The organism is Streptomyces chartreusis, assembly GCF_008704715.1.
Classification (GTDB): domain Bacteria; phylum Actinomycetota; class Actinomycetes; order Streptomycetales; family Streptomycetaceae; genus Streptomyces; species Streptomyces chartreusis.
Genome location: NZ_CP023689.1, coordinates 5,939,417 through 6,169,040 on the forward strand (window position 1 = coordinate 5,939,417; position 229,624 = coordinate 6,169,040).

Sequence of the window (229,624 nt, forward strand, 5' to 3'; positions counted from 1 at the left end):
CAGCAACAACAGCAGCAGCACGGCAGCGAGCGTTCCGACGGGAGCCAGCAGTGAACCGCACCACCCTGTCCTTCATCGCCGGCGTCGGCGCCCTCGCCGCCGTCACCGGGTTCGCGGCGCTGACGTCACCGGACGCGTCCGGCGCGAGCCCCGCGAAGGCGGCGGCCGAGCTGCCGGTGGAGCGTACGAGTCTGGTGTGCCCGGCGCCCAGCAGTTCGGACCTCGCCGAGACGACGTACACCTCGTTCACGCCCGTCACCAAGGGAACGGCGAGCGACGGCAAGGCGGAACTGCTGGCCGCGGGCGAGGAGTCGGGAGCCGCGGCCGGCGACAAGGGCGCCAAGGACGAGAAGGCCGGCAAGGACGAGAAGGGCGGCAAGGGCGGCAGGACCGCCGCCGACAAGCCCGTCCTCACGGCCAAGGAGCCGGGGAAGCCGGTGACCGAGGACGCCTCCGGGGCCGACTCGCCGGCGCTGGTCGGGACCGCCGACGGCAAGTTCGCGCCCGGTTGGACCGTCCAGCAGACCACGCAGGTCGCGGCGGGCACGGGGCGCGGGCTCCAGGGCGTCAACTGCACCGCTCCGGACACCGAGTTCTGGTTCCCGGGCGCCAGCACGGCCCCCGACCGCACGGACTACGTGCATCTGACGAACCCCGACGACTCCGCCGCCGTCGTCGACATCGAGCTGTACGGCAAGGACGGCGCCCTGGAGACCACGGTGGGGGAGGGGATCACGGTTCAGCCGCACTCCGGCGAGCCGATACTCCTGTCCACGCTCACCAGCGAGAAGCAGGACAACGTCACCGTGCACGTGAGCGTGCGCAGCGGCCGGGTGGGCGCCTCGGTGCAGGCGCTGGACGACAAGCTCGGCGGCGACTGGCTCGCGGCGTCCGTCGATCCCACGGGGAGCCTGGTGCTGCCCGGCATCCCGAAGGACGCCACGGCCGTGCGGCTGGTCGTGTTCGCGCCGGGGGAGGCGGACGCGGACCTGAAGGTGCGGCTCGCCTCGCCGTCGGGCTCGATCACACCCGCCGGGAACGAGACGCTGCACGTCAAGGGCGGGATGACCAGCGCGGTCGACCTCGGTGACGTGATGCGGGGCGAGCCGGGGTCGCTCGTGCTGACGCCCTCGGACCACTCCGTGCCGGTGGTCGCGGCGGTTCGGGTGGTGCGCGGGAAGGGCGCCGCGCAGGAGACGGCGTTCATCCCGGCCGGCAGGGCCGTCGGCCAGCGCGCGACGGCGGTGGACAACACCGCGAAGGGCACGAGGCTCTCCGTGACGGCGCCGTCCGCCACGGCGGAGATCAAGGTCACCGCGTCCGCGGGCAGCGAGGGCGGTTCGGCGGTCTCGAAGACGTACACGGTCAAGTCCGGTACCACCCAGGAGGTGGAGGTGCCCGTCCCGAGCGGCCTCAAGGGCACCTACGCCCTCACGGTCGAGACGGTGTCGGGCGGGCCGGTGTACGCGTCCCGCACGCTGACCTCGTCGCTGGACGGCGTCTCCGCCTTCACCGTGCAGGCGCTGCCGGACGACCGGGGGATGGTGGCCGTGCCCGAGGCGGACGAGGACCTGTCGGTCCTGCAGAAGTAACGGCTCCGTCGGTGCCGCGGAAGCGCCGGCACCGGCGGCCGTCAGTCCTCGCCGTAGCGCGGATCGACCGTCTCCGGCGTGAGTCCCAGCAGCTCCGCCACCTGCTCCACGACCACCTCGTGGACCAGAGCAGCCCGCTCGTCCCGGCCCTTGGTGCGGATCTCCACCGGGCGGCGATAGATGACCACGCGCGCGGGGCGTCCCTCACGGGCGGCGATCGTGCCGCCCAGGGGGACCGCCTCGTCGTTCCAGGTCCGGCCGTCGAGGCGGGGGACCTCGAGGACGAGGAAATCGATGTCGGTCAGTTGCGGCCAGCGGCGTTCGAGGCGCTCCACGGAGTCCTGTACCAGGTCCGCGAAGACATCGGCGCGGCTGGCGGCGAGGGGGACCTGGGGTGGTGCGATCGGGCCGCGCATGCCCCGTCCGTGGCGATCACGGCGGCGGGGCCCGGGGCCTGCGGCACGGGGCGGTACGGGGGTGTCCATCACTGATGAAGGGTAGTCCTCACGGCAGGTACCTGTCCGATCGCGGCGGGGTGCGGGGGCGGCGTCCCCCTGTCCGTACGGCATGTCGGCAGATGACCATTCCAGCCAAGCTTGGGCTCGATTCGGCATCTCTCCGAGACCGTCGAAGACGAGGTAAATGTGGGTTTTGTGTTGAGTGGTGACCGGTTCTGTCGCTGCCCGGTATTCCGCAACGCGGCTTTTGGGCAGGTCAGGAGGGTGGGGCAAGAGGGGCGCGCGGAATGCCTCACAACACGACACGGTGGGGTGACCTGGGGGAGAGTCGTCGCGGCCCGCTCAAGAGTGCGGTACCGTCCAACGTCGTGAGCCCTGTACGTCGCTGTTCGCGCACCGCTTGCGGCCGTCCCGCCGTCGCGACGCTGACGTACGTCTACGCCGACTCGACCGCGGTCCTCGGCCCGCTCGCCACCTACGCCGAACCCCACTGCTACGACCTGTGCGCCGAGCACTCCGAGCGCCTCACCGCCCCTCGTGGGTGGGAGGTCGTACGGCTGCTGGACGGCTCCGCTCCGGCCCGTCCGAGCGGGGACGACCTGGAAGCGCTTGCCAACGCCGTGCGCGAGGCGGCGCGTCCGCAGGAGCGGGCGGCCGGCGCCGGCGGCGGTGGCCGTGGCGCCGACCCGATGGAGGTCGCGCGGCGAGGTCATCTCAGGGTGCTGCGCTCGCCCGACAACTGACGGTCGGTTCCCTTCGTCTGTCTTTCCTCCCCCTCTTCGCGGTGCCTTCGTTTGGTTGAGTGCTGCACAAGCATTGACGGGCTGTTGTCGCGGACACGACCATTCCGTATGCCGAAACGAGAAATCGCTTTCCGCATGACGGAATCCCGGAGGTGCCCGTGTACATCCAGGAACTGGAGCCCGTAGCAGGCTCGCTGGGGCTGTCCGCCCTCGTGGCGACCCTGCCCCTTGTGATCGTGCTCGTCCTGCTGGGCGGGGTCCGGATGAAGGCGCATCTCGCGGGGCTCACCGGGCTTCTGGCGGCCGTACTGGTCGCCTGGCTCGCGTACGGCATGCCGCTCGACCAGACGCTCTCCAGCGGCGTCCAGGGAGCCGTCTTCGGGCTCTTCCCCATCCTGTGGATCGTCGTCAACGCCCTGTGGGTGTACCGGATGACGGTCCGGACACGGCACTTCGACATCCTCCGGCGGTCGTTCGGACGGCTGTCGGACGACCCGCGCATCCAGGCGCTCGTCGTCGCCTTCTGCTTCGGCGCCCTGCTGGAGGCCCTCGCCGGGTTCGGGGCGCCTGTCGCGATCTGCTCGGTCATGCTCGTGGCGCTCGGGTTCGAGCCGGTGCGGGCGGCCGTCGTCGCCCTGGTCGCCAACACCGCCCCCGTCGCCTTCGGTGCGATGGGGACGCCCGTGGTGACGCTCGCCCAGGTCACCGGGCTGCCGCTGGACGACGTGGCCTCCGTGGTCGGCCGGCAGACACCCTTGCTGGCGCTGGTCGTGCCGCTCGTGCTGGTCGGGCTCGTGGACGGCCGGCGCGGGCTGCGGGAGACCTGGGTGCCCGCCATGGCGTGCGGAGTCGCCTTCGCCGTCGCCCAGTTCGCCGCCTCGAACTACGTCTCCGCGCAACTCGCGGACATCGGCGCCGCGTTGGCCGGCGCGGGCGCCCTGGTCGCCGTACCGCACGCGCGTGTGCCCGCCACCGAGGCCGTACGCGCTTCCGTGCTGACCGGGTCGCGCAGCGAGGAACTCGACGAGGACGACCCGCGCGGAGAGGTCGTGCGGGCGTATGCGCCGTACGCGCTGATCGTCGTGATCTTCTCCATCGCCCAGATCCCGGTCGTCAAGGACTGGCTGGCCGGAGCGACCCAGACGTACGACTGGCCCTTCCTGAACGTCGCGAACCCGGACGGCGAGGCCGTCAGCGGCAATGTCTTCAGCTGGCCGATCGTGTCCACCGGCGGCACCCTCGTGCTGATCGCCGGGCTGCTCACGGCGGTCGTTCTGGGGGTCCACGCGCGCGTGGCCGTCAAGGAGTGGGCCGCCACCGTGCACGAGCTGCGGTTCGCCATCCTGACCGTGACGTCCGTGCTCGCGCTCGCCTACGTCATGAACCTGTCCGGGCAGGCCGCCACCATCGGCCACTTCGTGGCGGCGGCCGGCGCCGGGCTCGCCTTCCTGTCGCCGGTGCTGGGCTGGTTCGGGGTGGCCGTGTCCGGGTCGGACACCTCGGCCAACGCGCTGTTCGGGGCGTTGCAGGTGACGGCCGCGCGGGAGTCCGGGCTGTCGCCGGAACTCCTGGCCGCCGCCAACAGTTCAGGAGGTGTGCTCGGCAAGATGATCTCGCCGCAGAACCTCACCATCGCGTGCGCGGCCGTGGGACTCGCGGGCAAGGAGGGCGACCTGCTGCGCCGGGTCCTGCCCTGGAGCCTGGGGCTGCTGCTGGTGATGTGCCTGATCGTGGTCGGCCAGAGCTCACCGGTACTGGGCTGGATGCTGCCCTGACCTTGAAGGTTACGGCTGGGGGTCCACTCGGCGACCGTCCGGCGCACTGTCGGTCCCGGCAGGTAGTTTGTGGTGACCGACAGGACTTTCAGGAGGGGTGTCCGTGGCTGCTGATCTGTCACAGCTGGTGAAGGCGTACGACGTGCGCGGGGTCGTACCCGATCAGTGGGACGAGTCGCTGGCCGAGCTCTTCGGCGCCGCCTTCGTCCGGGTGACGGACGCGAGCGCGATCGTCATCGGCCACGACATGCGCCCCTCCTCGCCCGGCCTGTCCCGCGCCTTCGCACGCGGTGCCGCGGCCCAGGGCGTCGACGTCACCGAGATCGGCCTGTGCTCCACGGACCAGCTCTACTACGCCTCGGGCGCGCTGAACCTGCCGGGCGCCATGTTCACGGCCTCGCACAACCCGGCCCAGTACAACGGCATCAAGATGTGCCGCGCCGGCGCCGCCCCGGTCGGCCAGGACACCGGCCTCGCCGAGATCCGCGAACTGGCCGAGAACTGGCTGGAGTCGGGCGCCCCGGCCCCGGCCGAGCGCACGGGCACGATCACGCGGCGTGACACGTTGGAGGACTACGCGGCCCACCTCCGCTCCCTCGTCGACCTGACCTTGATCCGCCCCCTGAAGGTCGTCGTCGACGCGGGCAACGGCATGGGCGGCCACACCGTGCCGACCGTCTTCGGCGGCCTCCCGCTGGACGTCGTCCCGATGTACTTCGAGCTGGACGGCACCTTCCCGAACCACGAGGCGAACCCGCTGGACCCGGCGAACATCGTCGACCTCCAGAAGCGGGTCCGCGAGGAGGGCGCCGACCTCGGCATCGCCTTCGACGGCGACGCCGACCGCTGCTTCGTCGTCGACGGGCGCGGCGAGCCCGTCTCCCCGTCCGCCATCACCGCCCTGGTGGCCTCGCGCGAGCTCGCCAAGCACGGCGGCAAGGGCACGGTCATCCACAACCTGATCACGTCCTGGTCGGTCCCGGAGGTCGTCCGGGAGAACGGCGGCACCCCGGTCCGCACCCGTGTCGGCCACTCCTTCATCAAGGCCGAGATGGCGAAGTCCGGCGCGATCTTCGGCGGCGAGCACTCCGCCCACTACTACTTCAAGGACTTCTGGAACGCCGACACCGGCATGCTGGCCGCCCTCCACGTCCTCGCCGCCCTCGGCGGCCAGGAGGGCCCCCTGTCCGGCCTGGTCGCCCAGTACGACCGCTACGCCGGCTCCGGCGAGATCAACTCCACCGTCGCCGACCAGACGGACCGCCTCGCCGCGATCAAGGCCGCGTACGAGGGCCGCGACGACATCCACCTGGACAACCTCGACGGCCTCACGGTCACCGCCCCCGACTGGTGGTTCAACGTCCGCCCGTCCAACACGGAGCCCCTGCTCCGCCTGAACGCGGAGGCCAGGGACGAGGAGACGATGAGAAAGGTACGGGACGAGGCGTTGGCGATCATCAGGGCTTGATCCCACGGTGTGCCTGGCGCCCGCCCACCTGCTGGGCTTCGCCGTTGAGGCCGGTCAGCAGCTTTTCAGCCCGTCCGGCGTTTGAGGACGAGGCCGTTCAGGCCGAAGCGGGGTCTGGGGCGGCAGCCCCAGAAGCAGTCCGGGGCCGAAGGGGCAGCGCCCCTGGAGGAAGGGACGGGCAGGGGCGGCGGGGGCGAAAACCCCAGGCCCCCGCACAACACCGCCCAACCCCGGCACCCCGCCCCCACCGGCGGTACGCTGACCAGGCACATCCGCACACCCGCACGCACCACCGACCCCCACCCCAGAAGGGACCCGCCATGCCGCTGGAAGCCGGCCTCCTGGAGATCCTCGCCTGCCCGGCCTGCCACGCCTCCCTCAAGGAGCAGGAAGCCGAGCTGATCTGCACCGGCCAGGACTGCGGCCTTGCCTACCCGGTCCGCGACGGCATCCCGGTCCTCCTGGTGGACGAGGCCCGCCGCCCCGCGTAACGACGAGGCCCGCCGCCCCGCGTAACGACGAGGCCCGCCGCCCCACGTGGTGGGGAACACGAACTCCACAGGCGCCCCGGCACGGCCCTGGTACCGAACCAGGCACGCCCCACCCGACAGACCCCAAAGAACCCCCGGCGATCGGAGGCCGTCGCCCATGCTCGACGAATCGCTGCTCGACACGCCGGAGGCACTCGCCGACGCCGACCGCCGTGCCCTGCTGCGCGGCGCGGCCGAAGCCGGCGCCCGCGTCCGCACCGCCGCCCGGTACGCCGTAGAGGCCGGCGTTCATGACCTCAAGCCGGACGGCCGCCCCCGAGCCATCCTCATCGCGGGCCCCGGCGCCGCCGCCACCTGCGTCGCCGACCTCCTCGGCACCCTCGCCGGCGCCACCAGCCCGGTCACCCGGCTGGCACCGGCCGGCGTGGCCCCCGCCGCGGGCGCCCTGCGCTGGGAGCTCCCCGGCTGGGCCGGCTCCGTCGACCTCCTGCTGATCGCCACCCCCGACGGCACCGAACCCGGCCTGTCGCTGCTCGCCGAGCAGGCCTACCGCCGCGGCTGCACGGTCGTCGCCGTGGCCCCCGCGGGCACCCCGCTCACCGAGTCGACGCAAGGCAACCACGGCCTGTTCGTGCCGATGGCGACCGCCCCGTACGAGCAGGACGAGTCCCTCGCCGCCTCCGCCCCCGGCGTCCTGTGGGCCCTGCTCACACCGCTCCTCGCGCTCCTGGACCGCACCGGTCTGCTCACCGCCCCGCCCGACGCCGTCGAGAAGGTCGCCGACCGCCTCGACCACATCGCCGAGCGCTGCGGCCCCGCCATCGCGACGTACAGCAACCCCGCCAAGACCCTCGCCGCCGAACTCGCCGACGCGCTCCCGCTGATCTGGACCGAGGGCGTCTCCGCGGGCCCGGCCGGCCGCCGTTTCGCCGCCGCGCTCGCCGAGCTCTCCGGCCACCCCGCCGTCGTCGCCGAACTGCCCGAGGCACTCGCCTCGCACAGCGCCCTGCTCGCAGGCCGGCTCGCGGCGAGCGCGGACCCCGACGACTTCTTCCGCGACCGCGTCGAGGAGACACCGGCCCTGCACGCGCGCGTGGTCCTGCTGCGCGACCGGCCGATCGGCGGCCTCACCGCAGCGCCCAGCGCCCGCGACCTCGCCCTCAGCCACGACACACCGATCAGCGAGCTGGAGCCGGAACCCGGCGGTGAGCTGGAGACCCTCGCCGAACTGATCGCCATCACGGATTTCGCCGCCGTTTACCTGGCGCTCGCCTCGGGGGCCTGATCTGTCCCTGGACGCCCCGACAGCCGTACGACGGCGCAACCGGCAGTCGTACACCAGGCGAACCGGCGTCCTCCCCGAAGAGAACCCGCCTACCCGCAGAGAGCAGGCAGACAACCGCATGGACCGCCTCGACAACACCGTCCGCCCCTACGCCTGGGGTTCCACCACCGCGATCCCGAAGCTCCTCGGCGTCGAGCCGACCGGTGAACCGCAGGCGGAGATGTGGATGGGCGCGCACCCGGGCGCACCCTCGCGCACCGGGCGGGGCACGCTCGTCGAGGTGATCGAGGCCGGCCCGGAGCGCGAGCTGGGCGCTGCGGCGGTCGCGAAGTTCGGGCCGCACCTGCCGTTCCTGCTCAAGATCCTCGCCGCCGGCGCGCCGCTCTCCCTCCAGGTGCACCCCAACCTGCAGCAGGCCAAGGAGGGTTACGCGGACGAGGAGGCCCGCGGCATCCCCGTGGACGCCGGGCACCGCAACTACAAGGACGCCAACCACAAGCCCGAACTGATCTGCGCGCTCACCGAGTTCGACGGCCTGTGCGGCTTCCGCGACCCGCTGCGCACCGCCGACCTGCTGGACGGCCTCGGCGTCAACTCCCTCAAGCCGTACGTCGACCTGCTGCACGCCCACCCCGAGGAAGCGGCCCTGCGCGAGGTGCTCACCGCGATCCTCAGCGCCGACCCGGACGAGATGGCCCACACCGTCGCCGCGGCCGCGGCCGCCTGCTCCCGCCTCGGCGGCGAGTACGCCCCGTACGCCGACATCGCCCACCACTACCCCGGCGACCCCGGCGTCATCGCGGCCATGCTGCTCAACCACGTCCGACTCCAGCCCGGCGAGGCCCTGTTCCTCGGCGCCGGCATCCCGCACGCCTACCTCGACGGCCTCGGCGTGGAGATCATGGCCAACTCCGACAACGTCCTGCGCTGCGGCCTGACCCCCAAGCACGTCGACGTCCCCGAACTCCTGCGCATCGTGCGCTTCGAGGCGGGCGACGCGGGAGTGCTGCGCCCCGAGGCCGCCCCGGACGGCGAGGAGGTCTACGAGACCCCGATCGACGAGTTCCGGCTGTCCCGGTACGTCCTCCCGGAGGGCACCACCGCCCACGACCTCACCCGCGCGACCCCGCAGATCCTGCTCTGCACGGCCGGAGCCGTCCGCGCCGGGGAGCACGAACTGACGCCGGGCCGCTCCGTTTTCGTACCGGCGGGCGAAAAGGCCGAAGTGTCCGGGGCCGGTACGGTCTTCCGGGCCACGGTCGTCGCCTGACCGAGGGCATCTCACGACCCGGCGCGCCACCGTCGGACCGGGCTGCAACAATGGCCCACCGGCAAAGGACGGGCAAAGCCGACCGGGGGCGAGGCTCCCCTCGGCGACGCCCCGGGCGGCGTACGTACGAAGCCATGCGGGCCGAGAGGCCGCGAGGGCTGCGAACGCCACGAAGGCTACGAAGGCGAAGGGACAACGCGACACATGAGCGCGTCAGGCGGAACCAGGGCGATCGTGGCGGCACTCGCCGCCAACCTCGCGATCGCGGCATCGAAGTTCGTGGCGTTCGCGTTCAGCGGGTCGTCGTCGATGCTCGCCGAGGGCGTGCACTCGCTCGCGGACTCCGGCAACCAGGCCCTGCTGCTGGTCGGCGGCAAGAAGGCGCAGCGCGAGGCGACCCCGCAGCACCCCTTCGGCTACGGCCGTGAGCGCTACATCTACGCCTTCCTCGTCTCGATCATCCTCTTCTCCGTCGGTGGCATGTTCGCCCTCTACGAGGGCTACGAGAAGATCAAGCACCCGCACGAGATCGAGCACTGGTACTGGCCGGTGGGCGTCCTCGTCTTCGCGATCATCGCCGAGTCCTTCTCCTTCCGTACGGCCATCAAGGAGTCGAACGTCCTGCGGGGCAGGAAGTCGTGGAAGGAGTTCGTCCGCCACGCCAAGGCCCCCGAGCTGCCCGTCGTGCTCCTGGAGGACCTCGGCGCGCTGGTCGGTCTGGTCCTCGCCCTGGGCGGCGTCGGCCTCGCCCTGCTCACCGGCGACGGCGTCTGGGACGGCATCGGCACCGTCTGCATCGGCATCCTGCTCGTCCTGATCGCGGTCGTCCTGGCCATCGAGACCAAGTCGCTGCTGCTCGGTGAGGCGGCGGGCGTCGAGGACGTCGAGAAGATCGAGGCCGCCGCCGTCGACGGCGAGGTCGTCACCCGCATCATCCACATGCGCACGCTCCACCTCGGCCCCGAGGAACTCCTGGTAGCCGCCAAGATCGCGGTGAAGCACGACGACACGGCCGCCGAGGTCGCCGCCGCCATCGACGCCGCCGAGGCCCGCATCCGCGAGGCCGTCCCGATCGCCCGCGTCATCTACCTGGAGCCCGACATCTACAGCGAGGCCGAGGCGGCCAAGGGCGCCGACCGCGAGGCGACGCCGGGCGGCCCGGCACAGCACGGCACCGAGCACTGACCCGTACGGTGACGGGGCCCGCCGAGTCGATCGGCGGGCCCCGTTGTCATTGCGCGGTGCCATAGGCGCGCTGCGCGGGTTCGGGCGTCAGGCAGGCAGGTGCCAGTTCGGGGCGACCGGAACCGGAGCCCGCCCGCGCCGCCGTACGACCCGGGCAGCGATCCCCAGCCCGACCGCGACCAGCACCAGCACCACCCCGAGCATGATCGCCGTACCGATGAGGGCGGGCACGGCGTAGCTGTCGCTCGCGCGCCCGCGGATCTCGGACTCGGCGAAGCTGCCGCCCCGGTCGTCGAGAAAGGCCCGCGAATCGAGGGCGTTCCCCCGGTTGTCACCCAGCAGGAACAGCCGCCCCTCGGGAACCCGGACGTCGTAGGCGGGAATCCCGGACCCGCCGCTCGCCTCCCCGCCCTTCAGATACGGCTCCTCGATCGGCTTCCCGTTCACGGTGACGCGCGCGGCCGTCCCCGTCCCGGTGCAGCAGGCCACGCGGTCGCCGCCCACTCCGATGACCCGCTTGACCACCAGCGCGTCGAAGCCGTACCGGTCCGGCGCCGAGAGCAGCACGACATCACCGCGCCGCACCTCGCTCCCGTCGGTCCGCTCGTAGAAGATCCGGTCACCCGGCTCGTACGTCGGCGTCATGCTCTCGCTCGACACCACGGCGCCACCGAGACCGACCCGCGCATACGCGAGCCCGCCCAGCCCCAACACCAGCCCCAGCAGCCCCACTACGACGGCCGCGACCCCAAGTCTTCGCCCAGCCCCGGACATTGCACCCCTCCCCATACGGCTTCTCCTCACCGGGCCCGTCCCCTTGCGACCCCTCAGCGGGCGGGAGCGTAGCTGGCCTCTGTGAACGGGCGGTGCGGGTCCGCGCCCAACCCCTGGGCGCGGACCCGCTCGACGCGGCTAACCGACCTCGCGCAGCACGCCGAGCACGGCCGACTCGTCCGGCGCCGCCAGCAGCCGCTCCCGGAACTCCGCGTTCATCAACTTCCGCGACAGCAGCGCCAGAATCCGCAGATGCTCGTCACCCGCGGCCGCCTCCGGTACGGCGATCATGAACACGAGCCTCGCCTTCGTACCGTCCGGAGAGTCCCACTCGACGCCCTCCGCGGACCGCGCGAAACCGACGACCGGCGCACTCACCGCATCCGTCTTGGCATGCGGAATCGCGATCTCCTCACCGAGCCCGGTCGTCCCCTGCGCCTCCCGCCGCAGCGCCGTCGCGACGAGCTCCTCCGGATCCACGACCTTCCCGGTCCGCCCCAGCAGCTCCGCCATCTCTCGGATCGCGGCCTCCTTGTCGGCGGCCCCGAGCCGAACCTTCACGGTCTGCTCGGTGAGATAGCCGGAGAGGACGTCGCCGGAGTCGCCGTCGCCTTCGGCCTCGTCCGCAGATTCGGCCTCCTTGGCTGTGTCAGCCCCGTCGGCACGGTCGCCCGGCACGGCGGCGCCGGCGGACTCGGCCGGGCCGGCCTGCTTCGGCACGCCCCCGACGCCGGCACTACCGCTCGCGCCCGTTCCGGCCCCGGCACCCGTCGCACCGACCCCGGCCCCCACCAGCACGGCCTCACGCGCACCCACGCCCAACGCGAGGCGCGATTCCCCACGCCGCCTGCGCTCGGCCAGGTCGACGAGGGCGACCGTGGTCAGCGCGGTGACGGCCGAACCGATCACCACCGCCACGAAGAACATCGGCACCCCGCTCACCGCACCCAGCACGGCCACGATCGGCCCGCCGTGCGGCACCGCGTCCTCGACGCCGGCGACCCCGGCGATCGCACCGGCGACCGCGCCACCCAGCATGTTGGCGGGGATGACCTGCGCGGGCCGCGCCGCCGCGAACGGGATCGCGCCCTCGGAGATGCCGAAGCAGCCCATGAACAGCGAGGCGAGCCCGGTCTCCCGCTCCTGCTCGGTGTACAGCCGCTTCCGTATCAGCGTGGCCAGGCCCTGCCCCAGCGGCATGACCGGGATCGCGGCCGCGCACATGCCCATGACCGTCTGGTTGCCGGTCGCGATGAGCCCGGCGCCGAACAGGAACGCCGTCTTGTTGACCGGCCCGCCCATGTCGAACGCGATCATGAGGCCCAGAATCGCCCCGAGCAGGATCGCGCTCGTGCCGGTCATTCCGCTGAGCCAGTCGGTCAGGTTCTCGAACACCCAGGAGATCGGCTTGCCGATGACGTAGATGAAGAACATGCCGAGCGCGGTGGTCGCCACGATCGGGATCACGATGATCGGCATGATCGGCCGCGCGAACTTCGGGACCGGGACCTTCTTGATCCACAACACCAGATACCCGGCGAGGAACCCGGTCACGATCGCACCGATGAACCCGGCGCCCGCCTTGGAGTCGTACAGCTCACCGGTGTTGGCGATCCAGCCACCGACCATGCCGGGCACGAGCGCGGGCCGGTCGCCGATGGCATACGCGATGTAACCGGACAGGATCGGCACCATCAGCGTGAAGCCGATGACGCCGATGTTGTTGATGTCCATCCAGAAGGAGTCCTTCGGGATGACCAGACCGCCCGACGGGTCCGTGTGCCCGCCGAGCGACAGCGAGATCGCGATCAGCAGTCCGCCGACCACGACGAACGGGATCATGTAACTGACCCCGTTCATCAGCGCCTTGTACCCGACGCTCCGTTCCTTGCCGCCGGACGCGGGGGCCGTGGGGGCACCCCCCGGTGTGTGCACCGGCGCCGACATCACACGCTCGATCAGCTGCTCCGGGTGACGAATGCCCTCGGCCACGCCCACGGTCAGCACCCGCTTGCCCGCGAAACGGCTCAGGTCCACGTCCTTGTCCGCGGCGACGATGACGCCGTCGGCATGTTTGACATCGTTGTCATCGAGAACGTTTTCAGCCCCGATGGATCCCTGCGTCTCCACCTTCATGTCGATGCCGCGGCTCTCGGCGGCCTGCGCGAGCTTTTCAGCCGCCATGTACGTGTGGGCGATGCCGGTCGGGCACGCGGTCACGGCGAGCAGCCTCAACCGCTGCTGCTCGCCGTCGCCGCCGCCCGTGGGGGGAGGGCCGGCCGGAATGGTCACGTCGATCTCCTAACGCCTTTGTCGTGCGGAAACGCCGTCCCAGGCGCCCGCAAGATCGATCAGATGTTCCGATCTCCAGGCATCCTGCCCCACCTCCCCGCAGGCTCATAGGGCCGGAATTCCCGGAACGTCCCGGTCTGCCGCCACCTGTGAACCGTTCGTTGGTGTCCTGTTATCGCTCCCGCACGCGACCGTCACCTGACCTGCCGCCCGCCTCCGAGCGGCCCCTCTCCTCACCCACCCTTGGACCCCTTGATGGCTCGATCTGTTCGGAGGTGGACTGGGGGCGGCCGGGCGTCCCGGTGTAGCTTGGGACAGAGCCAGACGTCGCTGCTGATGGCGGTCGGGCGGTCCCGACAAGGACCGGCCGAGGGAGAGAGGGCCTCCGACGGACTGCGCTGCGCGTACGCGGGCATGCCTGTGTCCTCTTCGGGCACCCCGGTGTCCGCCGCCGCGCAGACCAGCCGTACCCACCCTCGCCCCAACCCCGAGGAGCAGCTCGTAATGACGACTGTCGAGAACCGACAGGACTTCAAGGTCGCCGACCTCTCCCTGGCCGCGTTCGGCCGCAAGGAGATCACCCTCGCCGAGCACGAGATGCCCGGCCTGATGGCGATCCGCAAGGAGTACGCCGAGGCCCAGCCGCTCGCCGGCGCCCGCGTCACCGGCTCCCTGCACATGACGGTGCAGACCGCCGTCCTCATCGAGACCCTGGTCGCCCTCGGCGCCGAGGTCCGCTGGGCGTCCTGCAACATCTTCTCCACCCAGGACCACGCCGCCGCGGCGATCGCCGTCGGCCCGAACGGCACGCCCGAGAACCCGCAGGGCGTCCCGGTCTTCGCCTGGAAGGGCGAGACCCTGGAGGAGTACTGGTGGTGCACGGAGCAGGCCCTGACCTGGCCGAACACCCCCACCGGCGGCCCGAACATGATCCTGGACGACGGCGGTGACGCCACCCTCCTCGTCCACAAGGGCGTCGAGTACGAGAAGGACGGCAAGGTCCCGGACGTGGACACCGCCGAGTCCGACGAGCACCGCGTCATCCTCGAACTCCTGCACCGCACCATCACGGACGGCTCGCAGAAGTGGACCCAGCTGGCGTCCGAGATCCGCGGCGTCACCGAGGAGACCACGACCGGCGTCCACCGCCTGTACGAGATGCAGCGCGACGGCGACCTCCTGTTCCCGGCGATCAACGTGAACGACGCCGTCACCAAGTCGAAGTTCGACAACAAGTACGGCTGCCGCCACTCGCTCATCGACGGCATCAACCGCGCCACCGACGTCCTGATCGGCGGCAAGACCGCGGTCGTCTGCGGCTACGGCGACGTGGGCAAGGGCTGCGCGGAGTCCCTGCGCGGCCAGGGCGCCCGCGTGATCATCACCGAGATCGACCCGATCTGCGCCCTCCAGGCGGCGATGGACGGCTACCAGGTCACGACCCTCGACGAGGTCGTCGACAAGGCCGACATCTTCATCACCACCACCGGTAACAAGGACATCATCATGGCCTCGGACATGGCCAAGATGAAGCACCAGGCGATCGTCGGCAACATCGGTCACTTCGACAACGAGATCGACATGGCCGGCCTCGCCAAGTTCCCGGGCATCGTCAAGGACGAGGTCAAGCCGCAGGTCCACACCTGGACCTTCTCCGACGGCAAGGTACTCATCGTCCTGTCCGAGGGCCGCCTGCTGAACCTGGGCAACGCGACCGGTCACCCGTCCTTCGTGATGTCCAACTCCTTCGCCGACCAGACGCTGGCGCAGATCGAGCTGTTCACCAAGCCGGAGGTCTACCCGACCGGTGTGTACACGCTGCCCAAGCACCTGGACGAGAAGGTCGCCCGCCTCCACCTGGACTCGCTCGGCGTGAAGCTGACGACGCTCCGCCCGGAGCAGGCCGCCTACATCGGCGTCGAGGTCGAGGGCCCGTACAAGTCGGACCACTACCGCTACTGAGCCGAGCCGGCTCCGCGCGACCCGCGGCGCCGCCGAGCCGGACCGTCCGAGCCGGGTTGCCGTACGACGACACTCGTACGGCAACCAGCGGCGACAGCGGTCCACTGACCCGGCGCGACCCGCTTCGCAGCGGCAGTACCTCCGAGGCAGGCCCCCGCACCCCCGTGCCGGGGGCCTGCCTCTTTGGCCCGCATGGCCGGCCCACGTAGCCTCATCTGCCGAAGTGGCCGGGACCAGCCCGTCCGTCAGCCCCCAGGACCCCGATGCCCCGCGGCCGTTATTCGCTCCACGATCCGCACGATCACACCCCCCTCGCTGAAGAACACTTCCACTGCGCCCCCGGCCCTTCCGGCTGGCGCTACGTCGCCCAGCTGACCACCCCCGCGGGCGATCACAGCGGCTCCGTCGACCTCGCCCTGGACGAACTCGGCCGCCCCATCCGTCTCGAGCTCCACGCCGGCGGCTGGCAGGTACGCGGCGCCGCTCTGGACGGCGTCACCTGGGTCCGCACCGACCCCACGGGAGTCCACGCCACGGAAGGCAATGTGCGCGCCCACGCCTTCACCGGCACGTCCCCCGCGTTCCTCATCGCCACCACCCGTCTCCTCCGCCTCACCCCTTCCGGCTCGGCAACCCGTGTCCGCCTCGTGGCCTTCACGGACCCGGTCCTCGCCCCCCGTACCGTGGACCAGTCCTGGGCCTTGGTGGAAAGACAAACACACGCCACTGACAACGGCCCCCTGACCGTGGACGAATACCAGGTCACAGCCCTGGACACCGGCGAGCAGCACGCCGTGCACATCGCCGGCGACGTGGTCCTCTCGGCACCCGGCATCGAGCTGGAGGACCTGGAATCCCCACCGTCCCCGCTCGCCTGATCCGCTCAGGCGGGAGGAGCGAAGCCCGTGGCAGGCGGCTCGTCCTGCGGCACCGGAGGAGCCGGCTGCCGTACGACGTCAGGCGCGACGGGCGAATGCCCCGCACCGGCCGGCGGCACGTACGGAACCCCGGCCGGGGGCACATGCGGAACTCCGACCGGAGCAGCAACGCCTCCGCCGTACGCGGCAGGCGCCGGTGGCGGCGGCGCAGCCAAAGCCGCCCCATTACCGAAGGCGCGCCGTGCCTCCCGAGCCTGCCGCTCCTGAAGAACCGCGGCCAGATAGGCGGCCGGCGGCACGTCGTGCGGCGCCGGAGCGCCCGTGCGCCCCGCGAGGTCCGTCGCGAGCCGCTCCGCCATGCTCCAGGCAACCTGCGGATCGAGCTGCTGCATCCGCGTCAGGTACTGGCGAATGGCCAGCCACAGCCCATCGGGCACCGCCGACAGGTCGAGCCCGGCGAACCGCCCGGCCAACCACGGCGGAGGCGGCGGAACGAAGCCCGTACGCGTCACGGGGATGCGTTCCCGAACGACGAGAGTTCCGGCGAACACGTCACCGAGCCGCCGCCCGCGCGCGGACACCAGCGAAGCGATGACGGCGACAACCCCGAGCGTCATCAGAATCTCGATCACACCGATGAGACCGCGCACCAACGCATGCCGGAACCGGATCGGCCCGCCGTCGTCCCGCACCACCCGCAGCCCGCAGGCCAACTTCCCGAGTGAACGCCCATGACTGAGCGTCTCGACCGCGATCGGCCCGCCGACCAGCAGCAACACGAACATGGCGATGGACAGCGCGGTCTGCGCGGCCTCGTCCAGAGAGGCGGTGGCGATCACGACGCCCGTCGTCACGACGAGGTAGGCGATCAAGGCCACGGCCAGATCGAGCAGTACCGCCAGCGCCCTGCTGGGCAGCTTCGCAGGGCGCAACTCCAGCGCCACCGCCTCGCCCGTCACCAGCTCACTCACGCCGACCGTCCTTCCCCTGACCTGCCCTCGGAATGGCCAGTCTGCCAAGCTGAGGGCGCATCGCGCCGCAGTACGACAAGCTGACGTCCAACGACGAGTCGCCGACGAACAGCCGGGGAGCAGGAAAGCAGATGGACCTCGACGTCTTCGTCACCGCCCACCGTGCCGAGTGGGACCGCCTCGACGCCCTGCTCGGGCGCCAGCGCCGACTGACCGGCGCCGAGGCCGACGAACTCGTCGTCCTCTACCAGCGCACCGCCACCCACCTGTCCCTGATCCAGTCCAGCGCACCCGACCCCCAGCTGACGGGCCGGCTCAGCCAACTAGTGGCACGCGCGCGTAGCGCGGTCACAGGCACCCGCCGCGCCTCCTGGAGCGACGTCACCCGCTTCCTGGCCTACGGCTTCCCCGCCGCGGTCTACCGCGCGCGCCACTGGTGGGTACCTACGGCGCTCCTGTCCACCTTCGTCGCGGCCCTCCTGGGCTGGTGGATAGGCACCCACTCCGAAGTACAGGCCACCATCGCGGCCCCCAGCGAACTACGCGAGCTCACCCGCCCCGGCGGCCAGTACGAGACGTACTACTCCAGCCACCCCGCGGCCTCCTTCGCGGCCCAGGTCTGGACGAACAACGCCTGGGCAGCCGCCCTCTGCCTGATCCTCGGCGTCTTCCTGGGCCTCCCGGTCCTCTGGATCCTCTTCCAGAACATGCTGAACCTCGGTGTCGGCTTCGGCCTGATGTCCTCAGCCGGACGCCTGGACACCTTCCTCGGCCTCGTCCTCCCGCACGGCCTCCTCGAACTGACCGCGGTCTTCGTAGCCGCCGGCACTGGTCTGCGCCTCGGCTGGACCCTCATCGACCCGGGCCCCCGCACCCGACGCGCGGCCCTCGCCGAGGAAGGCCGCGCCGCGATCGGCATGGCAATTGGCCTAGCGCTCGTCCTCTTCGTCTCCGGCGCCATCGAAGGCTTCGTCACCCCGTCGGGCCTGCCCACCTGGGCACGCATCACCATCGGCGTCGTCGCTGAACTGGCCTTCCTCGCATACGTCTTTGTCCTCGGCGGCCGTGCCGCCCGCGCCGGCGACACGGGCGACCTCGATGAGGCCGAACGCAGCGCCGCCGTTCCGACGGCCGCCTGATGTGCGTGCACGCCTGCTGAGCTGCTAGTCTCCTCTTCGCCCCACAAGAGCCGTTGACACGGAGCGAGTGGGGAGGTAGATTCGAACAGTTGCCTGGAAGTGGATATAGTCCCATCGGGCAGAGTGAGTGTCTGTCTGCTTCAGTGGAACTTCGATTCCCAAGAAGCCCCCCTCCCGATGATTTCGGAAATGAACGGCCGGTCAGTCCGGCCCGAAACTTCTGATAAAGTCGGAGTCGCCGGAAAGGGAAACGCGAAAGCGGGAACCTGGAAAGCGCCGAGGAAATCGGATCGGAAAAGATCTGATAGAGTCGGAAACGCAAGACCGAAGGGAAAAGCCCGGAGGAAAGCCCGAGAGGGTGAGTACAAAGGAAGCGTCCGTTCCTTGAGAACTCAACAGCGTGCCAAAAATCAACGCCAGATATGTTGATACCCCGTCTCCAACCGTTCGGTTGGGGCGAGGTTCCTTTGAAAAAACACAGCGAGGACGCTGTGAACCGGGAGACTATTCCTCTCCTGGTTCCGCTCTCGTGTGTGTGCACCGGATGACCGGTAAACATTCACGGAGAGTTTGATCCTGGCTCAGGACGAACGCTGGCGGCGTGCTTAACACATGCAAGTCGAACGATGAACCACTTCGGTGGGGATTAGTGGCGAACGGGTGAGTAACACGTGGGCAATCTGCCCTTCACTCTGGGACAAGCCCTGGAAACGGGGTCTAATACCGGATAACACTCCTGTCCTCCTGGACGGGGGTTAAAAGCTCCGGCGGTGAAGGATGAGCCCGCGGCCTATCAGCTTGTTGGTGAGGTAATGGCTCACCAAGGCGACGACGGGTAGCCGGCCTGAGAGGGCGACCGGCCACACTGGGACTGAGACACGGCCCAGACTCCTACGGGAGGCAGCAGTGGGGAATATTGCACAATGGGCGAAAGCCTGATGCAGCGACGCCGCGTGAGGGATGACGGCCTTCGGGTTGTAAACCTCTTTCAGCAGGGAAGAAGCGAAAGTGACGGTACCTGCAGAAGAAGCGCCGGCTAACTACGTGCCAGCAGCCGCGGTAATACGTAGGGCGCAAGCGTTGTCCGGAATTATTGGGCGTAAAGAGCTCGTAGGCGGCTTGTCACGTCGGGTGTGAAAGCCCGGGGCTTAACCCCGGGTCTGCATTCGATACGGGCTAGCTAGAGTGTGGTAGGGGAGATCGGAATTCCTGGTGTAGCGGTGAAATGCGCAGATATCAGGAGGAACACCGGTGGCGAAGGCGGATCTCTGGGCCATTACTGACGCTGAGGAGCGAAAGCGTGGGGAGCGAACAGGATTAGATACCCTGGTAGTCCACGCCGTAAACGGTGGGAACTAGGTGTTGGCGACATTCCACGTCGTCGGTGCCGCAGCTAACGCATTAAGTTCCCCGCCTGGGGAGTACGGCCGCAAGGCTAAAACTCAAAGGAATTGACGGGGGCCCGCACAAGCAGCGGAGCATGTGGCTTAATTCGACGCAACGCGAAGAACCTTACCAAGGCTTGACATACACCGGAAAGCATTAGAGATAGTGCCCCCCTTGTGGTCGGTGTACAGGTGGTGCATGGCTGTCGTCAGCTCGTGTCGTGAGATGTTGGGTTAAGTCCCGCAACGAGCGCAACCCTTGTTCTGTGTTGCCAGCATGCCCTTCGGGGTGATGGGGACTCACAGGAGACCGCCGGGGTCAACTCGGAGGAAGGTGGGGACGACGTCAAGTCATCATGCCCCTTATGTCTTGGGCTGCACACGTGCTACAATGGCAGGTACAATGAGCTGCGATACCGTGAGGTGGAGCGAATCTCAAAAAGCCTGTCTCAGTTCGGATTGGGGTCTGCAACTCGACCCCATGAAGTCGGAGTTGCTAGTAATCGCAGATCAGCATTGCTGCGGTGAATACGTTCCCGGGCCTTGTACACACCGCCCGTCACGTCACGAAAGTCGGTAACACCCGAAGCCGGTGGCCCAACCCCTTGTGGGAGGGAGCTGTCGAAGGTGGGACTGGCGATTGGGACGAAGTCGTAACAAGGTAGCCGTACCGGAAGGTGCGGCTGGATCACCTCCTTTCTAAGGAGCACTTCTCACCAACTCCGGTTGGTCAGAGGCCAGTACATCGGCGAATGTCTGATGCTGGTTGCTCATGGGTGGAACGTTGATTATTCGGCCGATCTTCTGGGTCGGAGGCTTGCCAGTACTGCTCTTCGGAGCGTGGAACGCATGATCTCCGGACAGGGTCCGGCCGGGCACGCTGTTGGGTGTCTGAAGGTACGGCCGGTCAGGCTGCCTTCAGGTGCCGGCCCCAGTGAACTCGCTGATGACAGCGGGGTGATGGGTGGCTGGTCGTTGTTTGAGAACTGCACAGTGGACGCGAGCATCTGTGGCCAAGTTTTTAAGGGCGCACGGTGGATGCCTTGGCACCAGGAACCGATGAAGGACGTGGGAGGCCACGATAGTCCCCGGGGAGTCGTCAACCAGGCTTTGATCCGGGGGTTTCCGAATGGGGAAACCCGGCAGTCGTCATGGGCTGTCACCCTTGTCTGAACACATAGGGCAAGTGGAGGGAACGCGGGGAAGTGAAACATCTCAGTACCCGCAGGAAGAGAAAACAACCGTGATTCCGGGAGTAGTGGCGAGCGAAACTGGATGAGGCCAAACCGTATACGTGTGAGACCCGGCAGGGGTTGCGTATGCGGGGTTGTGGGATCTCTCTTTCACAGTCTGCCGGCTGTGAGACGAGTCAGAAACCGTTGATGTAGGCGAAGGACATGCGAAAGGTCCGGCGTAGAGGGTAAGACCCCCGTAGTCGAAACATCAGCGGCTCGTTTGAGAGACACCCAAGTAGCACGGGGCCCGAGAAATCCCGTGTGAATCTGGCGGGACCACCCGCTAAGCCTAAATATTCCCTGGTGACCGATAGCGGATAGTACCGTGAGGGAATGGTGAAAAGTACCCCGGGAGGGGAGTGAAATAGTACCTGAAACCGTGTGCCTACAAGCCGTGGGAGCGTCGGATATGTGCTTGCACATATCTCGTGACTGCGTGCCTTTTGAAGAATGAGCCTGCGAGTTTGCGGTGTGTTGCGAGGTTAACCCGTGTGGGGAAGCCGTAGCGAAAGCGAGTCCGAATAGGGCGGTATAGTAGCGCGCTCAAGACCCGAAGCGGAGTGATCTAGCCATGGGCAGGTTGAAGCGGAGGTAAGACTTCGTGGAGGACCGAACCCACCAGGGTTGAAAACCTGGGGGATGACCTGTGGTTAGGGGTGAAAGGCCAATCAAACTCCGTGATAGCTGGTTCTCCCCGAAATGCATTTAGGTGCAGCGTCGTGTGTTTCTTGCCGGAGGTAGAGCACTGGATAGGCGATGGGCCCTACCGGGTTACTGACCTTAGCCAAACTCCGAATGCCGGTAAGTGAGAGCGCGGCAGTGAGACTGTGGGGGATAAGCTCCATGGTCGAGAGGGAAACAGCCCAGAGCATCGACTAAGGCCCCTAAGCGTACGCTAAGTGGGAAAGGATGTGGAGTCGCAGAGACAACCAGGAGGTTGGCTTAGAAGCAGCCACCCTTGAAAGAGTGCGTAATAGCTCACTGGTCTAGTGATTCCGCGCCGACAATGTAGCGGGGCTCAAGCGTACCGCCGAAGTCGTGTCATTGCAGCAATACTCCCAACGGAGGCTGTGATGGGTAGGGGAGCGTCGTGTGCCGGGTGAAGCCGCGCCGGAAGGCAGTGGTGGACGGTTCACGAGTGAGAATGCAGGCATGAGTAGCGATTCACACGTGAGAAACGTGTGCGCCGATTGACTAAGGGTTCCTGGGTCAAGCTGATCTGCCCAGGGTAAGTCGGGACCTAAGGCGAGGCCGACAGGCGTAGTCGATGGATAACCGGTTGATATTCCGGTACCCGCTGTGAAGCGTCAAACATCGAACCCATTAATGCTAAGGCCGTGAAGCCGCCCTGGAGCCTTCGGGCAAAGGGGAGTGGTGGAGCCGCCGAACCAAGGTGGTAGTAGGTGAGTGATGGGGTGACGCAGGAAGGTAGTCCATCCCGGGCGGTGGTTGTCCCGGGGTAAGGGTGTAGGACGTCAGGTAGGCAAATCCGCCTGACATGTGTCTGAGACCTGATGCCGAGCCGATTGTGGTGAAGTGGATGATCCTATGCTGTCGAGAAAAGCCTCTAGCGAGTTTCATGGCGGCCCGTACCCTAAACCGACTCAGGTGGTCAGGTAGAGAATACCGAGGCGTTCGGGTAAACTATGGTTAAGGAACTCGGCAAAATGCCCCCGTAACTTCGGGAGAAGGGGGGCCACGTCCGGTGATTGGATTTACTCCATGAGCTGGGGGTGGCCGCAGAGACCAGCGAGAAGCGACTGTTTACTAAAAACACAGGTCCGTGCGAAGCCGTAAGGCGATGTATACGGACTGACGCCTGCCCGGTGCTGGAACGTTAAGGGGACCGGTTAGCTCCATTTCGGTGGGGCGAAGCTGAGAACTTAAGCGCCAGTAAACGGCGGTGGTAACTATAACCATCCTAAGGTAGCGAAATTCCTTGTCGGGTAAGTTCCGACCTGCACGAATGGCGTAACGACTTCTCGACTGTCTCAACCATAGGCCCGGTGAAATTGCACTACGAGTAAAGATGCTCGTTTCGCGCAGCAGGACGGAAAGACCCCGGGACCTTTACTACAGTTTGATATTGGTGTTCGGTTCGGCTTGTGTAGGATAGCTGGGAGACTGTGAACTCTGGACGCCAGTTCAGGGGGAGTCGTCGTTGAAATACCAGTCTGGTCGTGCTGGATGTCTAACCTGGGTCCGTGATCCGGATCAGGGACAGTGTCTGATGGGTAGTTTAACTGGGGCGGTTGCCTCCTAAAGAGTAACGGAGGCGCCCAAAGGTTCCCTCAGCCTGGTTGGCAATCAGGTGTTGAGTGTAAGTGCACAAGGGAGCTTGACTGTGAGACCGACGGGTCGAGCAGGGACGAAAGTCGGGACTAGTGATCCGGCGGTGGCTTGTGGAAGCGCCGTCGCTCAACGGATAAAAGGTACCCCGGGGATAACAGGCTGATCTTCCCCAAGAGTCCATATCGACGGGATGGTTTGGCACCTCGATGTCGGCTCGTCGCATCCTGGGGCTGGAGTCGGTCCCAAGGGTTGGGCTGTTCGCCCATTAAAGCGGTACGCGAGCTGGGTTTAGAACGTCGTGAGACAGTTCGGTCCCTATCCGCTGCGCGCGCAGGAATATTGAGAAGGGCTGTCCCTAGTACGAGAGGACCGGGACGGACGAACCTCTGGTGTGCCAGTTGTTCTGCCAAGGGCATGGCTGGTTGGCTACGTTCGGGAGGGATAACCGCTGAAAGCATCTAAGCGGGAAGCCTGCTTCGAGATGAGTATTCCCACCCACTTGATGGGGTAAGGCTCCCAGTAGACGACTGGGTTGATAGGCCGGATCTGGAAGCACGGTAACGTGTGGAGGTGACCGGTACTAATAGGCCGAGGGCTTGTCCTCAGTTGCTCGCGTCCACTGTGTTGGTTCTGAAACCACGAACAGCCCCGCATCCCGGGTTTCTGGGGTGTGGTGTGGCATGGTTCGACAGTTTCATAGTGTTTCGGTGGTTATAGCGTGAGGGAAACGCCCGGTTACATTCCGAACCCGGAAGCTAAGCCTTACAGCGCCGATGGTACTGCAGGGGGGACCCTGTGGGAGAGTAGGACGCCGCCGAACAAATTTTAGGAAAGGCCCACGCCGTATGGCGTGGGCCTTTCTGCGTTTCAGGCGCCGTGCATAAGCCCTCCTGTAGAAGGGCCTGCAATTCCTTTCAACTACAAGCGGCCTGCTGTTTTGAGGGCCAGGTATGCGTCTGCCAGAGCCGGCGCCAAGTCGTCCGGTGTTGCGTCGACGACGGTCACGCCGTGTCGGCGGAGTTGGTCTGCTGTGCGGTGGCGTTCGTTCTGGGCCTGGGCGGCGGCTGCGGCCTCGTAGACGGCGTCCGTGTTTCCGCGGGCCGTTGCCATGCGTGCGATGTGGGGGTCTGCCACTGATGCGAGCAGGACTGTGTGGCGTTGGGTGAGCTGGGAGAGGACGGGGAGCAGGCCCTCCTCGATCGGGGCTGCGTCCAGGGTCGTAAGCAGCACGATCAGGGAGTGGCGAGGGGCCGTACGGAGAGCCATGGCTGTTAGGCCTCGGGCGTCCGTTTCGATCAGTTCCGGTTCGAGTGGGGCCATCGCGTTGACCAGGGAAGGCAGGACGTCGCCGGCTGTGCGGCCCTGGACCAGGGCACGTACGCGGCGGTCGTAGGCGAGGAGGTCGACGCGGTCGCCGGCTCGGGAAGCGAGGGCGGCCAGGAGCAGAGCTGCGTCCATGGAGGCGTCGAGGCGGGGGGCGTCGCCGACTCGTCCTGCTGAGGTTCGGCCCGTGTCCAGGACGAGGAGGATGTGGCGGTCGCGCTCGGGGCGCCAGGTGCGTACCGCGACCGTGGACTGTCGGGCCGTGGCACGCCAGTCGATGGAGCGGGTGTCGTCGCCTGGGACGTACTCGCGCAGGCTGTCGAATTCCGTGCCCTCGCCTCGGGTGAGGACGCTGGTGCGGCCGTCCAGTTCGCGTAGGCGGGCCAGTTTCGAGGGCAGGTGCTTGCGGCTTGTGAACGGGGGGAGGACGCGTACCGCCCAGGGGACTTTGTGGGTGCTCTGGCGGGAGAAGAGGCCCAGGGGGCCGTAGGAGCGGATTGTCACGCGGTCGGCCTGGCGGTCGCCTCGGCGGGTGGGGCGTAGGCGTGTGGTGATGCGGCGGCGTTCGCCGGGCGGGATCGTCACGCGGTGGCGGGAGGCCGCCACTTCTGTGCCGGGCTCCCAGCTGCTGGGGGGCCAGGCGTCGCGGAGGTGGGCGCGGAGGAGGCGGCGGGACGGGTTGGTGATCGTGAGGGTCACGTCGGCCGTTTCGCCCAGGCGGGCGGAGGTGTCGCCGGAGCGGGTCAGGCGCAGTTGGCGTACCGGTGCCGCGAGTGCGAAGTCGCAGGCGCAGGCTGCCAGCAAGGGGGCGTTGACCGCGAGGATGCCTGTCCAGCTGGGATCCCAGATGCCTACGGGGAGGGAGCCCAGGGCCGCCAGGAGTGCGGCGCGTCCGGTGAGTGCCATCAGCGGGGGACGGGGACGTGGGCGAGGATCGCGTTGATCACGGAGTCTGCGGTGACGCCTTCCATCTCGGCTTCAGGGCGGAGCTGTACGCGGTGGCGGAGGGTGGGCAGGGCCAGGGCCTTCACGTCGTCGGGGATGACGTAGTCGCGGCCGGTCAGCCACGCCCAGGCGCGGGCGGTGGCGAGGAGGGCCGTGGCGCCGCGTGGGGAGACGCCCAGGGTGAGTGACGGCGACTCGCGGGTGGCTCGGCAGATGTCGACGACGTAGGCCGTGATCTCGGGGGAGATCGTCGTCTTGGCCACTGCCGCGCGGGCGGCTTCCAGGTCGGCCGGGCCCGCTACGGGGCGTACGCCGGCGGAGCGGAGGTCGCGCGGGTTGAAGCCCTCGGCGTGGCGGGTGAGGACGTCGATCTCGTCCTGGCGGGAGGGGAGCGGGATGGTGAGCTTGAGGAGGAAACGGTCCAGCTGGGCTTCGGGGAGGGGGTAGGTGCCCTCGTACTCGACCGGGTTCTGGGTCGCCGCGACCAGGAACGGGTCCGGGAGCGGGCGGGGCGTGCCGTCGACCGTGACCTGGCGTTCCTCCATGGCTTCCAGCAGGGACGACTGGGTCTTCGGCGGGGTGCGGTTGATCTCGTCCGCGAGGAGGAGGTTGGTGAAGACCGGGCCTGGCTGGAAGGAGAACTCTGCGGAGCGGGTGTCGTAGACGAGGGAGCCCGTCACGTCGCTCGGCATGAGGTCGGGGGTGAACTGGACGCGCTTGGTGTCGAGTTCGAGTGCGGATGCGAGGGCGCGGACGAGCAACGTTTTGGCGACCCCGGGGACTCCTTCTAGTAGGACGTGTCCGCGGCAGAGGAGGGCGACGACGAGGCCGGTGACGGCGGGGTCCTGGCCGACCACGGCTTTGGCGATCTCGGCGCGCAGGGCTTCCAGGGATGCTCGGGCGGTGCCCGGGTCCCCGGTGTTCCCGGCGTTGTCAGTGGTCGGGTCCATCATGGACGGCGTACCTCTCTTTCGAGGGCGTCGAGTTGGTCGGCGAGGGAGATGAGTGCCGCGTCGTCGCCGGGCGGCGGGCCGAAGAGAAGAGTCTGCAGGGCCTGTCCGTCCCCGTGGGTGTGGAGGTGGGCGGACAGGGCGGGGAGCAGGGCCTCGGGCGCGTGTGCCTGGGAGACGGGGACACCGACAAGGGGGGCGAGGCGCGTGCGGGTTGTGGAGCGAAGAGCGGCGGCCGCGCGGTCGCGGGCGTTCGCCTTGCGGTAGAGGCGGGCGCGGCCTTCGACGGTTTCGGAGGCGCGGATCGCCACGGGGAGTTTTTCGGGCACGAGGGGGCCCAGTCGGCGTGCCCGCCAGAGGGCGGTCAGGGCTGCGGCGATGAAGAGCTGGAGTGTGCCCCAGAGCCAGCCCGAGGGGAGCAGGTCGAAGAAGCTGCGTTCGTCGTCCTCGTCGGCGGCCGACGTGTCGGAGAGCGAGGGGAGGTACCAGACCAAATGGGGGCGGGAGCCGAGGAGTTGGAGGGCGAGGGAGGCGTTGCCCTGCTCGTCGAGGCGTTCGTTGTAGAGGATGTCGGGCGCGCCGAGGACGACGGTGTCGCCGTCCCCGGTGGTCTCCGGGACGCGCAGGAGGGTCGCCAGGCGCTCGCTGGGGTAGCACTCGTCCGCGTTGAGGTGGGTCGTGGTGTAGCGGACGCCGCCGAGGTCGGCGGTGCCCGCGCGCTGGGCGGCGGGCAGGGCGCAGTCGGGGGCGAGCTCCGAGTCGAGGCTGGTGGCGGGGTCCGCGGTGACCCCGGGGACGAGGCGTTCGACGGACCAGCTGCCGGGGGCGATGAGGACGGTGCGGCCGCCGGTGTCCGTGGTGGCCGAACGCAGCTCGGACTGTTGACGGTGCGTCAACAGGTCGGGGTCGGCGACCAGGAGAGTGGTGTTCGCGGCGGACGCGGCGCGTGCCTCGTCCAGGGTGGCGACGACGCGCGTGTCCACGCCTCGGTCGGCGAGGAGTTCGGCGACCGCCCGGCTGCCCTTGGGGTCGGCGGAGCGTGGGTCGAGGGCGCCGTGCCGGGCGTCGGAGCGGATCGTGGCGATCACGACGGCGGCCGTCAGCAGGAGCACGACAGCGAGGGCGACACCTCGCGCGCGGGTCCACAGCTGGCGGGCGGTGGGCGAGGCCGAGGTGGAGGGGAGCGTGGCCTCGGTGGTCATTCGGCGGCTCCCTGGCGGGCGTTGTGCGCCGTGCTGGGGGCGCTGCTCGCGAGTTGGGGCTTGGTGTTCTCCAGGTCGCGGTCGAGTTCCGCGATGCGCCGGTATGCCTGCTGGGTCGCGGTCCGGCCGCCGTATGTGACGTCGTCGAAGTCACGGGCGGCGGCGCGCAGTCGGTCGGCGTGGGCGGGCAGGGAGCGGCCTGCTTCGGCGGCGGCCTCGTCCGCGGTGCGGCCGGGGCGGACGTCGAGGAGCGCGCGTTCCTCCAGGGAGCGGACGATGGCGCGCATGCGCTCCTGGACGGCCTGGTTCCAGTGGCCCTGGGCGGCGTGTGCCTCGGCGGCGGCGCGGTGTTCGGCGGCGCTGCGGGGGCGGTCGTCGAACAGGGCGGCGGAGGAGGTGGGTTGGCGCCGTGGCGTGCCCAGGCGCCACCACAGGGCGCCGATCACCGCCACGACGACCAGGATGACGACGACCAGGCCGAGCGGTCCTCCGGGCGTCACGGTCGAGGCGCTGTTGAACAGGTCCTCGACCCAGTCCCAGAAGGAGTCCAGGGCGCGCTGGAACCAGCTGGGGTCGTTCTCGTGGTACATGCCCTTGGACAGTTCGCGCCGGGCCGCTTCCCGCGCGGGGTCGCGCGGGGTCGTCAGGGGCGGCTCGTCGTCGGAACGGGCGAGCAGCGACAGCACGGATGTGTCGGCAGAGCGCGACAGCGCCCGCACGGATGTGTCGCGGATGCTGAGCGCGGTGTGTACCGAGGCGTCGCCCGCGCCGAGGAAGGCGCGTGCGGCTGTGTCCGGCAGTGCTGACGCCGTTGTGAGAACTCCCCCCGTGAAGCCCACCCGTTCAGCTCCCCGGAGTGTTGGTGCCGTAGTCCTGGACGCCGGCCGCGCGGGCCAGTTCGAGGTCGAGGGCTTCGCGGCGGATGCGCTGGTCGATGTAGAGCAGGACGGTGACGCCGGCCGTGATCGGGAAGGTGATCATGGAGCCGATCACCGAGCCGACGCCGCTGACGATGAGGAACGTCCAGCCGAGGTCGGTGGTGCCGTCCAGGATGTTGGCGCCGGCGTCGCCGCTGAGGGCGGCGGCGAGGAAGGTGAAGGGGATGACGACGATCGCCGCGACGATGTTCGCGATGATCGTGGCCAGCAACTGGATGCCGAAGACCCGCCACCAGGAGCCGCGGACCAACTTGGCGGAACGGCTCAGGGACTTGACGATGCCCTGCTTCTCCAGCATCAGCGCGGGGGAGGCGAGGGAGAAGCGGAACCACAGCCACAGTGCGACGATGAAGCCGCCGATGATCCCGAGGATGGTGAGTGCCACGCCCGCGCCGCTGGAGCCGGCGGCGGTCACGAGGATGCCGGGCAGGGCGCCCGCGAAGACCACGCCGAAGGTCATGAGAAGCAGCAGGAAGAGCAGGCCGAAGAGGCGCGGTACCTGAGGGCGGGCGTCGCTCCAGGCCTCGCGGGTGGTCACCGACTTGCCCAGCACGGCGCGGCTGGTGACCGTCGTCAGCAGGGCCGTCGCCACGATCGCGCCGATCATCGAGATCAGGAAGATCACGCTGGAGCTGAGCATGGCGTCGCCCATTGCGCGGGTCAGCTCGTCGAGGCTGGCGCTCGGGTCGTTGAGGGCGTCGGTGCTGGTGCGGTCGTTCAGGACGAAGCCCTGAAGGAGGATGACGAGGATTTCCGTCACGATGGCGACGGTCAGGGAGATGCCGAGGACCGTGCGCCAGTAGGTGCGCATGGTGGAGACCGCGCCGTCGAGGATCTCGCCGACGCCGAGCGGGCGCAGGGGGATCACGCCGGGCTTGGCCGCGGGCGGGGGTCCGCCCCAGCCACTTCCCCAGCCGCCGTGTCCGCCGGGGCCGTAGCCCGGGTGGCCGCCGCCGTATCCGCCTGGGCCTCCGGGGCCGGCCGGTGGGGCGCCCCAGCCAGGGCCGGGCGGTGGGGGCGGTGGGGTCTGGCCGGGCGTCGGTGTGCCGGTCGGGGCGGACCACTGGCCGGGTGGCGGTTGCTCCTTGGACCACTTCGGGCCGGGGCCCTGCGGGTCCGCTCCTGGCTGCTGCGCGGGGTCGGGACGGTCTGCGGGCTCGGCAGGACCGGACGCGCCGGGTTCCTGGCCGTCGGACGGGGCGGATCCGGGCGAGGCCCAGCCCGGAGTGTCTTTCATCGTCGCTCCTTCACGGTGCCCGTCCGCGGTCGCGGCGGCAGGTTGGCAGCCATCGTGCCATGGGGTGGTCGGATGGGTACCGGCCGCGGTATGGGCTGCGCACCTTCAATTGTCCGGCGTACAAGGGGCAGACTGACCGTATGGCTGATCAGCACGCGCAATCCGGCGAGGACAGCAGGCCGATCGAGATTCCGGCGATCCGATGGGACGAACCACCAGAAGGCCCCGTACTGGTCCTTCTCGACCAGACGAGGCTGCCGGCCGAGGAGGTCGAGCTGGTCTGTACGGACGCGCCCGCGCTGGTGGAGGCGATCCGTTCGCTCGCCGTGCGCGGGGCGCCGCTGCTCGGGATCGCCGGGGCGTACGGCGTCGCGCTCGCCGCCGCGCGAGGCTTCGACGTGGACGCGGCCGCGGAGTCGCTGGCGGGTGCCCGGCCGACGGCGGTGAACCTCGCCCTCGGTGTGCGGCGGGCCCAGGACGCGTACCGGGCCGAGCTCGCCGGCAGTGGGGACGTGGAGCAGGCGGCGGGTGCGGCGCTGGGTGCGGCGCGGGCGCTGCACAAGGAGGACGCCGAGGCCAGCGCTCGGATGGCCGAGCGGGGACTGGCGCTGCTCGACGAGCTGCTGCCCGGTGGCGGGCACCGCATTCTCACGCACTGCAACACCGGAGCGCTGGTGTCGGGCGGGGAGGGCACGGCGTTTGCGGTGGCGCTCGCGGCGCAGCGGGTCGGGCGGCTCAGGCGGCTGTGGGTGGACGAGACGCGGCCGCTGCTGCAGGGGGCGCGGCTGACGGCGTACGAGGCGGCCCGCAACGGGATGGCGTACACCCTGCTCACCGACAACGCGGCGGGCTCGCTGTTCGCCGCCGGTGAGGTGGACGCGGTGCTGATCGGGGCGGACCGGATCGCGGCCGACGGGTCGGTGGCGAACAAGGTGGGGAGTTATCCGCTCGCGGTGCTCGCGCGGTATCACCATGTGCCGTTCATCGTGGTGGCTCCGCTGACGACGGTGGATGAGGGCACGTCGGACGGGGCGTCCATCGAGGTCGAGCAGCGGCCCGGGTTCGAGGTGACCGAGTTCGCCGCGCCTCAGGCGCCGGTGGCGGGCGGGGAGCCCGGAGGCGGGATTCCGGTGGCGCCGCTGGGGACGCAGGCGTACAACCCGGCGTTCGATGTGACGCCGCCGGAGCTGGTGACGGCGATCGTCACGGAGGAGGGTGTCGTGTCTCCGGTGACGGCCGAGGCGCTGGCCGAGCTGTGCGCCCGGTCGCGGCAGGTGACGCAGTCGTTGTGAGATAGCGGCTGGAACCAGTCGGGCGGGCAGAGTGGGACAGACCCTCTCAAAGGTCACGCCCTGTAGTGAAAGCCAGGGCAGACAGTGGCGACCGCCTACGACTAAGGTCACTGGCCGGTGACCTATCTCACCACTGCCTTCGCCACTGTTATGAGAATGGGATGATGTCGTTTATGAAGGGACGAGTCCTTGTCGTCGACGACGACACCGCACTGGCCGAGATGCTCGGCATCGTGCTGCGTGGTGAAGGTTTTGAGCCGTCTTTCGTAGCCGACGGCGACAAGGCGCTGGCTGCATTCCGGGAGACCAAACCTGATCTGGTGCTGCTGGACCTGATGCTGCCCGGACGGGACGGCATCGAGGTCTGCCGCCTGATCAGGGCGGAGTCCGGGGTGCCGATCGTGATGCTCACGGCGAAGAGCGACACCGTCGATGTCGTCGTGGGTCTGGAGTCCGGCGCCGACGACTACATCGTGAAGCCGTTCAAGCCGAAGGAGCTCGTGGCCCGTATCCGGGCGCGGCTCAGGAGGTCCGAGGAGCCGGCGCCGGAGCAGCTCGCCATCGGTGACCTGGTCATCGACGTGGCCGGTCACTCCGTGAAGCGGGACGGGCAGTCCATCGCGCTGACGCCGCTGGAGTTCGACCTGCTGGTCGCGCTGGCGCGCAAGCCGTGGCAGGTGTTCACGCGTGAGGTGCTCCTCGAGCAGGTGTGGGGCTACCGGCACGCTGCCGACACCCGGCTGGTCAACGTGCACGTACAGCGGCTGCGCTCCAAGGTCGAGAAGGACCCGGAGCGGCCGGAGATCGTCGTGACCGTTCGCGGTGTCGGCTACAAGGCAGGGCCGAGCTGACATGTCCCGGGACAGTGCCGCTGCGGCCCCCGGTTCGACCGGGTCCCGTCCGGAGCGGCCTGTCGGCCGGAAGTCGGCGGGCTCCCGCTGGGGACGGTTTCTCGAGGGCGGGCTGCTTCAGGGCGGAGTCCAGGGCAGCCCGGTCCTTCGGCTCGTGCTGCGCTGGATACGCCGCCCGCTGCTGCCCGTCATGCGGCTGTGGCGGCGCAACATCCAGCTCAAGGTCGTCGCCACGACGCTGCTGATGTCGCTCGGCGTCGTGCTGCTGCTGGGCTTCGTCGTCATCGGGCAGGTGCGCAACGGCCTGCTGGACGCGAAGGTGAAGGCTTCCCAGAGCCAGGCCGCGGGCGGGTTCGCGGCGGCCAAGAAGAGCTCCGACGAGGCCGCGGCCGGGACCGCCGACGACGGTCCGGCGTCGGGCGAGCGCTCCGAGCAGAACGTCATCCAGTGGATGAGCGACCTCGTCTCCTCGCTCTCCAGCGGCGGCCAGGGCGCCTTCGACGTGGTGACCCTGCCGGCCTCCGCGGGCGGCGACACCGGTGGACGCGGGCCGCGGGCCTCCGGTGACGTCAACCCGACGGGCAGCGTGCCCGAGGATCTGCGTGAGCGGATCGACAGCAGTACGGGTGCGTTCCAGAGCTACACCCGCATCAACTACAACTCCAACGCCGACAAGGAGTCCCAGCCGGCGCTGGTCATCGGCAAGCAGGTCAACGACCCCAATGGCGACCCGTACCAGCTGTACTACCTCTTCCCGCTCACGCAGGAGGAGAAGTCGCTGAGCCTGGTCAAGGGGACGCTGGCCACCGCAGGGCTCTTCGTCGTCGTACTGCTCGGGGCCATCGCCTGGCTCGTGGTGCGGCAGGTCGTCACGCCCGTGCGGATGGCGGCCGGGATCGCCGAGCGGCTGTCGGCCGGGCGGCTCCAGGAGCGGATGAAGGTCACCGGCGAGGACGACATCGCGCGACTCGGCGAGGCCTTCAACAAGATGGCGCAGAACCTCCAGCTGAAGATCCAGCAGCTGGAGGACCTGTCGCGGATGCAGCGGCGGTTCGTGTCCGACGTTTCGCACGAGTTGCGGACGCCGCTGACGACCGTGCGCATGGCCGCCGACGTCATCCACGAGGCGCGCGAGGACTTCGATCCGGTGACCGCGCGGTCGGCGGAGCTGCTGGCCGACCAGCTGGACCGGTTCGAGTCGCTGCTCGCCGATCTGCTGGAGATCAGCCGCTTCGACGCGGGCGCGGCGGCGCTGGAGGCGGAGCCGATCGACCTCAGGGAGGTCGTGCGGCGCGTCGTCAGCGGGGCCGAGCCGCTCGCCGAGCGCAAGGGCACTCACATACGCATCGTCGGTGACCAGCAGCCCATCGTCGCCGAGGCCGACGCCAGGCGCGTGGAGCGCGTGCTGCGCAACCTCGTCGTCAACGCCGTCGAGCACGGCGAGGGCAAGGACGTGGTGGTCAAGCTCGCGTCGGCGGGCGGGGCGGTCGCGGTCGCGGTGCGCGACTACGGCGTCGGGCTCAAGCCCGGCGAGGCGACGCGCGTCTTCAGCCGCTTCTGGCGGGCCGACCCGGCACGCGCGCGTACCACCGGCGGTACGGGTCTGGGGCTGTCCATCGCGCTGGAGGACGCACGGCTGCACGGCGGCTGGCTCCAGGCGTGGGGCGAGCCGGGAGGCGGTTCGCAGTTCCGGCTGACGTTGCCGCGGACCGCTGACGAGCCGCTGCGGGGCTCGCCGATACCCCTGGAGCCCAAGGACTCGCGCCGCAATCGCGGACTTAATGACGCCGGCCTGCCGCGCGGCGGCGGGGAGAAGGCCGCCACGGTGCCGGCGCAGCACAACGGCGACCAGGCGGCCGCGATGCCGTCGAGGGACCCGATCGCCCCCCGCCTGGGAGCTTCCTCGGCCCCCAAGGCCGATCCGACGGCACTGCCCGGCAACGGCGCACGCGTGGTTCCCCGGCCGGCGTCGGGCGCGCGGCGCCAGGACGACGAGCCCGAGAGGCAGGAACCCCCGAGCGACGGAGCCGGGCACACCGAGGAGTCGAGCAAGCATGGGGAGGCATCTCGTGGGCGCTGACCGCGAGGGGGGCGTCCGGCACAGGCCGGGGCGCGCGGCGGCGTACGTCGCCTGTGGCGCCGTACTGCTGGCCGGGTGCGCCTCGATGCCCGACAGCGGGGATCTGCGCGGCGTGGAGTCCACGCCGCGGCAGGAGGCGCAGGTGCGGGTCTTCGCGATGCCGCCGCACGAGGACGCCTCGTCGTCGGAGATCGTGTCGGGCTTCCTGGAGGCGCTGACCAGCGACGATCCGGACTACGAGATGGCACGCAAGTACCTGACGAAGGAGGCGTCGGACAACTGGCGGCCCCTGTTGTCCACGATGGTGCTCGCCGACGGGCCGGCCGCCGACGTGGATCGTGTGGGGGGCCGGGAGGAGACCGACAACCTCTCGTACCGGCTGACCGGCGACAAGGTCGCCACGGTCGACTCGCAGCAGTCGTACGCGCCCGCCAGCGGGGAGTACAGCCAGGCGATGCACCTCACCCGGGACAAGAAGACCAAGCAGTGGCGCATCGACGTGCCACCGCGCGGTGTCGTCATGGGCAAGTCGGACTTCCAGCGCAACTACATGTCCGTCGACAAGTACTACTTCGCCACGAACACCACGCTCGGGGCTTCCCCGCATACGGCGGCCGTCGCCGACCCGGTCTATGTGCGCCGCAACGTCGACCCCATGACGCAGACCGTGCGCTCCCTGCTGAAGGGGCCCACCAGCTGGCTCAACCCGGTGGTCAGGTCGAGCTTCCCGACCGGTACGGCGTTGAAGTCGGACGACACCACGTTGTCGACCGACGATCAGAACCGGCTGACCGTGCCGTTGAACGACAAGGCCGCGCGCGTCGGGCTGACCAAGTGCAACGAGATGGCGGCCCAGCTGCTGTTCACCCTCCAGAAACTCACGCCCACTGTGGACGAGGTCGCGCTGCGCGCGGGCGGTCGCCAGCTGTGCGTGCTGTCCGAGAACGACGCGGAGGGCGTCGCGACGCGCGGGTCGGTGGAGCGCGCCGACTATCTGTACTTCCTCGACGACAAGCACCGGCTGGTACGGCTGGACGCGGCCACCAACGACACGAAGCCGGACCTCGTGCCGGGCGCGCTGGGCGAGGGCGACGCGCAGCTGAAGTCGGTGGGGGTGTCGCGCGACGAGGACATGGCGGCCGGCGTCGGTCTCGACGGCAAGAACCTCTACGTCGGGGCACTGGTGGCGGGCGGCCCGCTCGGCGATCCCGAGCTGACCAGCGCGGGCAAGACGGCGGACGAGCGGCTCTCGGCGCCCAGCTGGGACGCCCAGGGCGATCTGTGGATCGCCGACCGCGATCCCGACAACCCCCGGCTGCTCCTGCTCAAGGAGGGCGTGGACGACCCGGTCACCGTGAACATGCCGACCGGGCTTGAGGGGCGCATCGAGTCCGTGCGGGTGGCCGCCGACGGCGTCCGGATCGCGCTCGTGGTGAAGCAGGGCGAGAAGTCGTCGCTGCTGATCGGGCGGATCGAGCGCAGTGACGCAGGCAAGGAAGGCGACCAGTCGGCCGTCTCGGTGCGCGAACTGCGTTCCGCCACGCCCGCGTTGGAGGAGGTCTCGGCCATGTCGTGGGCCGGTGACAGCCGGCTCGTCGTGGTCGGGCGGGAGAAGGGCGGCGTGCAGACCATGCGGTACGTGCAGGTCGACGGCTCCACTCCGGAAGGGCCGGCGCCCGCGGCGCTCAGCGGGGTGAAGGAGATCACCGCGTCCGAGGACGCACGGCTGCCGCTGGTCGGCTACTCGGAGGACGGGATCGTGCGGCTGCCGTCCGGGGAGCAGTGGCAGAAGGTCGTGACGGACGGGACGGCGCCGGTCTATCCGGGGTGAGGTTTCGTCCGGGGCCGGCCGCCGGGGTTTGACGGCGGTGCGTGTGCCGATGGCGTGTGCGGCGACGGCGAGTGGTCGACGGCGAGTGTGGCGGCCGCTTTCGGCCGGAGTGGGACTCCGGCCGAAAGCGGCCGTTTTACTTGTCCGGCGTATTCGGTGGCATTCGGTGCCAGCCCGCGGCATTCGGCTGTGCGGGAATCCGGCGCGGGTCCGGTGCGGGACGGAATGGGCGCCCGAGTAAGGGCCGTGGAGTTTTCCACAGGGAGTTATCCACAGGGGTGGTCGGCCGGCGCCGGCGTTGGCACAGTGGTGGGCATGCGGGGGTGGTGGCGGGACCTCACCGATCTGGTGCTGCCGGCCGAGTGCGGAGGCTGTGGGAGGCCTCGCACGGTGCTCTGCCCGGAGTGCCGTGCCGTCCTGAGCGGGACCGCACCGAGCCGGGTGCGACCGGTGCCGGAGCCGTCCGGGCTGCCGGTCGTGCACGCGGCAGCGAGGTACGAGGACGAGGCGAGGGCCGCGCTGCTGGCCCACAAGGAACGCGGCGCGCTGGCACTGGCGGCGCCGCTCGGGACGGCCCTGGCGGGGGCTGTACGGGCGGGGCTGCGGGATGCCTGTGCGGATGGCGGTGGTGTGAGCGGACGGGCTGTGCGGACGCTGGGCGGACAGGCGCGGGCCTTCGAAGCGGAGGCGGGGCGGTCGACCGGCAGTGCTGGTGCGGCGGTGCTGCTCGTGCCTGTGCCCTCGGCACGCGGTGCCGTGCGGGCGCGAGGGCATGATCCGGCGCGGCGGATCGCGCTCGCGGCGGCGAGTGAGTTGCGGCGGACCGGGACGCCGGCCCGTGTGCTCGCCGTGCTGCGGCAGGGGCGTGCGGTGGCCGACCAGTCGGGGCTCAACTCCCGGCAGCGGCTGGACAATCTCGCGGGCGCGCTGACGGTCGCTCCCGGGGGAGGCCGGCTGCTCGTGGGCGGTGGTCCGGTCGTGCTCGTCGACGACCTGATGACGACCGGTGCGTCCCTGGCGGAGGCGGCGCGGGCCTTGCGGGCGGCCACGGCCACGGGGGCTGCGGCGGCGGGCTCTCGCGCACCGGAGCGGGCGGAGACGTCCGATGGGGAGGGGGTGCAGGTCGGCGCGGAGTCGGCGGGTGTTTCCGGCCTGGAGGGACTGAGTGTGGACGGGCTGGAAGGACGGAGCGTGTACGGCGGAACGGAAGGGGAGGTGGACGCGTATAGATGGGGGACCGCGGACCCCGCGGGGTGTGGTGACGGGGCAACCCTTGTGTATCGAGCGAGAAGTCGGGAAAGCAGAGGGGAACGGAAGGCCGGACCGACGGAGGGCGCTGTGCGGCGGACGCGTGAGGTGCCGGGAATCATGGGTACCGGACGGCCTGATGACCTGATCCGTGCGGCTGTGGTAGCTGCGCCTCCGGATTCTTTCGAAATAAACCGGAACTGACTGAGAACTTGCATCGTTGCAGGTAACGAGAGGGTCAATTCACCTGAACGGAGGTACGCCGCAGTAGAGGGTGACGACATCCGTCCGGGCGAGATATGTTCGGTTGTGAGGGAAAGGCGCAGGCCATCCCTGTCATATCCGAATGCCGTGCCGCGGGTTTTGCGCAATCAGCCGCGGCCATGGGGTGGAGATCTTGCCCATGGGGGAGGAGGAGGTGGAAGTCACCGAGTCCGAGGCTTCGGGGTTCCCCGGGGCCTGGTGCAAAAGGGAGATGCTCCGCCTATGGAGCGGGGCGATCCGGGAACGGAGTTCTGCGTGGACATCGTCGTCAAAGGCCGCAAGACCGAGGTGCCCGAGCGGTTCCGCAAGCACGTGGCCGAGAAGCTGAAGCTGGAGAAGATCCAGAGGCTCGATGCCAAGGTGATCAGCCTCGACGTCGAGGTGTCCAAGGAGCCCAACCCGCGACAGGCCGACCGTAGCGATCGAGTGGAGATCACGCTCCGCTCCCGCGGTCCGGTGATCCGGGCGGAGGCAGCGGCCAGCGACCCGTACGCGGCACTCGATCTGGCTGCGGAGAAGTTGGATGCGCGGCTGCGCAAGCAGCACGACAAGCGTTTCTCGCGCCGAGGGTCACGCCGGCTCACGGCGGCGGAGGTTCCCGACCACGTTCCGGGCGCGGCGACGCTCAACGGCAACGGCCACACCTTCCAGGAAGAAGAGCCGGACGGAGTTCCCACCAAGAAGATCGGCTCGCTCGAGGTGAAGGGCGAAGGGCCCCTCGTCGTACGCGAGAAGACGCACGTCGCCTCCCCGATGACCCTCGACCAGGCTCTCTACGAGATGGAGCTGGTCGGACACGACTTCTACCTCTTCGTCGACTCCGAGACGAAGGAGCCGAGTGTCGTCTACCGGCGGCACGCCTATGACTACGGGGTCATCCACCTCAACACGGATCCGATGGTCACCCAGGCGCAATCTCCCGCGGCTGGTGGCACGCTGGGCGGCTGATCCACCCGGCTGACAGCTGAGCCGGTGCCCCTGGAGCGCGCGTGCGCCCCCAGGGGCACCGGTGTGCGACCACTTCGCGCCCCGCTTGTCACCGGAGTGTCGGTCGGGCATGAAATCATGGCCGCACCGGCCCAACCGGTGGGCCGCTGCCTTGGGTTGGCGATGGCATATGACCAGCCGCAGCCTTCAGGGGGAGGAACGATGGCGGACAGCTTCGGACCGATGCGGGACGAGGATGCCGACGGTGATGTCGTCGGCATGGGCCCTGACACGGGCTCTCCACGCAAGGAACCGATCAGAGTCCTCGTCGTGGACGACCACGCCCTGTTCCGCCGTGGACTGGAGATCGTGCTCGCGGCCGAGGAGGACATCCAGGTGGTCGGGGAGGCGGGCGACGGCGCGGAGGCCGTCGACAAGGCCGCCGACCTGCTGCCGGACATCGTCCTGATGGACGTGCGGATGCCCAAGCGGGGCGGGATCGAGGCCTGCACCTCCATCAAGGAGGTGGCCCCCAGCGCGAAGATCATCATGCTGACGATCAGCGACGAGGAGGCCGACCTCTACGACGCGATCAAGGCGGGCGCGACCGGCTATCTCCTCAAGGAGATCTCCACGGACGAGGTGGCGACGGCCATCCGCGCGGTGGCCGACGGGCAGTCGCAGATCAGCCCGTCCATGGCGTCGAAGCTGCTCACCGAGTTCAAGTCGATGATCCAGCGGACGGACGAGCGCCGGCTGGTGCCGGCGCCGCGGCTGACGGATCGCGAGCTGGAGGTCCTCAAGCTCGTCGCGACGGGGATGAACAACCGGGACATCGCCAAGGAGTTGTTCATCTCCGAGAACACCGTGAAGAACCACGTGCGCAACATCCTGGAGAAGCTCCAGCTGCACTCCAGGATGGAGGCCGTGGTCTACGCGATGCGGGAGAAGATCCTCGAGATCCGCTGAGTCCGGATCCTGAGGGTCACCCCGTCAGGCGCGCGAGTTCGCGGACGAGCGGCTCGCGCAGCTCCGGGGCGTCGACCCGTTCCACTCTTACGTCCGTGCAGTCCACCCAGCTCGCCGCCTCGACCAGTGCCTGCGCCACCGCAGGGACCGCCTTCGGGCCGTCCACAGTGGCCTGCTTGGCGACCAGGGTGCTGCCCTCGCGGGCCGGGTCCACACGGCCGACCAGCCGGCCGCCGGCCAGGACCGGCATCGCGAAGTAGCCGTAGACGCGCTTCTGCTTCGGTACGTACGCCTCCAGGCGGTGCGTGAAGCCGAAGATGCGCTCCGTGCGCGCCCGCTCCCAGATCAGGGAGTCGAACGGGGACAGCAGCGTCGTACGGTGGCGGCCGCGCGGCGGTGTCTCCAGGGCGGCCGGGTCGGCCCAGGCCGGCTTGCCCCAGCCCTCGACCGTGACCGGGACCAGACCGGAGTCGGCGATCACCGCGTCGACCTGCTCGCCCTTGAGGCGGTGGTAGTCGGCGATGTCCGCGCGCGTGCCGACACCGAGGGACTGGCCGGCCAGGCGGACCAGACGGCGCAGGCACTCGGCGTCATCCAGCTCGTCGTGCAGCAGCGCCTGTGGGACGGCGCGCTCGGCGAGGTCGTAGACACGCTTCCAGCCGCGGCGTTCGACGCAGACCACCTCGCCGTACATCAGGGCGCGCTCGACGGCGACCTTCGTGCCCGACCAGTCCCACCACTCGCTCGTGCGCTTCGCGCCGCCCAGCTCGGTCGCCGTGAGCGGGCCCTCGGTGCGGAGCTGCTTGATCACCTGGTCGTAGGTGCCGTCGGGGAGGTCGTGGTTCCAGTGCGGCCGGTTGCGGTAGGCGCGGCGGCGGAACGCGAAGTGCGGCCACTCCTCGACGGGGAGGATGCAGGCCGCGTGCGACCAGTACTCGAAGGCGTGCGTCTCGGTCCAGTACGCCTTCTCGACCGTCTTACGGCTCACCGCGCCCAGGCGGGCGTACGGAATGAGCTCGTGGGAGCGGGCCAGGACCGAGATGGTGTCGAGTTGCACCGCGCCGAGGTGACGGAGGATGCCGCGGACGCCTGACCTGCGGTCGAGAGCACCGAGGAAGCCCTGTGCGCGCAGTGCGATGCGGCGGGCCTCGTCGGCCGTGAGGTCGGTGGTGGGGCGCAGGGAGGTCATGTTCCGCACCCTAGAGCTTGGCACTGACAATGCGGCGTGAGCTGGGGATTCGCTCACCGAGGCCGCTGCGGCGGCGGACGGGGCGGCTAGGCGGGCTGCTCCCTCGGCGGCAGATACGGCGCCGTCGACGGCAGCGCCAGGTCCGACGGGAGCAGGGAACCCACCCAGCAGTCCCGGCGTACGCCCTGCTGCACGATGGCGGAGCGGAGGGTGCCCTCCAGGGTGAACCCGGCGCGTTCGGCCACCGCGCGGGAGGGCCTGTTGCCGACCTCCGCGCGCCACTCCACACGGTCGATCGACAGCTGGACGAAGGCCCAGCGGGCCGCGGCGAGGACGGCCTCGGTGACATAGCCGTTCCCGCGGTGTTCCTTCGTGCCCCAGAAGCCGACCTCGGCCTCGCTCATGGAACGCATCGTCAGACCGAGCATGCCGACCAGGTCCTCCCCTTCGGGGAGGAAGAGGCCCCAGGTGAACATCGAGCCGTTCTGCCAGCCCTCGGGGACCAGTTCCTCCGTGAAGCTGTGGGCGTGCTCGCGCAGGTACGGGGAAGGGATCGTGGTCCAGCGCTGGATATCCGGATCCTGGGCGGCCTCGTACACGGTGTCGGCGTCCTTCTGGCCTACCGTGCGCATCAGGAGTCGGTCGGTGGTGAGCGTGACGGGTTCCATCGGCCGATTCTCCTCGGGGGTTCCTCACAAGCGCCAACGTTTATGCGGTGAGTGAGCGCGCGATCGCATTTCGCACAATTCATGGGTGGAACGCGGCACCATCCGCGACCCCCGTCCGTTGTCCCCTTTGACGGAGATTTGAAGCAGCGGACGCTCGTCGCCCCCGGCAGGCTCCCGGCGCGGCAGGGTCCTCGCATACGATGGCCGTTGCTCAGCCAAGCCAAATGGAAACCGACCGTCCCAGGCCCGACCGGCAAGGAGACCAACCCCCGTGTCCGTCCTCTCGAAGATCATGCGTGCAGGCGAAGGCAAGATCCTGCGCAAGCTGCACCGCATCGCGGACCAGGTCAACTCCATCGAAGAGGACTTCGTCGACCTCTCCGACGCCGAGCTGCGGGCCCTCACCGATGAGTACAAGCAGCGCTACGCCGACGGTGAGAGCCTGGACGACCTGCTTCCCGAGGCCTTCGCCACCGTTCGCGAGGCCGCGAAGCGGGTCCTCGGCCAGCGGCACTACGACGTCCAGATCATGGGCGGCGCGGCCCTGCACCTCGGCTACGTGGCCGAGATGAAGACCGGTGAGGGCAAGACGCTCGTCGGCACGCTCCCCGCTTACCTGAACGCGCTGTCCGGCGAGGGCGTCCACCTGATCACGGTGAACGACTACCTGGCCGAGCGTGACTCCGAGATGATGGGCCGCGTCCACAAGTTCCTCGGCCTGGACGTCGGCTGCATCCTCGCGAACATGACGCCGGCCCAGCGCCGCGAGCAGTACGCGTGCGACATCACGTACGGCACGAACAACGAGTTCGGCTTCGACTACCTGCGCGACAACATGGCGTGGTCCCAGGACGAACTCGTCCAGCGCGGCCACAACTTCGCCATCGTCGACGAGGTCGACTCCATCCTCGTCGACGAGGCCCGTACGCCGCTGATCATCTCCGGCCCCGCCGACCAGGCCACCAAGTGGTACGGCGACTTCGCCAAGCTGGTCACGCGCCTGAAGAAGGGCGAGGCGGGCAACCCGCTCAAGGGCCTTGAGGAGACCGGCGACTACGACGTCGACGAGAAGAAGCGCACCGTCGCCATCCACGAGGCCGGTGTCTCCAAGGTCGAGGACTGGCTCGGCATCGACAACCTCTACGAGTCGGTGAACACGCCTCTGGTGGGCTACCTGAACAACGCCATCAAGGCGAAGGAGCTCTTCAAGAACGACAAGGACTACGTCGTCATCGACGGCGAGGTCATGATCGTCGACGAGCACACCGGCCGTATCCTCGCCGGCCGCCGCTACAACGAGGGCATGCACCAGGCGATCGAGGCGAAGGAAGGGGTGGACATCAAGGACGAGAACCAGACCCTCGCCACGATCACCCTCCAGAACTTCTTCCGCCTCTACAAGCGCCACGACCACAACGAGAAGGAACAGCCCGGTCTGTGCGGCATGACCGGTACGGCGATGACCGAGGCCGCCGAGTTCCACCAGATCTACAAGCTCGGCGTCGTCCCGATCCCGACGAACAAGCCGATGATCCGCAAGGACCAGTCGGACCTGATCTACCGCACCGAGGTCGCGAAGTTCGAGGCGGTCGTCGACGACATCGTCGAGAAGCACGAGAAGGGCCAGCCGATCCTCGTCGGTACGACGTCGGTCGAGAAGTCCGAGTACCTCTCGCAGCAGCTGTCCAAGCGCGGTGTCCAGCACGAGGTGCTGAACGCCAAGCAGCACGACCGTGAGGCGATCATCGTCGCCCAGGCCGGCCGCAAGGGCGCCGTCACCGTGGCCACCAACATGGCCGGCCGTGGTACCGACATCAAGCTCGGCGGCAACCCCGAGGACCTCGCCGAGGCCGAGCTGCGCCAGCAGGGCCTCGACCCCGAGGAGCACATCGAGGAGTGGGCCCAGTACCTGCCCGCCGCCCTGGAGCGGGCCGCTCAGGCGGTCAAGGCGGAGTTCGAGGAGGTCAAGGACCTCGGCGGCCTCTACGTCCTCGGCACCGAGCGGCACGAGTCGCGCCGTATCGACAACCAGCTGCGCGGTCGTTCCGGCCGTCAGGGTGACCCGGGCGAGTCCCGCTTCTACCTCTCCCTCGGTGACGACCTGATGCGGCTGTTCAAGGCCCAGATGGTCGAGCGCGTGATGTCGATGGCGAACGTCCCGGACGACGTGCCGATCGAGAACAAGATGGTCACGCGCGCGATCGCGTCCGCCCAGTCGCAGGTCGAGCAGCAGAACTTCGAGACGCGTAAGAACGTCCTGAAGTACGACGAGGTCCTCAACCGTCAGCGCGAGGTCATCTACGGCGAGCGGCGCCGCGTCCTGGAGGGCGAGGACCTGCACGAGCAGGTGCAGCACTTCATGAACGATACGATCGACGCGTACATCGGCGCGGAGACCGCCGAGGGCTTCGCCGAGGAGTGGGACCTGGACCGGCTGTGGGGCGCCTTCAAGCAGCTCTACCCGGTGAAGGTCACCATCGAGGAGCTGGAGGAGGCCGCGGGCGACCGGGCCGGACTCACCGCCGAGTTCATCGGGGAGTCCATCAAGGACGACGTCTACGAGCAGTACCAGGGGCGGGAGACGCAGCTCGGCTCCGAGATCATGCGTGAGCTGGAGCGCCGGGTCGTGCTGTCGGTCCTGGACCGCAAGTGGCGTGAGCACCTCTACGAGATGGACTACCTCCAGGAGGGCATCGGCCTGCGCGCGATGGCGCAGAAGGACCCGCTGGTCGAGTACCAGCGCGAGGGCTTCGACATGTTCACCGCCATGATGGAGGGCATCAAGGAGGAGTCCGTCGGCTACCTGTTCAACCTGGAGGTCCAGGTCGAGCAGCAGGTCGAGGAGGTCCCTGTCGAGGACACCAAGCCGGTGGCCGACCTGGAGAAGAAGGACGCGGTGCCGGCGCAGGCGGGCGCGCGTCCCGAGATCCGGGCCAAGGGGCTGGAGGCTCCGCGCCGTCCGGACCGGCTGCACTACACCGCGCCCAAGGTCGACGGCGAGGGTGACATCGTCGAGGGCGACTTCACCAACGACGACGAGCCGGTGCGCTCCGAGGCCGACGGCCTCACGCGCGCGGAGCGCCGCAAGCAGGCGCGTGGCGGTCGTCGCCGTAAGAAGTGACGCGGGGCGCCGCCGTTGAGACGACGGTGACGGTGCTTGCGCGTCGGTACAGCGGCTGAAAGGGCCGGGTCTCCTTCGGGGGCCCGGCCCTTCGCTTCGCTCTGGGGGGCGGCTTGGGGCGGCTGGATGTCGCGTTGCTGCGTGCCGCCGTCGCTCCTGCCGGTCGGGGCACGTGGGGTGGCCTGTGGGGCGTTCCAGTGCGTTCCGCACGTATAGAGCACGCAGACTGTCCTGCGTGTCGCCTGCGGCGGCCGTGGGCCACCTGTAAGGGCGTCCTGCCAGCCAGCCCGGCCGTGCCTGCCGGTGTCAGTCGTCGTTGGCCCGGGGCCTGCGTGGGCCGCCCAGTTCCACCGCTGTGCAGCGCCAGCGGAGGTCTCCGCCCTGTTCCAGGCGGAACGCCATGGCGCGCAGCTGGTCGCCGGCGGCGATGCGGGCGAAGGCCTCGATGGCGCCCGCGCGGGGCTCGAAGTAGCCGATGTCGCGGACGACGGGGCGGGCGCCGCGGGTGCGCAGGGGGCCGCGTTCCGCCAGCCAGGCGAGTTCGTCGTAGGCGCGGCCCGCGGTGTGGCGCAGCATCGAGTGGACGGGGCGCTGGCCGCTCAGGACCAGGAGCAGGCGGTCGGCGAAGACGTCGGTGGGGCGGGGCTGGGGGACGGCGGGCCTCGGCGGGGAGGTGTCGGCGGCTGGGAGACCTTCGGTTGTCGGGAGGCCGCGGGTTGCGCGGAGGCCGCGGGCCGGGAGGCCGTCGGTTGTCGGGAGCCTGGCGGCGGGTGGCGTCGGGACGTGTGAAGCGGGTGGGGTCGGGACGCGGGTGGCGGGGCGGGCCGGGAGCCCGGGTGCGCGCGGTGCCGGGACGCGGGGAGCGGAGGCCGGGGCGGTCTGGGGGCGGGTGTCCGTGGGGCCGGTTCGGGTGCGGGAGCCCCGTGTGCCGGGGGAGCCGGGTGGGCGGTCTCCGGGGGACGTCGTGCGGGGTGTGCCGCCGCTCGGCGTGCGGGGCGGGGAGTCGGCCGGGCGGCGGGTGTCGCGGCGGGTCGGTGGGCGGGTGCCGGGGCGTTGCTGCGTCCTGGTCATGACCTTGTGCATGGGGTCCCCGTTCGGCGGGCCCGGAAGATACCGGGCAGTAACTTCGTGGATGGTGATCTTGTACGGGGCCGTGGGGGTCGGCGGCAAGGAAGCGAGAGCCCGCTCGGGGCGGCCGGAATCTTCACTTATCCGGGTGATCGGGCGGCCCGGAAGGCCGTGGCCGCAAGGGGGCTCAGGGTGAGTTCGCGGACCGGAGTGGACGCCTCGGAGGGTGGTGGTGGGGACTCGAAAGGGGACACCCGCACGTATCCTGAAGGCCCTCCGGGAGGTGCGGGACAGCCCTCTGGGTACTCCCGAAGCCCCACGAACACGAAAGCGGTCAGCCATGCGCGTCTACGTCCCTCTGACCCTCCCCGGCCTCGCCGAGGCGTACAAGACGGGAGAGCTGGGGGCCGGACCGCTCGCCGCGTACGCCGTCACGCCCGCGTTGCGCGAGTGGTATCTCTCCGACGACATCGAGGAGTTGGAGTACGCGGCGCTGAACCGGGCCGCCCTCGCCTCGCTGCGCCTGCTCGCGGCGGACGCGGAGGCCGCGCGGCGCCGGGTCGTGGTCGCCGTCGACGTGGCCGACGGTGCGGCCGTCGCCGACCCCGACCGGGGGCTGGACCCCTCGGCGCTGGGCGAGGTGCGGATCGCCCGGGGTGTGGCGCTGGCCAGGGCGGCCGCCGTGCATGTCGACGCGGACGACGCCGAGACGGACGTGGCGGCTGCCGCGGGGGCGCTGGAGGCGGCGGACGGCGGGGACGACGACGCGCAGTTCGTCGTGGACGGGGCCGAGGACCACGAGCTGCTGTGGTTCGCGACGCAGGAGATCCCGAACCTGGTGGGGCCGGGGGACTGAGCCTGTCGCGCCCCTGACCTGGCGCTGCCCCGTTGACCTGCTGTTCTCATGATTGTCAGTGAGGGCGGGTACGGTTTTCGGCATGGGGATGCAAGTAGGGGCGCACATCGTCTGGGACTGGAACGGGACGCTGTTCCACGACAATGACGCGATCATCGGGGCGACGAACGCGGCGTTCGGGGAGCTCGGGCTCCAGCCGATCACGATGGAGCAGTACCGGACGCTGTACTGCGTGCCGGTGCCGAAGTTCTACGAGCGGTTGCTCGGGCGGCTGCCGACCGACGCCGAGTGGGAGGTCATGGACGAGACCTTCCACCGGTACTACACCGAGCACCGGGTCAGGTGCGGGCTCACCGAGGGCGTGGGGGACCTGCTGACGCGGTGGCGGTCCGCCGGGCGCAGCCAGTCGATCCTCAGCATGTACGGGCACGAGGACCTCGTCCCGCTGGTGCGCGGGTTCGGGATCGAGGAGCACTTCATACGGGTCGACGGGCGTACGGGGCCGTCCGGGGGCAGCAAGGCCGAGCACATGGTGCGGCACCTCAAGGCGCTCGCGAGCGTGGACCCCGCTCGCACGGTGGTGATCGGGGACGCCGCCGACGACGGGGTGGCGGCGCTGCACGTCGGGGCGCGGGCCGTGCTCTACACCGGCGGATCGCACAGCCGGGCCAGCCTGGAGAAGGTCGGCGTGCCGGTGGTGGACACGCTGGGGGAGGCCGTCGCGGAGGCGGAGCGGCTGGCTGCGTGAGCGCGAACCCGTAGACACGAACCCGGCCGGGTGGGCAGCGGACGGGAGCGGCGCCCCAGCTGACACGGGGGCTAGGTGCGCCCCACCCGCCCCAACCCAACCCGCCCCCACCGTCCACCCCGTCAGGTAACCGGCGCCTTGGCCCGCAACACCGTAAGGAACTCCCGCATCCAGCCCGAGTGGTCCGGCCAGGCGCGGGACGACACCAGGGTGCCGTCGACGACCGCCTCGGCGTCCTGGAAGGTGGCGCCGGCGGCCTGCATGTCCAGTTCCAGGGCCGGGTACGCCGTGACGCGGCGGCCGCGGAGGCTGTCGATCGCCGCGGTGAGCAGCGGCCCGTGGCAGATCTGGGCGACCGGCTTGTCGGAGTCGAAGAAGGACTTGAGGATCTTGCGGAGCTCGGGGTCGTTGCGCAGGTACTCGGGGGCCCGGCCGCCGGGGATGACGACGGCCACGTAATCGCCGGGGTCCACCTCCGAGAAGGCCAGGTCGGCCGGCCAGGTGTAGCCGGGTTTCTCGGTGTAGGTGTCGAAGCCCGGCTCGAAGTCGTGGACCACGAACTGGAGCTTCTTGCGGGTGGGGGCCGCGATATGGACGTCGTAGCCCTCCTCGCGGAGGCGCTGGTAGGGGTACAGGACCTCCAGGGACTCCGCGGCGTCGCCGGTGACGATGAGGATCTTCGCTGTCATGTCGGATGCGCTCCTCTGCTCGGCCGTCCTGCTGCAACGTGCCTCGGGTTCGGGGGCTTGCCAAGGGTTCGCGCGGCGCCCGTGGCCGACTCGCCCTGCCCGTCTCCCCACCGTCTCCGGGTGACGTCTGTTTTCAGACACGGCTTCAGCCCGGATGGCGTGATTCCGGCCCGGTTCCGGGCTGCGGTCGTCGTCCCGGCCCTACATCTCAGCCTCCCCTCTGCTGTCCGACCCCGCCAGTTACGCCCACCCCGCACCGTTTGCCCCTGTGCAGAACGTCAAAGTTCTCCCCCTGGTTTTGTACACATACGGCTCATGACGGAGGCCCTGTAAGGAGCGATAGCCTTAGTGGCGTGATCAGCGCGATAGCTCGCGGGGGCACCGTTGCCCCTGCCCTGCGCCCGGTGAACACGGACGACATCCGTGACCGGGCGGCAGTCGCTGGTCCTCGCGGGCGGGAGGGAGCCGACAGGGCTCCCGGCAAGCCATGTGCACCCCGGGTCAGGACGTCGCGGAGAGCAGCGTCACACCCCGGGGGCAGCTCAAGATTGGCTCATATACCCCCGCTCATCTCACCTCGCGGCATAGCGTCGAAGCAGACCGGACACCCCGCGTCGCGGCGTTACACCGGAGGGGAAGAGACCGTACTTCCTTCAACGTCACGCAACGGCGCGCGACAGGAGCCAGAGGACAATGCAGACCAAGCTGGACGAAGCCAAGGCCGAGCTGCTCGAGAGGGCCGCCCGGGTAGCTGAGAACAGCCCGGTCGGGGGGTACCTACCGACTGGGACCACGGACGAGAGCAGCCCCGGCACCCCGGACCACGACACCGTGCTCTCGTTCCTCCAGCGCTACTACCTGCACACCGCCCCCGAGGACCTCGGCGACCGCGACCCGGTCGACGTCTTCGGAGCCGCCTTCTCGCACTACCGGCTGGCCGAGAACCGCCCCCAGGGCACGGCCAACGTGCGGGTGCACACGCCCACCGTCGAAGAGAACGGCTGGATGTGCAGCCATTCCGTCGTCGAGGTCGTCACCGACGACATGCCCTTCCTCGTCGACTCCGTCACCAACGAGCTGACGCGGCAGGGACGGGGGATCCATGTGGTCATCCACCCCCAGGTCTTCGTCCGCCGCGACGTCACGGGCAAGCTCATCGAGGTGCTCCCCACGCCGCCCACCGGCGAGCTGCCGCACGACACCCACACCGAGTCCTGGATCCACGTAGAGATCGACCGCGAGACCGACCGCGGCGACCTGAAGCAGATCACCTCGGACCTGCTGCGCGTCCTGTCCGACGTCCGTGAGGCCGTCGAGGACTGGAGCAAGATGCGGGACCTGGCCATGCGAATGGCCGACGAGCTGCCGCGGGAGCCCCACTCCGACCTCCGTGAGCAGGAGTTCGAGGAGGCCCGCGAGCTGCTGCGCTGGCTGGCCGACGACCACTTCACCTTCCTCGGCTTCCGCGAGTACGAGCTGCGCGAGGACGACTCGCTGGCCGCCGTGCCGGGCACCGGCCTCGGCATCCTGCGCTCCGACCCGCACCACTCCGAGACCGACAGCCACCCGGTCAGCCCGTCCTTCGAGCGGCTGCCCGCCGACGCCCGCGCCAAGGCCCGCGAGCACAAGCTCCTCATCCTCACCAAGGCCAACAGCCGGGCGACCGTGCACCGGCCGTCGTACCTCGACTACGTCGGGGTGAAGAAGTTCAACGAGAACGGCGAGGTCGTCGGCGAGCGCCGCTTCCTGGGCCTGTTCTCCTCGGCCGCCTACACCGAGTCCGTCCGCCGCGTCCCCGTGATCCGGCGCAAGGTGGACGAGGTGCTCCAGGTCGCCGGCTTCTCGCCCAACAGCCACGACGGCCGCGACCTGCTCCAGATCCTGGAGACGTACCCGCGCGACGAGCTCTTCCAGACCCCCGTCGCCGAGCTCCAGCAGATCGCGACCTCCGTCCTCTACCTCCAGGAGCGCCGCCGGCTGCGGCTGTACCTGCGCCAGGACGAGTACGGCCGCTACTACTCGGCCCTCGTCTACCTGCCCCGTGACCGCTACACCACCGGCGTGCGCCTGCGGATCATCGACATCCTGAAGGAGGAGCTCGACGGCACCAGCGTCGACTTCACCGCCTGGAACACCGAGTCGATCCTCTCCCGGCTGCACTTCGTCGTCCGCGTTCCGCAGGGCACCGAACTGCCGCAGCTGTCCGACGCCGACAAGGAGCGCATCGAGGCCCGCCTGGTCGAGGCCGCGCGGTCCTGGGCCGACGGCTTCGCCGACGCGCTGAACGCCGAACTCGGCGAGGAGCGCGCCGCCGAGTTGCTGCGCCGCTACTCCAACGCCTTCCCCGAGGGCTACAAGGCCGATCACTCCCCGCGCGCGGCGGTCTCCGACCTCGTCCACATCGAGCAGCTCACCGAGGAGAACAACTTCTCGCTGAGCCTGTACGAGCCGGTCGGCGCCGCCCCCGAGGAGCGCCGCTTCAAGATCTACCGCAAGGGCGCGGCCGTCTCCCTGTCCGCCGTCCTGCCCGTCCTCACCCGCCTCGGCGTCGAGGTCGTCGACGAGCGGCCCTACGAGCTGCGCTGCTCCGACCGCAGCGTCGCCTGGATCTACGACTTCGGGCTGCGGATGGCCCCGCAGGCCGGCGGCGAGTACCTGGGCGACGACGCCCGCGAGCGGTTCTCGGAGGCGTTCGCCGCCACCTGGACCGGCAAGGCGGAGAACGATGGCTTCAACGCCCTCGTGCTGGGCGCCGGGCTCACCTGGCGGCAGGCGATGGTGCTGCGGGCGTACGCGAAGTACCTGCGCCAGGCCGGCTCCACCTTCAGCCAGGACTACATGGAGGACACCCTCCGAAACAACGTCCACACCACCCGGCTGCTCGTCTCCCTGTTCGAGGCGCGGATGTCGCCGGACCGCCAGCGCGCGGGCCACGAGATCGTCGACGCGCTGCTCGAAGAGGTCGACGCGGCACTCGACCAGGTGGCGAGCCTCGACGAGGACCGGATCCTGCGGTCCTTCCTCACCGTGATCAAGGCGACGCTGCGGACGAACTTCTTCCAGGAGGCCGCGGGCGGTCACCCGCACGACTACGTCTCCATGAAGTTCGACCCGCAGGCCATCCCCGACCTGCCCGCGCCGCGCCCGGCGTTCGAGATCTGGGTCTACTCGCCGCGCGTCGAGGGCGTGCACCTGCGCTTCGGCAAGGTCGCGCGCGGCGGTCTGCGCTGGTCCGACCGGCGTGAGGACTTCCGTACCGAGATCCTCGGCCTGGTCAAGGCGCAGATGGTGAAGAACACCGTCATCGTGCCGGTCGGCGCCAAGGGCGGCTTCGTCGCCAAGCAGCTCCCGGACCCGAGCGTGGACCGGGACGCGTGGCTCGCGGAGGGGGTGGCGTCGTACAAGACGTTCATCTCGGCGCTGCTCGACATCACCGACAACATGGTGGCCGGCGACGTCGTGCCGCCCGCCGACGTCGTACGGCACGACGAGGACGACACCTACCTCGTCGTCGCCGCCGACAAGGGCACCGCGACCTTCTCCGACATCGCCAACGGGGTCGCCGAGCAGTACAACTTCTGGCTCGGTGACGCCTTCGCCTCCGGCGGCTCGGCCGGCTACGACCACAAGGGCATGGGCATCACCGCCCGCGGCGCCTGGGAGTCCGTCAAGCGGCACTTCCGTGAGCTCGGCGTGGACACGCAGACCGAGGACTTCACGGTCGTCGGCATCGGCGACATGTCCGGTGACGTGTTCGGCAACGGCATGCTGCTCAGCGAGCACATCCGCCTGGTCGCCGCCTTCGACCACCGGCACATCTTCATCGACCCGAACCCGGACGCGGCCACCTCCTACGCCGAGCGCCGCCGCGTCTTCGAACTGCCCCGCTCCAGCTGGGAGGACTACGACACCGAGCTGATCTCGGCCGGTGGCGGTGTCTTCCCGCGCAGCGCCAAGGCCATCCCGGTCAACGCGCACATCCGCGAGGCGCTGGGCATCGAGGGCAAGGTCGCCAAGATGACCCCGGCCGACCTGATGAAGGCCATCCTCCAGTCGCCGGTGGACCTGCTGTGGAACGGCGGCATCGGTACGTACGTCAAGGCGAGCACCGAGACGCACGCCGACGTCGGCGACAAGGCCAACGACGCCATCCGCGTCGACGGCGCCGACCTCAGGGTCAAGGTCGTCGGCGAGGGCGGCAACCTCGGTCTGACCCAGCTGGGCCGGATCGAGTTCGCGCGGCACGGCGGCAAGATCAACACCGATGCCATCGACAACAGCGCGGGCGTGGACACCTCCGACCACGAGGTGAACATCAAGATCCTGCTCAACGGCCTGGTCAACGAGGGCGACATGACCGTCAAGCAGCGCAACAAGCTGCTCGCCGGGATGACCGACGAGGTCGGCCGCCTCGTCCTGCGCAACAACTACGCGCAGAACACGGCGATCGCCAACGCCCTCGCCCAGTCCGGCGCCATGCTCCACGCCCAGCAGCGCTTCATGAAGCACCTGGTCAGGGAAGGCCATCTGGACCGGGCGCTGGAGTTCCTGCCCACCGACCGCCAGATCCGCGAACGCCTGAACGCCGACCACGGCCTGACCGGCCCGGAGACGGCCGTCCTGATGGCGTACACGAAGATCACGGTCGCCGAGGAGCTGCTGCACACCTCGCTGCCGGACGACCCGTACCTGAGCACCCTGCTGCACGCGTACTTCCCGACCGAGCTGCGCGAGCAGTTCCCGGAGCACCTCGTCAGCCACCCGCTGCGCCGTGAGATCACCACGACCGTGCTGGTCAACGACACGGTCAACACGGGCGGTACGACGTATCTGCACCGGCTGCGCGAGGAGACGGGTGCCTCGCTGGAGGAGATCGTCCGGGCGCAGACCGTGGCCCGCGCGATCTTCCGCTCGGCGGAGGTGTGGGACGCGGTCGAGGCGCTCGACAACAAGGTCGAGGCCGCCGTCCAGACCCGGATCCGGCTGCACTCGCGCCGGCTCGTCGAGCGCGGTACGCGCTGGCTGCTCAACAACCGGCCGCAGCCGCTCCAGCTCGCCGACACGATCGACTTCTTCGGCGAGCGTGTGGAGCAGGTGTGGTCGCAGCTGCCGAAGCTGTTGCGCGGCGAGGACCTCGAGTGGTACCAGCGGATCCACGACGAGCTGACCGAGGTCGGAGTCCCCGTCGAACTCGCCACGCGGGTCGCCGGGTTCTCCTCCGCCTTCCCGACGCTCGACATCGTCTCGGTGGCCGACCGCATGGGCAAGGACCCGATGGACGTCGCCGAGGTCTACTACGACCTCGCCGACCGGCTGAACATCACGCAGCTCATGGACCGCATCATCGAGCTGCCGCGTGCGGACCGCTGGCAGTCCATGGCCCGCGCCTCCATCCGCGAGGACCTCTACGCCGCCCACGCGGCGCTGACCTCGGACGTCCTGGCCGCCGGCAACGGCACCGCGACGCCGGAGCAGCGCTTCACCTCGTGGGAGAAGAAGAACGGCGCGATCCTCGGCCGGGCCCGCACGACCCTGGAGGAGATCCGCGGGTCGGACGAGTTCGACCTCGCCAACCTGTCGGTCGCGATGCGCACGATGAGGACGCTGCTGCGGACGCACACGTGAGCCGTATGCGTGTGTGAGGCGTGAACACGTCGGAGCGCCCCGGGCTGTCACAGCCCGGGGCGCTCCTCACTTCACCGAAAGTCTCACCGCACCGAAAGTCTCACTTCACCGGCGCCGGCTTCGGCTTGGCCGCCTTGTCGCCCGTGAACGCCTCGTACTCCTTCAGCACCTCGTCCGTCGGCCCGTCCATGCGCAGTTCACCGCGCTCCAGCCACAGGACGCGGTCGCAGGTGTCGCGGATCGACTTGTTGTTGTGGCTGACCAGGAACACCGTGCCCGCGTGCTTGCGCAGCTCGCGGATCCGGGCCTCGGAGCGCTTCTGGAAGGAACGGTCGCCCGTCGCCAGCGCCTCGTCGATCAGCAGGACGTCGTGGTCCTTGGCGGCGGCGATGGAGAAGCGCAGCCGGGCCGCCATGCCGGAGGAGTACGTCCGCATGGGCAGGGTGATGAAGTCGCCCTTCTCGTTGATGCCGGAGAAGTCGACGATCTCCTCGTAGCGCTCCTTGACCTGCTCGCGGGACATGCCCATCGCGAGGCCGCCGAGGTGGACGTTGCGCTCGCCGGTGAGGTCGTTCATCAGGGCCGCGTTCACGCCGAGCAGGGAGGGCTGGCCGTCGGTGTAGATCTGGCCGTTCTCCACCGGGAGCAGACCCGCGACGGCCTTGAGCAGCGTCGACTTGCCGGAGCCGTTGGTGCCGATGAGGCCGATGGCCTCGCCCCGGTACGCCACGAAGGAGACCTTCTTGACCGCGTGCACCTTGCGTACGCCCGCCGCCTTCTCGGCCTGTCCCCGGCGCAGGATGCGGTTGAGGGCGGCGGTGGCCGAGCCGTGGCCGGCGCCCGTGCCGTTGACGCGGTAGACGATGTCGACGCCGTCGGCGATGACGGTGGGGATGTTGTCGTTCGGGTTCTCAGCCACGGCCGTACGTCTCCTCAGCCTTCCAGAAGTAGATGAAGCCGCCGACGCCGGCCAGCAGGGCCCAGCCCGTCGCGATGGCCCACACGTGCGGCGGGAGCTGGCTCGCGTGGAAGCTGTCGATGAGCGCGAAGCGCATCAGGTCGATGTAGACGGCGGCCGGGTTGGCCTGGAGGAGCTCGGGCACCCACGACGGCAGGCCCTTGTGGCTGCCCGTGACGTGGCTGATGCTGAACATCACGCCGGACGCGTACATCCAGGTGCGCAGCACGAACGGCATCAGCTGCGCGATGTCCGGGGTCTTGGCGCCCATGCGTGCCATGACCATCGCGACGCCCGCGTTGAAGGTGAACTGGAGGAACAGCGCCGGGAGCACCAGCAGCCAGGACGCGGCGACCGGAATGCCGAAGCAGAGCAGGATGACGAACAGGGCGGCCATCGAGAACAGCAGTTGCTGGAGCTGCTGCAGGGCGAAGGAGATCGGCAGCGCGGCCCGCGGGAAGTGCAGGGCGCGGACCAGGCCCAGGTTCCCCGAGATCGCTCGGGTGCCCGCCATGATCGAGCTCTGTGTGAACGTCCAGACGAACACGCCGGTCACCAGGAACGGGATGTAGTCCTGCACGCCGTGGCTGGTGCCCAGGAGCATGCCGAAGATGAAGTAGTACACCGCCGCGTTCAGCAACGGCGTCATCACCTGCCAGACCTGGCCGAGCTTCGCCTGGCTGTACTGGGCGGTGAGCTTGGCGGTGGCGAAGGCGCCGATGAAGTGGCGGCGCGCCCACAGCTGCCGGACGTACTGGGGCAGGGAAGGGCGGGCACCGCTGACCGCGAGACCGTGCCGGGCGGCGAGCGCCGAGAGGTCGGGCGGGGCCGGGGCGGGTGTCGTCGGGGGCGGCGTGTCGAGGACCTGGCTCACATCCGCTGCTTTCGCTCGTGGGGAGGGGTGCGGTGACGCTTTCTTACGTGACTCTTCACGTCTTCTTACGTCGGGACGGGACCGTATCGTCGCAACGCGAGCGTAGGGCGAGTGGGCGTCGGAACGCAACCGTTTCGTCGTGGCGTGAGCGAGGTTACGGCAACGTGGGGACGGGACCGTATCGTCGTAACGCCCTATGCTGTCCGCATGACGACCAACGCCGACCAGCCCAAGACGCCTGCGCGCCGCCGGGCCCCCGCCGGGGCGGCCGTCCTCAGGGAGGACGTGACCGAGGCCATCCGCGCGGCGGTCTTCGAGGAACTGGCGGCCGTCGGCTACGCGCGCATGTCCATCGAGGGCATCGCGCGCCGGGCGGGCGTCGGCAAGACCGCGGTGTACCGGCGCTGGCGTTCCAAGCTGCACCTGGTCCTCGACGTGGTGTCCGCGGTGGCCGTGATGGGGCTGCCCGTCCCGGACACCGGCTCGCTTCAGGGCGATCTGCGGCTGCTGTACGAGGTGACCGCGCGCGCCCTGCGGCACCCCCTCGCCTCCCAGATCCTCCCGGACCTCCAGGCCGAGGCGGCCCGCAGCCCCGAGATCGCGGAAGCCGTGCAGAAGGCGCTGCGGGACGGGCAGGCGAGCGTGGCCAGCGGCATCGTGATGGCCGCGGAGAAGCGCGGCGAGGTGCGCCCGGGCATCGACGAGGAACTGGCCCTGGATCTGATCTCCGGCCCGCTGTACTGGCGTTCCGTCGTGATCCGCAGCCCCAAGGTGCCCAAGGGCTATCTGGACGCCCTGTCCCGCGCCACCGCGCACGCCCTCAAGGCCCTGTGAGCAGGCGGAACCGCCGTGAGAGTCGTGATCGCCGAGGACAACGCCCTGCTGCGTGAGGGCCTCGTCCTGCTCCTGACGTCCGCCGGGCACGAGGTCGTGGCCGTCGCCGGCACCGGCCCCGAGATCCTGCCCGCCCTGCTGGAGCACCGCCCCGACGCGGCCGTCGTCGACGTGCGGATGCCGCCGGACTTCCGCGACGAGGGGCTGCGCGCCGCACTCGCCGCGCGCAAGGAGCTGCCCGGGCTGCCGGTCCTGGTGCTCTCCCAGTACGTCGAGGAGTCGTACGCCGCGGAACTCCTCGCCGGAGGTGCGAGCGGCCTCGGCTATCTGCTCAAGGACCGGGTCGGCCGGGTGGACGAGTTCCTCGACGCCCTGGAGCGGGTCGCGGCCGGCGGCACCGCCCTGGACCCCGAGGTCGTCACCGAACTCCTGACCCGCCGCCCCGACTCACCCCTGGACTCCCTCACTCCGCGCGAACGCGAGGTGCTGGCCCTCATGGCCGAGGGGCACGACAACGCGACCATCGCCCGGACCCTCGTCGTCACCGAACGCGCCGTCCACAAGCACATCGGCAACGTCTTCCTCAAGCTCGGCCTGCCGCAGAGTGACAGCGGGCATCGCCGGGTGCTTGCGGTGCTGACGTATCTGAACAACTCGTAGGCGGGCGGCGGGGCGCCGTGGGGCGTGGCCGGCGTGGCGGGGCGGCCCGCGCTTCGGCGGGGTCGTGTCAGTCGCGGGCCGCGTCCGGGTGCTGTCGTACCCAGCCCGCCCATGCCGACGCGATCATGTCCTGGACGTCGTGCTTGGCCTTCCAGTCCAGTTCGGTGGCGATGCGGTCGGCGGAGGCGACGACGCGGGCCGGGTCGCCGGGGCGGCGCGGGGTGACGGTCGGGGGGCGGTCGTAGCCGGTGACGGCGTTGATGCGGTCGATCATCTCGCGCACCGAAACGCCCTCGCCGCGGCCGATGTTGAGGGTGAGGTCGTGGCCCGGCGAGTCCTGGAGGGCACGGGCGGCGGCGACATGGGCCTCCGCCAGGTCGACCACGTGGATGTAGTCGCGGATGCAGGTGCCGTCGGGGGTCGGGTAGTCGTCGCCGAAGATGCGCGGGGGCGCGTTCTCCGTCAGCTTCTCGAAGACCATCGGGACGAGGTTGAAGACGCCGGTGTCGGCGAGCCCGGGGGTGGCCGCGCCGGCCACGTTGAAGTAGCGGAGCGACGCCGTGGCCAGGCCCGTCGCCTTGCCGGTCGCTCGTACCAGCCACTCGCCCGCCAGCTTGGTCTCGCCGTACGGCGACATCGGCGCGCACGGCGTCTCCTCCGTCACCAGGTCGACGTCCGGCATGCCGTACACCGCCGCCGAGGAGGAGAAGACGAAGGACCGCACGTCGGCCGCCGTCACGGCCTCCAGGAGGACTCGCAGGCCCTCGACGTTCTCCCGGTAGTAGAGCAGCGGCAGATCGACCGACTCGCCGACCTGCTTCTTCGCCGCGAGATGGACGACACCGGTGATGCGGTGGGCCGCGATGGCGCGGGCGACACGCTCACGGTCCAGGGTCGAACCGACGACCAGCGGGACGCTGTCGGGCACACGGTCGGCGATGCCGGTGGACAGGTCGTCGTAGACCACGGCGCGCTCGCCCGCCTCGGTCATCGCCCGTACGACGTGCGCTCCGATGTAACCGGCGCCGCCGGTGATCAGCCAGGACATGTGCGGCCGTCCCCTCGTCAGTGGGCCTGTGGTCGTGAGTGACAGTGAAGCAGGCGGCGGAGTCCGTCATGGACAACCGACATGACTCCCCGTGAAGCGGGGGCCACGCGTAGTGCGAGCGCCCCGGAGTGTGTGCTGTACGGCTCCATGAGTACGACGGAGTGCCGGGCGCCCACCACGGCGCACCGGCGCGGCAGTTCGGCGCCCGCGCGCGCCTGCGCCGTGACCTCCCGGTACGCGCCGCCCCGGAAGCGCACCCGCAGCCGCAGATCCCATACGCGCGCCCCGCCGGCGGGCATCCGGCCGAACGCGAACGCGGCCCACCGGAGTGTCACCTCCGCCGACCAGAAGACACCCGCGCCCCCCACGGCCGGCGCGGCGAGCCCCACCGTCGTCCGCGGCCCCACCGCCCGCCCCGTCGCCCGGCACCGCCACTCCACCTCCAGAGCCTCCGGGCCCGCCTGTGCCATCCGGCCGTACAGCTCGTGCAGGCGCAGCCGCAGGAGGGCGGTACGCGCGCGTGGCCGCAGTTCGGCGTCGACGGTGAGCGGGAGGAAGCGGACGGGGCGGGTCAGCAGGGGTTCGAGGGTGATCCCGGGGAGGCCGGCCGACCAGGCGGGGGTGCCGTCGGGGGTGTGCGCGTAGGGCGGGAGCAGCCGGGCCGGGCGGGCGGCCAGGGCCCGGATGTGGGGCAGGTCACGGGGCTCGGGGGAGGCCAGGACGACCCGGCCGACGAGGCAGCCGGGGGCGGTGGGGCGGTGCTCCCAGTCGGACGCGTCGTACTCCGCCAGATACGCCCGCGTGAGCGTCCACCATGCGCGCCGGTGGTGCACGTCGTGCGACTCCAGCTCGCACGCGTACATCCGCAGCTCGTGGTCGAGGAACTTCGCCCGCGCCTCCCGCGCGAGCTCCTTGCGCCCGGCGGCCAGCAGGATCTCGTACGCCGCGCGGTTCGCCTCCGTGCGCGCCCGCCAGTCGGCGATGCCGGCCCGGCCCGGGGAACTCGGGAGCCGGTCGGCGCAGCCGCGCACGTGCCGGACGTAGACCCGGTTCGGGACGAGGGCGATGCGCGGACCGGCGGCCAGTACGCGCGCGCTGAAGACGAGGTCCCCGTGGCGGAAGCGGCCCTCGGGGAAGCGGATGCCGTGGTCGCGCAGGAAGTCGGTGCGGTAGAGCTTGTTGACGCAGAGCGTGTCGTGGACGAGACGCGGGCGCTGCGCCGGGCTCTCGTACACCGCGCGCGCGGCATGGAGACCGGCCTCCCAGGGCACCTCGCGCCCCTTCTCCGGTGCCTCGCGCCCCGCGGGTGCGCGTCTCTGCTCCGGCACCTCCCGCCGCACACACAACCCACCCGCCACGTCCGCCCCCGCGTCCGTCGCCGCCCTGAGCAGCGCGTCGGCCGCGCCCGGCGGCAGCAGGTCGCCGCTGTCCAGGAACATCACATACGGCGAGGTCACCCGGTCCAGGCCGGTGTTGCGCGGGCTGCCGCAGCCGCCGCTGTCGACCCGGCGCCGGACCACCCGCACCCGCGGTTCGCCCGCGGCGAGGCGCGTGAGCAGTTCCACGCTGTCGTCCGTCGAGCAGTCGTCGACGGCGACGATCTCACCGACGACGGGCCCCTGGGCCAGCGCCGAGCGCACGGCGGCCGTCACGTGCGCGGCGTCGTCGTGGCCGATGACCACGACGCCGACCCGCGGTACGGGCGCGGTGTGCGGGGCGTGAGGGTCCATGGGGCCACGTTCCGGAGTCGTAGGAGTGGTGGGTTGCCGCGCCCCCCGGCAGGGGCGTGTGGCCCGAGCCGGAAGACGGCGGCATCCGGACTCCGGTTCACTCGCGGGCGTCGGCAGTTCGGGGCGGAAGGAACACGTCACCGGGATCGTAGGCCGGGCGAAGGCCATATCCATGGCGATACGCCGTCAAAAGCCAATAATCGTCAGCTAATAGCACAACACCGGAACCGTGATGAGCGCGGAACGGGTCACGGCTCGGCGGATCACGGCCCGGCGGACCGCGCCCACCCGCCCGAGCGGCACCGTCCCCTCACGCCTCCAGCCCGCGCGCCTCCTCCAGTGCCGCCGCGTCCAGTGCCTCGGTGAGCTGGTCCAGCCGCTCCCGCAGCTCGCCGATCGCGTCCTTGTCGAAGCCCGTGGCCGCGACGATCCGGCGCGGCACCTGCAGCGCCCGCTCGCGCAGCGCGACGCCCTCGTCGGTGAGCCGCACCTCCACCGAGCGCTCGTCGCGGGCGCTGCGCTCCCGGCGCACCAGGCCGGCCGTCTCCAGCCGCTTGAGCAGCGGCGAGAGCGTGCCGGAGTCCAGGCGCAGATGCTCGCCGAGCTTCTTCACGGGCAGGTCGCCGTGCTCCCACAGCACCAGCATCACCAGGTACTGCGGATACGTGAGCCCCAGCTCCTTCAGGACCACGCGGTAGACGCCGCCGAAGGCGCGCGAGGCGGCGTTCAGGGAGAAGCAGATCTGCTGGTCGAGGCGGAGCCAGTCGGCCGTGGGCGTGGTCGTCATGCCTCCAGGGTAGCCCCTGTCCGTCATTTAGTTGTGTGCAATTGAATTGTGTGCTCTACTTGTGGTCGTCCGGCGGCCGCCAACAGAGCCGCCGGAACGTGACTTGAGAGGGATGGTTCCCATGGACGCGCTCTACACCGCTGTCGCCACCGCCACCCACGGCCGTGACGGTCGCGCCGTCTCCAACGACGGCAGGATCGACCTCAAGCTGGCCCCGCCGGTGGAGCTGGGCGGCAACGGGGAGGGCACCAACCCGGAGCAGCTGTTCGCCGCCGGCTACGCCGCCTGCTTCGGCAGCGCGCTCGGCCTCGTCGGCCGCCAGGCCAAGGTCGACGTCACCGACGCCGCCGTCACCGCCGAGGTCGGCATAGGCAAGCAGGGCGAGGGCTTCGGCCTGAAGGTGACGCTGCGCGTGGAGCTTCCCGACACCCTGGACGAGGAGACCGGCCGCAAGCTCGTCGAGCAGGCCCACCAGGTCTGCCCCTACTCCAACGCCACCCGCGGCAACATCGAGGTCGACCTCGTCATCGAGTAGCACCCCCGGCGCCCGTCAGCCGATCCGCGCCAGCACCTCTCCCGTCTCCCGGCTCCACGCCACCACCACCGCCTCCTCCGGCACCCGCTTCCACCGCGTCAGCAGCAGCCAGCGCGCGCGGTAGCGCCGGGCGACGGTCGTGCGCTCGGTGCGGGTCGACGTGGGGGAGAGGTAGGCGCGGACATCGGCGAGCCGGCGCTCCCGGTCCCGCTCGTCCAGGGCGGGATCGGGCCAGATCGGCGCCGCGAGGTCCGGCCCGAACCCGGGGATTGAACGCGGCGCGTAGTGCCCGTCGGAGATCACCACCTCGCCCTTGCCGACATGCCGCGCCACCCAGGCGTACGACGGCCAGCGCGAGGGCTGTTCCAGCCCCACCGGGTCCAGCGCCCTCGGCACCACCGCCCCGCCCTGCACGGTCAGGAACCCGACGCAGGCCCCGGCCGCCGCCGCCCCGCCCAGCACCCGGCGCGCCCTGCTCCAGGGCCGGGGCGCCGCCAGCTCCACCGCGAGGGCGAACTGGAGCGGCACCAGCGTGAGCCCGAGGATCCTGCCGTACGTGTAGTGGCCGCTGATCCAGCCGTACGCCACGAGCAGGCAGTCCAGCGCGAACAGCAGCACCAGCGGATCGCGCCGGGACGCACGCCCGCGCAGGCACAGCGCCGGCAGCCCGAGCAGCGCCAGCCAGAACTGACCGGGCAGCCCCTCGTACAGCCGCCGGTGCGTCCCGTCCACGCTGTGGTTTCCCGCCAGCGCGAACACGTCGAAGTACGGCCAGGACCAGCCGAGAAGCACCGCCACGCCCGCCGTCACCGCCCACCGCACCAGCACGGCGGGCCCCCACCCCCGCTGCCACCCCGCGACGAACGCCACCGCGCCCAGCACCGCCGCCGCCGCGGTGATCGGATGGACCAGCAGGATCAGCCCGTACAGCACGCCGAGCCCGGCGTACCCGGCGAACCCCGGCAGCCCGCTCGGCCCGACGTAGCGCACCGGCCACTGCCCACGGGCCCGCGCCCCCGTCCACGCCCAGGCCCAGAAGGTGAGCCCGATGGCGAACGCCGACGGGTAGCCGAGGTTGCCGGTCATCGACATCAGGCCGAGGTACCCGCTCCACCAGGCCCGCTCGGTCCCCCACAGCAGCGTCATCGCGCCCAGCGCGAGCACCGGCGCCCACGGCCGCGGCGTCAGCACCCGCACGAGTCGGCCGAGGCCCGTCAGCAGCACCGCCAGGTTCAGCACCCCGGCCAGCCGCACCACCTCCCAGCCGCCCAGCCCGGTCAGCCGGGCGAAGGCACCCTGCGCGAGGGCGTACGGCGAGTAGTACGGGCTGCCCGCGCCCGGCAGGTCCGCCATCGGATGCCGCGGACGCAGCAGATCCGCCTTCAGGCGCTCCACGACCGCCGCGTGCTGGCCCGCGTCGCAGCACAGCGGCACGGCCCAGTACGCCAGCAGCATCACCAGGAAGAACAGGAAGCCGAAGACCTGGTACTGCGTCGGACGCGGGCCGCGGCCGCCGCGCAGCGCGGTGGCACCGCGCACCGTGCTCCGGACGAGAGTGCCGACGGCCGCCTTTCCGACGTGGGAGGTCGTATCGGTTCGGGGCATTTGCCGTATGTTCCCGGTGGGGTCAACGGCTTTGCCTCACTTCACCTCATCGGGTGACCGTCAGTGGGCGTCGAGGAGTGACCGCGCGCTCGCCGGACCGGGGACCCGGCCCGCCGCCGGCCCCTCCATCCCCTCGCCCAGCATCAGCGTGCGGACGACCCGCTCGGCGGCCAGCCCGTCGTCGAACTCGCAGAACCGCTCCCGGAATCCCCGCCTGAAGCGCGCCGACTCCGCGTCCTGCCAGGTCCCGGAGGCGAACAGCCACGCCAACTCCCGGTAGGAGCGCGACACATGACCCGGCGCGTCGGCCGTGATGTCGAAGTAGGTGCCCCGGCTCGCCGTGTACGCGCCCCAGTCGTCGGCGTGGACCACGATCGGCCGGTCCAGGTTGGCGTAGTCGAACATCAGGGCGGAGTAGTCGGTGACCAGCACATCGGCCGCGAGCATCACGTCCTCGACGTGCGGCTCGTCCGTCGCGTCGATCAGCACGCCCCGCCGGTGCAGATCGGCCAGGCCCATCCCGCGCGCGATGCCCTTCGCCAGCGCCGGGTGCAGCCGTACGACGAGCGTGTGGCCGGTGCCGAGGTCCCGGGCGAACCGGGCCAGGTCGATCCGGTCGACATGGCCGCCGCGGCGGTAGTCGCGGCGGGTCGGCGCGTACAGCACGACGGTGTGCCCGGCCGGGACGCCGAGCCGGGCGCGGGCCGCCTCGGTGGCCTCGGCGTTCGCGTTCACCAGCACGTCGTTGCGCGGACTGCCCGTCCGCGCCGACGCGAAATGACACGGGTAGGCCCGCTCCCACACCAGCTCCGAGTGCCGGTTGGCCACCAGGCTGTGGTCCCAGCGGTCGGCCCGCCACAGCATCTTCGGCACGTCGAAGCCGTGCCGGGCACCGGGCTTGGCCAGCAGGTCGGCAGCCATGTGCTTCAGCGGGGTGCCCTGATGGGTGTGGATGTGGACGCTGCCGGGCCGCTTGCCCAGGGTGCCGGGCCAGTTGACGTTGTTCACCCAGTACGTCGCCCGCGCCATGACCTCGTGATAGCGCCGCGAGCCCGGCGTCACGAAGTCGATGCCGGGCGCCATCGTGTCCGCCGCGTCCTCCCGCACCACCCACACGCCCCTCAGGTGCGGGGCGATCTCGCCGGCCTTCGCGTGGATGGCCGCCGGATCGCCCAGCACGCCCCGGTGCGAGAACGCCGAGTACACGGCGAGGTGCGGATCCAGGGGCCGCCTCGACCGGGCCGCGTACAGCATCCGCCCGGCCCGCTGCCCGGCCACCCGCGTCACCCGCCGCCTGCCGCTCGCGACGACCCCGCGCAGCTCGCGCAGCGCACGGGCCGCGGCGAACGACTCGTACGACGCCGTGGCCAGCAGCCGCATCTCCTGGCCGCGCGTGCCGCCGGGCGGGACGAAGCCCTCGGGGACGTGCCGGGCGTAGAACGAGCGGATCGCCCGGTAGAAGTCCGGCCGGTGCCCGAGCCGCACCCGGTCCTCGCGGGCCAGCACGAACAGCATGTGGTCCAGGGCCCGTTCGAACAGCGGCGGGCACGCCCACGCCAGGTCCGGGCGCTGCCGCAGGAACGCGAACAGGGACTCGTACTGCGGGAAGATGTCGAAGTGCCGCCGCCCCGGCGTCCTGGTGATCGCGCCCTGCCGGCGCTGCCGGTACTCGACTCCGATCCGCTCCAGACAGGCGACCCGGTCGGCCAGCACCATCGAGCGGTAGGTGACGGGCGCGTCCTCGTACAGGCCCGGGGCGTACGCCAGGTCGTGCCCGAGGAAGAAGTCGCGCCGGTACGCCTTGTTCCACGCGACCAGGAACAGATGCAGGTACTCCTGGTTCTCCCGCACGCTGACCGTGCCGGTGCCGGCCGCCGCCAGCAGGTCCGCCGACGTGCTGCGGCCACCGCGCCCCCACCAGTGCGTGCGCACATGGTCGAAGACCAGGATGTCCGGGTCGCCGGTCGTCTCCAGCCGCGCGGCGACCGCCTCCAGCAGGCCCGGCGTGTAGTGGTCGTCGCTGTCCAGGAACAGGACGTAGTCGCCGCTCGCCTGCGCCAGCCCGGCGTTGCGGGCCCGGCCGAGACCGACGTTCTCCGCGAGGTGCAGCACACGCACGCGTGCGTCGCGCTCGGCGTAGCCGTCCAGGATGGCCGGGCAGCCGTCGGGTGAGCGGTCGTCGACCGCGATCACCTCGAAGTCGGTGTACGACTGCCCGAGCACCGAGTCCAGGCACTCCCGCAGGAAGCCCTGCACCTTGAAGACGGGCACGATGATGCTGAAGCGGGGCACGTCAGCTCCTCACAAGGGTCGTCGCGGCGGGGGCGGGGATGCGCTCGGCGAGCGGGACCACCGGCGGCAGCGCCTCGGGCGGCTCCCCGAGCAGCACCCGGCGTACGACACGCTCGGCGGCGTGCCCGTCGTCGAACTGGCAGAAGCGCTCCCGGAACGCGGCACGCAGGGTGCCCGCCTCCTCGTCCGCGTAAGAGCCGTCCCGCAGTACCGCCGCGAGCTCGCCCAGCGTCCGCGCCATCCGGCCCGGCGGCGCCTCCATCAGGTCGAAGTAGACGCCCCGCAGCTCCCGGTAGACGTCCCAGTCGTCGGCGTACACGACGATCGGCCGGTCCAGGTTGGCGTAGTCGAACATGATCGACGAGTAGTCGGTGATCAGCGCGTCGGCGGCCAGGCACACGTCCTCGGCGGAGCCGTGCCCGGTGACGTCGATGACCCGGCCGGTGCCGCGCGCGGCACCCCGGTCGTAGAAGTAGTGGGCGCGCAGCAGCACCACGTACTCGTCACCGATCTCCTCGCACAGCGCCTCAAGATCCAGGCCCGTCTCGAAGCCGGTGGCGTGGTCGCGGTGCGTGGGCGCGAAGAGCAGTGCCTTCTTGTCCTCGGGGACGCCCAGTTCGCGGCGCACCCGCGCCACGTCGTCGGCGGTCGCCGTGCAGTAGACGTCGTTGCGCGGATAGCCGTACTCCAGGGTCTCGTGGGCCGAGGGGAAGGCCCGCTCCCACACTTCCGTGGAGTGGCGGTTGGAGCTCAGGTTGAAGTCCCAGCGGTCCACGCGGGCCAGCAGCCTGGAGAAGCTGCCGGTCGCCGCGGCCACCACCGGGTAGGTCGCCTGGTCGGCGCCCATCTTCTTCAGCGGGGTGCCGTGCTGGGTCGACAGATGGACACTGCCCTTGCGCTTGACCACGGCGTCCGCGAAGTTGGCATTGTTGATCAGGTACTTGGCGCGGGCCAGCGCGTCCCAGTACTCACGGCTGCCGATCACCGCGTACTCCACGCCCTCGGGCACGGTGTGCGCCCGGTCCGCCTCGACCAGGAACACCGAGCGGATGTGGGGGGCGAGTTCGCGTGCCTTGGCGTGGATCGCCGCCGGGTTGCAGACATAGCCGCGGCCCCAGTACGCGCAGTACACCGCGAGATTCGCGTCCAGCCGGGTCCGCAGCCGGTGCCGGTACCGCAGCCGGGTGCGCAGCCCGCGCGGCCGCGGCACAGCCGAAACCGCCCTCGCCAACGACCGGTTCGCGCCGCGCAGCGCCCGGAACGCCAGGTACGCCCCGCTCGCCAGCAGCCGGTGCTGCACCCCCAGACTGCCGCCCGGCGTCCGGTACCCGGCGGGCCGGTAGCGCCGGTACAGCCCGCTCGCCCGCTGGAAGAACGCCCGGCGCCGGCGCGGCAGCCTGCGCGGATGAGCGGCCGTCTTCAGCACGGCCGCGAAGAGCTGCTCGAACAGCGGCCCGAACCGCTCCGCGGGCAGCTGAAGTTCGGCGGCCCGAGCGAGCACCAGCTCGGCCTGCGCGAGCAGCTCGAAGTGATGCCCGCCCGGCAGGCCGAGCCGGTTGCCCTGCCGGCGCAGCAGATGCCGTACGACGACCTGCCGCAGCACCGCCACGCGCTCGGCGCTCAGCGCGACCAGGCCGCCGAAGCCGATGTCGGTGAAGCGGCCCTCGGGGAAGGTGAGCTGCCGTTCGGTGAGGAAGGCACGCCGGTAGGCCGCGCTCCACGCCGGCAGCTCCACGCCGGTGAGGTGCGGGGCCCGCTCGGGCGGGAAGGCACCGTCCGGCGTGCGGGCCAGCACCGGCGCGGCCGGGTTGGTCGGCTCGCCCGCCCACCACGGGGTGCGTTCGTGCTCGAAGTACAGGACGTCCACGTCACCGGTCTCGCCCAGCCGGGCGTCCAGCGCAGCCAGCGCGCCCGGCAGCAGCGTGTCGTCGCCGTCCAGGAACAGCAGCCAGTCACCGGTCGCGGCCCGCAGCCCGGCGTCGCGCGCCCCGGCCAGCCCGGCCGCGGGCGGCGAGTGCACGGGCGCCACCCGGCAGTCCCGCTCGGCGTACCCGGCGGCGACGCCCTGCGCCGGGGCGTCGGGGCCGTCCGTGACCGGGATCAGCTCGAAGTCGCCGAAGGACTGGCCCAGGACCGAGTCCAGCGCCTGGGGCAGCCGGCCCGCGACCCCGTGGGACGGAACGATGATGCTGAAGCGGGGCATACTGCTCTTCCTGTCGGTGTGCGATGTGCCGGCGGCCTGGTGCGCGAGAAGGCCGGGGGCCGGCCTCAGCCGGCGCCGAGTCGGCCGGGCCGCCCTGCGGGACGGCAGGTGGGCGGCCTGCTCGGGGTGGGCCGTGACGGGCTGGAGGGCATGCGAACTCCTCTTCTGTGAGAACGCCGTTCAGCGGCTCTCGGTGACGGTCACGGGTCTCGCGGGTCGCGGCACGGTCGCCTGCGGGGTGTGCGGGAGCGACGCGGCGGGCGACGGCACGGGGTGGCGCCTGCCGAGCGGTACGACCGGCGGCCCGGCCGGTTCGCCCAGCAGCACATGGCGGACGATCCGCTCGGCGGCCCGTCCGTCGTCGTGGGGGCAGAAGCGCTCGCGGAACGCCGCCCTCAGCTGGGCGGAGCGCGAGCCGCGCCAGTGGCCGGTGGCGAAGATGTCGATCAGCTCGTCCTCGCCGCGGGAGACCGCGCCCGGCGGGAAGGACCGCAGGTCGAAGTAGGTGCCGCGGGCCGCCTCGTACGCCTCCCGGTCGTCGGCGTGGATCACGATCGGCCGGTCCAGTCCTGCGTAGTCGAACATGATCGACGAGTAGTCCGTGACCAGCGCGTCCGAGGCCAGGCACAGCGACTCGACGCTCGCGTGGCCGGTGACGTCGATGACCCGGCCGGACGGGTTCTCGACGAGCGGGCCGCCGTGGCGGTGGTGGGCGCGGGCCAGGACGACGTAGCGCGGGCCGAGGCGGCGCGCGACGCTGTGCAGGTCGAGGGCGGCCCTCTGGGTGCGGCGGTAGTCGCGGTGGGTGGGGGCGTACAGGATCGCCACCGCGCCCTCGGGGATGCCGAGCTGCTCGCGGATGCGGGTCACGTCCGCCGAAGTGGCCTGCTGGAAGACGTCGTTGCGCGGGCCGCCGTATTCGAGGGTGGTGTACGTGCCCGGGTGGACCCGCTCCCAGACCAGGGTGGAGTGGCGGTTGCCCGAGAGGACGTAGTCCCACCTGTCGACGTCGTCGAGGAACTCGTCGAGGTTCGTCCCCTCGGCCGCCGCGGGGCGTTCGCGCAGGTCCAGGCCCATGTGCTTGAGCGGGGTGCCGCGCTGGGTCTGCACCAGGACCTGGCCGCGGCGCTTGACCAGGCCGCGGTCGAAGCCGGCGTTGTGCACGAGGTACTTGGAGCGGGCGAGCGCCGTCCAGTAGGCCGCCGTGCCGGGGCGGACGTGGCGGGTGCCGGACGGGATCGGGCCCCGCTGTCCGGCGTCGGCGACCCAGGCCGTGCGGATGTGCGGGGCGTGGGTGCGGAACGCCTGCTCCAGGGCGCCCGGGTGGCAGCCGTGCCCCTGGACGCCGTGCGCGGCGAAGACGGCACGGTCGGCGCGCACCGGCAGCAGGCGCTGGACGCGGTAGTGCAGACGCAGGGCGCCGGTGCGCAGGCGCCTGCGCAGCCGGCCGGTGAGCTTGGCGGTACGGCGCACGAGGGCCGCCGACAGCTGCAGGGCGTGATAGGTGCGGTGCAGTCCCAGGCGGACGAGTGTGTAGTGGACGCGGGTGCGTGCCGGGAGGGGGACGCCGGGGGCGTGGTAGCGCTGGTAGTAGGTGCGGGCCCGGCGCAGGAACGCGGCCCGGCTGCGGCGCGGCAGGCGGTCGCGGCGGGCGAACACCACGACCAGGTGGTCCACCATCCGCCGGAACAACAGGGGCCGCCAGCGGGCGAGTTCGGGCCGGCGGGCCACGTACGCGAAGACCCGGTCGTACTGCTCGAAGATGTCGAAGTGGCGGACGCTGACCGTGCCGAGGATGCCGCCCTGGCGGCGCTGCCGGTAGTGCACGCACACCCGGTCCAGGGTCGCGATCGACTCCGCGGTCATCATGACCGGGTACGTCCAGGGCGTGTCCTCGTAGTAGCCGGACGGGAAGGCGAAGCCCTCCGCCTCGACGAACTCCCGCCGGTACGCCTTGTTCCAGGCGACCATCAGCAGCCGCAGCAGGCCCGGGCGGTCCGCCAGCCGGAAGGGGGCCGGGCCCTCCTCGGAGAGCTGCCCGGCGGCCTGGTTGCGGACCGTCTCGCCGGTCCAGTAGGTGCGCGCGTAGTCGTAGACCAGGACGTCCGGCTCGCCCGTCTCCTTCAGCCGGTCGGCGATGGCGTGCAGGCTGTCGGGGGTGAGGCTGTCGTCGCTGTCCAGGAAGATCAGGTAGTCGCCGGTCGCCTCGGCCGTACCTGCGTTGCGGGCGGCCCCGAGCCCCCGGTTCCGGTCCAGATGCACCGGGCGCACGCGCGGGTCGCGGGCCGCGAACTCGTCGATGATCGCGCCACAGGCGTCCGGTGAGCAGTCGTCCACGGCGATCAGTTCGAGATCGGGGTACGACTGTGTGAGCACCGATTCCAGGCACTCGTGCAGGTACGCCTGCACCTTGTACACGGGGACAATGACACTGAACCTGGGCAAGGGACATCCATCGATCGGTGCGGGCGTTCGGCCCGGGAACGGCCAATGGAGTGACTTGGTTACGGGTCCTACGGCATACGGGGGACCGCGAGTGAACGACAGGGGGCGGGCCCTTTCGGGCCCGCCCCTTCACGCCTGCCGCCGCGCAAGCGTCCTGCCTCTGCCGCTACTTGACCGCGCCCGCCATCACGCCGGACACGAACTGCCGCTGGAACGCGAAGAACACGACCAGCGGGATCACCATGGAGATGAACGCGCCGGGTGCCAGCACGTCGACGTTGCTGCCGAACTGGCGGACCTGGGTCTGCAACGCGACCGTGATCGGCTGGCTGTCGGCGTCCGTGAAGATCAGCGCCACCAGCATGTCGTTCCACACCCACAGGAACTGGAAGATGCCGAGCGCAGCGATCGCCGGACCGCCCAGCGGCATCACGACACGGAAGAACAGGCGCAGTTCGCTGGCGCCGTCGAGGCGCGCCGCCTCCAGTAGCTCCCGTGGGATCTCGGCGAAGAAGTTCCGCAGCAGGAACACCGCGAACGGCAGCCCGAAGCCGACGTGGAAGAGGACCACGCCGATCAGGGAGCCGAAGATGCCGATGTTGCCGAAGAGTTCGGCGATCGGGATCAGCGCCACCTGCACCGGCACCACCAACAGGCCGACCACGCCGAGGAACCACCAGTCGCGGCCCGGGAACTCCATCCATGCGAACGCGTATCCCGCGAGCGCGCCGATCATGACGACGAGGACCGTCGCCGGGACCGTGATCAGCACGGTGTTGAGGATCGAGTCGGTGATGTCGCTGTTGCCCAGCAGTTTGTCGTAGCTCTCGAAGGTGAGTTGGGAGGGCTTGCTGAGGACCTCCCACCAGCCGCTCGCGTTCATCTCCTCCGGCGGCCGCAGCGACGACAGCAGCAGCCCGAGCGTCGGGACCAGCCAGAACAGGCCCACGACGATCAGGAACACCCGCACCAGCCCGCCGCTGACGAATGAGGCCAGCCGGGAGCCGAGGGACTCCTTGGTCATCGCCGCACCTCCCGTCGCAGCCTACGGATGTTGAACCACATCACCGGGATCACGAGCAGCAGCAGGAACACCGAGATCGCGCTCGCGATGCCCGGCTGGTCCTCGGAGAAGCCCTTGCGGTACAGCTCCAGCGCCAGGACGTTCGCGTCGTCCTGGGAGGAGCCCGGGGCGATGATGAAGACCAGGTCGAAGATCTTCAGGACGTTGATCATCAGGGTGACGGTGACGACCGCGAGGACGGGCGCCAGCAGCGGCACCGTGATCTTGCGGAACACCTGCCACTCGTTGGCGCCGTCGACCCGGGCCGCCTCCAGCAGATCGCGCGGGATGCCCGCGAGCCCGGCCGCGATCAGCACCATCGCGAAACCGGCCCACATCCAGATGTACGACCCGATGATGGACGGTGTGACGAGCGACGGGCCGAGCCAGTCCAGTCCGTTGTACGGCTCCTTGAAGTTGTCCGCCGGGAGCTTCAGCTGCGCCCCGTCGGCCGCGGCCGGCAGCGTGAACGTGCCGTCGTCGGCGGCCTTCGTGGAGGCCACGACCTTGCCGTCCTTGACGGCCTCGATCCTCATCCCGGCATAGCCCAGCTCGGCCGCGTCGACCCCGCCGAGCGTGCCGACGCCCTTGCCGCGGGTGAAGTCCTGCCAGGTGGTGCCGGTGACCTTCCCCGGCTCGGCCTTCGCCGCCACGGCCTTGCCCGCGTCGTCCGGCATCACGTCGGGGGCGACGCCGACCAGGGGCAGGGTGACCGGCGTGCCCGCGCTGACCGTTGCCTTGGTGATGAAACCGCCGCCCGGCGCCGCTTCGAGGGGCGACTCACGGCCCGGGTGGGCCTTCGGGAACGCCGACGACTGCGCGAAGGTGTCGTGGACGCCCACCCACACCGCGTTCGCGACGCCCTTGTCCGGGTCCTGGTCGTAGACCAGCCGGAAGATGATGCCGGCGGCCAGCATCGAGATCGCCATCGGCATGAAGACGACCAGCTTGAACGCCGTGCCCCAGCGCACCCGTTCGGTCAGCACCGCGAATATCAGACCGAGCGCGGTGGCGACGGTCGGGGCGAACACCACCCAGACGATGTTGTTCTTCAGGGCGGTGCGGATGCCGTCGTCCGTGAACAGGGCCTGGTAGTTGTCGAATCCGGCGAAGCCGTCGCCGGACTGGTCGTAGAAGCTGCGGATCACCGAGTACCCGATCGGGTACACCACGAGCGCGCCGAGCAGCACCAGGGCGGGCAGCAGGAAGAGCGCCGCCACGGTCCTGCGGGTACCGGTCACGCTCTTGCGTGACTTGGGTGCGGCAGGGGGCGTGGTGCCCCCCGCCGCTTCCGCGGAGGCCATGACGTCAGTTTCCGTACGCCGCGGCCGCGTCGGCCTCCAGCTTCTGCTGGGTGCCCGCGACGTCCGACGGGTTCTTCAGGAAGTCCTGGAGGGCCTTCCACTCGCCCTTGCCGGGCGTGCCGCCGAAGGCCTGCGGGGCCTGGTCGGACATGTCGAAGCGGAAGTCGTCGCCCGAATCGATCAGGGCCTTGGCGATCTTCCGCTGCACCTCGTTCGGGTACGCGGAGTTCTCCACGTTCTTGTTCGGCGAGAGGTAGCCGCCGAGCTTCGCCTGGATCGTCGCCGCGTCCGGGGAGGCCAGCCAGGTCGCCAGGGCCTGCGCGGCCTCGGAGTCCTGGAGGATGACGGCCGCGTCGCCGCCGGAGACGACGGGCGCGGTGTCACCGACGGTCGGGAACGGGAACACCTTCGCGTCCGTGCCCACCCCGGCCTTGGCCTGGACGATGTTGACCTGCGCGAAGTCGCCCTCGTAGACCATGGCGGCCTTCGGCTGGTCGCCACCGGTGAAGACCTGGGTGACGGAGGCCGGGAAGTCCGTCTGGAGCGCGCCGTCGGCGCCGCCCGCCACGTAGTCCTTCTTGCCCCACACCTGGGCGAGCGTGGTGAGCGCGTCCTTCACGGACGCGTCGGTCCACTTGATCTCGTGCTTCGCCAGCTGGTCGTACTTCTCGGGACCGGCCTGGGAGAGATAGACGTTCTCGAACCAGTCGGTGAGGGTCCAGCCGTCCGCGCCGCCCACCGAGAACGGCGTGACACCGGAGTCGTAGACGGTCTGCGCGGTGGTGAGCAGCTCGTCCCACGTCTTGGGATCGGCAGCCCCCGCGTTCTCGAAGACCTTGGCGTTGTACCAGATCAGGGACTTGTTGGCGGCCTTGTAGTAGACGCCGTACTGCTTGTTGTCGACCTTGCCGATCTCCTGCCAGCCCGGTGAGTAGTTCTGCTGCAGCTCCTTCACCGCGTCGGCGCCCAGCGGCTTGGCCCACTTCTTCTCGACGGCCTGCTTTATGGCGCCGGGCTGCGGAAGCATCGCGACGTCCGGCGGCTGGCCGCCCGCGACCTTCGAACCGAGGAAGTTGATGATCGGGTCCTGCGCGGGCACGAAGGTGACCTTGGCGCCGGTGCGCTTCTCGAACTCCGCGAGGACCTTCTTGAAGTTCGCCTGCTCGGCACCGGTCCACACGGCGGCGACCTCGAGGGACTCGCCGTCCAGCTTGGGAAGGGTGACGGTGCTCGCGGACTCCTCGCCGGAGCCGCCCTGTTCGTTGCCGTTGTCCTTGTCGTCCCCACCGCAGGCGGTGAGGGAGAGTGCGAGGGCGCCCGCGAAGACGGCTGCCGCGGTCCTGGCGGCCCTGTGTGTCCGGTTCTTGCTGCTCGTGCTGCGCATCACTGCCCCGTTCTTCGTGCCTCGTCGAACGTTCGAGCGCTGTCCCGTGCGATCTGGTCTACGCCCTGCCATGGGGGTCGGCAAGACCACGTCCGCTGTCAAGTGGGCGATCGTGACCGCCTCGTGACCAGGCACCCTTGTACCCCGCTCCGGGACGTGGAACGGGCCGGAACACGCCGGGCCGCGTCACAGAAGTGACGGCACCTCGGTCGCCGAGACCTCCCGCGCCGCCCGCTCCACCGCACTGGCCAGCAACGCCAGATCCGTAGGGCCGTTCCCCAGCTCCCGCACCTGACGCCGGGCCGGCGGATCACCCATCCGGTGCCACTCCAGCGGCACGACCGTCGGCCGCAGCGTCGCCGTGCGCGGAATGCGTCCGGTGACCCGGCCGCCCTGGAACGGCAGCACCCGTCCGTCCGCCCACGCCAACCGGCCGCGCCCCGGAGCCGGTTCGTCCGGCCCCGCGGCCACCGCGTCCAGCGTCACCCTCAGTGTCGCCCGACGGGCCGTCTCCGACTCCGCCGTACGGCCTCCGGCCGCCGTCGCCGCCACCAGGTGCACCCCGAGCCGCTCGCCCTCGCGGGCCACGGCCTCCAGCGCGCGTATCACCGAGCCGGCGGCCGGCCTGCCCGGTGAGCCCAACGCGGGTGAGACCAGTGCGTCCAGGTCGTCCACGACCACCACGAGCCGGGGCAGCGGCGGCACCGCCTCTGCCTGCCGGCGCCCCGCTCCGGGCCGCAGCCGCATCGTGGAGCTGGGCGGGCTGTCCAGGTCCCCGGTGTGGTCACCGCTGCCGGATACGGCACCGGCCGCCGCCGCGCGCTGCGTGACCATACGGCCCGACAGGGCTCGCCCCGTGTGCCACTCGGCGAAGTCGGACCGCCCGAGCAGCTCGGCCCGCCGCTTCAGCTCGGCGCTCAGCGACTGCGCGAACTCCCGCATCCGGACCGGGTCGTTGGCGGTCAGATGGGTGGTGACATGCGGTATGTCGGTGCACGCCAGCAGCCCGTCGCCGTGACTGCCGCCCGAGCCGACGCTGTCCCGGCCGTCGATCAGGACGACGCCCAGCCGGTCCGGGCGCTCGGCCGCCGCGAGCGACGCGACAACGGCCCGCAGCAGTTCCGTACGCCCGCTGCCGGGCGGGCCCTCGATCAGCAGATGCGGCCCGTCCGCACCGAGGTCCGCGCCGACCGGGCCGCGCGGTCCCGCCCCGAGCACGGCGCACGCGCGCCCGCCGAGGGCCTGGGGGTCGTCGGCCGCGTCGGCCCACCGCGCCATCAGTGACGCGGGCGTGGCCCGCGCCAGCCCCAACTCGTCGAGCAGCCGTGCCGCCTGGGGCAACGGCACGGACACGCGCGCGTGCCGCTCCCCGAAGCCGCCCTCCGTGCGCAACGGCGCCAGCGCCCGCGCGAACCGCTCGGCCCAGGCGAGCGAGACGGCGTCCACCGCGGCTACGGTGCCGTGCCCGACCGGCCCGCGGGCGGCACCGGAGGAGGCGTGCTGCTGGGCGGCACCGGCTCCGGAAGCGGCGTGCTGGGCCCCTGCGGAAGGGGTGCGCTGCTGGGCGTTACCTGTAGGGGCCTGCCGCTGGGCGGTGCCGGATGGGTCCTGCCGTTGGGCGGTGTCGTCCCATGCCCCGCCGTCCTCCACGTGGTCGCGGCCCGCGGCGCCCTGCTCGCCGGTCCCGCCGTGAGCCACGCGCATCAGCCGCAGAGCCGTCGCCACGTCACCGCTGAGCAGCGCGACCGCGCCGCACTCCCGGAACGTCGGCGACACGGTGCACGCCGCCTCGTAGGTCTCCGTCACCGGCGACGCGGGCGACGCCGAGGCCGTCTCCGCGAGGCACACGACGTGTATTCCGGCGCGCGGCCCCTCGTGCGCCAGCCGCGCCACCGCCTCGCGCACGTCGGAGCCCCCGGGATCGCCGTCCACCACGACCACGGTGTACGGCCCCGCGAACCCGCCCGTCACGTCGGCCGCGTCGTCGTCCCGCGCCCACGAGGGCCGCCGGTCCCCGCGCTGACCGGGGATCCGGCCGTCCGGCACGACCGCCGCCACGGCGCCCCCGCCCCGCGTCGCCGGCTCCGCCGTCATGTCCTCCAGCCGCCGCAGCAGCTCCTCCGTACGGGCCGTCGCCTGTTCGCGGTCGTAGGCCAGCAGCAGGCGGCAGTCCTGGCCGTGCCCGGGGCGGACGTGCGGGAGCCAGCCCAGCCACGCCCACTCGGCGGTGCGCTCCTCCAGGGGGCGGGCCCGGTCCACGCTGAGCAGGACGACTTCCAGGGCATCGGGGGAGTGCAGTGCGGCGAGCTGGGCGAGCACCGCGCGGGCCAGCCCGGCGAGCCGCTCGCGCGGACCTGCCAGGCCCAGCGCCCCGACCTCCCGCAGATCGGCGGTCACCGGCACGGCCGGCAGCAGCCCCGAGCCGTCGGGTGCCGTCCGGTCGGCCGTGCCGAGCCGCACCGTGAGCGCCTCCGCGTGACCCGGCGAGCGCTCCCACAGCCGGGGGCCCGGGCCCAGGGCCGTCAGCAGCAGCGACGCCGGGTCCGGCCAGGTCTCCGGCTGCCGGGGACCGTCGGCCGCCGCGGGCCGCCCGGACTCCGCCACCGGTTCGTCGTCGTACGTCCCGTCCGGCTCCGCCCCCTGCTCGGGGCGGCCGCCGGCCAGCCGGCGCGCCCACGCCGAGAGGCCGCCCCGCCTGCGCACGCCCGGCGGCACGTCGGTGCCGCGCAGCGGGGTGCCCTTACGGGTGCCGCCCGCCGTGTTCTCGGGGAGCACCGCCCCGGCGGTCGTGGGAGCCGTGTGGGAGGAAGGGCCGCTGTCGTCGCCGAACGCGCCCGGACCGAAGCCCGCGCCGTGGGTGTCGCCGCCGCGCGGTCCGGGGAGCGTCCTGCCGGCTCCGCCGTGCCGTTCGATCCGCGGGGCGCCGCCCTGGAGCGGGACGATCGGCGGCTCGACGGGATCGTGCTCCTGAGCGGCCGACCGGTCGGCCGAGTGCGCGGCCGGGTCGCCGCCGTCCGCCACGCGTGTGTGGCGCACCGCCGGGTCCGCGGGCACCGGCGGGCGGGCGCCGGAATCGCCGTCGCCGCCAGGGACGCGCACGTGCCCCTCGCCGTCCGGTTCCGTCCGCACCCGCGCGCCAGGACCGCCGGCCGGGGTCAGCCGCAGGGCCGACTCGCCGATCCGCAGCAGGGCACCCGGCGCGAACCGCACCTGGCGGGTGGTCAGCCGGGCGCCGTCCAGCGTGGTGCCGTTCGTCGAGCCGAGGTCGGCGACCGAGACCCGGCCGTCGGTGGCGACCGTGACCGCGCAGTGCAGACGGGAGACGTCCGGGTCGTCCAGCGGGACGTCGGCGTCGGCGGAGCGGCCGATGCGGATCTCGCCGCCGTGCAGCAGATGGACACCGCCCGCGTCCGGGCCCGCCACCACATGGAGCTGGGTCGGGGCGTCGTCGAGCTCGGGGTGGGGTTCGGGGGCCGCCGGGGCGCCCAGGGACAGCACCGCGCCGTCGGTCAGCGGGGGCTCGCCGAGGGTGCTGCGCCGGTCGTCGAGCCGCTCCGCGCCCGCGTACAGCACGACCGGGCCGCCGCCGCGCTCGGTCTCCTTCGCGCCCTCGAACCCGCTCGGCCGGGAGGTGCCCGCACCGCGGGAGGTGCCCGCGTCGCCGGCCACCGACGAGGCGAGCGCCGACGCCACCGCGGCCAGGGCCGTGCCGGCCGGTGCCGTGACCAGTACGTCGCAGCTCGCGGCGCGACCACGCGCCGGAGAAGGCGGTGCCAGTGGGTCTACGACGGTCAGCCGGATCTGCATCGGCGTCAGCGGTCCCTTCTGCGCGGGCGCGGACCAGGGCCCGTCCGATGGATCTCCCCACCCCACACGAGCACTTCGGCCAGTACTCCACGCATCCTCGCACCTGCCACTGACAACGCGCCCCCCGACCGAAGGCAAGTGATCTTGATTGGTCGGCTCTGCCCGTAAAAGTGCCTGACAGTTGACCTGCGGGCGATCGCTTGAGATCGGTCACGTCCGCTTGCGGCAACCACGAGACAGAGCCGAGCGTCTTTCCTTCGAACATGTACGGGAAGTCGTACGTAAGACGCACAGAAAGAGGACAGGCCGGTGCCCCCGGGTACGGCACTACAGTGGGTCGGAACGTAGACAAGCAGCAGGGAGCGCGACGTGCGGCCGGTAGGCAGCAAGTACTTCCTCGAGGAGCCGCTCGGTCGTGGCGCCACGGGGACCGTCTGGCGAGCCCGCCAGCGGGAGACCGCGGGTGCCGAGGCGGCCGTGCCGGGGCAGCCCGGCGAGACGGTCGCGATCAAGGTGCTCAAGGAAGAGCTCGCCAGTGACGCGGACATCGTCATGCGGTTCCTGCGCGAGCGGTCCGTCCTGCTCAGGCTGACCCACCCCAACATCGTCCGGGTCCGCGACCTGGTCGTCGAGGGCGAGCTGCTGGCCCTGGTCATGGACCTCGTCGAGGGCCCCGACCTGCACCGCTACCTGCGCGAGAACGGCCCCTTCACCCCAGTCGCCGCGTCCCTGCTCACGGCCCAGATCGCCGACGCGCTGGCCGCGAGCCACGCCGACGGCGTCGTCCACCGGGACCTGAAGCCCGCCAACGTCCTGCTCCGGCAGGACGGCGGCCAGATGCACCCGCTGCTGACCGACTTCGGCATCGCGCGCCTCGCCGACTCCCCGGGCCTGACCCGCACGCACGAGTTCGTCGGCACGCCCGCGTACGTCGCGCCCGAGTCCGCCGAGGGCCGCCCGCAGACCTCCGCCGTCGACATCTACGGCGCCGGCATCCTCATGTACGAGCTGGTCACCGGACGTCCGCCGTTCGGCGGCGGCTCCGCCCTGGAGGTGCTGCACCAGCACCTGAGCGCCGAGCCGCGCCGCCCCTCCACGGTCCCCGACCCGCTGTGGACCGTCATAGAACGCTGCCTGCGCAAGAACCCCGACGAACGGCCCAGCGCCGAGAACCTCGCCCGCGGCCTGCGCGTCGTCGCCGAGGGCATCGGCGTGCACGCGAACTCCGCGCAGATCGCCGCCGCCGAGGGCGTCGCCGCACTGCTCGCCCCGGACCCGGCGCCTGCCACCGTGCCCGGCTCGGCCGACCCCACGCAGGTGATGCAGCACGGCGCCGGCTCGTTCGACCCGAACGCCGCGACCAACGTCATGCCGCACACCGGCGCCCCCGGCCCGGCGGGCGCCGCCGACCCCACCGCGGTGCTGCCGCACACCGGCGGCCCCGGCGCCGCGGACCCGACGGCCGTCATGCCGCCGATGCCGCAGGGGCAGCCCGGCGGCCCCGGCCCCGAGGACCCGCACCCCTGGCAGAACCAGCTGCGCGCCGCCCGGGACCGCAACGAACAGACGCAGGTCCAGTACCTCGACCCCAACCAGGACCCGCTGCGCCGCCGCCCGCAGCGCCAGGTGGCCCGCCCGCAGCAGCCGCAGCAGCGCCCGCCGCAGCGCGGCCAGCAGGGCGGTTACGGCCACCCGCAGCAGCACCAGCCGCAGCAGTACGCCCCGCAGCGTCAGCCGCAGCAGCAGCCCCAGCGGTACGCGCCGCCGCCCACGCCGGAGCCGCAGCGTCCGCAGCGCGAGCCGCGTCAGCCGCGCCAGCGCGGCGCCAACCCGATGCGGATCCCCGGCCTCGGCTGCCTCAAGGGCTGTCTGTTCACGATCGTCATCCTGTTCGTCGCGGGCTGGCTGATCTGGGAGCTGAGCCCGCTGCAGGAGTGGATCGGCACCGGCAAGAGCTACTGGGACCAGCTCTCCGACTGGTTCAGCACCGTGACCGGCTGGATCGGCGACCTCGGCAGCAGCAGCGGCGGAGGCTCGGGAACCAACTGACCGGCCTCGGCCAGGTTGGCTATTTGTCGACATCTGGCGGGTGATTTCCGCCTCGGCGGTGAAGGTTGGTCTGTCGTCGGCGTAGTTTTGTCGACCGGGGTTCCCGGGAGATTGTCGGCTGGGGGTCCGGGGGTCGTCCCCCGGAATGACGCAGCAGCGACAACACGCGTCGGTAGGAGCAGTCTTGGCACGGAAGATCGGCAGCCGGTACACCGCCAACCAGATCCTGGGGCGGGGCAGCGCCGGCACGGTGTGGCTGGGCGAGGGGCCCGAGGGGCCCGTCGCCATCAAGCTGCTGCGCGAGGATCTCGCGTCCGACCAGGAACTCGTCGGACGCTTCGTCCAGGAGCGCACGGCACTGCTCGGCCTCGAGCACCCGAACGTGGTCTCCGTGCGCGACCTGGTCGTCGACGGCAACGACCTCGCGCTCGTCATGGACCTGGTCCGCGGCACCGACCTGCGCACCCGGCTCGACCGGGACCGCCGGCTCGCGCCGGAGGCCGCGGTGGCGATCGTCGCGGACATCGCGGACGGGCTGGCCGCAGCGCACGCGGCCGGGGTCGTCCACCGCGACGTCAAGCCCGAGAACGTCCTGCTCGACATGCAGGGCCCGCTCGGCCCCGGCGGCTCCCACCCGGCGCTGCTGACCGACTTCGGTGTGGCGAAACTCATCGACTCGCCCCGCCGCACCCGCGCGACGAAGATCATCGGCACCCCGGACTACCTGGCGCCGGAGATCGTCGAGGGCCTGCCGCCCCGCGCCGCCGTCGACATCTACGCCCTCGCCACCGTCCTGTACGAGCTGCTGGCGGGCTTCACGCCGTTCGGCGGCGGTCACCCCGGCGCGGTGCTGCGCCGCCATGTCACGGAGACGGTGGCGCCGCTCCCCGGCATCCCCGACGAGCTGTGGCAGCTGCTCGTGCAGTGCCTGGCGAAGGCCCCCGCATCCCGCCTGCGGGCCTCGGAGCTCGGCACCCGGCTGCGGGAGCTGCTGCCGCTGGTCACCGGGATGCCGCCGCTGGACGTGGACGAGCCCGACGCGGAACCTGCCGAGGACGAGGCTCCGGCCGCCGAGGAGGCCGCCCCGCAGGGCGAGCGGGTCCGGCGGCGGGGCGCGGTACCGCTCGTACCGGGCGCGAAGCCCGCCGACTCCAACCGGGACACGCACACGTCGATGAGGGTCCCGGCACCCGACGAGCTGGCCGGCGGCGCGCGCGGCACGGCCCGGGTGCCCAGGCCCGCGGGCGCCCCGCGTCCGGGCTCGGCCCGCCACCGGGCGGTGGCCCGGCGACGCCGCGTGGCCCTGGGGGCGGCCGCTGTGGTGCTGGCGGCCGCCGCGGGCGTGGGGGCGTGGCTGGCGACGTCGGAGGACGACGCGGGAGCGACCCCCCAGGACACGAACAACACGGCCCCGGCGACGCCATAGCCTCGGGAGGCCGGACGCGATTCAGCCCGTCCGGCGATTGAGGACAAGGCCCCTTCAGGGCCGGTGGGGGTCCAGGGGGCGGAGCCCCCTGGTACGTGTGCCAGGACACCGGTGACCCCGTGCCGACAGCACCCGGACCTCGCCGCTTGGCGGAGCCGTTACGCTGGAGGCGTGGCAGTCGTCGATGTATCCGAAGAGCTCAAGTCCCTCTCCTCGACCATGGAGTCGATCGAGGCCGTTCTGGACCTCGACAAGCTGAGGGCAGACATCGCCGTGCTCGAGGAGCAGGCGGCCGCGCCGTCCCTGTGGGACAACCCGGACGAGGCGCAGAAGATCACCAGCAAGCTGAGCCACCTCCAGGCCGAGGTCAGGAAGGCCGAGGCGCTGCGGGGGCGGATCGACGATCTCGCCGTGCTCTTCGAGATGGCCGAGGAGGAGGACGACCCGGACACCCGTGCCGAGGCCGAGTCCGAGCTCACGGCCGTCCGCAAGGCACTGGACGAGATGGAGGTCCGCACGCTGCTCAGCGGTGAGTACGACGCCCGTGAGGCGCTCGTCAACATCCGCGCCGAGGCGGGCGGCGTCGACGCCGCCGACTTCGCCGAGAAGCTGCAGCGGATGTACCTGCGCTGGGCTGAGCAGAAGGGCTACAAGACCGAGGTCTACGAGACGTCGTACGCGGAAGAGGCCGGCATCAAGTCGACCACCTTCGCCGTGCAGGTGCCGTACGCCTACGGCACCCTCTCGGTCGAGCAGGGCACCCACCGCCTCGTGCGCATCTCGCCCTTCGACAACCAGGGGCGTCGCCAGACCTCCTTCGCGGGCGTCGAGATCCTCCCCGTGGTCGAGCAGACCGACCACATCGAGATCGACGAGTCCGAGCTGCGCGTGGACGTGTACCGGTCCTCCGGTCCCGGCGGTCAGGGCGTCAACACCACCGACTCCGCGGTCCGGTTGACCCACCTCCCCACCGGCATCGTCGTCTCCTGCCAGAACGAGCGGTCGCAGATCCAGAACAAGGCGACCGCCATGAACGTCCTCCAGGCGAAGCTGCTGGAGCGGCAGCGCCAGGAGGAGCGGGCCAAGATGGACGCCCTCAAGGACGGCGGCAGCTCCTGGGGCAACCAGATGCGTTCGTACGTCCTGCACCCGTACCAGATGGTCAAGGACCTGCGCACGGAGTTCGAAGTCGGTAACCCCGAGGCCGTTTTCAACGGTGAGATCGACGGTTTCCTCGAAGCCGGAATTCGCTGGCGCAAGCAGCAGGAGAAGTAAGTTTGTCGACAAGGCAACTGCCGCCGTCACGGCGGTAGTTGCCTTTTCTGTGCCTGCATGTCTGGGTTTTACATCACACTCACAGGTTCCAACCCCTGGCAAAGAGCCCGTAGTTGGACATCGCGCGCGCAACGGCCTTGACGAAGACTTGAAAAATGGGAAGGGTAAAGCGTGGCATGCGTATCTCTGGGGCGCATGTGAACCGGGGGGCTCTTGTTCCGCTACCTCCGTCGATCACGGCCTGCCCCTGAGCGCTGTCTCACTGACGATTCGGCTACTGGGGGTAGCAACCACATGACCAAGAAGACGCGGATCCGTATCGCGCGCCTCGCGGCCGGCGCCGTCATCGCGGCCGGTGCCTCGTTGACCGCTGCGGGTGCCGCTTCTGCCGCGGAGGCGGAGGACTGCCTCCTCGGCATCTGCATCGGCGACGACGAGCCGACCGACCCGCCCACCGAGGAGCCGACGGACATCCCGACGGACATTCCTACGGACATCCCGACCGAGGAGCCCACGGACCCGACGGAGCCCACCGAGGAGCCGACGGAGCCGCAGGAGCCCACCGAGGAGCCGACCACCGAGCCGACCGACCCGGGTAACGGCAACGGTGGCGGGAACGGCAACGGCAACGGGAACGGCAACAACGGCGGGGGCAACAACACCGACCCCGACGGTGGCGCCTCCGCCCAGGAGGAGGGTTCCTCCTCCCTGACCGAGACCGGCACCGACAGCACCGGCGCCAGCACCTCCGCCCAGGGCGGCGGCGACGAGCTCGCCGAGACCGGTGCCGCGCAGACCACGTTCCTGCTGGTCGGCGCCGCCACCATGATCGCCGGTGGCATCGGCTTCCGTGTGCTGCCGCGCCTCGCCGGCGGCCGCGGCGGTGCGGCTGCCTGACGGTAGCCGATCGTCCACGCCGTGTGACTGACGTCGTACGGCCGAGGGGCCCGGAGCGTGCTTCGCTCCGGGCCCCTCGTCATGTCCGCGTTAGGTGTGTGCGGTGCCCTAGGCGGTCTGGTGCGCCAGCAGGGCCACCGCCGCGATCAGTATCGCCAGCAGGGCGATCAGCGTCATCGGGTTCAGGCCCGCCAACGGGTTCTCCTGCTGGAGCCGCTCGCGATTCGCCCGGCAGACGGGGCACCGGCCCTCACTCACGGGCGCGGCACAGTTCGCGCACACCAGCCGGTCGTACGTCATGCGCCACCCTCCTTGCGAGTCCCTCCGGGGGGTTCAACGGGTTCAGCCCCGAGAACGTTCCCCCTTCCACAATGCCAGGTTCCCCTGCAAAGGGCGCGGGCGCCCTCGGAAGGGTGGTTGTCATTGTCTCGCGGCCACGGGCGCCATGTGGCTGGTCGCGCAGTTCCCCGCGCCCCTTTCAGGGCGTCACCTGATCCGGCATAAATAGGCACAACCCTTACGCAACCCCTTCCGGCGACTGCGCCCCCGCCTCCGACTCGCGTATGGTCACGCTCATCTACCCCCGGCGACCCGTGGTGCATCCGTGATCCGATTCGACAACGTCTCCAAGGTCTACCCCAAGCAGACCCGCCCCGCACTCAGGGATGTGTCCCTGGAAGTGGAGAAGGGCGAGTTCGTGTTCCTCGTGGGGTCCTCCGGCTCCGGAAAGTCCACCTTCCTGCGGCTGATCCTCCGCGAGGAGCGGGCCAGCCACGGACAGGTGCACATCCTGGGCAAGGACCTCGCACGCCTCTCCAACTGGAAGGTGCCGCAGATGCGCCGCCAGCTGGGGACGGTGTTCCAGGACTTCCGCCTCCTTCCGAACAAGACGGTCGGCGAGAACGTCGCCTTCGCCCAGGAGGTCATCGGCAAGTCGCGCGGCGAGATCCGCAAGTCCGTGCCGCAGGTGCTCGACCTCGTCGGGCTCGGCGGCAAGGAGGACCGGATGCCCGGTGAGCTGTCGGGTGGTGAGCAGCAGCGGGTGGCCATCGCCCGCGCCTTCGTGAACCGGCCCAAGCTGCTCATCTGCGACGAGCCCACCGGCAACCTCGACCCGCAGACCTCCGTCGGCATCATGAAGCTGCTCGACCGGATCAACCGGACGGGTACGACGGTCGTGATGGCCACGCACGATCAGAACATCGTGGACCAGATGCGCAAGCGCGTCATCGAGCTGGAGAAGGGCCGCCTCGTCCGCGACCAGGCACGCGGCGTCTACGGCTACCAGCACTGACCCGACCCGTCCACGGAAAGGCCTGAAAGAGACGCCATGCGCGCCCAGTTCGTACTGTCCGAGATCGGTGTCGGTCTCCGCCGCAATCTGACGATGACCTTCGCCGTCATCGTCTCCGTCGCCCTGTCGCTCGCCCTGTTCGGCGGGTCGCTCCTGATGAGCGACCAGGTCAACACGATGAAGGGCTACTGGTACGACAAGGTCAACGTCTCGGTCTTCCTCTGCAACAAGAGCGACGCCGAGTCCGACCCCAACTGCGCCAAGGGCGCGGTCACCGAGGACCAGAAGAAGGAGATCCTCGCCGACCTGGGCAAGATGACGGTCGTCCAGAAGGTGACGTACGAGTCCCAGGACCAGGCGTACAAGCACTACAAGGAGCAGTTCGGCGACTCGCCGCTGGCCGCCTCGCTGACGCCGGACCAGATGCAGGAGTCGTACCGGATCAAGCTGCAGGACCCCGAGAAGTACCAGGTCATCGCCACCGCCTTCGACGGGCGCGACGGCGTGCAGTCGGTGCAGGACCAGAAGGGCATCCTGGACAACCTCTTCGGGCTGCTGAACGGCATGAACTGGGCCGCGCGGGCGGTGATGGCGCTGATGCTCGTCGTCGCGCTGATGCTCATCGTCAACACCGTGCGCGTCTCGGCCTTCAGCCGGCGGCGGGAGACCGGCATCATGCGGCTGGTCGGCGCCTCGGGCTTCTACATCCAGGCCCCGTTCATCATGGAGGCCGCGGTCGCCGGGCTCATCGGAGGCACGGTCGCCTGTGGCTTCCTGGTGGTCGCCCGGTACTTCATCATCGACCACGGCCTGGCCCTGTCGGAGAAGCTGAATCTGATCAACTTCATCGGCTGGGACGCGGTATTGACGAAGCTGCCGCTCATCCTCGCGACAAGCCTGCTGATGCCGGCGCTTGCGGCGTTCTTCGCGCTGCGCAAGTACCTGAAGGTGTGACCAACGCCAATGGGGCCGTACGGGCAAGGCGCCGTACGGCCCCATTGCGTTGTCCTAGACTCACCGGCATGTCAGGTCGTGACCTGTTCTGTCAGCCCCGCCGCTTCGGCCGCGGGGCCGCCCTGACATTGGTGTTCGCGAGCGTGCTCGTCGCCGGTGCCGCGACCGGCTCGCTGCCCGGCCCTGACCGGAAATCCCCGGAGGGCGCGTCCCGTTCGGCCGCCTCCGCGGGCCGGCACGAGGAGGTCGCCGAGGCCGCCGCCAAGGCCATGGCCGACGGCAAGTCCCCCATGGAGGCCGCCGAACGCGCGGTCAGCCGCAGCGGGGACCGCTGGGGTGCCGTCTACTCCCAGGGGGAGTACGAGGAGTTCGAGGAGGCCCTCGACGGCGCCTACACCGGCGTCGGGCTGTGGGCCCGCCGCGAGCGCGACGGCCGTATCGAGGTGTCGAAGGTGCGGGCCGGGTCGCCCGCCGCCACCGCCGGGATCCGCACGGGCGACCGGCTGCGCAGCGTCGACGGGGAGAAGGTCGACGGGCGTCCGGTCACCGAGGTCGTCGCCTTACTGAGGGGTGACGCCAGGGACGAGCCCGCCGGCACGCCGGTGAAGGTGGGCATGGAACGCGGCACGCACGCGTGGGACCTCACACTGCGACGCGCCCGGCTGTCCATCGACTCGGTGACCGCCCGGGAAATCGCCGGCGGCATCACCGTCATCCGCATCGCGTCCTTCACCAAGGGCGCCGGCGCCGCGGTCCAGGAGGCCGTGCGACGGGTCCCGGCCGGCTCCGGCATCATCCTCGACCTGCGGGGCAACTCCGGGGGCCTGGTCACCGAGGCCGTCACCGCCGCCTCCGCCTTCCTCGACGGCGGCCTCGTCGCCACCTACGACGTAGACGGCGACCAGCGCGCCCTGCACGCCGAACCCGGCGGCGACACCGGCAGGCCCCTGGTGGCGCTCGTCGACGGCGGCACCATGAGCGCCGCCGAACTGCTCACCGGAGCCCTCCAGGACCGCGGCCGCGCGGTCGTCGTGGGCACCCGCACCTTCGGCAAGGGCTCGGTGCAGATGCCGAGCCGGCTGCCCGACGGCTCCGTGGCCGAGCTGACCGTGGGCCACTACCGCACTCCCTCGGGCCGGACCGTCGACGGGCAGGGCATCACCCCCGACCTGGAGGCCGACCGCGGCGTCCTGGGACGGGCCGAGACGGTCCTCAGCGGGCTCGGAGAGTCGTAAATCGGCTTTCCGCGCACCCCCTCCGTAGTGCGAAAATGGACGGCACTATGAGCAAGGGAATGTACGTACCCAAGGAGTCCCAGCCCAAGCAGGGCGGCGCTGCCGCGAAGGGCAGGGACGGCGAGAAGGGCGGCAAGCGCAAGATCGTCGCCCAGAACAAGAAGGCCCGGCACGACTACGCGATCATCGACACGTACGAGGCGGGCCTGGTGCTGATGGGCACCGAGGTCAAGTCGCTGCGCGAGGGTCGCACGTCGCTGACCGACGGCTTCGTCCAGATCGACGGGGGCGAGGCGTGGCTGCACAACGCCCACATCCCGGAGTACCACCAGGGCAGCTGGACCAACCACTCCGCGCGCCGCAAGCGCAAGCTCCTGCTGCACCGCGAGGAGATCGACAAGCTGGAGGCGAAGTCGCAGGAGACGGGTCACACGATCGTGCCCCTCGCCCTGTACTTCAAGGACGGCCGGGCCAAGGCCGAGATCGCTCTCGCGCGAGGCAAGAAGGAGTGGGACAAGCGCCAGACCCTGCGTGAGAAGCAGGACCGGCGGGAGTCGGACCGTGCCATCGCGGCGGCGAAGCGCAAGCAGCGGGGCCAGTAGGCGGCAGCGGGCGGTCGCCGGGAATACGCTGGCATCGTCGTGCGCTGGTCACGTACGATGGCACTGCACCTCACAGAGGGTGCGCGCCCCTCCGGGTGTCCGGAGGATTGAAAAAACAACATGGGGATGATCGGTTTCGACAGCGGCTGTTGAAGCAGGGGAAGCGTGTCGAGGAAGCGGCAATGATCTCGTAAACCATATGTCGCAAAAAATAATCGCCAACACCAAGCGCGATTCCTTCGCCCTCGCTGCCTAAGTAGCGACTTGCGAAGTGTCAGCCCGGGGCTGTTCCCGACCCGGATCCTGGCATCAGCTAGGGAACTAAACCTTGATCCCGGTCACGGGGTGAAGAGGGAAACCAAACAGTGACTGGGCCCGTCGGCGACTTGTTCGCGTGATCGCCGGGGCCGAGAAAATCACAGCGAACTGCACACGGAGAAGCCCTGATTTTGCACCGTTGGACGCGGGTTCGATTCCCGCCATCTCCACGATCGGGAGGTTTCCGAACCTCCCTAACCCATGTGGGCAAAGGCCCCGCCGCCTCCGGGCAGCGGGGCCTTCGTCATGCCGAGAACGCGCGGGACGGGGGACGATGACGCAGCCGGACGAGCCGTACTACGTCATGTACGACGAGGATTTCGGGCTCAGCGGCCTCGCCGGGAGGTCGGCGGGCGAACGACCGCCGGTGCCGCAGGGCGATGCCGCGGGGGACGAGCAGGTCGGGGTCGACGCCCGGAGCCTGCTGGCGTCCGGGCTGCCGGACGAGACGATTCGGACGCTGTGGCTGGCCGCCGACCGGGGCCGGTTCGATCCGGCCGGCGCGGGCATGACCGTGCGGTCCTGGCTGACCGCGTGGTCGGAGGCGTTTCCGCCGCCACCGCCGAAGCGCCCACGGCACAGGAAGTACATCAGCGCGATCACCCCGGACTTCTTCGCCCGCCCCGTGCTGGTGGAGACGGAGATGCGCGACGCCGTGCTCGCCGAGGTCGGTGCGGTCGAGGCGGACCTGGCGCGAGCGGCGCCGGGTGTGGTCGAGGCGCTCAGGTCGGCCGTCTCCGGGGCCGGTGCGGATCTCGGCTTCCGGTTGCTGCTGCGGACCCTGAAGGCGGGTTCCGTACGGGTCGGCAAGGCGCGCCACGACCGGTATGTCGAGCTGAGCGACTCCTTCGAGTACTGCTACGCGGTCATCGACGACGGCCTGGAGGTCGACTGGCCGCCCATCGACACCGATCGGCGCGACGGCACCTGGAACTTCGGCCTCTCCGAGCTGGCCTCGCGGTTCGCCGGGGAGTGGCACGACCGCACCCGGCTCGAAGTCGTCCGCGGCACGGCCGGGAGCGACGACGTCGGGCAGACACCGGGCACAGCCGCCGCCCTGCTGCTGGAGGACGTGACCCGGCTGCACGCCTCGCCGCTGTCCGACGACACCCTCACCACGCTGTGGCTGGCCGCCTCGGACTGCGGCTTGCGGCCCGACCGCTTCGGGGGCGACGTACGGCAGTGGCTGGAGCGGATCGCCGAGGTCTGCCGGGAGCGGCTGCGGGAGGTCGCGCCGGACCACGACCCCGGACCGGCGCCGGCGCGGACGGCCGGGGCGGACGAGGTGCTCGGTGAACTGCGGGACCTCGCGCCCGAGTTGGCGTCGAGGACCGTACAGCCGCACTGGCAGGGTGTGCCGGGTGCCGACGCGGCGCGGGCGCTGGAGCAGGTCGTCACGCGGGTCGATCCCGATCTCGGCTTCCGGCTGTTCCTGCGGGTTCTGATCGCGCTGTGGATGCCTCTCACCGCGGAGCGGTACGCCCGCTTCGAGGCCCTCGGGGAGCGGTTCGGCCACGGCAAGTACCTCGTCTCCGAGATCGATCAGTTCATCCGGAGTGATCTGTGACACTGCTGTGACCGGAGGTGTGGGTTCCGCCACAGCCCGTGGGAGCGGTCCCTTGGTGAGGTGGGCGGATGCCGAGAGCCTCCCGTACCGCCCCCGTCGTAGTCGGTCTTCTGCTGCTTTCCGCCTGCGGTACACAGAGCGCGTCCCAGGACGACGCCGCGGCAGGTGACGACGGGCGGGTCAGGGCCGAGGCGCTGTGCCCCTCGCTGTACACGCAGTACGGCGGCGGCCCGACCGCCGAGCCGTCCGTCGGCCCTTCCGGCACCCCGACGCCGCTGCCCCTGCCGTCCACGGACGGTTCGGCCGACGGCGGTGTCCGGGTCACCGCCCTGTACGGCTGGGGGAAGGAGAGCGGCTGCACGGGAGTCGACTACAGCGCGGAGTTCGAGGTCCCCAACCGAGGGACGGAGGCGCTCACCTACACGGTGACCGTCGGGTTCCTCTCGGCGGCGGGCGGCGCCGTCGACAACGTCGAACGGATCGTCGAGGCGGTCGGGCCGGGGCGGACCGTCAAGGGGACCGTCGCCATGGCGGACACGACCGGGCACGCACCCGAGGTGACGGGCGCGAAGGTGATCGAGGTCCGCGGCGTTCCCGTCGCCGAGGCGTCGTCCGCCTCGGGACCCTGCCCCGCCTCCGGGGTGCGCCTGTACGCCGACCAGGGGGACGCGGCCATGGGGCTGCGGGTCGTCGGACTGCACCTCGTCAACTGCGGCACCCGGCCCTACCGGGTCGACGGCCACCCGGAACTGGAACTCCTCGATGAGGACCGCGACACCGTCGACGGCGTACGGATCCTCGACGGCACCGACGAGATCAGCACCGGCCTGGGCGGCGACGGAGGCCCGCAACCCGTCGTCCTGCGTCCGGGCGAGGCGGCCGCGGCCACGCTGGCTTGGCGCAACACCACCCAGGCCGGCGACCCGGTGAACGCGCCGTACGCCCGGGTGTGGGCGAAGCCCGGCGCGGACCCGGTGACGGTCGTCCCGGAATTCGACCTCGGGACGACGGGCAAGCTCGGCGTCGGACCCTGGGAGCGCGACGAGACCTACCGGGACCCCGCCGCCGGCACCCCGCGCCCGTGACCGGGTTCCTCGTCCTCCTCGGGTTCTCGGCCTTGCTGTATCTGCTCGCCCTGCCGCGTGTTCCGCCCGGCATCAAGGTGGTCGTCCTGACCGCGCCCCCGGTGGTGGCGCTGATGTGGCTCGTGAACGCGGTGTTCGACCGGCGGGCCGTCGCGGCCGGAATCGGCGCGGTGTACCTGGTCGTCCTCGTCGCGCTGAACGGACTCGTCGGCCACCCCCGCCTGCCGGCCTGGACGAAGCTGACCGTCTTCGCCACGGTCCCCGTGACGGCGCTGGCGTGGCTGCTGGTCGTCACCGCGGACGACACCCTCAAGGACCCCGGCGAGGACCCGTGCACCATGCGCTACGGCGGGGTCGGAGTGTCGGAGGTGTTCCCTCCCCGGGCGTACTGCCGCTACGAGGGCGGCGGCACCCATGACCTCGCGACGGGCGCCCAGTTCGTGTTCTGGGTCTGCTTCGTCGTCAGTCTGGTGCTGCTCACCGCGGGACTGTGGCAGGTCGCGCGGGATCCGAAGACGCTCCTGCGGCAGTTCCGCAGACCGAGCACCGGCTGAACACCCATGCCGGGCGCGCCCGTTGTGGTGCCCCACTCCATATCGGCGGGTGGTTCACGCTTCTACCGTCCCTCGGCATGACACCGACCAGAGCCGCAAGCCGTCATGTCACTGTCCTGGCGACCCTGCTCGTCGCCCTGATCGCCGCCTTCCTCACCCCGGGCCGCGCCTCGGCCGCATCCCTCCAGGAGGTGACCGGGTTCGGGACCAACCCCGGTGCCCTGCGCATGTTCCGGTACGTCCCCGACGGGCTGCCCGCCGGCCGGCCCGTGGTCGTCGCGCTGCACGGCTGCACGCAGAACGCCTCCGGCTACGGCACCGGCAGCGGATGGCTCCAGCTCGCCGACCGCTGGGGCTTCTCCGTCGTCCTGCCGCAGCAGCAGACCGCCAACAACGCCTCGTCCTGCTTCAACTGGTTCCAGACCGGCGACATCGCGCGCGGCCAGGGCGAGGCCGCGTCCGTCGCCCAGATGGTCGACCGGCAGCTCGCCGACACCTCCGGCGACGCCTCCCGCGTGTATGTCACCGGGCTGTCCGCCGGGGGCGCGATGACCTCCGTGATGATGGCGGCGTACCCGGAGAAGTTCGCCTCCGGCGGGATCGCGGCCGGGCTGCCGTACGGGTGCGCGCAGGCCGCCGGGTCGCCGTACGTGTGCATGTACGTCGGCGCGACGCAGACCGCGAAGCAGTGGGGCGACCGGGTGCGTGCCGCCCGGCCCGGCTTCGGCGGTCCCTGGCCCACGCTGGTCGCCTTCCAGGGCACGGCCGACTACACCGTGAAGCCCGTCAACATGACCGACCTGATGCGGCAGTGGACCGATGTGCACGGTGCCGACCAGAGCGCCGACGTCAGCGACACGGTCGCCGGGTATCCGCACCAGGTCTTCCGGGACGCGGCCGGGCGGGCGGTCGTGGAGACGTACAGCATCACCGGGATGGGGCACGGCCAGCCCGTCGATCCGGGCAGCGGGAGCGAGCAGTGCGGAACCGCCGGGGCGTACGTCCTCGACGTGAATCTGTGCGGCGCGTACCGGATGGGGCGGGCCTGGGGGCTGGGCTGAGCCGAGGTGCTCTGTCGCCGCGGGCGGTTCTCCGGGATGCTGCTGAGGCATGAGCAGACCCGTGAGCGATTCCGGGAGCCGCCCGAACTCCCGTAGCAGACTGTGGACCTGGCCTCTCGCCGTGGCGCTGGCCGCCGCCGTGCTGGGGCCCGGCGCGCAGGCCGGTGCGGACTCCGACCGGACCGGCCTGCCCGAGGCCGTCGAGAAGATCCTCGGTGATCCGCGGATGGAGGGCGGCGTGGCGGGTGTCGTGATCGCCGACGCCGCGAGCGGTGAACTCCTCTACCAGCACCTGCCCGCCACCCGGCTGATGCCCGCCTCCAACACCAAGCTCGCCACGTCGGCCGCCGCGATGGAGATCCTCGGGCCCGGCCACCGGTTCGGCACGGACGTCCTGGCCACCGGGCGGCAGTCCGGCTCCCGGCTCAAGGGCGATCTGTATCTGCGAGGCACCGGGGACCCCACCCTGCTCGCCGGTGACTACGACGCGCTCGCCGAGCGGATCGCGGCGGCCGGGATCACCCGCGTCGACGGCCGCCTCGTCGCCGACGACACCCGGTTCGACGACCGCCGGCTGGGCCGTTCCTGGGCCGCCGACGACGAGTCGTCCTACTACTCCGCCCAGATCAGCGCCCTGGGCGTGGCGCCGGACACCGACTACGACACCGGCACCGTGATCGTGACGGTCCGGCCGGGTGCGGCTGCCGGGGACGAACCCGTCGTCACCGTCACCCCCGACACCGACTACGTCGACATCGAGGTGGACGCCGACACCGTCGCCGCCGGCGGCGCGAACGACCTCACCGTCGAACGGGAGCACGGCACGAACACCGTCGTCGTCAGCGGTACGACGCCCGTCGGCGGCGCGGGCGCCAAGGAGTGGGTGACCGTGTGGGAGCCCACCGGATACGCCGCCGCCGTCTTCCGGGACGCGCTCGCGAAGCACGGCGTCAAGGTCGCCGGACCCACCCGGACCGGGCTCGTGACCCCCGTGACCGCACGGCGGCTGGCGTCCCACGACTCCATGCCGCTGAAGGACCTGCTCGTCCCGTTCATGAAGCTCTCCAACAACATGCACGCCGAGATCCTCACCAAGGCCATGGGCCACAAGGTCTCGGGGGAGGGGAGCTGGGACGCCGGGCTCGCGGCGATCGGCGGCTACCTCAAGGGCGTCGGCCTCGACACCGGCAAGCTGCGGCAGGTCGACGGCTCCGGGCTCTCACGGATGGACAACTTCACGGCCGGACAGCTCGTCCAGCTCCTCCTCGCCGTGCGCTCCGAGCCCTGGTACGCCGACTGGCACCGCTCCCTGCCCGTCGCCTGTGCCCCCGACCGCTTCGTCGGAGGCACCCTGCGCTCGCGGATGTGCGGCACCCCCGCCGCCCTCAACGCCCGCGCGAAGACGGGGTCGTTGACAGGTGCCTCGGCCCTGTCCGGCTACGTCACGGACGCCGGCGGACGCGAACTCGTCTACGGCATCGTCCTCAACAACTACCTGGCCTCGTCCGTGAAACCCCTGGAGGACGCGATCGTGGTGACACTGGCCAGGTCGACGGCGGAGACGGCCGGTCCGGCGGCGGTGCGCGGGAGCGGGACGGACACCGGCATCGAGTGCAGCTGGCGCAAGCCGGCCCTCTGCTGATCACCCGCCATGCGAAGGTATGTGCGACCCAAGGGCGAGTCGACGGGACCGCCCGGGAATGGGGGAACCATGACGATGACGACGACGGTTGCCCAGGCGCCGATCGTGGCGGGGAGTCCCTTGCTGGGGTCGATGGGCGATCTGCTCAACGACCCGCTCAACGCCTACCTTCGGGCCCGCCGCGACCACGGTGACGTGGTGCGGTTCCGGGCCGGGCCGCCGGGGCTGCGCGCCGATCTCTACGCGGTCTTCTCGCCCGAGGGTGCCCAGCAGGTGCTGGCGACCCAGGCGGCCAACTTCCGCAAGGACAACGTCTTCTACGAGGAACTGCGCCGCTCGGTCGGCAACGGCCTGCTCACCAGCCAGGACGACGTCTACCTCCGTCAACGGCGGCTGGTGCAGCCGCTGTTCACCCGGCGCCGGGTGAGCGGCTACGGGCAGCAGGTCGCCGAGGAGGCCGCCGCGCTGGCCGACGTCTGGCGCGCGGCACCCGGCGGGAACGTCGAACTGGTCGGCGAGATGCACCGCTTCGCGCTCCACGTCGTGGGCCGGATCCTGTTCGGCACGGATGTGAAGCAGGCCTTCGAGACCATCGAGCGCACCCTGCCGCAGCTCCAGGAGTACTCGCTGAAGCGCGGCTTCTCCCCGTTCAAGGCGCCCCGCAGCTGGCCCACCCCCGCCAACCGCCGTGCCGTACGCCTCCAGTCGGAGCTGTTCGGGCTGTGCGACGGGATCATCGCCAGCCGCCGGGACCGCGAGGACGGGGACGACCTGGTCACGCTCCTCGTGCACGCCGAGAACGCCGAGGACGGCAGCCTCGACGCCGACGAACTGCGCGAACAGGTGCTGATCTTCCTCCTCGCCGGCCACGAGACCACCGCCACCGCACTCGCCTTCGCCCTGCACCTCCTCGCCCGGCACCCGGAGGAACAGGGGCGGGTGCGCGAGGAGGTGGACCGGGTGCTCGGCGGCCCCGGCGGACGGCCGCCCACGGCCGCGGACATGGAGGAGCTGCCGTATCTGACCATGGTGCTGAAGGAGGCCATGCGGCTGTATCCGTCGGCGCCCGTGGTCGGCCGCCGCTCGGTCGCCGACGCGGAGATCGACGGCGTACGGATACCCGCCGGTGCCGACATCCTGGTCAGCCCCTGGGTCACCCACCGCCACCCCGACCACTGGCCGGACCCCGAGCGCTTCGACCCGGCCCGCTTCACACCCGAGGCCGAGGCGGGGCGCCCGCGCTATGCCTGGTTCCCCTTCGGCGGCGGCCCGCGAGCCTGCATCGGTCAGCACCTGTCGATGCTGGAGTCGGTGCTGGGACTGGCGGTGCTGCTGCGGGAGTTCGAGCTCACGGACGCGCAGGAGGGCGAGGTGCCGCTGGGAGCCGGGATCACGCTGATGGCCAAGGGCCCGGCACGGGTGCGGGTCAGGGCGCGGTCCTGACGCCGGGCCCCGCCAGGGTCACGAGCAGCGCGACCGCCGCCGCCGTGACCGGTACGCCGTAGCCGGCCGTCGGTGTGAGGTGCTCCACCACCCATCCGCCGGCCGCGCTGCCGCAGGCGATGCCGCCGAGCAGGGCGGTCACCGCGAGGGTCATGCCCTCGTTGAGACGGCCGTCCGGGGTGCGGCGCTGCACCAGGGTCATGTTGGTGATCATGGTCGGCGCCGTGGCCATCCCGGCGATCAGCAGCGCGGCGGACAGCAGGAGCAGCGAGCCGGTGAGGGACGCGGCGAGCAGCGGGAGGATCAGCAGCGCGGTCATCGCGGCCACGCACCACGGGTAACGGTCCTCGGCGGGACCGGCGAACCGGACCCTGCCGTACAGCAGACCCGCCGCGCAGGACCCGCCCGCCTGGAGCGCGAGCACGACACCTGCCGCCGTGCGGTGACCCTGCGCCTCCGCGAAGGCGATCGTGACGACCTCCATCGACCCGAACACCGCGCCCAGGGCGAGACAGACGGCGAGGAGCGGGGGCATGCCGGGGGAGCGCAGGGGCGACGGTGACGGCGCGGGTGCCCCGGCTGCCGTACGGCCCGACGGCGGTGGCTCGGTCGAGCGCTGGGCCGCGAAGGCCAGGACGCCCGTCACCAGGAGCACCACCCCGACCAGCGTCCCCGCCTCCGGGAAGAACGCCCCGCACAGGAAGGCGGCGAGCACCGGGCCCAGCATGAAGCACAGCTCGTCGGCGGACTGCTCGAAGGAGTTCGCGGTGTGCAGGGCGTCGGGGTCGCCGTCCAGGAGGTGGGCCCAGCGGGCCCGGGACATGCCGCCGGTGTTGGGGGTGGTCGCGGTGGCGGCGTACGCGGCGAAGAGGGTCCAGGCCGGAGCGCCGTAGCGTACGCACAGCAGGAGCGCGAGGCTCCCCAGCGCCGCGACGAGCGTGGCGGGGACGGCCACCCGGGCCTGGCCGTACCGGTCGACGAGCCGCGCGGTCCAGGGCGCGACCAGCGCGGTCGCCGCGAGCCCGGTCGCGGTCACGGCACCGGCGAGGGCGTACGACCCCCTCGTCCCGGCGATCATCACGACCGCGCTCACGCTGAACATGCCCATGGGGAGCCGGGCGAGAAGGTTGGCGAGGGTGAAGGCGCGGGTGCCGGGCCGGGCGAAGAGACGGCCGTACGGCCCGGGCGGGCGGCCCTTCGTGCGGGGACCGAAGTCGACGGCGACGAGGGTGTCGGCGGTGACGGTGAACAGGCGGGTTCCTCTGGCGGGCTGTTGCGGCATGGCTCCACCGTCGCCGGAAGCCGATCAAGGGGTCCAACACCTGTTCGATGCGGATTCACGCACCTGCGTTGTAGGTTCGGCGCATGCCCGCTCCCGCCCACCTCGACCCGCGCCTGCTGCGCGCCTTCCTCGCCGTGGCGGAGGAGCTGCACTTCACCCGCGCCGCGGCACGGCTGTACGTCGCCCAGCAGGCGCTCAGCCGGGACGTACGGCGGCTGGAGCGGGAGTTGGGCGCCGAGCTGTTCGTGCGCACGACCCGGCAGGTCACCCTGACCGGCGACGGCGAGCGGCTGGTGCCGTACGCGCGCCGCGCCCTCCAGGCGCAGGACGACCTGCTCGCCGCCTTCGGGCAGGCCCGCCCCCTGCTGGTGGACCTGAACTCGCCGGGCCTGGTCACCGGCCGCAGGGTGCTGCACCGGGCCCGCGCGCTCGCCCCCGAACTGGAGCTCATGGCCCGCTACGAGAGCGGTCTGACGGGCGCCGCCGCCGAGATGGTGGCGGGCCGGCTGGACTGCTCCTTCGGACGGTTCGCCGGACTGGACCCGGCGCTGCGGGCCGGCCTGGACCACCAACCCGTACGTTTCGAGCCGATGGCGATCCTGCTGCCCGAGGACCACCCGCTGGCCGAAAAGTCGCTGGTGCCGCTGTCCGCGCTGGCCGGCGAGACCGTATACGCGGGCGCCGGGAACCCCCGTACGCCGGAGTGGACCGACCTCGCGCGCCGGCTGTTCGAGGAGCGGGGCATCGAGCTGGCCGCGCCCGCGCCGCTCGCGATCGGTGACGAGGAGTTCCAGAGGATCATGGCCAAGACGCGGAACCCGATCCTCGCCGTGGTGGACTTTCCGGCCATGCCGAGAACGGTGCTGCGTCCGCTCGTGGATCCCGTGCCGCTCTCTCCCGTGTCCCTGGTGTGGCGGAAGGGGCTGGTGCACCCCGCCTTCGACGCTCTTCGACGGGCGGCGGCCGAGGTCTCGGCGGAGGAAAGATGGCTCCGCAGACCCGCCGATGGATGGATTCCGGCCATGGATTCGGCCAGTATGAGAGTGCACAATTGACACGCTGGAACCACAAAACCTCCGCGTGCGCTACATTCGTGGCCTGAGCACGTTGTGGTAAAGGGGGGCGCTCGGCCGGGTGGGGGCTCGGTACGGCGGCGTGTGCTCAGTGTCGTACGCGCGCCCAGAACGGTCCCGTGGGGGGATGTGCGTGCGCGTGAAGAAGTGGCGAGAAGACGCCCAACCGGAGTGGCCCGATGTCGCATCGGCGCCGGGTTCCGGCGGGGGTTCTTCCGTGGGGGCTTCGAGGGGTGACACCCAGGCCTTTCCGGCTACCGGCGAGACAGCCGTGGCCGGTGTGCCTGGTCCCAGCCATCGCTCCCGATCCGAAGCAAGGGAGACGGAGATACTCCACGGTGGCGGGCGTGCCTACTCGGACGCCGATGAGACACAGGTCCTGCGAGGCGCCCCCGGGGCGTCCGCGGCCGATGCCGACCGGACCGCGGTACTGCCGTCGGTCGGGTCGGCCGACACACGCATACCCGGCGACGGGTCGGACGCACGCCGGCCCGACTCCGCCCGGGCGGACGGCTGGTCGGCCTTCGACCGCCCCTCGGCACGCCGAACCGACGCCTACCCGGCGGCCGGTGAGACGCGTCCCGCGCCTGCCGGTGAGACGCGTCCCGCGCCCGCCGTACGCGACCCGTGGGCCGACCAGCCGGGGGAGTCCGAGCGGCCGACGCGGTCCGCGCGGTCCGACGGACCCGGCGCGACCCACGACCCGCACGAGGTCACCGTCCAGCTCGACGGCGTCGGCCTCCACCTCGACAACATGCTGCGCGCGGCCAAGGACGCCCCGCGCAGCAGCGAGAACTCCGACGGACCGGTGTTCGTCGACGAGTCGGGCCGCCGCAGCCGCCGCTTCCGCCGGATAGGCATGGCGGTCGGCCTGGCCTGCGCGGTCTACGCCGTGGTCATCGTCGCCACGCTGCTCTCCGGCAACTCCGACGCGCCCTGGCTGCCCGTCGAGAACCCCAAGGAGAAGCCGGCCGGCCAGGTCGACACCCCGCCGCTGCCCGCGGAGTCGGCACCGCAGCCGTCCGCCACCGGCAGCGTCTCGCCCGGCACTTCGCCGACGGCGAGCACGGACGCCACCGCGTCCCCGGGTGCCGACGCGAGTGCGTCCGGCGCCTCGGCCACCGCCGAGAACCCCGGCACCTCGGCCGACCCGAAGCCGACGGCCACGAAGAGCATCACCAAGCCGGGCACCGGTTCCACCCCGGACCCGGATCCGCCCACCCAGCCCACCACCAGCGACCCCGACCCGAGCCCGACGGACGGCGGCGGCCCCACCGAGGAGCCGACCGATCCCGTGACGACCGACGAGCCCGCATCCGGGACGGTCGCGAACGGCCCGAGCGATCCCTCTCCTCTAGCGGAGGAGCCCGGCACCAACACCTCCGCGCTCGCCGCCCCGTCCCCGGAGTACACCTTCTGATGGCCTCCCGCACCCGCCGTCACGGGCCCGCGACCGGAGCCCCCGACGGCTCCCGGCGCCGACGCGTGCCCATGCGCCTGCTGCTGCCCTCGCTCGTCCTCGTCGCGCTGATGGCGATGTTGATGCTGCGGGGGTATGTGCACAGCGAGATCCTGGCCGACCACCGCGTCCGTCCGCCCGCCTCCTCCGACCAGGTGCCTGAGAAGATCCTGGAGGGCGGCCCGGTCATCGACACCCGCAGCGGCCGCACCGAGAGCCTCAGCCTCCCGGACCACCGGCTCGTCCTCACCTTCGACGACGGCCCCGACCCGACCTGGACGCCCAGGGTGCTGGACGTGCTCAAGGAGCACGACGCGCACGCGGTCTTCTTCGTCACCGGGACCATGGCCTCCCGCTACCCGGACCTGGTCCGGCGGATGGTCGAAGAGGGCCACGAGATCGGCCTGCACACCTTCAACCACCCCGACCTGTCCTTCCAGTCGAAGAAGCGCATCGACTGGGAGCTGTCCCAGAACCAGCTGGCGATCAGCGGCGCGGCCGGCATCCGCACCTCCCTGTTCCGCCCGCCGTACTCCTCCTTCGCCGACGCCATGGACAACAAGTCCTGGCCGGTCACCGAGTACATCGGCAAGCGCGGCTACATCACGGTCGTCAACAACACCGACAGTGAGGACTGGCGCAAGCCCGGCGTCGACGAGATCATCCGCCGGGCCACGCCCAAGGGCGGCAAGGGCGCGATCGTCCTGATGCACGACTCCGGCGGCGACCGGCACCAGACCGTCCAGGCGCTGGACACGTTCCTGCCGGAGATGAAGGCCGACGGGTACGAGTTCGACAACCTCACCGAGGCCCTCGGCGCCCCCAGCGCGCACACCGAGGTCACCGGCCTCGACCGCTGGAAGGGCAAGGCCTGGATCTTCCTCGTCCAGGCGTCGGACAACATCACGGGCGTGCTGGTCGTCGGCCTGTCGGTGATCGGCTTCCTGGTCATCAGCCGGTTCCTGCTGATGCTGCTGCTGTCGGGCGTCCACGCACGCCGGGTGCGCCGCAAGGGCTTCCGCTGGGGCCCGCAGGTCACCGAACCGGTGTCGGTGCTGGTCCCCGCGTACAACGAGGCCAAGTGCATCGAGAACACCGTCCGGTCGCTGATGGCGAGCGAGCACCCGATCGAGGTGATCGTCATCGACGACGGGTCGAGCGACGGCACGGCCCGGATCGTCGAGGCGATGGGCCTGCCGAACGTCCGCGTCGTGCGGCAGATGAACGCCGGCAAGCCGGCCGCCCTCAACCGCGGTCTGGCCAACGCCCGCTACGACATCATCGTGATGATGGACGGCGACACCGTCTTCGAACCGGCGACGGTGCGGGAACTGGTGCAGCCCTTCGGCGACCGGCGCGTGGGCGCCGTCGCCGGCAACGCGAAGGTCGGCAACCGCGACTCGCTGATCGGCGCCTGGCAGCACATCGAGTACGTGATGGGCTTCAACCTCGACCGCCGGATGTACGACATGCTGCGCTGCATGCCGACCATCCCGGGCGCGGTCGGCGCGTTCCGCCGCACGGCCCTGGAGCGGGTCGGCGGCATGAGCGACGACACGCTCGCCGAGGACACCGACATCACCATGGCGATGCACCGCGACGGCTGGCGCGTCGTCTACGCCGAGAACGCGCGCGCCTGGACCGAGGCCCCGGAGTCGGTCCAGCAGCTGTGGTCGCAGCGCTACCGGTGGTCGTACGGCACCATGCAGGCGATCTGGAAGCACCGCAAGGCACTGGTGGAGAAGGGCCCCTCGGGCCGCTTCGGCAGGGTCGGACTGCCCCTGGTCTCCCTCTTCATGGTCCTCGCCCCGCTGCTGGCCCCGCTGATCGACGTCTTCCTCCTCTACGGCCTGATCTTCGGTCCGACGGAGAAGACCATCGGCGCCTGGCTCGGCGTCCTGGCCATCCAGGTGGTCTGCGCCGCGTACGCCTTCCGCCTGGACAAGGAACGCATGACCCACCTCATCTCCCTGCCGCTCCAGCAGATCCTCTATCGCCAGCTCATGTACGTCGTCCTGCTCCAGTCCTGGATCACGGCGCTCACCGGCGGCCGCCTGCGCTGGCAGAAGCTGCGCCGCACCGGTGTGGTCGAGGCGCCCGGCGGCCCCGTGCCGCGGCAGCGCTCGGCGGGCACGCGCGACGGTGATCGGAGGCCGGTCGGATGACGCACGGATACCAGCCGACGGACACCGGCGCGCACGCCGGACCGTCGGATCCCGCCTGGCCGACGGCGCCGTACGGTGTGCCGCAGCAGCGCGTAACGGAGCCGGAGCCCGAGCCGGCCGCCGCCGAACCGCCTGCGCCCGCGTCCGCGCCCAAGAAGCCGGGCCGGGACCGCTACCTGGACCTGCTCCGCTCCATCGCCCTGGTCCGCGTCGTGGTCTACCACCTCTTCGGCTGGGCCTGGCTGACGGTGCTGTTCCCGTCCATGGGCGTGATGTTCGCGCTGGCCGGCTCGCTGATGGCGCGTTCCCTGAAGCGTCCGGCATGGGGTGTGATCAGGGGCCGTGTCCGGCGTCTGCTCCCGCCCCTGTGGGTGTTCAGCGCGGTGGCGCTGGCGATGATGTTCGCGGGTGGCTGGAACCCGGTGAAGGACCCCGACCACGGGGGCACCTGGGGCCTGGTCGACCTGATCAACTACATCGTTCCCATCGGCGCTCCGCCGTTCCCCTGGCACATCGGCTCCAAGTCGGGCCTGCTGGAGGACACGTGGGCGGTGCAGGCCGCAGGTGTGCTCTGGTATCTGCGCGCCTATCTGTGGTTCGTCGTGGCGTCGCCGCTGCTGCTGTGGGCGTTCCGCCGGGCGCCGTGGCCGACGCTGCTCGCCCCGCTCGGTCTGACGGCCGTCGTGGGCACGGGCATCGTCACGATCCCCGGTGAGACGGGCAACGCGGTCACCGACTTCGCGGTCTACGGCAGCTGCTGGGTCCTGGGCATGGCCCACCACGACGGGTTCCTCGCGAAGATCCCGCGCTACGTGGCGGTCTCCTGCGCGGCCCTCGTGATGGCCTTCGGCCTGTGGTGGGCCTCGGGCCACCTGGGCCCGGACGGCTGGGACCTCAACGACATCCCGCTGGCCCAGGCCACCTGGTCCTTCGGCTTCGTGGTGATCCTCCTCCAGTACTCCCCGTCCTGGCAGGAACTCCCGGGCAGACTCGCCAAGTGGGACAAGCTGGTGACCCTCTCCAACAACCGAGCGGTCACCATCTACCTCTGGCACAACCTCCTGATCATGGCCACGGTCCCGATCCTCGACCGCCTCTACGAACTCCCCTTCATGCAGGACGAACGAGCCACAGCGGCCCTCGACTCGACCTACATGATCTGGATGTTCTTCCTCGTCTGGCCCCTCATCGGCCTGGCCATCCTGGCGGTGGGCTGGGTGGAGGACATCGCAGCAAAACGAAGCCCGAGGCTGTGGCCGAACGGCACCAAGAAAACGAAGCCCCGCCGAAGGAACACCTCCCGAGCGGGCCACCGCGCGAAATAGAGGCGCACCGGGTCGGCCTGGTTCTGCTGATCACGGAACCGGGCCGACCGCCGTACTCGCTGTCGGAACCCCGTGGAAGACTGGCCGGGTTGCGGACGTGAACGGGGTGGCCCGAGGGGTTTGGGGCCGGGGGGAGCTGTGCTGATGAGTAAGCGGCAGGTGCAGAAGATGCTGCGGTTGATCGCGACCGGGGAGCCCGTCGAGCTCACCAGTCCGATGGCCTCCGTGAAGAAGCTCGCCAAGCTCGCCTTCATCGCCCAGCAGTTCGGCTACGAGTACATGGACGTACGGCAGAGCGGCGGGCGCAACAACGCGCTCGTGATGCTGATCGTGCCCGACCCGAGCCCGCAGGCCCGTGCCCGTGCCGCGCAGAACTGGGCGCAGTATCCGAACGCCGGTGACGGGGTCTCCGTGCCGCCCCTCGTGCCCGACGCGCACGAACTCCTCAAGGCCCGCATCAATTTCGACCTCACCGGCAAACACGCCGAGAAGAAGATGTACTGGGCGGCCGGCGGCATCACCCTCGGGTTCGTGCTCGCCGTCGCGAAGGCCGGCGGGGACGGCGATGCCATCCTCTTCGCCGGACTCGGGTGGGTCGGGCTCATGGCCCTGCTCGGGGTCGGGCTCGTCGTGACGCGGAAGCGCAACGCCAAGTTCGCCGCCCGGCTCCAGGCCGCCGGCTTCATGCCGGTGACCGATGAGAGCGGGCGCGTGCGGTATCTGCCGCCGGGCGGGCAGCTGCCGGGGCACGGGAATCCGTTCGGCGGCGTCGCCAACGGTCCCTACGGCAACCAGCAGCCCGCCCCGGGGCCGTACGGGCCGTACGGCCATCAGCCGGCTCCGGGTGCCTATGGTCATCAGCCCGCCCCGGCCGCCCCTTACGGCACTCAGCCCCCGGCCGCCCCCTACGGCAACCAGCAGCCCGCCGCCCCCGGCCACTACCCGCCGCCCCAGCAGCAGCCGTACGGCTACCCCCAGCAGGGCGCCCCGCAGCCGCCGTACCCCCAGCAGAACCCCCACTGGCAGCCGCCCCAGCAGCACTGAGGTCTCCGTATCAGGGGGCCTTACGGAGGGGCGCGGTCAGGGAACCTCTCATCCCACCTCCCCACCCGGTGAGAGCAAAGTTCCTTTCCGGTCACTCGGTGCCACAGGCAGGAAACGCGCTCTCCCTACCTTCGGGATCAGCCACTCATAGGCGTGGTGCGATCGAGTCCGAAGACCGTGGAGGCGACATGACATCCCCTAGCCCAGCCCCCGTCGCGAGCAGGGGAGGCCACTGGATCGAGCACTGGGACCCCGAGGACGAGGCCTTCTGGAACGAGACCGGGGAGAAGATCGCCCGGCGGAACCTCTTCTTCTCCGTGCTCTCCGAGCACATCGGGTTCTCGATCTGGACCCTGTGGTCCGTGATGGTGCTGTTCATGGGGCCGGAGTACGGACTGACCCCCGCCGACAAGTTCACCATCGTCTCGATGGCCACGCTGGTCGGCGCCATCGTCCGCGTGCCCTACACCTTCGCCGTCGCCGTCTTCGGTGGCCGGAACTGGACGGTCATCTCGGCCAGCCTGCTGCTCGTGCCGACGGTCGCCGCGTTCACGGTCATGGAGCCGGGGACGTCGTTCGGCACCTTCCTGGTGTGCGCGATGCTGGCCGGCGTCGGCGGCGGCAACTTCGCCTCCAGCATGACCAACATCAACGCCTTCTTCCCGCTCCGCAAGAAGGGCTGGGCCCTCGGACTCAACGCCGGCGGCGGCAACATCGGCGTCCCGGTCGTACAGCTCGTCGGTCTCGCCGTCATCGGCGCCAGCGGCGGCCCGCGCCTGCTGCTCGGGATCTACATCCCGTTCATCGTGATCGCCGCGACCCTCGCCTGGCTGAAGATGGACAGCATCTCGTCCGTCAGGAACGACACCGGCGCCGCCAAGGACGCGGCCAGGGACCCCCACACCTGGATCATGTCCTTCCTCTACATCGGCACCTTCGGTTCCTTCATCGGGTACTCCTTCGCCTTCGGGCTGGTCCTCCAGACCCAGTTCGGCCGTACGCCCCTCCAGGCCGCCTACGTCACCTTCATCGGCCCGCTGCTCGGCTCCCTGATCCGCCCCGTCGGCGGCGCGCTCGCGGACCGGTTCGGCGGCGCGAAGATCACGCTGTGGAACTACGTCGCCATGGCCGCCGCGACCGCCGTGATCGTCGTGGCCTCGATGCAGAAGTCCCTGCCGCTGTTCACCACCGCGTTCATCGCCCTGTTCGTGCTCAGCGGGCTCGGCAACGGCTCGACGTTCAAGATGATCCCCGGCATCTTCCACGCCAAGGCCCTCGCCAAGGGACTGGACGGCGAGGAGGCCGCCGCTCACGGCCGCCGGCTCTCCGGCGCCTCCATGGGGCTCATCGGCGCGGTGGGCGCGCTCGGCGGACTCGGCATCAACCTCGCCTTCCGCCAGTCCTTCCTCACCGTGGGCTCCGGCACCGGTGCCTTCGTCGCCTTCCTCGCCTTCTACGGCCTCTGCTTCGTGGTCACCTGGGCCGTATACCTTCGCCGCCCGGCTGTCACCGAGACCGACGCCACACCGGCCACGGAGGCAAAGCCGCAGCTCAGCTACGCCGAGGTGTGACGTAACACCGCCGACATACGGCCGAACCGAGCCTGTCACGCACCGTTGACAGGCTCGATCGGCATGCAGATGGGACCACCACGGGTGCGTTCAGGAACACCCGATGGTGTGCTCACCTGAGGCAGGCAACACGACTCGAGTGCGGGACGAGAGTTTATGTACGACGAACAGCAGCAACCCGAACACGGGCCCCTCGCGGGGTTCACCGTGGGCGTGACCGCCGCGCGCCGCGCCGACGAGCTCGGAGCGCTGCTCCAGCGGCGCGGTGCCGTCGTCCTGCACGCCCCCGCCCTGCGGATCGTGCCGCTCGCCGACGACAGCGAGCTGCTCGCGGCCACCAAGGAGATCATCCAGCGGACGCCGGACGTCGTGGTCGCCACGACCGCGATCGGGTTCCGGGGGTGGATCGAGGCCGCCGACGGGTGGGGGCTCGGTGAGGATCTGCTGGAGCGGTTGCGGGGGGTCGAGCTGCTCGCTCGCGGGCCCAAGGTCAAGGGCGCGGTGCGGGCCGCCGGGCTGACCGAGGAGTGGTCCCCGTCCAGCGAGTCCATGGCCGAGGTGCTGGACCGGCTGCTGGAGGAGGGCGTCGAGGGGCGCCGTATCGCCATACAGCTGCACGGGGAGCCGCTGCCCGGGTTCGTGGAGTCGCTGCGGGCCGGGGGAGCGGAGGTGCTCGGGGTGCCGGTGTACCGGTGGCTGCCGCCGGAGGACATCGGGCCGGTGGACCGGCTGCTGGACGCCGCGGTCTCCCGTGGCCTCGACGCCGTCACCTTCACCAGCGCGCCCGCCGCGGCGTCGCTGCTGTCGCGGGCGGAGGAGCGGGGGCTGCTGCCCGAACTGCTCGCCGCCCTCGCCCATGACGTGGTTCCTGCCTGTGTCGGGCCGGTCACCGCCCTGCCGCTCCAGGCCCTCGGCGTCGACACCGTCCAGCCCGAACGCTTCCGGCTCGGGCCGCTCGTGCAGTTGCTCTGCCAGGAACTTCCCGGGCGGGCCCGGTCGTTGCCGATCGCCGGTCACCGGGTGGAGATCCGGGGGCACGCGGTCCTGGTGGACGGCGCGCTGCGGCCGGTGCCGCCTGCGGGGATGTCGTTGCTGCGGGCGTTGTCGCGGCGGCCCGGGTGGGTGGTCGCGCGTGCGGAGCTGTTGCGGGCGTTGCCGGGGGCCGGGCGGGACGAGCATGCGGTGGAGACGGCGATGGCTCGGTTGCGGGCGGCCCTCGGGGCGCCGAAGTTGATCCAGACGGTGGTGAAGCGGGGGTATCGGCTGGCGTTGGATCCGGCGGCGGACGCGAAGTACGCGGACGCGTGAGGTTCTTTTCGCCCCCGCCGCCCCTACCCGTCCCGTCCCCGGGGGCTGCCGCCCCCGGACCCCCGCATCGGCCCTGAACGGGCCTCGTCCTCAAACGCCGGACGGGCTCAAAGGGGGGGGCGGACCGGCCCGCTGTCACACGCCGGACGGGCTGGTGGGCGCCGACCGGCGCTGAGCCCGGCCGTATCCCACCAACGCCCGCCCCAGACACCCCACCGCCACCGTCGACAGCACCGCCCGCACCACATTCCAAGCCACCCACGGATCCTCGAACTCCTCCCGCAGCGCGCTCGGCGACCCCGCCTCCGTGAGGCCGTTGTTCAGTGGGATGTTGAAGGCGACCGTCACCAGGAACGCCAGCCCGTAGGCCATCAGCGCTCCCCACACCCACCACCGGTAGGGCCGGGCGCGCAGTTGCCACGCCGACACCCCCGTCAGCACCAGCGCCCCGAGGAAGCCGAGCAGGAACACCGGGTTCTGGATCACGTCGTTGATGTCGCGCATGACGTCGACGAACACCCGGTCGTCGCTGCGTGCCAGCGCCGGCATCACGGCGCAGGCGAAGATGTAGAAGGCCCCGGCGATCAGGGCGGTCGCGACCGTGGCCGCGCCCAGTACCGTTCCGGCGATCGTGTCGTTTCGTGTCATGCCCCCCAGTCAACGGCCGCGCGGGCGCCCCGAACATGGCCGTCACGCGCAGCCGCATACGCGGTCGTCCAGCGCCAACCGCCGGTACGAGGGGTTCCGGCCCCGCCGCGGGGCAGGCACTGTAAGGGGGAACGGTTCCCCCAGATCTCCCCCCAGCTCTCCTCACGGCATCTCACCGACCCCTCCTGACCGGGTTGACCCCTAGGCGGTGACAGGCACATGGCACTGGGTACGGCCACGGACCCGTACGAACTGCGCTTCGACGCCGGGCGGATCTCTCTGGATCTCCTCGCGACCACACACCCGGAGGAACGGTTCGACTCCGTCGAGGTGCTGTGTGCCTGGATAGTCGGCGCCGGTCTCGTCCCGCCCGGCACCCCGCTGGCCCACGCCGGCCCGCCCTGGCTGGTGGACTTCCGTGAACTACGCGGACGAATAGGACAGTTGGTGCGCGGCTCGCTCGCCCCCGAGCCCTGGCCGTCGTACGACATCGCGCTCGCCCGGGTTAACGACGTCGCCCTCGCCGCGCCCCCGGCCCCGCGTGCCGTACGCGGGGAGGACGGCACGCTGGTGCGGGAGTTGGATCATCCGCCGGAGTGCGCCGCGCTCCTCGGGGCCGTCGCCCGGGACGCGCTGGAGCTGCTCACGGACCCCGTCGCGCGGGCCGCGCTCAGAGAGTGCGAAGGGGACAACTGCCCCATCGTCTACCTCGACACCTCACGGGGGCGCAGGAGGCGTTGGTGCTCCAGTGAGGTCTGCGGGAACCGCGAAAGGGTGGCCCGGCATCGTCGCCGAACGGCACTCACCCGAGCCTGACAGTCCGTTATGCGGCTTCTGTGAAACGGTCGTCGAAGTGATTTCGATTACATGCCGTTTACCTACGCCACCGTAGGGAAGCGTGGAGATGATCTTGCCGATGTGACGGAAATGTAAAGATCGCGCGGTGGGAATGTGCTGCCATGTCCAGCTCGTCACGTCACTCGGAAGAAAACTGTCGCCTCACTTTGAACACCCAACGCGCCCCTTCCGTACGGGTAGTCGAGCGACCGACTGGGGGAACCCCCGGACATCGGAGGTGGGCGTGCGCAAGGATTCCGTCGTGGCCAATGAACGTGGATCGAGGGCCCGACATCGCATGTCCCAGCCCTCGGAACCTGATGAGGAGCTGATGCGTGCGCTGTACAGAGAGCACGCCGGACCCCTCCTTGCGTATGTCCTTCGACTGGTCGCCGGTGACCGGCAACGAGCAGAGGACGTTGTGCAGGAGACGCTCATCCGTGCCTGGAAGAACGCCGGACAGCTCAATCGAGCGACCGGATCGGTACGCCCCTGGCTGGTGACGGTCGCCCGGCGCATCGTCATCGACGGCCACCGCAGCCGGCAGGCCCGGCCGCAGGAGGTCGATCCGTCGCCGCTGGAGGTCATCCCCGCGGAGGACGAGATCGACAAGGCGCTGTGGCTGATGACGCTGTCGGACGCACTCGACGACCTGACCCCCGCCCACCGGGAGGTTCTGGTCGAGACGTACTTCAAGGGGCGTACGGTCAATGAGGCGGCCGAGACGCTGGGCATACCCAGTGGCACCGTTCGCTCAAGGGTTTTCTATGCCCTGCGGTCGATGAAGCTGGCTCTGGAGGAGCGGGGGGTGACGGCGTGATGAGTGTTTACGGGGGAAACCAGGGATTCGGGATGGGCGGTTCGGGTATGTCTGGGTCCATGAGCCCCATGCAGGGACGACCGGGCCCGAGCGAGCACGAAACCGTCGGCGCCTACGCCCTCGGGATTCTCGACGACGCCGAGGCAACCGCTTTCGAGGCTCATCTCGCGACCTGCGAATGGTGCGCCCAGCAACTGGACGAACTCGCCGGAATGGAACCGATGCTGGCCGCGCTCGCGGACCTGCCCGGATCCGGTTCACCCGCGATCGGTGAGTCCCTGTCGGCGAAGCCCAGCCCGCGCATCGTGCACAACCTCGTGGACGAGGTCGCCGAGCACCGCGCCCAGAAGCGCCGGCGCAGTTTCTACATGGTGGCCGCGGCCGCCGCGCTGATCGTCGCCGGCCCGTTCGCCGCGATGGCGGCCAGTGGCGGCAGCGACAGCGGTGGTGACGACGGCAACCGGGTCGTGGCCGCGGCGAACCCGGCCAAGGACCTGTTCACCGGCATCGAGAACAAGGTCTCGGGTTCCGACGCGAAGACCGGGGTCACCGCGACCGTCGGCCTGGACGGGAAGCCCTGGGGCACCCAGACGGGTCTTGAGCTCAAGGGCGTCAAGGGCCCGCTCAAATGTTCCCTGATCTTCGTCGGCAAGGACGGCCAGCGCGAGACGGCGGCCTCCTGGTCCGTCCCCAAGTGGGGCTACGGCATCCCGGACGCCAAGACCGAGCAGGCCAGGAACCCGCTCTACGTCAGCGGCGGCGTGTCCATGGCACCCGACGAGGTCGATCATGTCGAGGTCATGGACTTCGACGGAAACAAGCTCGTCGAGGTCGACGTGTAGTCGACGTAGCTTTTCCGGGTCCCCTTCGCGTACGGTTGACGGCTGCCCAGCACGTCAGAAGGGGGCCCGGTGGCCGCTCAGGCTCCACAGGAAACCGCGCTCGACTCCCTGCGAGACCGAGAGATCGGCGTCGAACAGGAACACCTCGACCGGGTGTACCGACGCCTCGAGGAGAAGATCCACGAGGCGGAGTTCCTGATGAACGACGCGGCCAAGCGCGGCCAGGTCGGCACACCCGGCGCGCTCGCCGAGCGCGACGCGCAGGTCTTCCGTGCCGGCGTGCACCTCAACAGGCTCAACAACGAGTTCGAGGACTTCCTCTTCGGACGCATCGACCTGCTGCTCGGCAAGGACGGCAAGAAGGGCCCGGACGGCGCCTACACCGCCGTCGAGCCCGCCGAGGGCGCGGTGCGCGAGGACAGCACCGCCGACATCGCCGAGACCCTGCACATCGGCCGTATCGGAGTGCTCGACTCCGACTACGCCCCGCTGGTCATCGACTGGCGGGCCCCGGCCGCGGCGCCCTTCTACCGCTCGACCCCGGTCGACCCCGGGCGGGTCGTACGGCGCCGGGTCATCCGCTCCAAGGGCCGCAGGGTCCTCGGCGTCGAGGACGACCTGATGCGCCCCGAGCTCAAGGCGTTCCTCGACGGCCGTGAGCTGCCCGTGATCGGCGACGGCGCCCTGATGGCGGCCCTCGGGCAGGCCCGTGGCCACACCATGCGGGACATCGTGGCGTCCATCCAGGCCGAGCAGGACCTGGTCATCCGCGCCCCCGCCGCCTCGGTGACGTACGTCGAGGGCGGTCCTGGCACCGGCAAGACCGCCGTCGCCCTGCACCGCGCCGCCTACCTGCTCTACCAGGACCGGCGCCGGTACGCGGGCGGCATCCTGATCGTCTCGCCGACCCCGCTGCTGGTCGCGTACACCGAGGGCGTGCTGCCGTCGCTCGGCGAGGAGGGCCAGGTCGCCATCCGCGCGATCGGCTCCCTGGTCGACGGCACCGAGGCCACGCTGTACGACTCCCCGGCCACGGCCCGCGCCAAGGGCTCGTACCGCATGCTCAAGGTGCTGCGGAAGGCGGCGCGGGGTGCGCTGGAGCTGGGACCGGGCGGCACGGCCGTCGCCGCCGGGAACGGCGCGGACCGCGGTGGGCAGCTCGCCTTCGGCGACGACGACACTCCCGTGCCGGCCCCCGCCGGACCGCCGACCCTCCTGCGTGTCGTCGCCTTCGGGCGCCGGCTGGAGCTGGAGGCCGACGCGCTGGAACGCGTCCGCCGCACCGCCCTCGGCGGCACGGCACCGGTGAACCTGCTGCGCCCACGCGCCCGCAAGCTGCTGCTGGACGCCCTGTGGGCGCAGTCGGGCGGCGCCACCCGGCACACCGACCCGGAGCTCGCCGCCGAACTGCGCTCCTCCTTCGACGAGGACGTGGCCACGGAGGACAGCTTCATCGCCTTCCTCGACGCCTGGTGGCCGGAGCTCACCCCGAAGGCGGTCCTCACGGCGATGGCCGACGAGCGCCGCCTCGGCCGCTGGGCACGCCGGATCCTCAATCCCGGCGAGGTCCGCAAGGTGGCCCGCTCGCTCAAGCGCGACGGCCTCACCGTGCACGACATCGCCATGCTCGACGAGCTCCAGGCGATCCTCGGCACCCCGGCCCGCCCGCGCAGGAAGCGCGACCTGGACCCGCTCGACCAGCTCACCGGCCTGGAGGAGCTGATGCCGGTGCGCGAGGAGTCGCAGCGCGAGCGCGCCGAGCGGCTGGCGGCCGAGCGCACCGAGTACGCCCACGTCATCGTCGACGAGGCCCAGGACCTCACGCCGATGCAGTGGCGCATGGTCGGCCGCCGCGGCCGGCACGCCACCTGGACGGTCGTCGGCGACCCGGCCCAGTCGTCGTGGTCCGACGTGGACGAGGCGGCCGAGGCACGCGACGAGGCACTCGGCACCCGCCCGCGCCGCCGCTTCCAGCTCACCGTGAACTACCGCAACCCGGCCGAGATCGCCGAGCTCGCCGCCAAGGTGCTGGCCCTGGCCATGCCCGGCTCGACGTCCCCGTCGGCGGTGCGCTCCACCGGCGTACGGCCGCGTTTCGTGACTACGAACAAAGGACACAGCACGGTTGTCCGTGACACGCTCGCGCAGACCGTTCGCGAGGAGGCGGCCCGGCTGCTCGACCAGGTCGACGGGACGATCGGCGTCGTGGTCGCCATGCGGCGGCGCGAGGAGGCGGCCAAGTGGCTCACCGGGCTCGGCGACCGCGTCGTGGCGCTCGGCAGCCTGGAGGCGAAGGGCCTGGAGTACGACGCCACGGTCGTCGTCTCCCCGGCGGAGATCGCGGACGAGTCCCCGGCCGGCCTGCGTGTGCTGTACGTCGCGCTGACCCGGGCCACCCAGCAGCTGACGGTGGTCTCGGGGGACCGGGACGAGCCGGACGCGTCCGGTGTGCCGGATCTGCTGCGGGACTGAGCGGGACTGAGCGGGGCCGAACGGGGGCTTTGCCGGCGGCGGGGAAATGAACTCGCGGTACGGGAATGGCCTTGAGAGATCTGTTTGTTAGCCTGGGTGTGACACCGGCTCGATCCAAGCCCCCGGGCCCAACCTTCGTCGCTACGAGCGACCACTTGCCGCGAGGCGAGCATGGCGGGTCGGTGTCATGAACGTAGGAGAGGCCCACGTCACCGTGTGACGTGGGCCTCTTTTCTTGCGAAGACGTGGCGAACAATACGTTCGCAATCCACGCCCGGCTAACTCCTACTCAGCGGTAGGTGCGACGATCGGACGGCATACCAGCCACACGGTGAAAGCAGAGGAAGTCGGCCATGGCAACGGCGCCCAGCGTCTCCTACTCGATGACGGTCCGGCTGGAGGTGCCCGCGAGCGGAACCGCGGTCTCCCAGCTCACCGGAGCCGTCGAGTCCCACGGAGGCTCGGTGACCGGCCTCGACGTGACCGCGTCCGGCCACGAGAAGCTCCGCATCGACGTCACCATCGCCGCGACCTCCACCGCGCACGCCGACGAGATCGTGGAGCAGCTGCGCACCATCGAGGGCGTCACGCTGGGCAAGGTCTCCGACCGTACGTTCCTGATGCACCTCGGCGGCAAGATCGAGATGGCGTCGAAGCACCCCATCCGCAACCGCGACGACCTCTCGATGATCTACACCCCGGGTGTGGCCCGGGTCTGCATGGCGATCGCCGAGAACCCTGAGGACGCCCGCCGCCTCACCATCAAGCGCAACTCCGTTGCGGTCGTGACGGACGGCTCGGCCGTGCTGGGCCTGGGCAACATCGGCCCGAAGGCCGCGCTGCCCGTGATGGAGGGCAAGGCCGCCCTGTTCAAGCGGTTCGCCGGCATCGACGCCTGGCCGATCTGCCTGGACACCCAGGACACCGACGCGATCGTCGAGATCGTCAAGGCGATCGCCCCCGGGTTCGCCGGCATCAACCTCGAGGACATCTCCGCCCCGCGCTGCTTCGAGATCGAGGCCCGCCTGCGCGAGGCCCTCGACATCCCCGTCTTCCACGACGACCAGCACGGCACCGCGATCGTCGTCCTCGCCGCCCTGACGAACGCACTGCGCTGCACCGGCAAGGCCATCGAGAACATTCGCGTCGTCATGTCCGGTGCCGGCGCCGCCGGTACGGCCATCCTCAAGCTGCTGCTCGCCGCCGGTGTGAAGAACGCCGTCGTGGCCGACATCCACGGCGTGGTGCACGCCGGCCGCGAGGACCTGGTGGACGCCGCGGCCGACTCGCCGCTGCGCTGGATCGCCGACAACACCAACCCCGAGGGCCTGACCGGCACGCTGAAGGAGGCCGTGCGCGGCGCGGACGTCTTCATCGGCGTCTCCGCCCCGAACGTCCTCGACGGCGCCGACGTGGCCGCCATGGCCGAGAACGCGATCGTGTTCGCGCTCGCGAACCCGGACCCCGAGGTCGACCCCGCAATCGCCCGTCAGACGGCCGCAGTTGTGGCCACGGGCCGCTCCGACTTCCCGAACCAGATCAACAACGTGCTGGTCTTCCCGGGCGTCTTCCGCGGTCTGCTGGACGCTCAGTCCCGCACCGTCAACACGGACATGATGCTCGCGGCTGCGAAGGCGCTGGCGGACGTGGTGACCGAGGACGAGCTGAACCCGAACTACATCATCCCGAGCGTGTTCAACGACAAGGTCGCGGGCGCGGTCGCCGGCGCGGTGCGGGAGGCCGCGAAGGCGGTGTCCGCAGTGACGTCGGGCGAGTAATCGCACGGGTTCGGCGCCTCACAGCCCTGAAAAGTGTGCATGGGCTGTGAGGATCGCCACGGCAAGCCCTTGTAACGGCGCGTCGTGGAACCTGGGGCCTTGGGACGCCGTTTATCGTGACGGCCAAGCTCAGGCTCTCTCTTCGTGTGACACCCACGGGTGTTCTCACGACTCCTCCGGGCGCCGGATTGGCTTTCCCGCCGCAGGTAGGGGCAGGATGCGTCTCTGGGCGCGAGGGTCTGACGACGGACCCGGGTCCCGGGTCGCACCGAGGACCCTGGCAGCATCGACATCGCTGTGCCCGACATGCGGCTCCGCCGCGTGGCACGCCTCAAGGCAAATGAACACGGGAGTAACAACATGAACCGCAGTGAGCTGGTGGCCGCGCTGGCCGACCGCGCCGAGGTGACCCGCAAGGACGCCGACGCCGTGCTGGCCGCGTTCGCCGAGACCGTCGGCGAGATCGTCGCCAAGGGCGACGAGAAGGTCACGATCCCCGGCTTCCTGACCTTCGAGCGCACCCACCGTGCCGCTCGCACCGCCCGCAACCCGCAGACCGGCGACCCGATCCAGATCCCCGCCGGCTACAGCGTGAAGGTCTCCGCGGGCAGCAAGCTCAAGGAAGCCGCCAAGGGTAAGTAAGGGTCCGCCCGAGCGCCGTTGTGGTGTGGCGCCGTGGGCGACTGCGGGCCCGCCCTGGCTGGTCGCGCAGTTCCCCGCGCCCCCTTTCAGGGCGCTGCAGTAACGCCGATGGGGCGGCCACCCGAAACCGGGTGGCCGCCCCATCGGCGTACGGGTACGGGTGTGTCAGCCGAGTGCCTTGCCCGGCAGTTCGACCTTCGCGCCGAGCTCCACGAGCTTCTCCATGAAGTTCTCGTAGCCGCGGTTGATGAGGTCGATGCCGTGGACACGGGACGTGCCCTGGGCCGCGAGGGCCGCGATGAGGTACGAGAAGCCGCCGCGCAGGTCGGGGATGACCAGGTCGGCGCCCTGGAGCTTCGTCGGTCCCGAGACCACCGCGGAGTGCAGGAAGTTGCGCTGGCCGAAGCGGCAGTCGGAACCGCCGAGGCACTCGCGGTAGAGCTGGATGTGGGCGCCCATCTGGTTCAGCGCGGACGTGAAGCCGAGGCGGGACTCGTAGACCGTCTCGTGGATGATGGACAGGCCCGTGGCCTGCGTCAGGGCCACGACCAGCGGCTGCTGCCAGTCGGTCTGGAAGCCCGGGTGCACGTCCGTTTCGAGGGCGATGGACTTCAACTGGCCACCGGGGTGCCAGAAACGGATGCCCTCGTCGTCGATCTCGAAGGCACCGCCCACCTTCCGGTAGGTGTTGAGGAACGTCATCATCGAGCGCTGCTGCGCGCCGCGGACGTAGATGTTGCCCTCGGTCGCCAGCGCGGCGGACGCCCAGGAGGCGGCCTCCAGACGGTCCGGCAGCGCGCGGTGGTTGTAGCCGCCGAGCCGGTCCACACCGGTGACGCGGATGGTGCGGTCGGTGTCCATCGCGATGATGGCGCCCATCTTCTGCAGGACGCAGATGAGGTCCTCGATCTCCGGCTCCACGGCCGCGTTCGAGAGCTCGGTGACGCCTTCCGCGAGGACGGCCGTCAGCAGCACCTGCTCGGTGGCGCCGACGGACGGGTACGGCAGCCGGATCTTCGTGCCGCGCAGCCGCTGCGGGGCCTCCAGGTACTGGCCGTCGGCGCGCTTCTCGATCGTCGCGCCGAACTGCCGCAGCACCTCGAAGTGGAAGTCGATGGGCCGGCCGCCGATGTCGCAGCCGCCGAGGCCGGGAATGAAGGCGTGCCCGAGGCGGTGCAGCAGCGGACCGCACAGGAGGATCGGGATCCGGCTGGAACCCGCGTGGGCATCGATGTCAGCGACGTTCGCGCTCTCCACGTGCGAGGGGTCCATCACCAACTCGCCCGGTTCCTCACCCGGACGGACCGTCACACCGTGCAGTTGCAGCAGGCCGCGTACGACACGCACGTCACGGATGTCCGGTACGTTGCGCAGTCGACTCGGCTCACTGCCCAGCAGGGCGGCGACCATTGCCTTCGGTACGAGGTTCTTCGCACCGCGGACACGGATCTCGCCCTCCAGCGGGGTTCCGCCGTGGACAAGCAGGACATCGTCGTTGACGGTCATGTATCTCGCGTTCCGATGAGTTGGGCAGGGGCCAGGAGGGAAAGGGTAATCGCCGTCGACCCCCCTTCAGTAAGCCCAAGTACGGCTCAGGAACGTCATAGCTCTGTCACAACACGAACGGTTCACCGCCGGGCACGAGCGGTCACCGTCGCGGCCGTGCGCCGGGCGGCGCTTCTGTCCGCCCTGAGCTGCATTCCCTCCCGAACCGGCATTGCCTCCCCACACGAAGGGAAGATGCGGGATCATGTCTGGCATGACCGAGGTGTCCTCGCTCACAGGGCGGTTGCTCGTGGCAACGCCCGCCCTGGCGGACCCGAACTTCGACCGCGCGGTGGTGCTCCTTCTCGACCACGACGAGGAGGGCTCCCTCGGCGTCGTCCTCAACCGTCCGACCCCCGTCGACGTGGGCGACATCCTGGAGGGCTGGGCCGACCTCGCCGGCGAGCCCGGTGTCGTCTTCCAGGGCGGCCCGGTGTCCCTGGACTCGGCGCTCGGCGTGGCCGTCATCCCCGGTGACGCGAACGGCGAGAGCGCCCCGCTGGGCTGGCGCCGCGTGCACGGCGCGATCGGGCTTGTGGACCTTGAGGCACCGCCGGAGCTGCTCGCCTCGGCCGTCGGCTCCCTGAGAATCTTCGCCGGGTACGCCGGCTGGGGCCCCGGCCAGCTGGAGGACGAGCTGGTGGAGGGCGCCTGGTACGTGGTGGAGTCCGAGCCGGGTGACGTGTCCTCGCCGTCCCCGGAGGGACTGTGGCGCTCGGTGCTGCGCCGCCAGCGCAACGAGCTCGCGATGGTGGCCACGTACCCGGACGACCCGTCGCTCAACTGATGCATGTGAGCTTCAGTACTCTTGGCGGTATGAGCACTCTCGAGCCCGAGCGCGGGACTGGTACGGGGACCCTCGTCGAGCCCACGCCGCAGACTTCCCACGGCGACGGCGACCACGAGCGCTTCGCCCACTACGTCCAGAAGGACAAGATCATGGCGAGCGCCCTCGACGGGACCCCCGTCGTGGCGCTGTGCGGCAAGGTCTGGGTGCCCGGCCGCGACCCGAAGAAGTACCCCGTGTGCCCCATGTGCAAGGAGATCTACGAGTCCATGGGCGCTGGCGGTGGCGACGACAAGGGCAAGGGCGGCGACAAGAAGTAGCCCTCCCTCCCGCCTGAGGTCCACGAAGGCCCCCGGGGCGCGTTTCGGCGCGCCCCGGGGGCCTTCGCGTGTCACGAAGTGGTTGAGACCTCTTGTGGACATGTTCACGCAGTCCCTAGGCTCCGTTGCGTTGTGCAGAGCGAAACCGTCATTGCATATGTTGCAACGCACGCCCGGAGGACCGCTCCATGAAGCTCGCCCCCAGACTCGCCGTACTGCTCACCGCCCTGGCCGTCACGGCCTGCGCCCCCCAGACCTCCGACAACTCCTCCTCCGACAAGGACGAGAAGACCGGCACCCTGCGGGTCTGGCTGTTCCAGGAGGTCGGCAACAAGCCGAAGGAGAAGGTCGTCGACGCCGTCGTCGCCGACTTCGAGAAGGAGCACGAGGGCGCGAAGGTCGACGTCGAGTACATCCCGGTCGAGACCCGCGCCCAGCGCGTGAAGGCCGCCTTCAACGACCCGAAGTCCGCTCCCGACGTCATCGAGTACGGCAACACCGACACCGCCGGCTATGTGAAGGACGGCGGACTCCTCGACGTCACGAAGGAGTTCGGCGACTGGAGCGAGGCGAAGGACACCGACCCCACGGCCGAGCAGTCCGTCACCGTGGACGGCAAGATCTACGGCGCCCCCTTCTACGTCGGGGTGCGCGCCCTGTACTACCGCACCGACATCTTCGAGGAACTCGGCCTCGAAGTGCCGAAGACGATGGCCGAGTTGGCGACGACGGCCCGCAGGATCCGCGCCGCCGAGCCCGAGCTGTACGGGCTCGTGGTGGGCGGGGCGTACACCTACGGCGCGATGCCGTTCGTGTGGGCCAACGGCGGTGAGCTCGCCACCGGCAAGGGCGGCTCGTACGCCTCGGCCATCGACAGCGAGGCCGCGCAGAAGGGGATCAAGGAGTACACGTCCCTCTTCTCCGACGACAACTGTCCCGCCGCCAAGTGCGCGGGCATGGGCGGCAACGACACGGTCACCGCGTTCGCGGCCGGCAAGGCGGGCATGGCGATCGGCGGCGACTTCAGCCACGCGGCCGTGGAGGCCGGGAAGGTCAAGGGCAAGTACGCGGTCGTGCCGCTGCCGGGAGTGAAGGCCGGGTCCGTCGCGCCGGCGTTCGCCGGGGGCAACAACATCGGCGTCCTGAAGAGCACCTCGCACCGGACGCTGGCGGTTCGGCTGATGGAGCAGCTGGCCTCGAAGGAGACACAGGCGTCGATGTTCGACGCGATGGGGTTCCTGCCGACGTTCGGGGACGTGCGGGAGAAGGCCGCGGCGGAGAAGCCGTACGTGAAGCCCTTCGTGCAGACGCTGTCCTCGGGGACGAAGTTCGTGCCCGCGTCGCCCGCGTGGTCGGGGATCGACTCCTCGCTCGTCCTGCCGACGATGTTCCAGGAGGTCATCAGCGGTAAGAAGGATGTCGCCGGGGCTGCTGGGGATGCGGCGAGGAAGATGGACGAGGCGTTCGGCTCCGCCGGATGACGCCGGTTACGCCTAATAGCTCGGGGGTGCTGGAGCGTCGGCGGGTGCGGGTGGATCGTGGTTTCTCGCGCAGTTCCCCGCGCCCCCAAGGGCGTTCCCGTCGCCGGAATCAGAAGACTCCCTGGCTCTATCTCGCCCCCGCCCTCGTCGTGCTCGGCGGGCTGCTCGTCTATCCCGTCTATCAGCTCGGGCTGATCTCGTTCTTCGAGTACACGCAGGCCCAGGTCAGCGGCGGGGAGCCGACCACCTTCCAGGGGTTCGGGAACTACTCGGAGCTGTTCTCGGACCCGCAGTTCTGGCAGGTGCTGCTCGCCACCGTCGTCTTCGCGGCGGCCTGTGTCGTCTCGACGCTCGCCGTCGGCTGTGCGCTCGCCGTGCTGCTCACGCGGGTGCGTGCCGTGCCGCGGCTGGCGCTGATGCTGGCCGCGCTCGGGGCGTGGGCGACGCCGGCCATCACCGGGTCGACGGTGTGGCTGTTCCTCTTCGACCCGGACTTCGGGCCGGTGAACCGGCTGCTGGGGCTCGGTGACCACTCCTGGACGTACGGGCGCTTCAGCGCCTTCTTCCTGGTGCTGCTCGAAGTGGTGTGGTGCTCCTTCCCGTTCGTGATGGTCACGGTGTACGCGGGTATCCGCTCCGTCCCGGCCGAGGTGCTGGAGGCCGCCGCGCTGGACGGCGCCTCGCAGTGGCGGATCTGGCGGTCGGTGCTGGCGCCGATGCTGCGGCCGATCCTGGTGGTCGTCACCATCCAGTCGGTCATCTGGGACTTCAAGGTCTTCACCCAGATCTATGTGATGACCAACGGAGGCGGCATCGCGGGCCAGAACCTGGTCCTGAACGTGTACGCCTACCAGAAGGCGTTCGCGTCCTCGCAGTACAGCCTGGGCTCGGCGATCGGCGTGGTGATGCTGCTGATCCTGCTGGCGGTGACGCTCGTGTATCTGCGGCTGCTGCGCAGACAGGGGGAGGAGCTGTGAGTTCCATGAATCCGGCACGTCTCGTACGGCGGCCCTGGCGGCTGCTCGCGGAGGCGTCCGCGCTGCTGATCGCCGTGGTGGTGGCGTTCCCGCTGTACTGGATGGTGCTCGGCGCCTTCAAACCGGCCGGGGAGATCGAGTCGAGCGAGCCGCGGCCGTGGACGCTGGACCCTTCCCTGGATTCCTTCCGGCGGGTCTTCGAGCAGAACGAATTCGGCCGTTACTTCGTCAACAGCCTTGTCGTCGCATGCACCGTCGTGATCGCCTCGGCGCTCATCGCGTTTCTCGCGGCGACCGCGGTGACACGATTCCGGTTCCGCTTCCGGACCACCTTGCTGATCATGTTTCTGGTGGCCCAGATGGTGCCGGTGGAGGCCCTGACGATCCCCCTGTTCTTCCTCATGCGGGACTTCGGCCAACTGAACACCCTGGGGTCGCTGATCCTGCCGCACATCGCGTTCTCGCTGCCCTTCGCGATCTGGATGCTGCGGGGGTTTGTGAAGGCCGTTCCGGAGGCCATCGAGGAGGCCGCCTACATCGACGGGGCGAGCCGCTCGCGATTCCTGTGGCAGATCCTTTTCCCGCTGGTCTTCCCGGGGTTGGTGGCCACAAGCGTTTTCTCGTTCATCTCCGCCTGGAACGACTTCCTGTTCGCCAAGTCCTTCATCATCAGCGACACCTCGCAGTCGACCCTGCCGATGGCCCTGCTCGTCTTCTACAAGCCGGACGAGCCGGACTGGGGCGGCGTGATGGCGGCCTCCACGGTGATGACGATTCCGGTACTGATCTTCTTCGTGCTCGTGCAGCGACGACTGGTGTCGGGGCTGGGCGGAGCGGTCAAGGACTGAAAGGCCTGATCATTCATGGATCTCATTCCGCTGCCTCACCGGACGGAACGGGCCGAGGGCTTCCTCGAACTCGGCGACGGCTTCGGTATCGAGGCCGGGCCCGGCACCGAGGGCACCGCGCGATGGCTGCGCACGACGCTCGGCGCGGCGACCGGGTTCGCGCTGCCGCCCAAGAAGGGGGACGAGTACGACGTCCTCCATCTGTCCGTCCGGCCCGGCCTCGACACCGAGGAATACCGCCTGGTCGTCGCCCCCCACGGCGTCCATGTCCAGGGCGGCTCGCCCGCCGGTGTCTTCTGGGGCGCCCAGACGATGCTGCAGCTTCTCGGCCCCGACGCCTTCAGGCGCGCACCCCTTCCCGGCCGTACCTGGCGGCTGCCCCTGACGGAGATCCGGGACGCCCCCCGGTTCCGCTGGCGCGGCGTCATGCTCGACGTGGCCCGGCACTTCATGCCCAAGGACGGCGTGCTGCGCCACCTGGACCTGCTGGCCGCGCACAAACTGAACGTCTTCCACTTCCATCTGACGGACGACCAGGGCTGGCGCGTCGAGATCAGGAAGTACCCCCGGCTCACCGAGGTCGGCTCCTGGCGGGCCCGCACGAAATTCGGCCATCGGGCATCCCCGCTGTGGGAGGAGAAGCCGCACGGTGGCTACTACACCCGGGACGACATCCGCGAGATCGTCGCGTACGCCGCCGAGCGGCATATCACCGTCGTCCCGGAAATCGACGTACCGGGACACTCGCAGGCCGCCATCGCCGCGTACCCGGAACTCGGCAACACCGACGTCGTCGACACCACCGCCCTCTCCGTCTGGGACACCTGGGGGATCAATCCGAACGTACTCGCCCCCACCGACAACACCCTGCGCTTCTACGAGGGGGTGTTCGAGGAAGTCCTGGAGCTGTTCCCCTCGGAGTTCATTCATGTCGGCGGAGACGAATGCCCCAAGGACCAGTGGCGGCAGTCGCCGACCGCGCAGGAGCGCATCAGGGAACTCGGGCTGAAGGACGAGGACGAGCTCCAGGCGTGGTTCATCGGCCACTTCGACAGCTGGCTCACCGCGCGCGGACGCCGGCTCATCGGATGGGACGAGATTCTGGAGGGCGGGCTCGCGAAAGGCGCGGCCGTGTCGTCCTGGCGCGGATATGCGGGCGGGGTCGCGGCGGCCCGCGCGGGTCACGACGTCGTCATGTGCCCCGAGCAGCAGGTGTATCTGGACCACCGTCAGGACGCGGGCGCCGACGAGCCCGTACCGATCGGCTTCGTGCGCACCCTGGAGGACGTCTATCGGTTCGAGCCCGTTCCCGCGGAGTTGACGCCCGACGAGGCCCGGCACGTGCTCGGCACCCAGGCCAACCTGTGGACCGAGGTGATGGAGGACCGGGCGCGCGTCGACTACCAGGCGTTTCCGCGCCTCGCCGCTTTCGCCGAGGTGGCCTGGAGCGGCCTGCCCGCCCCGGCGGAACGGGACTTCGCGGACTTCGAGCGCCGACTGGCCGCCCACTACGGCCGACTTGACGCCCTGGGGGTCGCGTACCGGCCACCCACGGGGCCGCGGCCCTGGCAGCGGAGGCCCGGAGTGCCGGGCCGGCCGATCGACGGGCCGCCCCCGAACAGATAATGGAAAAAACCGGCAAGGGGTCACCGAAGAGTGTCAATCGGTACGCACTGGTGATGCCGGGCGATGCCGTGCGAAAACGGACCATCTCCCTGATCAGGTGGGCGAATGCCTCCTAGCGGACCCCTGTCTTCGTGCCCTGCGAAGATGTGCCAGAGTTGCCACGTCCGCCCTGTCAGCACGTACCGTACGGCAACACAGGTGGGACCAGGTGGGGCAGCGGGAAGGGGCAGCCGGTTTGACCACGCACGCACCGCAGGCGGCGCAGGCCGTCACGCTGCCCACGACGCTGGACGAAGCCGTGGCGGCACTCGCCGCCATGCCCGCCGCCGTGCCCGTGGCGGGCGGCACCGATCTCATGGCCGCCGTCAACTCCGGGCAGCTCAGGCCCGCCGCGCTGGTCGGCCTCGGCCGGATCAGCGAGATCCGCGGCTGGCAGTACCAGGACGGCCACGCGCTGCTCGGCGCGGGCCTCACGCACGCGCGCATGGGCCGCCCCGACTTCGCGGCGCTCATCCCGGCGCTCGCCGCCGCCGCGCGCGCCGCGGGCCCGCCGCAGATCCGCAACGCCGGCACCCTCGGCGGCAACATCGCCTCGGCGTCCCCGACCGGTGACGCGCTGCCGGTGCTCGCCGCCCTCGAAGCGACCCTGATCGTCGCGGGCCCGGGCGGAGCCCGCCGGGAGATCCCGGTGTCGCACCTGCTGGCGGGCATGGAGATGCTGCGCGCCGGCGAACTCATCGGCTACGTGCGCGTGCCGCTGCTGCACGCCCCGCAGGTCTTCCTCAAGGCCACCGGCCGCACCGGCCCGGGGCGCGCCATGGCGTCCGTCGCGGTCGTGCTCGACCCCGCCCGGCGCGGAGTCAGGTGCGCCGTCGGCGCCATAGCGCCGATGCCGCTGCGGCCCCTGGAGGCCGAACAGTGGGTCGCCCAGCTGATCGACTGGGACAACAGCCGCGCGATCGTCCCCGAAGCGCTCAACGCCTTCGGCGAGTACGTCGCCGCGGCCTGCATCCCCGACCCGGCCCCGGCCGAGGACGGCTCCATGGCCCAGCATCCGCCCGCCGTACTGCACCTGCGGCGCACCGTCGCCGCGCTGGCCCGACGAGCACTGGGGAGGGCGCTGTCGTGACCGACGACCGGCACGGAGAGGGCACGCCCCAGGGCGCGGGCCGCTGGGACCCGCTGCCCCAGGGCGAGTACGACGACGGCGCCACCGCCTTCGTCAAGCTCCCCGAAGGGGGCATCGAAGCCCTCCTGGCCAACCCCGACAGCCCGCTCGCCGCGCCCGGCCACGGGTACGTCCCGCCGCAGATAACGGTCGCGCCGGGCACCGGCGCGGGCACCGACCCCGCGGCCACCGGCGGCTGGCCCACCGCGGGCACCCCCGCCGAGGGCGACCGCTGGCCCGACCCGAACGCCCCGCAGGAGCAGGGCGGCGACCGATTCACGTACAACCCCGGCGCCACCCAGCAGTGGAACTTCTCCGAGACCGCGGCGGGCCAGGACACCGGCGCGCCCGGTCAGGACGTCACCGGTCAGTGGTCGATCCCCGTCGCCGGAGGCGACCTTCCGGACGAATCCGGCGAGTTCACCACGTCCTCGCTCGTCGAGCAGTGGGGCGGCGGCACCCCGCCGGCCACGCTGCCGGGCGGCGCGGCCGCACCCTGGGCGACGCAGGCGCCGGGGCGGCCGTGGGGACAGCAGGCGGAAGCGCCCGCCGAGGCGCTGGGAACCGCGCCCGCGCGCCCCACCGACGCCGAGCACGCTCCCGGCCGGCCGGGACCGCACGCCGGTGACCCGCATGCCGCGCCGGCCGGCGGGCACCCCGTCCGGCGGCCCGTCGGAACCGGCCCCGCGTCCGCCGCGTTCGACCGGGACGGCGACCCGTCCGCGACGCCCGGCGCGGAGCCCCACGCGCGTGTGGAGCCCGGCGCGTTCGCTCCGAGCCGCTCCGAGCGGCCCGCCGACGACTCCGCCGAGAGCGCTTCAGAGCCCTCACAGGCCACCCCGGGGGCCGGTGAGCCCGACTCCGACGACACGGACGCCCGAGGCGCCACAGAGGCACCCCAGGGCCCCGCAGGGCCCTCCGCCGACGACGAGTCGAGCACGGAGGCCGCCGAGGACTCGGAGCAGGCCGACGACGCGCCGCCGCTGCCCGGCGAGGAACACCCCCTGGCCTCCTACGTCCTGCGCGTCAACGGCGCCGACCGGCCCGTCTCGGACGCCTGGATCGGTGAGTCGCTGCTCTACGTGCTGCGCGAACGGCTCGGCCTCGCGGGCGCCAAGGACGGCTGCTCGCAGGGCGAGTGCGGCGCCTGCAACGTGCAGGTCGACGGACGGCTCGTCGCGTCCTGCCTGGTGCCCGCCGTCACCGCCGCGGGCAGCGAGGTCCGCACCGTCGAGGGCCTGGCCGTCGACGGACAGCCCTCGGACGTGCAGCGGGCACTCGCGCGCTGCGGCGCCGTGCAGTGCGGCTTCTGCGTGCCGGGCATGGCGATGACCGTGCACGACCTGCTGGAGGGCAACCCGGCGCCGACCGAGCTGGAGACCCGCCAGGCACTGTGCGGCAACCTGTGCCGCTGCTCCGGTTACCGGGGCGTGGTGGACGCCGTCAAGGAAGTCGTCGCCGAGCGCGAGGCGCACACCGGGGCCGGCGACGGCGAACAGGACGGGGACGAGCCGCGTATCCCTCACCAGGCGGGCCCGGGGGCCGGCGGGGTGCACCCGTCGGCGTTCGAGCCGCGCGGCGGCCGAGGATCGCATGACCAGGCGTACGGCCAGGACGGAGGCCAGGCGTGAGCAACGAAGCCGCCACCGCGACCACAGCCGCGGAGGCAGCACCCGCCCCCGAGCCGATCCCGCACGGCCTCGGCGCCTCACTGCAGCCCGCCGACGCCCGCGCCAAGACCGAGGGCACGTTCCCGTACGCGGCCGACCTGTGGGCCGAGGGCCTGCTGTGGGCGGCCGTACTGCGCTCGCCGCACCCGCACGCGCGCATCAAGTCCATCGACACCGCCCACGCGCGGGAGATGCCCGGCGTACGGGCCGTCGTCACCCACGAGGACGTGCCGGGCAGCCCGCTGCTCGGACGCGGCAAGGCCGACCGTCCGGTCTTCGCCTCCGAGGTCGTGCGCCACCACGGCGAGCCCATCGCCGCCGTCGCCGCCGACCACCCCGACACCGCGCGGCTTGCCGCCGCGGCCGTCATCGTCGAGTACGAGGTGCTCGACCCGGTCACCGACCCCGAGCAGGCCTTCGAGGCCGAGCCGCTGCACCCCGACGGCAACCTGATCCGGCACATCCCGCTGCGCCACGGCGACCCGGACGCGGCCGGCGACATCGTCGTCGAGGGCCTGTACCGCATCGGCCGCCAGGACCCGGCCCCGATCGGCGCCGAGGCAGGGCTCGCCGTGCCGCGGCCCGACGGCGGCGTGGAGCTCTACCTCGCCTCCACCGACCCGCACACCGACCGCGACCGGGCCGCCGCCTGCTACGGCCTCGAGCCCGAGCGCGTCAAGGTCGTCGTCACCGGCGTGCCCGGCGCCACCGCCGACCGCGAGGACCAGGGCTTCCAACTCCCGCTCGGACTACTGGCGCTGAAGACCGGCTGCCCGGTGAAACTGACGGCCACGCGCGAGGAGTCCTTCCTCGGCCACACCCACCGGCACCCGACCCTCCTGAGGTACCGCCATCACGCGGACGCCGAGGGCAGGCTGGTCAAGGTCGAGGCGCAGATCCTGCTGGACGCGGGCGCCTACGCCGACACCTCCGCCGAGGCCCTGGCCGCCGCCGTCGGCTTCGCCTGCGGCCCGTACGTCGTCCCGAACGCCTTCATCGAGGGCTGGGCCGTACGCACCAACAACCCGCCCTCCGGCCATGTGCGCGGCGAGGGCGCCATGCAGGTCTGTGCCGCCTACGAGGCGCAGATGGACAAGCTCGCCAAGAAGCTCGGCGTCGACCCGGCGGAGCTGCGCCTGCGCAACGCGCTGGCCACCGGCGACGTCCTGCCGACGGGCCAGACGGTGACCTGCCCGGCCCCCGTGGCGGAGCTCTTGCAGGCCGTACGGGACTACCCGCTGCCGGCCCTGCCCAAGGACACCCCCGAGGACGAGTGGCTGCTGCCCGGCGGCCCCGAGGGCGCGGGCGAACCGGGTGCCGTGCGCCGGGGCGTCGGCTACGGCCTGGGCATGGTGCACATGCTCGGCGCCGAGGGCGCTGACGAGGTCTCCACGGCGACCGTGAAGGTCCACGACGGCGTGGCGACGGTGCTCTGCGCGGCCGTCGAGACCGGCCAGGGCTTCACGACGCTGGCCCGGCAGATCGTCCAGGACACGCTGGGCATCGACGAGGTGCACGTGGCACCCGTGGACACCGACCAGCCCCCGGCGGGCGCCGGTTGCCGCGGCCGGCACACCTGGGTGTCGGGCGGCGCGGTGGAGCGCGCGGCCAAGATGGTCCGTACACAGCTGCTCCAGCCTCTGGCGCACAAGTTCGGCATGTCCACCGAGCTGCTCCAGATCACCGACGGCAAGATCACGTCGTACGACGGCGTCCTGTCGACCACCGTCACCGAGGCGATGGACGGCAAGGAGCTGTGGGCGACGGCCCAGTGCCGGCCGCACCCGACCGAACCGCTGAACGACGCCGGCCAGGGCGACGCCTTCGTGGGCATGTCCTTCTGCGCGATCCGCGCGGTGGTCGACGTCGACATCGAGCTGGGCTCGGTGCGCGTGGTCGAGCTGGCGCTCGCCCAGGACGTCGGACGGGTGCTGAACCCGGCGCAGCTGGAGGCGCGCATCGAGGCGGGCGTGACGCAGGGCGTGGGCATAGCGCTCACGGAGAACCTGCGCTCGGCTCGCGGCCTGATCCGGCACCCGGATCTGACGGGCTACTCCCTGCCGACGGCACTGGACGCCCCCGACATCCGGATCGTGAAGCTGGTCGAGGAGCGGGACGTGGTCGCGCCCTTCGGCGCGAAGGCGGTCAGCGCGGTGCCGGTGGTGACGTCGCCGGCGGCCATCGCGTCGGCGGTGCGCGCGGCGACGGGCCGTCCCGTGAACCGGCTGCCGATCCGGCCGCAGGCCGCGGTGGTCAACGCGCAGTGAGCCGGCCGGTCGGCCGACCCGTCCGACCGGAAGGGCCGCCGGACGTTCCCGATGTGCCGGATTCCCGGTTTGTCCCGCTCGTGGGCCGAGCTCGTGGGAGCGATTCCAGCGAAGAGGGAACGTTCCGGGGTGCGTCTGGCGTCTACTGATGTGAAGCGCTGTCAGTGGGTGTGCTGATCCCGAGGCGTTGTCAGTGGTGGCGCGTAGTGTTCTGGGCAGTGGGGACGGCGGCCGGGTCCGACGGGCCGGTCGGCAGGCCGTGTCGTGCCCGGGGTGGCGAGAAAGCGCATGCGGGGGAGCCATGAGCACGACGACCACGACTCACGTCGCCGACACGGCGATCGTCCTGACCGAGGCCGAGCTGGATCCGTACGTCACGCACGCGTCGACGCGACGCTGGCTGACCGGGCCCGGACTGCCCGGCGACAGCGGTGTGCTGACCTTCGTCGAGCTCGGCCGTGACGGTCTGCGGACGGTCGCGGACTCGACGGGCGACCCCGAGGACCGGCTGGCGGCCGGGCTCAGGGACCAGCTGGTGATAGGAGGGCTGCTCGGCCCCGGCGGCCTGGAGACGGAGTCCGTCCTGCTGGACGGCATCACGGGGGAGATCTCGACGACGCACTTCCTGCACGACCGCCCGGACCTGATGGACCGTCGCCCCCTGGCGCCGTCCCTGCGGACCCTGGTGCGCTTCGCGGAGGCCACGGACGAACTGGCGGGCCTGCGCGGCCAGTTCGCCTCCTACGTCGGCCGGTACGGCCCCAAGGCGGTGACGGAGGCCTCCCGGCATCTGCTGGCGGTGTTCGAGGAGGGCACGGGCGGCGAACCCGCGCCGTTCTGGAGGATGGCCGCGCTGATCCGGCCGTTGGCGCTCGTCGCCGGCCGGGCCGGGGTGTCGGGGCTCGCCCTGGACCTGCCGGCGCGGCTGCTGGACGAGGAGTTCGGCCGGCGCCAGGTGGTGCGCTTCGAGGACGTCGACTTCCCCGGCACGCTCACCCACGAGCCGACGCGCCGCTTCCTGCGCGAAGTGGGCCTGCCCGAGGACGCCTTCCTGTTCTCCCTCGACCCGGACGTCTCCCTGCCGACGCTGGCCGAGTACTACGCCGACGTGGACCCCGAGGCCGAACTCCCGGCCCGCGCCGATCACTTGATCCGCCTCGGCCATCTCGTGGACGACAACAGCCTGGTCGTCGACGGCGAGTCGGGTGCGGTGCTGAACTGGAGCGAGTCCGAGGCGAGACTGTTCCCGCTGAACACGGACGTCTCGACGCTCGCCTTCACCCTCTGGCTGCTGCACCGCGAGCAGGCGATGGACGCGGAGTCCGGACACGCGCTCACCAGCGACGCCTACGACCAGCTGGCCATGACCATGCTCCAGGTCCTCTCGACGGTCGACCCGACCGGCACCAGGGCGGGCAGGGACGGCCGGCACTACTGGACCGAGGTGTTCCAGGACGAGGCGAGCGGGGTGCTCGAATCGGTCGGCGGGCCGCGCCAGCCGGCACGGACGGCGTGACCGCGAACGCCTGACGCCGACATCCGGCCGGGAGCTGCCCGGCCCGATGTCGGCGTCAGGGAAGAGATCCTCAGACCGCCCCGGCGGTCAGGAGGACTTGGCGGCGCTCGCGCGGCGCCGGCGCACGGCCAGGATCAGGCCGCCGCCGAGGGCCGCCGCGGCGGCCGCGGTGCCGGCGATCAGCGGGGTGCCGTCGGAGCCGGTGCTCGCCAGGTTGCCGTCGACGGAGCCGGTGGAGGAGCCGCCCGTGGAGGTGCCGGCCGACGTGGAGCCGGTGGAACCCGTACCGCCGGTGGACTGGCCCTCGGGGTCGTTGCCGTCGCCGCCCGTGGTGGCGCCGCCGTCCGTGGAGCCGCCGTCGGAGGAACCGCCCGAGGTGGCGGGGCCGGGCTCGTAGTCGGTGGGTATGGCGACCCGGATCGGGGCCTTGTCGTTGGCGGGGTTCTTGTCGAACTCCGGGTGGATGTCGTAGACGGAGGTCGCCTTCACCTCGCCGGTGGTGGTCTTCGCGTCCTTGTCGATGTCCAGCATGAAGGTGAAGGACACGGCCTCGCCGACATCGATGGTGTGGTCGTCGGGCCAGCAGACGTACGTGGACTTGCCCGGCGTGCCACCCGGAGCGGACGGACCGTCGATGCCGAACGGCGCGCATTCCTTGGGCACTTCACTGGCGACGGTGTCCTTCGGGATCTTCACCATGAGGGCCGGCTGGTCGTCGCTCTCCTGGTTCTGGATCCAGCCCGGGCCGTCGTTGCGGAGCTGCACCGTGATCGACTGCTGGCCGCCCGCGAGGGCCTCGGTGTCCTCGCCGACGGCGACCAGGTCGGCCGAGCTGTCGGCGGTCAGGGTCATCCGGCGGTAGCTGTCGTCGTAGCCCTCGCCCGGGGTCTCGCCGGTGGCCGAGGTGCCGTACTCGACGGCCTCCATCAGTGCGCTGTCCAGTGCCTTGAACCGCACGGGCGTCTCGACGGAGGCGCCGGGTTCGACGGTGAGGTCGAGCTCGCAGACGGCCTGGCGGACCTGGTCCTGGACGGTCGAGTAGGAGCAGCCCTTCGCCTCCTCGGTGAAGTCGAGGCCGCGGGTGAGCCGGACCCGGAAGGTGACGCCGTCCGCGGCCGCGGTGCCGTTGTTGGTGATGACGACGTTCTCGTCGTACACGTCGCCCGGCTTGGGAGACGTGCTCGGCAGGTTCGAGATCACCAGGGCGGGCGCGGCCTCCTCGGCGTACGCCGAGGGAGCGGCGACCGCGGGAACGGCCGCGGCGATCGCGGCGGCGGCCACGAAGGCCGCCGACGTGCGGAGGTGCGAGGGGCGGATGCGCTGGCGCACGGATGGGTCTCCTCGTCGGAACAGGAAGCACGGCGACCGGAGCTTTGCCGTCCAGTCATGTCCTGGACACCCGGAGGGGGCGGAGGGTTGTGCTCCCGTTTGAGGAGATGAAGAGAAGAGAGTGCGACCGGAGGGAAGAGAAGGAGGCCGTGGCGGGGGAGGGCTGGAGGCCGTGGCGGGAATCGAACCCGCGTAATTCCCCGCGAGCGGAGCTCGCTGATGGATGCAGTGCAGGCGAATCCCTGAACCGCTCGGGCACGCGGCCGTGGCGGGGGAGGGCTGGAGGCCGTGGCGGGAATCGAACCCGCGTAATTCGCTTTGCAGGCGAATCCCTGAACCACTCGGGCACACGGCCGTGTCGGGAGAAGCGGTGCTCCGTCCGAACTCGGTGAATCGACCGTACGGCCCGCCTCGCAACCGCCTCAAGAGAACCGGGCCCGCTGCAACGCGACTGCCACACCGCGTTCACGAACCCCATGGTCGTAAGACCAAGGTCTCATTGTCGGGCCGTCTCTCGACAGGGGCCAAAGTGGGTTGTGGACCTTACGCTGGCGACCATGACTGCCCTCGAGCCGCGTGACGCCGATCTTGCGAAGACATCCGATGTGCCCTCGGTCCCCGAGTCCGAGGAGAGTGTGCTGGGCAGGCCCTACCGGGCGCTCAGTATCGGGATCGTCTCCGTCGTGCTGCTCATCGCCTTCGAGGCCACCGCCGTCGGGACGGCGATGCCGGTCGCGGCGCGGGAGCTGGACGGGGTGTCGCTGTACGCGTTCGCGTTCTCGGGGTACTTCACCACCAGCCTGTTCGGCATGGTCCTCGCAGGCCAGTGGTCGGACCGGCGTGGCCCGCTCGGCGCGCTCACGGCCGGCATCGCCTCCTTCGGGGCCGGGCTGCTGCTCGCCGGGACCGCCGGCGTGATGTGGCTGTTCATCCTCGGACGGGCCGTGCAGGGCCTCGGCGGCGGACTGGTCATCGTCGCGCTGTACGTCGTCGTCGGCCGGGCCTACCCCGAGCGGCTGCGACCGGCGATCATGGCGGCGTTCGCCGCGAGCTGGGTCGTGCCGTCGATCGTGGGGCCGCTGGCCTCCGGCGCGGTGACCGAGCATCTGGGCTGGCGCTGGGTGTTCGTCGGCATCCCGGTGCTGGTCGTCTTCCCGCTCGCGCTCGCGCTGCCGCAGATACGTCGCCTGGCGGGCGGCCCCGTCGACGGCTCCGGCCGCCCCGCCTCCTTCGACCGCCGCCGCATCCGGCTCGCCCTCGGCATCTCCGTGGGCGCGGGTCTGCTCCAGTACGCCGCCCAGGACCTGCGCTGGCTCTCCCTCGTCCCCGGCGTCGCCGGCGCCGCACTCCTCGTGCCGGCCGTCCTCGGACTGCTCCCGCGCGGCACGTACCGGGCGGCGCGCGGGCTGCCGTCCGTGGTGCTGCTGCGCGGAGTGGCCGCGGGGTCGTTCATCGCCGCCGAGTCGTTCGTGCCGCTGATGCTGGTCACCCAGCGGGGGCTGTCACCGACGCTCGCCGGGTTCTCCCTCGCGGCGGGCGGCGGGACCTGGGCGCTGGGCTCCTGGTTGCAGTCCCGGCCGCGGATGGAGCCGTACCGGGAACGGCTGATGACGCTGGGGATGGTGCTGGTGGCGGCGACCATCGCGGCCGCGCCGAGCGTGCTCATCGACTCCGTGCCGGCCTGGACGCTCGCCGTGGTGTGGGCGTTCGGCTGCTTCGGGATGGGTCTGGTGATCTCCTCCACCAGCGTGCTCCTCCTCCACCTCTCCGCCCCCGAGGAGGCCGGCACCAACTCCGCCGCCCTCCAGATCTCCGACGGCCTCTCCAACGTGATCCTGCTCGCCCTGGGCGGCGCCGCCTTCGCCGCCCTCGGCGGAGGCTCCGTGACCCACACGGCGATGGACGCCTCCGCCACCACCTCCCACCCGGCCGCGTTCGCCGCGGTGTTCCTGCCGATGGCGGGGGTGGCGCTGGTGGGCGCGTGGGTGACGACGCGGCTGCGGGAGCGCTGAGCAGCACGAGGACGGGTGAGGATCGGTGCGTGGGGGAGCGGGCCGTGCCGGGGCCGTCGTAAATCGGTCGTGGGCGGTTGAGTGCGCGGCCTAACCTCCCGCCATGAACGAGCTCGTGCTCCATCTCGACCCCGCCGCCCGCCGGGAGCTCGACGACCTCGCGGACGCCACCGGCCGGCTCCCGGAGGACATCGCCCTGGACGCCGTACTGGATCGGCTGGCGCGTGAGTCGTCGGCGGTGCGGGGCACCGCGCAGTCGCTCGCCGGTGCTCACGCCGATCTGCTGCGGAGGCTCGGCGAATGACCAGGCACCTCACGGTCGCGGAGGTCACGACGATCGCCCGGATCGCCTTCGGCGGCCGCCCCCCGGAAGTCCGCGAGAGCGGTCTGTTCGCGTCCGCCGTGCACCGGCCCCGCGCCCGCATGTTCGGCACGGCGGCCTACGAGGACCTCCACGAGCAGGCGGCCGCGCTGCTGCACGCCATCGCGACGAACCACCCTCTCGTCGACGGGAACAAGCGCACGGCCTGGCTGGCCGCAGCGACCTTCCTCGGCGTCAACGGCGTCGGCCTGGAGGGCTGCGACCAGGACACCGCGTACGACCTCGTCATCGATGTCGCCTCCGGTGCGGAGAGCGACATCGCGGTGATCGCGGGGCGGCTGCGGCGGTTGTGACGTCGGTCCCACCCGGGCGTGACGCGGCCTCGTCCGCGGCTGGGCACCGTCGGGGCGCCGGTAGGGTGGCCCGGTTGTCATACGTAGCCGAGCCGCCCAACCCCTTTACGGAGACCGTGACTACCACCGCCGCCTCCTCCTCGCACCATCTGTCCCCCGCCTTCCCCGGCCGCGCCCCCTGGGGCACCGCCAGCAAGCTGCGTGCCTGGCAGCAGGGCGCGATGGAGAAGTACATCCAGGAGCAGCCGCGTGACTTCCTCGCGGTCGCCACGCCGGGCGCCGGCAAGACGACCTTCGCCCTCACCCTGGCCTCCTGGCTGCTGCACCACCATGTCGTGCAGCAGGTCACCGTGGTCGCGCCGACCGAGCACCTGAAGAAGCAGTGGGCGGAGGCGGCGGCGCGCATAGGCATCAAGCTCGACCCGGAGTACAGCGCGGGCCCGCTCGGCAAGGACTACCACGGCGTCGCCGTGACCTACGCCGGTGTCGGCGTACGGCCCATGCTGCACCGCAACCGCGTCGAGCAGCGCAAGACCCTCGTCATCCTCGACGAGATCCACCACGCCGGTGACTCCAAGTCGTGGGGCGAGGCCTGCCTCGAGGCGTTCGAACCCGCCACGCGGCGACTCGCCCTCACCGGTACGCCCTTCCGGTCCGACACCAACCCCATCCCCTTCGTCACGTACGAGGAGGGGAACGACGGGATCCGGCGGTCCGCCGCCGACTACACGTACGGATACGGCAACGCGCTCGCCGACCACGTAGTCCGCCCGGTCATCTTCCTGAGCTACAGCGGCAACATGCGCTGGCGCACCAAGGCCGGTGACGAGATCGCCGCGCGGCTCGGTGAGCCCATGACCAAGGACGCCGTCTCCCAGGCCTGGCGCACCGCCCTCGACCCGCGCGGCGAGTGGATGCCGAGTGTGCTGCGCGCCGCCGACCAGCGGCTGACCGAGGTCAGGAAGGGCATCCCGGACGCCGGCGCCCTCGTCATTGCCTCCGACCAGGACTCCGCGCGCGCCTACGCCAAGCTCATCCGCGAGATCACCGGCAGCAAGGCGACCCTGGTGCTCTCCGACGACGCCGGGGCGTCCAAGCGGATCGACGACTTCAGCGGCAGCAACGACCGCTGGATGGTCGCCGTCCGCATGGTGTCCGAGGGCGTCGACGTGCCCCGGCTGGCGGTGGGGGTGTACGCCACCACCATCTCCACGCCCCTCTTCTTCGCCCAGGCCGTCGGCCGTTTCGTACGGTCCCGGCGGCGCGGCGAGACCGCGTCCGTGTTCCTGCCCACCGTCCCCGACCTGCTCACCTTCGCCAACGAGATGGAGGTGGAACGGGACCACGCCCTCGACAAGCCGAAGAAGGAGGGCGAGGAGGACCCGTACGCCGAGTCCGAGAAGGAGATGGAGGAGGCGAACAAGGAGCAGGACGAGGACACCGGCGAGCAGGAGCAGTTCTCCTTCGAGGCGCTGGAGTCCGAGGCCGTCTTCGACCGGGTCCTCTACGACGGTGCCGAGTTCGGCATGCAGGCCCACCCCGGCAGCGAGGAGGAGCAGGACTACCTCGGGATCCCGGGGCTGCTGGAGCCCGACCAGGTGCAGATGCTGCTCCAGAAGCGGCAGGCGCGGCAGATCGCGCACAGCCGCAAGAAGCCGGACTCCGAGGCGGATCTGCTGGAGCTGCCCGCCGAGCGGCGGCCCGTCGTCTCGCACAAGGAGATGATGGAGCTGCGCAAGCAGCTCAACACGATGGTCAGTGCGTATGTGCATCAGAGCGGGAAGCCGCACGGGGTGATCCATACCGAGCTGCGACGGGTGTGCGGGGGGCCGCCGAGTGCGGAGGCCACTGCCGGGCAGTTGCGGCAGCGGATCGCCAAGGTCCAGGAGTGGGCCACGCGGATGAAGTAAGCGGTTCAGAGCGCTGTGCGTGCCGTATATATCAGGACGAACGGGCGTGGTCCGTACCGGCCAATGCCCGGATTCTGGACGGAGCCTTCCGCTCAGCGAACCGGCTTCGCTAATGTCCGCCTACGCACACGCCCCGTGGCAGCGCCGCCGCGGAGCGCAGCCGTGAAGCGACGCGGTCCGGAATGCCGGACCGCAGGCCGATCGGCGGCCTCTGAAGCGCGTCACTGACGGGACTCGGTGACGCATCCGTCGCGAGGGGGCTGCCGACCTCACCACTAAGGAGTGGGCGTCGTGACCGCGGAGACCTCTCAGACGCTCGACCGGGGACTGCGCGTCCTCAAACTGCTGGCCGATACGGACCACGGGCTGACCGTCACCGAGCTTTCCAACAAACTGGGCGTGAACCGGACCGTTGTGTACCGGCTCCTCGCCACGCTGGAACAACACGCCCTCGTACGCCGCGACCTGGGCGGCCGCGCCCGGGTCGGACTCGGGGTGCTGCGACTGGGCCGACAGGTGCACCCTCTGGTGCGCGAGGCCGCGCTGCCGGCGCTGCGCTCGCTCGCCGAGGACATCGGGGCGACGGCCCATCTGACACTGGTGGACGGCACGGAGGCGCTCGCCGTCGCCGTGGTCGAGCCGACCTGGACCGACTACCACGTGGCCTACCGGGCCGGCTTCCGGCACCCGCTGGACCGCGGTGCCGCCGGCCGGGCCATACTCTCCGCCCGGCAGCAGCCGACGGACGAGCCCGGTTACACGCTCACCCACGGTGAGCTGGAGGCAGGAGCGAGCGGGGCCGCCGCGCCGCTGCTCGGGGTGACCGGGGTCGAGGGCAGCGTGGGCGTGGTGATGCTGGCCGACTCGGTGCCGGAGCGGGTGGGACCGCGCGTCGTGGACGCCGCCAAGGAGGTGGCCGAGGCGCTGCGCTGACGGCAGGGGTCCGTGATGGATGGTGGCAGAACCGGCTGCTGACGTCGGGGCCGTGACGGGTGGTGGTCGGGCTGTGCGCACGGTGGTGCGTATGCGCTCTAGGCAGGGCTCGTGCCACCTCCGACACTCGACCCATGACCTCACTCAGCATCCGCACGGTTCACGACGTCGCCGGGTTCGCCGCGGTCGCCGACTACTTCAGCGACGTATGGCAGACGCCCCGTACCGCACCGCCCTTACTGCCCGAGACGCTGCACAGCATCGCCCACGCGGGCGGGGCCGTGCACGCCGCGTTCGAGGGTGAGCGGCTCACCGGTGCCTGTGTGGCCGTGTTCGGGCCGCCGCTGACGAGAGAGGTGTACTCCGTGCTGGCCGCCGCTGAGCGGGGGCTCGGGGTGCCGCTCAAGGAGGCGCAGCGGGCGTGGGCGGTGGAGCTGGGGGCACGCACCATGCGCTGGACCTTCGATCCGCTGGTCGGGCGCAACGCGCGCTTCAACTTCGTCAAGCTGGGCGCCGAGGGCACCGAGTACCTCGTCGACTTCTACGGCCCCATGGCGGACGGCGTGAACGACGGCGACGAGACCGACCGGCTGGCGGTGACCTGGGACCTGATCGAGCCGGGCCGGCACGAAGGCGTCGCGGGCCCCGCCGAGCGCGAGGTCGCGCCCACCACCCACGCGGCCCCCGACGGCGGCCCGCTCGCCCGCCGCGACCTCTCCGACCGGCACGTCTGGTGCCGGGTGCCGGACGACGTCGTGGCGCTGCGGGCCACCGATCCCCAGCTGGCGCTGCGCTGGCGGCGGGCCGTACGGGACGTCTTCACGAAGGCTTTCGCGGACGGATTCCTCGCAACGGGTATGTCTCGGGACGGCTGGTACACGCTCACCCGCCGGGAGGCCGCTTCGTGAAGCTCGAACGCGTCGAGATCGTCCATGTGGCGATTCCGCTGGTCAGCCCCTTCCGTACGTCCTTCGGCACGATGACGACGAAGGACACCTTCCTGCTGCACGTCGTCACCGACACCGCCGAGGGCTGGTCGGAGTTCGCGGCCGACCCCGAGCCGGGGTACTGCTCGGAGTTCGTGGCCGGCGCGGAGATCGTGCTGCGGGACTTCCTGCTGCCGCGCGTCGCCGCACTCCCCGTGGTCGCCGCGGCCCACCTCGGGCCCGCGACGGACGGCGTCAAGGGGCACGAGCTGGCGAAGGCGGCACTGGAGACGGCGGTGCTGGACGCGGAGCTGCGGTCGTACGGGATGTCGCTGGCCACGTACCTCGGGGCGGTGCGGGAGCGGGTGCCGGCCGGGGTGTCGGTCGGGATCCAGCAGACGATCGCCGAGCTGCTGGACGCCGTGGAGGGCTATCTCGCCGAGGGATATGTGCGGATCAAGCTGAAGATCGAGCCGGGGTGGGACCTCGAACCCGTACGGGCGGTGCGGGACCGCTTCGGGTGGGACCTGCCGCTCCAGGTCGACGCCAACACGGCGTACACGCTCGCGGACGCCGAGCACCTGCGACGGCTGGACGACTTCGGGCTGCTGCTGATCGAGGAGCCGCTGGACGAGAACAACCTGTACGCCCATGCCCGCCTCCAGCAGCGCATCACGACGCCCGTCTGTCTGGACGAGTCCCTGCACAACGCCCGCGACACCGCCTCCGCCATCGCGATGGACGCCTGCCGGGTGGTCAACGTCAAGCCCGCGCGGGTCGGGGGATACCTGGAGGCGCGGCGGGTGCACGACGTGGCGCACGCGCACGGGGTGCCGGTGTGGTGCGGCGGCATGCTGGAGACGGGGATCGGCCGCGCGCCGAACCTGGCGCTGGCCGCCCTGCCCGGCTTCACGCTGCCCGGGGACACCTCCGCGTCCAGCCGCTACTTCGCCGAGGACATCACCGAGCCGTTCGTACTGGTGGACGGGCATCTGCCGGTGCCGCGGACGCCGGGCATCGGGGTGCGGCCGCTGCCGGAGGCCCTGCGGCGCTTCACCCGGGAGCGGCGAGACCTGTACGTGACCTGACCAGCCCTGGCCCGTGACCTCGGTGGGGCAGCCTGGGCAGCTCCGACCTGCGCCTGGCCGGAAGCCGCCGTCACGTTAGATTGATCCCGTGTTCTCTCGTCTCACGCGCCCCCGGGCCGTCGCCCTCTGCGCTCTCCCGGTCGTCGCCCTGCTCGCCACGGCGGCCTTCGCGCCACTGCCGTTCTCGCTGACGCAGCCCGGCCTGACGGCGGACGTGCTGGGCGAGAACAGGGGCGAGCAGGTGATCACGATCTCCGGTGCGCCGACCCGGGACACCACCGGCGAGCTGCGCATGACGACGATCGAGGCGACCTCGCCCGACACGGACGTCTCGCTCGGCGACGTGGTCGACGCGTGGTTCAGCACGGACAAGGCGGTCATGCCGCGTGACTCGGTCTATCCGAGCGGGCGCAGCACGCGTGAGATCGAGCAGTTCAACACCGAGCAGATGCGGGAGTCGCAGGGCGACGCGACCGAGGCCGCGCTGAACTACCTCGACCTGAACGACAAGGACGTCAAGGTCACCCTGAAGCTCGCGGACGTGGGCGGCCCCAGCGCCGGTCTCCTCTTCTCCCTCGGCATCATCGACAAGCTCGACGGCGACGGCACGGGCGGCGACCTCACCGGCGGCCGCACCATCGCCGGCACCGGCACGATCGACCCCGCGGGCAAGGTCGGCGCGGTGGGCGGCGTCTCCCTGAAGACCCAGGCCGCCAGCCGCGACGGCGCCACGGTCTTCCTGGTCCCCAAGGCCGAATGCGGCGACGCGAAGGCCGAACTCCCCAAGGGCCTGCGCCTGGTACCGGTCACCACCCTGAAGGGCGCGGTGAACGCCCTGACGGCCCTGCAATCGGGGAAGGGCTCCGTGCCGAGCTGCTAGTGCGCGAGCGCTGTCGTTCGGGGAGTGGCCAGCCGCAGACCCACCTCTACGAGGGTCCAGCCGAGGCGGCTGCGGATGTCATGGGGCTGTCTGATCCGGGCCGCCAGACGGTGGGCCTCGGCCTGGGCGTGGAGGTCGGCGGCGCGGGCGTGGTGCAGGGCGAGGCGGGTCTCGGGGTGCTGCATCGGGCTTCGGCCTCTCAGTCCGTGCTGATGGGGAAGGTTCGGGTCTGCACGCGGATGGTGCTCGCGTCGAGGGCGTCCGCGACATCGGGCCGGTCGCGGTAGCTGTCGATCAAGTCGTGCAGCCTGCCCGCGAGTTCCTCCGCCAGCTCCGGGGTCAGCCGGAGCGTCATGCTGCTCATGTCCGCGCTGCGGTTCCACGCCTCGGACCACTCCCCGCGCGTACCGAGCCACGTCGACAGCTCGCGCGTCTGTGTGGTCGCGACCTCGTGCAGGTAGAGGTCGGCGGCGCCGCGCACATCCGGGTTGGGGTCGCGCAGGAGGGCGTCGTCGAAGCGCAGCCCCTGCACCGCCGCCTTCCACCACCGCTCCCGGCCCTTGCCCCGCTCGGGGTCGTCCTCCACGAAGCCGTGGGCCGCGAGCTGGCGCAGGTGATAGCTGGTGGCCCCGCTGGACTCGCCCAGTTTCTCGGCGAGCTGGGAGGCGGTGGCCGGTCCGCCGAAGCGCAGGGCGTCGAGCATCTGCATGCGCAGGGGATGGGCGAGTCCGCGCAGGGAGCGGGCGTCGAGGTCGTGAACCTTGGGCGGGTGGGACTCCGTCATGCATGCAAAGGTAGCGTTGCAAAGAATCCTTTGCAACGGGTTCTTTGGAACTGTCCGGCCCTCAACCCGACCCCCAACTCCCCACCCCCCTACTTCACGAACCCCTCCTGCTTCATCCAGTCCAGGGCCACCTGGTGCGGGTCCTCGCCGTCGACGTCCACCTTCGCGTTCAGGTCCTGGGCGACGGAGTTGTTCAATTTCTTGGTGATCGGGTCGAGGACGCCCGTGATGGCCGGCCACTTCTTCAGGGTCTTGGTGTTGATCACCGGGGCCGCGTTGTAGTTGGGGAAGAAGTGCTTGTCGTCGTCCATGACCACGAGGTTCATGGACTTGATGCGGCCGTCCGTCGTGAACACCTCGCCGTAGGTGCACGTCCCCTTGGCGACCTGGGTGTAGATGATGCCGGTGTCCATCTGGGTGATGTTCCCCGTCGGGATGCTCATGCCGTACGCCTTCTGCATCCCCGGCAGCCCGTCCGCCCGGTTGGCGAACTCGACCTCCACGCACAGCGTCACCGCCGAGGGGTCGGACTTCGACAGCGCGGCGACCTCCGAGAGGTCGTTCGTGCCGTACTTCTTGTGGTTGTCCTGGTTCATCGCCAGCGCGTAGGTGTTGTCCAGCGCGGAAGGCGGAAGCCAGGTCAGCCCGTTCTTCGCGTCCTCCTTGCGCACCGCCTCCCACTGCGCCTGCGGGTCGGTGATGGGATCGCTGTGCCCCAGATACGTGATCCAGGCCGTGCCCGTGTACTCGTACCCGGCGTCCGCGTCGCCCTTGCGGACCGCCTCCCGGCTGCCGATGGACCCCTGGATGCCGGTCCGGTCGAGCACGTCCGCGCCGGCCGCCTCGAACGCGATGCCCATGATCGCGCCGAGGATGAGCTGCTCGGTGAACGACTTCGACGTCACCGTCAGCTCGGCGCCCTTCAGCGGCTCACCCCGGCCGATCGTCCCGGGCCGTACGTCGTCGACCATGGGGGAGCCGCTGGTCAGACCGCATCCGGCGGCCGCCACCAGCAGCCCGGCCGTCCACAGGACCGTCGGCCGCCTCACAGGTCCAGCCCCCGCGGCCGCAGCAGCACTTCCGCCAGCGCCGCCAGCCAGTCCACCAGCAGGGCGAGGCTGACCGTGAGGATCGAGCCGAGGACCAGCACCGGCATGCGCTGGTTGGTGATGCCGGCCGTGATCAGCACGCCCAGACCGCCGCCCCCGCCGAACACCGCCAGGGTCGCCGTACCCACGTTGAGGACCAGGGCCGTGCGGACGCCCGCCAGGATCAGCGGGACCGCCAGGGGGAGTTCCACCCGGGACAGGACCCCGAGAGGGGACATGCCGATGCCGCGCGCCGCCTCCAGCATGGTCGGGTCGTTCGCCTGGAGACCGGCCATCGTGTTGGACAGCACGGGCAGCACGGCGTACGCGATCATGCCGATCAGGGCGGCCCGGCGGCCGATGCCCAGCCAGATCACCAGCAGCGCGAGCAGCCCGATCGCCGGGGTCGCCTGGCCCATGTTGGCGAACGCCACCGCCACCGGGGTCGCCTTGCGGAACGCCCGCCGGGTGAGCAGGATCCCCAGCGGGATCGCGATGATCAGCACGAAGAAGGTGGAGATCGCCGTGAGTTCGATGTGCTCCCACAGGGCCTGGGAGACCTGACCGTTCGACAGCGCGTTCTCGGAGACCGCGTCGAGGTCGGCCTGCTGGAACCACAGCCAGGTCGCGAGCAGGATCACCACCAGCATCGCGGGCACGATCGTCAGCTGCTGCCAGCTCAGCTTCCGGAACGGGCGCCGCACGTGCGAGGAGTAGGTGGCCCCACCGGCCCCACCGGCCCCGCCGGACCCCGAGGCCCCACCGGGCCCTGTGGCCTCGCCGGCCCTCGCGCCTCCGCCGGCCCCCGCGCCTCCGCCGCCCCCCGGGTCTGCGTCCGTCCCGGGAACATCGGGTTCCGAGGACGTCTCCCGCTCCCGGGACGTCCTGGGGCCCTCGGGAGTGCTCACGCCTTCATCCCCCCTCCCTCGCCCTCCTGCTCGGCGTGCGTGCGCTCCGCCCGCGCCCCCTCCAGCTCGTGCTGGGCCTCCAGCGCCTCCAGCCGGTCGGCGTCCAGCAGCTCGTGCACCGAGTTCATCAGCGTCTCCATGTCGACGACGCCCGTGTACTCACCGCGCCGCCCGGTCACCACGACCCGCCCCGCGTTGTCGGTGAGCACTGCCTCCAGGGCGTCCCGCAGCGTGGCGTCCCGCGTCACCGTGTCGCTCACCAGCGTCCCGGCCCGGGCCAGCGAACCCCGGGCCCGCATCAGGTCGCCGCGCCGGAGCCACTTGTAGGGCCGGCCCCGCTTGTCGAGCAGCAGGATCTCGTTGGTGCCGCTGGAGCGGAGCCGGTTGAAGATCTCCTGGAGCGGGTCGTCGACGGTGACCGTCGGATAGTCGGTGATCTCCACGTCCCGTACCCGGGACAGGTTCAGCCGTTTCAGCGCCGCCCCGGCGCCGACGAAACCGGAGACGAAGTCGTCCGCCGGGTTGGTGAGGATCGCCTCGGGGGTGTCGAACTGGGCGATGTGCGACTGCTCGCGCAGCACGGCGATACGGTCACCGAGCTTGATCGCCTCGTCGAAGTCGTGCGTGACGAAGACGATCGTCTTGTGCAGCTCGTGCTGGAGCCTGATCAGCTCGTCCTGGAGGTGATCACGGGTGATCGGGTCGACCGCGCCGAACGGTTCGTCCATCAGCAGCACCGGCGGATCCGCCGCCAACGCCCGTGCCACGCCCACGCGTTGCTGCTGACCGCCGGACAGTTGCCGCGGATACCGGCCGCGGAACTCCCCGGCGTCCAGCCCGACGAGGTCGAGCAGCTCCTCGACCCGTGAGGCGATCCGCGTCTTCGACCAGCCGATCATCTTCGGGACGAGCGCGATGTTCTGCGCGACCGTCATGTGCGGGAACAGCCCCGCGGACTGGATCGCGTAGCCGACCTTGCGGCGCAGCTTCACCGGGTCGATGTCGGTGACGTCCTCGCCGCCGATGCGGATCCGGCCGCCGGTCGGCTCGATCAGCCGGTTGATCATCTTCAGGGTCGTCGACTTCCCGCACCCGGAGGGGCCGACGAGGATGACGACCTCGCCCGCCTTGATCTCCATGTTCACGTTGTCGACGGCCGGCGTCGGATTGCCCGGATACTCCTTCGACAGGCTCTCCAGCTCGATCGAGGCCCCGTGGTGGCCGTTGTGGCCGCTGTCCTCAGGCACGGATCCCCCTGGAGATGGTCAGCCGCCCGATCAGGACGTACGCGGCGTCGAACAGCAGCGCCAGGATGATGATCCCGACCGTGCCCGCGAGCACCTGGTTCAGCGCGTTCGCGCTGCCCAGCGAGGCGAGACCGCGGAAGATGACATTGCCGAGGCCGGGGCCGGAGGCGTACGCCGCGATCGCCGCGATGCCCATCAGCATCTGCGTGGCGACCCGGATCCCGGTCAGGATCGGCGGCCAGGCCAGCGGCAGCTCCACCTTCAGCAGCCGGGTGAGCCGGGACATCCCGATGCCCTTGGCCGCGTCCACCAGGGACGGGTCGACCCCGCGCAGCCCGACGATGGAGTTGCGCACGATCGGCAGCAGCCCGTACAGCGTCAGCGCGATCACCGTGGGCGCCACGCCGAGACCCACGATCGGGATGAGCAGACCGATCATGGCCAGCGACGGAATGGTGAGGATGCCCGAGGTCGTCAGCGTGGCGAAGTTGCCGGCCCACTCGCTGCGATAGGTGACGACCCCGATCAGCACCCCGATCACGGTCGCCACCACCATGCACTGCAGGACGGCGCTGGCGTGCTGGAGGGCGTCGGCGAACAGCTGCTGGTGGCGGTTGCCCAGGTACTCCCAGAAGCTCACACGCACTCACCCCACCGGGTCGCGGGCTAGTTGTCGGCCGTGTCCTGTGCCGCCTGCTCCACCAACGGGATGATCCGCAGCGGAACAGGGTTCTCCATCACGATCGCGGTGGAGGCCCGGACGATCCCATCGAAGCCGACAACCCGGTCGATCACACGCTGGAGATCGGCGTTGGAGCGCGCCACCAGCCGGCACATCATGTCCCCGGTCCCGGTGGTGGTGTGCAGCTCCAGCACCTCCGGCACGGTCGCCAAGTGCGCCCGTACGTCCGGCCCTTGCCCCTGGCGGATCTGCAGCGTGGCGAACGCGGTGACCGGGTAGCCGAGCGCGGCCGGCTCCACCTGGGGACCGAATCCGCGGATGACTCCGTTCGACTGAAGCCGGTCCAGCCGCGCCTGCACGGTCCCGCGGGCCACTCCCAGCCGCCGGGACATCTCCAGCACCCCGATCCGCGGCTCGCGCGCCAGCAGCACGATGATCCGCCCGTCCAGATGATCGATCGCCACAGCAGCCTCCCTGGTGGGGTGGTCATCCTGTACAGACAGCCCGCAGAAACGGACCCTGCACTGAACATATTGTCCAGTGAAAAACCAAACTATTGCGCACCTTGCCGTATCGGAGTGAGGCTGCGCCTATGACGCAGACCACACACCACACTCCCGACACCGCCCGGCAGGCCGACCCCTTCCCGGTCAAGGGAATGGACGCGGTCGTCTTCGCCGTGGGCAACGCCAAGCAGGCGGCGCACTACTACTCGACCGCTTTCGGCATGCGTCTCGTGGCCTACTCCGGACCGGAGAACGGCAGCCGCGAGACCGCGAGCTATGTGCTGGAGAACGGCTCCGCCCGGTTCGTCCTCACCTCCGTCATCAAGCCCGCCACCGCCTGGGGCCACTTCCTCGCCCAGCACGTGGCCGAGCACGGCGACGGTGTCGTCGACCTCGCGATCGAGGTCCCGGACGCCCGGGCCGCGTACGCCTACGCGCTGGAACACGGCGCCCGCTCGGTGGCCGAGCCGTACGAGGTGAAGGACGAGCACGGCACCGTCGTGCTGGCCGCCATCGCGACGTACGGCGAGACCCGCCACACCCTGGTCGAGCGCGGCGGCTACGACGGCCCGTACCTGCCCGGCTTCGTGGCGGCCAAGCCGATGGTCGAGCCGCCCGCCCACCGCACGTTCCAGGCGATCGACCACTGCGTCGGCAACGTCGAGCTCGGCCGGATGAACGAGTGGGTCGGCTTCTACAACAAGGTCATGGGCTTCACGAACATGAAGGAGTTCGTGGGCGACGACATCGCGACCGAGTACAGCGCGCTGATGTCGAAGGTCGTGGCCGACGGCACGCTCAAGGTCAAGTTCCCGATCAACGAGCCCGCCATCGCCAAGAAGAAGTCCCAGATCGACGAGTACCTGGAGTTCTACGGCGGCGCCGGCGTCCAGCACATCGCGCTGAACACCAACGACATCGTCGCCACGGTCCGCACCATGCGCGCGGCCGGCGTCCAGTTCCTCGACACCCCGGACTCCTACTACGACACCCTCGGCGAGTGGGTCGGCGACACCCGGGTCCCCGTCGACACCCTGCGCGAGCTGAAGATCCTCGCCGACCGTGACGAGGACGGCTACCTGCTGCAGATCTTCACCAAGCCGGTCCAGGACCGTCCGACCGTCTTCTTCGAGATCATCGAGCGGCACGGTTCGATGGGCTTCGGAAAGGGCAACTTCAAGGCCCTGTTCGAGGCGATCGAGCGGGAGCAGGCCAAGCGCGGAAACCTGTGACGGCCCTCTGAGCTTCTCCAGTCGTGCGGGTGTCACGGGGGGCATCCGCACGACCGGAGGGAGACATCGGTGGGGGACACGGTGGACCGCTTCGACCTGTCCGTGGCGTCCGAGCGCTGGCTGTGGAAGAAGGACACGCTCAAGGAGCCGACCGTCCTTCAGTCGTTCGCCCTCGACGAGGTGCACAAGCACCTGTACGTCCTGCAGATCGTGTGGGGCGGCTCCGAGGCCGGCGACCTGTGCCTGAACCGCCTCGACCTTCAGGGCAAGCGCCTCGGCCACATGTACCTGCGCGGCTTCGGACACGGCGTGGGCATCGGCGTGCAGCACGCGCCCGACGGCACCGTCTGGATCTGGACCGAGTGCGCCGCGAGCGAGGGCGGCTACGGCCGCGGCGTCACCCGTTTCCGCTTCTTCCCCGGTGCCACCCGCGAGGTCGCCGACGTCAACGTCCGCTTCCCGATACGGGGTTCCACCGGCAACCAGCCGTCGATCTGCCAGGCCACGGGCCGTATCGCAGTGCGCCACCGGGTCGACGACGTGCCGCGCTACCGGATCTACGACCTCGCCGCGTTCGTCGCCGGTGACTACACCACCCACCTCGCCGACTTCCCGCAGACCGGCACGCACCCCGACCCGACGGTCCCGTTCCAGGGGTTCGCCCTGCACGGCGACCACCTCTACCAACTGGCCGGCACGCCCTACGACCCGCAGCGCAACCCGCCCGCCGGCCGCGGCGACACCCATGTGTCCTGCCTGCACATCCGCACCGGCGAACCGGTCCAGCGCGAGCGCACCGAGGCCGGTCACTCGCTCTCCTTCCGCGAGCCGGAGGGCCTCGCGGTGCGGCGTACACCGAAGCCGTGGCTGTGCATGGGCTTCGCGTCCGGAGCGGTGGGCGCCCGCGAGTTCTCGGTCTACTACAAGCCGCACCGCCCCTGAAAGCCGGCGCTCACTCCTCCTCGGACTTCTCCTCGGGCTCGGCGTCCATGTCCGGCACGTCCTCCACCGACGGCTCGCCCAGTTCCCGCAGCGCCTGCTCCGCCAGCGGCACCCGGGTCGGCGAGAAGCGGGGGCTGATCCGCAGCGCCTCCTGGAGATGCCGCCGCGCGGCCCCCGGCATCTCCAGCTCCCGTTCGATCATCCCCAGGTGGTACACGTACAGCGCGCTGCGTACCCCGCCCCCGCGGTGCCGGTCGGTCGCCACCCGCGCGAACTTCAGCGCCTCCTCGTCCTCGCCGGCCCGGTGCAGCGCCCAGCCCAGCGCGTCGGCCACCGCGATCCCCGGCTGCCGGCGCCACTCGTCCCGCAGCCGCCGCACCGCCGCCTCGGGGTCGCCGTGGTCGGCCTCGAAACGGCCCAGCACCAGCTCGTCGTCCACCCCGCCCTCCGCGCTCCGCGCCACCCGCTCCCGCAGCGAGTCGTACTGCACCCGCGCCGCCTGCTCCAGCCCCAGCGACTCGTACAGCTCGCCCAGTTCAAGGGCGTACTCCGGATCCGGCCGCTTGGCGAAGGCGGCCCGGTAGGCGTTCAGCGCCTCCGTCGTCCGGCCCAGCGCCGCCAGCGTCCGCCCCTGCCCCGCGAGCGCGGCCCGCTGGTCGGGGTCGAGCCGCACCGCCTCCCTGAAGTACCGCAGGGCCTCGTCAAGGTCACCGCGTTCGAAGGCGAGCTGCCCGCCCCGCTCCAGATACGCCGCCCGCTCGGCCGGGGTCTCCGCGCCCGCCGCCGCGTCGGACAGGGCGGCCGCCGCGTCCTCCCGCCGGCCCCGGTCCCGGTACACGCCGGCCGCCCACGCCAGCACCTCCGGCCCCTTGCGCAGCTCCACCAGCCGGTCCAGCGCCTTGTCGGCCGCCTTGTAGTCACCGAGCCCGGTCTGCGCGTCGATCAGCTGCGGATACGCCGACCACAGCCTCCGGTCCGCCTTCAGCGCCGCCTCGCTCCAGTTGCGCGCGGCCCGGAAGTCCCGCCGCGCGTTCGCCAGCGCCGCCATGCCGTCCAGCGCCCCGGCATTTTGCTCGCGCGCCTTCAGGGACCTGCGCAACGCCTCTTCCGCCTTCGGGTAGTTCGCCGGGTCCGAGGTCCGGCGGCCCTGCTCCACATACGCCGCGCCCAGCACCGCCCACGACTCGGCGTCCCCCGGGTAGGCCCGCAAGTGCCGCTCCCGCCCGTCGATCAGCACCGCGAGATCGGGCAGCGCGACGGCCACGCCCGTGGTGACCGCGGCCAGCGCCCGCGCCCCCGGCGCCGGCGGGGGAGTCCCGGCCCCGCCCGACCCCCACGGCAGCAGCGTCAGCAGCCCGCCGAGCACGGCACACCCCGCCACCGAGGCGAGCAGCACCCGCCGCCGGACCCGCGGGAACCCCGGCCGCGTGCCCTGTCCGTTCTCCACGGCGTCGTTCTCCATGGCGCTCACTGTGCGTGAATACGGTGCGTCGACACGACGACCACACCCGCCTTACGTCGGCTGCCGTACGCGGGGTTCACACCGATGGCCCCGGGTGTCACGCTGTGATCATGAGCCGTACCGAAGCCGCACCCGACCGCGCCCGGGGTGACCTCACCGAGCGGCTGCTCGCGGGCCTGCCGCCCGAGGCCGTCCTCACCGACCCCGACATCACGGCCTCCTACGCCAACGACATGGCCAGCTTCTGCCCGGCCGGCGCCCCCGCCGTGGTGGTGCTGCCGCGCACCGTCGAAGAGGTCCAGCACGTCATGCGCACCGCCACCGAGCTGCGCGTCCCGGTCGTCCCGCAGGGCGCCCGCACGGGCCTGTCGGGCGGGGCCAACGCCTCCGACGGCTGCATCGTGCTGTCCCTGACCAAGATGGACCGGATCCTGGAGATCAACCCCGTCGACCGCATCGCCGTCGTCGAGCCCGGCGTCATCAACGCCGCCCTCTCCCGCGCGGTGGGCGAACACGGCCTGTACTACCCGCCGGACCCCTCCAGCTGGGAGATGTGCACGATCGGCGGCAACATCGGCACCGCCTCCGGGGGCCTGTGCTGTGTGAAGTACGGGGTGACGGCGGAGTACGTCCTCGGCCTCGACGTCGTCCTGGCCGACGGCCGCCTGATGACCACGGGCCGCCGTACGGCGAAGGGGGTCGCGGGGTACGACATGACGCGCCTGTTCGTCGGCTCCGAGGGCTCGCTCGGCATCGTCGTACGGGCCGTCCTGGCGCTGCGGCCGCAGCCGCCGCAGCAGCTGGTGCTGGCCGCCGAGTTCGCGTCCGCGGCCGCCGCCTGCGACGCGGTGTGCAAGATCATGGCCGGCGGGCATGTGCCGTCACTGCTGGAGATCATGGACCGGACGACGGTCAAGGCCGTCAACGACCTGGCGCACATGGGGCTGCCGGACACCACGGAGGCGCTGCTGCTGGCCGCCTTCGACACTCCGGACCCGGGGCCGGACCTGGCTGCCGTGGGCGCGCTGTGCGAGGCGGCCGGGGCCACGCAGGTGGTGCCGGCGGACGACGTGGCCGAGTCCGAACTGCTCCTCCAGGCGCGGCGGTTGTCCCTGACCGCGCTGGAGGCGGTGCGGGGCGTGACGATGATCGACGACGTGTGCGTGCCGCGCTCGCGGCTCGGCGATCTCATCGAGGGCGTCGAGCGGATCGCGGAGAAGCACAAGCTCACCATCGGGGTCGTCGCGCACGCGGGCGACGGCAACACGCATCCGACGGTGTGCTTCGACGCGGGCGACGTCGACGAGTCCCGGCGCGCCCGTGAGTCGTTCGACGAGATCATGGCCCTCGGGCTGGAACTCGGCGGCACGATCACGGGCGAGCACGGCGTGGGTGTGCTGAAGAAGGAGTGGCTGGCGCGGGAGATCGGCCCGGTGGGCATCGAGATGCAGCGGGGCATCAAGCAGGTCTTCGACCCCCTGGACATCCTGAACCCGGGCAAACTCTTCTGACGTACCGCGCCTCACCGGGCGAGCAGCTGGTCGAGCGCGTCGTCGATCCCCAGTTGCTCGCCCTCGGTCCCCGGGGGCACCGCCCGCAACGTCCGCTCGAGCCAGGCCGACACCTGCGCCGCGGGTGCCTCCAGCAGGGCGTCCCCGTCCGGTGAACTGAGGGCCATCAGCACCACAGTGCGGCCCTCGGACTTCGTCGGCCACACCCGCACGTCCCCGTGCCCGCACGGCCGGAACACCCCCTCGACGAGCAGATCGCGGGAGAAGGTCCAGTGCACGGGCTGCTCGGAGTTGATGTGGAAGGTGACGTGCACGGCGTACGGATCGTCGCTGTGATAGCTCAGCCGCGCCGGCACCGGCACACTGCGCTCCGGCGACAGGATGAGCCGCAACTCCAGTTCGCGCTCCACGACGGTGTGATGCATGGCGTTCGTTTCCTCTCTCGCGACGCGTGCGAGCCGTGTGGACGGGCCCGTACGAGTGGAGAGGGAGCAGGGGCGCGGATCATTACGCGACTTCCCCCAACTTTTTCCCGGCCCGATCCCGCACCGGACTTCCGCTCGTGTGAAGTACGTGCACGAGGTTGCCCGACTGTGCTTTCCCGGGGGACGACCCCCGGACCCCCAGCCGAAAGAGCGGGATCGCCGTTACCCCGACAGCCGCCGCGGGACAGCGCTCCCGGGTTCGTGCCGTCGGCGTACCGCACCGGACTTCCGCTCGTGTGAAGTACGTGTACGAGGTTGCCCGGAAAGGGGCGGGTCCGGCGGGACCGGGGGTGCTTGTTGCGCCGGTCTGATAGATGTGGAGGCCCCCATTTGACCCACGAGCAGATACCGGACGACGGACATGAGCGCCCCAACCCCGGCCCCCGGTGACGACCGGCCCCGCGATGGGTATTACCCGGACCCGTCCATTCCTGGATATGTCCGGTACTGGAACGGCGCCTCCTGGGTGCCGGGCACCAGCCGTCCGGCGCCCACGGACGGCGAGACGCTCGCCCCGCCGCCGGGTGCGCAGCCGGTCCAGCCGCCCTCGGTGGAGGAGACCGGCCCGCACTTCTTCGACGAGGAGCCCGCGCCCGGCGGTGCCCACCACGGCAGCCGTCCCGAGCCGGCGTCCGCCTGGGGCGCCGACTCCGCCCACCAGTCCGGCTTCGGCGGCGAGCAGGACCGCCGGGTCTCCTGGGGCCGGCCCGAGCCCGATCCGCGGGACCCGCGCACGGCGGCCCCCGCGGACGGCTCGGCGACTTCGCCCGCCGAGCCGGACGCGGACTCCGGCGGCGTCGCCTCCGGGGACACGTTCATGATCCGCAGGCCCGTCGCGGGTACTTCGGGGCAGGCCGCTTCCGGCATCCCCGGCCCCGGTGGCCCCGCCCCCGCCGACGGCACCATGGCAATCCGCGCGGTGACCCCGCGCACGGGGCAGCAGGGCGGGGCGGCCGGGGCGCAGGGCGGAGGCACGGGCGCGTCCGCCGTCCCGGGCGCCGCTCGTGCGGACGCAGAGCGCCCCGGCGCGGCCGGTGCCCCGCAGGGCCCCGGCTTCGGCGCCGGGAAGGCCGCCGCGGACCGCGCCTCGGTGGCCCAGTCGCAGCCTCAGGGGGCCGCTGGAGCCGGGTCCGCGGCCCAGGCGCCCGCCGGTGCCCCCGCGGGCCTCTCCGGCCCGCAGCAGGCCGCTCCGGGCGTCCCCCGTCAGTCCGTTGCCCCGCAGCAGCAGGGCGCCGGCCCCGGCACGCCGCAGCAGCAGGCCGCCGAGCCCGGCACGCCGATGGCCGCGGGCGCTGGCGGCGGTCAGTCCTCCTGGGCGCAGCAGGTCCACCGGCTCGCCGGCCCCACCGACGAGGACCAGCCCGTCGCCCCCTGGAAGCCCCCGACCCTGGACCCCTTCCAGGCCGCCGCCCTGCGCCAGTCCGCCGCCCGCCCCGCGAACCTCGGCAAGCGGCTCGCCGCCCGGCTGATCGACACCGTCGTGCTGGCCGCCGTCACCGCGGTGGCCGCCGTGCCGCTCGGCACCAAGGCCCTCGACCACGTCAACGACAAGATCGACGCCGCCAAGCTCTCCGGCGAGACGGTCACCGTCTGGCTGCTGGACGGCACCACGTCCGTGTACCTGGGCATCATCCTCGCCGTGCTGCTCCTGTTCGGCGTGGTCTACGAGGCGCTGCCCACCGCCAAGTGGGGCCGCACGCTGGGCAAGAAGGCGCTCGGCCTCGACGTGCGGGACATCGAGGGCCACGAGCCCCCGCAGTTCGGCGTCGCCCTGCGCCGCTGGTTCGTCCTCAGCGTCCCCGGCCTGCTCGTCATCGGCGTCGTAGGTGTCCTGTGGTGCGTGTTCGACCGGCCGTGGCACCAGTGCTGGCACGACAAGGCGGCACATACGTTCGTCGCGGGCTGACCCGTACGGCGTACGCCCCAGGGGATTTACGTACTCCGGACGGCCCCGCGCCGGATGCGGAACCCACGTGTTCGCGGTCGACTCGGGGCCATGAGCAGCGAACCGCCTCCCGGCTCCGGGCAGCAGCCCCCGGAGGACGACAGGTTCAGGAAGCAGCCCCCGCCGGCCGGGGGCTCGGGTTCGCCGTACGGTGATCAGCCTCCGTACGGCGGCGGCCAGCCCCCGCCCCCGCCGGGCGGCGGTGGCCCCTACGGCGGCGGCGGGCCCTACGGCGGTGATCCGTACGGCGGCGGCGGTTACCCCAGCGACCCCCTCGCCGGGATGCCCCCGCTGGCCGACAGCGGCAAGCGCACGATCGCCCGCATCCTCGACATGATCCTGGTCGGCGTCTTCGTCTGGTTGCTCACGTGGGGCTTCGGCGTCACCGAACTCGACGTGGACACCGACAAGGTGGAGTACGGCAAGTCCCTCGGGCAGTCCGCGATCGCCGCCGTGCTCTACATCGCCTACGACACCGTCATGACCGTCAGGGACGGGCAGACCCTCGGCAAGCGGCTGTTCAAGATGCGGGTCGCCAACCTCGACAACGGCGCCACGCCGTCCGTGCAGAGCTCGCTGATCCGCGCGGCGGTCCTGTGGATCCCGTTCGCGTTCTGCTGCGCCTGCATCTGGACGGCGATCTGCGGCGGTTGGAGCTATTTCGACAGGCCCTACAAGCAGGGCCTGCACGACAAGGCGGCGAAGACGGTGGTGGTCAGCACCGGCAGCTGACGAACGTCAGGACTGCGAGAGCGCGGGCTCCTCCGCCTTCTCCTGTTCCGCGCCGGCGGGCTTGCGCACCGCCACCACGCGGGCCCTCTTCGGGATCGGCACCGTCATGGCGACCAGGAGGCCGAGCATGAGCGCCGCTACGGCGATGACCGCGATCCCCACACCTGAACTGGTCTGTGACAGCAGCAGCATGGCGAGCGTGGAGAAGATCACGGTGCACGAGCCGTAGGAGAGCTGTGCGGCAGTCGGACGAGGCATGATCATCGTGTCCTCGGAATCAGGGGTGCACGGGGGTCTCGGCCTGGCTTTCCGCCGACGTCCGGGCGTTCCGCCATCCGACTCTAACCGCGTGCATGCCCGAGAGGAACAAACCGTAAGCGTGACCTAACCAACAGTGCCGGTGCACAGGGGGCGCACGGAGTCATGGCGTCCAGCAAGTGGACGGAAGCGCGCGCCCGTTAGTAAAAGATCGTTGTTCGCTAAACGAACAGCGGCTCCGCATAATGCAATTGACCTGTTCAAGTCAAGGTCTGTTTTTTCTGCTTAACCTCTAGTCAAATGTCGTCACTTGACTACACGCGTTGATCACGTGCGCGGATCCTCCATGACCAGGACCCTCCTTCCGCGCGCCCGGCGCGGGGGAGGATCTCAAGTGACCAGTAGACCCTGGACGTTCAGAACGGCGGCGACCGCCGTCGCGCTCGCGACGGCAGCGGCGACCTTCTCCACCTACGCGGTGGCCCAGGCCGACGAAGGCGCCCCGGCTTCCGTCGAGCGGCACGATCCGGCGGACAACACCCACGCCGAGCACAACCTCGACGGCCCGATGAGCAAGACTCAGGAGGCCCAGCGCGAGGAAGCCCTGAAGCAGGTCATATCCGGCGACGCCAAGGTGACCAAGCGCGGGGGCTCGCAGGTCGTCCAGCTGAAGAGCAAGAAGGGCGACAGCAAGTACGTCGAGCTCGGCCGCGAGAAGACCGACAAGATCTTCACGATCCTGGTCGAGTTCGGCGACAAGATCAGCGAGTTCGGCGGCACCGCGGGCCCGGCCCACAATCAGATAGCCGAGCCCGACCGCGCCAAGGACAACTCCACGGCGTGGAAGAAGGACTACAACCAGAAGCACTACCAGGACCTCTACTTCGGCACCGGCAAGAAGACCGAGTCGGTCAAGAAGTACTACGAGAAGCAGTCCTCCGGCCGCTACTCGGTCGAGGGCGAGGTCGCCGACTGGGTCAAGGTCCCGTACAACGAGGCCCGCTACGGCAACAACGCCTGCGGACAGACCAACTGCTCCAGCGTCTGGAACGTCGTCAGCGACGGTCTGAACGCGTGGGTCGCCCAGCAGAAGGCAGCCGGCAAGACCGACGCCGAGATCAAGGCGGACGTCGCGAAGTTCGACCAGTGGGACCGCTACGACTTCGACGGCGACGGCAACTTCAACGAGGCCGACGGCTACATCGACCACTTCCAGGTCGTGCACGCAGGTGAGGACGAGTCCGCGGGCGGCGGCGCGCAGGGCACCGACGCCATCTGGGCCCACCGCTGGTACGCGTTCGGCACCGACGCGGGTGCCACCGGCCCCGCGGGCAACAAGCTGGGCGGCGCGAAGATCGGCGACACCGGCATCTGGGTCGGCGACTACACCGTGCAGCCCGAGAACGGCGGCCTGGGCGTCTACGCCCACGAGTACGGCCACGACCTCGGTCTGCCGGACCACTACGACACCACCGGCAACGGCGACAACTCCACCGGCTTCTGGACCCTGATGTCCTCCGGTTCCTGGCTCGGCACCGGCAAGAAGGAGATCGGTGACCTGCCGGGCGACATGACCGCCTGGGACAAGCTCCAGCTGGGCTGGCTCAAGTACGACACGGCCAAGGCCGGTACGAGCTCCTGGCACAAGCTCGGTGTCGCCGAGTACAACACCAAGCACAAGCAGGGTCTTGTGGTGGAGCTGCCCAAGAAGAAGGTCACCACGGAGATCGTGGCCCCGGCGCAGGGCGCGAACCAGTGGTGGAGCGGCAGCGGCGACAACCTCGCCAACACCCTGACCCGTTCCGTGGACCTCACGGGCAAGACCTCCGCCTCGCTGACGCTGGACGGCTGGTACGACATCGAGGCCGAGTACGACTACCTCTACACCGAGGTCTCCACCGACGGCGGCGCCAACTGGACGGCCGTCGACGGCACGGTCGACGGTGCGGCCATCCCGAAGGACGCCAGCGGCAAGCCGGCGCTCACCGGCACGGTCGACGCGTACAAGAAGCTGGTCTTCCCGCTGAACGCCTACGCCGGCAAGAAGATCGACCTGCGGTTCCGCTACCAGACCGACGGCGGCGTGGCCCAGAGGGGCTTCGCGGCCGACGAGATCACCGTGACGGCCGACGGCGCGGCGGTGTTCTCCGACAACGCCGAGGCCGCGGACGCCGCTTGGAAGACCAAGGGCTTCTCCCGCATCGGTGCGTCCATCACGGACGACTACGCGCAGTACTACATCGCCGAGAACCGTCAGTACGTGTCGTACGACAAGACCCTGAAGACCGGCCCGTACAACTTCGGCTTCGCGGGGGTCCGTCCGGACTGGGTGGAGCACTACCCGTACCAGAACGGCCTGTTGATCTGGAAGTGGGACACCTCCCAGAAGGACAACAACACCAGCGTGCACCCCGGTGTCGGCCTGGTCCTGCCGATCGACTCGCACCCGGCGGCCATGAAGTGGGCCGACGGCACGGTGATGCGCAACCGCATCCAGTCCTACGACTCGCCCTTCAGCAAGTTCCGTACGGACGGCATCAACCTGCACAACGCCGACGTCCTGACCAAGATCCCGTCGAGCGCGGGGGTGTCGGTCTTCAACGACCGGACCAACACGTACTACGACGCGCAGACCCCGACCGCCGGTGTCAAGATCACTGACACCAACACCAAGATCAAGATCACCAAGGAGGCCAAGAACGGCTCCACGATCGAGCTCGAGGTCGGTCCTGCGGTGAAGTAATCACCATCTTCGCAGGTCAGAGCATGATCGGCGGCGACCCCTTGGCGGGTTGCCGCCGATCGTGTTTAGGTGCACCCTGTGCTTGCCTTATTGACACCGACTCGCACGGGGGTGTGACCGCATGGCCGCAGGAGGTTTCTGCAAGCTGCCGACCGGCAGCGTGGTGGTGGCTCTGAACCTGCCCAGACCCGCCGCCGACGGCACGGGCTGCGTCCGTGTCCTCGTGCACGCCCAGAACCGCGCCCGAGCCCTGACCAGGCTCCGCAATCTGGGCATGCGCGCCGTCTACCTGCGCGGCAACGCCGCGCCGCCGACGCCGGACGAGATCACGGCCGTCCTGCACCACCCCGACGGCCTGATATGGCGAACGGCACCTGACAACGGTGTCGCGACGGCCCCGGAACTGATGCAGGAGCTCTGGCACCCGATCAGGGCACTGCTGAGACGCCCCGCCGCAACGCCGTAACGGGTCGAGAGCGGGGGGACCGCAGCACCCCAAGGGGCGCGGGGAACTGCGCGACCAGCCACGACGGACCCGCAGTCTCCCGACCACCGATCGTGGCACCCCGACCGAGCGGCTAGGCCACCACCGGCTTCCCGGACAGCTCGACCCCGGCCTCGCGCAGCTCCTCCAGCGCCCGCTCCGTGGTCTCCTGGGCCACTCCGGCGGTGAGGTCCAGCAGGACGTGCGTACGGAACCCCTCGTTCGCGGCATCCAAAGCGGTAGCGCGAACGCAGTGGTCCGTGGCGATGCCCACCACGTCCACCTCCGAGACCTCCCGGGCCCGCAGCCAGTCGGCCAGCTTCACACCGTTCTCGTCGGCCCCCTCGAACCCGCTGTACGCAGCCGCGTACGCCCCCTTGTCGAAGACCGCGTCGATCGCGCCCGAGGCCACCGCGGGGGCGAAGTTCGGGTGGAACCCGACCCCCTCTGTGCCCGCGACGCAGTGCGCCGGCCAGGAGTGCCGGAAGTCGGGGTGGGCGGAGAAGTGACCGCCGGGCGCGATGTGGTGATCGCGGGTGGCCACGACGTGCTGGTAGCCGGACCCCGCCGCCTGCCCGATCAGCTCGGTGACGGCGGCGGCCACGTCGGCACCGCCGGCCACGGCGAGGCTGCCCCCCTCGCAGAAGTCGTTCTGCACGTCTACGACGATCAAGGCGCGGCGCATGGTCGGTGTCCTTCGGTTATGGACCCTTGGTGCGGGCCGCTGAAATCGGTGCCGGCCCGGCCGGTGAACTTCCGAGCCTAGAGACTTCGGGTGCGGTGCGGGAGGGGGCATGGGGTGAGCACGCCGAGCGCGCTCGCTTCACGCCCCCGCCGAGCTCCCCGAGCGCCCGTTGACGTACTCCGTCGGAATGACAGGTTCCCCGCGCGAGAGCTGTGTGGCGGACAGCGGCAGGTTGGCCCGCGCGGCCCCATGCCGGTCCCGTACGGCGTCCAGCGGCTCCCGCGCCACCACGGTCCCGCCCTTGACCAGCTCGACAAGCAGCTGCCGGTCGGTCAGCTCGGCAGGCACCGCCTCCGTGCCGATGACCTCGGCCTCCGCGACCCCGTACTCGTCCAGGCGCCGCGCGGCCCACTTGCGGCCGCCGATGGAGGTCTTGCCGCCGGTCGACCTCTTCGCGACCGGCACCAGCGGCGCCCCGGCCTCGGTGGACTCGGCGCGGGCGACCAGCTTGTAGACCATCGAGCAGGTCGGATGCCCGGAGCCGGTCACCAGCTGGGTGCCGACGCCGTACGCGTCCACCGGCGCCGCGGCCAGCGAGGCGATGGCGTACTCGTCCAGGTCCGAGGTCACGATGATCCGGGTGCCGGTCGCGCCCAGCTCGTCCAGCTGCTGGCGGACCCGGTGCGCGACCAGCAGCAGATCGCCCGAGTCGATACGGACGGCGCCCAGCTCGGGCCCGGCGACCTCCACGGCCGTACGGACCGCCTCGGCGACGTCGTAGGTGTCCACGAGCAACGTGGTGCCGCGTCCCATGGAGTTCACCTGGGCCTGGAAGGCGTCCCGCTCGCGGTCGTGCAGCAGGGTGAAGGCGTGTGCGCTGGTGCCGACCGTGGGGATGCCGTAGCGGAAGCCGGCGGCCAGGTCGGAGGTGGAGGCGAAGCCGCCGATGTAAGCGGCGCGGGAGGCGGCCACGGCGGCCAGCTCGTGGGTGCGCCGGGCGCCCATCTCGACGAGCGGGCGCGTCCCGGCCGCCGACGACATGCGGGAGGCGGCCGCGGCGATCGCGGAGTCGTGGTTGAGGATGGAGAGGATCACCGTCTCCAGCAGCACGCACTCGGCGAAGGTGCCCTCCACCCGCATGATCGGCGAGCCGGGGAAGTAGACCTCGCCCTCCGGGTAGCCCCAGACGTCACCGGAGAACCGGTAGTCCGCGAGCCAGGCGAGGGTCTGCTCGTCGACGATCTTCCGCTCGCGCAGGAAGCCGATGACGTCCGCGTCGAAGCGGAAGTTCTCCACGGCGTCCAGGACACGTCCGGTGCCGGCCACGACGCCGTAGCGCCGTCCGTCGGGCAGCCGCCGCGTGAAGACCTCGAACACACTCCGCCGCTCGGCGGTGCCCGCCTTGAGCGCCGCCTGAAGCATCGTGAGCTCGTACTGGTCCGTGAAGAGCGCCGTCGAGGGAACCTCCACCGGCAGCCCAAGGTCCGCTGTGTTCATGGCAACCGATGGTACCCCCATTTCGTCAGTCTGACGATTTGGTACCGGGCGTTCGCCGGGGATTTGTGCGACCACCCCCCTCCGGTGGCAGCATGGGCACTGTGACGTCACCCGCTCCCGTAGAGATCGAACGTACCGAAGCGGCGGAGGAGACCTTCGCCGTCCCCGAGCCCGACGTCCCCTGGGTCACGATCGTGCACAACGACCCGGTCAACCTCATGAGCTATGTGACGTACGTCTTCCAGTCGTACTTCGGCTATCCCAAGGACAAGGCCACCAAGCTCATGCTCGACGTCCACCACAAGGGCCGGGCGGTCGTCTCCAGCGGTACCCGCGAGGAGATGGAACGCGATGTGCAGGCCATGCACGGCTACGGCCTGTGGGCCACCCTTCAGCACGACCGCAAATGACCGCACGCCCGCAGGACCGGAAGTAGCGAATCGTCTCCATGCCAGGAACCTTCGAACCGCTCCCCGGCGGCGGCGCGGCCGTCGCCCTCGACGACGTCGAGATCTCCATCATCCGCTCGCTGGCCGTGCAGCTCCTGGAGCTCATCGGCCCCGGCCCCGCCGAGGACACCCCGGACGACCCGCTCGCCGAGCTGTTCGCCGAGGGCCCGAGCGAACCGCCGGCCGACCCGGTCCTGAGACGTCTGTTCCCGGACGCCTACAGCGACCCCGAGGGCACCCCGCAGGCCAAGGAGGCCGAGGAGCAGCGGGCGTACTCCGCCGAGTTCCGCCGCTACACCGAGAACGACCTGCGGTCCGGCAAGCGGGACAACGCCCTCGCGGTGGTCCGCTCCCTGGACTCGCTGAGCACCGACTCCGCCGGTGAGGGAGGCGCGGTGCTCAAGCTCTCCGTGCCGGAGTCCCAGCAGTGGCTCGGCGCGCTGAACGACCTGCGGCTGGCCATCGGCTCCCGGCTGGAGATCGCCGACGAGGACGACACCGATCTGCTCTACCGGCTCCCGGACGAGGATCCGCGCAAGCCGATGGTGATGGCATACCTGTGGCTCGGAGGGCTCCAGGAGACGCTGGTCGCCACGCTCATGCCGTAGAACGCGACCTTCTTGCACTGAAGTGTGACGATTTTGTGTTCGCTCAGCGGACGCTCAAATCCGGATAACGATCGAGTCACTGCCGCCACCCGCTATGGGGGGCGGCAGTCTCGTTTGTCCGCTTCTTCCTGTGTGATGCGCCACATGAACCGCCCCCGATCACGGTTAAGCCCGTGATAAATCTTCACGACGCCCGGCGAACACCACCCGAATGTTCGGCCGGGTGCGCCACATGGCCGGCGGATCGTCGGCCAGGCACAGCTCCAGCAATCCGGGGGGATCGAGACCCGATCCGGGGCCGACGAAGGTCCGGGTCGGCATGGAGAAAGGCGCACCACACATGACCTCTGCGAAGGTCACTGACGAGAAGGCCACGGGTACCCCGGAAGAGGGGTACGAGCGGGGTCTCGGCAGCCGTCAGGTCCAGATGATCGCGATCGGCGGCGCCATCGGCGTCGGCCTCTTCATGGGCGCCGGGGCGAACATCGCCAAGGCCGGCCCCAGCATCATCCTCATGTACGCCCTCGCGGGCGTCGTCATCTTCTTCATCATGCGGGCCCTGGGCGAGCTGCTCCTCTACCGCCCCGTCTCCGGCTCGTTCGCCGAGTACGCCCGCGAATTCCTCGGCCCCTTCTTCGGCTTCGTCACGGGCTGGACGTACTGGCTCATGTGGGTGGTCACCGGCATGGCCGAGCTCACGGCCGCCGCGATCTACATCCACTTCTGGTTCCCCGAGATCCCGCAGTGGGTCAGCGCCCTGGTGTTCCTGGTGGTGCTCTTCGGTGTGAACCTGATCTCCGTCAAGATCTTCGGCGAGGTCGAGTTCTGGTTCTCGATGATCAAGGTCACGGCCATCATCGGCATGATCGTCATCGGCCTCGGCGTGCTCACCCTCGGTTTCTCCGACGCCGGTGACACCGCCACCGTCTCCAACCTCTGGTCGCACGACGGCTTCTTCCCGAACGGCATCGGCTCCAGCCTGATGACGCTCCAGGGCGTCATGTTCGCCTACCTCGCCGTAGAGCTCGTCGGCGTGACCGCGGGCGAGTCCGAGAACCCCGAGAAGACCCTGCCCAAGGCCATCAACACGCTGCCCTGGCGCATCATCGTCTTCTACGTCGGCGCGCTGCTGGTGATCCTCTCCGTCGTGAAGTGGACCGAGTTCTCCGCCGGCGAGAGCCCGTTCGTGCACGCCTTCGGCAAGATCGGCATCCCGCTCGCCGCGGGCATCGTCAACTTCGTGGTGCTCACCGCGGCCCTTTCCTCCTGCAACTCGGGCATGTACTCGACCGGCCGCATGCTGCGCGACCTGGCCGCCAACAGCGAGGCCCCGCAGGCGTTCGGCAAGCTCAACTCCCGCAAGACGCCCGCCATCGGCATCACGGTCTCCGTGGCGCTCATGGGCATCGGCGTCGTCCTGAACTACGTCGTCCCGGAGAAGGCGTTCCTCTACGTCACCTCCGTCGCCACCGCGGCCGGCATCTGGACCTGGATGATGATCCTCGTCAGCCACATCCGCTACCGCGCGGCGGTCGACGCGGGCCGGCTGCGGGCCTCGTCCTTCCCGGCTCCCGGCGGTGCGCTCTTCAGCTGGGTCGCGCTCCTCTTCCTCATCGGCGTGACCTTCATGATCGCGTACGACAAGGACGCGCGGGTCTGCCTGTACGTGGCGGCCGGCTGGGCCGTCGCCCTGGGCGTCGGCTGGGCGGTCCTCAAGCGCCGCAACCCGCAGCTCGGCGACCGCGGCGGCGAGCCGGAGCTCGAAAAGGTCGGCTAGGCGCTTCGCTGATAGGGCCGCGTCAGGGGCCGTCGGGCGGCTGCGGGTCCGTCGTGGCTGGTCGCGCAGTTCCCCGCGCCCCTTCGGGGGCGCCGGCGCGCCGCCCTGCCAGGACGTCCCGCCGCCTGGGGCACTCGTGGCGCCCCGGACGGTTGCCGCTCAGGACGTCCGCTATATGGGCCGCCCCGTACCACTCTTCGGTACGGGGCGGCCCTCTGTCTATCCTGACGAACATGCTGACCATCACGCAGGCCCTCGTCGACCAGATCGTCGCCCACGCCCGCAAGGACCACCCCGACGAGGCGTGCGGTGTCGTCGCGGGACCGGCCGGCTCGGACCGGCCCGAGCGCTTCATCCCGATGCTGAACGCGGCCATGTCGCCCACGTTCTACGAGTTCGACTCCGGCGACCTGCTCAAGCTCTACCGCGAGATGGACGACCGCGACGAGGAACCGGTGGTCATCTACCACTCCCACACCGCCACCGAGGCATACCCCTCGCGCACCGACATCTCCTACGCCAACGAGCCCGGCGCGCACTACGTCCTGGTCTCCACCGCCGACACCGACGGCCTCGGCGACTTCCAGTTCCGCTCCTTCCGCATCGTCGAAGGCGAGGTGACGGAGGAGGAGGTCAAGGTCGTCGAGGCGTACTGAGAAGGCGTACCGGGAAGGTCTGAACAGCGCGGTCTCATTCCCCGGCCCGAAAGCGTCCGCGATGTGGGATCACATTCCAGGACCCGGACCGGGAATCGATACGATGACCCCATGGTTCTCCACGACGTGAGCGAGAAGACGCCGGGCATGCTGCTCGTGGCGCGGCTGCACGTCGACCTGTGCAGGCTCGCCAGCGCCATCTGTTGACGCGACACCTGCCGCCGTACGGCCATGAGCCGCGGCGCCGCACACCCGCACCACCCTGCCGCAACTGCGCTGCCGCGCGCCCCCGACCGACTACTCCCGACAGGAGCCCTGAGCCATGGCCATCGAGGTCCGCATCCCCACCATCCTCCGCACCTACACCGACGGTCAGAAGGCTGTGGAGGGCACCGGGGACACCCTCGCCGAGCTCTTCACCGACCTCGAGACCCGGCACACGGGCATCCACGCCCGCATCGTGGACAACGGCGAGCTGCGCCGCTTCGTCAACGTCTACCTGAACGACGAGGACGTCCGCTTCCTCGAGGGCATCAACACCAAGGTCGCCGACGGCGACAACGTGACGATCCTGCCGGCCGTGGCCGGCGGCATGGCCTGATCCGAATGCGCTACGACTCCCCGCTCGCCGCGGTGGGCAACACCCCTCTGGTGTGCCTGCCGCGGTTGTCGCCGTCCGAGGACGTCCGCATCTGGGCCAAGCTGGAGGACCGCAACCCCACCGGCTCGGTCAAGGACCGCCCCGCCCTGCACATGATCGAGCAGGCGGAGAAGGACGGCCGCCTCACCCCGGGCTGCACGATCCTGGAGCCGACCAGCGGCAACACCGGCATCTCGCTCGCGATGGCGGCGAAGCTCAAGGGCTACCGCATGGTCTGCGTGATGCCCGAGAACACCTCGCAGGAGCGCCGGGACCTGCTCGGCATGTGGGGCGCGGAGATCATCTCGTCCCCGGCCGCGGGCGGCTCCAACACCGCCGTACGGGTCGCGAAGGAACTGTCGGCCGAGCACCCCGACTGGGTGATGCTCTACCAGTACGGCAACCCCGACAACGCCGGCGCCCACTACGCCACGACCGGCCCGGAGATCCTCGCCGACCTCCCCTCCATCACCCACTTCGTCGCCGGCCTCGGCACCACCGGCACCCTGATGGGCGTCGGCCGCTACCTGCGCGAGCAGAAGCCCGACGTGAAGATCGTCGCCGCCGAACCGCGCTACGACGACCTGGTCTACGGCCTGCGCAACCTCGACGAGGGCTTCGTCCCCGAGCTGTACGACGCCTCCGTCCTGACCACCCGCTTCTCGGTCGGCTCGGCCGACGCGGTCACCCGCACCCGTGAACTCCTCCAGCAGGAGGGCATCTTCGCGGGCGTCTCCACCGGCGCCGCCCTGCACGCGGCGATCGGCGTCGGCAACAAGGCGCTGAAGGCGGGGGAGAGCGCCGACATCGCGTTCGTCGTCGCCGACGGCGGCTGGAAGTACCTCTCGACGGGCGTCTACACCGCGGCCACGACCGAGGAAGCGATCCAGACCCTCCAGGGCCAGCTCTGGGCCTGAGCGGCACCCGGCGACGCCGGGACGATCCGCCGGACAGGACTCAAGTGGCGAGGTGACGGACCTGGTCCCACACGACCGGGTCCATCACCCCCACCCGCCGCCGGAACTCCCACACCGGTACGTGCCGCAGCTCGCCGGTCTCCAGGAAGCTCGCCCTGCCACGGGTGTCGCCGACCGCTCCCGGCGGCAGCGGGATCACTCCGTACCGCTCGTCGCGGTACTTGCTGGTGATCTTCGCGACCGTCACCTGCTGCCCGCGCACCGCCAGCACCAGACACGGCCGGTCCTTGGCTCCCGGCCCGTCCTCGAAGGGCACCCTCGCCCACCAGATCTCGGCGGGCGCCGGACGCGCCGACTTCCGTCCCGCGGGCCGCCCGGGCGGCCGCGTCCTGCTGCTCCGGGGCCTGCTGCCGCGCCCCCATCCGTCCACCAGCGTGGCGACCAGGGCGAGCAGTACCACCGCCGCGAGCGCGAGCCACCAGGACGTGTCCATGAGGAGAAGGTACCGGCGCGCACCCACCCGCGCGCGCCTTCTTCCGGGCCTTCTTTGCTCTTCGCCACGACAGTGTGCGAGTGCTTCGCACGCACCTGCCGTTACTCGCGTCCCATATCCAGCCGAACGCGTGACACCACAGGTGAGTTCGCCCACAACAGACCTTTGCGGAGGAGCGACCGGAGGTTTTGCGCCTTACGCTCGACAAACCGCACGACCCCCGACGCCCCAATTCCCGATCTTCTGGATTTCCCGCCAGCGGAGGTTTCTGTTTCATGAAGCTCACCGTCGTCGGCTGCTCGGGGTCGTTCCCGTCCGCGGAATCGGCCTGCTCGAGCTACCTCGTCGAGGCCGACGGCTTCCGGCTGCTTCTCGACATGGGCAACGGTGCCCTTGGTGAGCTGCAGCGCCACTGCGGTCTCTACGACCTCGACGCGATCTTCCTCAGTCATCTGCACGCCGACCACTGCATCGACATGTGCGCGTACTTCGTCGCGCGCTACTACCGGCACGACGGCGGCCGCTGCGACCCGATCCCGGTCTACGGACCCGAGGGCACCGAGCAGCGCCTGACCACCGCCTACGCCGACACCCCCACCGCCTCCTCCATGAGCGAGGTCTTCGACTTCCACACGGTCAAGCCGTCCACCTTCGAGATCGGCCCCTTCACGGTGCACACCGAACGCGTGGCCCATCCCGTGGAGGCTTACGGCATCCGCATCGAGCACGGTGGAAAGACGCTGACCTACTCGGGTGACACGGGCATCAGCACCGCCCTGGACGAACTCGCCCGCGACGCGGATCTGTTCCTGTGCGAGGCCGCCTTCACGCACGGCAAGGAGAACATCCCCGACCTGCACCTCAACGGCCGTGAGGCAGGTCAGTCGGCCGCCCGCGCGGGCGCCCGCCGTCTGGTCCTCACCCACATCCCGCCGTGGACCGACCCCCAGGTCAACCTGGCCGACGCGCGCGAGGTCTACGACGGTCCGGTGGAACTCGCGGCGCCGAGGCGGACGTACGAGATCTAGTCCTCCCAGCACGGCCCGTACGGGGTTCAGGCCCGTATGCGCGACGAAGGCCCCGGAACCTTCCCGGTTCCGGGGCCTTCGTCATGCCGTACGGCTCGGCCTCACGCCTTGGTGAGGTCCTCCAGCTCCTCCTCGGGCTCGCGGCCCGGGGTGGGGAGGTTCCACTTCGTGATGGCGAAGCGGAAGACGGAGTAGTAGATCGCGGCGAAGACGAGGCCGATCGGGATGATGAGCCATGGCTTCGTCGCCAGGTTCCAGTTGAGCGCGTAGTCGATGAAGCCCGCGGAGAAGGTGAAGCCCGCGTGGACGCCGAGGGCCCAGGTGATCGCCATCGACAGGGCGGTGAGGACCGCGTGGATCACGTACAGCACCGGGGCGATGAACATGAACGCGAACTCGATGGGCTCGGTGACACCGGTGACGAAGGAGGTCAGGGCGAGCGAGACCATCATGCCCATCACGGCCTTGCGGCGCTCGGGGCGGGCGCAGTGCGCGATGGCGATGGCGGCGGCCGGCAGGCCGAACATCATGATCGGGAAGAAGCCCGACATGAACTGACCGGCGGTCGGGTCACCGGCGAAGAAGCGGTTCAGGTCGCCGTGCACGATCTCACCGGCGGCGTCCTTGAAGTCGCCGAGCTGGAACCAGGAGACGGTGTTCACGAACTGGTGCATGCCGACCGGGATCAGCGCGCGGTTGATCAGACCGAACAGACCCGCGCCGACGGCGCCGAGACCGGTCATCCACTCGCCGAAGTCCGCGATGACCTCACCGATCGGCTCCCAGACCAGGCCGAAGAACACACCCATCACGGTGCCGACGAAGGCCATGATGATCGGGACGAGACGGCGGCCGTTGAAGAAGCCGAGCCAGTCGACCAGCTTGGTGCGGTGGTAGCGCTGCCACAGCACGGCGGACAGCAGACCCATGATGATGCCGCCGAGGACACCGGGGTTGTTGTAGGTCGCGGCTATGTCAGCGCCGGCCTGGACCTTCGCCTCGGTGACCGGGAACGCCTTCAGCACATTGCTGTAGACCAGGAAGCCGACGAGCGCGGCGAGGGCCGTCGAGCCGTCCGACTTCTTGGCGAAGCCGATCGCCACACCGATGCAGAACAGCATCGGCAGGTTGTCGAAGATCGCGCCACCGGCGGTGGCGAAAACGGCCGCGACCTTGTCCCAGCCGAGCCCGTCCTTGCCGAACACGTCGGGCTGGCCGAAGCGCAGCAGGAGACCTGCGGCCGGGAGCACGGCGATCGGCAGCTGAAGGCTGCGGCCGACCTTCTGAAGGCCCTGGAAAAGACCGGATCCCCACTTCTTTGTGGGGGCCGCCGTTGGCGAGGTGGCGGTGCTCATAGACTTCCTCCATCGGGTGGTGGTCTACACCACTCAGTGGTGTAGACCTGTTGTAGCACGATGAAGGTGAGATAAGGAACCCGCGATTCCCAAGGGTTTTCTGGACCGTTATCAAGCCCTTTTTCAGACCTTTGTCACGTCCTCGACCTGGTCCTCCGGCTCCCGGCCGGGCGTCTTGAGATCGAACTTCGTGATCGCGAAGCGGAAGATCGCGTAGTAGACGGCTGCGAAACACAGGCCGATCGGGATCATCGCCCACGGTTTCGTCGCCAGGTTCCAGTTGATGATGTAGTCGATCAGGCCGGCCGAGAAGCTGAAGCCGTCGTGGACGCCCAGAGCCCAGGTGACCGCCATCGACACACCCGTCAGCAGCGCGTGGACCACGTACAGCATCGGGGCGACGAACAGGAACGAGTACTCGATCGGTTCCGTGATGCCGGTGACGAAGGACGTCAGGGCCACCGACGTCATCAGCCCGCCGACCTCCTTGCGGCGGCTCGGCCGCGCGCAGTGCGTCATGGCGAGGGCGGCCGCCGGCAGCGCGAACATCATGATCGGGAAGAAGCCCGAGGTGAACTGACCGGCGTCCGGGTCGCCCGCGAGGAACATGTTGATGTCGCCGTGCACCACCGTGCCGTCCGGCTTGGTGAAGGTGCCGAACTGGAACCAGATGGGCACGTTGAGGAACTGGTGCAGCCCCACGACCAGCAACGCCCGGTTCGCGACGCCGAACACGCCTGCGCCCCAGGCGTCCAGGCCGTCCATCCAGTCGCTGAAGCTCTCCAGCGCGTCACCGATCGGCGGCCACACCCACAGGCAGAGCGCCGCGAAGGCGATCGACACGAACGCCATGATGATCGGGACCAGACGCCGGCCGTTGAAGAAGCCGAGCCAGTCCACCAGCTTCGTACGGTGATAGCGGGCCCAGAAGAACGCGGCCAGCAGACCCACCACGATGCCGCCGAACACCCCCGGGTTCTGGTACTCGAACACGGTCACCGTGCCGTCCTGCACCTGGCAGCCGACGTTCGGCACGGCCTTCGAGCCCTCGGGGCAGTCCTCCGGGAACTGGCGCAGCACGTTGTAGTAGACGAGGAACCCCACGACCGCAGCGAGCGCCGTCGAGCCGTCGGACTTCTTCGCCATGCCGATGGCCACACCCACGCAGAACAGCAGCGGCAGCCCCAGCGCACCGTCCAGCAGCGCCCCGCCCGCGCCCACCATCACCTTGGAGACATCGGTCCAGCCGAGCCCGTCGTCGCCGAACACATCAGGCTGGCCGAGGCGGTTGAGGATGCCGGCGGCGGGCAGGACGGCGATCGGGAGCTGGAGACTGCGCCCCATCTTCTGCAGTCCCTGGAACGCGGTGTTCCAACGGGCGCGCGCAGGACTGATGGCGGAGCTGTCGGCACTCATGGACGCCCCTCGGTAAGGTGGTGTAGACCAGTTGGCGACGGTTCCACTGTCGTGAACGTCATCCTTCGGCACCGACGGCATGACCGCTCGCGAAGATGGGCCAACTGTGGGTTACTGCGACAAAGCGGTTCGGATCAGGGAGAAGGAACATGGCCAGCAAGGCTGAGAAGATCGTCGCCGGGCTCGGTGGCATCGACAACATCGAGGAGATCGAGGGCTGCATCACCCGGCTGCGCACCGAGGTCAGCGACCCCTCGCTGGTCGACGATTCCGCTCTGAAGGCCGCCGGCGCCCACGGCGTCGTGAAGATGGGCACCGCCATCCAGGTCGTCATCGGCACCGACGCCGACCCGATCGCGGCGGAGATCGAAGACATGATGTGAGCCTCCGGGCTCACCGCGAGGGGCCCCGTCCCGGGCGATCACAGCCGCGGGAGGGGCCCCTTCCGTATGGGGCTAGGCTCACGCCATGGCAGCTACCTCCTCAACGACCCGCATCGACGGGCGCACCCCCGAACAGCTCCGGCCGGTCACCATCGAGCGCGCCTGGTCCAAGCACGCGGAGGGCTCCGTCCTCGTCTCCTTCGGCGACACGAAGGTCCTGTGCACCGCCTCCTTCACCGAAGGCGTCCCGCGGTGGCGCAAGGGCAGCGGTGAGGGCTGGGTCACCGCGGAGTACGCCATGCTGCCCCGCGCCACCAACACCCGGGGCGACCGCGAGTCCGTCCGCGGCAAGATCGGCGGCCGTACGCACGAGATCAGCCGCCTCATCGGACGCTCCCTGCGCGCGGTCATCGACTACAAGGCGCTCGGCGAGAACATGATCGTCCTCGACTGCGACGTCCTCCAGGCCGACGGCGGCACCCGTACCGCCGCCATCACCGGCGCCTACGTCGCCCTCGCTGACGCCATCGCCTGGGCCCAGGGCAGGAAGCTGATCAAGCCCGGCCGCAAGCCGCTCACCGGCACGGTCAGCGCCGTGTCCGTCGGCATCGTCGGCGGCGTCCCGCTCCTCGACCTGCGCTACGAGGAGGACGTGAAGGCCGACACCGACATGAACGTCGTCTGCACCGGCGACGGCCGCTTCGTCGAGGTCCAGGGCACCGCCGAGGCCGAGCCCTTCGCCCGCGAGGAGCTCAACTCCCTGCTGGACCTTGCCGTTTCCGGCTGCGGGGAGCTGGCGGAACTCCAGCGCAAGGCGCTTGATACCGTCCTCGAAAAGTAAAGGACGCCCCAAGTCGGGCCGCGTCCTCGGGCAACCGCGCGGCCCTTCCCGGCGTCACTAGGGGTACGGGCGTACGGCACACCGCTGTGCGCCCGGCCAGTGACACGGGGGCCTGCGAGGCCTGAGCAGGAGGGGAACGTCAAGCATGGCCACGAGCCGACGACGCCGGAGCCGTATCGCCATAGCCGCCGCAGCCATCGCGGCGGTCGGGCTGACGGCAGGGCTGACCACCGGCTGCGACGCCGTCAACAAGGCACTGGACTGCGTCCAGACCGCCGACGCCATCGCCGACAGCGTCACGGAACTCCAGCAGGCCGTGGAGAGCGCCGCGAACGACCCGACGCAGCTGGAGGAGTCGCTGACCTCCATAGACAAGAACCTCGACAAGATCGGCGACAAGACCGACAACACCGACGTCAACAAGGCGGTGGACGACCTCCAGCAGGCCGTCACCAACGTCCGCGACGCGGTCAAGAACGGCGACGAGACCCCTGACATCAGCCCGGTCACGGATGCGGCGGGCGAACTCACCAAGGTCTGCACGCCGTAACGCTGCGACGGCTGGGGCGGTGCGCCTCGTCTGCCGGGTTCCGCCGGTGGGCGGCCACAGGCTCGTGGTGGCTGGTCGCGCAGTTCCCCGCGCCCCTTTTCGGCCGCTCCGCGGCCGCCTTGGGGCGCCCGGGCCTGCCTGGCTACTGTGTCGCCATGACCCGCCTCATCCTCGCCACCCGTAACGCCGGAAAGATCACCGAGCTCCGGGCGATCCTCGCCGACGCAGGTCTCGATCACGAGCTCGTCGGCGCGGACGCCTACCCGGAGATCCCCGACGTCAAGGAAACTGGCGTCACCTTCGCCGAGAACGCGCTGCTGAAGGCGCATGCCCTGGCGCAGGCGACCGGACTGCCCGCCGTCGCCGACGACTCCGGGCTCTGCGTCGACGTGCTCAACGGCGCCCCCGGCATCTTCTCGGCCCGCTGGGCCGGCCGGCACGGCGACGACACGGCCAACCTGGACCTGTTGCTGGCCCAGCTCTCCGACATCGACGAGGCCCACCGCGGCGCCCACTTCGCCTGCGCCGCGGCCCTCGCCCTGCCCGACGGCACGGAGCGGGTGGTCGAGGGACAGCTCCGGGGCGTCCTGCGACATGTCCCCGCCGGCACGAACGGCTTCGGCTACGACCCGGTTCTGCAGCCGGAGGGCGAGACGCGGACCTGCGCGGAACTGACGGCGGAGGAGAAGAACGCGATCAGCCACCGCGGCAAGGCGTTCCGGGGCCTGGTGCCGGTGGTGCGGGAGCTGGTGGGCTGAGGAGCGTACGGAAACGGCCTGCGTATCGATCCTTCGATCCGCAGGCCGTTTATGTGCGGCGGAAGGGATTCGAACCCTCAAGCCCGCTAAGGGCCACAGGACCTAAACCTGCTGTGTCAACCATTGCACCACCGCCGCTAGCCGTCTGTCATCGTACCGGCACTCGTCGACGGCCCGTCGCCTCCCCTGCATCACGTACTGGTGATCGCATGGCAGTTGGGGCAGGGAGCGCAGGCCGGTGTTCGAGTGGGCCGGCCTGGCTCCTGGTGGGTGGAGCTCGGTCAGATGCCCAGGTCCTTGATGATCTTCGCCACGTGGCCGGTCGCCTTGACGTTGTACAGGGCCCGCTCGACCTTGCCGTCCTCGTCCACGACCACCGTCGAGCGGATGACGCCGACGACCGTCTTGCCGTAGAGCTTCTTCTCGCCGAAGGCGCCGTAGGACTCCAGGACCTTCTTGTCCGGGTCGCCGACCAGCGTGACCTTCAGGGACTCCTTCTCGCGGAACTTCGCGAGCTTCTCCGGCTTGTCGGGGGAGACGCCGATGACGTCGTAGCCGGCGCCGGCCAGCAGCTCCAGGTTGTCCGTGAAGTCACAGGCCTGCTTGGTGCAGCCGGGCGTCAGGGCGGCCGGGTAGAAGTAGACGATGACCTTGCGGCCCTTGTGGTCCGACAGGGACACGTCGTTGCCGTCGGCGTCGGGCAGGGTGAAGGCGGGGGCCACGTCCCCCGGCTGGAGTCGCTCGCTCATCGAACCAGCGTAACCGGGGAGCCTGACAGTGCGGTCCGGCGAGGAACTGACAGACTGTCCGGAAACAGCATCAGCTTCACTTCGGAGGCCGAACGGTGGCGGACACGTCGGACACCAGAACACCGGCGCAGATCGAGGCGGACATCAAAGCCCGCCGAGCAGCGCTGGCCGAGACGCTCGACGAGATCGGGGTGCGCGTCCACCCGAAGACGATCGTCGGCGACGCCAAGGCCAAGGTCGTCTCGAACATCGACCACACCCTGGGGCGGGCCTATGTCGAGGTCAACCGGGCCGTGAGCGGGGTGACGGCCAAGTTCACCGACGAGGCGGGCGCGCCCAGGCTGGAGCGCATCGTGCCCGTCGCGCTCGTCGCCGTCGGCCTTGTCGGGCTGCTCGCCCTGGGCACGCGGCGCCGCAAGGGCTGAGGGGCGGACCCGAGGGCGTACGCGGGCGGTAAAGGCAGGTAGGTTCAAGGCGTGAGCGCCAAAAGCAACGAGCACAGCACCCACCACGACAAGCTGCCCATCCGGATGCTGCACGACCGTGTACTCGTGCGGCAGGACACCGGCGAGGGCGAGCGGCGTTCCGGTGGCGGCATCCTGATCCCCGCCACCGCGGCCGTGGGCCGTCGGCTGGCCTGGGCCGAGGTCGTCGCGGTGGGGCAGAACGTACGCACCGTGGAGACCGGTGACCGGGTGCTGTACGACCCGGAGGACCGCGCCGAGGTCGAGGTGCGCGGGGTCGCGTACGTGCTCATGCGCGAGCGTGATCTGCATGCCGTGGCCGCCGACCGGTTCGAGGGGGCGGAGGACTCCACGGGGCTCTACCTGTAGTCCGCTCCACCTCGGGATCGACGGTTCGAAGGGGCTGGTGACCATCGTCACCGGCCCCTTCCGCTGTTTCTTTTGCTAGTTTTGAAGGAACCCGACGAGACGCGCCGTACCGGGATGTACGCAAAGACGACGCACCCCGTTTCACGTCGTACGTCTCGGAGGTGCCTGTCATGGCCTGGGTTCTGCTCGTCGTCGCCGGTCTGCTAGAGGTCGGCTGGTCGATCGGCATGAAGTACACCGACGGATTCACCCGGCTCGTCCCCAGCCTGTTCACCGGGGCCGGCATCGTCGCCAGCATGCTGCTGCTGTCCTACGCCGCGAGGTCCCTGCCCATCGGCACCGCCTACGGCGTGTGGGTGGGCATCGGTGCGGCCGGTGCCGCGGTGGTCGGCATGGTCGTGCTGGGGGAGCCGGCCACCGCCGCGCGGATCTTCTTCGTCTGTCTGCTGCTGGTCTCGGTGGTGGGGCTCAAGGCGACCAGCGGTCACTGAGCCCCGGCGGTCACGGCCGGCGGGTGGTGCTGAGCGTCCCGGCCGTGTTCCCGGATGTCCCTCCGCCGCCGGTGTCGGTCCCGCCGGTGGAGCTGTCCCCGCCGGTCGCTCCGCCGGTGTCCGTGCCGCCCGAGTCGGTGCCGCCGTCGGTGGTGCCGCCGTCCGTGGTGCCTCCGTCGGTGGTGCCGCCGGTGTCGGTGCCGCCGGTCGCGCCGCCGTCCGTGGTGCCCCCGTCGGTGGTGCCGCCGTTCGTCGTGTCACCGGTGGTGGCGCCGCCGGTGTCGCCCGGGGTCTCGCCGCCGGTCTGGCCCTCGGTGTCCTGGCCGCCGGTCGTCGTCTCCCCGGTGGTGCCGTCCTCGTCCTGGTCGCCGGAGTCCTCGTCGCCCTCGGTGGGGTCGGTCGTCGGGTACTGCGGCTCGTCGGCGCCCTCCTGGAGCTGGAGGTCGAACTCGCCGACCGGCTTGCCCTTCAGGGCCTCCTTGGTGAACTGGGCCCAGATGTCGGTGGGCGCCCCGCCGCCGTTGATGCGGTCCAGGCCCATCACGCCGTACAGCGACTTGTGCTTGGCCGTGACCGGGTCCTGGCCCATGACGGCGACGACGGTGGCCAGTTCGGGCGTGTACCCGGCGAACCAGGCGGCGGTGTCCTCCTCCGCCGTGCCGGTCTTGCCCGCGGCGGGCCGGCCGGCGGCCAGGGCCGCGGTTGCGGTGCCGTTGTCGACGACGCTCTGCAGGACGGACGTCGTGGTGTCGGCGGCCTCGCGGCTGACGACCTGGGAGGTCTTGCGCTCCGGCAGCTCGATGACGTCGGCGCCGTCCTTGGTGATCCTGTCGACCATCGTGTACGTGCCGTGCTTGCCGTGGTTGGCGAGCGTCGCGTAGGCCTCCGCCATGTCGAGGACGCTGGCGGTGGCGGTGCCGAGGGCGATCGACGGGTACGGCTGGAGGTCGGGGGTGCCGGTCGGCAGCCCGAGCTCGATCGCGGTGTCCTTCACCTTCTCGGGGCCGACGTCCACGGCCATCTGCGCGTACACCGAGTTCACGGAGGAGTCGGTGGCCTTGCGGACGGTGATGTCGCCGTAGGAGTGCTGGTCCTCGTTCTCCGGGGCGTAGGTGCCGGTCCAGCCCTGGACGGGGCGCTGGTTGGTGCCGTCGTAGATCGTGTTCGGGGTGATCTGGCGGCCGTCCTGGGTGGTGGAGCCGTTCTCCACGGCCGAGGTGAACACGAACGGCTTGAAGGTGGAGCCGACCTGGAAGTCCCTGCGGGTGGCGTTCGGGGTGTACTGCTTGACGTAGTCGATGCCGTTGTACATCGCGACGACCTTGCCGGTCTTCGGGTCGACGGAGGCGCCGCCCGCGCGGACGTACTTGTCGACCTTGTTGTTCTTCTTGTCCAGCTTGGCCATCAGCTGGTCGTTGACGGCGTCGACGAAGGCGTTCTGCTTGTCCTTCTGGAGGGTGGTGGTGATGCGGTAACCGCCGAGCTCCAGCTCCTCGGCGCTGACGATCTTGTTCTGGGTCAGGTAGTCCTTGACGATCTGGACGATGTAGCCGCGCTGACCGGAGAGGTTGGTGGAGGTCGAGGCCTCCTTCGGCGCCGGGAACTTCATGCCCGCCCGCTTCGACTCGCTGAGCCAGCCCTTGGTGACCATGCCGTCCAGGACGTAGTTCCAGCGGGCGACGGCCGCGGACTTGTTCTCCGGGTGGGCGACGACGTCGTACTCGCTGGGCGCGTTGACCAGCGCCGCCAGGTACGCGGAGCGGGCCGGGTCGAGGTCCTTGGCGTCCATGCCGTAGTAGGCCTGGGCGGCGGCCTGGATGCCGTAGGCGTTGCGGCCGAAGAAGCTGGTGTTGAGGTAGCCCTCGAGGATCTCGTCCTTGGTCTTCTCGCGATCGAGCTTGATCGCGATGATGAACTCCTTGGCCTTGCGGGTGACCGTCTGGTCCTGGCGCAGGTAGTAGTTCTTCACGTACTGCTGGGTGATCGTGGAGCCGGACTGCTTGCCCTTGCCGGTGGCCGTGTTCCAGGCGGCCCGCAGCATCGCCTTGGGGTCGATGGCCGACTCGGAGTAGAAGTCGCGGTCCTCGGCGGCCAGGATCGCGTGCTGGGCGGCCTTGGACATCTGCGCGAGGGTGACGTTCTCCCGGTTGACCTCGCCGTCGCGGGCGATCACCGAGCCGTCCGCGTACATGTAGACGTTGGCCTGCTTGGTCGCGAGCGCGTTGGCCGGCGGGATCTTGACCAGGGAGTAGGCCAGGAAGAACCCGCCGACGAGCAGCAGCGTGCCGACGACGAAGGTGGCAAGGACCATGCGCCAGGTCGGGATGATCCGCCGCCAGCCCGTCCTCTTCGGCCGCTTGGGCTTCCCGCTCTGCGGCTGTGGCTGGGCCTGCGGCTCCTGCGGCTGCGGCTCGTCACTCATCTCTGGCACGGACTCCTGTTTCGCGTCGTACGTTCCCGTACGCCCTCGTACGCCTACTGCGCCCCCATTGAAGACTCTCGCACCGGGCGTTCCGTTCCCGGAAACCGGCGCGTGTCCTGGAAAGTGAGCGAAACCTCGCGCGGGGGCGCCCGGAAAATGGCTGGCAGCCCCGTTCACGGGCGCACTAGGCTCCTGCGCTTCGGTGCCGGGCGCGGGCGAGGAGGGCTGTGGATGTGGGCTCCGGGCGGTTGTACCTGGCCGTCGCGGCGGGCGGCTTCAGAAGGTACGCGACCTATCGGGTGGCCACCGCGGCCGGCGTGTTCACCAACACCGTCTTCGGCGTGATCCTCGTCTACACCTATCTCGCGCTGTGGGACCAGAAGCCCCATCTCGGCGGGTACGACCAGGCGCAGGCCGTCACCTATGTGTGGTTGGGGCAGTGCCTGTACGCGACCCTCGCGATCCAGGGCGGCGGCGCCGAGAAGGACCTCATGGACCGGATCCGCACCGGTGAGATCGCCGTCGACCTGTACCGGCCGGCCGACCTGCAACTCTGGTGGCTGGCCGGGGACATGGGGCGGGCGCTGTTCCAGATGGTGGGGCGGGGAGTGGTCCCGTTCCTGTTCGGCGCGGTGTTCTTCCCGATGGCCTTGCCGACGGACGTCACCCCGTGGGCGGCGTTCGCGGTCACCCTGCTGCTGGCGGCGGTCGTCAGCTTCGCGATCCGCTACCTGGCGGCCCTGAGCGTGTTCTGGCTCCTGGACGGCATGGGCGTCAACCAGGCCCTGATGATCACCGGGATCTTCTTCTCGGGCATGGTGCTGCCGCTGAACGCCTTCCCGGGCGTGTTCGGCGAGGTCGTGCGGGCGCTGCCCTGGGCGGCGCAGATCCAGATGCCCGCGGACGTGCTGATGGGGGAGAGGGCGCCGCTCGGGGCGTTCGCCTTCCAGGCGGTGTGGGCGGTGGTGCTGCTGGCCGCGGGGCGGATCGTGCAGTCGGCGGCGACGCGTCGGGTGGTGGTGCAGGGTGGGTGAGCGCGGCGCCCTGCTCGAAGGGCTGCGGGCCTACCGGCTGATCGCCGCCATGTGGGTGCGGTCCAGCATGACCTACCGCACCTCCTTCGCCGTCACGGTGCTCGGCAACCTGATGGTGACCGGCCTGGACTTCGTGGCGATCCTGCTGATGTTCTCGCAGGTCGACACCCTGGGCGGCTGGTCGCTGCCGGAGATCGCCCTGCTGTACGGCCTGTCGGCGACCGCGTTCGGGATCGCCGACCTGGTGCTGGGCTCGATGGACGTGCTGGGCGGCCGGATCCGCGACGGCTCCTTCGACACGCTCCTGGTGCGGCCCGCTCCGGTGCTCGCGCAGGTCGGCGCCGATCACTTCGCGCTGCGCCGCCTCGGCCGGATCACGCAGGGCGCGCTGGTCCTGGGCTGGGCGCTGGTGTCGGCCGGCATCGAGTGGACGCCCGCGAAGGTGCTGCTGATGCCGGTGATGCTGATCAGCGGCGCGGCGATCTTCTCGGCGGTGTTCGTGGCGGGCGCGGCCTTCCAGATACTCGCGCAGGACGCCGCCGAGGTGCAGAACGCGTTCACCTACGGCGGGACCACGCTGCTTCAGTACCCGCCCACCGTGTTCGGCAAGGACCTGGTGCGCGGCGTGACCTTCATGCTGCCCCTCGCCTTCGTCAACTGGGTGCCCGCCGCCTACGTGCTGGGGCGGCCGTACCCGATCGACCTGCCCGGGTGGACGGCCTTCGCCTCGCCCCTGGTGGCGGCGGCGTGCTGTGCCCTGGCCGGTCTGGCGTGGCGGGCCGGGCTGCGGTCGTATCGGAGTACGGGGAGTTAGGGGCAGGCCATGGCGGACGGGACGTTCATCGAACTCGACGGTGTCGAGAAGGTCTTCGACGTGCGCAAGAAGACCGGTTTCCTCAAGCGGGAGCGGCGGCAGGTGCGGGCCGTCGACTCGATCTCCTTCCGGGTGGCGCGCGGGGAGATGGTGGGCTACATCGGGCCGAACGGCGCCGGCAAGTCGACGACGATCAAGATGCTGACGGGGATCCTGACGCCGAGCGGCGGCCGTCTGCGGGTGGCGGGCATCGACCCCTCCCGCGAACGCACCAGGCTCGCCCACCGCATCGGGGTGGTGTTCGGGCAGCGCACCACGCTGTGGTGGGACCTGCCGCTGATCGACTCGTACAGGCTGATGCACCGCATGTACCGCATCCCGGACGCCCGTTACCGCGAGAACCTCAACCGGCTCGTGGAACTCCTGGACCTGGCCGACCTGTTGGACGTTCCCGTACGGCAGCTTTCGCTCGGCCAGCGGATGCGTGGCGACATCGCGGCGGCGCTGCTGCACGACCCCGAGGTGCTGTACCTGGACGAGCCGACCATCGGACTCGACGTCATCTCCAAGGCCAGGGTCCGTGAGTTCCTGCGGGAGTTGAACACCGAGCGCGGCACGACGGTGCTGCTGACCACCCACGACCTCCAGGACATCGAGCAGCTGTGCTCACGGGTGATGGTCATCGACCACGGGCGGCTGATGTACGACGGCCCGCTCGCCGGGCTGCACGAGGTCGGGGAGAGCGAGCGGACGCTGGTGGTCGACCTGGAGCGCGAGCTGCCGCCGATCGAGGCGCCGCCCGCGCGCGTGGTGAAGGTGGAGGGGCCGCGGCAGTGGCTGGCGTTCCCGGCGGCCGAGTCGGCGGCGGTGCTGGTGGCGCGGATCGCGGCGGAGTATCCGCTGGTGGACCTGTCGGTGCGGGAGCCCGACATCGAGGCCGTGATCGCGAAGATGTACGCGGAGAAGCCGGGACGGACCGAGCGGGCGATCTCGTAGCCCCGGGGCGGGGTTGCTCGTAGGCTGCATTGCATGAGCGAGGAAGCCCCGGAGCTGCGTGCCTCCGACGCCGATCGTGAACAGGTCGCCGAGATCCTGCGGGACGCCCTCGCGGAGGGGCGGCTCGACATGGAGGAGTTCGAGGAACGCCTCGACGCGACGTACAAGGCCCGCACCTACGGGGATCTGGCCCCGATCACCCGGGATCTGCCGGTCGGCGCGGTGGCCGTGCCGAAGGTCGACATGGTGAAGAAGCCCGGGGCCGCCGCCGGGAGTTGGAGCGAGCGGATCGTCGGCGGCGAGGGGTCGTCGACGTGGGGTGTCGCCGTGCTGTCGGGGTTCCAGCGCAAGGGGCGCTGGACCGTGCCGAGGCGGTTCAACTGCTTCGCCTTCTGGGGCGGCGGGGAGATCGACCTGCGCGAGGCCAACTTCGCGGACGGCGCGGTCGAGATCAACTGCGTCGCGATCATGGGCGGGGTCGAGGTCGTCGTGCCGCCCGGGGTCGAGGTCGAGGTGCGCGGGATCGGGATCATGGGCGGTTTCGACCACCGCGAGGACGGGGCGCCCGGGGATCCCGGCGCTCCGCGGGTGATCGTGACCGGGTTCGCCTTCTGGGGCGGCGTCGGGGTCGAGCGGAAGCTGACCCGGACGCAGAAGCAGGAACTGCGCGAGGAGCGGCGCCGGGAGCGGCTGGAGCGGCGCGAGGAGCGGCGGGAACTGCGGTCCTCGGCACGTGACGAGAGTTACGAGGGTCATCGCAGGATGCTCGAGGAGCACCGGGACCTGTGGCGCCACGGGCACGACGAGCGCGGCGCCCGCCGGGAGAAGGCCCGGGAGCGGGACGAGGACTGACCGCGCCCGCCCCTGCCCCCGCCCGTCGAGCCGGTCGCTTTTACAGCTCGGCCGGAGCCGCGCCCTTCAGGTCCTGGAGGTCGAAGGACTCCGCCATGCGCTCGTAGCCCTTGTCGCTGGGGTGGAGGTGGTCGCCGGAGTCGTAGTCGGGGCGGAACTTGCGCGGGTTGTACGGGTCGCGCACGGCCTCGTCGAAGTCGGCGACCGCGTCGAAGACCCGGCCCGCGCGGATCTCGGCGTTGATCTGCTGACGCACGTTCTCGCGGGCGTCGCTGTAGCCCCGGTGGCCCTGGAAGGGCATCAGGGTGGCGCCGACGACCTTGAGGCCGCGGGCGTGGGCCTGGCGGACCAGGGTGCGCAGTCCCTCGAGGATGCGCTGGGGGTCGGCGAGGCCCGGGTTGCGCAGGATGTCGTTGACGCCGAGGTCGATGACGACGACCTTGACGCTCGTGCGGGACAGCGCGTCGCGGTGGAAGCGGCCGACGCCCGCCTGGTTGTCCGCGGGGCGCCCGGCGCCGCTGGCGAGGATCTGGTTGCCGCTGATGCCCTGGTTCACGACGCTGTAGCGCGGCACGTCCTGGCCGGCGGCGACGGCCGCCCGCAGCCGGCGCGAGAGGACGTCCGTCCAGCGGCGGTTGGCGTTCTGGGTGGACGAGATGCCGTCGGTGAGCGAGTCCCCGAAGACCACGACGGTGCCCTCGGAGTCGTGGCTGAGGACGTCCAGCGCGGTCACGTACCGCCAGGCGTCGACCTGGCCGGTGTACGCCGTGCCGGTCGCGTCCTCGGTGAGGTCGCCCTCGGCGACATAGCTGGTCTGGCGTGCGTGCGGGTGGTAGGTCACCGGGCCCGACGGGGTGGGGGAGTAGGTGGTCACCAGGACGTCGGCGTCCGCCGGGATCGTCATGCGCACGGCGTCGCTGAGCACCTGCTGGCCCGGCGGGATGACGACCGTGGGGCTGCCGCCGAAGGTCAGCCGGCGCATGGTGTCCGCCACCGCGGCGGCCGTCGCGGAGCCGGCCGCGAGCGCGACCGACGCGTGCGTGATCGTCAGCCGGGACTGGCCGTAGAGATTGGACAGCGTGATCCGGGCACTCGTACCGCCGACGCTGGTGTGCACGACGTTGCGCACCGAGTCGCCGGCGAGGCCCTCCAGCTCGGTGCCGGGTTCGGCGCCGACCGGGGAGGCGGACCAGGCGCCCACCCAGAGGCCGGTGGAGGCCGGGGCGACGGGGCCCCGTCCGGAGCCGGTCTTCGTGGGGGTGCTCTTGCCGGTCGCGCTGCCGTTGTCGGAGGCGGCTCCGATGTATATCGCGGCGGAAAGCGTGACGATCAGGGCGATGATCGCGCTGAGCAGGGCATAACCGTTTCGCCTGGTCATGCGGTGCGTGTCTCCTCGGGCGGATGGGAGCCCGGGGCTCCGATGTGATCACCTCATGATGCGTCATGAGGCAGAGGGGAGTTGCACAGACCCCCCATTGGGCCGCCGGAGTTCATCCGGACTTCGCCATCGACCTCCCCCCACGGGACAGACGCCGGGAACTCTTGATTCGTTCCAGGAGTAGGTCAGGAAGGGACAATATGTGCGGGGGATCCTGGACGGGTGGAGCGGAATGGAACGTACGAATCAGGATGAAACGGGAACGCCTGTCGTAGAGCAGCATGCCCGGCCGGAGGGCGCCGGTAACCGGCGCGTGCCCGCATCGGCCGTACGTGCGATGACGACGTTCACCGCCGCCGACCAGGAGAAGCAGCGCGGCGTACGGCGGATGAAGATCACCGCGACCGGGCTGCTGCTCTTCGTCGCGCTGGTGTACGTCCTCGCCAAGGTCGCCTCGAACCAGGGCGCCGGCGCCTGGGCCGACTATGTCGCCGCGGCGGCGGAGGCCGGCATGGTCGGCGCGCTCGCCGACTGGTTCGCCGTCACGGCCCTGTTCCGCCACCCCCTCGGACTGCCCATCCCGCACACCGCGATCATCCCGACCAAGAAGGACCAGCTCGGCGTCTCCCTGGGCGAGTTCGTCGGCGAGAACTTCCTCTCGCAGGACGTCGTACGGCAGCGCCTGCGCGCCGTCGGCATCGGCAGCCGCCTCGGCGCCTGGCTCGCCGAACCCGAGCACGCGGACCGGGTGACGGCGGAGCTGTCCGCGGCACTCAGGGGCGCCCTGACGGTCATGCGCGACTCGGACGTCCAGGCGGTCGTGGGCGAGGCGATCACCCGGCGTGCCGACGCCCAGGAGATCGCGCCCGGCATAGGGAAGATGCTGGAGAAGGTCGTCGCCGACGGCGGCCACAAGCGGGTCGTCGACCTCGTCGTGGCCCGCGCCCAGAACTGGCTGATACTGCACGACGACGAGATCATGGACGCCGTCCAGGGCGGCGCCCCCGGCTGGACCCCGAGATTCGTGGACCGCAGGGTCGGCGAGCGGGTCTACAAGGAGCTGCTGCGCTTCGTCACCGAGATGCGCGACATGCCCAGCCACCCCGCCCGCGGCGCCCTCGACAAGTTCCTCACCGACTTCGCCTCCGACCTCCAGTCCGACACGGAGACCCGCGCGCGGGTCGAGCGGCTCAAGGGCGAGGTGCTGGGCCGCGGCGAGGTGCAGGACCTGATCGCCTCCGCGTGGACCGCCGTACGCCGGATGATCGTCTCCGCGGCCGAGGACGAGCGCAGCGAACTGCGGCTGCGGGTGCGTGCCTCGCTGCTGTCGCTGGGTGCGCGGATGGCGGTCGAGCCGCGGCTCCAGGCCAAGGTCGACGGCTGGGTGGAGGGCGCGGCGGTGTACGTCGTCTCCACCTACCGCAAGGAGATCACCTCCCTGATCACGGACACCGTGGCGAGCTGGGACGCCGAGCACACCACCCGGAAGATCGAGGCGCACATCGGCCGCGACCTCCAGTTCATCCGGATCAACGGCACCGTGGTGGGCTCGCTCGCCGGGCTGGTGATCTACACCGTGTCGCGGGCGCTGGGAGCGTAGGGCGGGGGGCTCGGCGGGGTCGTCGGGCGTGGAGAACGGGTGCTCAGGGCGGTCGGCGGGCGTAGGGCCGGGGAGTTCGGGGCACTCGGCGGGGGTTCCGCTCGACGAGGAGGGGGCCCATGACCACCGCGCAGGCCGAGACCGGCCGTACCGTCACCACCGACATCCCCGCCCGTCTCGACCGGCTGCCCTGGTCGCGCTGGCACTGGACGATCGTGATCGGCCTCGGCACCGTGTGGATCCTCGACGGCCTGGAGGTCACGGTCGTCGGCAGCATCGCTCCCCGGCTGTCCGAGCCCGGCAGCGGTCTGCCGATCACCTCCGGCCAGGTCACCGGCCTGGCAGCCGCGCTCTACGTGGCCGGTGCCTGCCTCGGCGCGCTGTTCTGGGGCCGGCTCACCGACCGGTGGGGCCGCAAGAAGCTCTTCATGATCACGCTCGCGGTCTATCTCGCGGCGACGGCCCTCACCGCGGTCTCGTTCGACACCTGGTGGTTCTTCCTGTTCCGCTTCCTCACCGGCTTCGGCATCGGAGGCGAGTACGCGGCGATCAACTCCGCGATCGACGAGCTGATCCCGGCGCAGTACCGCGGCCGCGTCGACCTGATGATCAACGGCAGCTTCTGGCTGGGCGCGGTCGGCGGCTCGCTGCTGGCGATCGTCGCGCTGGACACGGCGATCCTGCCCGCGGACATCGGCTGGCGGCTGACGTTCGCGCTCGGTGCCGTTCTCGCGCTGGTGATCCTGCTGGTCCGGCGGCATGTCCCGGAGAGTCCGCGCTGGCTGCTGATCCACGGCCGCGACGACGAGGCGGAACGGATCGTCACGGCCATCGAGACCAAGGTCGAGGCCGAACGGGGCGAGCCCCTGCCGCGCCCCGAGGGTGAACTCACCATCCGGCAGCGCCGGAGCGTGTCCTTCCTGGAGATCGGCCGGACCGTCTTCTCGAAGTACCGCAGGCGGGCGATCCTCGGCTTCTCCCTCTTCATCGGCCAGGCGTTCCTCTACAACGCCATCACCTTCGGCTTCGGCGCGATCCTCGCCACGTTCTTCGACGTGCCGACCGGCGACACGGGCTACTACTTCGCGGTCATCGCGGTCGGCAACTTCATGGGTCCGCTGCTGCTCGGCAGGCTCTTCGACACGGTCGGCCGACGCGTCATGATCTCGTCGACGTACCTGCTCTCGGGCCTGCTGCTGTTCGGCACCGCCTGGCTGTTCGACCAGGGTGTGCTCAACGCGACCACGATGACGGCCTGTTGGTGCGCGGTCCTGTTCTTCGCCTCGGCGGGCGCTTCGAGCGCCTACCTCACGGTCTCCGAGATCTTCCCGATGGAGACCCGCGCGATGTCCATCGCCTTCTTCTACGCCCTCGGCACCGCGGCCGGCGGCATCAGCGGACCGCTGCTGTTCGCCGACCTCACCGGGACGGGCAAGGTCGGCGACACGGTCCTCGCCTTCCAGATCGGCGCGGCGCTGATGTGCCTGGCGGGCCTGGTCGCGGCCTTCTTCGCGGTCCGCGCGGAACGCCGGTCCCTGGAGGACATCGCCCGTCCGCTCACGGCGGTGACGGAGCCGTCGACTGCGGGGGTGCGGGCGGCGAAGGCCTCGGGGACGTAGCGGACCCTGGGCTGGTCATCGGGCGCGGCGGCGCAGCAGGAGGAGGCCGCCGACGAGGCCGCCGCCGGCGGAGGGCGGGGACGAGGCCGAGGGCGATGCGGTGGGCACGGTCCGGGGGCCAGACTGCGGGGGACAACGAAAACTCCGGACAACCGTTCCAGGGAGCCGCACCGATGACCGTCCGCAGGATCGTCCCCAACGTCCACGCCGGGTCCGAGGAAGCGATCGCGACGAGCCGTGACTTCTACGGCCTGCTCGGCTTCGAGGAGGTGATGGACATGGGCTGGGTGACGACCATGGCGTCCCCCGCCAACCCCACCGCCCAGATCAGCTTCTTCACCGAGGACCGCACCGGCCCCGTCGTCCCCGACCTGAGCGTGGAGGTCGAGGACGTCGACGCCGTGTACGCGCAGGTACTGGCGTCGGGCGCGGAGATCGTACGGGAACTCAAGGACGAGGAGTGGGGCGTACGCCGCTTCTTCGTACGGGACCCGGGCGGCCGCGTGGTGAATGTCCTGACCCACCGGTCGTAGGGGGACGTACGGCCGTGACGCGCGGGACCCCCACCACCTCGCGTCAGCCGCGGCGGTCCGCCACCGCCCAGGACGCCAGGGCCACCGCGCCCGCCACCCCGAACACGGCGGGCCAGGCACCGACCTTCTTGGCCAGTGGATGCGAACCGGCGAAGGCGGCGACGTAGGCGGTGCTCAGGGCGCCCGCGGCCCTGCCGCCCGCCCGCCGCCGCCACTGCTGTGCGGCGGTGGCGCCCGCCACGGCCAGTACGGCACCGCCGAGCTGCCGGTTCCCGGTCCAGCGGGCCACGCCGTACCCGCCGACGAGCCCGCCCGCCGCGACCACCGCGCTGGGAACCTTCGCCATGTTGCCTCCAACCACTGCTGCCGGGCCGGCGACCACTTCGGCCGTCCCTTCAGGACCGAGGCTAACCGGCCCGGTCCCCGCGGGACTCCGCCCGGGCCCGCAGCTCGGTCGCGTAGCCCGCGCCGATGGCGCACCCGGCGGCGGTCAGTGCGAGCACCAGCACGCCCGGGTTCACATACCCGGGCACGTCACCCGTGTCGTAACTCCCGCCGTCACTCGTCTCGCAGACGAACCCGAGCGGGATGTACGTCACTTTGTGGTCGGTGATCTCGATGCCCCGCTCGTGCCGCTCCCACCAGCCCGCCGTACGGCAGGACTGCGGCGGTGCCGAGTCGGTGCCGCCGTCCTCCGCCACCATCACCGCGCCGCACACCGCGAGCAGCCCCCACGCGTACAGGGCGAACGCCCCGGCGCCCGCGAGGGCCGCGATGCCGCGCAGCGTGCCCGGGACTCCGGTGCGACGCTCGCGCCGGTCGGCCAGGGTGCGGATGCCGTGTCCGGCCAGACCGATCGCGGTGATCACCGCGATCAGGACGAACAGCAGGATCAGCAGAAACACCTGGCCTCCAGGTCGGGAGAACGGCGGACGACTGCGGGTGCGCCGAGTCCAACAGGGCCCGGCGCACCCGGCTGTGGCGGAGCCCACAGTTCCGGCAACAGGAGCGCTACAGGATCGGGATCACGGCATCGGGGTCACGGGAGGGCCGTCACAGCACGTCGGCCAGGCGGTCCACCTGGTCCGGGTCGAGGCCGTAGCAGTAGAGCATCACCTCGTCGACGCCCAGATCGGCGTAGGCGGTGAGCGCGGCGCGGATGCCGGCCGGGGTGGTGAGCATGCCGTCGACCATGCGGTCGGGCATGCCGGTGAAGGCGTAGTAGGCGTGCATCCGGGCGCGGGCGTCGTCGATCACGTCCGGCGGGCCGAGCGCGACGTTCACCTGGGCCACGAGACGGGGCTCGCCGTCGCGGCCGTACTCCTTCCAGAAGCCGCGCACGGTGTCGAACAGGCCGCCCGCCCAGGAGGGCGCCGCGGCCGCGAGGAAGCCGTCGCCCCAGCGGGCGACGCGTTCGAGGGCGGCGGGCTTGAAGCCGCCGAAGAGCAGCTCCGGGCCGCCGAGGCGGGCGGGCACCGGGCCGATCGGGCCGACGCCGTCGCCGTAGGGCTCGCCGTGCCACAGACGGCACATCGTCTCCATCTGCCGGTCCAGGCGCCGGCCCCGGGTGCGCAGGTCGGTGCCGGTGGCGCGGTGGTCGTCCTCCCGGCCGCCGACGCCCAGGCCGAGGACGAGCCGTCCGTCGGTCATCCGGTCCAGGGTGGCGGCCTGTTTGGCCAGCAGAGCGGTGTCGCGCAGCGGGGCGAGCAGCACCTCGGTCTGGACGCGGACGCGCGTGGTGGCGCCGGCGAGGACGGCCAGCGCGACCAGCGGCTCGGGGTTGTCGTAGACGAGCCGGTCGAGCAGTCCGAGGGTGCTGAAGGGGCCGGCGTCGGCGCGGCGGGCCCAGGTGAGCAGGGCGGCCGGGTCGCCGATGGGCAGGCCGATACCGACATTCGTACCGACGTTCATGAAAGGGCCTCCGAAGTGAGGGGTCGACAAAGTCAGTTGCCGCCCCCTCCGGCACCTCAGCGAGGTGGGACGCTCCCGCTCTGCGGCGTGTTTCCGGGGAACGTCTCGTCGAAGTCGGCTCACGATAGGGCGAGCCGACTTCACGGGACAAACCATTTTGCGATCCGTGTCAGGGCCGCCGCCGCACATCGCCGTAGCCGCAGGTGCACAGGGTCACGATGCCCGTGTAGTACGAGGTCGTCCGGCCCTGCGTGACACTGTGCGTGGTCTTGCGCTCCCGGCGGTTCGGCTTGCCGCAGCGCGGGCAGGGCCCGGTGACCGGATCGCCCCAGGGCGTCGCCGGGTCGAGCCGGGTCGCGGCCGGGATCATCAGCACCGCGCAGAGCCCGGCGAGTCCGAAGCCGATCCCGCGCAGCACCGAGTCGCTCGACTCGCGGCGGTCGACCATCTCGTCGTAAGAGAAGGAGCCGCCGCCTCCTGAGCTGGAGTAGATCATGCATACGTCGCCGCGTGTCATGGTCTTGTCGTCGCAGCTCGGCGGCTCGTTCGGGTCTCCGCCGACGGTGAGGGCCAGCAGCAGCCCGATGCCGCCGAGCACCGCCAGGACGGTCAGCGCGGTGGTCCGGCTCCGTCCGCTGCGGCGCCGCTCGCGCTCGGCCCTGGCCTTGTCGATCAGTGCGTTCGTCATGCTCCCGCTCGCCCCGTTCATGTGATCCTCCGTGTCCGATTCCTCGTGGATGGCTGTGCGTTGTGTGCCGTGCGTGGTCTCAGTGGCGGGAAGCGATGATCAGGAGCAGGACCACGATCCCGAGCGCGATCAGGCAGCCCGAGCCGCAGCCGGAGGAGCCCTTGCGGAACTCGACCACTCCGCCGGGGACGATGTGCGGATGGCGGTGGGCGTAGTGGGTCTCGATCGCCTGCTCGCCCTGGGACTCGCTCCCCCAGGCGGTGCGGTGCCCGCACTCGCCGCATCGGTATCGGTAGCTGTCGGCCATGCCGGAATCTCCTTCTGTGCAGGGTGTGTTGGGCGGGGCGCGGGGACGTGGCGTACGTCAGTCCTCGTCGCGCTCGGCCGCGGTGAGGTACTCGGCGAGGGCGCGCAGGACGCAGAGGTTGGGGATCCCGGACGTGACCGACCCCCACACCTGCCACCGGCCGGCGGTGCGTACGGCGACGGAGCCCTTGAGGATCTCGATCCGCTGGACCTGCGCCCAGCGCAGCGTCGTGCCGCGGGAGCCGAGTTCGGCCCTGGTGAGCCACACCGGACCGAAGTCGAGTCGCTCGCCCCGGGTCAGCGCGGCGAGGGCCCTCGGTACCTGGGCGTCGGCGACCGAGCGGTGGATCTCCGGTCCCCACACCTCCGGCTCGCCGAAGTCGCCGCAGCGCAGCGCGATCCGCTCACCGTCGAGGTCGACGAGGACGTGGGCGCGGGTGAGGCCCTGCGGGGACAGGGCCCGGCGCCGGCGCACCAGCGTGGTGTCGTACCGGACGACATGGATCCGCCCGTCGACGGCCACCGTCAGGCCGCGCTCGTACAGGTCCAGCCGGTCGATCGGGCCGGTGCCGGCCCTTTCGCGGTCGCCCCGCAGCAGCCGACGCGCACCGGCGAGACCGGCCCACCGGCGGCCCGGCTCGGCGAGCGGCGGCCGGTAGGTGGCCTGCCGCCGACCCAGACGTGCTCGGCCCGCGGCCTCGGAGACGCGGGCCAGAAGCAGGGCGTCGGCGCGGTTGTGGGCGGGATCCCAAGGAGGCGCGTCGGGCCGGGGCGCGTAACGAGCCGCGTCGGCCACTCGATCCCGGTCCCTGCCCGGCCCCGGGGCCGTCCCGCCGGCATCCAGGTCCCGATCTCGGCCCCGCTCCAGGTGCCGCTCCGGCTCCCGCCCCCGGTCCGTCCCGTCGCTCACGCCGCACCGACCCGCCCACGACCCGCCTCGTCCCCGCGCAGGATCGACCACCGTGCCCGGCGCAGCGGTTCGCCCGGCGCCACGCCCAGGTCGTCGGCGAGCCGGCGGGCCGTACGGTCGAACACGGCCAGTGCCTCGGCCCGCCGCCCCGCGTGGTGCAGCGCGCGCATCAGCAGCGCGGCGACCGGCTCGTTCAGCGGCTGTTCCAGCGCCAGCGCGGACAGGCCGGCGAGCGCGTCGGCGACCCTGCCCAGCCGCAGCTGCCAGTGGGCCTTCCGGTACGCGAGGGCGACCCGGCGTTCGATGAGCCGCAGCCGCTCCAACTCGGCCAACGGCCCCGGCAGTCCCGCCAGCGGCTCGCCCCGGAACAGCTCCAGCGCACGGCCGTACAGCCGTACCGCCTCGGCCCCGTCCCCGGCCCGCTCGGCGGCCTCGGCCGCCCCGACCAGGTCCTCCATGCAGGTCACGTCCACCTCGACCGCGTCCCGCACCAGCCGATAGCCGTACCGGTCGCGCCCGATCACCGAGTCCGGGCACTCCCCGAGCCGCAGGCCCTTGCGCAGCCGGTACACATAGACCGGTACGACGTTCGCGCCGGGCGACTCCATGCCCCAGACGCCGTCCAGCAGTGCCTGCCTGCTGACCGACCGGCCGGGGCTCAGCGCCAGCGCGGCGAGCACGGCCTGCTGCCGGACCGGGCCGACGTCCACGGACCGCCCGCCGAGCCGGGCGCGCAACGGGCCGAGCACACAGACCCGCAACCGCGCGTCGGCCGGGGCACCGCTTCCGCCCCCGCCGCCGGGGCCGGTCCGGCCGTGTCCGGTGACCGCCGGCGCCGACCGCCTCCGCGGCCCCTGCCCCGGTACGACCAGACCGCAGTCGAAGGCGTGCACGACGGCGGCCGTCCGGTCCGGCAGCCCCAACTTCACCAGTACGCGTCCCAGTTGTCCGGCCACCGCACGCTCCGGCAGCGACAGCGCGTCCGCGATCTCGGCGTCGGGCAGGCCGCAGCCGAGGGCGTACAGCACGTCGCGTTCCTGGGCCGTGAGACCGGCGAGACCCGGGCCGGACGGCTGGGGCTCGCGCACCGGCTGATGGGCGCCCGTGCGTGCCTGGGACACGGCGCCCGGGCATCCCTGGCGAGCGCTCGGGTGTCCCTGGCGTGCGGTCGTCGTAGGCATGGCGGTTCCCCGTTCTCCGGACCGGGCGAGGCGTTCGCTCCGGTCGATCCCGTCGATGCCATCGAAGGTGGCCCTGGTGTAGGAAACGTGGACAGGCCATTGAGGCGGTCATATGTGGCCGGTGACCGCGCTAGAGTCCCTCACCTGCGGAAAGTCGACATCTCTGGGGGAAGGGCTGTGACTTGTGGCCGGTGAGTTCGGCGAGGTGCTGCGACGGCTGCGGACGGCGGCGGGGCTGACCCAGGAGGAACTGGCGGAGCGTTCCGAGGTCAGTGTGCGCACGATCCGCGGCCTGGAGACCGGCAAGCGAACCAACCCACGCATGACCACGGTGCAGCGACTGGCCGAGGAACTCGCGCTACGACCGCGGGAGCGCGAGGAGTTACTCCGCGCCGCCGTCCGCCGGGACCAGGACGGCGAGCAACCGGCCGAACCCTCGACGGAGGCCGGGGCCGGGGTTGAGGCCGGGGCCAGGGCCGGGGTTGGGGCCGGGCCCGGCACCGAGGCCGACGCGGATCCCACTCGCTCCCCGACGGACGACGGGCCCGGCGATCCACCCGCCCCGCCCCCGCCGTCGACCGCCCTCCACCCCGCGACCGAGCCCCACCCCCCGTCCGACCCCGCGGAACAGCTCGCCGCCCTGGTGACCGCCCGCTGGCAGCGCGAGGAAGAGCAGCGTCAGGTCCAGGACCCCTTCCCCCTCCCCGTCCGCTGGGAGACCGCCCCCGAGGCACTGACCGACCACTGGGCCAACATCCTCCGGCTCCCCGCGCAGGCCACGGCCCACCCCCTCGACCTGGACGGCGAGCTCGGCGAGATCGCCGCCGCCTACCGGCGCATCCCCTCCCGGCGACTGGTCGTCCTCGGCCGGTCCGGCTCGGGCAAGACGATCCTGGCCCTGCGTTTCGTCCTCGACCACCTCAGGACGCGCGGCACCTCCGAACCCGTCCCGGTGATCTTCAGCATCGGCGCCTGGAACCCGACCACCATCACCCTGCGGGACTGGCTCGCCGCACAGCTGACCCGGGATCACCCCGGCTACGCCGCCCGGGGCCGCGGCCGGGAGAGCCTGGCCGCCGAGCTGGTCGAGTCCGGCCGTATCCTCCCCGTCCTGGACGGCTTCGACGAGATCGCCGACGGCCTGCGCCGCCCCGCGCTGGAAGCGCTCAACGCCACCACCCTCCCCCTGGTCCTCACCAGCCGCCCCGCCGAGTACGCCGCCGCGGTCGCCGAGACCGACGTGCTGACCGCGGCCGCCGCGATCCGGCTCACCGACCTCACCCTCGACGACCTCGCCGCCTATCTGCCCCGCACCACCCGCAAACCCGGCCGCGAGGACCCCGACGCCAACGCCTGGGACCCGGTGCTGACCGCGCTGCGCGAGCAGCCCCGCGACCGGCCCGACTCCCCGCTCGCCACGGTCCTGAAGACCCCGCTGATGGTCGCGCTCGCCCGCACCATCTACAGCGACACCCCCGACCACGACCCGGCCTGTCTCCTGGACACCGAGCGGTTCGGCAGCCCGGAGAAGCTGGAGGACCATCTGCTGGACAACTTCATCCCGACCGTCTACCGCCACCGGCTGCACGGCAGTTCGTCCGGTGGCTCGCACCCGGGCTTCGACGCGGACCGCGCCCGGCACTGGCTCGGCTACCTCGCCCACCATCTGACCGGGCTCAAGACCCCCGACCTCGCCTGGTGGCGGCTCGGCAACGGACTGCGCCGCTCCACCCGCACCCTCGTCACCGCCGTCCTGCTCGCACTGGCCATCGGCCTGGTCGACGGCGCCATCAGTTTCGGCGTCAACGGCAGGGTCACCGGCGCCCTCCTGGACGCGTCGGTCGTCGGGCTCCTCGCCGGCCTGATGTTCGGGTTCGTGCACTGGCTGACGTACACGGCGAAGGGCAAACAGGCCGCACCCTCCGCCGTACGCCTGCAGTTGCGCCGCAGGCCCGGTGCCACCGTGTGGACGGCCGGGCCCCGACTGGTGATCGGCACGCTCGGCGGAGCGGTCTTCGGCTCCGCGTACGGATTCGTGGTCGGCATGGTGATCACGTACGCCGTCACGTCCGACCTCTCGATCATCGTGCACGTCGGACTGGTCGACGGCCTCGTCTACGGCTCGGTCTTCGGCGTCGCCACCGGACTGACCTTCTGTCTCCTCGGGCTCCTCGAAACGCCCCTCGACATCGACTCGGCCGTCAACCCGCGCAGCCTCCTGACCACCAACCGCGGCACCGTGACCACCCAACTGCTGGTCTGGGCACCCACGTTCGGAGCGGTGGTCGGCTTCGGCAGCGGCGTCGCCGTCGACGTCTTCCAGGGCTCGGTCGGCCCCCTCGTCTGGACCTCCGAGGCCGCCGCCCTGCTCGGCGTCATCAGCGGCCTGGGCGGCGCCATCGGCTACGCCCTCACCCTGACCGCGTGGGGCCAGTGGCTCGTCCTGACCCGGATCTGGCTGCCGCTGACCGGACGCCTGCCCTGGGCCGTGGTCACGTTCCTGGAGGACGCCTACCAGCGCGGGGTACTGCGGCAGGCCGGCGCGGTCTACCAGTTCCGCCACGCCCGACTGCAACAGCACCTCGCGCGCCACCACCGCCGCGCCGCCCTTCACGACGATTTCATCGCGCCTCTCTAGCGTCTGGCGCCACAGCAACAGGCGAGAAACACCACCACGACCATGGGGGACACCATGCCGAGCACCCACCGACTCACGCGCCGCGCCAAAGCCGCCGCGATCACGGCGGCGATGACGGCCGCCGCCGCCCTCACACCCGCCGTCGCGCAGGCCGAGGAGGCTCCCGGCCACTACTACATCCAGATCGGCGGCACCGGCACCGTGCAGCCCGCGCCCCAGTGCACCGGGACGTTCTACTACGCCAACCAGCACCTGGAGGAAGGCGCGAAGGTCGTCCCCGTCTGCTACCCCTCCAGCGCCGGCCCGTGGCTCAACGGCAAGAACCAGCCGGACCTCACCGCGCCGAGCTACGACAGCAGCGTGGCCCAGGGCTACGTCAACCTCCTGGCCGCCGTGGAGAAGACCCACCGCGACGACCCGACCGCACGACTGACCATCGTCGGCTACTCCCAGGGCGCCCAGGCCGCCGACGCGGTCCTTCAGACCATCGCGAACGGCGGCACCGACGTCCCGCGCGAACTGGTCGACGGCAAGCTGTACGCCGACCCGAAGCAGCCCGACACCGGCATGTGGGCCAAGGTCCCCAAGGGCCTGGGCGCCTTCGGCTTCACCTCCACCGGCCCCGGCCCCCGGGAGTTCCCGGGCGTCCCGGTCGCCCGCTTCTGCATCCGCGGCGACCTGGCCTGCGACGCCACGACGCCGGTCAACGCGCTCGACTTCTTCCTCACCGACAAGCACGCGCGCTACGTCCTGGAGGGCAACGTCCTGTCCAGGACCATCGCCCAGGACGGCCTGAACGGGGTCTACTGGTCCGACAACTGACTCCGGGTTGCCCGGTTACGCGTACGTCCGTGAGCGGGTGGCACGCTCCAGGACGACCGTACGCAGGCCGCCCGCCCCGCTCTCCTCGTGCCGCACCCGCAGCCCGGCCGTGCGCAGTTGCTCCAGCACCCAGGCGTGGGAGAGCCGAAGCTTGCGGTAGCTGCGGGCGGTGAGCGTCCAGTCGGCGTCGGAGTCGGCGCGGGTGTGGATCAGATCGTGCACGACGACCGTGTAGTCGTTGTAGTCGTCCGGGTACTCCAGGAAGCACGTCATGATCCGGTCCTCGGTGGCCCGCACCGGCAGGAAGCGGTCGGTGCCGGTGAGCGGGACCGTCAGGTCGCGGTAGGAGAACACGGCCGTCCCCTCGGGCGCGAGGGCCGCGGCGACGTCGGCGAAGAGAGCGGCCACGTCCCCGCGGGTCGGCAGATGCGTCAGCGTGTCGCCCAGACAGACGACGGCCCCCGCCGACCCCGGCCGCACCAGCTCCCGCAGGGCGCCGCGTACATCGGCCCGCACTGCCCGGACCGCGGGCAACCGGGCGGCGTGCGCGGCGAGTTCGCCCAGCAGCGGCCGGCTCAGATCGACCGCGAGGACGGAGTCGAAGCCCAGCGCGGCCAGCGCGAGACTGGCGTGCCCCGGACCGCACCCCAGGTCCACGGCCAGCGACCCGGCCGCCGTACCGATCGCCGACCCGGGCGTCACGCCCCACTCCGCGAGCGCGGCACGCTGCCCCGCCGCGAGGGCGTCGAGATCACCGCCGAGCATCCAGGTGTAGTGCTCGGCGAGGAAGCGGTCGTAGTGGTCGACGGCCTGGTCGGCCATGAGATCGGCGGCGGTCGTCATGGACGAGGGCTCCCTTCGGTCCGGCGGCGGCGAGGGAAATGTAGGACAGGACACGGGAGTTGGGCGGCTCGGCCGAACCAAATTCGGTGACGCGGGAAGAATCACGGCCATGGACGACACTGATTCGGCGATCCTCACCCATCTCCAGCGCGATGCACGGCTGACCAACCGCGAACTCGCCCGCAGGGTCGGCATAGCGCCCTCCACCTGCCTGGAACGGGTCCGCGCCCTGCGCGCCCGCGGAGTGATCACCGGCTACCACGCGGCCGTGCAGCCACGTCTGCTGGGCCGCTCGCTCCAGGCCCTGGTCTTCGTCAAGCTGCGCCCCCTGAGCCGGGAGGTGATCTACGACTTCGAGAGCTATCTGACCCAACTCCCCGAGGTCGTCTCGGTGTTCGTGGTCTCTGGCGATGACGACTTCCTCGTCCATGTGGCCGTCCCCGACATCGAGCACCTGCACGCCTTCCTCATGGACCGCTTCAGCGCCCGCCGCGAGGTCGTGACGTTCCGCAGCTCGGTGATCTACCGGCAGACGGGCACCCGCGTCCTGACACCGATGGACGGCGCGGGGCACGAGGAAGAGCTCTGAGGTATGACTCACGTCACCGCTCTCCCGCCCATAGAAAGCGGATGCGGCCCCCTGCCGTACTGGCATGCTCATGAACGACTACTGGGGGGTAACCACGCCACGGTCCGCGCGACCCGCGCCGGACCGGCCACACCGGCATGCCCGTCTCGACGACCGGCGTGCCGCCCCCTCAGCGTCACCTCCTGCAGCGCACCCCCATACACCGCTCCCGAGGAACACGCGTGCACAGACCCAAGGTCAAGAGCCACGCCGTACTGTCGGCGATCGCTCTCGCGGCCGTACTGACCACCGGCTGCTCCACCGACACCCCGGCCACCACGGACGCGGCGGCCTCCACGGCTTCGGAGAGCCCCGGACCCGCGGCCGCCCAGGAACAACTCGCCGTCGTATCGGCCCCGTCCGGTGCGGCCACCCCCACCGCCGTGGCCGACGGCGACGGCGGAGGCGGGGCGAAGAAGTCCTCCCTCAAGGTCGCCTCGTACGACAGGAAGACCGGCCGGGCCGTCATCACGTCGCGGACGCCCACGAAGCCGACGGCGAGGCCTTCGACACCTCCGCCGAGCACCGCCCCGGCGGACCCGTCCGCCGGAGCATCGGGGTCGTCCTCGGCCGGTGCATCGTCGTCGGCCGGTGCTTCGGCGGGGCCGTCGGCCCAACCCTCGGTGGCCGTCGGCGACATCATCGCCAGCGCTCCCGCCCCCGGCGCCCCCGACGGCGTACTCGCGAAGGTCACGGACGTCGTGGGCGCCGCGGGGAACGGCGGTACCGCCGTCGAGACGGAACCGGCGAAGCTCAACTCCGTGCTGGGCGCGAGCAAGGCCGAGGGCGAGGTCCCGGTCGACCCGTCGTCCGTCGACGTCAAGCCGCTCGTGAACGGCGTGAAGGTCTCCTGGGCGAAGACCGGCGACCTCCACTTCGGCCCCGAGGGCGCGAAGCTCCCGCTGGGCAGCCTGCGACTCGACGTCGGCGCCGCGATCGCCACGGCCGAGGGCGCCCCGGCGTCGGCGGCCGCGTCGGTGGAGGGCTTCGTACAACTGGCCCCCGAGGTCGCGTTCTCGTACGACGGCTCGGCGGACACGGACGGCTCGGACACCTCGGACACCTCCGGGACGACGGGCGGCGCCGCGGGCTCCGCGACGGCGGGCAGTACGGCCGACTCCGCCGGGAAGGGCACGTCCCCCGATGGCGCCTTCCTGGGCCTCTCGGGTGACTGGGCCTCCAAGTGGTCCCTGAAGGGCCGCGCGGCCGGCTCCACCAATGGGCAGCCGATCCGCATCCCCTTCGCCGAGCTCCACTCCGACCCGGTGATCCAGGTCGGTCCGATCCCGGTCGTCGTCAACCTCGACCTGACCTGCTACATCCAGGTGAACGCGGACGGCAAGGTCACCGTCGACGTCGAACAGGACCTCAAGGGCGACTTCCGCGTCGGAGGCAGCTTCTCCTGGGCCAAGGGCTGGACCCCGGTCAGCGAGTCCGACATGACGGGCGAGCCCCTGAAGACCAAGGTCACGGCAGCCGGCGACGTCAAGGCGGCCCTCGGCGCCGAGGCCACGGTCGGCCTCTACGGCACGGTGGGCGTCACCGCCGACCTCGCCCCGTACGTCCGCGCCCACGCCGACGCGTCGGCCGAGGGCTCCGCCGACGGCACCGGCTCGGCATCAGGCGCCTACGCCCTCTACGGCGGAGTGGACCTGACCGGCACCCTCAATTTCCAACTCACCATCTTCGGCACCCCCGTCTTCCAGACGAAGATCCCCCTGGGAGCCCTCCACCACGAGTGGCTCCTGACGGAGGGCAGGGCAACGACGAGCCCACCCCCGACGAAGTCCGGCTGACGCACGCACTTCGCGATGACGCGGGCCGCAACGCTCAACACGAGCCGCTGCGGCCCGCGTTGATGACCCCGGCACGTTCGCGAAGCACCCGAACTCGCGTGACTGGCCACAGTGCCCTTCCAGCTCCGGGAGTGAGCGGCTTGCCGTCCACCGTGGGGTGCCGGCGTAGGCGTCCCCCTCTGGCCGCGTTGCGTAGCTGATGGAGGCTCACGCCGGACGGCGAAGAGCTGATTGCCCCTCATGGGCGTGGTCCGTATGGCAGCTTCGATGAGCGCCGTCGGACATATCGGATTAGCCTCCCAAATGAGCGCTAAGTAGATCTTTAGTCGCGCGCTCTACACGAACCAAGGAGGAGACATGCGCAAGCTTCAGAAGGCCGCTCTTGCGGCCGCGATGGTCGGGTCCCTGAGCCTCATAGCCACCGGCACCGCCTCCGCGCAGTCCTCGTACGACGGCCATGGCCACGGGGGTTGCAAGTCTCACGACATGAACATCGAGCTTCTCAGCAATATCGGGGTGCTCAACGGTCTTGCCGGGAACGCGCTCAATGGCGAGGGCAACCCGGGCGCGACGATCAACGACATCGGGTCCGACTGCCACCACTGAGCGAGATCGATTTCGTGGAGTAGTTCAACGCAATGGGCCCCGGTGCCCTGGGCGACGAGCCCGGGCACCGGGCCTTGCTTTGGGTGGGGCGGGGCGGGCCCGGTCAGTGAGCCCAGTGGTCCCGGTTCGGCAGCTCCACCCACCCGTCCGGCATGCCCACCATCGCCCGCTTGTCCGTCGGGCGCAGGCCTGTCCAGGCGCAGGCATACGCAACCGCGTTGTGGCGGAAGAGATAGGACGACAGGACCTCCTCGGGAGAGGACTCCTCGTCCGGGGCGCCGCCCGGGTGGAGGTCCCAGCCCAATACGACGCCGTCCCGGGTTGTGCTGCCCTGGTTGCCGCTCTTGGGGTTGGCGTAGAGGCCGTAGCTGATGGTGCCTCGGGACAAGCGGGTGTGTATGCCGGGCATGGAGGGTGCGTAGCCCCAGGGCTGGGCGACCACGCAGCCGCCGGGGACCGTCGTCACGCCGACGATGCGCAGGGTTTCGTCCAGGTCGTAGGCGTACGGATCGTCGATGATCTCGGCCACCTCCGTCTCGTCCGCCGGAGTTGCCTCCAGGCGGCGCACCGCCTCCTCGGCGTCGATGCCTGCCACGCAGGCCAGGCCGAAACCGTCGTGGTCGATGCCGGCCAGGGCCTTCGTCAGGCGTTTGCCCTCCTGGGCCGCCGCGTGCTCCCGGTCGGTGAGGCCGGTCCCGCCGGGCGGCAGGGGGAAGAGGTCCGGGGTGGGGCCTGCCAGGCTCAGGCGTCCGGCGGACCAGCCGCCTATCAGGGGACGCCAGGGGTCGGCTCCCGCGGCCGCGAGGGCTCGGGCGTTCTCCGGGCGATCGGACATGATCGCCTCCCACAGGGCTGTGGTGCCGTATTCGAGCGTGTCCACATCTGCCACTCGGCCCGCCAGTTCCGCCACGACCTCCGGTGAGCCGAAGACCGCTGCCCGGTGCAGTGCGCGGCTGCCTCCGCGGCCCCAGCGCTCGGGGTCGGCACCCTCGTCCAGACGGCGTCTTACGTCGGCGTAGTCCTGCCAGCCCTCCCAGTTCATGCCCGACCAGCCGTGCTCACGAGCCGTCACCATGCCACCTCCGGGCGCGATACGGGTTCATCAGTCCATGTCAGGGGACTCGCCACCTCCGACCTCGGCGGCCGCCCCCTCCTCACTCACACCTTCGCAGGCCGCACTGACAATCCACATCGGCGAGCAGCGGGGCCGGGCGGGCCGAGCGCCGCGACCAAAGTCGCGGCTGCCTAGACCATCGGCCGATGGCAGGGGATACGGCCCCTCGTCAGACTCGGCACTGCGCCATATCGGCGACCGGCAACCGGCGGAACGGGAGACCGTCGGTGAGCCGGAACGTCGATCGGCAACGGGTGCAACGGAACTGACGTGGCATGAGGACGGGGGACATGGCGGACACGGGGCGTATCGGAAGTGGGCAGGGCCGAGCGGGGGACCTGGTGAAGAGGGAACGGGGTAGCGGTGGCGTCGCCGTTCTCAAGGAGTCGGCATGGGTTCTGACGCTCTTTTGCGTGGTGTGCGGGGCCCTCGTCGGTGGGGTGGTCACTCTTCTTGCCGAGTGGCTCGTGAGGTTGTCGTGGGGTCCCTTGCAGGGGCCGGCCAGGCTGCTGACGTCCGTGCCGGAGCCCTGGCAGAGCGTCGGGTCCGTCGGGGTGGGGGCGGCGCTCGGGCTGGTGGTCGGGTTCATCGCGGTGCACGAGTCTCTGTCGGTGCGGGTGTCCGCCGACCGTGTGGTGCTGGGCATCAGGGATTCGTCGCAGGAGTTCGCGCGTGACCAGGTCGGCCTGGTGGTGCGCGACGGCAAGCAGCTCGTGCTGCTCGGGCCGGACGGCATGGAGATCGCCCGGGAGGAGTGCGGTCTGCCCTGGGCTCGGCTGGCCGAGGCCTTCGCCGCGCACGGGTACCGGTGGGCGGACGAGGATCCGCACCTCGAGGAGTTCCGGCGCTGGGTGCCCGGGATGCCCGGACTGCCGGACGGGGCTGACGCGTTGCTGCGGGCTCGTGCGGCGGCCCGGGAGAAGGACGCGGGTGCCGACGACGCCCGGGAGCTGCGCGGGGAATTGCTGCGGCTCGGTGTCGTCGTACGGGATGAGAAGGGTCGGCAGTACTGGCGGGTCGCCGGCCAGTAATGAGGGCTCGGAGAGATCTCCAGGTTCCCCAGGCTCCGGCGCTCGTCCTCGCGTTCGAGTACGGCAGTCGTATCGGCTGAGAGGATGGCCGCGACCGTACTGGAAGAAGGGGGATGAGCGTGACCGTGCTCGTCTTGGTCGGCGTGCTGCTGCTCGTCGTCGGGGGATGCGTCTGTGTCGTCTGGGCCTCGCGCGGCGGCCCGCGCTGGGTGCGCGTGGTGTCGAGCGTGACCCTCGGGGTGGCCGAGGTGGTGGGGGCGCTGGCCCGGAGCTCGGGGAAGTCGCGCTCGGGCTCGGGTTCGAGTTCGGACGACTGACTGGCTCGTGCCCAACTCGGCCCGGGGAACTTAGCGTTGACCCAAAGCCTCTATGAACGTCTGCCAGGCCCGTCCTTGGACCGACAGGACGGGCCCGCGGCCGTGCTGCTTGGAGTCGCGCACGCGAATGTCATCGTCGACGTGGGCGCACTCCACACATTCAGTCCCGCTGCCACCGCTGTATGAGGACTTGAACCATTGGTAGTGCGAGGGCGCCGTCATCACAGCTCCTTGCTTATACGGTGGATGATCTCTGCCGAGGACTCAAGGTCGAGTGCTTGTGCGCTGAGGTACTCGAACGCCAACCTATAACGCTCCAGTTCCCCTTGCTTCTCCATGAAGAGGCCACCCCCGAGCAAGTCGACGTACACCACGTCCAGTTCCGAAGCGGGACCGCGAAGGACAACAAAGCTTCCGACCGCAGCTGCGTGCGCTCCGGCCGAGAAGGGCAGCACCTGCACGGTGATGTGCGGTAGCTGAGACATGGTGAGCAGGTGGCGCAGTTGATCCTGCATGACGTCACGGCCGCCTACCCGGCGCCGCAGTGCTGCTTCATCGATCACGCACCAGATGTGCGGTGGTTCATCGCGATCGAGGAGCTCTTGCCGTTTCATGCGGATGTCCACCATGTGCTGGACTTCTCGTTCTGGGCACTGCACTTCTGAGGCTCGGTGAACAGCCTCCGCGTATGGGCGAGTCTGAAGCAGCCCCGGCACGTACATGCAGGCGTAATGATCTTCGCGTACAACCTCGTCCTCAAGGGTGAGCATGAGGTTCATGGACTCGGGGATGGGGTCAGCGAGCGATCGCCACCAACCTTGGATTCTGGCGCCCTTGGCGAGGTCGACCAGTGCGAGACGCTCCGCATCAGAGGCTCCGTACTCGCGACAAAGGGCATCAACAGCCGGCCACTTGACCGAGCCCTCCTTCGTCTCGTAGCGACTCAATGTCGCCTTTGAGATGCCGACTCGCGCGCCTGCCTCCTCAAGAGTCATTCCCTTGCTTTCCCTGAGGCGGCGTAGATCAGCGCCCAACTGGCGCCTACGAGTGGTGGGTCCGACTGCCATGTTCTAGGCCCTTCATGTCGATCCGTCAGATCCTGCGGCTTAGGTGTGCGCAGCTGCAAGGCGGTGTGCGCTGGGGGCGTGCAGGACTAGGGCGCACTCCTGCAAGGTGCTGATGAGAGTTCCATTTTGAGAGTTCCAATGCAACTCTGGTTGCGGGGGCGACCATGCAATGCAACTCGACCCGTGATGATAGGAGTTGATCGATGTACTGCACCTTGGGACTGACGCGGGCGCCGTGGACCCTTCCATTCGCTGCAGAGCCGGCGGAAGTGGCAAGCCTCCGCCGCATCATCCGACTGCGCTTGGAGCTGTGGGGCTTACACAGTGTGGTTTCCGATGCTCAGCTCTGTGTCGATGAACTCGTGTCGAACGTCATCGATCACGTGGGAGTGGGCACGCCAGCAACCCTGGCGGTCTCCATGCGTGGCATTTGCCTGCGTATCGAGGTGCACGACCCTGACACGCAGGCTCTCCCCGCCCTCATCCGTGCAGAGGATGACTCCGAAGCCGGGCGGGGCATGGTCCTTATCGATGCCCTGGCTGATCGCTGGGGAGTTCAGCTTCAGGGAGATAGGAAGGTCACCTGGTGCGAGATGGTGACGGAGTTGGTCACAGGCGATGGCCACCTTGGGGGTGGGCGGGTGAGCCGGGTTGAGGCTCTGGTGAGTGCTTACAAGGGCGATCGAACTCACCGGTCCCGCCCGGCAGGATCTAGCGTGCTGACGATGGCGGCGGCAGAAGTAACGGCGATCGACATGATTGCCGACTTGCTTCACTGGCTCAGAGCGCACGGATGCGACCCTGACACGGCGCTTGACCGCGCACAGACTCACTTCGAAGCGGAGATCTCGGAAGCCGAGGGCAGCGCGAAGTAGGGTTCGGTCCAATCAACGGCGCCGTCAGCGTTGGCCTGGGCTACGTGCTGCAATAGAAGAGCCGTGCCATTCTGGATGTCCACCTCTGCATCCTTGCCCAGGAGGCGCGTTGTGATGGGGATCGAGGGGTAGTCGACACCCAGCAACCTCGCTATGTGCTCGAACTCTATGTTCTCGTTTCGAGTGCCGAGCTTGCCATGGAGGTAGTCGCGTAGGCGCGAGCATATGTCGAGCATGGCATTTCCGCTGTCGGTGAGGTGGTAGATGCCGCCTTGAAGGCTCTCGCTGGCAAGGAATCCAATGATGAAGAGGCGTTCGGTCTCGTACTTCAGCGGTTCCAGGCTTACATTCAGCGCTTTTGCCATGTTTCTGTGGCTTCGATACCCGCTCCTCTTGACATGCGAGAGGATAGCTATGGGGAGGCCGGGGCGTTTTGAAGAAGCGAAGCGCGTCACGTCCTGAGGAGTGAGCCCGCCAAGGGTGACGTGAAGGAGGAGATCTCTCGTTATCTCCTCCTTCAAGGTGCGGTATATGGCCTGCCGGGCCCTATCGTTCCCTGCGTCGAAGTCTGGTGGAACCCAGAAGACGCGCAGGCGTGATAGTCGGTCCCGGTAAGGTCCTCTTAGATAGGACTGAGTTACTTCGGTGAAGCGTGCGCGATGCCGGCTTTCATGGCGCGCGATGTATATAGCGGCATGGATGTCATCTTCGTTGACGAACGTCCTGACGTCCTTGTCTATGCCATCTCCGCCATGCTGCCACAAGGTCTGTCCGGCAACTACCTTCGACCAGTCCCTCTTGAGGTCGCATGAGAAGTCAAAAAGCTTGCGCTGACCTTCTGCGTAGCCGAACAGCCTGGATCTTGAGGCGTCCTCCATGATGCTCAAGGCAGCGGCTGAAAGGAAGTCATGTTCCGGTGATGACGCCATGGCGACTCCAAGGGAGGGGTGAGCAGTGCTATTTGGCTGCGCGTCGCGTGTATCCTGTGGCGTCTTGATATATGAGGTCTATTCCCTCAGTGTGCAGAAAGTTGAACAGATCTTCTTGGGGTTTCTCGGGCAGCAGTACTGAGAGCTTGGGGTTGCGCGGCCTGATATGCCGCACGTAGTCCTTCAGTTGACCTACAGCCGTGCGCACTTCTTCGCGGCTGCTCTCGCCGCGCACCGAGTAGAGTTCGTGTTCGGTGGCGTCGTAGAGGTCGGTTTTCAAGATGGTCGTCGTGCCCGCGATCTTTATTTGGTAAGCAAAGATCTCGTGCTGCTGCTTCTTCAGCTCGTCGAGATACTGATCCCGCAGGTCTGATTGGCGAAGGTCGGCTATGGAGCTCGGCTGGGCGGCACGTCTGCTCTCGGAGGCTCGTCGCTTCTTGGGCTTTACCATCTTGGGCTCGATCATCCTGCCGGTGACCACATTCGCCGAAACCCGATGAGCATCGGTTTGGTCCGCAGGTGTGATGACGTCCTTCGCAAGGCGCTCGTAGTCTCCGAGTGGCCGCATGCGGAAGACGATGATGCTACGCCGCTGGTTTTCCTCGTCGCCCGCTTCGCGTACGGTGTAAGGCTGTTCCGCGTCCAACGTGAACTCGCCTACATATCGCTGCTGTTTGGCGGCGGACTTGGATCCGGGGACTCTCCCCATGGCCATGAACACACGCAGAGACTTTCCAGCTTCCTTGTGGTAGAGGACCGCCGCGTTGCGTGAGCCGTTTCGTCCGAGAAAGGTTTGGTCTCCACGAATGCCTTGGCCCGTGTACTCAAACACGGGCCCTAGCTCGTCCTCTTCCTCTAGCCAGCCATCCTCGTAGCCGTACTTCTTCCCGCTTTCGTGATCTACGTAGATCAGGATGTTTCGGGTGGAGTCAGATGGGATGATCCCGCCTTGGGTCCCGCCGCCGAAGACTGCCTTCATCTCTTCGCGCGTGGTCAGCAGCCCGGGCCTGATCGAAGCTAAGTCCATGCCGTGACGTTAGCTGATCGCTCTGACATTGACTGTGATCAGCTAGCCCGCAGTGATGCCCGAGTACGACCAAACGTCCGCAGGTAGCTCATAGTGGAGCCGCCAGGTGATGGCCATCGGCTTGCTGCCCTCGTGGCTGACATAGGTCGCCGGGCCGAGCAGCATCCACGGCTGCGCCTTGCCGATGTCGGTGTCCTTGTAGCGCCGCATGAACAGCAGTACGTGGCTTCCGCGTTGAGTGTGCTGTTGGTACCGCAGGCCAGTGGGCGAGGTCTCTGCGGTTGTGCTCTGTGACTCCCAGTGGAACAGGGAAGCGGCCAGCGCATAGTCCTTGTAGCGGACGGTGGGGGAGAAGTCCTTCTCGTTCTTCTCAAGGGTGATCAGCAGGGCGTCCGTCTGGTTCGACTCATCCCACAGGACACCCTGTGCGAAGGATCCGGGCATCTGACCGCCGAGGCGAGCAACGCCGAGCGCGGCCAAGATCTCCGAGCGGTTGTACGCACTGTGGATCTTCAAGGGGATGTGTGCGTGCGGGCCCTCCAAAGGAATGGGGAAGTGGTCCGCTTGCCCCATCACATGGTCGAGTACCTGCTGCACTTCGCTCCGGAGCGCTCGCTGCCCAAGGAGCGATTGCAGCCCCTCTGCGTAAGAGCTGAACCCGCCAGCCTTGTCCCAAAGGTTGAAGAAGAGCATGCGTGCGTAGGTTTGGTCCGTTGGACTCAGTGACTCGTACCGCGGGGCGTCATCGCTCAACAGGCGGGCGTATGCGTCAGCACGTTCGCGGTCATCGACGTGCAAGAACGCGTGCACGCGCTTCAGCAGGTCTTCTTCGCCCGGCTGTTCCGGCAGGTCGGCCAGGCCGGCCCGGCGCAGCACTGACGTCCATGAGTTGCTCGACTTGTACAGTTCCCGGATCTCGCGGCGGCTCTCCCTGAGATAGTCCGCGAGGAGCGGTGTACCGAAGGCTCTCACTTCCTTAGCGAGGGTCTGCACGGTCGCCTTAATCTGGGTGCGGATGTTGTCCAGGACCAGATCCTTGGACTTGCCCTCAAGAATGATCTGGCAGCCGGACGGCAGCAGGGGGAAGTCATGCTCAACGTGCTCAAGGAGTCGGTTACGCGACAGGTTGGTCATCGCCCGGAACTGCTCTTCGAAGCGAAACTCGGCGCGGTGCTGGCCGATGAAGTCGAGCACAGTGAGCACAGGCTTGTCGGGCGTGCGGCGCAGGCCTCGCCCAAGCTGCTGTAGGAAGACCGTGGCGCTGCTGGTTGGGCGCAGAAGTAGCAGTGTGTCGACGTCCGGGATGTCCAAGCCTTCGTTGAAGAGGTCCACGGAGAAGATGACTTGGATCTCGCCTGCCTTGAGCTGGGACAGAACATGGTCACGGACTTCGGGCCGAGACGCGCTGTCCAGGGCCTCCGCCTTGAAGCCTGCCTCTTGGAAACACTTCGCCATGAAGTGAGCGTGCTTCCTGCTGACGCAGAAGCCGAGCGCCCGCATGCTCATGGGGTCGGACACCTTGTCCCGCACCTGCTTGATGACGATGCGGGCTCGGGCGTGGTCAGCGGAGAACAGGTCACCGAGCTGACTTTGGTCGTAGGTCCCGGAACGCCAGTTGAGCCGAGAAAGGTCGGTGCCGTCAGGCACTCCGAAGTAGTGGAATGGGCAGAGGAGGTCGTTGTCGAGGGCCTCCCATAGCCGCATTTCGGCTGCGATCCGCCCTTCGAAGAAGGTGTCTTGCACGTTGAGGCCATCAGCTCGCTCGGGGGTGGCGGTCAGGCCCAGCAGCTGCTTCGGCTTGAAGTGGTTGAGAACGCGTCGATACGTCGCAGCCGTCGCGTGATGGAACTCGTCGATGACGATGATGTCGAAGTGTTCCGGGGCGAACTGGTCGAGACGCTGGTCGGTGAGCGACTGGACACTCGCGAAGACGTGCTTCCAGTCGCGCGGCAGCTCGCCGGAGAAGAGCACTTCGCCGAACGAAGCATCATCGAGTACTTCGCGGTACTTGCGCAGCGACTGTCTGAGGATCTCTTTGCGGTGTGCCACGAAGAGAAGCCGCGGGTACTGCTTGCCGCCCGACTCCTTGTGTAGATCGCGGTAGTCAAGTGCGGCCATGACCGTCTTGCCCGTACCAGTCGCTGCAACCAGCAGGTTGTGTTGGTGGCCGTGGATCTCACGCGCGACACGTAGCCGCTCCAGCATGTCGGCCTGGTGGGGGTAGGGCCGCACTTCAAGGCCAGAGAGGCTGATCTTGGCATCCTGACTCGACGTCGATCCGCCCGCGGCGCGCAAAGCGTCGTCCAGCTTGTGGGCGTCGCGATCCGGGTCGTACGGCTCAAAAGCGATGTCGTTCCAGTACGCATCGAAGGTCGCCTCGAACTTGTTCAGTACGGCCGGGGTAGCCACCGACGAAAGGCGCACGTTCCATTCCAGGCCGTCGAGTAGCGCAGCCTTCGAGAGATTGGAGCTGCCGACGTACGCCGTATCGAAGCCGCTCTGGCGGCGGAACAGCCAGGCTTTTGCATGGAGGCGCGTGGAGCGGATCTCGTAGTTGACCCTCACCTCAGCCCCGAAGTCGCGGACGAGTCGGTCGAGTGCATGGCGGTCGGTGGCGCCGATGTACGTCGTGGTGATGACGCGGATGGGGATGCCCCGTTCCGCGGCGGCACGGAGGGAGTCTTCGAGTACGCGCAGGCCGTACCACTTCACGAAAGCGCACAGCAGATCAATGCGGTCAGCCGTGGCTAGTTCGGCGCGCAACTCGCTACCGAGGCTCGGATCCTCGGGAGAGTTGGTGATGAGGGCAGTCTCTGAGAGTGGCGTCAGGGGGCGTACCGCGTAGACACCGGGGGCTTCCTTCTCCGCTAGAGCTAGGAGCTGGCGGGGGCCATCAGCGATGACCTCGACGGCGTCGCTGTTGCCCGGGTCGGCTGGGTCAGATGCGAGCGCCTGAATGATCTGATTCGCCACAGCGACGCGCTTGTCATGCGGCAGCTGGCTAAGCCGTCGGCTTACGGCCTGGCTGATGTGTCGGGCAAGCACATGGGGTGACGATTCCTCGCTTACCTCGTCATCGATGGCTTTCCATCCCGCCCCGCTCAACTGATCCATCTGTGCTTGCATGCGCTCGGTGACGAGTTCCTCGTAAACACCCGCGACAGGCTGCGACAGATCCCTCGGCTGAGCCACGCTGATTTCCCCAATCCCCACACAGCAATGACTCTGTTGTAGCAGGCGACACCGACAGCCCCACGGACGATGTGCGTTTCTTCGCAGGCACCGTTGGGCCGCCCGCTTCTTTGGCAGTGTCGTGCCTCCGCGAGCCGCGTCAAGGGCGCTTCACTCCGCTGCGCTGCGTTCCGCGTCGGCTGCGCCGATGGCCCTGCGGGCCGCCCTTGACCCGGCTCGCTCCAGCACGGGGGAGAAGCGAGCGGGCGGCCCGGAGGGATGGGGGGCCCAGGTGGGGTGAGGAGAGGTCGGCCGGGTGGTCAGCGGGGTTGGGGGCGCGCCGGCGGGTCAGGGCACGCCGGGTCGGCTTAGCGGCTGGCCTCCGGTGGGTGGTGGGTGCCGCGAGTGTCCGGCCGGTGGGTGGGACGTTGAAGGTTTCAGGCTGAGAGAGGGGGGCGGGTGCCGCCGGTGTCAGGCCGGGGACTGGGCTCCGTGGCATGCTCCGTACGTCTGGCCCGAGCCGCACCAGCAGATCGCCCCCCGCTGCGGCGGCCAAGCCGTCGCTCGGCCACGGGCCGCCAGTGTCGTGGCGTACTGCGGGAGCAGCGTCGTGTCCTCCGGGGAGGAGAGTTCCGAGGCGGCGAAGGCCTCGTAGGACGGGACCGTGCCGGTGACGATGCCCAGGTTCGGGGTGCCGGAGGTCGAGAGTTCGCGGAGCGAGCCCTCTATCGTCGTCAGGTGCTCCTCGTGGGAGGGGTACTCCGAGGTGAGGGACGGGTACGCGGTCAGGAGTTCCGTCAGTTCGGCTGTCGTCCAGTGCAGGACCGCCACGGGGAAGGGGCGGGACAGTGCCTCGCGGTAGGCGCCCAGTTCCGCGCGGAGGCGGGAGATCTCCGCCTCCAGTTCCGCCGGGTTGTCCGAGCCCAGGGACCATACGCGCTTGGGGTCGTGGAGCTCGTCCAGGGAGACCGGCATCGAGTGCAGGGTGTCCGCGAAAGTGTCCCACTCGTCGTGCGGGGCGCCCAGCATCCGGCGGACCCGGTGGCGGCCGAAGAGGAGGGTGTGGGTGGCGTACGGGGGCTCCGCCACGTCCGTCAGGAGGAGCTGCACGCCCTCCGTGAACGTCTCCTGCGCCTGCTCCAGCTCGTCGTGGGACTCCAGCGCCTCCGCCACGATCACCCAGGGGGCCGGGTCGCGCGGGGCGGCTGCCCTGACGCCGTCGATGATCGCGCGGGCCTCTGCCTCGTGGCCGTACTCCCACAGGTTCGAGGCCTTCAGGGCGCGTACCAGGTGGGGGTGCTCCAGGGGCGTCGACGACGACAGCAGGTTGTCGTAGAGCGCGGTCGCGGCGGGGCGGTCGCCGGACAGTTCCAGGTGGGCCGCGGCCCGCAGCAGCAGGGCCTCGGCGTCCTCCGGGTAGAGGCCGGCGGTTCGCTCCAGGCGTGCCGCTTCGGCGGTGTGGTCGACGTTTTCGGCAGGCGTGTCGGGGCGCATGGGGGACACCGTACTGCCCATGGCTGACGGAGGAGAGAACGGAGGGGGGAAGAGGGTGCAGATATTGCCTGGTCGAGGCGGCGCGGTCCGAGGGAGCGTGACGCGATCGCGGGCGCGGTGAGAGCTCGGGGCGGGCTCGGCCGGGCCGGGGCCGGTGCGGGAGGGCTCGGTCGTGCCGGGGCCGGTGTCCGGGATCGCGTCACGCCGGCGTCTCAGATCACCACACCGTCGATCTGCAACGTCTGCACCGACTGCGCCGCGAACGGCACAGCCACCGACTTCCCGCTCAGGTACGTGTTCGAGTACGACCGGTATTGGTCGCCGCCCGTCGTCACCGTGTTCCAGCGCGGGACCAGGCCGCCTGTGCCGCCGGAGACCGTGGTGAAGCGGGAGAGGTCGAAGGTGAGGGTCTGCGCCGAGGTGGAGGTGTTCACCGCGACTATCACCAGGCGGCGGGCCGAGGCGTCGTAGGCCGCCGCCGCGTAGCTCACGCCCGTGTCCAGGATCCGCATGCCGGGGCGGATGTGGCGGCTGAACTGTGCCAGTACGTAGTACTTGGTCTGGATTGTGGTGGGCTGGAGTGTGTTCGCGTCGTAGGCGATCAGTGCCCAGCCCGTCGTCGGGTCCATGACCTGCCAGTAGCACCAGGCCGTCGGGTGCAGCCAGCGGAAGTCGTAGCAGAGGTTGGAGGCCAGGGTGAGGCCGGTGCCGTCGCCGTCGCCCGTCTCCGAGTTCCACAGCTTCTTGCCGGACGTGGTGACCACGTCCGTGTAGAGGAGGTCGCGGCGGCCGCCCGAGCCCTGGTAGCCGTGCACGTTGACCTGGCTGACCAGCGCCTTGGTGGCGGAGTCGTAGGACGACCACGTCGAGCGGGCCGTGTCGTAGTTCGTCTCGTCCGAGGCCGAGATACGGATGCCCGACAGGCCGCGCTTGTCCAACTCGCTGCGCATGTACGGGAGTACGGCCGCCTGGACCGCCGGGTCCATGTGGCAGCCCTCCTGGGTGCCGGTGGCGGTCCACCAGCTGGAGGCCGGCTCGTTGAAGGGGTCGACCGTCGCGAAGTTCACGCCCCAGTTCGACTTCGCGTACAGCGCCGTCGCCGCCAGGTGCGACGCGTGCTGGCGGTAGTTCCAGGTCTGGAGGTTGTTGCCGCCGCCCGCCGCGCCGGACGGGTTGTGGTTGGAACACATCCACCACATGGGGGAGTTGGCGAACAGCTCCGTCGTCGCGCCTCGCTGCGTCGCCTTCACCAGCATCGCGCGCTGGTTGGCGTCCGCCGTCCACTTCCAGGCGGAGGAGGTGGGGTCCTCGTTGTTCCAGTCCTGCCAGAAGCCCTCGATCTGCTTGAAGCCGGGGATGTTCGCCGACTCGGCCATCGACTCGCCGCCCACGCTGTTCCAGCTGCACGCGCCGAGGTTGTAGCGGGCGATGTTGAGGCCGAGGCCGGGCAGTGCCGTGCCGTTGTAGGTCACCGACCTGGTGGTGAAGAAGAGGTCGGCGAAGTCGTCCCGGGCGCCGAAGACGTTCGCCCACCAGGCCAGCGAGGTGCCCCAGCCTTCCCAAGTGCCGTACGACGTACCGGGGTTGATGGCGACGGTCGCGTCCGCGTGTGCGGTGCCCGTGGCCAGGGCGCCGCCGAGGAACGCGCCGCCTGTCGCCGCCAGCAGAGTTCTGCGTCGGATCATGACTTCTCCGCTTCGCTCAACGGCCGGTGTCGGCGGTGTCGTCGTCGAACCGGCTCCATGGCCTGTCCCGTTCATGCCGACACGAAGCATCGGGTGTGGCGCGTGGGGTTGTCGAGGGTTCCGACAGCCCTTTCTCAAACCTGTGGAGGAAGTGTTCGGAGGGTCGGACGCATGCAGCGTGCGGGGCAGGGCGCGCATGGGTCTGGAGACCTCGCCCCGCGGCACCTATCGTGCGGGCGGCTCCGGTGAAGGAGGCTCAAGATGGGGCGGGTTCGCGTCGTGCGGCACAGCGGGCTGCGGCGGCGTGCCGCGCGGCGGCGGGTGCTGTGGAGTGGCGGGGAGGTGCTCGTCACCATGGGCGTCGTGCTTCTGCTGCTGGTCGTCCACCAGATGTGGTGGACCAACCGGGAGGCCAGGGCCGGCGCCGAGCGTGAGGTCCGGGCGCTGGAGCGCTCCTGGGACGGCGGGGGAGGCGGGGGTGGCGGGGAGTCCCTCACGGCCGTCCCGGAGGCGTCGGACCCGCCCGCGTCCGACGGGGCGTCCGGGCGGTCCGCCGGCGGGGCCCGGCGTCCTGCCGCCGGGCCCGCGCCCGACTGGTCCAAGGCCTACGCCATCCTCACCGTCCCGCGGCTGAACCTCCGCGTCCCCGTCGCCGAGGGCATCAGCAGGAGCGGCGTCCTGAACAAGGGCTACGTCGGCCACTACCCCGGCACCCAACAGCCGGGCCAGGCCGGCAACTTCGCCCTCGCCGGGCACCGCAACACCCACGGCGAGCCTTTCCGGTACATCAACCGGCTGGAGCCGAAGGACACGGTCCGCGTCGAGACGCGCAGCGCCACGTACACGTACGCCGTCGACCGGACCCTGCGGCAGACGGCCGCCCGCGACGGCGGCGTGATCCGGCCGATCCCGCGCTCCACGGTCCGGCCGGACCACGGGTACGACGAGCCCGGCTACTACCTCACCCTCACCACCTGCACCCCCGAGTACACGTCGAAGTACCGGCTGGTGGTGTGGGGCAAGCTCGTCTCGATGCGGCCGCGTTGAGGCGTGATCTCGATGCGGCTGTGTTGTCGCGTGGTCTCCGTGCGGCTCCGGGAGGGGTGGTCTCCGTGCGGCTCCGTCGAGGCGATGTCTCCGTGCGGTCGCGTCGAGGCGCCGGCCCGTGTGCTGACCGCCCGCGTCAGGCCGCCCGCTCCCGCAGTGCCACCACGCCCACCGCCGCCAGCAGCGCGAGCCCGGCCGAGACCAGCATCGCGATGTCCGCGCCCCGGGCGAGGCCGCCCGCGGAGGACGTGGCGAGGGCGATGGTCAGGGCGACGCCGGCGCAGGAGCCGATGTAGCGGAAGGTCTGCTGGGCGCCCGAGCCCATCGCGGCGCGCTGGGGCGGCACCGACTCCACCGAGAGCAGGGGCAGCGCGGCGTTGAGCAGGCCGCTGCCCACGCCCGCGATCAGCAGACCGGGCAGCAGCCGGGGCCAGGAGCCCGCGCCGATCGCGCCGAGCATCGCCAGGGTGCCGCCCGCGTGCAGGACGAAACCGATGGCGAGCTGGATGCGGGGCGACACCCGGCCGCCGAGCCGGCGGGCCTGGAGGGCCACCGCGAAGGACAGGCCGGACCACAGCAGGAACAGCCATGCCGTGTCCATCGCGGACAGGCCGAGCGTCTGCTGGAGCAGGGCCGGCAGGAAGCTGAACAGGCCGATCACCGCGAGTCCGGTGAACAGGCCGCCGGCGGAGGACGCGAGGAAGCGGGGGCGGCGCAGCAGGGACAGGTCGATCATCGGGGTCGCCGTGCGGCGCTCCAGCACGACGAAGAGGCCCAGCAGGACGACGGCGGCCAGGAGCAGCAGGCCCACGGGTGCGCGCAGCCAGCCGTCGCGGCCGAGGGTCAGGGCGGCGACCAGGGAGACCAGGGCCAGTCCGAAGGTCACGGCGCCGGCGAGGTCGGGGCGGCCGCCGCGCGGGGCCCGCGACTCCGACAGGGCGCGTGTGGACAGGGCCGCCACGATCAGCGCGGCGGCGGCGAGGACGCCGTAGGCCAGGCGCCAGTTCGGTATGGCGCCGGTGACGACCGGGCCCAGTGCGATGCCGCCGCTGACGAAGGCGCCCCATACGCCGGTCGCGTGCAGCCGGCCGCGCGGGTCGGGGAAGGCGTGCACGATCAGGCCGAGACTGCTGGCGAGGAGCGCCGCGCTCGCTCCGCCCTGGGTGATACGGGCCAGCGTGAAGAGCCAGGTGTTCGTCGTGAGCGCGCCCAGGGCGGTGGTGATGCCGAGGGCGAAGGTGCCGGCGACGAAGATCCGGCGGCGGCCGTAGTCGTCGGCGAGGCTGCCGGCCACCAGCAGCAGGGCGGCGAGGCCGAGCGGGGTGCCGTTGAGGAGCCAGGCCTGCGCGGAGAGCGGGGTGTGCAGGGCGGCGGCGGTCTGGGGGAGCGTGACCATCGGCGCCGTGTAGGTCATCAGGGCGACAGCGGTGGCGGCGCTGGTCAGGGCGAGGGTGGCGCGCCGGTTCGGGGCCGGGTCGGCGGCGGCTGCGGACGCGGGGGCGTCCTGGGGTGCGGCCGCCGCCGTGGCGACCGGCTCGGGGAGAGTTCGTTCATTGAACCTTGGCATGTGGACCACCGTAGCACCTATAGGTTCGTTCATTGAACCAAGAAGGTGAAATGGGTTTACAGTGGACGGCATGGCATTGGGCAAGGACTACGCGACACAGCAGTGCTCGATCGCCCGGGCGCTGGAGATCGTCGGCGAGCGCTGGACGCTCCTCGTCATCCGGGACGCCCTCTACGGCGTGCGCCGCTACAACGACTTCCTCGTCCACCTCGGCATCCCGCGCGCGGTCCTGGCCGCCCGCCTCCAGACGCTCACCACCGAGGGGATCCTCGAGAAGCGCCGGTACCAGCAGTCGCCGCCGCGCGACGAGTACGTCATCACCGAGCGCGGCATCGCCCTGTGGCCCACCCTGCGCTCGCTCGGCCTGTGGGGGCGCGAGCACCTCGACGAGGCCCGGCTGCGCTACTTCCTGCACGCGCAGTGCGGCACGGAACTCGGGCCGTACGGCGAGTGCCCGGCCTGCGCAACCGTCGTACCCGTCGCGGACGTCCTCATGACGCCGGGACCCGCACTCGATCCGGACCCGGCGGATCCGGTCAGCCGGGCGCTGCTGAAGCCCAGGCGGCTGTTGCAGCCCATCGAAGCCGACCCGGCGTGAGGGATCGGCGAGCCGGGTCTGCGTGAGGATCCTGTATAACGAAACAGACGAACGTCAGGACGAGCGACACCGCGGCCACGCCGCGCAGGGACACGAGGGGGAGGTGCCGCCGATGATCAGCCGACTGGCCAATCTGCGTCCCGCCGCCGCACTCGTGCTGCTCTTCCTTGAGATCGCGCTGCTGGACACCGGCAGCCTCTCCGCGACCGTCGCGCTCGCCGCGACCGCCGCCGCCGGCTCCGCGTTCGCCGTCTGCTCCCTGCTCGCCTCGCGCGCCGCGCCCGCCGTGGCACCGACGCGGGTGCGTACGGCCATCCGCGACCGGGCCCGCCGTACGGCCTTCCTCCCGCAACGCGACCCCGACGCCTCGGGCCGGCCACGGCCCAGGGCACCCGGGCGCGCCCTCCCGGCGACCGCCGCGTAGGGCACGCACCTCAGATCGCACACCTCTGCCGTGTGACCCCGCGCGGGTCGTCATGCCGCCATGCCGTTTCCCGGCATCTCTCCATCCGGCACGACGAGACCCCCGGAGGGCTCATCCATGTCTGTTTTCGCCGACCTTGTTCAGCGGCTCGCCGATCTGCTCGACCCGCTGTTCGGCGCCGGTGCGGCCGCCGCCGCGATCATCCTGTTCACCGCGCTCGTACGACTGCTCGTCCATCCGCTGTCCCGGGCCGCCGCACGCGGGCAGAAGGCGCGGGCCGAGTTGCAGCCGAAGATCGCCGAGCTGCGCAAGAAGCACGCCAAGAGCCCCGAGAAGCTCCAGCAGGCCGTGATGGAACTGCACGCCGAGGAGAAGGTGTCGCCGCTGGCGGGATGCCTGCCCGGACTGTTCCAGCTGCCCGCCTTCTTCGTCCTCTACCACCTGTTCTCGAACACGACGATCGGCGGCCGGGCCAACGAACTGCTCTCGCACCAGCTCTTCGCCGCGCCCCTCGGCGACCGGTGGGCCGACGCGCTCGGCAGTGGCGGGGCGTTCGGCGGCGCGGGGCTGGTCTACGCCGGGCTGTTCGTGATCGTCGCCTGCGTCGCCGCGTTCAACTTCCGCCGTACGAAGCGGATGATGGCCGCCAATCCGGCGGTGCCGGTCGCCGACGGCCAGCCGCTCGCCGGGATGGGGGCCGTCACCAAGGTCATGCCGTTCATGTCCTTCTTCACCCTGGTCACCGTGGCGGTCGTGCCGCTGGCCGCCGCCCTGTACGTGGTGACCAGCACGACCTGGAGCGCGGTCGAGCGGGCCGCGCTCTACCGATAGCCGGGCGGCCTACGGTCCAGTACGTGAACCGGGTATTGCGGACTGGCCGTGGACCTTGGAGGATCGACCAGTCCTCCGATGGCTGCACACATCGGCGGGCGCCCCGCGATCGAGGGAGATTGTGATCATGAAGCTGCTGCGAGTCGGTACGGCGGGAGCGGAGCGGCCCGCGCTGCTCGACGCCGAGGGGACCCTGCGGGACCTGTCGGGCGTCGTGCCGGACATCGACGGGCCCCTGCTCGCCGACGACGCCGCGCTCGGCCGGATCCGGGCCGCCGCGGACGCCGGCGAGCTGCCCGCGCTGGACGCGACCGGCCTGCGTGTCGGGCCGCCGCTCGCCCGCATCGGCAAGGTCGTGTGCATCGGGCTGAACTACCACGACCACGCCCGCGAGACCGGTGCCCAGCCGCCCGCCGAGCCGGTCGTCTTCTTCAAGGCCGCGGACACGGTCGTCGGCCCGTACGACACCGTGCTGGTGCCCCGCCGGTCCACGAAGACCGACTGGGAGGTCGAACTAGCGGTCGTCATCGGACGTACGGCCCGTTACGTGGAGTCGGCCGAGGAGGCGCTCGCGCATGTCGCCGGGTACGCGGTGGCGCACGACGTGTCCGAGCGGGAGTTCCAGATCGAGCGGGGCGGGACCTGGGACAAGGGCAAGAACTGCGAGACGTTCAACCCGCTGGGCCCCTGGCTGGTGACGGCGGACGAGGTGCCGGACCCGCAGAACCTCGCCCTGCGACTGTGGGTCAACGGCGAACTCAAGCAGGACGGCACCACGGCCGAGCAGATCTTCCCGGTGGCCGAGGTCGTGCGGTACGTCAGCCAGTTCATGACGCTGTATCCCGGCGACGTCATCAACACGGGCACGCCGGCGGGCGTGGCCATGGGCCACCCCGAGCCGAAGCCGTATCTGCGGGCCGGGGACGTGGTGGAGCTGGAGATCGAGGGGCTCGGCCGTCAGCGGCAGGAGTTCAAGGACGCGTAGGCGCTCCGCAGGGAGAGCAGGGGAACTGCGGGTCGTCGGTCGGCCGCAGGCCGTCCGTGGTTGATCGCGCAGTTCCCCGCGCCCCTGAAAAGCAGAAAAACAGGGGGCGTTGCCCTTACTGCTTGTTCAGGAACTGCTCCAGCGCCTCCGTCACCATCCGGTGGTCCTCCAGCTGGGGCAGGCCGCTCACCGTCACCGAGCCGATGACGCCCGCGCCCTCGACGTTGATGGGGAACGAGCCGCCGTGCGCCGCGTAGGTGTCGGCGTCCAGGCGGGAGGAGTCCTCGAAGGTCGTGCCCTTGGCGCGGAAGCGGGCGCCGACGATGTAGGAGGCGGAGCCGTAGCGCTCCACCACGCGGCGCTTGCGGGCGATCCAGGCGTCGTTGTCCGGGGTGGAGCCGGGCAGGGCCGCGTGGAACAGCTGCTGGCCGGACCGGTGGATGTCGATCGCGACCGGGGCCTGGCGTTCGCGGGCCATCTCGACCAGCAGGCAGCCCAGCGCCCAGGCGTCGTCGTGGGTGAACCGGGGGAAGACCAGACGCCGTTCCTGCGCCTCCAGCTCCGCCAGCGGCGGGGTGAGTTCCGGGTGGAACTTCGGGGTGATCTCCGAACCGTGTGCCTTGCCGGGTGTCACAGCGTCACCGCCACTCCGTCGAGCGCCGAACGGCGCGCAGCCTCCAGTACGTCGAGCGTGGCGGCCGCCTCCAGGGCGGTCACCGGGTTCGGGGCGCCGTCGAGCAGGGCCTTCGCCACGGCCGCATAGTAGGCGGGGTAGTCGCCCGGCAGGGTCGCCTCCGCGCGGCCGCCGCCCGTCACCGGGGACTCCCCGGCACCCACGTGGCCCCACATCGACTCGGGCTCCACGCCCCAGTCCGCGCCGGCGCCGGGCCGCAGCCCGTCGCGCAGCGCCGCCTCCTGCGGGTCCAGGCCGTACTTGACGTAACCCGCCTTCGAGCCCAGCACCCGGAAGCGGGGGCCGAGTTGAGCGGTGGTCGCGGAGACGTACAGGTGGGAGCGGACGCCGTTCGCGTGCGTGAGCGCGAGGAACGTGTCGTCGTCGGCCGCGGCGCCGGCCCGGCGGACGACCGCCTCGGCGTACACCTGCGTGACGGGGCCGAACAGCACCAGCGCCTGGTCGACGACATGGCTGCCGAGGTCGTACAGCAGACCTCCGATCTCTGCCGGGTCGCCGGACTCACGCCAGCCGCCCTTCGGCTGCGGGCGCCAGCGCTCGAAGCGGGACTCGAAGCGCCATACGTCGCCCAGCTCGCCCTCGGCCAGGAGGTGGCGCAGCGTCAGGAAGTCGTTGTCCCAGCGGCGGTTCTGGAACACGGAGAGCAGCAGACCGCGCTCCTCGGCCAGCGCCGCCAGCTCGCGCGCCTCGGCCGCCGTGCCGGCGATCGGCTTGTCGACGACGACCGGGAGGCCCGCCTCCAGAGCGGCCTTCGCGAGCGGGACGTGCGTCTTGTTGGGGGACGCGATGACGAGCAGGTCGAGGTCGCCGGCGCGGGCCAGCAGCTCGTCGGGCGTGGCGGCGACGCGTACGTCCGGGTGCTCGGTGCGGGCCTGCTTCTGCCGCTCGGGGTTCGAGGTGACCACGGTGTCCAGGGCGAGGCCCTCGGTGGTGGCGATCAGCGGGGCGTGGAAGACGGAGCCTGCCAGGCCGTAGCCGATCAGGCCCACGCGCAGGGGAGTAGCGGTCGTGCCGGGAGTGCCAGTCATGCGGACTACTTTCGCAACGCTGTTGCCAAAGTGCAAGCGCAGGGGAGAATGGGCGCGTGATGGGTGGCGTGAGCAGGACGAACGACGGGGTCGGCGGAGGCGGAGCCGGTGGCACCGGTCTTGGAGCGGCGGGCGGCGGCTCGGGGGCCGGGGGCGTCGGTGGCGGTGCGGTCGGCGGTGGCTCGGGCGGTGGCGTGAATCTGGGGGCCCTGCGCAGTCACAACGCCGCGCTCGTGCTCGACCTGCTGCGCACCGCCGGGCCCGACGGGATCAGCCGGCTCGAACTCGCCGAGCGCACCGGGCTCACCCCGCAGGCGGTCAGCAAGATCACCGCCCGGCTGCGTGAGGACGGGCTCGTGGCGGAGGCCGGGCGGCGGGCCTCGACCGGGGGCAAGCCGCGCACGGTACTGCGGCTGGTGCCGGAGGCCGGTCACGCGGTGGGCGTCCATCTGGACCGGGACGAGCTGACGGCCGTGCTCTGCGATCTGACCGGTGCGGTGGTGGCGCGGCGGAGTGCCGCGCTGGATCTCGGTGCCGGTGCGGAGACGGTCGTCGAGCGGGCTGTACGGGAGGTCCGGGAGCTGGTGGGGGAGGGCGGGCGGTCGGATGCGGGTGGCAGGGGGCCGGCCGCGCAGTTCCCCGCGCCCCCAGTGGGTTCCGGTGACCGTGGGCCCCGAGTGCTCGGCGTCGGCGTCGCGCTGCCCGGTCCGCTGGACCATCGGCGCGGTGTGCTGCACCGCGTCACCGGGTTCCCGCAGTGGAACGGCTTCCCGCTGCGGGACGTGCTCGCGCGGCGCCTCTCGCTGCCGGTCGTCGTCGACAAGGACACCAACGCCGCCGCGCTCGGCCTCGCCGTCGGGGGCGACGCGGGCGCCCTCGCCTCCTTCGCGTACCTGCACTTCGGGGCGGGTCTGGGCGGCGGGCTCGTGATCGGGGGAGCGGTGCACCGGGGCGCCCGTACGGGAGCCGGGGAGTTCGGGCACCAGGTCGTCCAGCTGGACGGACCGCCCTGCGGATGCGGCAATCGCGGTTGCGTGGAGGCGCTGTGCCTGGCGGCCGTCGCGCGGGGCGACGCGGCGGAGGCGGCACGCGTACTCGGCACCGCGGCCGGCAACCTGGTCGCCCTCCTCGACGTCGACCTCGTCCTGCTGGGCGGCCGCACGGTCGCCGCCGCGCCGGAGACCTTCGTACGGGGCGTCGCAGCCGTCCTCGACGAACGCGCCGGGCGCGCGGGCGAGGACCCGGTACCGGTACGCATCGCCCCCGGCGAGGGCGGCGGGGTCGCCGAGGGCGCCGCCCAACTGCTGCTGGCACCGCTGTTCGGACGGGCGGAGGGCTGAGAGGGAAGAACGGGGCGCGGCACGAGGCCGATCGGAGTGCGGCGTGCGCGTCGACCAGGGCTGCGGCATTCGGTTCGACGGGCTGCGGTACGCGGTTCGACCGGGCTGCGAGAGGCACCTCGCCAGGAGCGCGGCGTGCGCGTCGGCCGGGGTCACGGCAAGCCCGTCGCCCGGGGCTACGGCATGCGGGTCGGTCGGCGTGCGCTGATCGAGGGGACTTGTGGTGACGTACGGGATGGCGGCACCGTGTATCCGCCCCCATCCGGGATGGTCATGTGTTTATGCGACTGCACACATCTGTCCCCCTCTGCCTCGCAGCAGCCGCCCTCCTAGCCGCGGCGCCCCCGGTGCAGGCGGAACCGCCCGCCGCGCTCCCCGGTTGCGCCTCCGGCGCCGGGGACTTCCCCCTCACCACCCGCCTCCACGGCGGCCCCGCCTCCTACGCGGCCGGCGGCGGATTCGGCACCTGGTACCTGGACCTCACCAACACCACCACCCGGACCTGCACCGGCATCCACCCGGTCGTCGTCCTGGTCGACGGCAAGCGGGTGCTCAAGCCGTCCCAGCCCCGGCTGGAGTTCTACGGCGGCCCGGACAGCGCCCGCCCGCACGCCGTGCGCTTCGAGACCACCGACGAGGACGAACTCGTCGGTGCCTTCGACGGCTTCGACGGCTTCACCGTCGGCCCCCGCAAGACCGTCACCGTGAAGATCCGGCTGGCCGTCACCTCGGACGCCGTACCGAACCAGGTCACCGCCAACGCGGCCGTCGTCCAGCGGCACGAGGGCGACGGCGACTGGGTCGGCCAGTCCAACGACTACCGCTTCAAGATCGAGGCCGGCACCACGGCCGCCCCCGACGAGGACGAACGGTTCGACGCCGCCGACCAGGGCCGTCCCACCGACGAGGCCCACGAGGCCGTCTCCGCGGGCCCGGACAGCTCGGCCTCGCCCGGCACCGACCCGGCCCGCAACCGGCTCACCCTCGCCGACGAGCTCGCCCGCACCGGCCTCACCTCGACCCCGGGCGTCACCCTCACCGCCACCCTGGCCCTCCTGCTGACCGGCGCCGGCCTCCTGGTCGTACGCAGACGACGCTGACGCCCACCTCCCCGACCCGGGCCGCCGGGAGGCGCCGACCCGGCGGCCCGCCCCGTCTGCGACGATCCCTGCGTGGACTACCCGAACGACCAGGCCCCCGGCGCCCCCGTGCGCCAGGGCATCCCGGAGCACGGCCGCATCCCGAAGTACTACGCGGTCAAGGCCCGGCTCGACCAGCTCATCGGCCGGCTCGGCGAGGGCGACCCGCTGCCCACCGAGCGCGACCTCTCCGAGGAGTACGAGGTCGCTCGCGAGACCGTCCGGCAGGCGATCCGCGAACTCGTGCTGGAGGGGAAGCTGCGGCGGCAGGGCCGGGGCACGGTCGTCGCCGGGCCCAAGCTCGAACAGCCCCTGTCCCTCGCCAGCTACACCGAGGGCGTCCGCCGGCAGGGGCGCACCCCCGGCCGTACCCTCGTCACCCTCGACCGCTTCCCCTGCCCCGCCGCTCTCGCCGCCGAGGCCGGCCTGGAGCGCGGCGAACCCGTCTGGCACCTGGAGCGCGTCCTGCTCGCCGACGACGAACGGGTCGGCCTGGAGAGCACGTACGTCGCCGTCGCCCGGGTGCCGCGCCTGGACGTCGACTTCGACCCCGACTCCTCCTTCTACGCCTTCCTGCACCGCCACGGCATCGGGTTCGGGGACGCCGACGAACGCATCGAGACCGTCCTGGCCACACCGCGCGAGGCGCTGCTCATCGGCACCCCGCCCGCCCTGCCGATGCTGCTGATCCACCGGATCTCACGGGACACCGAGGGCCGGCCGCTGGAGCGGGTGCGGTCGCTGTACCGCGGTGACCGGTTCTCGTTCAGCACGCATCTCCGAGGCTGAGACGTCCGGAAAAACTCCCTTTTCGACGCCATCTGTATATCACGAACAGATAACGGGTCTAGCCCAAACGTGATGGTCAGTTCACGCTCTCGTTGAGAGCCGGTCCCTTCCGGTTCCCCGATCCCGAGGAGCGTTGCCGTCGTGAGAGTGATAGTCGTCGGAGCCGGCGTGGTGGGCACCATGCACGCCTGGCAAGCAGTGGAACGCGGCCATGAGGTCGTACAGATCGAGCGCGAGGCGGAGGCTCGTGGCGCGTCGTTGCGCAACTTCGGGCAGATCTGGGTGAGCGGACGCGCGGGCGGCGAGGAACTGGCCACCGCCCTGCGGGCCCGGGAGCTGTGGGAGGGGATCGGAGCCCGCGTGCCGGGCCTCGGCTTCCGGCCGAACGGCTCCCTGACCCCCGTCCGCGGCGACCTGGAGCTCGCCGTCGCCGAGGCCGCCGTGGCCCGCGAGGACGCCGCCGCCCGCGGCCACAAGCTGCTGACCCCCGACGAGGCGCGGGCCCTGAACCCCGCCCTGCGCGGCGAGTTCACCGCCGCCCTGTACTGCGAGCGCGACGCCGCCGTGGAGCCCCGCACCGCGCAGCTCGCCCTGCGCGAGGAACTCCTGAAGTCCCCGAACTACACGTTCCTGCCGGGCCGCGAGGTCCGCGAGGTCGTCGGCGCCGGCGCCGTCCGCGACGACCACGGCGACGTGCACCGCGGCGACGTCGTCGTCCTGTGCACCGGAGCCTGGCTCGGCGGCCTGGTCCGCGAACTGGCCGGGCCCGACCTGCCGGTGCGCCGCGTCCGCCTCCAGATGATGCAGACCGACCCGCTCGGCGAACCGCTGACCACCTCGGTCGCCGACGCGGACAGCTTCCGCTACTACCCGGCCTACGCCTCCGACGCGCTCGACGCCCTCAACGCCGGCCAGGCGCAGGCTCAGACCGCCGCGGTCCACCGGATGCAGCTGCTGATGGTGCAGCGTGCCGACGGCGGGCTGACCATCGGCGACACCCACGAGTACGAGCACCCCTTCGCCTTCGACACCGTCGAGGACCCCTACGACCACCTCACCGAGGTCGTCGAGTCCCTCCTCGGCCGCCCGCTGCCGAAGGTCCGGCGCCGCTGGGCCGGGGTGTACGCACAGTGCACCGACCCGGGGCGGGTGGTGCACCGGCAGCAGGTGCGCGAGGGCGTGTGGCTGGTCACCGGGCCCGGTGGGCGCGGCATGACCTGCTCGCCCGCAATAGCCGAAACGACCGCGAACGAACTGGGTTGGTGACAGACATGACGCTCCATCAGGACATCCGGCTGGTCGTCCTCGACATGGCCGGCACGACCGTCGCCGACGGCGGCCTCGTCGAGCGGGCCTTCGCGGCGGCCGCACGCCACGTCGGCGCGGACCCCGCGGCAGGCATCGACCACGTCCGCGCCACCATGGGCGAGTCCAAGATCTCCGTCTTCCGGCATCTCTTCGGGGACGAGACGAAGGCGCAGGAGGCCAATGGGGCCTTCGAGGCCGCGTACGCCGACCTCGTCGGCGCCGGTGAGGTCGCGGCCCTGCCCGGCGCCCGCAAGGCCGTCGAGGAACTCACCGCCCAGGGCCGCACCGTCGTACTGAGCACCGGCTTCGCGCGCCCCACCCAGGACGCGATCCTGGCCGCCCTGGGCTGGCAGGACCTCGTCCCCCTCACGCTGTGCCCGGCGGACGCCGGGGGCCGGGGGCGGCCGTACCCCGACATGGTCCTCACCGCGTTCCTGCGGACCGGGGCCGCCGACGCGGTCGGCCAGATCGCCGTCGTCGGCGACACCTCCTACGACATGCTCAGCGGCGTCCGGGCCGGCGCGGGCCTGGTCGCCGGCGTCCTGACCGGCGCGCACGACACGCAGGCGCTGCGGTCGGCCGGCGCGACCCATCTGCTGGACTCCGTCGCCGAACTGCCGCGGCTGCTCGCCAAGGAGGGGACGTGAGCGGCGGCATCCGCTTCGACTCCGTCACCGTCGCCTACGACGGCAACGTCGTCCTCGACTCGCTCGACCTCACCGTCGAGCCCGGCGAGGTCATGGCGCTGCTCGGGCCGTCCGGATCCGGCAAGACCACCGCGCTGCGGGCGGTCGCCGGGTTCGTACGGCCCGCCTCCGGGCGGGTGTTCCTCGGCGGGCGGGACGTCACCGGCCTGCCGCCCTACGCACGCGGCATCGGGATGGTCGTCCAGCAGTACGCCCTGTTCCCGCACATGCGGGTCGAGGAGAACGTCGCCTTCGGACTGAAGGCTCAGAAGAGTCCCAAGGTGCCCAGGGCCGAGATCCGCACCCGGGTCGCCGAGGCCCTGGAGATGACCGGCATGGCCGGCTACGCCCGCCGCTACCCGCGCGAGCTGTCCGGCGGCCAGCAGCAGCGCGTCGCCATCGCCCGTGCGCTCGCCATCCGCCCGGGCGTGCTCCTCCTCGACGAGCCGCTCTCCGCGCTCGACGCCCGCCTGCGCTCCGGGATGCTCGCCGAACTGGCGCGGCTGCACCGCGAGTTGCCCGACGTGACGATCCTCTACGTCACCCACGACCAGGTCGAGGCGCTCACCCTCGCCGACCGGATCGCGGTGATGGACAGCGCGCGGCTGCAGGCCTGCGGGACGCCGAGGGAGCTGTACCGGGCGCCGGGCAACGAGTTCACGGCGTCCTTCGTCGGGAACGCCAACCTGCTGCCGGTGACGGTCGGTTCGGGCGGCGTGGCCTTCGGCGGCGGCGAGCTGAAGGTGGACACGGAGGGCGCGGCGCCGGGCGCGAGGGCGACGCTGTGCGTACGGCCCCACCTCGTCGGCCTCGGCGAGGGACCCAACCGGCTCGCCGGGACGGTACGGGAGATCCAGTGGCGGGGGGCCACGCACCGGCTGTACGTCGAGGTGGACGGCCATCAGGTCATCGCCGACCTGCGGGAGCTCAAGGCGCCGCCTGCTCACGGGGATTCCGTGACCCTGCATTTCTCGCCGGAAGATGCGACGTTGCTGGCTGCGGGAGTGACCGATGGATGAGGTCGTTCGTCGGCTGCGGGCTCGTGGGGGTTGGTTGCGCAGTTCCCCGCGCCCCTGGGGGGTTGCCGTCCCGCCAGTTGTCCTGCTCGCCTTCCTCTTCCTCTACCCCCTCGCCCTCGTAGTCCAGCAGTCCTTTCGGCCCGACTCCGGCGGTACCTCCCTCCAGCCCTACGCCGACGTCTTCGCCTCGGCCGCCTTCCGTGAAGCGCTGTGGACCACCGTGTGGATCGCCGTCGCCTCCACCCTCGGCTGTCTGGTCCTCGGCTTCGTGCTCGCGCTGATCATCGCCTTCGTGCCGTTCCCGGGCGCCAGGATCGTCGCCCGCTTCGTCGACGTCTTCCTCACCTTCCCGTCCTTCCTGATCACGCTCGCCCTGCTGTTCATCTACGGCACGACAGGAATCGTCGGTTCGTTCCAGTTCCTCACCACCCCCTGGGGCGTGCTGCTGGCCGAGGTCACCTACTTCACGCCCTTCGTCGTACGACCGCTGCTCGCGGCCTCCTCCCAGCTGGACACCGCCCAGTTGGAGGCGGCGAGTTCCCTCGGCGCCCGCCCCCTGCGCATCGTGCGCCGGGTGATCCTGCCCGAGGCCCTGCCCGCCCTCGCCGCGGGCGGCAGCCTCGTGCTGGTCCTGTGCCTCAACGAGTTCGGGATCGTCCTGTTCACCGGCGCGAAAGGCGTCACGACCCTGCCGATGCTCGTCTACAGCAAGGCGATCCTGGAGTCCGACTACCCGGGCGCCTGCGTGGTCGCCGTCGTCAACGTCCTGATCTCCGTGGGCCTGTACGGCCTCTACCGGGTGGTGAGCCGCCGTGCTGGTGCATAGCCGCGGGGCCAGGTGGGCCGTATGGGCCCTGTTCCTCGTCCTGTTCCTGCCCCTGTTCGCCCTGCCGCTGCTCGTCGTCCTCGGCGCCTCCTTCGCCACGAACTGGTCGGGCGTGCTGCCCTCCGGCTTCACCACCGGGCACTACGCGACCGCCACCCGCGGCGAGGCCCTCCAGGCCCTCACCACCAGCCTGGCCACGGCCGCAGCCGCGAGCGTGCTCGCCCTGGTCGTCGGCACCTGGGCCGCCCTCGCGGCAGCGGCCCTGAACAAGCGTCACCGCAGGGTCATGGACGCGCTGTTCGTCCTCCCCCTCGCCGTGCCGTCGGTGGTGGTCGGCCTCGCGATCCTGGTCGCCTTCTCCGAGCCGCCGTTCCTGCTCAACGGCACCCGCTGGATCGTGATCCTCGCCCACACCGTCCTGGTCACCGCGTTCTCCTACCAGTCCGTGTCCGCCGCCCTCACCCGCCTCGACCCCGCCTACGAGCAGGCCGCCGCCTCCCTCGGCGCCCGGCCCGCGTACGTCCTGTGGCGGGTCAGGCTGCCCCTCCTGCTGCCGTCGCTCACCGCCGCCGCCGGCCTCTGCTTCGCCCTGTCCATGGGCGAGTTGAGCGCCACGATGATGCTCTACCCGCCCGACTGGACCCCGCTGCCCGTCCTGATCTACGCGGCCACCGACCGCGGTGCCCTCTTCGCGGGCTCCGCCCTCGCGGTGGTCCTGATGGCGGCGACGCTGCTCGCCCTGTTCGCCGTCTCCCGCGTGCGCACCAAAGCCTCCTACCGCTGACCCCGACGCCCCTCCCCGTGCAAGGAGTTCACCCCGCCATGCCCAGAAACACCCTCAGGCTCGCCATCGCCCTGTCCCTCCTCGCCACCCCGCTGCTGTCCGCCTGCGGCGGCAGCTCCGCCGCCTCCGACGAGAAGGTCGTCACCGTCTACAGCGCCGACGGCCTCAAGGGCGAGGCCGGCGACGGCTGGTACGACCGGATCTTCAAGGACTTCGAGAAGCAGACCGGCATCAAGGTCGAGTACGTCGAGGGCGGCTCCGGCGAGATGGTGCAGCGCGCCGCCCGCGAGAAGCGCAACCCGCAGGCCGACGTACTCGTCACGCTCCCGCCGTTCATCCAGCAGGCCGACGGCAAGGGCCTGCTGCAGAAGTACGCCCCCAAGGGCTCCGACCAGGTCAGCGGGGCCGACAAGGGAGCCGACGCCACCTGGACCTCCGTCGTCAACAACTACTTCGGGTTCGTCTACAACAAGAAGGAGCTGAAGCAGCCGCCCACGACGTGGGACGAGCTGCTGGAGGGCACGTACAAGAACAAGCTCCAGTACTCCACCCCGGGCGTCGCCGGCGACGGGACCGCCGTCCTCATCAAGGCCATGCACGACTTCGGCGGCCAGAAGCCCGCCATGGACTACCTCGGCAGGCTCCAGTCCAACAACGTCGGCCCGTCCGCCTCCACCGGCAAGCTCGCCCCCAAGGTCGACAAGGGCGAACTCCTCGTCGCCAACGGTGACGTCCAGATGAACTTCGCCCAGTCCAAGACCATGCCGAACCTCGGCATCTGGTTCCCCGCGAAGGACGGCGGCAAGCCCACCACCTTCGCCCTGCCCTACGCCGCCGGCCTCGTCACCGACGCCCCGCACACCGAGAACGGCCAGAAGCTCCTCGACTTCATGCTGAGCCAGGACGCCCAGCGGCAGGTCAGCGAGATCGGCGGCGGCTTCAGCGCCCGGGGGGACGTCAAGGCCACCGACGCCAACGCGATCGCGCTCGCGGGGCTCATGGACGGCGTCGAGGTGTTCGAGCCCGACTGGGACGACATCGACAAGAACCTCACGACGTATGTCGACGCCTGGAAGTCGGCCACCGGCAGCTGACCCGCCCCCTCAAGGCCACACACGAGGGTCATATCACCAAGGCCACACCCGCACGGCCGCACCACCGCAACGCCCCTGGCACCACCGGGGGCGTTGTCATGCCCGCACTCCCGTCCCCAGGAGGATCACGTGACGTCACACCTGTCCCGCCGCACCGTCCTCACCACCACCGCGGCGGCCGCCACCACCGTCGCCCTCGGTGCCGCGACCGCCTCGCAGGCCCACGCCGTGCCCACGCTCCCGAACGGCACCAGCAACGACAAGGTGCTCGTCATCGGCATGGACGGCCTGCGCCACGACCGCATCGACGCGGCGAACGCCCCGCACCTGAAGGCCATGATGAGCGAGGGCACGTACGGCACCTCGCTGCTGTACGCGAGCCCGATGGCCGCCACGTCCTCCGGCCCCGGCTGGTCCACCATCTCCACCGGCGTGTGGCCCGACAAGCACGGCGTGAAGGACAACACCTTCGCCGGCAAGAAGTACGGCCAGTACCCCGGTTTCCTCGCCCGCCTCGCCCAGGTGCGGCCCGCGCTGTCCACGTACGCGGCCGTCGACTGGAAGCCCCTGGACGCCCAGGGCACCGTCACCCCCGGCGCCGACGCGAAGCTGGTCCTCGACGGCGACCGCGACGGCTACACCGGCCACGACGCCACCATCGCCGCCGAGACCGAGGCGATCATCCGCGACCAGAACCCCGACGTCCTGTTCGTCTACTTCGGCCAGTCCGACATCGTCGGCCACAACCAGGGCGCCGGCAGCCAGGCCTACCTCGACCAGATCGCCGTGCAGGACGCCTACGTCGGCCGGCTGCGCGCCGCGATCAAGGCCCGGCCCTCCTACGCCTCCGAGCGCTGGACGGTCGTCGTCGCCACCGACCACGGGCATCTCGACGCGGGCGGCCACGGCGGGTCCTCGGTCGAGGAGCGGCGCACCTTCGTCCTGGCCACCGGGCCCGGCATCGCGGCCGGCGCCCGCCCGATCGACACCCGGCTGGTCGATGTCGTACCCACCGTCCTGAAGCAGCTCGGCATCACGCCCGATCCCGCCTGGGGCCTGGACGGCAAGCCGGTCCAGGAACGCTCCACCGACCCCTTCGAGGCGCTGCGGCCCGCCCTGAGCGGGCGGGTCGACGAGACCGGCATCCCGGCCGGCGTGCTCGGCTTCACGCACACCGCGCCCAGCGGCTGGTCCGTCATCAACAACGCCATGGGCACCGGCGGAATGACCGAGTGGCGCGGCTGGTCCTTCGCCACCGACGAGTTCTGGTCCCGCACCCAGCGCGACCAGTGGCGTGAGCTCAACGTCCGCGCACGCGGCGTGTTCGCGGTCGCCGACTCCGACGAGTGGTCGGACAAGTCCTTCTCCGGCCCCTACGACTCGACCCTGGTCACACCCGCGTACGACGTCACCGGCTGGTCGAGGGTCCGGCTGGACTTCACCACCCTCTACCGGCAGGAGGGCGCCCAGCAGGCCCAGGTCCTCGCCTCCTTCAACGGCGGCACCCCCGCCGTCGTCAAGAGCTACACCTCCGACGTCGTCTCCCAGCCCCAGTCGCTGACCGTCGACGTGCCCGCCGGGGCCACCAGTGTGAGCTTCCGGTTCCGCTACACCGGGTCCAACAACTGGTACTGGGTGATCGACGGGGTCAGGATCAGCCAGTCCTGATTACCCTGGGGGCGTCGGTACGGCGTGGTTCCGGCGCCCCCCCAGCTCGTCCCGTACGCAGGCCAGGAGAGTCACAGCACCATGGCAGACCGCAAGCCCATCGAGTCATGGCTCACCGACATGGACGGTGTGCTCATCCACGAGGGCGTCCCGATCCCCGGCGCCGACGCCTTCATCAAGAAGCTGCGCGAGTCCGGCAAGCCCTTCCTCGTGCTCACCAACAACTCGATCTACACCCCGCGCGACCTGCAGGCCCGGCTCAACCGCATGGGCCTGGAAGTGCCGATCGAGAACATCTGGACCTCGGCGCTGGCCACCGCCAAGTTCCTCGACGACCAGCGCCCCGGCGGCTCGGCGTACGTCATCGGCGAGGCCGGCCTGACCACCGCGCTGCACGACATCGGCTACATCCTCACCGACCACGACCCCGACTACGTCGTCCTCGGCGAGACCCGCACCTACTCCTTCGAGGCCATGACCAAGGCCGTCCGGCTCATCAACGCCGGCGCCCGCTTCATCTGCACCAACCCCGACGAGACCGGCCCGTCGACGGAGGGCCCGCTGCCCGCGACCGGCGCCGTCGCCGCGCTGATCACGAAGGCCACCGGCAAGCAGCCGTACTTCGCCGGCAAGCCGAACCCGCTGATGATGCGCACCGGCCTGAACGCCATCGGCGCCCACTCCGAGACCAGCGCCATGATCGGCGACCGCATGGACACCGACGTGCTGGCCGGCATCGAGGCCGGGATGCAGACGTTCCTGGTCCTCACCGGCCTGACCCGGCCGGAGCAGGTGGAGAACTTCCCGTACCGCCCCTCCAAGATCGTCGACTCCATCGCGGACCTCGTCGAGCGGGTCTAGGGCCGGTCCGGGGCGGCACCCGCCTCAACCCCTCCCACCCGCGACACGACCCGTACGGAGCAATGCGGGCCCCGCTGAGGATGCGGGGCCCGTCCCGCGGGGGGAGCCTCCAGGTATCTGGAGGTTCACGATGGGATCACTGCGGGTCGCTCTCTGTACGATCGCCGCCCTCGGGGCGGTCGCCGTCACCCCGGCGGCACACGCGACGGACGGAGGCGTCTCGCTGAGTCCGTCGTCCCCGCGGCCGGGCGGCGACATCACCCTGCGGGTGAGCGGATGCCCGCAGCGGACCGCCACCGCCGTCTCCAAGGCGTTCGTCGCCGACGCCCGCCTCACCGTCGCCGGCGACGGCGAACTCGTCGGCGAGAGCCGCGTCCGCTCCACCGCCAGGGCCGGCAGCTACGACGTCCGGGTCACCTGCGGTGACACCTCCCGCACGGGCGCCGTCACCGTCGCCGCCAAGGCCGCGGGACACTCCGTGCGGCACGGACCGCAGCCGGCCTCGTCCGCGTCTCCCACGGCCCCCGTCCGGGCCGGCGGCGGGGGCACGTCCCGGCTCGCCATGGTGGACGCCCGCGAGGAGGGCCCCGGCACCGCCCACACCGTGACCGGACTGATCCTGGCCGGCGTCGCCGCCACGGCCGTCGCCCTGCGCAGCGCCCGCCGCGGCAGACGGCCGCGCTGACCATGGCCGAGCAGGAGAACTCCGGTCACCGCGGCCGGATCCTCATGGGCGTCGCCTGGACCGTGCTGCTGCTCGGGCTGTGGTTGTGGGGCAGAGAGGTCACCGATGTCCGCCAGGGCGCGGCCGCCCCGGTGTCCGGCGACGTCGCAGCCGTCGGACGCCCCGCCTCCGTCCAACTGCCGCCCGCCGCACGCCCACTCGGCGACGCACTCCCGCAGCGCCTCGACATCCCCGCGCTCGACCTGCGCGCACCGGTCGTCGCCCGCGGGCTCGACGCGCAGGCCGCCATCGATCCGCCGCCCTACGCGCAGGCCGGCGCCGTCGGCTGGTACGCGGCCGGGGTGAAGCCCGGAGCGGTGGGCGCGGCGCTGATGGTGGGGCACGTCGACACCGAGAGCGCGCCCGCCGTCTTCCACCGTCTCGGCGTACTGCGTCCCGGCGCGACGGTGCGGGTGCTGCGCGACGACGGCAGGGTCGCCGAGTTCACCGTGGACGACGTCCGTGTCGTCTCCCGCGAGAACTTCGACGCCCACCAGGTCTACGGCGCCCACCGGCCGGGCCGCGCCGAACTGCGCCTGATCACCTGCGCCGGCACCTTCGACCGGGCGGCCCGCGCCTACTCGGCGAACGTCGTCGTCTCGGCGTACCTCACGGGCACGGGGCTGTGAGGGGACGGGACGCACCGGGCCCGATCGGCGACCTGCTCCCCCCGAAGCCGCCGACCGGGCCGGTCCTCGACCGCGGGCGCACGGGCTGCGGGAGTAACCCGGCGTCCGGCGCGGGAGGCCTTGTGCGACCAGTGGAGACGGGCCGACCGGGGGCTGGGGTCGTCCGGGGACGACTCTAGAACGGGAGACCGTCCCGGGCCTAGTGGTCGCCCCGCTCCGCCGCCCGGCGCAGCTCGGCGTCGTCCGCGACCCGGTCGATGACCGACCGCGCCACCCGGTCCAAAGACAGCTGATGGCGGCGCGCGTACTGCCGCAGCGCCACGAAGGCATCGTCGGCGGCGGTGTTCCAGCGCTCGGCGAGCATGCCCTTGGCCTGCTCGATCCGCACCCTGCTCGACAGGGCTTCCTGCAACTGACCGGCCAGGGTGCGGCACTGCGTGTACGTGCTGTTGTTCTCCAGCCCCAGGGCCGCGCAGTCCGCGATGAGCTGCGCCAGCCGCAGCGTCGTGCCGTCGTCGGGCGGGGAGCCACCGGGCACGGCGGGCCCGAAGACGTTCAGCGCGCCCAGCACCCGCTCCCGGCGACGCAACGGGACCGCGTAGGTGACGGCGATGCCATGGGCGAGGGCCCGCTCGGTGAACTCGGGCCAGCGGCCCGCGGCCCGGGCCGCCCCGATCGACACCGGCGGCACGGGCCGGCCGGAGCCGCAGCAGTCCGCACAGGGCCCGCCGCCGTGCTGCGCCGCCAGGAGCTCCAGTACGACCTCCCGGTCCGCGCTGCCCGCCGCCGGCGCCACCGCCCGGCCGTCGTCGATCAGCATGATCCCGGCCGCCCGCGCGGGCAGCAGCCGTACGCAGTGGTCGGCGACGCGCGACAAATGGTGCGCGGCCTCGAACTCCTCGACGAGCGTGTCCGCCGACTCCACCAACGCCTCGGCGAGCCGTATCTCCCGGGTGGACTGGTGCATGAGCGCGCACTCCCCTTCCCTGTCTCCCCTGATTCCCCTGTTTTCCCGCCGGCGGGCATGCCGCCGCCCCGCCCCCCTGGAAGTCGTCATAGTGGCTGTAACAGCTCCCCGACAAGGCTCGGCGACCTCGTTCGCCCCAGGACACGTATGTCAGGATTGAGCCTTGGAACAAAGCACCCGAGGGGGAGCTGGATGTACCTGAAGAGGGGGGCCTGGAGGGGCGCTCGCGCGCGGACGTCCGCGATGCTGCTGGGGGCGGCACTGCTGGTCGCGGGCTGTTCCTCCGGGGACGGAGACGAACCGGACGACAACTCCGGCGCCGGGATCACCCAACAGCCAAAGGGCACCGACCCGTTCTGGGTGAACCCGGACGGGAACGCCGCCGCGCAGGTGGCCGACTACGAGAAGGGCGGCAAGAAGGACGACGCCGAGCAGATCCGCAAGATAGCCCAGCAGCCGACCGGCGAGTGGATCGGCCCGGAGAACCCGGAGGACGAGGCACGCGGCTACACGGAGGCCGCCGACAAGGCGGGCCGTACGGCCCTGCTGGTCCTCTACAACATCCCGCACCGCGACTGCGGCCAGTACTCCCAGGGCGGCGCCGCCGACGGCAACGCCTACCGGGACTGGATCGACGGTGTGGCCAAGGGCATCGAGGACCGCGCCGCGACGGTGATCCTGGAGCCGGACGCGCTGCTGCACCTGGTGGACGGCTGTACCCCGGACGAGTTCCACGAGGAGCGCTACGACCTCCTCAAGGGCGCCATCGGCAAGCTGAAGTCGCTGAAGAACACCAAGGTCTACGTGGACGCGGGCAACGCCGGCTGGGGCCATCCCGACCAGATCTTCGAGCCCCTGAAGTGGGCGGGCATCGACCAGGCCGACGGCTTCTCGGTCAATGTCTCCAACTTCTACACGACCAAGGACTCGATCGCGTACGGCAAGCAGCTCAGCGGCAAGGTGGGCGGCAAGCCCTTCGTGATCGACACCAGCCGCAACGGCAACGGCCCCTACACCGAGGGCGACCCGAACGAACGCTGGTGCAACCCGCCCGGCCGTGCGCTCGGCGAGACCCCGACGACCAAGACGTCCGACCCCCTGGTCGACGCCTACGTCTGGGTCAAACGCCCCGGAGAGTCGGACGGCGAATGCAAGGGCGGCCCGAAGGCGGGCCAGTGGTGGGCGGAGTACGCCTTGAAACTCGCGAAGGCCAGTAAGTAACGCCGGGACTCATGTGGCTGGCGGCGGCCCCTACGCCCCAAGGGGCGCGGGGAACTGCGCGACCAGCCACATGGAACCGGCAGCCGAAGACGAAACCCGCGGCAGCGCTACGGCACTCGAACCCACTGCGCCTTGCTGGGCGTCCCCTGATCGTCCGTGACGAACAGCATGTACCACCCCGACGGAACCAGGTTCCGGTTCGTCGGCACATCCACCGTGATCTTGTCGCCGGACTTCTTGAAGTCCAGCTTCACCGACCGCTGGTCCACGTCCGTGACGTGCGTCGACGCGCTCGGCCGGATCAGCCGTACGTTCTCGATGGACGAGGCGTGCTGCGAGGTGAACGTCCCCGTGCCGCCCCGCTTGATGGTCTGCGGCCCGCCCGACAGCGACGGCTGCGCGTCCCGGTACAGATACGGCGGCGTGTAGATCTCGATCCGCTGCTCGAACTCGCCCGGCTTGGTGTTGGCCGCGTCGGCGTACAGCGAGTCCGAGCCGAAGAACATCACCCGGCCGTCGGGCAGCAGGATCGACCCCGAGTGGTAGTTACGGCCCACCAGCGGGTCGGCCACCCGGTCGAGCTCGCTCGCGCCAGGACGGTA

General features: G+C 70.5%; 196 protein-coding genes, 3 tRNA genes, 3 rRNA genes, 1 other RNA gene, 1 pseudogene and 1 riboswitch (2 of these 205 cut by a window edge). Of the genes and pseudogenes, 131 read left to right on the forward strand and 73 right to left on the reverse strand.

Annotation, left to right across the window (positions count from 1 at the left end):
* Together CP983_RS26100 and CP983_RS26105 are read left to right on the forward strand one after the other, a co-directional pair.
* Positions 1–54, forward strand: partial view of a glycosyltransferase family 2 protein gene (locus tag CP983_RS26100; RefSeq protein WP_150502160.1) — the end only. 3,624 nt of this gene lie to the left of the window's left edge; only the last 54 of its 3,678 coding nucleotides appear in the window; its start codon lies beyond the left edge, outside the window; the stop codon is at positions 52–54.
* Positions 51–1,592, forward strand: coding sequence for a DUF5719 family protein (locus CP983_RS26105; protein WP_150502162.1), 1,542 nt, complete (start codon positions 51–53; stop codon positions 1,590–1,592). Before CP983_RS26100 ends, CP983_RS26105 begins: the two co-directional genes overlap by 4 nt.
* Before the next feature lie 41 nt (positions 1,593–1,633).
* On the opposite strand, the gene CP983_RS26110 is transcribed toward CP983_RS26105, so the two are convergent.
* Positions 1,634–2,077 carry a metallopeptidase family protein gene (locus CP983_RS26110; protein ID WP_125528256.1) on the reverse strand — a complete coding sequence of 148 codons (444 nt, stop codon included), beginning with the start codon at positions 2,075–2,077 and terminating at the stop codon, positions 1,634–1,636.
* Positions 2,078–2,337: 260 nt separating this feature from the next.
* Between CP983_RS26110 and CP983_RS26115 the strand changes: the two genes are divergently transcribed.
* The 7 genes from CP983_RS26115 to CP983_RS26145 all read left to right on the forward strand — a co-directional run bounded on the left by CP983_RS26115 (position 2,338) and on the right by CP983_RS26145 (position 10,267).
* The gene (locus CP983_RS26115; RefSeq protein WP_167537765.1) at positions 2,338–2,793 is read left to right on the forward strand and encodes a DUF3499 domain-containing protein; all 456 of its coding nucleotides are present in this window, start codon (positions 2,338–2,340) and stop codon (positions 2,791–2,793) included.
* Between the two features lie 158 nt (positions 2,794–2,951).
* Positions 2,952–4,568 (forward strand): L-lactate permease, encoded by a 1,617-nt coding sequence (locus tag CP983_RS26120; RefSeq protein WP_150502164.1) that lies wholly within the window; start codon positions 2,952–2,954, stop codon positions 4,566–4,568.
* A 103-nt stretch (positions 4,569–4,671) separates the two neighbouring features.
* Complete coding sequence (locus tag CP983_RS26125; protein ID WP_150502166.1) at positions 4,672–6,036, forward strand: phosphomannomutase/phosphoglucomutase; 1,365 nt, start codon at positions 4,672–4,674, stop codon at positions 6,034–6,036.
* A gap of 320 nt (positions 6,037–6,356) precedes the next feature.
* Positions 6,357–6,527 carry a Trm112 family protein gene (locus CP983_RS26130; RefSeq protein ID WP_093746251.1) on the forward strand — a complete coding sequence of 57 codons (171 nt, stop codon included), beginning with the start codon at positions 6,357–6,359 and terminating at the stop codon, positions 6,525–6,527.
* A gap of 157 nt (positions 6,528–6,684) precedes the next feature.
* Positions 6,685–7,812 carry an SIS domain-containing protein gene (locus CP983_RS26135; protein ID WP_150502168.1) on the forward strand — a complete coding sequence of 376 codons (1,128 nt, stop codon included), beginning with the start codon at positions 6,685–6,687 and terminating at the stop codon, positions 7,810–7,812.
* A 118-nt stretch (positions 7,813–7,930) separates the two neighbouring features.
* The gene (gene manA, locus CP983_RS26140; RefSeq protein ID WP_150502170.1) at positions 7,931–9,082 is read left to right on the forward strand and encodes a mannose-6-phosphate isomerase, class I; all 1,152 of its coding nucleotides are present in this window, start codon (positions 7,931–7,933) and stop codon (positions 9,080–9,082) included.
* A 204-nt stretch (positions 9,083–9,286) separates the two neighbouring features.
* Positions 9,287–10,267, forward strand: coding sequence for a cation diffusion facilitator family transporter (locus tag CP983_RS26145; RefSeq protein WP_107905737.1), 981 nt, complete (start codon positions 9,287–9,289; stop codon positions 10,265–10,267).
* Positions 10,268–10,354: 87 nt separating this feature from the next.
* Here the strand turns inward: CP983_RS26145 and lepB are convergent, their stop codons facing one another.
* Both lepB and CP983_RS26155 read right to left on the reverse strand, forming a co-directional pair.
* Entirely contained in the window at positions 10,355–11,041 is a 687-nt protein-coding gene (lepB, locus tag CP983_RS26150; protein WP_150502172.1) for a signal peptidase I, read from the reverse strand.
* A gap of 138 nt (positions 11,042–11,179) precedes the next feature.
* Positions 11,180–13,333, reverse strand: a complete 2,154-nt coding sequence (locus CP983_RS26155) for a fructose-specific PTS transporter subunit EIIC (protein WP_150502174.1) — start codon at positions 13,331–13,333, stop codon at positions 11,180–11,182.
* Between the two features lie 504 nt (positions 13,334–13,837).
* Here CP983_RS26155 and ahcY point away from each other — a divergent pair.
* Together ahcY and CP983_RS26165 are read left to right on the forward strand one after the other, a co-directional pair.
* Positions 13,838–15,295 carry an adenosylhomocysteinase gene (gene ahcY, locus CP983_RS26160; protein ID WP_150502176.1) on the forward strand — a complete coding sequence of 486 codons (1,458 nt, stop codon included), beginning with the start codon at positions 13,838–13,840 and terminating at the stop codon, positions 15,293–15,295.
* 263 nt (positions 15,296–15,558) lie between these two features.
* Positions 15,559–16,173, forward strand: a complete 615-nt coding sequence (locus tag CP983_RS26165) for a hypothetical protein (protein ID WP_150502177.1) — start codon at positions 15,559–15,561, stop codon at positions 16,171–16,173.
* A gap of 5 nt (positions 16,174–16,178) precedes the next feature.
* Here CP983_RS26165 and CP983_RS26170 read toward each other — a convergent pair whose 3' ends face one another.
* Positions 16,179–17,144, reverse strand: coding sequence for an RDD family protein (locus tag CP983_RS26170; RefSeq protein WP_150502179.1), 966 nt, complete (start codon positions 17,142–17,144; stop codon positions 16,179–16,181).
* 131 nt (positions 17,145–17,275) lie between these two features.
* Here CP983_RS26170 and CP983_RS26175 point away from each other — a divergent pair, with 131 nt between their 5' ends.
* The 4 genes from CP983_RS26175 (at position 17,276) to rrf (ending at position 24,015) form a co-directional block, all read left to right on the forward strand.
* The gene (locus CP983_RS26175; RefSeq protein ID WP_150502181.1) at positions 17,276–18,283 is read left to right on the forward strand and encodes a stage II sporulation protein M; all 1,008 of its coding nucleotides are present in this window, start codon (positions 17,276–17,278) and stop codon (positions 18,281–18,283) included.
* 558 nt (positions 18,284–18,841) lie between these two features.
* Positions 18,842–20,367, forward strand: a 16S ribosomal RNA gene (locus tag CP983_RS26185).
* A 312-nt stretch (positions 20,368–20,679) separates the two neighbouring features.
* Positions 20,680–23,799: ribosomal RNA gene (locus CP983_RS26190) — 23S ribosomal RNA — on the forward strand.
* Between the two features lie 99 nt (positions 23,800–23,898).
* Positions 23,899–24,015, forward strand: a 5S ribosomal RNA gene (rrf, locus tag CP983_RS26195).
* The 16S, 23S and 5S rRNA genes sit together here, the layout of an rRNA operon.
* A 98-nt stretch (positions 24,016–24,113) precedes the next feature.
* Here rrf and CP983_RS26200 read toward each other — a convergent pair.
* The 5 genes from CP983_RS26200 to CP983_RS26220 are packed head-to-tail and all read right to left on the reverse strand — an operon-like array spanning position 24,114 to position 29,790.
* Positions 24,114–25,424 (reverse strand): DUF58 domain-containing protein, encoded by a 1,311-nt coding sequence (locus CP983_RS26200; protein WP_150502183.1) that lies wholly within the window; start codon positions 25,422–25,424, stop codon positions 24,114–24,116.
* Positions 25,424–26,413: an AAA family ATPase gene (locus tag CP983_RS26205; RefSeq protein ID WP_126903288.1), complete on the reverse strand. Its 990-nt coding sequence runs from the start codon at positions 26,411–26,413 to the stop codon at positions 25,424–25,426. The genes CP983_RS26200 and CP983_RS26205 overlap by 1 nt, the downstream gene beginning before the upstream one ends.
* A complete protein-coding gene (locus CP983_RS26210) occupies positions 26,413–27,615 on the reverse strand; it encodes a DUF4350 domain-containing protein (RefSeq protein WP_150502185.1) in 1,203 nt (400 codons plus the stop codon). The genes CP983_RS26205 and CP983_RS26210 overlap by 1 nt, the downstream gene beginning before the upstream one ends.
* Positions 27,612–28,454, reverse strand: a complete 843-nt coding sequence (locus tag CP983_RS26215) for a DUF4129 domain-containing protein (RefSeq protein WP_373309892.1) — start codon at positions 28,452–28,454, stop codon at positions 27,612–27,614. The genes CP983_RS26210 and CP983_RS26215 overlap by 4 nt, the downstream gene beginning before the upstream one ends.
* 4 nt (positions 28,455–28,458) lie before the next feature.
* Positions 28,459–29,790 carry a proline-rich domain-containing protein gene (locus tag CP983_RS26220; RefSeq protein ID WP_150502187.1) on the reverse strand — a complete coding sequence of 444 codons (1,332 nt, stop codon included), beginning with the start codon at positions 29,788–29,790 and terminating at the stop codon, positions 28,459–28,461.
* 140 nt (positions 29,791–29,930) lie between these two features.
* Here CP983_RS26220 and mtnA point away from each other — a divergent pair, with 140 nt between their 5' ends.
* The 7 genes from mtnA (at position 29,931) to CP983_RS26260 (ending at position 39,252) form a co-directional block, all read left to right on the forward strand.
* On the forward strand, positions 29,931–31,082 hold the full coding sequence (mtnA, locus tag CP983_RS26225) for an S-methyl-5-thioribose-1-phosphate isomerase (RefSeq protein ID WP_150502189.1): 1,152 nt from the start codon (positions 29,931–29,933) through the stop codon (positions 31,080–31,082).
* 161 nt (positions 31,083–31,243) lie between these two features.
* A complete protein-coding gene (gene mtrA / locus CP983_RS26230) occupies positions 31,244–31,933 on the forward strand; it encodes a two-component system response regulator MtrA (protein WP_015659998.1) in 690 nt (229 codons plus the stop codon).
* A 1-nt stretch (position 31,934) separates the two neighbouring features.
* Entirely contained in the window at positions 31,935–34,013 is a 2,079-nt protein-coding gene (gene mtrB, locus CP983_RS26235) for an MtrAB system histidine kinase MtrB (protein ID WP_125528183.1), read from the forward strand.
* Positions 34,003–35,844, forward strand: coding sequence for an LpqB family beta-propeller domain-containing protein (locus CP983_RS26240; RefSeq protein WP_150506884.1), 1,842 nt, complete (start codon positions 34,003–34,005; stop codon positions 35,842–35,844). Before mtrB ends, CP983_RS26240 begins: the two co-directional genes overlap by 11 nt.
* Positions 35,845–36,159: 315 nt before the next feature.
* Positions 36,160–37,296: a ComF family protein gene (locus CP983_RS26245; protein ID WP_150502191.1), complete on the forward strand. Its 1,137-nt coding sequence runs from the start codon at positions 36,160–36,162 to the stop codon at positions 37,294–37,296.
* A gap of 315 nt (positions 37,297–37,611) precedes the next feature.
* The gene (gene hpf / locus CP983_RS26255; protein ID WP_371127647.1) at positions 37,612–38,304 is read left to right on the forward strand and encodes a ribosome hibernation-promoting factor, HPF/YfiA family; all 693 of its coding nucleotides are present in this window, start codon (positions 37,612–37,614) and stop codon (positions 38,302–38,304) included.
* A 201-nt stretch (positions 38,305–38,505) separates the two neighbouring features.
* Complete coding sequence (locus CP983_RS26260; RefSeq protein ID WP_030951627.1) at positions 38,506–39,252, forward strand: response regulator; 747 nt, start codon at positions 38,506–38,508, stop codon at positions 39,250–39,252.
* A gap of 16 nt (positions 39,253–39,268) precedes the next feature.
* On the opposite strand, the gene CP983_RS26265 is transcribed toward CP983_RS26260, so the two are convergent.
* Both CP983_RS26265 and CP983_RS26270 read right to left on the reverse strand, forming a co-directional pair.
* Positions 39,269–40,441 (reverse strand): winged helix-turn-helix domain-containing protein, encoded by a 1,173-nt coding sequence (locus CP983_RS26265; RefSeq protein ID WP_150502193.1) that lies wholly within the window; start codon positions 40,439–40,441, stop codon positions 39,269–39,271.
* A gap of 86 nt (positions 40,442–40,527) precedes the next feature.
* Positions 40,528–41,109: a GNAT family N-acetyltransferase gene (locus tag CP983_RS26270; RefSeq protein WP_125528187.1), complete on the reverse strand. Its 582-nt coding sequence runs from the start codon at positions 41,107–41,109 to the stop codon at positions 40,528–40,530.
* A gap of 271 nt (positions 41,110–41,380) precedes the next feature.
* Between CP983_RS26270 and secA the strand changes: the two genes are divergently transcribed.
* Positions 41,381–44,230: a preprotein translocase subunit SecA gene (secA, locus tag CP983_RS26275; protein WP_107905727.1), complete on the forward strand. Its 2,850-nt coding sequence runs from the start codon at positions 41,381–41,383 to the stop codon at positions 44,228–44,230.
* Positions 44,231–44,536: 306 nt separating this feature from the next.
* Here secA and CP983_RS26280 read toward each other — a convergent pair whose 3' ends face one another.
* Entirely contained in the window at positions 44,537–45,313 is a 777-nt protein-coding gene (locus CP983_RS26280) for an Rv3235 family protein (RefSeq protein WP_150502195.1), read from the reverse strand.
* A gap of 325 nt (positions 45,314–45,638) precedes the next feature.
* Between CP983_RS26280 and CP983_RS26285 the strand changes: the two genes are divergently transcribed.
* The gene (locus CP983_RS26285; RefSeq protein ID WP_150502197.1) at positions 45,639–46,154 is read left to right on the forward strand and encodes a DUF6912 family protein; all 516 of its coding nucleotides are present in this window, start codon (positions 45,639–45,641) and stop codon (positions 46,152–46,154) included.
* An 82-nt stretch (positions 46,155–46,236) separates the two neighbouring features.
* A complete protein-coding gene (locus tag CP983_RS26290) occupies positions 46,237–46,902 on the forward strand; it encodes an HAD family hydrolase (protein WP_107906240.1) in 666 nt (221 codons plus the stop codon).
* 122 nt (positions 46,903–47,024) lie between these two features.
* On the opposite strand, the gene CP983_RS26295 is transcribed toward CP983_RS26290, so the two are convergent.
* Complete coding sequence (locus tag CP983_RS26295) at positions 47,025–47,591, reverse strand: DJ-1/PfpI family protein (protein ID WP_030947549.1); 567 nt, start codon at positions 47,589–47,591, stop codon at positions 47,025–47,027.
* A gap of 693 nt (positions 47,592–48,284) precedes the next feature.
* On the opposite strand from CP983_RS26295, the gene CP983_RS26300 reads away from it, so the two are divergent.
* On the forward strand, positions 48,285–53,216 hold the full coding sequence (locus CP983_RS26300; RefSeq protein WP_150502199.1) for an NAD-glutamate dehydrogenase: 4,932 nt from the start codon (positions 48,285–48,287) through the stop codon (positions 53,214–53,216).
* 100 nt (positions 53,217–53,316) lie between these two features.
* On the opposite strand, the gene CP983_RS26305 is transcribed toward CP983_RS26300, so the two are convergent.
* Both CP983_RS26305 and CP983_RS26310 read right to left on the reverse strand, forming a co-directional pair.
* Positions 53,317–54,135 (reverse strand): ABC transporter ATP-binding protein, encoded by an 819-nt coding sequence (locus tag CP983_RS26305; protein WP_150502201.1) that lies wholly within the window; start codon positions 54,133–54,135, stop codon positions 53,317–53,319.
* The gene (locus tag CP983_RS26310; protein ID WP_150502203.1) at positions 54,128–55,048 is read right to left on the reverse strand and encodes an ABC transporter permease; all 921 of its coding nucleotides are present in this window, start codon (positions 55,046–55,048) and stop codon (positions 54,128–54,130) included. Before CP983_RS26310 ends, CP983_RS26305 begins: the two co-directional genes overlap by 8 nt.
* Before the next feature lie 207 nt (positions 55,049–55,255).
* On the opposite strand from CP983_RS26310, the gene CP983_RS26315 reads away from it, so the two are divergent.
* Together CP983_RS26315 and CP983_RS26320 are read left to right on the forward strand one after the other, a co-directional pair.
* Positions 55,256–55,882 (forward strand): TetR/AcrR family transcriptional regulator, encoded by a 627-nt coding sequence (locus tag CP983_RS26315; protein WP_030947559.1) that lies wholly within the window; start codon positions 55,256–55,258, stop codon positions 55,880–55,882.
* Positions 55,883–55,897: 15 nt separating this feature from the next.
* On the forward strand, positions 55,898–56,542 hold the full coding sequence (locus tag CP983_RS26320; protein ID WP_150502205.1) for a response regulator transcription factor: 645 nt from the start codon (positions 55,898–55,900) through the stop codon (positions 56,540–56,542).
* Between the two features lie 67 nt (positions 56,543–56,609).
* Here CP983_RS26320 and galE read toward each other — a convergent pair whose 3' ends face one another.
* The 3 genes from galE to CP983_RS26335 all read right to left on the reverse strand — a co-directional run bounded on the left by galE (position 56,610) and on the right by CP983_RS26335 (position 60,107).
* A complete protein-coding gene (gene galE, locus CP983_RS26325; RefSeq protein ID WP_150502207.1) occupies positions 56,610–57,590 on the reverse strand; it encodes a UDP-glucose 4-epimerase GalE in 981 nt (326 codons plus the stop codon).
* A gap of 17 nt (positions 57,591–57,607) precedes the next feature.
* A complete protein-coding gene (locus CP983_RS26330; RefSeq protein WP_150502209.1) occupies positions 57,608–59,320 on the reverse strand; it encodes a glycosyltransferase family 2 protein in 1,713 nt (570 codons plus the stop codon).
* Between the two features lie 310 nt (positions 59,321–59,630).
* Positions 59,631–60,107 carry a MarR family winged helix-turn-helix transcriptional regulator gene (locus CP983_RS26335; RefSeq protein ID WP_107905718.1) on the reverse strand — a complete coding sequence of 159 codons (477 nt, stop codon included), beginning with the start codon at positions 60,105–60,107 and terminating at the stop codon, positions 59,631–59,633.
* Between the two features lie 121 nt (positions 60,108–60,228).
* On the opposite strand from CP983_RS26335, the gene CP983_RS26340 reads away from it, so the two are divergent.
* Positions 60,229–60,642 carry an organic hydroperoxide resistance protein gene (locus CP983_RS26340; RefSeq protein WP_030947586.1) on the forward strand — a complete coding sequence of 138 codons (414 nt, stop codon included), beginning with the start codon at positions 60,229–60,231 and terminating at the stop codon, positions 60,640–60,642.
* A 15-nt stretch (positions 60,643–60,657) separates the two neighbouring features.
* Here the strand turns inward: CP983_RS26340 and CP983_RS26345 are convergent, their stop codons facing one another.
* From CP983_RS26345 to CP983_RS26380, 8 genes are all read right to left on the reverse strand, one after another.
* Positions 60,658–62,247, reverse strand: a complete 1,590-nt coding sequence (locus tag CP983_RS26345; RefSeq protein ID WP_150502211.1) for a hypothetical protein — start codon at positions 62,245–62,247, stop codon at positions 60,658–60,660.
* Positions 62,248–62,307: 60 nt separating this feature from the next.
* Complete coding sequence (locus CP983_RS26350; RefSeq protein WP_150502213.1) at positions 62,308–64,539, reverse strand: bifunctional glycosyltransferase/CDP-glycerol:glycerophosphate glycerophosphotransferase; 2,232 nt, start codon at positions 64,537–64,539, stop codon at positions 62,308–62,310.
* Position 64,540: 1 nt separating this feature from the next.
* Positions 64,541–66,742 (reverse strand): bifunctional glycosyltransferase/CDP-glycerol:glycerophosphate glycerophosphotransferase, encoded by a 2,202-nt coding sequence (locus CP983_RS26355; RefSeq protein WP_150502215.1) that lies wholly within the window; start codon positions 66,740–66,742, stop codon positions 64,541–64,543.
* Positions 66,743–66,922: 180 nt separating this feature from the next.
* Positions 66,923–69,187: a bifunctional glycosyltransferase/CDP-glycerol:glycerophosphate glycerophosphotransferase gene (locus CP983_RS26360; RefSeq protein WP_150502217.1), complete on the reverse strand. Its 2,265-nt coding sequence runs from the start codon at positions 69,185–69,187 to the stop codon at positions 66,923–66,925.
* Between the two features lie 166 nt (positions 69,188–69,353).
* On the reverse strand, positions 69,354–70,211 hold the full coding sequence (locus tag CP983_RS26365; protein ID WP_150502219.1) for a carbohydrate ABC transporter permease: 858 nt from the start codon (positions 70,209–70,211) through the stop codon (positions 69,354–69,356).
* Complete coding sequence (locus CP983_RS26370) at positions 70,208–71,554, reverse strand: carbohydrate ABC transporter permease (RefSeq protein WP_373309891.1); 1,347 nt, start codon at positions 71,552–71,554, stop codon at positions 70,208–70,210. Before CP983_RS26370 ends, CP983_RS26365 begins: the two co-directional genes overlap by 4 nt.
* A gap of 4 nt (positions 71,555–71,558) precedes the next feature.
* The gene (locus tag CP983_RS26375; protein ID WP_107905711.1) at positions 71,559–72,938 is read right to left on the reverse strand and encodes an ABC transporter substrate-binding protein; all 1,380 of its coding nucleotides are present in this window, start codon (positions 72,936–72,938) and stop codon (positions 71,559–71,561) included.
* Positions 72,939–73,124: 186 nt separating this feature from the next.
* Complete coding sequence (locus tag CP983_RS26380; protein WP_150502221.1) at positions 73,125–76,745, reverse strand: FHA domain-containing protein; 3,621 nt, start codon at positions 76,743–76,745, stop codon at positions 73,125–73,127.
* Between the two features lie 369 nt (positions 76,746–77,114).
* Between CP983_RS26380 and CP983_RS26385 the strand changes: the two genes are divergently transcribed.
* The 4 genes from CP983_RS26385 to CP983_RS26400 all read left to right on the forward strand — a co-directional run bounded on the left by CP983_RS26385 (position 77,115) and on the right by CP983_RS26400 (position 82,392).
* On the forward strand, positions 77,115–78,794 hold the full coding sequence (locus CP983_RS26385; RefSeq protein ID WP_150502223.1) for a serine/threonine-protein kinase: 1,680 nt from the start codon (positions 77,115–77,117) through the stop codon (positions 78,792–78,794).
* A 184-nt stretch (positions 78,795–78,978) separates the two neighbouring features.
* Positions 78,979–80,220 (forward strand): serine/threonine-protein kinase, encoded by a 1,242-nt coding sequence (locus CP983_RS26390; RefSeq protein WP_125526432.1) that lies wholly within the window; start codon positions 78,979–78,981, stop codon positions 80,218–80,220.
* A 171-nt stretch (positions 80,221–80,391) separates the two neighbouring features.
* Complete coding sequence (gene prfB, locus CP983_RS26395; RefSeq protein WP_030952750.1) at positions 80,392–81,495, forward strand: peptide chain release factor 2; 1,104 nt, start codon at positions 80,392–80,394, stop codon at positions 81,493–81,495.
* Positions 81,496–81,789: 294 nt separating this feature from the next.
* On the forward strand, positions 81,790–82,392 hold the full coding sequence (locus tag CP983_RS26400; protein ID WP_150502225.1) for an LPXTG cell wall anchor domain-containing protein: 603 nt from the start codon (positions 81,790–81,792) through the stop codon (positions 82,390–82,392).
* A 108-nt stretch (positions 82,393–82,500) separates the two neighbouring features.
* Here the strand turns inward: CP983_RS26400 and CP983_RS26405 are convergent, their stop codons facing one another.
* On the reverse strand, positions 82,501–82,692 hold the full coding sequence (locus tag CP983_RS26405; RefSeq protein WP_030952754.1) for a hypothetical protein: 192 nt from the start codon (positions 82,690–82,692) through the stop codon (positions 82,501–82,503).
* Positions 82,693–82,996: 304 nt separating this feature from the next.
* Here CP983_RS26405 and ftsE point away from each other — a divergent pair, with 304 nt between their 5' ends.
* The 11 genes from ftsE to CP983_RS26460 all read left to right on the forward strand — a co-directional run bounded on the left by ftsE (position 82,997) and on the right by CP983_RS26460 (position 94,147).
* Positions 82,997–83,686 carry a cell division ATP-binding protein FtsE gene (gene ftsE / locus CP983_RS26410; RefSeq protein WP_030952755.1) on the forward strand — a complete coding sequence of 230 codons (690 nt, stop codon included), beginning with the start codon at positions 82,997–82,999 and terminating at the stop codon, positions 83,684–83,686.
* Between the two features lie 36 nt (positions 83,687–83,722).
* On the forward strand, positions 83,723–84,640 hold the full coding sequence (ftsX, locus tag CP983_RS26415) for a permease-like cell division protein FtsX (protein ID WP_150502227.1): 918 nt from the start codon (positions 83,723–83,725) through the stop codon (positions 84,638–84,640).
* A gap of 68 nt (positions 84,641–84,708) precedes the next feature.
* The gene (locus tag CP983_RS26420; protein WP_189749061.1) at positions 84,709–85,875 is read left to right on the forward strand and encodes a S41 family peptidase; all 1,167 of its coding nucleotides are present in this window, start codon (positions 84,709–84,711) and stop codon (positions 85,873–85,875) included.
* A 59-nt stretch (positions 85,876–85,934) separates the two neighbouring features.
* A complete protein-coding gene (gene smpB / locus CP983_RS26425; RefSeq protein ID WP_107905705.1) occupies positions 85,935–86,477 on the forward strand; it encodes an SsrA-binding protein SmpB in 543 nt (180 codons plus the stop codon).
* A gap of 122 nt (positions 86,478–86,599) precedes the next feature.
* Positions 86,600–86,968, forward strand: a transfer-messenger RNA (tmRNA) gene (ssrA, locus tag CP983_RS26430).
* 101 nt (positions 86,969–87,069) lie between these two features.
* On the forward strand, positions 87,070–88,362 hold the full coding sequence (locus CP983_RS26435) for a hypothetical protein (RefSeq protein ID WP_150502229.1): 1,293 nt from the start codon (positions 87,070–87,072) through the stop codon (positions 88,360–88,362).
* Between the two features lie 68 nt (positions 88,363–88,430).
* A complete protein-coding gene (locus tag CP983_RS26440) occupies positions 88,431–89,447 on the forward strand; it encodes a DUF4232 domain-containing protein (protein ID WP_150502231.1) in 1,017 nt (338 codons plus the stop codon).
* Complete coding sequence (locus CP983_RS26445) at positions 89,444–90,001, forward strand: hypothetical protein (RefSeq protein ID WP_150502233.1); 558 nt, start codon at positions 89,444–89,446, stop codon at positions 89,999–90,001. Before CP983_RS26440 ends, CP983_RS26445 begins: the two co-directional genes overlap by 4 nt.
* Before the next feature lie 77 nt (positions 90,002–90,078).
* Entirely contained in the window at positions 90,079–91,062 is a 984-nt protein-coding gene (locus CP983_RS26450) for an extracellular catalytic domain type 1 short-chain-length polyhydroxyalkanoate depolymerase (RefSeq protein ID WP_150502235.1), read from the forward strand.
* Between the two features lie 49 nt (positions 91,063–91,111).
* The gene (gene dacB / locus CP983_RS26455; RefSeq protein ID WP_150502237.1) at positions 91,112–92,704 is read left to right on the forward strand and encodes a D-alanyl-D-alanine carboxypeptidase/D-alanyl-D-alanine endopeptidase; all 1,593 of its coding nucleotides are present in this window, start codon (positions 91,112–91,114) and stop codon (positions 92,702–92,704) included.
* Positions 92,705–92,773: 69 nt separating this feature from the next.
* Entirely contained in the window at positions 92,774–94,147 is a 1,374-nt protein-coding gene (locus CP983_RS26460; RefSeq protein ID WP_150502238.1) for a cytochrome P450, read from the forward strand.
* Here CP983_RS26460 and CP983_RS26465 read toward each other — a convergent pair.
* Positions 94,131–95,429, reverse strand: a complete 1,299-nt coding sequence (locus CP983_RS26465; protein ID WP_150502240.1) for an MFS transporter — start codon at positions 95,427–95,429, stop codon at positions 94,131–94,133. The two genes, CP983_RS26460 and CP983_RS26465, sit on opposite strands and share 17 nt — an antisense overlap.
* An 83-nt stretch (positions 95,430–95,512) precedes the next feature.
* Between CP983_RS26465 and CP983_RS26470 the strand changes: the two genes are divergently transcribed.
* From CP983_RS26470 to CP983_RS26500, 7 genes are all read left to right on the forward strand, one after another.
* Positions 95,513–96,484: a LysR family transcriptional regulator gene (locus CP983_RS26470; protein ID WP_150502242.1), complete on the forward strand. Its 972-nt coding sequence runs from the start codon at positions 95,513–95,515 to the stop codon at positions 96,482–96,484.
* Between the two features lie 298 nt (positions 96,485–96,782).
* Positions 96,783–97,922, forward strand: coding sequence for a hypothetical protein (locus CP983_RS26475; RefSeq protein ID WP_150502244.1), 1,140 nt, complete (start codon positions 96,783–96,785; stop codon positions 97,920–97,922).
* On the forward strand, positions 97,922–100,126 hold the full coding sequence (locus CP983_RS26480) for a bifunctional polysaccharide deacetylase/glycosyltransferase family 2 protein (RefSeq protein WP_150502246.1): 2,205 nt from the start codon (positions 97,922–97,924) through the stop codon (positions 100,124–100,126). The genes CP983_RS26475 and CP983_RS26480 overlap by 1 nt, the downstream gene beginning before the upstream one ends.
* Complete coding sequence (locus tag CP983_RS26485) at positions 100,123–101,451, forward strand: acyltransferase family protein (protein ID WP_150502248.1); 1,329 nt, start codon at positions 100,123–100,125, stop codon at positions 101,449–101,451. The genes CP983_RS26480 and CP983_RS26485 overlap by 4 nt, the downstream gene beginning before the upstream one ends.
* Positions 101,452–101,595: 144 nt before the next feature.
* Positions 101,596–102,495, forward strand: a complete 900-nt coding sequence (locus CP983_RS26490) for a hypothetical protein (protein ID WP_150502250.1) — start codon at positions 101,596–101,598, stop codon at positions 102,493–102,495.
* Positions 102,496–102,683: 188 nt separating this feature from the next.
* Entirely contained in the window at positions 102,684–104,066 is a 1,383-nt protein-coding gene (locus CP983_RS26495; RefSeq protein ID WP_150502252.1) for a nitrate/nitrite transporter, read from the forward strand.
* A gap of 156 nt (positions 104,067–104,222) precedes the next feature.
* Complete coding sequence (locus CP983_RS26500; RefSeq protein WP_150502254.1) at positions 104,223–105,374, forward strand: uroporphyrinogen-III synthase; 1,152 nt, start codon at positions 104,223–104,225, stop codon at positions 105,372–105,374.
* Positions 105,375–105,509: 135 nt separating this feature from the next.
* Here CP983_RS26500 and CP983_RS26505 read toward each other — a convergent pair whose 3' ends face one another.
* Positions 105,510–106,022, reverse strand: a complete 513-nt coding sequence (locus CP983_RS26505; RefSeq protein WP_150502256.1) for an anthrone oxygenase family protein — start codon at positions 106,020–106,022, stop codon at positions 105,510–105,512.
* A gap of 219 nt (positions 106,023–106,241) precedes the next feature.
* On the opposite strand from CP983_RS26505, the gene CP983_RS26510 reads away from it, so the two are divergent.
* The 6 genes from CP983_RS26510 to CP983_RS26535 all read left to right on the forward strand — a co-directional run bounded on the left by CP983_RS26510 (position 106,242) and on the right by CP983_RS26535 (position 113,413).
* Positions 106,242–106,838: a CGNR zinc finger domain-containing protein gene (locus CP983_RS26510; RefSeq protein WP_107905689.1), complete on the forward strand. Its 597-nt coding sequence runs from the start codon at positions 106,242–106,244 to the stop codon at positions 106,836–106,838.
* Positions 106,839–107,157: 319 nt separating this feature from the next.
* Positions 107,158–107,679: a sigma-70 family RNA polymerase sigma factor gene (locus tag CP983_RS26515; RefSeq protein WP_010039908.1), complete on the forward strand. Its 522-nt coding sequence runs from the start codon at positions 107,158–107,160 to the stop codon at positions 107,677–107,679.
* A 59-nt stretch (positions 107,680–107,738) separates the two neighbouring features.
* Positions 107,739–108,521, forward strand: coding sequence for an anti-sigma factor family protein (locus tag CP983_RS26520; protein ID WP_271664117.1), 783 nt, complete (start codon positions 107,739–107,741; stop codon positions 108,519–108,521).
* A gap of 69 nt (positions 108,522–108,590) precedes the next feature.
* Positions 108,591–110,993, forward strand: coding sequence for a HelD family protein (locus CP983_RS26525; RefSeq protein WP_150502258.1), 2,403 nt, complete (start codon positions 108,591–108,593; stop codon positions 110,991–110,993).
* Between the two features lie 353 nt (positions 110,994–111,346).
* Complete coding sequence (locus tag CP983_RS26530; RefSeq protein WP_107905686.1) at positions 111,347–112,771, forward strand: NAD-dependent malic enzyme; 1,425 nt, start codon at positions 111,347–111,349, stop codon at positions 112,769–112,771.
* Between the two features lie 360 nt (positions 112,772–113,131).
* Complete coding sequence (locus CP983_RS26535) at positions 113,132–113,413, forward strand: HU family DNA-binding protein (RefSeq protein ID WP_007382399.1); 282 nt, start codon at positions 113,132–113,134, stop codon at positions 113,411–113,413.
* Between the two features lie 165 nt (positions 113,414–113,578).
* On the opposite strand, the gene murA is transcribed toward CP983_RS26535, so the two are convergent.
* Positions 113,579–114,919, reverse strand: a complete 1,341-nt coding sequence (murA, locus tag CP983_RS26540; RefSeq protein WP_107905685.1) for a UDP-N-acetylglucosamine 1-carboxyvinyltransferase — start codon at positions 114,917–114,919, stop codon at positions 113,579–113,581.
* Between the two features lie 253 nt (positions 114,920–115,172).
* On the opposite strand from murA, the gene CP983_RS26545 reads away from it, so the two are divergent.
* The 10 genes from CP983_RS26545 to CP983_RS26590 all read left to right on the forward strand — a co-directional run bounded on the left by CP983_RS26545 (position 115,173) and on the right by CP983_RS26590 (position 127,618).
* The gene (locus tag CP983_RS26545) at positions 115,173–115,745 is read left to right on the forward strand and encodes a YqgE/AlgH family protein (RefSeq protein ID WP_030946849.1); all 573 of its coding nucleotides are present in this window, start codon (positions 115,173–115,175) and stop codon (positions 115,743–115,745) included.
* Between the two features lie 29 nt (positions 115,746–115,774).
* Positions 115,775–116,065: a DUF3039 domain-containing protein gene (locus CP983_RS26550; protein WP_030946851.1), complete on the forward strand. Its 291-nt coding sequence runs from the start codon at positions 115,775–115,777 to the stop codon at positions 116,063–116,065.
* Positions 116,066–116,253: 188 nt separating this feature from the next.
* Positions 116,254–117,546: an extracellular solute-binding protein gene (locus tag CP983_RS26555; RefSeq protein ID WP_150502260.1), complete on the forward strand. Its 1,293-nt coding sequence runs from the start codon at positions 116,254–116,256 to the stop codon at positions 117,544–117,546.
* Positions 117,543–118,523, forward strand: a complete 981-nt coding sequence (locus tag CP983_RS26560) for a carbohydrate ABC transporter permease (RefSeq protein ID WP_150502262.1) — start codon at positions 117,543–117,545, stop codon at positions 118,521–118,523. Before CP983_RS26555 ends, CP983_RS26560 begins: the two co-directional genes overlap by 4 nt.
* Before the next feature lie 5 nt (positions 118,524–118,528).
* Positions 118,529–119,371 carry a carbohydrate ABC transporter permease gene (locus CP983_RS26565; protein ID WP_125525469.1) on the forward strand — a complete coding sequence of 281 codons (843 nt, stop codon included), beginning with the start codon at positions 118,529–118,531 and terminating at the stop codon, positions 119,369–119,371.
* 15 nt (positions 119,372–119,386) lie between these two features.
* Entirely contained in the window at positions 119,387–120,997 is a 1,611-nt protein-coding gene (locus CP983_RS26570) for a beta-N-acetylhexosaminidase (protein ID WP_150502264.1), read from the forward strand.
* Between the two features lie 235 nt (positions 120,998–121,232).
* The gene (locus CP983_RS26575; protein ID WP_150502266.1) at positions 121,233–122,126 is read left to right on the forward strand and encodes an FAD binding domain-containing protein; all 894 of its coding nucleotides are present in this window, start codon (positions 121,233–121,235) and stop codon (positions 122,124–122,126) included.
* Complete coding sequence (locus CP983_RS26580) at positions 122,123–123,796, forward strand: 2Fe-2S iron-sulfur cluster-binding protein (protein WP_150502268.1); 1,674 nt, start codon at positions 122,123–122,125, stop codon at positions 123,794–123,796. Before CP983_RS26575 ends, CP983_RS26580 begins: the two co-directional genes overlap by 4 nt.
* Positions 123,793–126,102 carry a xanthine dehydrogenase family protein molybdopterin-binding subunit gene (locus CP983_RS26585; RefSeq protein ID WP_107905680.1) on the forward strand — a complete coding sequence of 770 codons (2,310 nt, stop codon included), beginning with the start codon at positions 123,793–123,795 and terminating at the stop codon, positions 126,100–126,102. The genes CP983_RS26580 and CP983_RS26585 overlap by 4 nt, the downstream gene beginning before the upstream one ends.
* A 301-nt stretch (positions 126,103–126,403) precedes the next feature.
* Positions 126,404–127,618 carry an SUKH-4 family immunity protein gene (locus tag CP983_RS26590; RefSeq protein ID WP_150502270.1) on the forward strand — a complete coding sequence of 405 codons (1,215 nt, stop codon included), beginning with the start codon at positions 126,404–126,406 and terminating at the stop codon, positions 127,616–127,618.
* 87 nt (positions 127,619–127,705) lie between these two features.
* On the opposite strand, the gene CP983_RS26595 is transcribed toward CP983_RS26590, so the two are convergent.
* The 3 genes from CP983_RS26595 to CP983_RS26605 form a co-directional block, all read right to left on the reverse strand.
* Positions 127,706–128,947, reverse strand: a complete 1,242-nt coding sequence (locus CP983_RS26595; RefSeq protein WP_150502272.1) for a COG1361 family protein — start codon at positions 128,945–128,947, stop codon at positions 127,706–127,708.
* A gap of 164 nt (positions 128,948–129,111) precedes the next feature.
* Positions 129,112–129,212 (reverse strand) — tRNA-OTHER (locus CP983_RS26600).
* A gap of 15 nt (positions 129,213–129,227) precedes the next feature.
* Positions 129,228–129,302 (reverse strand) — tRNA-Cys (locus CP983_RS26605).
* Positions 129,303–129,504: 202 nt separating this feature from the next.
* Between CP983_RS26605 and CP983_RS26610 the strand changes: the two genes are divergently transcribed.
* The 8 genes from CP983_RS26610 to CP983_RS26645 all read left to right on the forward strand — a co-directional run bounded on the left by CP983_RS26610 (position 129,505) and on the right by CP983_RS26645 (position 137,371).
* On the forward strand, positions 129,505–130,959 hold the full coding sequence (locus CP983_RS26610) for an MFS transporter (RefSeq protein ID WP_107905677.1): 1,455 nt from the start codon (positions 129,505–129,507) through the stop codon (positions 130,957–130,959).
* A gap of 103 nt (positions 130,960–131,062) precedes the next feature.
* Positions 131,063–131,263, forward strand: coding sequence for a hypothetical protein (locus CP983_RS26615; protein ID WP_150502274.1), 201 nt, complete (start codon positions 131,063–131,065; stop codon positions 131,261–131,263).
* Entirely contained in the window at positions 131,260–131,634 is a 375-nt protein-coding gene (locus CP983_RS26620) for a type II toxin-antitoxin system death-on-curing family toxin (RefSeq protein ID WP_150502275.1), read from the forward strand. The genes CP983_RS26615 and CP983_RS26620 overlap by 4 nt, the downstream gene beginning before the upstream one ends.
* A 116-nt stretch (positions 131,635–131,750) precedes the next feature.
* A complete protein-coding gene (locus CP983_RS26625; protein ID WP_107905674.1) occupies positions 131,751–133,544 on the forward strand; it encodes a DEAD/DEAH box helicase in 1,794 nt (597 codons plus the stop codon).
* 291 nt (positions 133,545–133,835) lie between these two features.
* Positions 133,836–134,477: an IclR family transcriptional regulator gene (locus tag CP983_RS26630; protein ID WP_030955484.1), complete on the forward strand. Its 642-nt coding sequence runs from the start codon at positions 133,836–133,838 to the stop codon at positions 134,475–134,477.
* A 134-nt stretch (positions 134,478–134,611) separates the two neighbouring features.
* Positions 134,612–135,385 (forward strand): chorismate synthase, encoded by a 774-nt coding sequence (locus CP983_RS26635; RefSeq protein WP_150502277.1) that lies wholly within the window; start codon positions 134,612–134,614, stop codon positions 135,383–135,385.
* Entirely contained in the window at positions 135,382–136,491 is a 1,110-nt protein-coding gene (menC, locus tag CP983_RS26640; protein WP_150502279.1) for an o-succinylbenzoate synthase, read from the forward strand. Before CP983_RS26635 ends, menC begins: the two co-directional genes overlap by 4 nt.
* A gap of 88 nt (positions 136,492–136,579) precedes the next feature.
* A complete protein-coding gene (locus CP983_RS26645; protein ID WP_107905673.1) occupies positions 136,580–137,371 on the forward strand; it encodes a S16 family serine protease in 792 nt (263 codons plus the stop codon).
* Here the strand turns inward: CP983_RS26645 and CP983_RS44080 are convergent.
* The 7 genes from CP983_RS44080 to CP983_RS26680 form a co-directional block, all read right to left on the reverse strand.
* Positions 137,368–137,556, reverse strand: a complete 189-nt coding sequence (locus CP983_RS44080; RefSeq protein ID WP_167537766.1) for a hypothetical protein — start codon at positions 137,554–137,556, stop codon at positions 137,368–137,370. The genes CP983_RS26645 and CP983_RS44080 overlap by 4 nt on opposite strands.
* 14 nt (positions 137,557–137,570) lie before the next feature.
* The gene (locus CP983_RS26655) at positions 137,571–138,155 is read right to left on the reverse strand and encodes an ArsR/SmtB family transcription factor (protein ID WP_150502283.1); all 585 of its coding nucleotides are present in this window, start codon (positions 138,153–138,155) and stop codon (positions 137,571–137,573) included.
* A gap of 89 nt (positions 138,156–138,244) precedes the next feature.
* Positions 138,245–139,126 carry a glycine betaine ABC transporter substrate-binding protein gene (locus CP983_RS26660; protein WP_250568044.1) on the reverse strand — a complete coding sequence of 294 codons (882 nt, stop codon included), beginning with the start codon at positions 139,124–139,126 and terminating at the stop codon, positions 138,245–138,247.
* 74 nt (positions 139,127–139,200) lie between these two features.
* Positions 139,201–139,947 (reverse strand): ABC transporter permease, encoded by a 747-nt coding sequence (locus CP983_RS26665; RefSeq protein ID WP_229915029.1) that lies wholly within the window; start codon positions 139,945–139,947, stop codon positions 139,201–139,203.
* 200 nt (positions 139,948–140,147) lie between these two features.
* Positions 140,148–141,398: a betaine/proline/choline family ABC transporter ATP-binding protein gene (locus CP983_RS26670; protein ID WP_107905670.1), complete on the reverse strand. Its 1,251-nt coding sequence runs from the start codon at positions 141,396–141,398 to the stop codon at positions 140,148–140,150.
* Complete coding sequence (locus CP983_RS26675; RefSeq protein ID WP_030950710.1) at positions 141,391–142,038, reverse strand: ABC transporter permease; 648 nt, start codon at positions 142,036–142,038, stop codon at positions 141,391–141,393. The genes CP983_RS26670 and CP983_RS26675 overlap by 8 nt, the downstream gene beginning before the upstream one ends.
* A gap of 26 nt (positions 142,039–142,064) precedes the next feature.
* Positions 142,065–142,544 (reverse strand): Lrp/AsnC family transcriptional regulator, encoded by a 480-nt coding sequence (locus tag CP983_RS26680; RefSeq protein WP_030950711.1) that lies wholly within the window; start codon positions 142,542–142,544, stop codon positions 142,065–142,067.
* Positions 142,545–142,672: 128 nt separating this feature from the next.
* On the opposite strand from CP983_RS26680, the gene hppD reads away from it, so the two are divergent.
* Together hppD and CP983_RS26690 are read left to right on the forward strand one after the other, a co-directional pair.
* Positions 142,673–143,818, forward strand: a complete 1,146-nt coding sequence (hppD, locus tag CP983_RS26685) for a 4-hydroxyphenylpyruvate dioxygenase (RefSeq protein WP_107905669.1) — start codon at positions 142,673–142,675, stop codon at positions 143,816–143,818.
* A gap of 69 nt (positions 143,819–143,887) precedes the next feature.
* A complete protein-coding gene (locus CP983_RS26690; RefSeq protein ID WP_229915028.1) occupies positions 143,888–144,760 on the forward strand; it encodes a phage baseplate protein in 873 nt (290 codons plus the stop codon).
* 10 nt (positions 144,761–144,770) lie between these two features.
* Here CP983_RS26690 and CP983_RS26695 read toward each other — a convergent pair whose 3' ends face one another.
* Complete coding sequence (locus CP983_RS26695) at positions 144,771–146,222, reverse strand: tetratricopeptide repeat protein (RefSeq protein WP_150502285.1); 1,452 nt, start codon at positions 146,220–146,222, stop codon at positions 144,771–144,773.
* A 104-nt stretch (positions 146,223–146,326) separates the two neighbouring features.
* Between CP983_RS26695 and CP983_RS26700 the strand changes: the two genes are divergently transcribed.
* Complete coding sequence (locus tag CP983_RS26700; RefSeq protein ID WP_150502287.1) at positions 146,327–147,733, forward strand: FAD-binding oxidoreductase; 1,407 nt, start codon at positions 146,327–146,329, stop codon at positions 147,731–147,733.
* An 11-nt stretch (positions 147,734–147,744) separates the two neighbouring features.
* On the opposite strand, the gene CP983_RS26705 is transcribed toward CP983_RS26700, so the two are convergent.
* Entirely contained in the window at positions 147,745–148,158 is a 414-nt protein-coding gene (locus CP983_RS26705) for an SsgA family sporulation/cell division regulator (RefSeq protein ID WP_107905666.1), read from the reverse strand.
* 421 nt (positions 148,159–148,579) lie between these two features.
* Here CP983_RS26705 and CP983_RS26710 point away from each other — a divergent pair, with 421 nt between their 5' ends.
* Both CP983_RS26710 and CP983_RS26715 read left to right on the forward strand, forming a co-directional pair.
* Positions 148,580–150,124, forward strand: a complete 1,545-nt coding sequence (locus CP983_RS26710) for an RDD family protein (protein WP_150502289.1) — start codon at positions 148,580–148,582, stop codon at positions 150,122–150,124.
* 90 nt (positions 150,125–150,214) lie between these two features.
* A complete protein-coding gene (locus CP983_RS26715; protein ID WP_150502291.1) occupies positions 150,215–150,895 on the forward strand; it encodes an RDD family protein in 681 nt (226 codons plus the stop codon).
* A gap of 6 nt (positions 150,896–150,901) precedes the next feature.
* On the opposite strand, the gene CP983_RS26720 is transcribed toward CP983_RS26715, so the two are convergent.
* Positions 150,902–151,159, reverse strand: a complete 258-nt coding sequence (locus tag CP983_RS26720) for a hypothetical protein (protein ID WP_093866544.1) — start codon at positions 151,157–151,159, stop codon at positions 150,902–150,904.
* A 388-nt stretch (positions 151,160–151,547) separates the two neighbouring features.
* On the opposite strand from CP983_RS26720, the gene CP983_RS26725 reads away from it, so the two are divergent.
* Positions 151,548–153,896 (forward strand): immune inhibitor A domain-containing protein, encoded by a 2,349-nt coding sequence (locus CP983_RS26725; RefSeq protein ID WP_150502293.1) that lies wholly within the window; start codon positions 151,548–151,550, stop codon positions 153,894–153,896.
* A gap of 121 nt (positions 153,897–154,017) precedes the next feature.
* Positions 154,018–154,362 (forward strand): hypothetical protein, encoded by a 345-nt coding sequence (locus CP983_RS26730; protein WP_107905663.1) that lies wholly within the window; start codon positions 154,018–154,020, stop codon positions 154,360–154,362.
* 112 nt (positions 154,363–154,474) lie between these two features.
* Here CP983_RS26730 and CP983_RS26735 read toward each other — a convergent pair whose 3' ends face one another.
* Both CP983_RS26735 and CP983_RS26740 read right to left on the reverse strand, forming a co-directional pair.
* Positions 154,475–155,065, reverse strand: a complete 591-nt coding sequence (locus CP983_RS26735; protein ID WP_125525999.1) for an isochorismatase family protein — start codon at positions 155,063–155,065, stop codon at positions 154,475–154,477.
* Positions 155,066–155,203: 138 nt separating this feature from the next.
* Entirely contained in the window at positions 155,204–156,562 is a 1,359-nt protein-coding gene (locus tag CP983_RS26740) for a nicotinate phosphoribosyltransferase (RefSeq protein WP_150502295.1), read from the reverse strand.
* 92 nt (positions 156,563–156,654) lie between these two features.
* Between CP983_RS26740 and clpS the strand changes: the two genes are divergently transcribed.
* The 7 genes from clpS to CP983_RS26780 all read left to right on the forward strand — a co-directional run bounded on the left by clpS (position 156,655) and on the right by CP983_RS26780 (position 161,609).
* A complete protein-coding gene (clpS, locus tag CP983_RS26745) occupies positions 156,655–156,972 on the forward strand; it encodes an ATP-dependent Clp protease adapter ClpS (RefSeq protein ID WP_030945914.1) in 318 nt (105 codons plus the stop codon).
* 38 nt (positions 156,973–157,010) lie between these two features.
* A complete protein-coding gene (locus CP983_RS26750; RefSeq protein WP_107905661.1) occupies positions 157,011–157,619 on the forward strand; it encodes a DUF2017 domain-containing protein in 609 nt (202 codons plus the stop codon).
* Positions 157,620–157,959: 340 nt separating this feature from the next.
* Positions 157,960–159,396, forward strand: coding sequence for an amino acid permease (locus tag CP983_RS26755; protein ID WP_107905660.1), 1,437 nt, complete (start codon positions 157,960–157,962; stop codon positions 159,394–159,396).
* A gap of 233 nt (positions 159,397–159,629) precedes the next feature.
* Entirely contained in the window at positions 159,630–160,052 is a 423-nt protein-coding gene (locus tag CP983_RS26765) for a M67 family metallopeptidase (protein ID WP_107905659.1), read from the forward strand.
* A 111-nt stretch (positions 160,053–160,163) separates the two neighbouring features.
* A complete protein-coding gene (locus CP983_RS45095) occupies positions 160,164–160,259 on the forward strand; it encodes a putative leader peptide (RefSeq protein WP_312025360.1) in 96 nt (31 codons plus the stop codon).
* Between the two features lie 115 nt (positions 160,260–160,374).
* On the forward strand, positions 160,375–160,653 hold the full coding sequence (locus CP983_RS26775) for a MoaD/ThiS family protein (RefSeq protein ID WP_107905657.1): 279 nt from the start codon (positions 160,375–160,377) through the stop codon (positions 160,651–160,653).
* Positions 160,654–160,658: 5 nt separating this feature from the next.
* Positions 160,659–161,609 (forward strand): PLP-dependent cysteine synthase family protein, encoded by a 951-nt coding sequence (locus CP983_RS26780; RefSeq protein WP_107905656.1) that lies wholly within the window; start codon positions 160,659–160,661, stop codon positions 161,607–161,609.
* A 40-nt stretch (positions 161,610–161,649) separates the two neighbouring features.
* Here the strand turns inward: CP983_RS26780 and CP983_RS26785 are convergent, their stop codons facing one another.
* Positions 161,650–162,102 (reverse strand): type II toxin-antitoxin system PemK/MazF family toxin, encoded by a 453-nt coding sequence (locus CP983_RS26785; protein ID WP_150502299.1) that lies wholly within the window; start codon positions 162,100–162,102, stop codon positions 161,650–161,652.
* Positions 162,103–162,377: 275 nt separating this feature from the next.
* Between CP983_RS26785 and CP983_RS26790 the strand changes: the two genes are divergently transcribed.
* A complete protein-coding gene (locus CP983_RS26790) occupies positions 162,378–163,130 on the forward strand; it encodes an MBL fold metallo-hydrolase (RefSeq protein WP_030945932.1) in 753 nt (250 codons plus the stop codon).
* A gap of 101 nt (positions 163,131–163,231) precedes the next feature.
* Here CP983_RS26790 and CP983_RS26795 read toward each other — a convergent pair whose 3' ends face one another.
* Together CP983_RS26795 and CP983_RS26800 are read right to left on the reverse strand one after the other, a co-directional pair.
* Positions 163,232–164,485, reverse strand: coding sequence for a PTS transporter subunit EIIC (locus tag CP983_RS26795; protein ID WP_150502301.1), 1,254 nt, complete (start codon positions 164,483–164,485; stop codon positions 163,232–163,234).
* 123 nt (positions 164,486–164,608) lie between these two features.
* Positions 164,609–165,901, reverse strand: a complete 1,293-nt coding sequence (locus CP983_RS26800) for a PTS transporter subunit EIIC (protein ID WP_125525994.1) — start codon at positions 165,899–165,901, stop codon at positions 164,609–164,611.
* A 149-nt stretch (positions 165,902–166,050) separates the two neighbouring features.
* On the opposite strand from CP983_RS26800, the gene CP983_RS26805 reads away from it, so the two are divergent.
* The 4 genes from CP983_RS26805 (at position 166,051) to rdgB (ending at position 168,433) form a co-directional block, all read left to right on the forward strand.
* Positions 166,051–166,284 carry a PTS sugar transporter subunit IIB gene (locus CP983_RS26805; protein WP_037888512.1) on the forward strand — a complete coding sequence of 78 codons (234 nt, stop codon included), beginning with the start codon at positions 166,051–166,053 and terminating at the stop codon, positions 166,282–166,284.
* Between the two features lie 85 nt (positions 166,285–166,369).
* Positions 166,370–167,125 (forward strand): ribonuclease PH, encoded by a 756-nt coding sequence (rph, locus tag CP983_RS26810; RefSeq protein ID WP_107905654.1) that lies wholly within the window; start codon positions 166,370–166,372, stop codon positions 167,123–167,125.
* Between the two features lie 145 nt (positions 167,126–167,270).
* Positions 167,271–167,675 carry a hypothetical protein gene (locus tag CP983_RS26815; protein WP_147999536.1) on the forward strand — a complete coding sequence of 135 codons (405 nt, stop codon included), beginning with the start codon at positions 167,271–167,273 and terminating at the stop codon, positions 167,673–167,675.
* 155 nt (positions 167,676–167,830) lie between these two features.
* On the forward strand, positions 167,831–168,433 hold the full coding sequence (gene rdgB / locus CP983_RS26820) for an RdgB/HAM1 family non-canonical purine NTP pyrophosphatase (protein ID WP_150502303.1): 603 nt from the start codon (positions 167,831–167,833) through the stop codon (positions 168,431–168,433).
* 54 nt (positions 168,434–168,487) lie between these two features.
* Here the strand turns inward: rdgB and CP983_RS26825 are convergent.
* Positions 168,488–168,571: transfer RNA gene (locus CP983_RS26825), tRNA-Leu, on the reverse strand.
* 143 nt (positions 168,572–168,714) lie between these two features.
* The gene (gene bcp, locus CP983_RS26830) at positions 168,715–169,182 is read right to left on the reverse strand and encodes a thioredoxin-dependent thiol peroxidase (protein ID WP_107905651.1); all 468 of its coding nucleotides are present in this window, start codon (positions 169,180–169,182) and stop codon (positions 168,715–168,717) included.
* A gap of 95 nt (positions 169,183–169,277) precedes the next feature.
* On the opposite strand from bcp, the gene CP983_RS26835 reads away from it, so the two are divergent.
* From CP983_RS26835 to sugE, 3 genes are all read left to right on the forward strand, one after another.
* Positions 169,278–169,607 (forward strand): DUF3618 domain-containing protein, encoded by a 330-nt coding sequence (locus tag CP983_RS26835; protein ID WP_030947504.1) that lies wholly within the window; start codon positions 169,278–169,280, stop codon positions 169,605–169,607.
* A gap of 51 nt (positions 169,608–169,658) precedes the next feature.
* Positions 169,659–170,015 carry a GroES family chaperonin gene (locus CP983_RS26840; RefSeq protein ID WP_107905650.1) on the forward strand — a complete coding sequence of 119 codons (357 nt, stop codon included), beginning with the start codon at positions 169,659–169,661 and terminating at the stop codon, positions 170,013–170,015.
* 65 nt (positions 170,016–170,080) lie between these two features.
* Positions 170,081–170,151: riboswitch (guanidine-III (ykkC-III) riboswitch) on the forward strand.
* A 34-nt stretch (positions 170,152–170,185) separates the two neighbouring features.
* Entirely contained in the window at positions 170,186–170,506 is a 321-nt protein-coding gene (gene sugE / locus CP983_RS26845) for a quaternary ammonium compound efflux SMR transporter SugE (protein ID WP_030947510.1), read from the forward strand.
* Between the two features lie 10 nt (positions 170,507–170,516).
* On the opposite strand, the gene CP983_RS26850 is transcribed toward sugE, so the two are convergent.
* On the reverse strand, positions 170,517–172,928 hold the full coding sequence (locus tag CP983_RS26850) for a transglycosylase domain-containing protein (RefSeq protein WP_150502305.1): 2,412 nt from the start codon (positions 172,926–172,928) through the stop codon (positions 170,517–170,519).
* Between the two features lie 233 nt (positions 172,929–173,161).
* Between CP983_RS26850 and CP983_RS26855 the strand changes: the two genes are divergently transcribed.
* From CP983_RS26855 to CP983_RS26870, 4 genes are read left to right on the forward strand one after another with little or no spacing between them, the layout of a single operon-like run.
* Positions 173,162–173,962: an ABC transporter permease gene (locus CP983_RS26855; protein WP_150506891.1), complete on the forward strand. Its 801-nt coding sequence runs from the start codon at positions 173,162–173,164 to the stop codon at positions 173,960–173,962.
* Positions 173,955–174,776, forward strand: coding sequence for an ABC transporter permease (locus tag CP983_RS26860; RefSeq protein WP_150502307.1), 822 nt, complete (start codon positions 173,955–173,957; stop codon positions 174,774–174,776). The genes CP983_RS26855 and CP983_RS26860 overlap by 8 nt, the downstream gene beginning before the upstream one ends.
* Positions 174,777–174,785: 9 nt before the next feature.
* A complete protein-coding gene (locus tag CP983_RS26865) occupies positions 174,786–175,772 on the forward strand; it encodes an ABC transporter ATP-binding protein (protein WP_150502309.1) in 987 nt (328 codons plus the stop codon).
* Between the two features lie 33 nt (positions 175,773–175,805).
* Positions 175,806–176,624: a DUF1707 SHOCT-like domain-containing protein gene (locus CP983_RS26870; protein WP_150502311.1), complete on the forward strand. Its 819-nt coding sequence runs from the start codon at positions 175,806–175,808 to the stop codon at positions 176,622–176,624.
* A gap of 40 nt (positions 176,625–176,664) precedes the next feature.
* Here the strand turns inward: CP983_RS26870 and CP983_RS26875 are convergent, their stop codons facing one another.
* Positions 176,665–178,002, reverse strand: a complete 1,338-nt coding sequence (locus CP983_RS26875) for an SGNH/GDSL hydrolase family protein (protein ID WP_150502313.1) — start codon at positions 178,000–178,002, stop codon at positions 176,665–176,667.
* Between the two features lie 232 nt (positions 178,003–178,234).
* On the opposite strand from CP983_RS26875, the gene CP983_RS26880 reads away from it, so the two are divergent.
* The 3 genes from CP983_RS26880 (at position 178,235) to CP983_RS26890 (ending at position 181,754) form a co-directional block, all read left to right on the forward strand.
* A complete protein-coding gene (locus tag CP983_RS26880; protein WP_229915027.1) occupies positions 178,235–179,602 on the forward strand; it encodes a DUF445 domain-containing protein in 1,368 nt (455 codons plus the stop codon).
* 119 nt (positions 179,603–179,721) lie between these two features.
* Entirely contained in the window at positions 179,722–181,221 is a 1,500-nt protein-coding gene (locus CP983_RS26885) for an MFS transporter (protein ID WP_150502315.1), read from the forward strand.
* Between the two features lie 173 nt (positions 181,222–181,394).
* The gene (locus CP983_RS26890; RefSeq protein WP_030960916.1) at positions 181,395–181,754 is read left to right on the forward strand and encodes a VOC family protein; all 360 of its coding nucleotides are present in this window, start codon (positions 181,395–181,397) and stop codon (positions 181,752–181,754) included.
* A gap of 43 nt (positions 181,755–181,797) precedes the next feature.
* Here the strand turns inward: CP983_RS26890 and CP983_RS26895 are convergent, their stop codons facing one another.
* The 7 genes from CP983_RS26895 to CP983_RS26925 form a co-directional block, all read right to left on the reverse strand.
* Positions 181,798–182,100: a hypothetical protein gene (locus tag CP983_RS26895; RefSeq protein ID WP_150502317.1), complete on the reverse strand. Its 303-nt coding sequence runs from the start codon at positions 182,098–182,100 to the stop codon at positions 181,798–181,800.
* A 61-nt stretch (positions 182,101–182,161) separates the two neighbouring features.
* Entirely contained in the window at positions 182,162–182,659 is a 498-nt protein-coding gene (locus CP983_RS26900; protein WP_150502319.1) for a hypothetical protein, read from the reverse strand.
* 148 nt (positions 182,660–182,807) lie between these two features.
* Entirely contained in the window at positions 182,808–183,665 is an 858-nt protein-coding gene (locus tag CP983_RS26905; protein ID WP_150502321.1) for an LLM class flavin-dependent oxidoreductase, read from the reverse strand.
* A 169-nt stretch (positions 183,666–183,834) separates the two neighbouring features.
* The gene (locus CP983_RS44085; RefSeq protein WP_167537767.1) at positions 183,835–184,353 is read right to left on the reverse strand and encodes a hypothetical protein; all 519 of its coding nucleotides are present in this window, start codon (positions 184,351–184,353) and stop codon (positions 183,835–183,837) included.
* Between the two features lie 79 nt (positions 184,354–184,432).
* Positions 184,433–184,660, reverse strand: a complete 228-nt coding sequence (locus CP983_RS26915) for a hypothetical protein (protein ID WP_107905638.1) — start codon at positions 184,658–184,660, stop codon at positions 184,433–184,435.
* A gap of 57 nt (positions 184,661–184,717) precedes the next feature.
* Positions 184,718–185,569 carry a DUF6585 family protein gene (locus CP983_RS26920; RefSeq protein ID WP_229915026.1) on the reverse strand — a complete coding sequence of 284 codons (852 nt, stop codon included), beginning with the start codon at positions 185,567–185,569 and terminating at the stop codon, positions 184,718–184,720.
* A complete protein-coding gene (locus tag CP983_RS26925) occupies positions 185,566–186,657 on the reverse strand; it encodes an AfsR/SARP family transcriptional regulator (RefSeq protein WP_229915032.1) in 1,092 nt (363 codons plus the stop codon). Before CP983_RS26925 ends, CP983_RS26920 begins: the two co-directional genes overlap by 4 nt.
* 277 nt (positions 186,658–186,934) lie before the next feature.
* Here CP983_RS26925 and CP983_RS26930 point away from each other — a divergent pair, with 277 nt between their 5' ends.
* Together CP983_RS26930 and CP983_RS26935 are read left to right on the forward strand one after the other, a co-directional pair.
* Positions 186,935–189,388 carry a helix-turn-helix domain-containing protein gene (locus tag CP983_RS26930; RefSeq protein ID WP_150502326.1) on the forward strand — a complete coding sequence of 818 codons (2,454 nt, stop codon included), beginning with the start codon at positions 186,935–186,937 and terminating at the stop codon, positions 189,386–189,388.
* Positions 189,389–189,442: 54 nt separating this feature from the next.
* The gene (locus CP983_RS26935; RefSeq protein ID WP_107906233.1) at positions 189,443–190,210 is read left to right on the forward strand and encodes a PE-PPE domain-containing protein; all 768 of its coding nucleotides are present in this window, start codon (positions 189,443–189,445) and stop codon (positions 190,208–190,210) included.
* 15 nt (positions 190,211–190,225) lie between these two features.
* Here CP983_RS26935 and CP983_RS26940 read toward each other — a convergent pair whose 3' ends face one another.
* Positions 190,226–191,053 (reverse strand): class I SAM-dependent methyltransferase, encoded by an 828-nt coding sequence (locus CP983_RS26940; RefSeq protein ID WP_229915024.1) that lies wholly within the window; start codon positions 191,051–191,053, stop codon positions 190,226–190,228.
* 109 nt (positions 191,054–191,162) lie between these two features.
* Between CP983_RS26940 and CP983_RS26945 the strand changes: the two genes are divergently transcribed.
* The 3 genes from CP983_RS26945 to CP983_RS26955 all read left to right on the forward strand — a co-directional run bounded on the left by CP983_RS26945 (position 191,163) and on the right by CP983_RS26955 (position 194,083).
* Complete coding sequence (locus tag CP983_RS26945; RefSeq protein ID WP_107905635.1) at positions 191,163–191,642, forward strand: Lrp/AsnC family transcriptional regulator; 480 nt, start codon at positions 191,163–191,165, stop codon at positions 191,640–191,642.
* 221 nt (positions 191,643–191,863) lie between these two features.
* Positions 191,864–193,477 (forward strand): hypothetical protein, encoded by a 1,614-nt coding sequence (locus CP983_RS26950; RefSeq protein ID WP_150502328.1) that lies wholly within the window; start codon positions 191,864–191,866, stop codon positions 193,475–193,477.
* 357 nt (positions 193,478–193,834) lie between these two features.
* Positions 193,835–194,083: a hypothetical protein gene (locus CP983_RS26955; protein WP_125528082.1), complete on the forward strand. Its 249-nt coding sequence runs from the start codon at positions 193,835–193,837 to the stop codon at positions 194,081–194,083.
* Between the two features lie 790 nt (positions 194,084–194,873).
* Here the strand turns inward: CP983_RS26955 and CP983_RS45245 are convergent.
* Positions 194,874–195,158: pseudogene (locus tag CP983_RS45245) on the reverse strand (ankyrin repeat domain-containing protein); the annotation flags it as partial.
* A gap of 329 nt (positions 195,159–195,487) precedes the next feature.
* On the opposite strand from CP983_RS45245, the gene CP983_RS26965 reads away from it, so the two are divergent.
* Together CP983_RS26965 and CP983_RS26970 are read left to right on the forward strand one after the other, a co-directional pair.
* Complete coding sequence (locus tag CP983_RS26965) at positions 195,488–196,228, forward strand: YqeB family protein (RefSeq protein WP_425282255.1); 741 nt, start codon at positions 195,488–195,490, stop codon at positions 196,226–196,228.
* A gap of 113 nt (positions 196,229–196,341) precedes the next feature.
* Positions 196,342–196,545 (forward strand): hypothetical protein, encoded by a 204-nt coding sequence (locus CP983_RS26970; RefSeq protein WP_150502332.1) that lies wholly within the window; start codon positions 196,342–196,344, stop codon positions 196,543–196,545.
* Positions 196,546–196,575: 30 nt separating this feature from the next.
* Here CP983_RS26970 and CP983_RS26975 read toward each other — a convergent pair whose 3' ends face one another.
* Both CP983_RS26975 and CP983_RS26980 read right to left on the reverse strand, forming a co-directional pair.
* Positions 196,576–196,767 (reverse strand): DUF397 domain-containing protein, encoded by a 192-nt coding sequence (locus tag CP983_RS26975; protein ID WP_125528086.1) that lies wholly within the window; start codon positions 196,765–196,767, stop codon positions 196,576–196,578.
* Positions 196,767–197,612 (reverse strand): helix-turn-helix domain-containing protein, encoded by an 846-nt coding sequence (locus CP983_RS26980; RefSeq protein ID WP_125528087.1) that lies wholly within the window; start codon positions 197,610–197,612, stop codon positions 196,767–196,769. Before CP983_RS26980 ends, CP983_RS26975 begins: the two co-directional genes overlap by 1 nt.
* A gap of 203 nt (positions 197,613–197,815) precedes the next feature.
* Here CP983_RS26980 and CP983_RS26985 point away from each other — a divergent pair, with 203 nt between their 5' ends.
* Entirely contained in the window at positions 197,816–198,487 is a 672-nt protein-coding gene (locus CP983_RS26985; RefSeq protein WP_150502334.1) for an ATP-binding protein, read from the forward strand.
* Here CP983_RS26985 and CP983_RS26990 read toward each other — a convergent pair.
* The 5 genes from CP983_RS26990 to CP983_RS27010 form a co-directional block, all read right to left on the reverse strand.
* Positions 198,442–199,416, reverse strand: a complete 975-nt coding sequence (locus CP983_RS26990; RefSeq protein ID WP_150502336.1) for a hypothetical protein — start codon at positions 199,414–199,416, stop codon at positions 198,442–198,444. The genes CP983_RS26985 and CP983_RS26990 overlap by 46 nt on opposite strands.
* Before the next feature lie 28 nt (positions 199,417–199,444).
* Complete coding sequence (locus CP983_RS26995) at positions 199,445–200,443, reverse strand: SRA domain-containing endonuclease (protein WP_150502338.1); 999 nt, start codon at positions 200,441–200,443, stop codon at positions 199,445–199,447.
* 42 nt (positions 200,444–200,485) lie between these two features.
* Positions 200,486–203,635: a DEAD/DEAH box helicase gene (locus CP983_RS27000; RefSeq protein ID WP_373309890.1), complete on the reverse strand. Its 3,150-nt coding sequence runs from the start codon at positions 203,633–203,635 to the stop codon at positions 200,486–200,488.
* A gap of 450 nt (positions 203,636–204,085) precedes the next feature.
* Positions 204,086–205,108 (reverse strand): SEC-C domain-containing protein, encoded by a 1,023-nt coding sequence (locus CP983_RS27005; protein WP_150502340.1) that lies wholly within the window; start codon positions 205,106–205,108, stop codon positions 204,086–204,088.
* A gap of 212 nt (positions 205,109–205,320) precedes the next feature.
* The gene (locus CP983_RS27010; protein ID WP_150502341.1) at positions 205,321–206,793 is read right to left on the reverse strand and encodes a glycoside hydrolase; all 1,473 of its coding nucleotides are present in this window, start codon (positions 206,791–206,793) and stop codon (positions 205,321–205,323) included.
* Positions 206,794–207,054: 261 nt separating this feature from the next.
* Between CP983_RS27010 and CP983_RS27015 the strand changes: the two genes are divergently transcribed.
* A complete protein-coding gene (locus CP983_RS27015) occupies positions 207,055–207,840 on the forward strand; it encodes a class E sortase (RefSeq protein ID WP_150502343.1) in 786 nt (261 codons plus the stop codon).
* Between the two features lie 136 nt (positions 207,841–207,976).
* On the opposite strand, the gene CP983_RS27020 is transcribed toward CP983_RS27015, so the two are convergent.
* Entirely contained in the window at positions 207,977–209,407 is a 1,431-nt protein-coding gene (locus CP983_RS27020) for an MFS transporter (protein ID WP_150502345.1), read from the reverse strand.
* Between the two features lie 70 nt (positions 209,408–209,477).
* On the opposite strand from CP983_RS27020, the gene CP983_RS27025 reads away from it, so the two are divergent.
* The 4 genes from CP983_RS27025 to CP983_RS27040 all read left to right on the forward strand — a co-directional run bounded on the left by CP983_RS27025 (position 209,478) and on the right by CP983_RS27040 (position 212,245).
* Positions 209,478–210,005, forward strand: a complete 528-nt coding sequence (locus CP983_RS27025; RefSeq protein WP_185844114.1) for a winged helix-turn-helix transcriptional regulator — start codon at positions 209,478–209,480, stop codon at positions 210,003–210,005.
* A gap of 112 nt (positions 210,006–210,117) precedes the next feature.
* A complete protein-coding gene (locus tag CP983_RS27030; protein WP_150502347.1) occupies positions 210,118–210,429 on the forward strand; it encodes a DUF6412 domain-containing protein in 312 nt (103 codons plus the stop codon).
* Between the two features lie 117 nt (positions 210,430–210,546).
* Positions 210,547–211,260, forward strand: a complete 714-nt coding sequence (locus CP983_RS27035; RefSeq protein WP_107905616.1) for a YidC/Oxa1 family membrane protein insertase — start codon at positions 210,547–210,549, stop codon at positions 211,258–211,260.
* Positions 211,261–211,387: 127 nt separating this feature from the next.
* Entirely contained in the window at positions 211,388–212,245 is an 858-nt protein-coding gene (locus tag CP983_RS27040) for a fumarylacetoacetate hydrolase family protein (protein ID WP_150502349.1), read from the forward strand.
* Positions 212,246–212,360: 115 nt separating this feature from the next.
* Here the strand turns inward: CP983_RS27040 and CP983_RS27045 are convergent, their stop codons facing one another.
* Positions 212,361–212,879, reverse strand: a complete 519-nt coding sequence (locus CP983_RS27045) for a heme-degrading domain-containing protein (protein ID WP_150502351.1) — start codon at positions 212,877–212,879, stop codon at positions 212,361–212,363.
* Positions 212,876–213,967, reverse strand: coding sequence for a Gfo/Idh/MocA family protein (locus tag CP983_RS27050; RefSeq protein ID WP_107905615.1), 1,092 nt, complete (start codon positions 213,965–213,967; stop codon positions 212,876–212,878). Before CP983_RS27050 ends, CP983_RS27045 begins: the two co-directional genes overlap by 4 nt.
* A gap of 59 nt (positions 213,968–214,026) precedes the next feature.
* Here CP983_RS27050 and CP983_RS27055 point away from each other — a divergent pair, with 59 nt between their 5' ends.
* From CP983_RS27055 to CP983_RS27115, 13 genes are all read left to right on the forward strand, one after another.
* A complete protein-coding gene (locus CP983_RS27055) occupies positions 214,027–215,307 on the forward strand; it encodes an ROK family transcriptional regulator (protein WP_150506900.1) in 1,281 nt (426 codons plus the stop codon).
* 281 nt (positions 215,308–215,588) lie between these two features.
* On the forward strand, positions 215,589–216,407 hold the full coding sequence (locus CP983_RS27060) for a hypothetical protein (protein WP_373309889.1): 819 nt from the start codon (positions 215,589–215,591) through the stop codon (positions 216,405–216,407).
* Positions 216,408–216,479: 72 nt separating this feature from the next.
* Positions 216,480–217,235 carry a GntR family transcriptional regulator gene (locus CP983_RS27065; RefSeq protein ID WP_125525963.1) on the forward strand — a complete coding sequence of 252 codons (756 nt, stop codon included), beginning with the start codon at positions 216,480–216,482 and terminating at the stop codon, positions 217,233–217,235.
* A gap of 141 nt (positions 217,236–217,376) precedes the next feature.
* A complete protein-coding gene (locus CP983_RS27070; RefSeq protein ID WP_150502354.1) occupies positions 217,377–218,501 on the forward strand; it encodes a TIGR03364 family FAD-dependent oxidoreductase in 1,125 nt (374 codons plus the stop codon).
* Between the two features lie 5 nt (positions 218,502–218,506).
* The gene (locus CP983_RS27075) at positions 218,507–219,190 is read left to right on the forward strand and encodes a phosphonatase-like hydrolase (protein WP_150502356.1); all 684 of its coding nucleotides are present in this window, start codon (positions 218,507–218,509) and stop codon (positions 219,188–219,190) included.
* Positions 219,187–220,248, forward strand: coding sequence for an ABC transporter ATP-binding protein (locus tag CP983_RS27080; protein ID WP_150502358.1), 1,062 nt, complete (start codon positions 219,187–219,189; stop codon positions 220,246–220,248). The genes CP983_RS27075 and CP983_RS27080 overlap by 4 nt, the downstream gene beginning before the upstream one ends.
* Positions 220,241–221,074 (forward strand): 2-aminoethylphosphonate ABC transporter permease subunit, encoded by an 834-nt coding sequence (locus tag CP983_RS27085; protein WP_150502360.1) that lies wholly within the window; start codon positions 220,241–220,243, stop codon positions 221,072–221,074. Before CP983_RS27080 ends, CP983_RS27085 begins: the two co-directional genes overlap by 8 nt.
* Positions 221,061–221,858, forward strand: a complete 798-nt coding sequence (locus CP983_RS27090) for an ABC transporter permease (RefSeq protein ID WP_150502362.1) — start codon at positions 221,061–221,063, stop codon at positions 221,856–221,858. Before CP983_RS27085 ends, CP983_RS27090 begins: the two co-directional genes overlap by 14 nt.
* 38 nt (positions 221,859–221,896) lie before the next feature.
* The gene (locus CP983_RS27095; RefSeq protein ID WP_150502364.1) at positions 221,897–222,952 is read left to right on the forward strand and encodes a 2-aminoethylphosphonate ABC transporter substrate-binding protein; all 1,056 of its coding nucleotides are present in this window, start codon (positions 221,897–221,899) and stop codon (positions 222,950–222,952) included.
* Positions 222,953–223,081: 129 nt separating this feature from the next.
* Positions 223,082–224,620, forward strand: a complete 1,539-nt coding sequence (locus CP983_RS27100; protein ID WP_150502366.1) for an alkaline phosphatase family protein — start codon at positions 223,082–223,084, stop codon at positions 224,618–224,620.
* 81 nt (positions 224,621–224,701) lie between these two features.
* Positions 224,702–225,481 (forward strand): HAD-IIA family hydrolase, encoded by a 780-nt coding sequence (locus tag CP983_RS27105; protein ID WP_125525955.1) that lies wholly within the window; start codon positions 224,702–224,704, stop codon positions 225,479–225,481.
* A gap of 130 nt (positions 225,482–225,611) precedes the next feature.
* Positions 225,612–226,166: a hypothetical protein gene (locus tag CP983_RS27110; RefSeq protein ID WP_150502367.1), complete on the forward strand. Its 555-nt coding sequence runs from the start codon at positions 225,612–225,614 to the stop codon at positions 226,164–226,166.
* A 2-nt stretch (positions 226,167–226,168) separates the two neighbouring features.
* Entirely contained in the window at positions 226,169–226,834 is a 666-nt protein-coding gene (locus CP983_RS27115) for a class F sortase (RefSeq protein ID WP_150502370.1), read from the forward strand.
* Between the two features lie 199 nt (positions 226,835–227,033).
* Here CP983_RS27115 and CP983_RS27120 read toward each other — a convergent pair whose 3' ends face one another.
* The gene (locus tag CP983_RS27120) at positions 227,034–227,801 is read right to left on the reverse strand and encodes a GAF and ANTAR domain-containing protein (protein WP_125525952.1); all 768 of its coding nucleotides are present in this window, start codon (positions 227,799–227,801) and stop codon (positions 227,034–227,036) included.
* Positions 227,802–227,993: 192 nt separating this feature from the next.
* Between CP983_RS27120 and CP983_RS27125 the strand changes: the two genes are divergently transcribed.
* On the forward strand, positions 227,994–229,022 hold the full coding sequence (locus CP983_RS27125) for a glycoside hydrolase family 6 protein (protein WP_150502372.1): 1,029 nt from the start codon (positions 227,994–227,996) through the stop codon (positions 229,020–229,022).
* A gap of 107 nt (positions 229,023–229,129) precedes the next feature.
* On the opposite strand, the gene glxA is transcribed toward CP983_RS27125, so the two are convergent.
* On the reverse strand, positions 229,130–229,624 hold the final stretch of the coding sequence (gene glxA, locus CP983_RS27130) for a radical copper oxidase GlxA (protein WP_125525950.1). It continues 1,443 nt past the right edge of the window; only the last 495 of its 1,938 coding nucleotides appear in the window; the start codon falls outside the window, past its right edge — the gene reads right to left on this strand; the stop codon is at positions 229,130–229,132.

Excerpts from the sequence above, each read along its gene's own strand:
- CP983_RS26110 (WP_125528256.1), bottom strand. The coding sequence starts at position 2,077 with ATGGACACCCCCGTACCGCCCCGTGCCGCAGGCCCCGGGCCCCGCCGC.
- CP983_RS26115 (WP_167537765.1), top strand. The coding sequence starts at position 2,338 with ATGCCTCACAACACGACACGGTGGGGTGACCTGGGGGAGAGTCGTCGC.
- CP983_RS26130 (WP_093746251.1), top strand. The coding sequence starts at position 6,357 with ATGCCGCTGGAAGCCGGCCTCCTGGAGATCCTCGCCTGCCCGGCCTGC.
- CP983_RS26135 (WP_150502168.1), top strand. The coding sequence starts at position 6,685 with ATGCTCGACGAATCGCTGCTCGACACGCCGGAGGCACTCGCCGACGCC.
- manA (WP_150502170.1), top strand. The coding sequence starts at position 7,931 with ATGGACCGCCTCGACAACACCGTCCGCCCCTACGCCTGGGGTTCCACC.
- CP983_RS26145 (WP_107905737.1), top strand. The coding sequence starts at position 9,287 with ATGAGCGCGTCAGGCGGAACCAGGGCGATCGTGGCGGCACTCGCCGCC.
- lepB (WP_150502172.1), bottom strand. The coding sequence starts at position 11,041 with ATGTCCGGGGCTGGGCGAAGACTTGGGGTCGCGGCCGTCGTAGTGGGG.
- ahcY (WP_150502176.1), top strand. The coding sequence starts at position 13,838 with ATGACGACTGTCGAGAACCGACAGGACTTCAAGGTCGCCGACCTCTCC.
- CP983_RS26165 (WP_150502177.1), top strand. The coding sequence starts at position 15,559 with ATGCCCCGCGGCCGTTATTCGCTCCACGATCCGCACGATCACACCCCC.
- CP983_RS26175 (WP_150502181.1), top strand. The coding sequence starts at position 17,276 with ATGGACCTCGACGTCTTCGTCACCGCCCACCGTGCCGAGTGGGACCGC.
- CP983_RS26200 (WP_150502183.1), bottom strand. The coding sequence starts at position 25,424 with ATGGCACTCACCGGACGCGCCGCACTCCTGGCGGCCCTGGGCTCCCTC.
- CP983_RS26205 (WP_126903288.1), bottom strand. The coding sequence starts at position 26,413 with ATGGACCCGACCACTGACAACGCCGGGAACACCGGGGACCCGGGCACC.
- CP983_RS26210 (WP_150502185.1), bottom strand. The coding sequence starts at position 27,615 with ATGACCACCGAGGCCACGCTCCCCTCCACCTCGGCCTCGCCCACCGCC.
- CP983_RS26220 (WP_150502187.1), bottom strand. The coding sequence starts at position 29,790 with ATGAAAGACACTCCGGGCTGGGCCTCGCCCGGATCCGCCCCGTCCGAC.
- mtnA (WP_150502189.1), top strand. The coding sequence starts at position 29,931 with ATGGCTGATCAGCACGCGCAATCCGGCGAGGACAGCAGGCCGATCGAG.
- mtrA (WP_015659998.1), top strand. The coding sequence starts at position 31,244 with ATGATGTCGTTTATGAAGGGACGAGTCCTTGTCGTCGACGACGACACC.
- mtrB (WP_125528183.1), top strand. The coding sequence starts at position 31,935 with ATGTCCCGGGACAGTGCCGCTGCGGCCCCCGGTTCGACCGGGTCCCGT.
- CP983_RS26245 (WP_150502191.1), top strand. The coding sequence starts at position 36,160 with ATGCGGGGGTGGTGGCGGGACCTCACCGATCTGGTGCTGCCGGCCGAG.
- CP983_RS26260 (WP_030951627.1), top strand. The coding sequence starts at position 38,506 with ATGGCGGACAGCTTCGGACCGATGCGGGACGAGGATGCCGACGGTGAT.
- CP983_RS26265 (WP_150502193.1), bottom strand. The coding sequence starts at position 40,441 with ATGACCTCCCTGCGCCCCACCACCGACCTCACGGCCGACGAGGCCCGC.
- CP983_RS26270 (WP_125528187.1), bottom strand. The coding sequence starts at position 41,109 with ATGGAACCCGTCACGCTCACCACCGACCGACTCCTGATGCGCACGGTA.
- CP983_RS26280 (WP_150502195.1), bottom strand. The coding sequence starts at position 45,313 with ATGCACAAGGTCATGACCAGGACGCAGCAACGCCCCGGCACCCGCCCA.
- CP983_RS26285 (WP_150502197.1), top strand. The coding sequence starts at position 45,639 with ATGCGCGTCTACGTCCCTCTGACCCTCCCCGGCCTCGCCGAGGCGTAC.
- CP983_RS26290 (WP_107906240.1), top strand. The coding sequence starts at position 46,237 with ATGGGGATGCAAGTAGGGGCGCACATCGTCTGGGACTGGAACGGGACG.
- CP983_RS26295 (WP_030947549.1), bottom strand. The coding sequence starts at position 47,591 with ATGACAGCGAAGATCCTCATCGTCACCGGCGACGCCGCGGAGTCCCTG.
- CP983_RS26300 (WP_150502199.1), top strand. The coding sequence starts at position 48,285 with ATGCAGACCAAGCTGGACGAAGCCAAGGCCGAGCTGCTCGAGAGGGCC.
- CP983_RS26315 (WP_030947559.1), top strand. The coding sequence starts at position 55,256 with ATGACGACCAACGCCGACCAGCCCAAGACGCCTGCGCGCCGCCGGGCC.
- galE (WP_150502207.1), bottom strand. The coding sequence starts at position 57,590 with ATGTCCTGGCTGATCACCGGCGGCGCCGGTTACATCGGAGCGCACGTC.
- CP983_RS26330 (WP_150502209.1), bottom strand. The coding sequence starts at position 59,320 with ATGGACCCTCACGCCCCGCACACCGCGCCCGTACCGCGGGTCGGCGTC.
- CP983_RS26335 (WP_107905718.1), bottom strand. The coding sequence starts at position 60,107 with ATGACGACCACGCCCACGGCCGACTGGCTCCGCCTCGACCAGCAGATC.
- CP983_RS26340 (WP_030947586.1), top strand. The coding sequence starts at position 60,229 with ATGGACGCGCTCTACACCGCTGTCGCCACCGCCACCCACGGCCGTGAC.
- CP983_RS26345 (WP_150502211.1), bottom strand. The coding sequence starts at position 62,247 with ATGCCCCGAACCGATACGACCTCCCACGTCGGAAAGGCGGCCGTCGGC.
- CP983_RS26355 (WP_150502215.1), bottom strand. The coding sequence starts at position 66,742 with ATGCCCCGCTTCAGCATCATCGTTCCGTCCCACGGGGTCGCGGGCCGG.
- CP983_RS26365 (WP_150502219.1), bottom strand. The coding sequence starts at position 70,211 with ATGACCAAGGAGTCCCTCGGCTCCCGGCTGGCCTCATTCGTCAGCGGC.
- CP983_RS26370 (WP_373309891.1), bottom strand. The coding sequence starts at position 71,554 with ATGGCCTCCGCGGAAGCGGCGGGGGGCACCACGCCCCCTGCCGCACCC.
- CP983_RS26375 (WP_107905711.1), bottom strand. The coding sequence starts at position 72,938 with ATGCGCAGCACGAGCAGCAAGAACCGGACACACAGGGCCGCCAGGACC.
- CP983_RS26380 (WP_150502221.1), bottom strand. The coding sequence starts at position 76,745 with ATGCAGATCCGGCTGACCGTCGTAGACCCACTGGCACCGCCTTCTCCG.
- CP983_RS26400 (WP_150502225.1), top strand. The coding sequence starts at position 81,790 with ATGACCAAGAAGACGCGGATCCGTATCGCGCGCCTCGCGGCCGGCGCC.
- CP983_RS26405 (WP_030952754.1), bottom strand. The coding sequence starts at position 82,692 with ATGACGTACGACCGGCTGGTGTGCGCGAACTGTGCCGCGCCCGTGAGT.
- ftsX (WP_150502227.1), top strand. The coding sequence starts at position 83,723 with ATGCGCGCCCAGTTCGTACTGTCCGAGATCGGTGTCGGTCTCCGCCGC.
- CP983_RS26420 (WP_189749061.1), top strand. The coding sequence starts at position 84,709 with ATGTCAGGTCGTGACCTGTTCTGTCAGCCCCGCCGCTTCGGCCGCGGG.
- smpB (WP_107905705.1), top strand. The coding sequence starts at position 85,935 with ATGTACGTACCCAAGGAGTCCCAGCCCAAGCAGGGCGGCGCTGCCGCG.
- CP983_RS26435 (WP_150502229.1), top strand. The coding sequence starts at position 87,070 with ATGACGCAGCCGGACGAGCCGTACTACGTCATGTACGACGAGGATTTC.
- CP983_RS26440 (WP_150502231.1), top strand. The coding sequence starts at position 88,431 with ATGCCGAGAGCCTCCCGTACCGCCCCCGTCGTAGTCGGTCTTCTGCTG.
- CP983_RS26450 (WP_150502235.1), top strand. The coding sequence starts at position 90,079 with ATGACACCGACCAGAGCCGCAAGCCGTCATGTCACTGTCCTGGCGACC.
- dacB (WP_150502237.1), top strand. The coding sequence starts at position 91,112 with ATGAGCAGACCCGTGAGCGATTCCGGGAGCCGCCCGAACTCCCGTAGC.
- CP983_RS26460 (WP_150502238.1), top strand. The coding sequence starts at position 92,774 with ATGACGATGACGACGACGGTTGCCCAGGCGCCGATCGTGGCGGGGAGT.
- CP983_RS26465 (WP_150502240.1), bottom strand. The coding sequence starts at position 95,429 with ATGCCGCAACAGCCCGCCAGAGGAACCCGCCTGTTCACCGTCACCGCC.
- CP983_RS26470 (WP_150502242.1), top strand. The coding sequence starts at position 95,513 with ATGCCCGCTCCCGCCCACCTCGACCCGCGCCTGCTGCGCGCCTTCCTC.
- CP983_RS26480 (WP_150502246.1), top strand. The coding sequence starts at position 97,922 with ATGGCCTCCCGCACCCGCCGTCACGGGCCCGCGACCGGAGCCCCCGAC.
- CP983_RS26485 (WP_150502248.1), top strand. The coding sequence starts at position 100,123 with ATGACGCACGGATACCAGCCGACGGACACCGGCGCGCACGCCGGACCG.
- CP983_RS26490 (WP_150502250.1), top strand. The coding sequence starts at position 101,596 with ATGAGTAAGCGGCAGGTGCAGAAGATGCTGCGGTTGATCGCGACCGGG.
- CP983_RS26495 (WP_150502252.1), top strand. The coding sequence starts at position 102,684 with ATGACATCCCCTAGCCCAGCCCCCGTCGCGAGCAGGGGAGGCCACTGG.
- CP983_RS26500 (WP_150502254.1), top strand. The coding sequence starts at position 104,223 with ATGTACGACGAACAGCAGCAACCCGAACACGGGCCCCTCGCGGGGTTC.
- CP983_RS26505 (WP_150502256.1), bottom strand. The coding sequence starts at position 106,022 with ATGACACGAAACGACACGATCGCCGGAACGGTACTGGGCGCGGCCACG.
- CP983_RS26510 (WP_107905689.1), top strand. The coding sequence starts at position 106,242 with ATGGCACTGGGTACGGCCACGGACCCGTACGAACTGCGCTTCGACGCC.
- CP983_RS26515 (WP_010039908.1), top strand. The coding sequence starts at position 107,158 with ATGTCCCAGCCCTCGGAACCTGATGAGGAGCTGATGCGTGCGCTGTAC.
- CP983_RS26520 (WP_271664117.1), top strand. The coding sequence starts at position 107,739 with ATGAGCCCCATGCAGGGACGACCGGGCCCGAGCGAGCACGAAACCGTC.
- CP983_RS26530 (WP_107905686.1), top strand. The coding sequence starts at position 111,347 with ATGGCAACGGCGCCCAGCGTCTCCTACTCGATGACGGTCCGGCTGGAG.
- CP983_RS26535 (WP_007382399.1), top strand. The coding sequence starts at position 113,132 with ATGAACCGCAGTGAGCTGGTGGCCGCGCTGGCCGACCGCGCCGAGGTG.
- murA (WP_107905685.1), bottom strand. The coding sequence starts at position 114,919 with ATGACCGTCAACGACGATGTCCTGCTTGTCCACGGCGGAACCCCGCTG.
- CP983_RS26545 (WP_030946849.1), top strand. The coding sequence starts at position 115,173 with ATGACCGAGGTGTCCTCGCTCACAGGGCGGTTGCTCGTGGCAACGCCC.
- CP983_RS26550 (WP_030946851.1), top strand. The coding sequence starts at position 115,775 with ATGAGCACTCTCGAGCCCGAGCGCGGGACTGGTACGGGGACCCTCGTC.
- CP983_RS26555 (WP_150502260.1), top strand. The coding sequence starts at position 116,254 with ATGAAGCTCGCCCCCAGACTCGCCGTACTGCTCACCGCCCTGGCCGTC.
- CP983_RS26560 (WP_150502262.1), top strand. The coding sequence starts at position 117,543 with ATGACGCCGGTTACGCCTAATAGCTCGGGGGTGCTGGAGCGTCGGCGG.
- CP983_RS26565 (WP_125525469.1), top strand. The coding sequence starts at position 118,529 with ATGAATCCGGCACGTCTCGTACGGCGGCCCTGGCGGCTGCTCGCGGAG.
- CP983_RS26570 (WP_150502264.1), top strand. The coding sequence starts at position 119,387 with ATGGATCTCATTCCGCTGCCTCACCGGACGGAACGGGCCGAGGGCTTC.
- CP983_RS26590 (WP_150502270.1), top strand. The coding sequence starts at position 126,404 with ATGAGCACGACGACCACGACTCACGTCGCCGACACGGCGATCGTCCTG.
- CP983_RS26610 (WP_107905677.1), top strand. The coding sequence starts at position 129,505 with ATGACTGCCCTCGAGCCGCGTGACGCCGATCTTGCGAAGACATCCGAT.
- CP983_RS26615 (WP_150502274.1), top strand. The coding sequence starts at position 131,063 with ATGAACGAGCTCGTGCTCCATCTCGACCCCGCCGCCCGCCGGGAGCTC.
- CP983_RS26620 (WP_150502275.1), top strand. The coding sequence starts at position 131,260 with ATGACCAGGCACCTCACGGTCGCGGAGGTCACGACGATCGCCCGGATC.
- CP983_RS26635 (WP_150502277.1), top strand. The coding sequence starts at position 134,612 with ATGACCTCACTCAGCATCCGCACGGTTCACGACGTCGCCGGGTTCGCC.
- CP983_RS44080 (WP_167537766.1), bottom strand. The coding sequence starts at position 137,556 with ATGCAGCACCCCGAGACCCGCCTCGCCCTGCACCACGCCCGCGCCGCC.
- CP983_RS26655 (WP_150502283.1), bottom strand. The coding sequence starts at position 138,155 with ATGACGGAGTCCCACCCGCCCAAGGTTCACGACCTCGACGCCCGCTCC.
- CP983_RS26660 (WP_250568044.1), bottom strand. The coding sequence starts at position 139,126 with ATGGTCGACGACGTACGGCCCGGGACGATCGGCCGGGGTGAGCCGCTG.
- hppD (WP_107905669.1), top strand. The coding sequence starts at position 142,673 with ATGACGCAGACCACACACCACACTCCCGACACCGCCCGGCAGGCCGAC.
- CP983_RS26695 (WP_150502285.1), bottom strand. The coding sequence starts at position 146,222 with ATGGAGAACGACGCCGTGGAGAACGGACAGGGCACGCGGCCGGGGTTC.
- CP983_RS26705 (WP_107905666.1), bottom strand. The coding sequence starts at position 148,158 with ATGCATCACACCGTCGTGGAGCGCGAACTGGAGTTGCGGCTCATCCTG.
- CP983_RS26710 (WP_150502289.1), top strand. The coding sequence starts at position 148,580 with ATGAGCGCCCCAACCCCGGCCCCCGGTGACGACCGGCCCCGCGATGGG.
- CP983_RS26715 (WP_150502291.1), top strand. The coding sequence starts at position 150,215 with ATGAGCAGCGAACCGCCTCCCGGCTCCGGGCAGCAGCCCCCGGAGGAC.
- CP983_RS26720 (WP_093866544.1), bottom strand. The coding sequence starts at position 151,159 with ATGATCATGCCTCGTCCGACTGCCGCACAGCTCTCCTACGGCTCGTGC.
- CP983_RS26730 (WP_107905663.1), top strand. The coding sequence starts at position 154,018 with ATGGCCGCAGGAGGTTTCTGCAAGCTGCCGACCGGCAGCGTGGTGGTG.
- CP983_RS26735 (WP_125525999.1), bottom strand. The coding sequence starts at position 155,065 with ATGCGCCGCGCCTTGATCGTCGTAGACGTGCAGAACGACTTCTGCGAG.
- CP983_RS26740 (WP_150502295.1), bottom strand. The coding sequence starts at position 156,562 with ATGAACACAGCGGACCTTGGGCTGCCGGTGGAGGTTCCCTCGACGGCG.
- clpS (WP_030945914.1), top strand. The coding sequence starts at position 156,655 with ATGGGCACTGTGACGTCACCCGCTCCCGTAGAGATCGAACGTACCGAA.
- CP983_RS26750 (WP_107905661.1), top strand. The coding sequence starts at position 157,011 with ATGCCAGGAACCTTCGAACCGCTCCCCGGCGGCGGCGCGGCCGTCGCC.
- CP983_RS26755 (WP_107905660.1), top strand. The coding sequence starts at position 157,960 with ATGACCTCTGCGAAGGTCACTGACGAGAAGGCCACGGGTACCCCGGAA.
- CP983_RS26765 (WP_107905659.1), top strand. The coding sequence starts at position 159,630 with ATGCTGACCATCACGCAGGCCCTCGTCGACCAGATCGTCGCCCACGCC.
- CP983_RS45095 (WP_312025360.1), top strand. The coding sequence starts at position 160,164 with ATGGTTCTCCACGACGTGAGCGAGAAGACGCCGGGCATGCTGCTCGTG.
- CP983_RS26775 (WP_107905657.1), top strand. The coding sequence starts at position 160,375 with ATGGCCATCGAGGTCCGCATCCCCACCATCCTCCGCACCTACACCGAC.
- CP983_RS26780 (WP_107905656.1), top strand. The coding sequence starts at position 160,659 with ATGCGCTACGACTCCCCGCTCGCCGCGGTGGGCAACACCCCTCTGGTG.
- CP983_RS26785 (WP_150502299.1), bottom strand. The coding sequence starts at position 162,102 with ATGGACACGTCCTGGTGGCTCGCGCTCGCGGCGGTGGTACTGCTCGCC.
- CP983_RS26790 (WP_030945932.1), top strand. The coding sequence starts at position 162,378 with ATGAAGCTCACCGTCGTCGGCTGCTCGGGGTCGTTCCCGTCCGCGGAA.
- CP983_RS26795 (WP_150502301.1), bottom strand. The coding sequence starts at position 164,485 with ATGAGCACCGCCACCTCGCCAACGGCGGCCCCCACAAAGAAGTGGGGA.
- CP983_RS26800 (WP_125525994.1), bottom strand. The coding sequence starts at position 165,901 with ATGAGTGCCGACAGCTCCGCCATCAGTCCTGCGCGCGCCCGTTGGAAC.
- CP983_RS26805 (WP_037888512.1), top strand. The coding sequence starts at position 166,051 with ATGGCCAGCAAGGCTGAGAAGATCGTCGCCGGGCTCGGTGGCATCGAC.
- rph (WP_107905654.1), top strand. The coding sequence starts at position 166,370 with ATGGCAGCTACCTCCTCAACGACCCGCATCGACGGGCGCACCCCCGAA.
- CP983_RS26815 (WP_147999536.1), top strand. The coding sequence starts at position 167,271 with ATGGCCACGAGCCGACGACGCCGGAGCCGTATCGCCATAGCCGCCGCA.
- rdgB (WP_150502303.1), top strand. The coding sequence starts at position 167,831 with ATGACCCGCCTCATCCTCGCCACCCGTAACGCCGGAAAGATCACCGAG.
- bcp (WP_107905651.1), bottom strand. The coding sequence starts at position 169,182 with ATGAGCGAGCGACTCCAGCCGGGGGACGTGGCCCCCGCCTTCACCCTG.
- sugE (WP_030947510.1), top strand. The coding sequence starts at position 170,186 with ATGGCCTGGGTTCTGCTCGTCGTCGCCGGTCTGCTAGAGGTCGGCTGG.
- CP983_RS26850 (WP_150502305.1), bottom strand. The coding sequence starts at position 172,928 with ATGAGTGACGAGCCGCAGCCGCAGGAGCCGCAGGCCCAGCCACAGCCG.
- CP983_RS26865 (WP_150502309.1), top strand. The coding sequence starts at position 174,786 with ATGGCGGACGGGACGTTCATCGAACTCGACGGTGTCGAGAAGGTCTTC.
- CP983_RS26870 (WP_150502311.1), top strand. The coding sequence starts at position 175,806 with ATGAGCGAGGAAGCCCCGGAGCTGCGTGCCTCCGACGCCGATCGTGAA.
- CP983_RS26875 (WP_150502313.1), bottom strand. The coding sequence starts at position 178,002 with ATGACCAGGCGAAACGGTTATGCCCTGCTCAGCGCGATCATCGCCCTG.
- CP983_RS26880 (WP_229915027.1), top strand. The coding sequence starts at position 178,235 with ATGGAACGTACGAATCAGGATGAAACGGGAACGCCTGTCGTAGAGCAG.
- CP983_RS26885 (WP_150502315.1), top strand. The coding sequence starts at position 179,722 with ATGACCACCGCGCAGGCCGAGACCGGCCGTACCGTCACCACCGACATC.
- CP983_RS26890 (WP_030960916.1), top strand. The coding sequence starts at position 181,395 with ATGACCGTCCGCAGGATCGTCCCCAACGTCCACGCCGGGTCCGAGGAA.
- CP983_RS26895 (WP_150502317.1), bottom strand. The coding sequence starts at position 182,100 with ATGGCGAAGGTTCCCAGCGCGGTGGTCGCGGCGGGCGGGCTCGTCGGC.
- CP983_RS26905 (WP_150502321.1), bottom strand. The coding sequence starts at position 183,665 with ATGAACGTCGGTACGAATGTCGGTATCGGCCTGCCCATCGGCGACCCG.
- CP983_RS44085 (WP_167537767.1), bottom strand. The coding sequence starts at position 184,353 with ATGACGAACGCACTGATCGACAAGGCCAGGGCCGAGCGCGAGCGGCGC.
- CP983_RS26915 (WP_107905638.1), bottom strand. The coding sequence starts at position 184,660 with ATGGCCGACAGCTACCGATACCGATGCGGCGAGTGCGGGCACCGCACC.
- CP983_RS26935 (WP_107906233.1), top strand. The coding sequence starts at position 189,443 with ATGCCGAGCACCCACCGACTCACGCGCCGCGCCAAAGCCGCCGCGATC.
- CP983_RS26940 (WP_229915024.1), bottom strand. The coding sequence starts at position 191,053 with ATGACGACCGCCGCCGATCTCATGGCCGACCAGGCCGTCGACCACTAC.
- CP983_RS26945 (WP_107905635.1), top strand. The coding sequence starts at position 191,163 with ATGGACGACACTGATTCGGCGATCCTCACCCATCTCCAGCGCGATGCA.
- CP983_RS26955 (WP_125528082.1), top strand. The coding sequence starts at position 193,835 with ATGCGCAAGCTTCAGAAGGCCGCTCTTGCGGCCGCGATGGTCGGGTCC.
- CP983_RS26965 (WP_425282255.1), top strand. The coding sequence starts at position 195,488 with ATGGCGGACACGGGGCGTATCGGAAGTGGGCAGGGCCGAGCGGGGGAC.
- CP983_RS26970 (WP_150502332.1), top strand. The coding sequence starts at position 196,342 with ATGAGCGTGACCGTGCTCGTCTTGGTCGGCGTGCTGCTGCTCGTCGTC.
- CP983_RS26975 (WP_125528086.1), bottom strand. The coding sequence starts at position 196,767 with ATGACGGCGCCCTCGCACTACCAATGGTTCAAGTCCTCATACAGCGGT.
- CP983_RS26980 (WP_125528087.1), bottom strand. The coding sequence starts at position 197,612 with ATGGCAGTCGGACCCACCACTCGTAGGCGCCAGTTGGGCGCTGATCTA.
- CP983_RS26985 (WP_150502334.1), top strand. The coding sequence starts at position 197,816 with ATGTACTGCACCTTGGGACTGACGCGGGCGCCGTGGACCCTTCCATTC.
- CP983_RS26990 (WP_150502336.1), bottom strand. The coding sequence starts at position 199,416 with ATGGCGTCATCACCGGAACATGACTTCCTTTCAGCCGCTGCCTTGAGC.
- CP983_RS26995 (WP_150502338.1), bottom strand. The coding sequence starts at position 200,443 with ATGGACTTAGCTTCGATCAGGCCCGGGCTGCTGACCACGCGCGAAGAG.
- CP983_RS27005 (WP_150502340.1), bottom strand. The coding sequence starts at position 205,108 with ATGCGCCCCGACACGCCTGCCGAAAACGTCGACCACACCGCCGAAGCG.
- CP983_RS27010 (WP_150502341.1), bottom strand. The coding sequence starts at position 206,793 with ATGATCCGACGCAGAACTCTGCTGGCGGCGACAGGCGGCGCGTTCCTC.
- CP983_RS27015 (WP_150502343.1), top strand. The coding sequence starts at position 207,055 with ATGGGGCGGGTTCGCGTCGTGCGGCACAGCGGGCTGCGGCGGCGTGCC.
- CP983_RS27020 (WP_150502345.1), bottom strand. The coding sequence starts at position 209,407 with ATGCCAAGGTTCAATGAACGAACTCTCCCCGAGCCGGTCGCCACGGCG.
- CP983_RS27025 (WP_185844114.1), top strand. The coding sequence starts at position 209,478 with ATGGCATTGGGCAAGGACTACGCGACACAGCAGTGCTCGATCGCCCGG.
- CP983_RS27030 (WP_150502347.1), top strand. The coding sequence starts at position 210,118 with ATGATCAGCCGACTGGCCAATCTGCGTCCCGCCGCCGCACTCGTGCTG.
- CP983_RS27035 (WP_107905616.1), top strand. The coding sequence starts at position 210,547 with ATGTCTGTTTTCGCCGACCTTGTTCAGCGGCTCGCCGATCTGCTCGAC.
- CP983_RS27040 (WP_150502349.1), top strand. The coding sequence starts at position 211,388 with ATGAAGCTGCTGCGAGTCGGTACGGCGGGAGCGGAGCGGCCCGCGCTG.
- CP983_RS27050 (WP_107905615.1), bottom strand. The coding sequence starts at position 213,967 with ATGACTGGCACTCCCGGCACGACCGCTACTCCCCTGCGCGTGGGCCTG.
- CP983_RS27055 (WP_150506900.1), top strand. The coding sequence starts at position 214,027 with ATGGGTGGCGTGAGCAGGACGAACGACGGGGTCGGCGGAGGCGGAGCC.
- CP983_RS27060 (WP_373309889.1), top strand. The coding sequence starts at position 215,589 with ATGCGACTGCACACATCTGTCCCCCTCTGCCTCGCAGCAGCCGCCCTC.
- CP983_RS27075 (WP_150502356.1), top strand. The coding sequence starts at position 218,507 with ATGACGCTCCATCAGGACATCCGGCTGGTCGTCCTCGACATGGCCGGC.
- CP983_RS27085 (WP_150502360.1), top strand. The coding sequence starts at position 220,241 with ATGGATGAGGTCGTTCGTCGGCTGCGGGCTCGTGGGGGTTGGTTGCGC.
- CP983_RS27095 (WP_150502364.1), top strand. The coding sequence starts at position 221,897 with ATGCCCAGAAACACCCTCAGGCTCGCCATCGCCCTGTCCCTCCTCGCC.
- CP983_RS27105 (WP_125525955.1), top strand. The coding sequence starts at position 224,702 with ATGGCAGACCGCAAGCCCATCGAGTCATGGCTCACCGACATGGACGGT.
- CP983_RS27110 (WP_150502367.1), top strand. The coding sequence starts at position 225,612 with ATGGGATCACTGCGGGTCGCTCTCTGTACGATCGCCGCCCTCGGGGCG.
- CP983_RS27115 (WP_150502370.1), top strand. The coding sequence starts at position 226,169 with ATGGCCGAGCAGGAGAACTCCGGTCACCGCGGCCGGATCCTCATGGGC.
- CP983_RS27120 (WP_125525952.1), bottom strand. The coding sequence starts at position 227,801 with ATGCACCAGTCCACCCGGGAGATACGGCTCGCCGAGGCGTTGGTGGAG.
- CP983_RS27125 (WP_150502372.1), top strand. The coding sequence starts at position 227,994 with ATGTACCTGAAGAGGGGGGCCTGGAGGGGCGCTCGCGCGCGGACGTCC.